The following is a 224,682-nucleotide window of genomic DNA, read 5'->3' on the forward strand; positions in this document are numbered from 1 at the left end:
CGGGGGACTGTGCTGCACCCGCACCGATGCGGGTCAGTAGTCGGCCGAGTCGGGTGTCCATTCACCCCGACCAAGCCCGCATATCGAGTTCGGAAGCCGAGAGTCTCCTCCATGACTGAGCAGTCCTCCATCGCTCGCGCGTTCAACGACCGTCGTACCCCGATCACCGCCGCGGCCACCCCGCAGAAGCCGTCCGGCATGCCGTTCCAGCGGTACGTACCCTTCGGCGCCGTGGACCTGCCGGACCGGACCTGGCCGAGCAAGGTGATCACCCAGGCGCCGCGCTGGCTGTCCACCGACCTGCGGGACGGCAACCAGGCGCTGATCGACCCGATGTCGCCGGCCCGCAAGCGCAAGATGTTCGACCTGCTGGTCAAGCTGGGCTACAAGGAGATCGAGGTCGGCTTCCCGTCCTCCGGCGCCACCGACTTCGAGTTCGTCCGCTCGCTGATCAACGAGGACGCGATCCCCGAGGACGTCACCATTTCGGTGCTGACCCAGGCCCGCGAGGACCTGATCGAGCGCACCGTGGAGTCCCTGGTCGGCGCGCCGCGCGCGACCGTCCACCTGTACAACGCCACCTCGCCGCTGTTCCGCCGGGTGGTCTTCAAGGGCAGCAAGGACGACATCAAGGCGATCGCCGTGGACGGCACCCGCCTGGTGATGGAGTACGCCGAGAAGATCCTGAGCGATGAGACCGTCTTCGGCTACGAGTACTCGCCGGAGATCTTCATCGACACCGAGCTGGACTTCGCGCTGGAGGTCTGCGAAGGGGTGATGGACGTCTGGCAGCCGGGCGAGGGCCGCGAGATCATCCTGAACCTGCCGACCACGGTCGAGCGCTCCACCCCGAACGTCTACGCCGACAAGATCGAGTGGATGTCGCGGAACCTGACCCGCCGTGAGTTCGTCGCGCTGTCCACCCACCCGCACAACGACCGGGGCACCGGCGTGGCCTCCGCCGAGCTGGCCATCATGGCAGGGGCGGACCGGGTCGAGGGCTGCCTGTTCGGGCAGGGCGAGCGAACCGGCAACCTGGACCTGGTCAACGTGGGGATGAACCTGTTCTCGCAGGGCGTCGACCCGATGATCGACTTCTCCGACATCGACGAGATCCGCCGCACCGCCGAGTACTGCAACCAGATGCCGGTGCCGGAGCGCCACCCCTACGCCGGTGACCTGGTGTACACCTCCTTCTCCGGCTCGCACCAGGACGCGATCAAGAAGGGCTTCGACGCCCTGGAGGCCGACGCCAAGGCGGCGGGCGTGCCGGTCGGCGAGTACACCTGGGGCGTCCCGTACCTGCCGATCGACCCGAAGGACGTCGGCCGCTCGTACGAGGCGGTCATCCGGGTCAACAGCCAGTCCGGCAAGGGCGGCATCGCCTACGTGCTGAAGAACGACCACAAGCTGGACCTGCCGCGCCGTCAGCAGATCGAGTTCTCCCGGATCATCCAGGCCAAGACCGACGCCGAGGGCGGCGAGGTCACCCCGGCCGACATCTGGGCGGTCTTCCAGGACGAGTACCTGCCCACCCCCGGCAACGCCTGGGGCCGGATCGCGCTGACCGGTTCCCGCAGCCTGACCACCGAGGACGGCCGCGACGTGCTGCGCGCCGAGGCCGAGGTGGACGGACGGCCCGTCACCCTGCAGGGCACCGGCAACGGCCCGGTCTCCGCCTTCGTCAACGCGCTGGCCGGGATCGGCGTGGATGTCCGGGTGCTGGACTACGCCGAGCACGCGCTGAGCGAGGGCGGCGACGCCCAGGCCGCCGCGTACGTCGAGTGCGCGGTGGACGGCAAGGTGCTGTGGGGCGTCGGGATCGACGCCAACACCGTGCTGGCCTCGCTGAAGGCCGTGGTCAGCGCCGTCAACCGGGCGCAGCGCGCCTGATCCTCCCTCAGGGGGCCACCGGTGGTGGCCCCCTGAGAAGTTCCTGGGAATGTGTTCTGCGACACATTTCTACCCGTTCGGGGTGCTGACACCCGTGCGTAACCATGGCAGCATCTATCCACCGGAACCGGGGTCGGTGGGACGACCGCGGAGTCCGGTCGCGTGACCTGCCCATTGTTGTGCAGGCCGCCTGCCATGTCTGGGGAGTGGCGCCGTGACAGGGTTGTGGGGTGTCCGCCCTCGTTGGCGGACTGATGTCCTCGGTGATTTCTACTGTCCGGGCTGTGGTGGGGACCGCAACTACCGTCGGCAGCACGGTCGGCGGTGGCTGCGGTTGCTCGGCACTCCGGTGCTGCCCGTCGGTCCGGTGACCGGCTGCGTGCAGTGCACCTCCTGTCACCGCCGCTACGGCGTCGAGACCCTCGACCAACTCACCTGCGTCCGGCTGGCGGCGATGCTGCGGGACGCCCAGTACACCGTCGCGCTCGCCGTGCTCGCGGCCGGCGGCACCGGCAGCCGCTCGGCCCGGGACGCGGCCTGCGGCGTGATCCGCGAGGCCGGGTTCGAGGACTGCGGCGAGGCCCAGGTGCTGGCCGCGCTGGCCGCACTCTCCGGGGTCGGCGGCGAGGCACCGCTCGACCTGGCCGGGGCCGGCAGCGGGTTGACCGTCGAACTGCACGCCGCGATCGAGCCGTTGGCCCCGCACCTGGCCCAGCAGGGCCGGGAGCGGCTGGTGCTGCAGGGCGCCTGGATCGCCCTGGCCGACGGGCCCTACCTTCCCCAGGAGCGCGCCGCACTGGCGGCCGTCGGCCGCTGCCTCAAGCTCCCCGGCAGCCGGGTCGACGAACTGCTGGAGGCAGCCACCAACGCTCCCCACTGACCCCCACAGGCCGGGCCCGACTCCCCCCTCCGGGCCCGCCGTGACCCGCACCCACTGGTCTCCCCACGGGACCGGGTGCGGGGCCCACGGCTGTACGGATCCGCCTGCGGCGGGCTTGTGGCGGAGCTGGGATGTGGGATCGCCTGCGGCGGGCTTGTTGGTGGCGGGGACGATTTCGGCTCGGGGAGCCCGCCGCAGGCGGTTGCGGTCGGCCCCGGGCGGGGGTGTCGGTGGCGTACGGGACAATGGGGGCATGAGTCTGTTCCGGGACGACGGCATCGTGCTCCGCACCCAGAAGCTGGGCGAGGCCGACCGGATCATCACCCTGTTGACCCGTCAGCACGGCAAGGTGCGGGCGGTGGCGCGGGGTATCCGTAAGACGAAGTCGAAGTTCGGGGCGCGGCTGGAGCCGTTCTCGCACGTGGACGTGCAGTTCTTCAGCCGCGGTGCGGATCTGATCGGCCGGGGTCTGCCGCTCTGTACCCAGGTGGAGACCATCGCGCCGTTCGGCGCCACCATCGTCACCGACTACGGCCGCTACACCGCCGGCACCGCGATGCTGGAGACGGCCGAGCGGTTCGCGGAGAACGAGGGCGAGCCGGCCGTCCAGCAGTACCTGCTGCTGGTGGGCGGGCTGCGCACGCTGGCCGCCGGGACGCACCAGTCGCACCTGGTGCTGGACGCGTTCCTGCTCCGCTCACTGGCCGTCAACGGCTACGGCGCCAGCTTCACCGACTGCGCGAAGTGCGGACTGCCGGGCCCCAACCGGTTCTTCTCGCTGCAGGCGGGCGGGGTGCTCTGCGCCGACTGTCGCGTGCCTGGCTGTGCCGTACCCTCCCCTGAGACACTGGTACTGCTCGGCGCGCTGCTGTCAGGGGACTGGCGGACGGCGGACGGATGTGAGTCCCGGTACTGGCGGGAGGGCAGCGGCCTGGTCGCGGCCTACCTGCAGTGGCACCTGGAGCGGGGTATCCGCTCGATGAGATACGTGGAGAAGTGAGCATGGCAGCGCGACGGCTCTTCGGCAGCAAGCAGCGGGAGTACCTCCCCCCGACCCCGCACCCGAGCGGCGCTGTGCCGCCGAAGCTCCCGGGCGAGCTGGTGCCCGAGCACGTCGCGATCGTGATGGACGGCAACGGCCGCTGGGCCAAGGAGCGCGGCCTGCCCCGCACCGAGGGCCACAAGATCGGCGAGTCGGTGGTGCTGGACGTGCTCAAGGGCGCGATCGAGCTGGGCGTCAAGAACGTGTCGCTGTACGCCTTCTCGACCGAGAACTGGAAGCGGTCCCCGGAGGAGGTGAAGTTCCTGATGAACTTCAACCGGGACGTGATCCGCCGCCGTCGCGACGAGATGGACGCGATGGGCGTCCGGATCCGCTGGGCCGGGCGGATGCCCAAGCTCTGGAAGAGCGTGGTGCAGGAGCTCCAGGTCGCCGAGGAGCAGACCAAGGGCAACGACGCCGTCACCCTCTACATGTGCGTCAACTACGGCGGCCGGGCCGAGATCGCGGACGCGATGGCGGCGATCGCCCGCGACGTGGCCGACGGCCGGCTGGACCCGTCGAAGGTCAACGAGAAGACCATCGCCAAGTACCTCTACCACCCGGACATGCCGGACGTGGACCTCTTCCTGCGCCCCAGCGGCGAGCAGCGCACCTCCAACTTCCTGCTCTGGCAGAGTGCTTACGCCGAGTTCGTGTTCCAGGACGTGCTCTGGCCGGACTTCGACCGCCGTGACCTGTGGCGGGCCTGCGAGCAGTTCGCGATGCGCGACCGCCGCTTCGGCGGGGCGATTCCGAATGAGGTCGAGGTCCCGACCCAGCGCTGAACCAGCAAGCACCGAGGGCCCGTACGCAGCAGGAGGTCATCNGCAAGCACCGAGGGCCCGTACGCAGTCGCGTACGGGCCCTCGGTGCTTGCTGGTTCAGGACTTCTTGGTGCACTCCGCGCAGGTCCCGAAGATCTCCAGGGTGTGCGCGATGTCGCTGTAGCCGTGCTCGGCCGCGATCGAGTTGGCCCAGCGCTCGACCGCCGGGCCCTCGACCTCGACGGTGGAGCCGCAGCTGCGGCAGACCAGGTGGTGGTGGTGCCCGCTGCTGCACCGGCGGTAGACCGCCTCGCCGTCGGCGGTGCGCAGCACGTCCACCTCACCGGCGTCGGCCAGCGACTGCAGGGTGCGGTAGACGGTGGTCAGACCGACCGAGTCACCCCGGTGCTTGAGCAGGTCGTGCAGCTCCTGCGCACTGCGGAAGTCCTCGATCTCGTCCAGGGCCGCCGAGACGGCGGCACGCTGCCTGGTCGATCGGGCACGCGACGGGCCTGCGGTGGTCACCGTGGGTCCTCCTGGTCGTGGGGTGGTCTGGCACCTCATTGTGCCAGCCCCCGACTGGTGACCGAATCCTCCGTGCGGCCCTGTTGCTGATCGGGCAGCCGTACCTCGCAGACCTCGGGACCGTGGTCGCTCGCGGCCCGGTGCCGACGCCGGGCCAGCGGCGTGGCGACCGCGCTGAGCACCGCGAAGACCACGATCGCCAGCAGCACGATGGTCGGCCCCGAGGGCAGGTCGGCCTGGTACGAGCCGGCCACCCCGGCCACCGCGACCAGTACGCCGACCCCGATCGAGGCGGCCTGGGTCATCGCGAAGGACCGGGTGAGCTGCTGCGCCGCGACCACCGGGACCACCATCAGCGCGCTGACCAGCAGCAGGCCGACCACCCGCATCGCCACCGTGACGGTGACCGCGGCCATCACGGCCAGCAGCAGGTTCAGGACGCGCACCGGCAGCCCGGTGACCCGGGCGAACTCCTCGTCCTGGCAGATCGCGAAGAGCTGGCGGCGCAGACCGATGGTGACCGCGATGACCACCGCGGCCAGCACCGTGATGGTGATCAGGTCGCTCGGCGCGACGGTCAGGATGGAGCCCCAGAGGTAGCTCTCCAGACTGCCGTTACCCGCCTGGGCGCTCATGCTGACCAGCATCTTCCCGCAGGCCATTCCGCCGTAGAAGAGCATCGCCAGCGCGATGTCGCCACGCTGGTTTCCGCGCGAGCGGACCAGCTCCATGACGACGGCGCCGAGCACGCAGACCAGCACGGCCATCCAGACCGGGCTGGTCTGGAAGAAGAAGCCGAGGCCGACGCCGGTGAGCGCGACATGTCCCATGCCGTCGCCCATCAGCGCCTGCCGGCGCTGCACCAGGTAGATGCCGACGGCGGGCGCGGTGATGCCGACCAGTACGGCGGCGATCAGCGCCCGCTGCATGAAGTCATAGCTGAGCATTTCGGTCATGCGAGCAGTCCAGGGGTCGTCAGGTGGTCGTCCCCATGGGGATGAACGTGGTCGTGCCCGGGCAGTGCGTGCTGGCCGGTGCTGGGGTGCGGCGGGCCGTCGTACGCGACGCAGCCGTCGCGGAGCACCACGGTGCGGTCGATCAGCGGCTCCAGCGGCCCGAGTTCGTGCAGTACCAGCAGGACCGCGGTGCCCCGGCCGACCTCCTGGCGCAGGGTGTCGGCGAGCACCTGCTGACTGGCCACGTCCACCCCGGCCATCGGCTCGTCCATGATGAGGAGTTCGGGGGAGCCGACCAGCGCGCGGGCGATCAGCACCCGCTGGTGCTGGCCGCCGGAGAGCCCGGCCACGCCGTCCTCGGCCCGGTCCAGCATGCCGACCTGGGCCAGCGCGCGGTCGACCGCGGCCTTGTCCTTGCGGCGGAACGGGAGCAGCCCGTGTTGCGGCAGCCGCCCGGTGGAGACCACCTCGCGGACGGTGGCGGGCACCCCGCTGGCGGCGGTGGTGCGCTGCGGCACGTAGCCGATCCGGTGCCAGGCCCGGAACTTGGCGTACGGGGTGCCGAACAGCTCCAGCCCGCCGCGCTCCAGCGGGACGGCGCCGATCACCGACTTCACGGTGGTGGACTTGCCGGAGCCGTTGGCCCCGAGCAGCGCGACCACCTCGCCGGGCCGGACCTTGAGGTCCACGCCGCGCAGCACGGGGCGGCCGCCGAGCGAGGCGACGGCGTCGCAGAGACAGACGGCCGCAGGCGCGGCACCCACCTCACGGGGGTGCCGCGCCAGGGCGGAGTCCGTCCCTTCGGCCTTCGAGGCCTTGGATATGACAGAGCTCATGAGGATCCGATGTCCCGTCAGCCGGTGGTGCCGAAAGCGGTCTTGAGGTTGGCGAGGTTCTGCCGCATGACCGAGAAGTAATTGTCCTTGGCCTGGTCCTTGACGCCCTCCAGCGGGTCCAGGACTGCGGTCTTCAGGTTGAGGTCCTTGGCGACGGTCTCGGCGAGCTTGGGGCTGACCAGGGTCTCGAAGAAGATCGTGGTGACGCCGTGCTCCTTGGCGGCCCGCTGGACCTCGGCCAGCTTGGCCGGGGTGGGCTCGGCCTCGGGGTCGACGCCGTTGATGGCGATCTGGTTGATGCCGTACGCCTCGGCGAGGTAGCCGAAGGCGGCGTGGCTGGTCACGAAGGACTTGCCCTTGACGTCCTTCAGGCCGGCCTTGAACTCCTGGTCCAGCGCGGCCAGGTCGGCCACCATCCGGTCGGTGTTCGTCTGGTAGTCGGCGGCGTGCGAGGGGTCGGCCTTGGCCAGCTCGGCGCCGACGCTCTTGGCGACGGTGGCGTAGCGGCTGGGGTCGAGCCAGATGTGCGGGTCGCCCGCGGCCTCGTCCTTGTGCTCCTCGCCCTCCTCGGCCGGGAGGTGGTGGTCCACCAGCGGGGAGGCGGCGGTGGCGTCCACCACGTGCTTGGAGCCGCTCTGCGCGACTGCCTTGTCGACGGTGGGCTGCAGGCCCTTGAGGTAGACCACCAGGTCGGCGTCCTTGACCTTGGCGACCTGCTTGGCCGTCAGCTCCAGGTCGTGCGGCTCGGCCCCGGCGGCGGTGAGGTCGGTCACGTTGACGTGCTCGCCGCCGATCTTCGAGGCGAGGAACTCCATCGGGTAGAACGACGCGACCACGTCCAGCTTGCCGTCGCTGCCCTTCGCGCTGCTCGAACCGCCGCAGGCGGTGAGGACGAGGGCGCCGACGAGGGCGGTGGCGGTCAGGGCTATGGAGGTGGGGACGCGTCGCAACATCATGACAACCATTCTCAACTTAACTGGAAATGATTGTCAACTCGATCGACCATCGAACAAGCCGATCGTCGGTTCGACACACCGAGCGACCGCGGAATACCGATTTGAACCCCGCCCCACCACGCCCGGTAACCTCTGGAGGTATTCGGGTGCGTGCAACCAGCCGCGCCTTGACCGTGCCGTCCTCCCGTGACGTCGTACTGAAGAGAGCACTGTGGCCGCCGACAAGATCGACACGATCGTCAGCCTGAGCAAGCGCCGTGGCTTCGTCTACCCCTGCAGCGAGATCTACGGTGGCACCCGCGCCGCTTGGGACTACGGTCCGCTGGGTGTCGAGCTCAAGGAGAACATCAAGCGCCAGTGGTGGCGTTCGATGGTCACCGCTCGGGAGGACGTCGTCGGGCTCGACTCGTCGGTGATCCTGGCCCGCGAGGTCTGGGAGGCCTCGGGTCACGTCGCGACCTTCAACGACCCGCTGACCGAGTGCCTCTCCTGTCACAAGCGGTTCCGTGCGGACCACCTGGAGGAGGCGTACGAGGCCAAGCACGGCCGGGTCCCGGCCAACGGCCTGGCCGACGTCAACTGCCCGAACTGCGGCAACAAGGGCGGCTTCACCGAGCCCAAGGAGTTCTCGGGCATGCTGAAGACGCACCTCGGCGTCACCGAGGACGCGGGTGGCCTGGCCTACCTGCGCCCGGAGACCGCCCAGGGCATCTTCACCAACTTCAAGGCGGTGCAGACGACTTCGCGCAAGAAGCCGCCGTTCGGCATCGCCCAGGTCGGCAAGAGCTTCCGGAACGAGATCACCCCCGGCAACTTCATCTTCCGGACCCGCGAGTTCGAGCAGATGGAGATGGAGTTCTTCGTCAAGCCCGGCGAGGACGAGCAGTGGCACGAGTACTGGCTGCAGCAGCGCTGGGACTGGTACGTCGACCTCGGCCTGCGGACCGAGAACATGCGCTTCTTCGACCACCCGAAGGAGAAGCTGTCCCACTACGCCAAGCGCACGATGGACATCGAGTACCGCTTCAACTTCGGCGGCAGCGAGTTCTCCGAGCTGGAGGGTGTGGCCAACCGCACCGACTACGACCTCCGGGTGCACAGTGAGGCCTCCGGCCAGGACCTCAAGTACTTCGACCAGGAGTCGGGCGAGCGGTACTTCCCGTACGTCATCGAGCCCGCAGCAGGTCTGAACCGCGCCATGCTGGCCTTCCTGCTCGACGCCTACTTCGAGGACGAGGCGCCGAACGCCAAGGGCGTCATGGAGAAGCGGGTCGGCATGCGGCTCGACCCCCGGCTCGCCCCGGTCAAGGTCGCGGTGCTGCCGCTGTCGCGCAACGCCGACCTGTCGCCGAAGGCCCGCGGCCTGGCGGCCGACCTGCGTACCGCGTGGAACGTCGAGTTCGACGACGCGGGCGCGATCGGCAAGCGCTACCGCCGCCAGGACGAGATCGGTACGCCGTTCTGCGTCACGGTCGACTTCGACACCCTCGAGGACAACGCGGTCACCATCCGCGAGCGTGACACCATGGCGCAGGAGCGGGTCTCGCTCGACCAGGTGAAGGCCTACCTGGGTGCGCGCCTGATCGGCTGCTGACGCTCTGTCGGTTCTCGAACGGCCCTTCCGCTCCGGCGGGAGGGCCGTTCGCGTGCCGGTCGGTGGATCGTCACCGGCTCGCCCGGCGCAGGCGGTCGGCGGTGCGGCGGGCGACCCGGGCCTCGCTGCGGTGGCCGTGGTGGCGCAGGTAGTGGTCGAGCCACTCCATGGATCCGGCGAGCTGCTCGACGTCGCTGCCGGGCGGCTGGGTGCCGAGGCTGTCCAGGATCTCGACGGCCTCCCGGAACGGGGCGAGCACCTGCTCGGTCTGTTCCAGGCGGGAGTGCCGCAGCGCCAGGTTGGACAGCACGTGCACGGCGCCGGACCGGTGCTGCTCCGGGTCCTGCGCGTACAGCCGCCGGTAGAGGTCGGCGGCCTCGCTGGTGGCGGTCAGCGAGCCGGTGTGGTCGTCGGTGTCGGCGCACCGGATGCCCAGGTGGTTGAGTGCCGTGGCGAGGCCGGCGATGTGTTCGGCCGCTCCGGCGGCGACGAGCTGCCGGTACAGGACGACCGCCTCCTCGGTTGCGGCCCGCGCCTCCCGGTGCCGTCCGAGTACGGCGAGGCGACGGCCCAGGCTGTCCAGGGCGTCCGCGTAGAGGTGGCGTACCCGGCCCGGAAACCGGGAGAGTTGGTGCCGGTAGATCCGGACCGCATGCTCGGTGGCGGACAGCGCCTCGGCGGCGCGGCCGCCCCAGGCCAGCAGCAGGCCGAGACTGTGCAGGCAGCCGGCGTGCAGGAGCTGGAACGCGGGATGGTCGTGGCCGCCGGACAGGTCGACGGCCTCCCGGAGCAGTTCGGCGCCCGCGTCGGCGCGCCCGGCCCGGCCCAGCGTGAGGCCCTCGCTGTTCAGCCGGTCGATCCGTTCCACCAGCTTCGGGTCGGGTGGCGGCAGCTGCGGCCCCGGGACGGACGTACGGGTGAACTCGCCGTCCTCGGTCAGGCGGAAGCCGTGGCGTTCCCACAACTGGTCCAGCGAGGCGAGCAGATCCGGCGAGACTGCGGCCAACCTGTCGCGCAGGCCCACCAGTTCGGTCCGGTAGGGAGCCGCCTCGGCGGCCCGGCCGAGCTTGGTCAGTGCCCCGGTCAGCGTCAGCAGGGTCATCTCGTAGCCGGTCTGGTCCGACGGAGTCCGCGGGCGGCCCAGCGAGCGGTAGCCGGCGACCGACTCCTCGAGTGCCGGGACGGCCTGCTCGAACCGGCCCATCTCCTCGAGCTTGATGCCCAGATCCCCCAGTGCGGAGGCGAGTTCGGCCCGGGCGTCGGCCGTGCTGGGGCCCGCCGCCGGTGGGCGCTGGGTGAACAGGGCCGTCATGAGCGGTGTGACGCTGCGCGCCACCAGCTTGCGGCGGAGCAGCACGGCCTCCTCGATCCGGGCCAGTGCCTCCTGGTGGGCGCCGGTCTCGGCCAGCTGGTTCCCGAGCCGGGCCAGCGCCCCGGCCAGTTCCGGTTCCAACTCCGGCTCCAGCCGGGCGGCTTCGCGGAGCAGGGCCACCGCCTCGGTGGCCGGCACCCGGGCCTCCGCACGGCGGCCCAGCAGGCCCACCAACAGCGCGAGCATGTCCAGCGCGGATGCCAAGGCCGGCCGGTAGCGGACCTGGTCCCGGTCCGTGAGCGCGCGGAAGACCGCCACGGCCTCCGCCATCAGCTCGGCACCCTCCGTCAGGCCGCCGGGCGTGCTGCCGAGCAGCATGGCTAGCCGGTACAGGGCGAGTCCGAGAACCGCTCGCTCCGGGGCTCCGGCCGCCGCCCGCCGGAGTCGCGTCACCTCCGAACGCGCCTGCGCCACCTCGGCCGTGTCCAGTCCCCGCGCGTCCTGTTCCGGCATCCCGAACCCCCTGTTGCTCCGGCTGCTCCGGGGCGCACCGCCCTGCGGTGAGCACGCCGGGTAGCCGGGAGTGGTTCCAGCCCGCACTGCTGGAGGGGTCGGGTCACGGCCCGAGCGGCAGGCCGACCGAGCGGAGGGCGGCGCGGGCGGCGCGGTGGCGGCCCTCGTCCAGGGTGGCGACGGCGGTCAGCAGAGCGCGGTAGCGGGTGGGGGAGTGGGTCAGGGCGGTGGCGTACTGGGCCAGGTCGGCCGGGGAGCGCAGCCGGGCGACCTGCTGGGTCAGCGCGGCGGCCAGTTGGGCGTCCAACTGCAGGGCGGTGGCGGCGAGTTCGTCGGTCCGGCGGCCCGCCGCCTGGTGCAGCAGGCGGTACGCGTCCTCGGTGCGGCCCGCAGTGCGCAGGTGGTCGGCCAGGGTGGCCAGTTCGGCGGGCGGGGCCGAGCCCCACTCCCAGAGCAGGGTGAGGCTGTCGGCGGAGAGCCCGGCCTGCTCCAAGGCGGCCAGCAGGGAGGGGAGTTCGGCGGCCGGGTAGCCCCAGAGGGCGTGGAACAGGGCGGCCGCCTCCTCGGCGAGACCGCCCCGGCGCAGCTCGGCCAGGGTGCCGGCGGCCTGACCGGCGGCGCCGTGGGCGACGGCCCTGGCCAGGTAGCCCGCCGCGCCGGCCGGGCCCTCGGTGCGCAGCAGCGCGATCAGCCGGGCCACGTCGGCGGGGGCCAGCACCACCGCGGCCTGCGCGGTGACGGCGGCCGACTCCTGGGCCGAGCCTTGGCCGTGCAGGGCGGTGATCCGGGCCGCGAGGGCGGCCAACTCGGCTGCGCTGCGCGGTTCGGGGGCCCTAGGCCGGGGCGGCTGTGCGGGCTGCTCCGGCTGCTCCGGTTGTGGGGCGGCCGGCTCCGGCGCGGCGACCCCGGCGAACCTGGCGCCCCGCATCGGGGCGGCGGTGACCACCGGGGCGGGCTGGGGTGCGGCACTCGCCTCGTACGCGCCGCCGAACCGGGCTCCGGTCGGGCGGCGCTGGACCGGGACGGCGGTCTGCTCGCGCCGGTGGTCCTCCAGCGCGAGCAGACGTTCACTCAACTCCAGGTGCCGGGCGCCGAGTCCGTCCCGCAGGGTGCGGATCTGGGCCAGCTGGCGGTGCAGTTCGGGGTCGGCGGTCCCTTCCAGGGCTTCGGTGAGCCGCTGCTCCCGCTGGGCCGCGTACCGGCGGGCCCGCAGCAGCTCGTCCAGCTCCGTCCGCAGGGTCTGGACGTCCTCCGTTGCCCCGGGGTCGAGTCCGCGCACCGTCATCGCACCGTCCTGTGTCTGCCAGCCGTCCCTGGAGGGTCATCCTGGCCGCAGAACAAGGCAGTTGTGTTACGGCGACGAGTCCGGCGCTTTTCGGGGCCGGTCAGGAGCCTCAGGCGCGGCCGAGCAGCCGGACCACGTCCACCACCCGGTGCGAGAAGCCGGACTCGTTGTCGTACCAGCCGAAGATCTTGACGTGCCGTCCGTTCCCGCCGACGGTGGTCAGCTGCGCGTCGAAGATGCAGGAGTGCGGGTCGCCGACGATGTCGCTGGAGACCAGCGGCGCCTCGGCGTAGCGGAGGACTCCGGCCAGCGGGCCCTCGGCGGCGGCCTTGGCGAACAGCGCGTTCACCTCCTCGACGGTGGTGGGGCGGGCCAGGTAGGCGGTCAGGTCGGTGATCGAGCCGACCGGGACCGGGACGCGCAGCGAGGCGCCGTCCAGCTTGCCGTTCAGCTGCGGGAGCACCAGGCCGATCGCCTTGGCCGCGCCGGTCGAGGTGGGCACGATGTTGGTGGCGGCGGCCCGGGCCCGGCGCAGGTCCTTGTGCGGGCCGTCCTGGAGGTTCTGGTCCTGGGTGTAGGCGTGCACGGTGGTCATCAGGCCGTGCTCGATGCCGATCCCCTCGTCCAGCACCTTGGCCAGCGGGGCCAGGCAGTTGGTGGTGCAGGAGGCGTTCGAGACGATGTGGTGCACGGCCGGGTCGTAGCGGTCGTGGTTGACGCCGTACGCCAGGGTGAGGTCCTCGTTGGACGCCGGGGCCGAGATCAGCACCTTGCGGGCGCCCGCCTCCAGGTGGGCCCGGGCCCTGGTGGCGTCGGTGAACACGCCGGTCGACTCGACCACCACGTCCACGCCCAGCTCGCCCCAGGGCAGTCGGGCCGGGTCGCGCTCGGCGAGCACCTTCACCTTGCGGCCGTTGACCACGATGCTGTCGCCGTCCACCTCGACCTCGCGCTCCAGCCGGCCCATGGTGCTGTCGTAGGACAGCAGGTGGGCCAGGGTGGCAGCGTCGGTCAGGTCGTTGACCGCGACGATCTCCAGGTCGGCGCCCTGCTGGAGGGCTGCGCGGACGAAGCCCCGGCCGATCCGGCCGAATCCGTTGATCGCTACCTTGATCGCCATTCTCGACTCCCTTGCAGATGGGGTCACTCGGCGGGATGCCAGGCTTCGTCGGCTGGTAACCGCTTTAAGTGGTTACTCGGTAGCCTACGGGTCGACGATCACCGGTGCAACCGGTCTGAGGGGTTAGCTGGTTATGCTGGGGAGATGGAGTTCGTCTTTGTCGCCGGTGATCCCGCGCTCGATCTGGTCGGTACCGTGCAGCGGCGCCGCACCCTGGCCCGCGACCTGCTGCCGACACCGGCCGACCTGGGGCTCTGGACAGCAGCGGCCGGGTTGGTCGACCAGCCGGTCGAGGCGGGGGTGGACGACCTGGAGCAGGCGCACCAACTCCGCGAGGCTGTCTACCGCTTGGGCCTGGCGGCGGTTGCCGGGGAGCCCTACCCGACGGCCGACCGCAGGCTGCTCAACCGGCTGGCCGACGGCCCCGCACTCCGGCTCGACCTGCGCCCCGACGGCACCCTGCGCCGTACCGGCAGCGCAGCCGCCGCCCTGGCGACGGTGGCCAGGTCGGCGCAGGAGCTGTTCGCGCTGCCGCTCGGCGCGCCGATCCGGGAGTGCGCGTTTGAGTCGTGCACCCGGCTGTACGTGGACCGCTCCCGCCGGGGGGTGCGCCGCTGGTGCGACATGGCCGCCTGCGGCAACCGGGCCAAGGCCGCAGCCTTCCGCGAGCGGCACCCCGGGTAGAGCGGCACACGCTGCACCACCAGGGGCTCGGGGAACTGCGACGCCAGCCACGGGACGGCTTCACGTGCGGGATTGGTCAACCCCGGGCGCGGCTGACGTGTGCCTGGCGTGCGGGCTCAGGCGAAAGTGCCTGGCTTTTTACGCGGCGATCACGCTCCTGAGGTTGGCGTCGCAGTTCCCCGAGCCCCTGTCTGCCGAACCGTATGCCTTAGGAGGCCAGCTGGGCCCGGGCCTCCATCAGGGCGAAGCCGAGCAGGTTGAGGCCGCGCCAGTCGGCCGGGCGGAGGGCCTGCTCGTGGTCGGCGGCCAGGCCGATGCCCCAGACCCGGTCGAGCGGGCTGGCCTCGACCAGGACCCGGTTGGCGGTGCCCAGCAGGTAGGACCGGAGGGCCGGGTCCTGGCCGAACTTGGCTACGTTGCCCGCCACCACCAGGTCGAAGCGGGCGGCTGTCCAGCGCTGGTCGTCGAAGCCGCGGACCAGCCGCCCGAGCTTCTTCGCCTCGGCCGGCGTACGGGCCGTCAGGATCCGCCAGAACGCCTTCTCGTCATCGAACAGCCGGGCCTTGCCCGCCATCATCCAGTGCTCTGCGGTGGAGAACCGCACCCCGTCCACGGTGAACTCGGACGGCGCCCACTGGCTCAGCGAGCCGGGCCCGACGCTGCCGTCATGCTCCGGCCGGTGGCCCCAGAACATCAGGTACTTCGGCCGCGCGCCGGCCGCCACCAGGGCGGCCAGGTCCTCGCGGGTGCGGGTGGTGGAAGGGTGCGCGGCGTCGTTCATACCGGCATGCTGTCACCCGCCACCCACACCCGGCCTCCGGTTTTCCCCGGCCACGTGCGGCCGCACCAACTCGGCCGTCTCCCGGCCGTACGCCTCGGCGAGCCTGGCGAGGAAGTCGTCCGGCCGGTACGCGTACTCCTGGGTGCCGACCGACTCCAGTGCCAGGGTGGCCAGCAGGCAGCCGACTTGGGCCGCGACCGGCAGTGGCAGTCCCCAGACCTCACCGGCCAGCACCCCGGCCCGGAAGGCGTCGCCGACGCCGGTCGGGTCGGCCCGGCGCAGCTCCTGCGGCGGGCGGATCTCGATCGGGGCTTCGCCCTGACGCTCGATCAGCACACCGTCCGCTCCGAGGGTGGTGAACCAGGTGCCGACCCGGCCGAGCAGCTCGGCCCCGGTCAGCCCGGCTCGCTCCAGCAGCAGGCCGCGCTCGTACGCGTTGGTGAAGAGCCACCGCGCGCCGTCGACCAGGGTGTGGACCTGATCGCCGGTCAGCCGGGCGAGCTGCTGGGAGGGGTCGGCGGCGAACGGGATACCCGCCACCTGGCACTCGCCAGTGCGGCGCAGCATCGCCGCCGGGTCGTCCGCCCCGATCAGCACCAGCCGGGCCGGGCCGGTGCGGCCCAGCACCTCGGGGAGGCTGATGTCGGCGGCCCGGCTCATCGCGCCCGGGTGGAAGGAGGCGATCTGGTTCTGCGCCTGGTCGGTGGTGCACAGGAAGCGGGCGGTGTACCGGCCGGGGACGGTGAGCACACCCCGGGTGTCCACGCCGTTGGCGCGCAGCCAGTCGTCGTACTCCCCGTGGTCGCCCCCGGCCGCCCCGACCAGCAGCGGGCGCAGGCCGAGCCGGCCGAGGCCGAGGGCGATGTTGGCGCCGACCCCGCCGCGCCGGATCTCCAGCCCGTCCACCAGGAACGAGAGCGAGACCTTGGTCAGCTGATCGGGCAGCAGCTGGTCGGAGATCAGGCCGGGGAAGGTCATCAGGTGGTCGGTGGCGATCGAGCCACTGATCACGATCTGCCCGTGGGCGGCGTACGCGGTCATCGGATCTCCCTCGGAAGGTGGAGCGGTCACCAGCCGTGCCGGTGGCCGCCGGTCCGCAGCCGGGAGACCAACTCCCGGCGCAGCGCCCGGTCCTGGTCGGTCTCCACCGCCAGGTCGAGCTGGACGATGTCCACCCCGGCCGAGTGCAGCGAGCCGATCCGGTCGGCGACGGTGGCCGGTGAACCGGCGTAGGCGGTGGCGAACGCGCGGCGGACGTACGCGGCCACCTGGTCGGCCGCCTGCTGGTCGGGCACCTGGCCGCGCTCGCGGTCGCGGTCCAGCGCGACCGCCTCGGCGAACCGGGGCCGGTCCGGCCCCGAGGTGAGCCGCAGGGCGTCCCGGCGCAGCTCCTGGACCCGCCGCCGGGCGGCCTCGTCGGTGTCGGCCAGTACCAGGGTGAGGTGCCGCCAGATCCGCAGGCTCCGGCCGAACCCGGCTGCGGTGGCCCGGATTTCGCCGATCCGGCGCCGGGTGTCGGGCAGCGGGAGCGACGGCAGGGCGTACACCTCGGCGTGCCGGGCGGCCAGCTCGACACCGGCCGGGGCCGAGCCGCCGAACGAGATCAGCTCGCCTCCCGGTTCGGGCCGAAGCCCGGCCAGTGCACCCCTGACCTGGTAGAACTCGCCCTTGTGGTCGAACTCCTGATCGGCTGTCAGGGAGCGCCGGAGCAGCCCCAGGTACTCGTCGGCCCGCCGGTAGCGGTCCGGCTTGCCCAGGGTGTCGCCGTCCCTGGCCACGTCCAGATCACTGGATCCGACGATCACATGCGCCGCCACCCGGCCGCCGGAGAGCCGGTCCAGGGTGGCGAGTTGGCGGGCCGCGACGGTGGGGGCGGTGGTGCCGACCCGGTGGGCGACGGCGATCCGCAGCCGGCTGGTGGCGGCCAACGCCCAACTGCCCACCAGCCACGGGTCGGGCCAGGAACTCGACTGCACCACCAGGGCGCTGTCGAGCCCGTCCTCCTCGTTCTCCCTGGCTGTCCTGGTCACGTGCCCGGGATCGGCGGTGCGGTCCCTGGGGTCGGGGGCGAACCGCAGCGCCTGCCGCTCCCGAGGGGTCCGGCCGGTGACCGGGGCGGCCCGTACGCCGCCGCGCAGTTCGAGTTCCATCACGGCCCCTCAGCCCGCCGCCGGGCCGAGCCGGGCCAGGGTGTCCAGCAGCCGGGCCCGGCTGACGAACACCTCGGGCGGCAGCGACACGTACAGCTGGATGGTGGTGACGCCCGGGCGGTGGTACCGCATGATCCGCTCCCGGCACTCCTCGGGGGAGCCGGAGATGAACAGGCCGTCCACCACCTCGTCGGGCAGGGCGGCCTGCGAGCCCTCCGGGTCGCCGGCCGCCCAGAGCTTGTGCGTGTCGGCGAGCAACTCGCCGTGGCCCAGCCACTCGTGGAACTTGCGGTACGGCTCCCGGTTCAGGATCCAGGCCAGGAACGGCCGGCTGGCCCGGTGCGCGTAGTCGGTGTCCTCGGTCGGGCAGACGAAGACCTTGACCACCAGCTCCTTGCCCGGCGGCTGCGGACCGACCGCGTCCAGCACCTTCGGCACGTCCTCGGGGAACAGCAGGTTGGAGATCGCGCCGTCCCCCTCGGTGAAGCCGAGCCGGAGCATGTTGGGGCGCAGCGCGCCGAGGATCACCTTGACCGGCTCGGCCGGCGGGTGCGGCAGCCGGTACCCGGTGATCGAGAAGGTGTCGAAGTCCCCGGCGATGTGCTCGCCGCGCAGCGCCCGGGTGACGAACCGCAGCACGTCCCTGGTCCGCTTGAAGGGCTCGTCGAACGGGATGCCGTTGATGTCGGTGACGTGCGCCGGGACGGAGGCGCCGATTCCCAGCAGCAGGCGCCCGGGCGCGAGTTGGGCCAGCGTGGCGGCGGTCTGCGCGAGCACCGCCGGGCCCCGGGTGTGCACCGGCACGATGCCGGTGCCGATCCGCAGGCTGGGCGACCAGGCGGCGGTCGCGGCCAGCGGGGTGAAGGCGTCGGTGCCGCCGCCCTCGGCGCTCCAGACGTCGGTGTAGCCGAGGTCGGGGAGCCGCTCGACGATGAAGCGGTGCCGGTCGATGGTCAGGCCGGGCAGCGGCAGCGTGATGCCCCACTTCGGCGGTTCTGAGGTGTACGCGGTGGTCATCGGGCGGCCTTCCTGCGGGCGGGGGTCACGGCCGGACCGAGACCGTGGTGAGGTCGAGGAACCAGGACTGCGGCTGGACCAGGCCCTGCACCTTCGGCGAAAGAGCCCTGGGGTTGCGGTCGTTGACCACGAACAGCCACGGCGCGTCGGCGGTCACCAGCCCGAGCGCCTGCCGGTAGTCGGCCTGCCGCTTGGCCTGGTCGGGCGAGGCGGCGGCGGACTTGAGCAGCTCGTCCACCTTCGGGTTGGCGTAGTGGCCGGTCCAGAACGGGCTGTTGGAGCCGACGAAGAGCGGCAGCAGCGCCTCCGACTGGAACAGCGTGGTGGACTGCGCGATGGCGTCCGAGCCGAGCGCGACCTCGCCCTTGGCCTCGGCGCCGATCAGCGTCGACCAGTCGGTGGTGCGCAGCTCGACCTTGATGCCGACGGCCGCCAGATCGCGCTGGATCGCCTCGGCGATCGGCACCGGCACCAGGTTTCCCGAGCCGCCGGTGGGCACCGTGACCGAGCTGGCGAAGCCGCCGGACAGTCCGGCTTCGGCGAGCAACTGCTTGGCCTTGGCCGGGTCGTAGGAGTACGCGTCGCCCGCCTTGTCGTACGCGGCGGTGGCCCGGGGCGCGGCCTGGTAGGCCGGGTCGGCGGTGCCGTGCAGCAGCTTGTCGGCGATCGCCTGGCGGTTGATCGCGAAGTTGGCCGCCCTGCGCACCCGGGGGTCGCTCCACGGCGCCTTGGTGGTGTCCAGGATCCAGTACCAGAGGTGGTCGTAGCTGTTGGTGAGCACCTGCACGCCGTCGGCCTTCAGACTGTCGAGGTCGTCCGGGTTCGGGTACTCGATCCAGTTCACCCCGCCGGAGCGGAGTGCGGCGGTGCGGGCGGCGGCGTCCGGGATCGGCTTGACCACCAGCTTGTCCAGCTTGGGTGCGCCGCGCCAGTAGGTCTTGTTGGCGACCAGCTCGATCTGCTGGCCCTCGGTGTACGAGGAGAACGCGAACGGGCCGGTACCGACCGGGTGTTGGGCGAACTTGGCGGAGCCGGTCAGCTTGACGGCGGTCGGGCTGGCGATCAGGACGTGCGCCAGGTCCTCCGGGAAGTGGCCGTTGGGGTCCTTGGTGACCAGCTCGACGTGGTCCGCGTCCAGCTTGCGGTAGCCGGTGATGCCGCCCGCGTACTCCTTGGCGGCGGCGCCGAGCGCGTCGGTCCAGTACTCGCTGCCCTTCTTCAGGTAGCGGTCCAGGTTGAACAGCACGGCGTCGGCGTCGAAGGCGGTGCCGTCCTGGAAGGTGACGCCCTTGCGCAGGGTGAAGGTCCAGGTCTTCGCGTCCGGGGCGACCTGCCAGGACTCGGCCAGCGCTCCCGTGACGGCCGGCGGCTTGTCGGTGACCGACAGGTCGTAGCGGGTCAGGCCCTCGTAGATCTGGAAGCTGACCAGCCGCTTGCCCTCGAAGCCGGCCCCGCCGATCACGGTGTCCGGGTTGGGCAGCTTGCCGGTGGCACCGATCACCAGGGTGCCGCCCCTGCCCTTGCCGCCGGCGTCCGAGCCCGGCGCGGTGGCCGAGCTGGAGGCGCAGCCGGCGGTGGGGAGCAGCAGCGTGGCGGCCAGCGCGACGGCTCTGGAGCGGGTCATCAGGTGACGGTGCGTCATTATGTGGTCCTCAGTGCGTGATCGGACGTCCGAGGGGCGCCGGTAGCGGCGTCCAACAGGGCGCGGGTGTAGGGGTGTTGCGGGGCCGACCAGAGCTGGTCGGCCGGGCCCTGCTCGACCACCAGGCCGTCGCGCAGCACCAGCACCCGATGGGCGAGGCGCCGGACCACGGCCAGGTCGTGCGAGATGAACAGGTAGGCCAGACCGGTCCTTTCCTGCAGACCGGTCAGCAGGTCGAGCAGCCGTTCCTGCACGCTGCGGTCCAGCGCCGAGGTCGGCTCGTCGCAGACCACCAGCTCGGGGCGGGTGGCCAGGGCCCGGGCCAGCGCCACCCGCTGGAGCTGTCCACCGGACAGTTCGCGCGGGTAGCGCAGGGCCAACTCCGGCTTCAGGCCGACCTGTTCGAACAGCTCGGCGACCTGTGCCGGGCGGTCCCGGCGAGGGGTGCCGTGCAGCCGCAGCGGGTCGGCCACCGCGTCGCCCGCGCGCAGCGCCGGGTTGAGCGAGCCGCGCGGGTGCTGCGGCACGAACTGGAGCCGGGCCCGGACCGCCCTGGCGCTCCGGCCGCGCAGCCGGTACGGGTCGTGCCCGGCGAACCGGACCGTGCCGCCGTCCGGCGCAAGCAGCCCGAGTGCCAGCCGGGCCAGGGTGGACTTGCCCGACCCCGACTCGCCGACCAGGCCGACCGTCTCACCGGGGGTCACGTGGAGGCTGACTCCGGCCAGTGCGGTCCTTCTGCCGAAGTCTTTGCGGACTGCGTCGACCGTCAACAGTTGTGGGGGATCGGGGCGCTTGCTGTCTGCACTGCGCAAGGTTGCACTTTCCAGGGGCTCGGGGAACTGCGACGGTTCGTGGCTGGCGGGCATCACTGCGAAAGTGCCTGACCCGGTACGTACGTTGAACGCTTCTGAGGTCGGCGCCGCCGTTCCCCGGGCCCCTGTCTTCCGCACCGTGTGCCCGGAGCCCGGGATCATCGGAGGGCTCCTGGTTCGGCGGCGAGGAGTTCCGCCGGGCCGGAATCGACGACGTGGCCGTCGCGCAGCACCGCGACCGTGCCGCCGATCCGGCGGGCCGCCGTCAGGTCGTGGGTGACCAGCAGCAGCGCGAGGCCGCACTCCCGGCGGAGCTCGTCGAAGAGGTCCAGGATCCGGCCGCGCACCAGCGCGTCCAGCGCGGTGGTCGGCTCGTCGGCGATCAGCAGTTCGGGCCCGCAGCACACCGCGATGGCGATCGCGGCCCGCTGCCGCAGGCCCCCGGACAGTTCGTGCGGGTAGCTCCGGGCCACCCGCTCGGGCTCGGAGATCCCGGCCAGCTCCAGCAGCCGGGGTACGGCGTCCCGGGCAGCCCGCCGCCCGTCGGCCCGGCCGTGCCGCCGGAGCACCTCGGCCAGCTGCGGGCCGATCCGGCGCAGCGGGTCCAGTGCGGCGGTCGGGTCCTGCGGTACGTAGCCGATCCGGCTGCCGCGCACCCGGGACCAGTCCCGTTCGTTCAGCCCGCGCAGCTCGGTGCCGCCGAGCCGGATCTCGCCGGAGACCTCGGCGCCGCGCCCGGGCAGGCCGAGCACGGTCCTGGCGACGGTGGTCTTGCCGCTGCCGGACTCGCCGAGCAGTACCAGCGCCTCCCCGGCGCCCACCTCGAACGAGACCCCGGCCACGGCCCGGACCCCGCCCGGGTAGCCGACCGTCAGGCCGGTGACGCTCAGGGCCGCGCTCACCGGGCCACCGCCGGGAGTTGGGCGCCGCTGTCGCCGAGGCGGCGGCGCAGGCGCTCGCCGAGGGTGTTGAAGAGCACCGAGACCAGCAGGATCACCACGGCGGGCTGGACCGCCACCCAGGGGTGGGTGAGCAGGGCGGGCCGCAGCTCGTCCAGCATCGCCCCCCACTCGGCGGTCGGCGGGGCGACCCCGAGGCCGAGGAAGGAGAGCCCGGCGGCATACACCACGGCGAGCCCGACCAGCGAGGACGCGTACACCAGCACCACCGGCGCGACCACCGGCAGCACCTGACGCACCGCCAGTTCGAACGCTCCGGCGCCGCTCACCCGGGCCGCCTCCAGGTACTCGGCGGTGCGGATCCGGCGGACCTCGGTGAAGCCGACCCGGGCCACCGCCGGGGTGAGCACCACCGAGAGCGCCAGCACGGTCGCGCCGAGCCCGGGCCGGAGCAGGGTGGCCACCGCGATGGCCAGCAGCACCCCGGGGAAGGCGTACAGCACGTCCAGCGAGCGCAGCAGCGCCTGTTCGGTGATCCGGCCGCCGAGGCCCGCCGTGATCCCGAGCAGGGTGCCGAGCACGGTGGCCAGCAGGACCGGCACCAGCCCGCCGACCAGCGAGGCGCGGGCCGCCCAGATCAGCCGGCTGAGCAGGTCCCGGCCCTGGCCGTCGGTGCCGAGCAGGTGATCAGCGGCGCCGGGGTCGAGCAGCCGGGCGTCCAGCGAGCCGGCCGCCGGGTCGTACGGGGCGGCCAGCGGCGCGGCCAGCGTGACCAGGAGCAGTAGCAGCGCGGCTCCGAGGGAGAGCAGCAGGACGGGGTCCTGACGGAGGGTCGGCTTCATGGTCAGCCCCGCACCCGGGGGTCGACGGCCGCGTGCGCCGCGTCCACCAGCAGGTTGATGCCGACGAAGGCGACCGCCACCAGCAGCACCCCGCCCTGCACCAGCGGCAGGTCGCGGGCGGAGAGTGCGTCGAACAGCAGCCGGCCGATGCCCGGCCAGGCGAACAGGGTCTCCACGAACACCACGCCCTCCAGCAGGTAGGCCAGTTGGAGGCCGCCGATGGTGAGCAGGGCGGGGGAGGCGTTGTGCACGCAGTGCCGCAGAACAGCCGCCCGGCTCAGGCCGCGGGCCCGCAGGCTGTCGGCCAGTTCGCCCGCCAGTACCGCGGCCAGCGCAGCCCGGAACACCTTGGCGGTCAGCCCGAGCGGCACCAGTGCGGCGGCCACGGCGGGCAGCACCAGGTGCCGCAGCAGGTCGGCCGGGCCGCCGGAGCCGAACACGTCGTGCGTCCCGCCGGCGGGCAGCCAGCGCAGCCGGACCGCGAACACGGCGATCAGCAGCAGCGCCACCGAGTACTGCGGCGCGGACACCGCGAGGGTGCTCAGCGCGCCGCAGACCTTGCCCGGCAGGCGGTCAGGACGGACGGCGCCGAGCGCGCCGAGCAGCACCCCGCCGGTCAGCACCAGCAGGAAGGCCGCGCCGGTCAACAGCAGGGTCTGGCCGAGCGCCGAGCCGAGCAGCTCCTGCACGGGGCGCTGGGCGGAGATCGACACCCCCAGGTCACCGTGCAGCGCATGGGCCAGCCAGCCGAGGTAGCGCACCGGCAACGGCCGTTCCAGGCCGAGCCGTTCGGACAACTCCTGCCGGGCCTCGGGTGGTGCGCCGGGGCCGAGGAAGGCGGTCAGCGGATCACCGGGCACCAGCGCCACGGTGGCGAACACCACGACCGTCACGCCGAGCAGCGTCGGCACCGCGAGCAGCACCCGGCGCAGCAGGAACCCGGTCATCCGCACACCCCGCTCGGCAGGGTGGTGGGCTGGGCGGCGGGCATGGCGGACTTCCTTCCGGGGACACGGGGTGGTGGTGTCACGAAGGTTGCGGGTCAAGGAGGTTGGCAGCCAGTCAGCAGTTCATGCGGATACCGCTGGTCATAGGACGGACCGGGCCCCTCAGCGCGGTGCCCCGGCCGCCGGACCGCAGTCCCGTCCTTGACCTGCTACGGGCCCCCACCTAGGGTGCCGGTATGGCAATCCGGCGGACCGACTTCACCCTGGTCGGGATCGGCGGCTCGTGGCACCGACGGTGTTTCGACGAGCTGTGTCCCCGCGCATCTCGGCGCTGACCGCCCAGCCACCCTCTCGGCGGCGCCCTTTCGAAGCCAGGCCCGTCCGGCCCGCCGCCCGTCCCCCACGGCTAGCGGCCGTCGTACCGAGCCCGCCGCAGTGCCGAGCCCCCGGGCCCGGCCCGCCACGTCCGAGGGGACCGTAACGCCATGCCTCACCATGTCCTGTCAGCTCACCCCACCACCTCCCTCGCCCCGCACCGGGACGGTGCGTGATGGCGGCCCTGACCGGCCGGAGCGCGCCGTCCACCGCGCGTAGCCACCGGGCCGGACCGCGCCGCTACCCGCACCTCGGCGCCGGCCCGGCGGTCGGGGCCGAGGCTCCGTACGTGCAGGCCCTGCACGCCGAGATCGACAACCCGCTCGACCTGATCGCCGGTCACCAGCTGCTCACCGAACCGGCCGGCCGCCGGCCCACCACGCAGCAGTGCGACTGCGGCCACCCGGTGTGCGGCGGCCACCGGACGGACCGGACCCGGATCTTCCTGATGGAGCGTCATCCGGTGGCCAGCGCCGGTCTGCGCTCGGTGCTGGCCACCGTGCCGGGCCTGGCCGTGGTCGGCAGCACCGGCGACCCGGCCGGGGCGGTGGCGGCGGTGCGAAGGGTCCGGCCGGACGTCATCCTGCTCGGCCGGGGCGCCTCGCTCGGCGACGACCTGGCGATGGTGGCCGCGCTGCGCGGCCCGGACGGTGCGCCGGAGGCCCGGGTGCTGCTGCTGCGGCGGGCCGAGTCCACCACCGAGGCAGGCCGGATCCTGCTGGCCGGGGCCAGCGGCTGCTTCCCGCTCGACCTGTCCGAGGACCGGATCATCGGCGCGGTCCAACTCGCCGCCGCCGGCGGGTCGGTGTTCCTGCCCGCACCGCCACCGGCCCGGGTGCACCCGGCCAGCCTGGCCGGGCAGGCGGCCGAACCACCGCTCCAGCAGGTCGGGTTGACCGGCCGGGAGCGGGACGTGCTGGCGCAGCTGGCCCGGGGGCTGAGCAACGCCGAGATCGGCCGGGAGCTGGCGCTGGCCGAGGCGACCGTGAAGAAGCACCTGACCCAGGCGATGCGCAAGATCGGCCAGTCCGACCGGCTGCGTGCCGCACTGTACGCACACCGGCACGGCCTGGCGGGCTGAACCTTCAGGCAGGCGCTTCGCCATGCACCACCAGGGGCACGGGGAACTGCGACGCCGACCTCAGGAGCGTGATCGCCGCGTAAAGGGGGTCAGGCACTTTCGCTTGTACGGGAGGGCGACCTTCGGAGTAGTCCGGTGCTCCGATGGTCGCCCCAACCGGGTCCGTTCGGGGCTACTTCGTCAGGTGGCCGGTTCCTAGCGTGGAGGTACACGCCAGAACCCGCCGAAGGGAGCAGTCCGTTGAGCGATGTGCCCGAGGGTGCCGCAGCGCCCGCGCAGCCCGCGCCGGCCACCGCCGTCCTTCCCCAGCCTGCCGCCGTCACCGTTCCCGGCTCCGGTCTCGGCTGCTGGGACGAGCAGCCCAGATCGCCGTACCGCACGATGCCGGAGGCCGAGCGCTCGGCGCTCTGGCGTCAGCGGCTGCACGAGGCCGAGGCCGGGCTGACCCGCTATCTGGTCTCCCGGGGGGACGGCGTCCACCTGACCGACTGGTTCACCCTGCAGTCCGCGATCTTCGCCGATCTGCCGGACCAGGCGACCGCCGGGGCGGCGGAGTGGCAACGGGTGTTCTTCCGGGGCCAGGCGCTGATGGAGCGTTTCCTGGTCGGCCGGTACGGCGAGCCCGCCCTCGCCGAGTGGGCCAGGTCCAATGCCGACGTGCACCGCGAGGTCGAGCCGGACCACGGCCGGGGCGCCGCCGACCCGATCCACCGGATCGCCCGGCAGGCTGAACTGTACGGCTCCGACTACGAGTTCGACGACGAGCAGCCGCCGAGCGCGGACCGGGCCGCGCTCACCATCACGCACTGCGCGATCTGGGACTACCGCGAGCAGGCCCGCCGCAGCGGCGTCCGGCTCACCCTGGCCTCGCCGTGCACCTACTGCACCGAGGCCACCTCCGCCAACATCCGGGCCAAGGGCTTCCGCCCGGAGTACCGGCTGCGCAGCGGCCCGACCGGCCACGGCTGCCGCTGGGAAGCCTCGGCGCCCGCCTCGGTGCCTGCCGACCCCGACCCCCGCCAGGAGGCGTGATGTGTGGCCTGACCGGCTGGCTCGACTGGGACACCGACCTGCGCCACGCGGGCCGCACCGTCCGGGAGATGACCGCCACCCTGGCCTGCCGGGGCCCGGACGCCGAGGGTGTCTGGCTCTCCCGGCACCTGGCCCTCGGCCACCGCAGGCTGTCGGTGATCGACCTGGCCGGCGGGGGGCAGCCGCTGGCCGACGCGGAGACTCCGCAGGCGGTGCTGGCCTACAACGGCGAGCTGTACAACTACCGCGAGTTGCGGCGGGAGTTGGAGTCGTACGGGCACCGCTTCCGGACCGACTCGGACACCGAGGTGGTGCTCCGCTCGCACCTGCAGTGGGGCGCCGCCGCCCCGGAGCGGTTCAACGGGATCTTCGCGTACGCCGTCTGGGACACCCGGGGTGAGGAACTGCTGCTGGTCCGGGACCACCTGGGGATCAAGCCGCTGTACTGGCACCCGCACCGCAGTGGGGTGCTGTTCGGCTCCGAGCCCAAGGCCCTGCTGGCCAACCCGCTGTTCCCGGCCGAACTCGACGCGACGGGGGTGGCCGAGCTGTTCGCCCTGCCTGCCGCCCCGACCGCCGGGCACGGGCTGTTCCGGGGGCTGAACGAGGTCCGTCCCGGCCACCTGGTCCGGATCACCCGGGGTGCCACCACCGAAGTCCGGTACTGGCGGCTGGAGTCGGCCGCGCACACCGACTCGCCCGAGGCGACCCGGGCGCACGTCCGGGAGCTGCTGGCCGACGCGGTGGAGCGTCAACTGCTCAGCGACGTACCGCTCTGCACGCTGCTCTCCGGCGGTGTGGACTCCAGCGCGATCACCGCCCTGGCGGCGCTCGCCCGGGAGCGGAACGGCCAGGGCAAGATCACCAGCTTCTCGGTGGACTTCCCCGGCAGCGCCGACCGCACGCCCGACGCCTGGCGGACCAGCCTGGACGCACCGTACGTGCAGGCCGCCGCCGAGCACATCGGCACCCTGCACACCTCGGTCCTGATACCCGACGACGACCTGCTGCTCGCCCGGGACGCCGTGCTGCGGGCCCGCGACCGGCCCGGCTGGGGCGAGATGGACGCCTCGCTGCACCTGCTCTTCCGCGAGGTGCGGCACCGCTCCACCGTCGCGCTCTCCGGCGAGGCCGCCGACGAGATCTTCGGCGGCTACCCCTACTTCCACGACGCCGCCGCGCTGGCCTCGGGCACCTTCCCCTGGCTGCACGGCCGGGCCACCCCGGCCGACCTGCTCCGCCCCGAGGTCAGGGCCGAGGTCCGCCCCGAGGAGTACACCGCCGAGGCGTACCGCCGGTCGATCGCCGAAGTGCCGGTGCTGGCCGGGGAGTCGGCGGCCGACGCCCGGGTCCGCGAGGTGTTCCACCTGGCGCTGACCCGCTGGCTGCCGCCGCTGCTGGACCGGGTGGACCGGGTATCGATGTCGGTCGGCCTGGAGGTCCGGGTGCCGTTCTGCGACCACCGGCTGGTGGAGTACCTGTGGAACGTGCCGTGGGCGCTCAAGGCACCCGGCGGCCGGGCCAAGGGCCTGCTCCGGGACGCCGTCCGGGATCTGCTGCCCCCGCAGGTGACGGACCGTCCGAAGAGCGGCTACCCCTCCACCCCGGCGGTCCGCTACACCGAGGTGCTCACCGAGCGGGCACATGCGCTGCTGGCCGACCCGCAGGCCCCGGTCTTCGATCTGGTCGACCGGGCGGTGGTCCGGCAACTGCTCGCCGAGGGACAGCCGTTGCCCAGTCCGCGGACCGCGCCCAACCCGGTCGGCGGTCTCGACCACCTGGTCCAGGTCGACGAGTGGCTGCGCGCCTACCGGGTGGGGCTGCGGTGAGCCCGCGCCCCGCGGCCCGGTCGGACGCGCTCCGGGCCGCCGCCCGGTACTGGAGCACCGGCGTCGCGGTGCTCACCGCCCGGTCCGGTGACGAGGTGTTCGCCAAGACCGTGTCCTCCTTCACCACCCTCTCCCTGGACCCACCGCTGATCAGCGTCGCGGTGGCCGCGCACAGCCCGCTGGCCACTGCCGTCCGCACCGAAGGCCGGTACGCGGTATCGGTGCTGACGGTAGGTCAGCAGGCGGTCGGCCGACGCTTCGCCACCCCGGGGGCGGGCCGGGCGCTCGGGATGTTCACCACCGTCCCGATGCACACCGAGGTCACCGGAGCCCCCGTCCTCGACCACTGCCTGGCCTGGTTCGACTGCCGGCTCCAGGCCGCCCTGCCCGGTGGTGACCACGCCCTGCTGATCGGCGAGGTGCTGGCCGTGGACGGCCGCCCGGGCGAACCGCTGCTCTACCACGACGGCCAGTACCGCGAGTTGGCCGCCCACCACGCCATGACCTCGACAGGAGCCAACGCATGACCCTACTGGACACGCCCGCCCTCGGACGGGGCCTGCTCACGGGTGAGCGGTACCTGGCCGAACTCGACGACGGCCGCGAGCTCTACCTGGACGGCCGCCGCGTCGACAACCCCGCCGAACACCCCGCCTTCCGGCCCGCCGCCGAGGAGCTCGCCCGGCTGCTGGATCTCCAGCACGACCCCGCGCACCGGGACCTGCTGACCTGGCAGGACCCGGACACCGGGCAGCGGATCGCCCGCGCCTACCAGCCGCCGCGCACCCTGGAGGACCTCCGACTGCAGCGCCGCAGCGCCGAGTTCTGGCACGCCGAGGCGCTCGGCCAGCACGGCCGTTCGCCGGCCTTCATGGCCTCGATCGCGCTCGGCGTGTACGACTTCCGGCACCAACTCGCGAGCAGCGACGCCCGGTTCGGCGCCAATGCGGAAGCCTGGTACCGGCACGTGTCGAGCAACGACCTGGTGCTCTCGCACGCCCTCGGCGACCCGCAGATCGACCGCTCGGCCGACCCGGTGGACGACCCCGACCTGGCGCTGCGGGTGCTGGAGGAGAACGAGCACGGCATCGTGGTGCGCGGCGCCAAGCAGCTCACCACGCTGGCGCCGCTGGCCCAGGAGGTGCTGGTCTACCTGTCGGCCTCGTTCACCCAGCGGCGCGGCGAGCAGTTCGTGGTCTGGTTCGCGCTGCCGCTGAACACCCCCGGCCTGCTCACCCTCTGCCGGGAGCCGCTCGGCAGCTCCCCGTGGGGCCACGCCCACCCGCTCGGCGCCCGGTTCGACGAGCAGGACGCGATGCTGTTCTTCGACGACGTACTGGTCCCCTGGGACCGGGTCTTCCTGCTCAGGGACGGCGAGTTGGCCCGGACCGGCCTGGGGCGGATCAACGCCTGGAGCGCGTACATCGGCCACGTCCGCTACCGCGAACGGCTGCGCACCCTGCTGGCCACCGCGACCCTGGTGGCCGAGTCGATCGGGGTGGACGGCTTCCGCAACGTCCAGGAGGACCTGGGGCGGTTGGCCGGGTACGCCGAACTCACCGAGTACTTCATCGACGCCGCCGAGGCCCGTGCCAAGGTCACCGACAGCGGCCTGCTGGCGCCCGGCGACACCGCCGCCAGCCGGGTCTGGTCGGCCGAGGTGGCGGCGAGCGCGGTCGAGATCGTCCGCAAGATCGGCGCCTCCGGACTGCTGATGCAGCCCACCGCGAACGACCTGGCCAACCCCCGGCTCCGCCCGCACCTGGACCGCTACATGCGCGGCCGGGGGATCGACGCCGAGCACAAGTCCCGGCTGTTCCGGCTGGCCTGGGAGCTGACCGGGGACGGCTTCGGCCAGCGCCAGGACCTCTACGAGTACGTCCACCGGGGCGATCTGACCCGCAACCGGATCAACATCTTCCGCCGCTACGACCAGAGCAGCGTCCGGGAACGGCTACTGCAGCTCATCGACACCCCCGCCCCCATCCCCACCCCCGAGGAGGCCCAGCAGTGACCACCGCGTCCGCCGTCGAGATCCAGGCCGGAACGCTGGCCGGCTACGCCGATGCCAGCCGACTGCGCCAAGTCCTGGACCGGGACTGGGTGCTGGACCAGGTGACCGGCAGCCCCGAGACCCTGATCGACCTCGGCAGCGGCATCGGCCAGCTGCTGGAGACCGCCCTGGACCGCCACTCCTCGCTGCGGCTCGCCGTCGGCCTGGAGCGTTCCGAACACCGGATCGCCGAGGCCACCGAGCGGCTCCGCCGGTTCCCCGGCCGGACCGCCCTGCACCAGGCCGACCTGACCGACCCCCAGCCGCTGCCGCTGCTCGCCGACGTGGTCACCATGACCTCGGTGCTGCACTGGCTGTACCCCGTGGAGGACCGGATCTTCTCCTGGGTGGCCGACCGGCTCGCCCCCGACGGCAGCTTCCTGCTGACCACCTACCACCCGGCCCGCGACGCGTTCGGGCTCGGCGGCGAGGACGAGCTGGTCCGGGCCGCACTGGTCGCCACCGGGGTCGAACTCGCTGATGTGCCCAGGGTGTTCGAGCATGGCGAGGTGCTGCCGATCGGCACCAGGACCCGGCCCGCCGAGGAGCTCGGGGCTCTGCTGGCCCGGTACTTCACGGTGGACTCCTACCTGGAGCGGGACGCGGTGGTCACCGTGCAGGACGCGGCCCAGTACGAGCACTTCCACGCCGCCACCTTCGGCGACTACTACAGCCGGCTGGTGCCTCCCGCGCTGCGCACCGCGTTCTTCCGGGTGATCGGCGAGACCGCGCTGCAGCGGCAGGACGAACTCGGCTGGGTGAGCCACATGCCCGTACGCCTGTGGAGGCTCGGGCCGCTCGAGGCCGGCGCCCCTCTAGGCTGACGTACGACGGAACGACCATCCGCCCGAGGAGCTCACAGCATGTCAACTCCCCTCGTCAGCCAGGAACTCGGTGCCTTCCTCCGCGCCCACCGCGAGCAGCTCAAGCCCGCCGACGTCGGCCTGAGATCCACCGCCCGGCGCCGGACCCCGGGCCTGCGGCGGGAGGAGGTGGCCTCGCTGTCGGGGGTCGGACTGGCCTGGTACACCTGGCTGGAGCAGGGCCGGGTGACCGCCTCCCGGCAGGTCCTGGAGGCGGTCACCCGGGCGCTGCAACTGGACGCGGCCGGTCTGCGGCACGCGATGCGGCTGGCCGGCTACCACGAGCCGGCCGGCCCGACTCCGGCGGACGGCGGCCTGGCTGCCGCCGTCCAACCCGTGTTGGACTCCTGGCCGTTGAGCCCGGCGGTGCTGCTCGACCGGCACTTCGACCTGCTCGGCTGGAACGCGCCCTGGTCCGCGCTCTGGGGCCCGCCCGAGGCGGTGCCCGCCGACCGGCGCAACCTGATGTGGCTGATGGCCGCCGACCAGCGGCTGCGGACGGTGCTGCACGACTGGGAGCCGCTGGCCATGAACGTCTTCCAGCACTTCCGCGCCCAGGCCGGGCCCGCCCTCGCCGACCCGCGCACCGGCGAGGTCTACCGCCACCTGGACGAGGACGCACCGGAGCTCAGGCACTGGTGGGGCTGCCACTCGGTGGCCGAACTCACCGCCCGGGCCGTGCTGGTGGAACCGGCCGGGATCGGTCCGGTCCGGCTCACCCTGTCGTCCTTCCACCCGGTGGACGACCCGTCTGCGCTGGTGCTGCTCTTCACCCCGGCCGGGGCCGAGGACCGGGTCCGGATGACCTCGCTGACCGAGCGTCCGCTGCGGTCGGTGCCCGCGCGGGAGGCAGGCTGACGCGGAACCGCCCGGGGCGCGCGCCCCGGGCGGTTCCCAGCGGTGGACTCAGCGGTGGACTCAGCGGCGGCGCAGGCCGGCGCTGACCAGCAGCCCGCCGAGCGCGGCGACCAGCGCCAGCACGGTGCCGACCAGCAGGGTGCCGTCCGCGACGTCCGAGAACGAGCCGACCGCCCAGGCACCGAGCCCGGTCCCCGCGTACATGGTGGAGGTCAGCCAGGCACTGGAGGTGGCCCGCAGCTCGGGTGCCACCGTGCCGGCCAGCGTCTGCTGGTCCGTCACGAACCCGCCGCTGGCCACGAACCAGACCACCACCCCCGCCAGCGCGACCACCAGACCGGGACCGCGCACCGTCAGCGCGATGCCGAGCGCCAGCAGGACGCCCCAGAGCGCCAGCAGCGGCAGGTTGTTCCGCCCGGCCGCCCTGGCCCGGTCACCGAGCCGCCCACCCAGCAGCGAACCGGCGATGCTGCCCGCACCGACCAGGACGCCGACCAGCCCCAGCGCCTCCACCGACAGGTCGAAGCGCTGCACCAGCACCGCCCCGAGGAAGGTGAACGCCCCCAGGTTGGCCGCGCTGAACACGGTGTTCACCAGCAGTGCCCGGCGCAGCACCGGGTCCCCCCAGCCTGCGAGCAGCGCCTTCACCGAACCGCCCGGCGCGGCCCCGACGGCGTCCTGCACCGGGACCTGACGCAGCAGCAGCGGCAGCGCCGCGGCTGTCCCCACGGTCAGCGCCCAGAACGCCGACCGCCACCCCGCCGCCCCCGCCAACAGCCCGCCCAGCGGCACCCCGAGCACCTGCCCGGTCGAGAACAGCGCCATCCCCAGCCCGAGTGCCCGCCCCCGGACCGCGTCCGGCGCGGTCTCGGCGATGTGCGCCCAGATCGCCGGCCCGGCCGCCGCAGCCGCCAGCCCGGCCAGCCCCCGGGAGAGCACCAGCGTGGTCAGATCACTCGACAGCGCGGCCCCGGCGTTCGACAGCACGAACAGGACGGTGCCCGCGACCAGAGCCCTGCGTCGGCCGAAGCGGTCACTCAACAGCCCCAGGAACGGCGCGAACACGGCGTACACCAGCACGTACGCGGTCACACTGGCGGCCGCCGCCGACTCGCTGACGGCGATCGACTCGGCAATGGTCGGCAGCAACGGCGAGATCAGGAATGTCTCGGTCCCGAACAGGAACAGCAACACGAACACGCCCGCATAGCGCAGACGGTCGAACGTTGCGGTTGGCGCCTCGGCGACGCTGGTCATGGGGCATCACTGCTTTCGGAGTCACCTGTACGAAGACCCCAGCGTGTGCCCCGTGCTGACGGGCAGCCAGACAGCCAATCATCCTGTGACTCCAGCTCACAGGAATCGCTGCGGCGGACTCAGACTGTGACCTCGCGGTCGCGCAGTACGGCCTCGGCGAGTCCTTCGCTGTCCAGAACGATGGTGCCCGCAGGCACAGCGGGGTCGTGGCTCATGCCGCGCCCGCTCCAGGGCCGTTCTGCTCCTCGCGAGCGTGGCGGAGAAGGTCGCGCTTCTGCTGGATCTCCTCTGCCGTGAGGGGCCGTGCTCGGCCTCCGCGACGGCGATGAGCTCGTTCTCATGCTACTGAGCGGGGCAGCCGCAGGCTGAGCAGCAGGATCGCCAGCGACCCGAGCGTCTGCAGGGCGAGCACCACCACCAGGGCGTGCGCGAAGCCGAGCGAGGGAGCGAGCGCCAGGTACAGCGTGCCGAGGGTGGCGACGCCCAGGGCCAGGCTGGACTGCTGGGTGGTGGCGAGGACGCCGCTGCCGACGCCGGCCCGGGTGGTGGGGATGCGGGAGAGGACGACGCGGAAGAGCGGGGTGCCGATCAGGCCCTGGCCGATGCCCGCGAGGGCGACGCCGGGGAGCATCCGGAGCGGGGTGAGGTCGGTGGTCAGGGCGGTGGCGGCCAGGGTGGTGAGGCCGAGGGCCTGGACCACCGCGCCGACCGTGATCACCCGGCTGCCGAACCGGCCGACCAGCCGGGGGCCGGACAGCGAGGCGCAGAAGTAGCCGACGGCCATCGGCGCCAGCGTCCAGCCCGCCGTCACGGGGCCGAGTCCGAGGCCCTGTTGGAGCAGGACGGCGATCACGAACATGAAGCCGCCGAAGCCGGTGAAGTAGGGGAGCGCGATGCCGAGTCCGCGCCGCATCTCCGGGAGGCGGAGCAGCGAGAAGGGCAGCAGCGGTACGGCTCCGGCCCGTTCGGTGCGCAGTTCGACGCGGACGAAGGCCCAGGCGAGGAAGGGGAAGGCGGCCAGCAGCACCCAGCCCCACACCGGCCACCCCAGCGCCCGCCCCTCGGTCAGCGGGACGAAGAGCGCGAGCAGGGCGGCGGTGAGCAGAGCGGTACCGGGCAGGTCGATCCCGGTGGCCCGGTCGGCGCGGTTCTCCGGGACGTGACGGAGCGCCAGCAGGGCGGCGAGCAGCGCGAACGGGACGTTCAGCAGGAAGACCGAGCGCCAGCCGGTGCCGAACAGGTCGGCGGCGACCAGCAGCCCGCCGAGCACCTGCCCGGCCACCACCGCCACCCCGCCCGCCGCGCCGTACACGCTGAGCGCCCGGGCCCTGCGGTGGCCGTCGGTGGCGGCGGTGATGGTGCCGAGCACCTGCGGGATCAGCAGTGCGGCGGCCGCGCCCTGGGCAGCCCGGCCTGCGACCAGGCTCCAGGCGTCCGGGGCCAGGCCGCAGATCAGCGAGGTGAGCGCGAAGGCGACGGCGCCGTACAGGAAGAGCCGGCGGCGGCCGAGCGCGTCGCCGAGGCGGCCGCCGAGCACCAGCAGGACGGCGAAGGAGATCCCGTACCCGGCGGCGATCAGCTCCAGGACGGCGGGCCCGGCGCTGAGGTCGTGCTCGATGGTGGGCAGGGCGACGTTGACGACGAAGAAGTCCAGCGAGGGCAGGAAGGCCCCGAGCAGGACGGTGGCGAGCCCGGCGGTGGAGAGCAGGGAACGGGACGGTGCGAGCTGGGGGAGCGTCAGTTGCTGAGTCACGTCCGCTACTCTGGCGCTGGGCCGAGCCGGGTACCAGATGGTCTTTATCCTGGTATCACCAGCACCTGGCAACAGGAGAAGGCCACCGGCATGCTGGTACCCATGACCACGACCACCACCGCCCGCACCGAACTGGCCGCCTTCCTGCGCAGCCGCCGCGAACGGATCTCCCCCGAGCAGGTCGGCCTCCCGATGGTCGGCCGCCGCCGGACGCCAGGGCTGCGCCGCGAGGAGGTGGCGCTGCTCTCGGCGGTCGGGGTCACCTGGTACACCTGGCTGGAGCAGGGCCGCGACATCCAGGTCTCGGCCCAGGTGCTGGACGCAGTGGCGAGGGCGCTGCAGCTCGACCCGACCGAGCGGACCCACCTGTTCGTCCTGGCGGGCAGCGAGGACCCGGTGGCCCGGCCGGAGTGCCCGACCGTGACCCCGGCGGTCCGGCTGCTGCTGGAGCAGCTGGCGCCCTACCCGGCGGCGGTGATCAACAGCAGGTACGACGTGCTGGCCTTCAACCGCTCCTACCACTGGCTGGCCGGTGATCTGGAGGAGCTGCCGTTCGAGGAGCGCAATCTGATGTGGCTGGTCTTCACCGGTGGCACCTTCGGACAGCGGCTGGTGGACCAGGACACGGACCGGCAGGGGATGGTCGCCCGGTTCCGGTCCGCGATGGCCGACCACGGGGCCGAACCGGCCTGGAAGACGCTGCTGCACCGGCTGCGCACCGCCTCGCCGGAGTTCGAGGAGCTCTGGGGCCGCCACGAGGTCGCGGCGGCGGGCAACGGGGTCAAGCGGTTCCTGGTCCCCGAGGCGGGGCTGATCCGGTTCGAGTACACGAGCCTCTGGCTCGGTCCCCGGCCCAGCACCCGGTTGGTCACCTACACGCCGCGGGACCAGGAGAGCCGGGAGAAGCTGCTGCGGCTGGACGCTGCGCCGAGTGGGGGAGAATAGAGAGTCCTGCCCACCCGTCGACGCCCGAGGACCTGCCGCGCCATGACGACCACTCCCGTTGCACCGACGTCCGAGTTCAAGCCGTTGAACATCGGGCCGATGGAGGTCTGGCCGCCGGTCGTGCTGGCGCCGATGGCCGGGATCACCAACGCCCCGTTCCGCACCCTGTGCCGGGAGCAGAGCGGCGGCAAGGGCCTGTACGTGAGCGAGATGATCACCACCCGGGCGCTGGTCGAGCGGAACGCCAAGACCATGCAGCTGATCCACTTCGACCCGAGCGAGAAGCCGCGGTCGATCCAGCTGTACGGGATCGACCCGGGCACCGTCGGGAAGGCGGCCCGGATGATCTCGGACGAGGGCCTGGCCGACCACATCGACCTGAACTTCGGCTGCCCCGTCCCCAAGGTGACCCGGAAGGGCGGCGGCTCGGCGCTGCCGTACAAGCGGAACCTGCTGCGGGAGATCCTCCGCGAGGCGGTGGCCAACGCGGGGGACCTGCCGGTCACCATGAAGATGCGCAAGGGCATCAACGACGAGCACCTCACCTACCTGGACGCCGGCCGGATCGGCGCAGAGGAAGGGGTGTCGGCGATCGCGCTGCACGGCCGCACGGCCGCCCAGCACTACGGCGGCACCGCCGACTGGTCGGCGATCGCCCGGCTGCGCGAGTCCGTCCCGGCGCATGTGCCGGTGCTCGGCAACGGGGACATCTGGGCGGCCGAGGACGCGATCCGGATGATGCGCGAGACCGGCTGCGACGGTGTGGTGGTCGGACGTGGCTGCCTGGGGCGGCCGTGGCTGTTCAAGGACCTGGTGCAGATCTTCGAGGGCGAGGTGGACTACGCCCGGCCGGCCTTCGCCGACGTGGCCCGCGCGATGGTGCGCCATGCCGAGCTGCTGGGGGAGTGGATCGGGGACGAGACGCGCGGCGTGGTCGACTTCCGCAAGCACGTCGCCTGGTACACCAAGGGCTTCTCGGTCGGCTCCGAGCTCCGGGTGAAGCTGGCGATGTCGAGTTCACTGGCCGAACTCACCGAGACGCTGGCCCAGGTCGAGCAGACCCAGCTCTGGCCGGAGAGCGCCGACGGTCCGCGCGGCCGGACCAGCGGCAACAACCGGGTGGTACTCCCCGAGGGCTGGTTGGACGATCCGTACGACTGCGCCCGGCCCAGCCTTGACGCCGAATCGGACACGTCAGGCGGCTGATCGCTACGGAGTGGCCAAATGGGCCGCGAAGGCGCACAGGCCGCCCTGGCCGAGCCCTCTTGGACAACCTGGCCAAGAGGGCTCCTTTGTGGCAGATTTTGGTGACTAGTAGCACTCGAAGCTAGACACAAGGTGACCGACCGTCCGTTCGGCGTACGCCCGACGGCTGAGATGCGCCCGTGACGCTGGCCACATACCGTGGCCCTGGCGGCCGATCAGGTGGGCCGGACGGGCTTCGGAGGGCTGGAACGCTTCCCGAAGGGCCCGAGCGCCGAACCGCCGGACTGGCTGCAGGAAATCAAGCCGGGGCAACACGGCAGTCGATCTGCCGCTACTCTCCGTCCGGTTCGTGTGATCTTCGCGTTTCGTTGTGTTCAATACTTGAAGCATTGCTAGCGTCAGCCGGACGATTTCAACAACAGAGGTGAACGCCTGGACGGGCATTAGATCTGTCGGGTCGGCCGCCACCCCTAGGCATGTAGGGCCTGTTGGGGGCGCGGCAGCGCCTTCGAAATGGGTATGTTCTCCGGCGTCAGGGCAACCGTGTGCGAGGAGACGACCCGTGCCGTCCGAGCAGAAGTTTGTTTACTCCTTCACCGAAGGAAACAAGGACCTCAAGGACCTTCTTGGTGGCAAGGGTGCCAACCTCGCCGAGATGACCAACCTCGGTCTCCCGGTCCCTCCGGGGTTCACCATCACCACCGAGGCCTGCAAGGTCTTCCTGGAGACCGGCAGCGAGCCCTCATCGCTGCACCGGGAGATCAGCAGCCACCTGGAGTCCCTCGAAGCCGAGATGGGCAAGCAGCTCGGCCAGGGCGACGACCCGCTGCTGGTCTCGGTCCGCTCCGGGGCCAAGTTCTCCATGCCCGGCATGATGGACACCGTCCTGAACATCGGCCTCTCCGACACCTCGGTGCTCGGCCTGGTAGCGCAGTCCGGCAACGAGCGGTTCGCCTGGGACTCGTACCGCCGGCTGGTCCAGATGTTCGGCAAGACCGTGCTCGGCGTCGACGGTGAGCTGTTCGAGGAGGCGCTGGACGAGGCCAAGCAGGCCAAGGGCACCGAGAACGACCTCGACCTGACGGCCGAGGACCTCAAGGCGCTGGTGGAGACCTTCAAGGGCATCGTGCTCCGGGAGACCGGCCGCGCGTTCCCGCAGGAGCCGCGCGAGCAGATGGACCTGGCGATCCACGCCGTCTTCCACTCCTGGAACGGCGACCGGGCCCGGCTCTACCGCCGCCAGGAGCGCATCCCGAACGACCTGGGCACGGCGGTCAACGTCTGCTCGATGGTCTTCGGCAACCTCGGCGAGGACTCCGGCACCGGTGTCGCGTTCACCCGTGACCCCTCCACCGGCGCGGTCGGCGTCTACGGCGACTACCTCTCCAACGCTCAGGGCGAGGACGTGGTGGCGGGTATCCGCAACACCCTCCAGCTGGCCGACCTGGAGCAGCTCGACAAGAAGTCGTACGACGAGCTGATGGCGATCATGCAGAAGCTCGAGCTGCACTACCGCGACCTGTGCGACATCGAGTTCACCATCGAGCGCGGCAAGCTCTGGATGCTGCAGACCCGGATCGGCAAGCGCACCGCCGCCGCCGCGTTCCGGATCGCCGTCCAGCTGGTCGACCAGGGCCTGATCGACCTGGACGAGGCGCTGCACCGGGTGACGGGTGGTCAGCTCTCCCAGCTGATGTTCCCGCGGTTCGCCCCGAACGCGGAGTCCAAGCAGGTCGGCTGGGGCATCGCCGCCTCGCCCGGCGCGGCGGTCGGCAAGGTGGTCTTCGACTCCTACACCGCCGTCAAGTGGTCCCGCTCCGGCGAGAAGGTGATCCTGGTCCGCCGGGAGACCAACCCGGACGACCTCGAGGGCATGATCGCGGCCGAGGGCATCCTCACCTCGCGCGGCGGCAAGACCTCGCACGCGGCCGTGGTGGCCCGTGGCATGGGCAAGACCTGTGTCTGCGGTGCCGAGGAGCTCGAGGTCGACACCAAGCGCCGCCGGATGACCACCTCCGACGGCCAGGTGATCGAGGAGGGCGACGTCGTCTCGATCGACGGGGCGAACGGCCGGGTCTACCTCGGTGAGGTACCGGTGCTGCCGTCCCCGGTGGTGGAGTACTTCGAGGGCACCCTGCACGCGGGCGCCGACGTCCAGGGCGGGCTGGTGCAGGCCGTGCACCGGCTGATGGCGCACGCCGACGTCCGCCGCCGGCTCGCGGTCCGCGCCAACGCCGACAACGCCGAGGACGCCAACCGCGCCCGCCGGTACGGCGCGCAGGGCATCGGCCTGTGCCGCACCGAGCACATGTTCCTCGGTGAGGAGCGCCGCAAGGAGGTCGAGCACCTGATCCTGGCGGACAACGACAAGGACCGGGAGCTCGCGCTCTCCACCCTGATGCCGCTGCAGAAGGGTGACTTCCTGGAGCTGTTCCAGTCGATGGACGGCCTCCCGGTGACGGTGCGTCTGCTGGACCCGCCGCTGCACGAGTTCCTCCCGGACATCACCGAGCTGTCGGTCCGGGTCGCCCTCGCCGAGGCCCGCAAGGACCCGAACGAGAACGACCTGCGGCTGCTCCAGGCGGTGCACAAGCTGCACGAGCAGAACCCGATGCTGGGTCTGCGCGGCGTCCGGCTCGGCCTGGTCATCCCCGGTCTGTTCGGGATGCAGGTCCGGGCGATCGCGGAGGCGGCCGCCGAGCGCAAGCTGGCCGGCGGCGACCCGCGTCCCGAGGTGATGATCCCGCTGGTCGGCACTGTGCAGGAGCTGGAGCTGGTCCGGGACGAGTGCGAGCGAGTACTCGCCGAGGTGGCCTCCTCCACCGGGGTGTCGCTGGACATCAAGCTGGGCACGATGATCGAGCTGCCCCGCGCCGCGCTGACCGCCGGTCAGATCGCCGAGGCCGCCGAGTTCTTCTCGTTCGGCACCAACGACCTGACCCAGACCGTCTGGGGCTTCTCCCGGGACGACGTGGAGGCCTCCTTCTTCACGGCCTACCTGGAGAAGGGCATCTTCGGGGTCAGCCCGTTCGAGACCATCGACCGGGACGGCGTCGGCGCGCTGGTCAAGCACGCCGTCGAGGCCGGCCGGGCCACCCGCCCCGACCTCAAGCTCGGCGTCTGCGGCGAGCACGGCGGCGACCCGGAGTCGGTGCACTTCTTCCACGAGGTGGGCCTGGACTACGTGTCCTGCTCCCCCTTCCGGATTCCGGTGGCGCGCCTGGAGGCAGGCCGCGCCGCCCTCAAGACGGCGGGCAGCGACTCGCGCTGATCCCTGATCAGCGCGGTCCCATCGCTGACCGCACCCCCTCCAACGGGGAGGGGCGTACGGCGGAGCTCGGCGCAGGAGAGCCGCCGTACGTAGTAAGCCGTCGGGGTGGGTACGGACAATGGCGTCCGTACCCGCCCCGGCGGCGTTTTGTCGTCTGCCCGGCCGGGCGGGGCGGCAAGCTGGGCGGATGAACCGCCGTCTCCGTCTCCTCGCCGTCCTGTTGCCGGCCCTCGGGCTGTTCGGCTGCGGCGGTGGTCAGCAGGCCGATGCCCCCGCGAGTGCCGGGTGGGTGCCGACCAGTGCCGCGTACGCCGACGTCTGCCGGACCAAGCTGCCGGTCCAGGCCAGGGACACCCTCGCGCTGGTCGCCAAGGGCGGCCCGTACCCCTACCGCTCGGACGGGATCGTCTTCGAGAACCGGGAGGGGCGGCTGCCCCGGATGAAGGGCGACTACTACCACGAGTACACCGTGGTCACCCCGGGCTCGCCGACCCGGGGCGCCCGACGGGTGGTCACCGGGTCGGCGGGGGAGCAGTACTGGACGGCGGACCACTACGACACCTTCGAGGAGATCGACGCGCGCTGCTGAGAAACTACTTTCCAATCAGGAAAGTAGATGTCACCATGGAACAACTTGCTGATCCGAGGGGGATTTCCATGGACAAGCCGCTCACGCCCGCCGAAGCACTTGCACTGGCTGGTCGGGCCACCGCCGCCGCCGAGCGGCCGATACCGCTGCCCGGCTGGTACGGGCCGGGGATCGGCGCCGTCTTCCTGGTGCAGGGGGTGCTCGTCGGGGCCGCGATCCAGTTCGAGGTGGAGTGGCTGCGCATCGTCGGCTGCGCGATGGCGGCCCCCCTGATCGGGATGCTGGCCGCGATCGCCGCCCGGTCCAGCGGGGTGGCCCAGCGGCCGAGGCCGGGTGTCGCCAAGCTTGCGGTGGTCACCGTGCTGGTGATCGCTGCGGCCTATCTGGCCGTCGGTGGCCTGGGCTGGTGGGGCGGACTGCCGATGCTGCCGGTCGGCCTGGTGGCGGGCGCCACCGCCGGTGGGGCGTTCTGGCTGGCCATGCTCCAGGTCAACCGGCAGATCCGCCGCGAGCTGGAGCAGACCCGGTGACCGGTCTTGACCCGAACCTGCACCACCCCACCCGGCTGACGGTGCTGGCCTTCCTGAGCGGGTGTCAGGAGGCCGAGTTCGGCGCGGTGCGGGACTACTGCCAGGTCTCCGACTCGGTGCTGAGCAAGACCGCCGCGACCCTGGAGGAGCTCGGCTACGTCAAGGCCAAGAAGGGGTACGTGGGCAAGCGCCCGCGCACCTGGCTGGCCGCCAGCCGGGCCGGACGGGCGGCGCTGGCCGGTCACCTGACGGCACTTCAGCAGCTGGCCAGTGCCGCCGCCGAGGCAGCGGGGGCCGACGGTTAGTCGGTTGTTCCAGCGATCGGGGGCGGCGATGATCTGCGCATGTCTACCTTCTCCGCCCCCGACGGTACGTCGCTCACCTGCCACCACTCGGGCCAGGGCGCCCCACTGGTCTGCCTGCCCGGTGGCCCGATGCGCGACTCCGCGTACTTCGGCGACCTCGGCGGGCTCGACGTCCACCGCAGCCTGATCCGCCTCGACCTGCGCGGCACCGGGGACTCCGAGCCCTCCGCCGACCCGGCGGGCTACCGCTGCGACCGCCAGGTCGACGACGTGGAGGCGCTCCGCAAGGAGCTCGGCCTGGACACCTTCGACCTGCTCGCCCACTCCGCCGGGGCCGACCTCGCCGTGCTGTACGCCGCCCGCTACCCGGCCCGGGTGGGCCGGCTGCTGCTGGTCACCCCGGCGGCGGGCGCACTCGGGCTCGCGGAGGGGCCGGACGACCGGGCCGAGGCCGCCGAGCTGACGGCCGGTGAGCCGTGGCACCCCGCCGCGCTGGCGGCGCTGGCGGCCACCAGGCAAGGGGTGTTCGACTTCGAGGCGTTCGCCCCGCTGATCTACGGCCGCTGGGGCGCCGCCGAACAGGACCACGTCGCCCGGCGCGCCACCCAGGCACACCCCGAACTCGGCGGCCGCTACTACGCGGAGGGCGCCTTCGACCCCGAGGCCACCCGGGCCGCGCTGGCCGCCCTGACCGCGCCGGTCCTGGTGCTGGCGGGCGCATACGACGGCAGCCCGAACCCGGCCTTCGCGGCGCGGATCGCGGCCGCCTTCCCGGCCGGCGAGTCCTCGGTACTGCCCGCGATCGGCCACTTCCCGTGGGTCGGCGAGTCGGCCGGCTTCGTCGGCGCCGTCCGGGAATTCCTCGACCGTTGAGCCCGTGGCCTGGCAGGATCGGGGGCAATGACTCCCTCCTACCAGGCCCTCCAGGGCCTCTCTGTCGGCGACGCCTTCGGCGCCCAGTTCTTCGTCCCCGCCAACCGCCCATACCTGATCAACCGTCAGCTCCCGCCCGCGCCGTGGCCGTGGACCGACGACACCGAGATGGCCTGCTCGGTCTACGCCTGCTGGACCGAGCGCGGGGCGCTGGACAGCTCCGAGCTCACGTACTCCTTCGCCCGGCGGCACGACTTCGACCGGGGCTACGGCCCGGCGGCCAACCGGCTGCTCCGGCTGATCCGGGAGGGCGGTGACGCCCGGGCGCTGGCCGCCGGACTGTTCGACGGGCAGGGCTCGTTCGGCAACGGCGCCGCGATGCGGGTCGCCCCGCTCGGTGCGGCCTTCGCCGCCGACCCGGCCGCCGTGGTCGGGCCCGCCACGGTCAGCGCCGTGATCACCCACACCCATCCGCAGGGCGTGGCCGGGGCGGTCGCCGTCGCGGTGGCCGCCGCGTACGCGGTTCGGGCCAGGACCGAACCGACCACCCCCGCACGGTTTCTGACGGATGTGAGGGCGCTGACCCCTCCCGGGGCGGTGCACGCCGGGATCGGTGAGGCGATCGCGCTGCTGGGGGAGCCCGACCACCGCACCGCCGCGTACGTGCTCGGCAACGGCAGCCGGACCAGCGCCGCCGACACCGTGCCGTTCGCGCTCTGGGCAGCGGCCCGGAACCTGGCCGACTTCGAGGCGGCCCTCTGGGAGACCGTCTCGGCCGGCGGCGACGTGGACACCACGGCCGCCATCGTCGGCGGCATCGTGGCCGCGCACACCGGCAGCGCCGGCATCCCCGCCGCCTGGCTGGCCGCCACCGAACCGCTGCCCGCCTGGGCCACCGCCGCACCCGGAGCGGCCGGTACGGCCGGAGTGCGGTAAATCGGGCTGCGGGTGGGCCGAGGGCCGCCGTACGCTGCGGAGCATGGGACATCTGCGCTCCGTGAACCTTGCCCACCCGCGCCCGAACCCGGCCAAGCCGGAGACCGGGAGCACCGGAATCGACAAGCGGCCGACCGATCAGGCAGTGGAGGTGCGGGCTCCGGGCGGGACGGTCGGGTCCGGGCTGGTCGGGGACGCGATCTTCGACAGCGTGAACCACGGCGGTGACGAACAGGCGGTGTACGCCTACGCCAGGGAGGCGCTCGACGAGTGGGAGAAGGAGCTCGGGCGGGAGCTGTCCGACGGGTGCTTCGGGGAGAACCTGACGACCCGGGGGATCGCGGTGGACGACGCGCTGATCGGGGAGCGCTGGCGGGTCGGGGAGCAGGTGCTGCTGGAGGTGACGGTGCCCCGGGTGCCCTGCTCGACCTTCGCCGACTGGCTGGCCGAGCAGCGCTGGGTGAAGCGGTTCACCCAGCGGGCGCTGCCCGGGGCCTATCTGCGGGTGCTGGAGCCCGGCGTGGTCCGGGCCGGGGACCAGATCACCGTCGAATACCGGCCTGCCCACGACCTGACCATCGCCGAGACCTTCCGGGCGCTGACCACCGAGCCCGAGTTGCTGCCGAAGCTGATCGACGTGGCCGAACTCCCGGAGCAGACCCGGGAGCTGGCCCGTCGGCGGACCGCCCCGAAGAGCTAGGCGGTGATCAGCGGCGCACCGTGCCGGCGGCACTCCTGCGGGATGGCCCGGTCCGGTGCGCTCGGCGAGTTGGCGGCCGCGATCCGCAGCTCGACGATGTCGCGGACCGCGGGCCACTCCTCGTCCAGGATCGAGTAGAAGGCGGTCGACCTGACCACCCCGTCCAGGCCGCGCGAGTGGGCCCGGCGGACGCCCTCGGAGGTGGCGCCGAGCCGTTCGATCGCGGCCCGCGAGCGCAGGTTGCGGGCGTCGGCCCGGAGCGAGATCCGGCGCACCCGCCACTGCTCGAAGGCGTACCGGAGCATCAGCAGCTTGGCCTCGGTGTTGATCCCGGTGCCCTGGGCCCGGGCGGACAGCCAGGTGGCGCCGATCTCGGCCGCGTCCGGCACCGCGCTCTGCGGGTCGCCGTACGGCACGCCGGGGGTCGGCGGCCAGACCACCGGGCCCTGCCAGTAGTCGAGTTCCAGGAACCGGGTGGAGCCCACCACCCGGTTGTCCGCCACCGCCACCGTGGCGAACGGCAGCGACCGTCCGACGGCCTGGTCGGCGAGCGCCCGCCCGATGTAGTCCCGGGCGGCTTCGAGGCCGTGCGGGACGGGCGTGAAGGCGTAGGTCGTACGGTCCTCGGCGCCGGCGTCGGCGAGTGCCTCGGCGTGGTGCTCGGCGAGAGGCTCCAGCCGCACGGTGCGGCCGATGAGGGTGACGGGTACGGGCACGGAACCTTCGGTCCTTCGGCTGTCGTAGGAGCCCGGGAACCGTGGAGCGGCACTCGGGCAGGGGACGTTCGCCCCGATCCGGGGGCCTGCCACCGGTCTCGGCGTACGCCGGAGACGCCCGGCGGTACGGAGGGACGGCGACAGCCCGGAGTCGGGCAGCGCGATGCCGGAACGGACACGGAACCACGGGGCCGGTCCGGCGAGGGATGAGCGAGGGGACAGTGTGCGTCCGCGAGATGGCCGAGAGAGCTAAGAGAGCGCGAAGAGAAACAGGCGGCCAAGTGAAGGCAAGGTGCGATGTGGGGGTGGCTGACCGCACCGGGCCGGGACGTGACGACGGCGTGACGAACGACGTGACGACGACGCGGCGATGCGAGGCAGCGAGAGGACGATACCCGTCCGAAGGCGGTGCGTCACTTCACGGCGCGTCATCCGTGGCGCGCGGCCTCGGGGCCCGCGCCGCCACCGCTGCCCCGCGCTCCTCGGTAGGGCCCTCACCTGCGGTTTCGTGCGGGGATGCGATGATTCTCGGACGTTCGCCACACGCGTACACCGGCGGCCCGGCAGAGTGGGAATGCCGACGCTCCGGGGCGCGCTGGACTGAGCGACGAGACGAACGACTAGACGGACGGGGTTGGGTGCGCGGTGCGTGATGCCAAGGAGCTGTACCGGCTGGAGCAGCAGGGCGTGGACGCGTTGGCCGCCGCGAAGGCCGAGGCCGGTCCGGACGCCGCAGGGCTGGTGCTGCTGTACCACTTCGAGGGCTTCATGGACGCCGGTGAGGCCGGCGGTCAGGTGGTCACCCATCTGCTGGAGCAGGGCTCCCCGCAGGTGGTCGCCCGCTTCGACCACGACCGCCTGGTGGACTACCGGGCCCGGCGCCCCGCGATGACCTTCGACCGCGAGCGCTGGACTTCGTACGACCCGCCGGAGATCCTGCTGCAGCTGGTCGAGGACGCGGTCGGCACCCCGTTCCTGCTGATCACCGGCCCGGAGCCGGACACCGAGTGGGAGCTGTTCGCGGCCGCCGTACAGGAGTTGGTGAACCGCTTCGAGGTGCGCCTCGCGGTCGACTTCCACGGCATCCCGATGGGCGTGCCGCACACCCGCCCGGTCGGCCTCACGCCGCACGGCACCCGGCTCGACCTGGCCGCGGGTTACCCGAAGTGGTTCGACCAGGCCCAGGTGCCCGGCAGTGCGCAGGCGCTGCTGGAGTACCGGCTCGCCGAGTCCGGCCACGACGTGCTGGGTTTCGCGGTGCACGTGCCGCACTACGTGGCCCGCTCGCCGTACCCCGCCGCCGCCGTGCTGATCCTGGAGGCGGTGCAGTCCGCCAGCGGCCTGGTGCTGCCCGGCACCGAGCTGCGCGACCGGGTCGGCGAGGTGTACGCGGACATCGAGGAGCAGCTGGCCCAGGGTGACGGCGAGCTGAGCTCGGCGATCCGGGGGATGGAGAGCCAGTACGACGCGGTGGCCGGGGCCGAGGACCGGGAGAGCCTGCTCGCAGAGAGCAGCGACCTGCCGTCGGCGGACGAACTCGGGCGCCGGTTCGAGGAGTTCCTGGCCGAGCACGAGCGCGGCGCGGAGTAGTGCGGAGGACGTTGACCGGTCTGCTGGGCCTGGCCCTGCTGACCGGCTGCGCCGCGACCACGACCGATGCCACCCCGGCTCCGCCGCCCCGGGGCCCGTACGTGGCGCTGGGGGATTCGTACACCTCGGGCCTGGGGATCGCGCCGCAGACCGGTGAGCCGGCCGGGTGCGGTCGGTCGGCGGTCAACTACCCGGCGCTGGTGGCCGAGCAGCTCGGGGCGGCCGAGTTCACGGACGTCAGCTGCAGCTCGGCCACCACGGCCGACCTGACGGGGGCTCAGAAGCTGTCCGGTGGCGGCGCCAACCGGCCGCAGCTGGACGCGCTGTCGGCCGGGACGAAGCTGGTGACGGTCGGGATCGGCGGCAACGACGTCGGTTTCCTGGACGTGCTGAGCCGCTGTGCGATGGCCGGGCTGACCGGGTCGGGCTGCCGGAAGACCTTCGAGTCGGCCGACGGGACGGACCAGGTGACCCGGCGGATCGGCACGGCGGGGGAGAAGCTCGGCGCGGTGCTGGCCGAGACGCAGCGGCGGGCCCCGGCGGCGAAGGTCTTCGTGGTCGGCTACCCGGCGCTGTTCCCCGCCGACCCGGCGAGCTGCAGCAAAGCGCTCGGGGTCAAGATCGCGGCCGCCGACCTCGGCTACCTGGCCGGGAAGGCCGAGGAGTTGAACGCGGAGCTGAAGCGACGGGCGGCGGCGGCCGGTGCCCGGTACGTGGACACCGTGGTGGCGGGGCACGACATGTGCGCGGCGGCGGACACCCGGTGGATCGAGCCACCGTTCCCGGCCGCCGGGCTGGCCCCGATGCACCCGAACGCGGCGGGCCAGCGCGGGATGGCGGCGGCGGTACTGGCGGCGGTGAGGTAAGGCCGGCCGGCCTAGCCGGTGGCCGTGGATCAGGGCGTTGTCCACGGCCACCGGGGTGTGGTTCAGCCGAGCCGGGCGGAGTGGACGGCGATGCTGACCGCCGGGTCGTCCAGGCACTCGCCGGTGCTGAGGTCGAAACGCTGCTTGAGCAGCGGGGAGGCGATGTACACCCGGCCCTCGGGGGTGGAGCCGAGCAGGCCCCGGGAGAGCACGTACGCGCCGGTGAACGGGTCCCGGTTGGCGACCGCGTAGAGGCCGCCCTGCCGGTCGGTGAAGACGGCGGCCTGGCTGCCGTCCGGGAGCAGCACGGCGACTCCCCGGCCCGGGGTCAGGCGGTCGCGGTCGCAGACCGCGACCCAGCCCTCGGGGGTCTGCAGTTCGACCCGGGCGGTGGCGGTGACGGTGGTCATCGGATCTCCAGGAGGTCGGCGGAGAGGGTGGCGAGCAGGTCCTCGGCGGTGGCCAGCACGCCGAGGTCGGGCTTGACCTGGTCGCGCTCGGGGGTGAACCGGATGCTCGGGTCCGGCACGCCGGGGGCGTTGACGAAGGAGACGAAGCGCTGCAGCCGGTCCTGGTCGGCCAGGGTGGCGGCCCACTCGTCCTGGTAGTCGTCCACGTGACGGGCCATCAGGGCCTCCAGGTCGTCGGCGATGCCGAGGCTGTCCTCGACCACCACCTGCCGGACGTGCTCCAGGCCGCCGTCGATTCGCTCCAGCCAGGCGGAGGTGCGCTCCAGCCGGTCGGCGGTGCGGATGTAGAACATCAGGAAGCGGTCGATCAGCCGGATCAGCTCCTCGTCGGTGAGGTCCTGGGCCAGCAGGTCGGCGTGCCGGGGGGTGGCCCCGCCGTTGCCGCCGACGTAGAGGTTCCAGCCGTTCGAGGTGGCGATCACGCCGAAGTCCTTGCCCCGGGCCTCGGCGCACTCACGGGCGCAGCCGGAGACCGCCGACTTGAGCTTGTGCGGCGAGCGCAGGCCCCGGTAGCGCAGCTCCAGGTGGATCGCCATCGCCACCGAGTCCTGCACGCCGTACCGGCACCAGGTGGACCCGACACAGGACTTGACGGTGCGCAGGGACTTTCCGTACGCGTGTCCCGACTCGAAGCCGGCCGCCACCAGCCGGGACCAGATCAGCGGCAGCTGGTCGACGGCGGCGCCGAACAGGTCGATCCGCTGGCCGCCGGTGATCTTGGTGTAGAGCCCGAAGTCCCGGGCCACCTCGCCGATCACGATCAGCTTCTCGGGGGTGATCTCGCCGCCCGGGATGCGCGGGACGACCGAGTAGGAGCCGTTCTTCTGGATGTTGGCCAGGAAGTGGTCGTTGGTGTCCTGGAGCGCGGCCTGCTCGCCGTCCAGGATGTGCCCGGAGGCAGGGAGCTCGGGGGCCAGCGAGGCGATGATCGAGCCGACGGTGGGCTTGCAGACCTCGCAGCCCTCGCCGCTGAGGCGGCCGTGCTCGGCCAGCAGCTGACGGTGCGTCGCGATCCGCTTCACCCGGACGATCTCGTACAGCTCGGCACGGGTGTGCGCGAAGCAGGGGCAGAGGCCCTTGTCGACCTCGACGCCACTGGCCTCCAGCTCGTCGGTGACGATGGTGGAGAGCAGCTTGATGCAGGAGCCGCAGCCGGTGCCCGCCTTGGTGCACTTCTTCACCTCGGGCACGGTGGTGCACTGGTGGTCCGTCACCGCCGCGCGGACGGCGCCCTTGGTGACGTTGTGGCAGTTGCAGACCACCGCGTCGTCGGGCAGCGCCGAGCTGCCGAGCGAGACCGGCGCGCCGAGACCGGCCGGGAGCACCAGGGACTCGGCCGGGACGGGCAGCGGGGTGCCGGTGCCGGTCAGCGGGCGGAGCGAGGAGTAGGCCTCCGCGTCGCCGATCAGGATGCCGCCGAGCAGGGCGCCCTCGGGCGTGACCACGAGCTTCTTGTAGATGCCGGAGCGGGAGTCGGAGTAGACCACGTCGAGCGCGCCCGGGGTGGTGCCGAATGCGTCGCCGAAGCTGGCCACGTCCACCCCCAGCAGCTTGAGCTTGGTGGAGAGGTCGGCGCCGGTGAACTCCTTGGCGGCCTGCCCGGCGAGCTGCTGGGCCACCGTGGTGGCCATCTCGTAGCCGGGGGCGACCAGGCCGTACACCCGGCCGTCCACCGCCAGGGCGCACTCGCCGATCGCGTAGACCGCGTCATCGGAGGTCTTGCAGAGCGCGTCCACGGCGATGCCGCCGCGCTCACCGACCGTCAGGCCGCAGTCCCGGGCCAGCTGGTCGCGCGGGCGGACGCCGGCCGAGAAGACCACCAGGTCGGTGTCGATCCGCTGGCCGTTGGTGAAGGTCATCCCGGTGGCGGCGCCGTCGGTCACCACGATCGCGTTGGTGCCGACCCCGGTGTGCACCGTGACGCCCATCTCCTCGATGGTGCGGCGCAGCGCCTCGCCGCCGCCCTCGTCCACCTGGACGGGCATCAGGCGCGGGGCGAACTCGACCACATGGGTCTCCAGGCCGAGGCCCTTGAGCGCCCCGGCCGCCTCCAGGCCGAGCAGCCCGCCGCCGACCACCGCGCCGACCTTGCGGCCCGCCGCGTACGCCTCGATGGCGTGCAGGTCCTCGATGGTGCGGTAGACGAAGCAGCCGTCCGCGTCCTTGCCGTCGACCGGCGGCACGAACGGGTAGGAGCCGGTGGCCAGCACCAGGGTGTCGTACGCCACGGTGTGCCCGGCGGCGGTGGTGACGGTCCGTCCGGCCCGGTCGATCTCGGCGACCGGCGAGTTCAGGTGCAGCTCGAAGCCGTGGGTGTCCAGGAAGCCGGGCTCGCCGAGCAGCAGGTCCTCCGGGGTCTTGCCGGAGAAGTACGAGGTCAGGGCGACTCGGTCGTACGCCGGGCGGGGCTCCTCGGCGAGCACGACGACGCGGAAGCGGTCGGCGGTGCCGGTGTCGGCCAGGGCTTCCAGGAAGCGGTGGCCGACCATGCCGTAGCCGACCAGGACGACGGTGGGCTTGGTGGTGGTGGTCATCAGGAAGTCCCTCCGGGGGATGTGCTCCGGGTGGTGAGCAGGTGGAGCGGGTGGGCGGAGAGGGCCTCGTCGCCCTCCCAGGTGTGGGCGAGCTGCCCGACGGTGTCGAGGTCGCCGAGCAGGACGCCGCCGACCAGCCGGTCGCCGGTCTCGTCCCGGCGGACGATCACCTTGCGGTAGCTGCCCCGGCCGGCGTCGGCGAGGCGGACCACCCGGTCCTCGGGGCTGGGGCTGGTGACGCCGAAGGCGGCGATGTCCAGCGGGCCCCGGTCGGGGGTGGCGGCCAGGGTCAGCCGGGTGAGCAGCCGGCTGCCCCGGTAGACGGCCGGACGGCCGGTGAGCACCTGGGCCAGCACGTCGGCCTGCTCGAAGGCGGGCCCGGCCAGGCCGTAGACGGTGCCGTCGTGCTCGGCGCAGTCGCCGAGTGCGTGGATGTGCGGGTCGTCGGTGCGCAGCAGGTCGTCGACCAGTACGCCCCGGCGGACGGCGAGACCGGCGGCCTGCGCCAGGCCGGTCCGGGGGCGGACGCCGACCGCGATCACCAGCAGGTCGGCGTCCAGCCGGAAGCCGTCGGCCAGTTCGACCCCGGTGACGGCCCGGTCGGTGGTGAGCACCGAGCGGGCCCGGCACTCGGTGTGCACCTCGACGCCCAGCTCGGTCAGATGGGTCCGGAGCAGCTCGGCCGCCTCCGGGTCGAGGTGACGCTCCAACAGGTGCTCGCCCTGGTGGGCCAGCACCACCGGGATGCCGCGCGCGGCCAGCGCCCGGGCGGCGCTCACCCCGAGCAGTCCGCCGCCGACCACCACGGCCTGCCGCACCTTGGGCAGGTAGCCGTCGATGTCGGCGCAGTCCGCCATGGTGCGGAAGGCGAAGACGCCGGCGGGGAGTTCGTGCCGCCCCGGGCCGCTCCGCGAGTCGTCGTACAGGCCGCGCAGCGGGGGCAGCACCGGGTTGCTCCCGGTGGCCAGCACCAGGTCGCCGTACCCGAGCTCCGCGCCGTCGTCGCACAGCACCCGGCGCTGCTCGCGGTCGATCCGCACCACCCGGACCCGGCGCCGCTCGACCGTCGGCGGCAGCGCGGCCAGCTCGGCGATCTCCGGTGCGTACCGTCCGGCCAGCACCTCGGCGAGCAGCACCCTGTTGTACGGGCGGTGCTCCTCCTCGGCGAGCAGCAGCACCTCGCGCCCGCCGTGCAGCGCGAGCTGCTGGGCGAGTCGGTGGCCGGCCATCCCGCCGCCGACCACGACCACTCGGGAATCGGTTGCTGTCATGCCGACGAGCATGATCCGGGGGTGTTACCCGGCCGGGGCCGCGCTGTTTCGCGGGCGGAACTTCGACCTCAAACGGCGGGGCGGGGGGATGTGAGCCCCCGGTGGCCGAACCATTGGGACGTGACGAAAATGTGTTCGCCATCGGGTTTCGTCGCTGTACGATCACTTGGCCGATCGCTGTGAAGTCGCGATGCGGGCTCATTCGTCGTCAGATCCCGGGGGACCGTTGAAGATTCGTCGTTCGCTTGCCGCTGCCGTTTTCCTTGCCACCGCCGCCGCACCCGTCGTCATGGCCGCCACCCCGGCGTTCGCCGACACCACTCCGGCGGGGCAGGAGCAGACCGACCCGGCCGAGGCGAAGGCGGACGAGGAGAACCGGGCAGCGATCGAGAGGCTGCTCGTCTACCCGAACGACTACCTGGTCACCGCCCCGAGCGACTACCTCCGCGAGCATGCGGCGGCGGCCCTGGCCGGCACCCCGGCGGACCGGGCGCGCTTCCTCACGGAGCAGGTGGACCGGATCCGCCGGGACGACGCGAGGGTCGCGATCTCGCGGATCATGAGCGTGGGCGGCCCGGTCGTGTACAAGGCGGCCGTCGTCGCGTTCGAATCGGACGACATCGCGACGTTCCGCGCCTTCCTGACCGTCGGTCAGTACACGGCCCGCACCGAGGACGAGAACCGTGCCGAGGTGCAGCGGCTCCTCGACGACCCGAGCAGCGGACCGCGTGTGCGCGAGGGCGCGCAGAAGGCGCTGGCGGGCACCGCCGCGGACGTGGAGCGTTTCCTCACGGTGGGGCTGAAGTCGGCCGCGGAGTCCGACGACCGAGTCCTGATCAGCCAGATCATGGAGCGCGGTGGCCCGGCGGTGCGGAAGGCCGCCGACACCGTGATGTTCGGCAGCATCGAGGGTATCCGAGAGTTTCTCAAGGTCGGTCAGTACGTTGCCCGGGCCGAGGACGAGAACCGCGCCGAGGTCCGGCGCATCCTGGACGACGCGAGCAGCGGACGGGGTGTGCGCGAGGGCGCGCAGAAGGCGCTCGCCGGCACCGCCGCAGAGGTCGAGCACTTCCTGAAGGCGGAGCTCGAGCCGCTGCGGGAGACCGACGACCTGGTCCTGGCCACCCGGATCGCCGATGCCGGGGGGCCCGAGGTCCGGAAGGCCGGCAACGCCGCGCTCAACAGCAGCATCGCGGACGTCCGGGCCTTCCTGAAGGAGGGTCAGTTCACGGCCCGCGCCAAGGACCAGGCCGCCGAGAAGGCGGCTGCCGAGGCTGCTGCCAAGGCCGCGCAGGACAACTCGGTCACCACCGTGGTCCCCGCTTCCGTCACGACCGGCACGACGACCACCTCGACCACGGTCACCACCACGGACGGCCAGGCCACGGTCGGTGCGCTGGCCGCCACCGGCCCGACCACCCCGCTCGGGCAGCTCGCCGGCATCGGCGGCGCAGCCGTCCTGCTGGGCGCCGGCGCGCTGGTCGCCACGCGCCGCCGCCCGCAGGCCTGATCAGGCGGGCCGTCAGGCCGAGGCGCAGAGCGCCGCGAGCAGGGCGGCCAAGGCCTCGCCGTCCAGCCCCTGGCGGAGCGTCGCGGCCTGCTCGGCCGGGGTGGCACCGAGAGCTGCCACCAGCTCGGCCGCCGAGGGTCCGCTGGGTGAGGGGTCGTTTCCCTGGTGCGGGACGGCGGTGTTGTCCGCGGACAACACCTGCCCCTTGGCGAGGCCGAGCAGGGCGCGGTCCTGCTCGCGCTTGGCCTTCTCGCCGCCCTTGATCCGCGCTTCGAGGGCCAGCAGCTCACGGGCCGTCAGGGATCCGTCCTCCTTGACGGCCCGGGCCAGGCGACGGGCGTACCGCTCGGCCATCTTCCCGTTGACCAGCATCAGCTGGATCTCGTCGGGCAGGGTGAGCAGCGCGATCTGGTTGCCGACCCAGGAGCGGTCCCGGCCCCGGCGGCGGGCCACCTCGGCGGCGTTGCCCTCGCACTCGTCCAGCAGGTGCTTGACGCCCCGGGCCCGCTCGATGACGTTGAAGTCCTCGCGGTCCTCGTTCTCCAGCAGCAGGTTGTCGACGAAGTCCGCGCGGGTGGTCGCGAGGTCGTCCCGGACGACGAAGTCGAGCTGCGCCAGACCCACCAGCAGGGCGGCCCGGTATCGGCGCTCGCCGTTCAGGATGACGAACTCGGCGTCGCCCAGCTGCGCGGCGACGTGCGGCCAGAGCCGGAGGTACGCCTCCCGGGTGACCGCCACGCAGGCGGTCAGCTGCCGCTGGGCGAGGCTGTTCCCGAGGGCGAGCTGGGACTCGTGGCTGCCGAAGTCGAGCCGGGGGTTCTTGGCGGCGGGTACGACCTTCGCCAGATCGAGGCGGCGCAGCTCGTAGGCGGGGATGAGGCCCTCGGTGACGGCCTTGGCCTGGCCCCGCTCGCTGCGGGCCGTGCGTGCCGCGCGGGGGCCGATGCTGCCGAAGGCGCCGGTGCCGAGGCGGTCGGCTGCTCTGGTCACGGGGCGATCCTCCGGGCGATGGTGCGCATGAGTTCGGCCTGCTCACTGTCGGGTGCGTGGGTGAGCAGCGGGAGCTTCATTCGGACGGCCTCGCGCTGGTCCTTGAGGTCCGGGACGACGGCGAGGACGGGCGGCGTGCCGATCGACTCCCAGCCCGCGAGGGCGGACTTCACGACGAAGCCCTTGCGGGAGTCGAAGAGGTTGACGATGAAGCCGAGGTCGGCGATGTCGATGTCGAGGTCGTCGCAGAGGGAGTCGATCTGCTCGCGGAGCAGCTCGTAGGCGTCGGCCGAGGAGTCCTCCGCCTGGACGGGGATGATGATCCCGGAGTCGGCCCGGTCCTCCGATTCGCGGGTTCGGACGTAGTAGAGGGCGGTGTCCATGGCGTAGCCGAGGCTGGGCGGGCAGTCGACGATGACGAAGTCGAACTCCTTCTCCACCTCGGCGAGGGCCTTCTCGAGCGCGGTCTCCTTGACCCGCACTTCGCGGGAGGTGACGAGCTTGGCGTCGAGGAGGAAGCCGTCGGTGCAGGCCGGCAGGAGGTGCAGCCGGTCGCCGAGCCCCGGGCCCTCGATCCGGATCAGGATGGTGCGCAGGTCGTGCTCGCCTTCCCCGACCATCACCTTGGTGAGGCTGCAGCCCTTGATGGGGACGTGCGCGTGGCCGAGCTGCCTGGTCAGGTGGCCCTGCGGGTCGAAGTCGACGAGGCAGACCCGGAAGCCCGTCTCGGCGAGGGCGGCGGCGATGCCGGCGGCCAGCGCGGTCTTGCCCACGCCGCCCTTCTGGTTTCCCAGGGCGATCCGGCGCGGGCCGGCGGAGGCCCGTCGGCGCTGGGGGATGGGGTGGTTGTCCAGCCAGAGCCGGATCGACTGGGCCAGCCCCTGGGTGTACTGGATGCCGCGCTCGGAGCAGTCCGCCCGGAAGCTCCGGTACAGGCCGGAGGGGACGTACGTGGAGAACGAGGCGCCGCGTGCAGTGTCGACGGTGGTGAGCGGCCCGCCGGCCTGACGCCACGCCAGGATGCCTTCGGTGACGGCGTCCTGGATGGCGACGCCGGCGATGGCGGCTCGGAGCTTCAGCTCGCGCCGGAGCTGCGGGGGGAGCCTGGTGACGACCTTGTCCCGGTCGTCGGAAGGACTTTGCACGGTCATGTGGGGGAGTTAACCCCTGAGGTGTCGTCAGAACTCGCGACACGACCGAGATGTACGAAATTTAGCTGATTGTCCGTTCTGTTCAGCCCGTGCAGCCGAGGGCGTGTTGTCCGCGGACAACACGCCTAGACGGCCGTGCGGGTGCGGAACGCGGTGCGGTAGGCGGAGGGTGAGACGCCGACGGTGCCGGTCAGGTGCTGGCGGAGCGAGACGGCGGTGCCGAAGCCCGCCTCGGCGGCGACCTGGTCGACCGGCAGGTCGGTGGTCTCCAGCAGGCGGCGGGCCCGGTCCACCCGGCGCTGGGTCAGCCACTGTCCTGGCGGCATGCCGACCTCCTCGCCGAACCGGCGGCAGAAGGTACGTACGCTCATCCGGGCGTGCCCGGCCAACTCGGCCAGCGGGAGCGGTCGGTGCAGCTGCTCCAGCGCCCAGACCCGGGTGGCGGCGGTGGACGCGGCGGCGGCTTCGGGCAGCGGCCGCTCGATGTACTGGGCCTGCCCGCCCTCGCGCCACGGCGGCACCACACAGAGCCGGGCCACCCGGTTGGCGACCTCACTGCCGTGGTCGCGCCGGACCAGGTGCAGGCAGAGGTCGACCCCGGCGCCGACCCCCGCCGCCGTCAGGACCAGGCCGTCGTCGACGAACAGCACGTCGGCGTCCACCTCGATCTGCGGGAAGGTGCGCTGGAAGTGCTCGGCCTCGGTCCAGTGCGTGGTGGCCCGGCGGCCGTCCAGCAGTCCGGCGGCGGCGAGCACGTACGAGGCGGTGCAGATCGAGACGATCCTGGCCTGCGGCGGCAGCAGGGCGAGTGCCGCCGCCAGGTCGTCGGGCAGCCAGTCCCGGAGGCCGTCCGGGCCGCAGGCGAACGGTGGGATCACCACGGTGTCGGCGGTCCGGAGCACCTCGGCGCCGTGCGGCACGGTGATGGTGAAGTCGGCGGAGGTGGTCACCGGGCCGCCGTCCAGGCTGCAGGTGACCACCTCGTACAGCGGATTGCCGTCGGGGGCCTCGGCGGTGCCGAAGATTCGTACCGGGATGCTCAGTTCGAAGGGGTAGACGCCTTCGAGGGCCAGGACCACGACGCGATGCATGGCAAGATCCTTGCACATATCGGCATCCTTGCCACTCGTTGGGTCGGGCCCGACGCGGAAGTCTGGTGCCCAGGCGGTCGCACCGGCCGCCGGAGAACAGGGAGATGACGATGCGTGCGATCGGCCAGGACGGTTTCGGCGGCCCCGAGGTACTGAGGATCATCGAGGTGGAGCGCCCGGAGCCGGCCCCCGCCGAGGTACTGGTCCGGGTGCACGCTGCGGGGGTGAACCCGACCGACTCGTGGCACCGGGGGAGCGGCGGCCTCGGGGGCGAGGTGATCCGGCTCGGCTGGGACGTCTCCGGGGTGGTCGAGGCGGTCGGCCTCGGCGTGACCACGCTGGCGCCGGGTGACGAGGTGTTCGGCATGCCGCGCCACCCGCGGCCCGCCGGGACGTACGCCGAGTACGTCACCTCACCCGCCAGGCACCTGCTGCGCAAGCCCGCCGGGCTCGACCACACCGAAGCTGCCGCTCTTCCGCTGGCCGGGATGACCGCCTGGCAGGCACTGGTGGACACCGCCGACGTGCAGCCCGGGCAGCGGGTGCTGATCCACGCCGCCGCGGGCGGGGTCGGCCACCTCGCGGTGCAGATCGCCAAGGCGCGCGGCGCGTACGTGATCGGCACCGCCCGGGCGGCCAAGCACGAGTTCCTGCGCGGGCTCGGCGCGGACGAGCTGATCGACTACACGGCGGCCGACTTCGAGACCGCGACCGACCCGGTGGACGTGGTGATCGACACCATCGGCGGCGAGTACGGACCGCGCTCGCTGCGGCTGCTCCGCACGGGCGGCTTCCTGGTCTCGCTCGCCTCCCCGGCCGAGGCGTACCTGGCCGACCTGGCTCGGCCGCTCGGCAAGCGGGCCGGCTTCATGGCGGTCGAGGCGGACCAGGCCGGTCTGCGGGAGCTGGCCGCGCTGGTCGGGGCCGGGCAGCTCCGGCCGGTGCTGGACACCGTACTGCCGCTCGAACTTGCCTCGAAGGCCCACGAGTTGCTGGACAGCGGACGTACCCAGGGCAAGGTCGTGCTGACCGCTGTCTAAGCGGCGGCGACGGCCTCCAGCCGGACCGCGCAGACCTTGAACTCCGGCATCCGGGAGGTCGGGTCCAGGGCCGGGTTGGTGTGCACGTTGGCGTTGGCCTCGCCGGGCCAGTGGAACGGCATGAAGACGGTGTCGGGGCGGATCGCGGTGGTCAGCCGGGCGGGGGTGACGGTCCGTCCGCGCCGGCTCACCACCGCGACCCGGTCCCCGTCCGCCACGCCGAGGCGCTCGGCGAGCTGCGGGTGCAGCTCGACGAAGGCGCCCGGTGCGGCGGAGTTCAGGGCCTCGACCCGGCGGGTCTGGGCGCCGGACTGATACTGGGCCAGCACCCGTCCGGTGGTCAGCCGCACCGGGTACTCGGCGTCCGGCTCCTCGGCCGCCGGGCGGTGCTGGACCGGGGTGAACCTGGCCCGGCCGTCGGGGGTGGCGAACCGGTCCAGGAACAGGCGGGGGGTGCCGGGGTGGTCGCCGTCCGGGCAGGGCCAGAACACCCCGTCCTGCTCGACGATCCGCCGGTAGCTGATGCCCGCGTAGTCGGCCGGGCCGCCACTGGAGGCCCGCCGCAACTCCTCGAAGACCTTCTCGGCGTCGGTGTCGAAACCCTCGCCGTGGCCCAGTCGCCCGGCCAGACCGTGCAGCACCTCCAGGTCGCTGCGCACGCCCGGCGGTGCGTCAACTGCCTTGCGGCGCAGGATGACCCGGCCCTCCAGGTTGGTCAGGGTGCCGGTCTCCTCGGCCCACTGGGTGACCGGCAGCACCACGTCCGCCAGCGCGGCGGTCTCGGAGAGCACCACATCACAGACCGCCAGGAAGTCCAGCGAGCGCAGTCGCTCGGTGATGTGCGTCGAACGCGGCGCGGAGACCACCGGGTTGGAGCCCATCAGCAGCAGCGAACGGACCTTGGTGCCGAGCGAGTCCAGCAGCTCGTACGCGCTCGGGCCTGGCCCCGGCAGGCTGTCGGGGTGCACGCCCCAGACCGCCGCGACGTGTGCGCGGGCCGCCGGGTCGTCCAACTTCCGGTAGCCGGGCAGCTGGTCGGCCTTCTGGCCGTGCTCCCGGCCGCCCTGGCCGTTGCCCTGGCCGGTCAGGCAGCCGTACCCCGCGTACGGGCGGCCCGCGTTGCCGGTGGCCAGGCAGAGGTTGATCCAGGCGCTCACCGTGTCGGTGCCCTTGGACTGCTGCTCGGGCCCGCGCGCGGTGAGCACCATAGCGGTCTCCGCAGCGCAGAACATCTCGGCGGCTTCCCGCAGTTGGGGCAGCGGTACGCCGGTCACCGCCTCCACGTGCTCGGGCCAGTGCGCCATCGCCGCCGCCCGGGTCTCCGGCCAGCCGGTGGTCCGCTCCGCGATGAACGCCTCGTCGGTGCGGCCGTCCGCGACCACCAGGTGCAGCAGGCCCAGCGCCAGCGCCAGGTCGGTGCCGGGGCGCGGCGCCAGGTGCAGGTCGGCCAGCTCGGCGGTCCTGGTCCGGCGCGGGTCGACCACGATCAACGTGCCGCCGTTGTCCTGGAGTTCGCGCAGGTAGCGGACGAACGGCGGCATCGTCTCGGCCGGGTTCCCGCCGACCAGGATCACGCAGCCCGCCTTCGGGATGTCCGCCACCGGGAACGGCAGCCCCCGGTCCAGGCCGAAGGCCCTGATCCCGCCGGCCGCCGCCGAGGACATGCAGAACCGGCCGTTGTAGTCGATGGTCGAGGTGCCGAGCACGACCCGGGCGAACTTGCCCAGCAGATAAGCCTTCTCGTTGGTCAGTCCGCCACCGCCGAACACACCCACGGCGTCCCGTCCGTGGGTGGCGGCGGTGGCCGACAGCTCGGTGGCGATCCGGTCCAGTGCCTCACCCCAGCCCGCCGGCCGCAGCTCGCCGTCCACCCGCACCAGCGGCGTGGTCAGCCGGGCGCCGGGCGCAAGCACCGCCGCGGCGTTCGACCCCTTGCCGCACAGCGCGCCGAGGTTGACCGGGAAACCGGGTCGCTCCACCACCTCCACCGGCACCGCGCCCTCGGTGCGGCGCAGGCCCATGCCGCACTGCAGGGCGCAGTACGGGCAGTGCGTGTCGGTGGTGGCAGTCTCGCTCATGGGCGCCAGCCTGCTACGGCGCTGTTTCGGGTCGGTGGCTGCCCGGTTACAACTGCTGTTCACGGCCCTCTCGCGGGCGGCCCCGGGGACTGTGAGGGCGGGTTCATCAACGTTGACGGTCGGGCAACGGGGCCGAAACAGCCGGGGGGCAGGCTGATCCGCATGACGACGATCCCCACCGTACGGGTGCTGCACGCCCGCCGCCGCCCGGCCCTGGTCCTGGTCGCGCACGGCTCGCGGGATCCGGAGACATCGGCCGAGATCCACCGCCTGCTGGCCCAGCTCCGCGCCACCCGCCCCGAACTCGACGTACGACTCGCCCACTTGGGCCTGAACGCCCCCCTGCTCCCGGACGTCCTCGACGGCCTGAGCGGCCCGGCCGTCCTGGTGCCGCTGCTGCTCAGCCGGGGCTACCACGTCAAGGTGGACCTGCCCGCGCTGCTCGTCGCCGCACCCCAGGTGGCCGGGCTGATCGCCCCGCCGCTCGGGCCCGACCCGCTGCTCACCGAGGTCCTGCACAGCCGCCTGCTCGAAGCGGGCTGGGGCCCCGACGGCGACGCCGTGGTGCTCGCCGCCGCAGGATCCCGCGACCCGGACGCCGCCGTGGACACCGAGACCCAGGCCGCCCTGCTCGCCGCCCGCCTCGGCGTCCCGGTCCGCACCGGCGCCGTCACCGGCGGCCGCTCGGTGGCCGAGGCGGTCGCCCGGCTCACCGCCGAGGGCCACCGCAGGGTCGCCGTCGCCTCCTACTTCACCGCCCCGGGCGACTTCGCCCGCCTCGCCGCCGCCGCAGGCCCGTGGATCACGGCGGCACCCCTGGGTGCTCACCCGCTGATCGTCGACCTGATCCTGTCCCGCTATTCGTCAGCCACTTACGGACCAGGGGCTCGGGGAACTGCGACGCCGACCCTTGTAGCGTCACACTGAGAGCAAAGGTCAGGCACTGTTCTCTGACCTGTACCTCGTACCTCCTCCAGAATGTCCCCACCCCGGCGTACGGTGCTCGTATATGAACGACACCACGTACGACCCCGCCGCCGAAGCCCGCTGGGTGCCCGAGCCCGACAAGCGGCCCGGCCGGACGGCGTTCCAGCGTGACCGCGCCCGCGTGCTGCACTCCGCCGCGCTCCGCCGACTGGCCGGCACCACCCAGGTGGTCGCCCCGATGCGCAGTGACTTCCCCCGCACCCGCCTCACCCACTCCCTCGAATGCGCCCAGGTGGGCCGGGAGTTGGGCGCCGCCCTCGGCTGCGACCCCGACCTGGTGGAGACCGGCTGCCTTGCGCACGACATCGGCCATCCGCCGTTCGGCCACACCGGCGAGGAGGCGCTCGACCAGGCCGCCGAGTCCTGCGGCGGCTTCGAGGGCAACGCCCAGTCGCTCCGCATCCTGACCCGCCTGGAGCCCAAGCGCTTCGCCCCGCTCGACGAGGAGCCGGCCCGGCTGGCCCCCTGGCCGGGCCGCAGCGTCGGCCTCAACCTCACCCGGGCCGCCCTCGACTCCGCCACCAAGTACCCGTGGCCACGCGGCTCACACCCGACCGACCCGGGCTCGACCAAGTACGGGGTCTACGGCGACGACCTCCCGGTCTTCCGCTGGCTGCGCACCGGTGCGCCCGCCGACCGGAAGTGCTTCGAGGCCACCGTGATGGACTGGTCCGACGATGTGGCGTACTCCACCCACGACGTCGAGGACGGCATCCAGGCCGGTCACATCGACCTGGCCGCGCTGCGCGCCGCCGAGGAGCGGACCGAGCTGTTCAAGATCGCCGAGCGGTACGCCGAGGCCGAGCCGGAGGAGTTCGGCGCCGCGCTCGACCGCCTGCAGGCCGAGGAGTGGTGGCCCCGGGCGTACGACGGCTCGGCCCGCGCCCGGGCCGGGCTGAAGGACCTCACCAGCAAGCTGATCGGCCGGTTCTGCCTGTCCGCCGAGCAGGCCACCCGGGCCCGCTACGGCCCGGGCCCGCTCACCCGGTACGCCGCCGAGCTGGTCGTGCCGGCCGAGGTGCGGATCGAGTGCGCGGTGCTCAAGGCCGTCGCGGTCCGCTACGTGATGCAGCGCGACGAGCAGGCCCAGCTCCGCTCCCGCCAGCGGATCGTGATCGCCGAGCTGGCCGAGACGCTGACCCGCACGGCGCCGTACGGGCTCGACCCGGTGTTCGCCGCGCTGTACGAGGAGGCGGAGGACGACCGGGCCGCGCTGCGCGCGGTGATCGACCAGATCGCCACCCTCACCGACGCCTCCGCGCTCGCCCTGCACGGCCGTCTTGTCCGGCCGGGGCCGTAGACTTCCGAGGTGGCCGGGCGGATCAGGGACGAAGATGTACAAGCGGTGCGTAACGCACTGCCGATCGACGCTGTCGTCAACGACTACGTCCAGCTGACCAACGGGGGCGGGATCCAGCTCAAGGGCGTCTGCCCGTTCCACGACGAGAAGTCCGCCTCGTTCTACGTGCACCCCAGCAAGGGTGTCTTCCACTGCTTCGGCTGCGGTGAGAGCGGCGACTCGATCACCTTCCTGATGAAGATCGAGCACTTCTCCTTCGCCGAGGCCGTGGAACGGATGGCCGCCCAGGCGGGCATCACCCTGCGGTACGAGGAGGGCGGCTACTCGCCCCGGCACCAGAAGGGCGAGCGGACCAGGCTGGTCGAGGCCCACAAGGTGGCCGCCGACTGGTACCAGGAGCAGCTCGAGACGCCCGAGGCCGAGATCGGCCGCAATTTCCTGGCCGAGCGCGGCTTCGACGCCGATGCGGCCAAGCACTTCGGGGTCGGCTACGCCCCGGTGGGCTGGGAGCACCTGGTCCGCTACCTGCGCGGCAAGGGCTTCTCGGACAAGGAGATCCTGCTCGGCGGCCTGGCCTCGCAGGGCCAGCGCGGCGGCCTGATCGACCGCTTCCGGGGCCGGCTGGTCTGGCCGATCCGGGACACCACCGGCGAGGTGATCGGCTTCGGCGCCCGCCGGCTGCGCGAGGACGACAACGGGCCGAAGTACCTGAACACCCCCGAGACGCCGATCTACAAGAAGTCCAACGTGCTGTACGGCCTCGACCTGGCCAAGAAGGAGATCGCCAAGTCCGGCCGGGCGGTGGTGGTCGAGGGCTACACCGATGTGATGGCCTGTCACCTGGCGGGCGTCACCAGCGCGGTGGCCACCTGTGGCACCTCCTTCGGCGAGGACCACATCAAGATCATCCGTCGGCTGCTGATGGACACCTCTCAGTACCGCGGCGAGACGGTCTTCACCTTCGACGGCGACGCCGCCGGGCAGAAGGCCGCCCTGCGGGCCTTCGAGGACGACCAGAAGTTTGCTGCCCGTACCTCGATCGCGATCACCCCGGGCGGGATGGACCCGTGCGAGCTGCGGCTCGCCAAGGGCGACGATGCGGTCCGTGAACTGATCGAGAACCCCGTCCCGCTCTTCGAGTTCGCCCTCCGCTCGGCCGTCGAGCGGCACCGGGTGGACACCGCCGAGGGCCGGGCGGCGGCGCTGGAGGAGGCGTCGAAGATCATCACGAAGATCAAGGACCGCTCGATCCAGCACGAGTACGCCGTCCAGCTGGCCGGTCTGCTCGGCATCCTGGACGAGCAGTTCGTGGTCCGCCGGATCTCCCAACTGGCCCGCTGGCAGCGCGACAACCCCCCGCAGCAGCGTCAGCAACCACGCCGCCCCGGCACCCCCGAGCCGACGGCGACGGTCCGCCCGATGTTCCGCCTGGACCCCAAGGACCCGGCCCAGTTCGTCGAGCGCGAGCTGCTCAAACTCGCCCTCCAGCACCCCGACCTGGTCAGCCCCGCCTTCGACAACTACGGTGACGAGGAGTTCCCCACCCCGCCGTACACCGCCGTCCGCCGGGCCATCCGGCAGGCCGGCGGCGCCGCGTACGGGGCCACCCTGCCGGACTTCACCTCGGTGGTCCGGGAGGCCTGCCCCGACGACCAGGTCCGTTCCCTGGTCACCGAGTTGACCGTCGAACCGATCCGCACCCGGCGGGCCCCCGACGCCGTCTACGCGGGCGAGTTCCTGGTCAAGCTCCGCCTCCAGGCCGTCGACCGCCGGATCGCCGAGGTCCGCGCCCAACTCCAGCGCCTCGGCAACCGCGGCACCCCGGAGCAACTCACCGCCGTCCAGGGTGAACTCTGGGCGCTCCAGCAGTACACCCAGACCCTCCGCACCCGAGGCTCCGCAGGTCTCTGAGGCAACTGCTCGGCCAGGCAACCCCTGACCGTGGATGGCTGATCACCTGCCTATGCGGGTATCCCCCTTGCTGTGGCGCGGTTCCTCCACGAGCTGCGCGTCGGCTGAGAGAGGGATGCCCCTGTGGACCTTTCCGCTGCACAACCGGCCCTCGTGGGGCCGGAGTTCACCGACTCGTCCGGGCCGGCGGCCGACCTGCTCCGGCAGTACCTGCGCGAGATCGGCCGGATCCGCCTGCTCACCGCCGTCGAGGAGGTGGAGCTGGCCCGGCAGATCGAGGCCGGCCTGTTCGCCGAACAGGCGCTCGCCCGGCAGGGCCAGGACGAGCCGCTGAAGCGGGAGTTGGAGCACCTGGTGCAGCTCGGCCGACGGGCCAAACGCCGCCTGATCGAAGCCAATCTCCGCCTGGTGGTCTCGGTCGCCAAGCGCTACGTCGGTCGCGGCCTGACCCTGCTCGACCTGGTCCAGGAAGGCAACGTCGGGCTGATCCGGGCGGTGGAGAAGTTCGACTACGCGCGCGGCTACAAGTTCTCCACGTACGCCACCTGGTGGATCAGGCAGGCGATGAGCCGGGCGCTCGCGGACCAGGCCAGGACGATCCGGGTCCCGGTGCACGTGGTCGAGTTGATCAACCGGGTGATCCGGGTGCAGCGCACGCTGCTGCAGGAGCGCGGCGCCGAGCCCAGCCCCGCCGAGGTCGGGGCGGTGCTCGAACTGTCGGAGACCAGGGTGCTGGAGGTGCTCCGGCTGGCCCAGGAGCCGGTCTCGCTGCACACCCCGGTCGGCGAGGAGGACGAGGTCGCGCTCGGCGACCTGATCGAGGACGCCGACGCCGCCTCGCCGGTGGAGACGGCCGCCTTCCTGCTGCTCCGCGAACACCTGGACGCGGTGCTGGCCACCCTCGGTGAGCGCGAGCGCCAAGTCGTGCAGCTCCGTTACGGGTTGGACGACGGACACCCGCGCACGCTGGAGGAGATCGGCCACCTGTTCGGCGTCACCCGCGAACGCATCCGGCAGATCGAGGCCAAGACCCTGAGCCGCCTGCGCGCACACTCCTTCACCGACCAGCTGCGGGCCTACCTCGACTGAGCCCCTCCGTCGGTTGGGGGGTGGAAGAAGGAGGGGCTGACCTCAGTCGGAGGAGGCCAGCTCCGGGTGCACCTGGTCCCGGACGGTCCGGTACTGCTGCCGGACCGAGCTGCCGACCGCCAGGTCGCTGTCCCGCTCGGCGGCCAGGGTGACCGCCTCCGGCAGCTCCCAGTGCGGCGGCTCCGCCGTACCGGCCAGCGCCCAGGCGGCCTGCCGGGCGGCGCCCCGGGCGGCGTGGTCCCCGGCAGGCGGTATCACCACGGGCACGCCGAAGATCAGCGGTGCGGCCTCCCGGACCGCGGGCAGCCGTCCGACCGCGCCGAGCAGGAAGATCCGACGGACCGTCACGCCGTTGTCGCGCAGCACGTCCACCGCGTCCGCGACGTTGCAGAGCATGCCCTCCACGGCAGCCCTGGCCAGGTGCTGCGGCGTCATCGACTCGGCCCGAAGGCCCGTCAGGGTGCCTGCGGCGTGCGGGAGCTGGGGCGTCCGCTCGCCGTCCAGGTACGGCAGCAGCACCAGCCCGTACGCGCCGGGGGAGGACTGCAGGGCCAGCTCGCTGAGCCCGGCCAGGTCGGTGCCGAGCAGCCCGGCCATCGAGCGGAGCACCTGGGCGGCGTTCAGGGTGCCGACCATCGGCAGGTGGCGGCCGGTCGCGTCGGCGAACGAGGAGACCGCGCCGGTGACGTCCACCACGGCCTGGTCGTGCACCGCGAAGATGGTGCCGTTGCCGCCGAGCGAGACCACCGCGTCGCCGGGGCCGAGCCCGAGGCCGAGCGCGGCGGCCATGTTGTCGCCGGTGCCGGCCGAGATCAGCAGGCCCTCGGGGGTGTGTCCGGCGGGCTCGGCCGGGCCCAGCACGTCGGGCACCTGGAGCTCGTGGCCGAGGGCCAGCTCGATCAGGTCCTGCCGGTACTCACCGGTGAGCGGCGACCAGTACCCGGTGCCGGAGGCGTCGCCCCGGTCGGTGGTGCGGCGCTTGGGGTGGCCGAGCAACTGCCAGACCAGCCAGTCGTGCGGCAGCAGCACCTCGGCGATCCGCTTGGCCGAGGTCGGTTCGAACTCGGCCAGCCAGCGCAGCTTGGCCACCGTGTAGGTCGGGGCGGGCACCGAGCCGATCGCCCGCACCCACGGCTCGGGGCCGCCCAGCGCGTCGATCAGCTGCGCGGCGGCCCCGGCCGACCTCGGGTCGTTCCACAGCAGCGCCGGACGGACCAGCACGCCGCCCGCGTCCAGCCCGATCAGCCCGTGCTGCTGGGCGGACACCCCGATCGCCCGGACGCCCTCCAGCAGGCCGCCGGTGGCCGCCTCGCCGAGCGAGTGCAGCCAGAGCTGGGGGTCGACCTCGGTGGCCCGGGGATCACCGCCCTCGGGCGTCGGGTGCGGCGCCCGGCCGTCCCGCAGCACGGCGCCGGTCTCGGCGTCGCACGCGACGATCCGGGTGCGAGTGGTGGAGCTGTCGATGCCCGCGACGATGGCCATGTCGAGATCATGCCTCAGCTCGGCGCCCGGACGGAGCCGACCGGGCGAAGTGTTGCCCACACTCTGCCCGGAAGCCCGTACTCCCGAGGTCCTACGGGCGGTACGTACCCCAGCTGTCGTCCTCCGCGCCCCGGGTGCTGAAGTACGGGACCCGGTCGGTGAGCGCGTTCGGCAGCCGGTCACCGACCTTGCCCGCCACCGCGCCGGCCGCCTTCCCGGCCACCACTCCGGCCTGCTGCCTGGCCTTGCCGGCCACGTCCTGCACCTTGGGGTTCTGCGCCACCTGCCGGGCCGCCCCGGCGATCTGCTCGTAGCGCTTGCGGCCTGCCTTGGCGCCCAGGACGTAACCGACCCCGACCCCCACGACGAACGTCAGCTTCCACATGCTCGGTCTCCACCCTTCCTTGCGGACCCTGCCGCGTTGCCCTGCGTGCCCTACCCGTCCGGCCCGGCTGCGAACCGCCCGGCAGAAGGCGGGCCCGAGGCACCCGGGCCCGCCAGGCTCCAGCATCCCCGCCGCGCGCCCGGGTCGCCCTCCGGGCGCGCCGGGGGAGCCCGACCGGCCGTGCTCCCGGTCACTCCCGGACGGCCCCGGCGAAAGCGATTGGCGGACCACCCCCCTGAGTGCGCTAATGTATGACCCGCAGCGAGCGCCGAAGCCCGGATCACCGATCCGGACCAGGACGCAAGCTCGGTCCCGCATAGCTCAATTGGCAGAGCAGCCGACTGTTAATCGGCAGGTTATTGGTTCGAGTCCAATTGCGGGAGCGCGGAAGGGCCCAGGCCCGTCCGACACGTGCATTCCCCCATAGCTCAATTGGCAGAGCAGCCGACTGTTAATCGGCAGGTTATTGGTTCGAGTCCAATTGGGGGAGCTTCACCGGTAGTTGAGGTGAGTTGCGTAGAGCGAAGGCCCTTCGGATCGCCGAAGGGCCTTCGTGTTTTCCCGGGGCCGCCGACCGCGCTCAGGCGGTGGCGCGGCGGTAGAGCTCACTGACCCGGTGGTCGAAGGTGATGCTGTACGAGGTCCGGTCGGTGTCCCCGCCCTCCTGGTAGCCGCCGATCACGCCGACCACCTCACCGGCCCCGGTCAGCCAGGGGCTGCCGCTGGTGCCGTTGGTGTAGCCGTGGCAGTCGAAACGCTCCTGGGTGGTGCTCTGCTCGGTGGTCCGGTTGCTGCAGGTGATCGGCTCCTCGGCCTCGTGCGGGTAGCCGGTGACCGACACCGGCAGCCCGAACCCCTGGTCCGTACCGAGCCGGAACCCGCCCAGCACGTCCGCGATCTCCAGCCCGCCGATCGGCGCCACGGTGAGGAACGCCACGTCGTACTCCGGGTCCGCCCGGTCGGTCCACCCCTGGTCGACCACCACCTGGTCCACCTGCCAACTCCCGTACGGAAGCTGCCCGTTGCGATAGCCGGGCGCGAACACCAGCTTGTCCAGTCGGCCGAACGTCGGGCGCACACAGTGCGCGGCGGTCACCAGCAGATTCCGCCGCGGGCTGTCCACCACACTCGCGGTGCAGGCCCGGGGGCCGTCCTCGTCTCCGATGAACAGCATGCCGATCCGGTCCCCGGTCCGGCTCTGCGGGGCGGGCCGGGCGGACGGCATGTCGTCCGCGACCGGTGCGGTGGTGGTGCCGCTGGTGCCCTGCGCGCAGCCCGCCAGTGCCAGGACCAGTCCGAGCGCCGCGCCGTGCCGCCGTACGCGTGTCATGCCGTCCGTCCTCAGCTGCCGGGAGTGCCTGCCGGCAAGATCTACCAGCCCGGGCCGCCGGAGCGCCAGCCCTACCCCGTCGCGCGGTTGTACAGCGTCTGCACCTGGTCGCCGAAGTAGCTGCTGTACGAGATGTCGGGGGTGTCCCCGCCCTCCTGGTAGCCGCCGATCACGCCGACCACCGTGCCGGTCTTCGTGGTCGGGTCGAAGTCGGTCACCCAGGGGCTGCCGCTGGTGCCGCCGGTGTAGTCCGGGCAGTCGATCCGCAGCTGGGTCGGGCTCTGCTCGGTGGTCTTGTTGCCGCAGGTGATCGGCACCTCGCCGCTGCTCGGATACCCCGTCACCTTCACCGGCAGCTGGTACCCCTTGTTGACGCCCAGTCGGTTGGCGCCGAGCACCTGCTGCACCTGTTGGCCGTTCTGCGGCTTGACGATCGCGAAGGCCACGTCCATGTCCTGGTTGCCGTCGTCCATCCAGCTCTGGTCGACCGTGACCGAGGCCAGCGGCCACACCCCGCTGGGGGTGTCCCCCTCGCGGTAGCCGGGCACGAAGACCAGATCGCTGCGCTGACCCGCGATCGGGTCGAAGACGCAGTGCGCCGCCGTGACGATCAGGTTCTGCCCGGCGCTGTCGACCACGCTGGCGGTGCAGAAGTGGTCGCCGTCCGAGTTGTGCGTGAACACCGCGCCGACCAGGGCGTTCAGCGGGGTCGGCTTGGCGGTGCGGGTGGTGCCCGCGTGCTTGGCGATGGCGGCCTTGATCCGGTCCTTGCTCCACCCGTTCGCGGCGGCGGCCGCACTCGCGCTGCTCAGGCCGGTGCCGGTCGGGAGGGCGCTGCTACTGCTCGGCGTACTCTCCGGCGCCGCCCCCGACCCGCACCCCGCCGCCGCAAGCCCCAGGATCACCACACCGGCCGCCCACCTGCTGCGCACTGCCACCACCGCCCCTTGCGACCGGACCCACGAGCCTCCAGTCTTCGGCGGCCACGCGCCCGGAGCCCACCGCAGCTCACCCGGACGGGGAGCGCACGGCCCGCGTACTCGGATGCGCCCCCGGCGAGCACCATGACGGACCGACCGGCTATGCTGCGGAGGACGGCCCTGATGGGCCGTCTGCTGCTGCTCCGGCCCTTTGCGGCCGAAGGCACGGCGAACCGGGGCGGTAGCTCAGCCGGTTAGAGCAGGGGACTCATAATCCCTTGGTCGTGGGTTCGAGTCCCACCCGCCCCACCTATTCAGCTGTGCGGCAGTCCAGCCTTTACCTCACCCTTAACCTGCGAGAACTCTAGAGCATCCCCTCGCACATCCAAGGGCCCCGCAGCAGACTTCACCCCCTTGGGGGAAGCGCCGATATTCCGCAGGGATGCTGCTTCCCGCCGACCTGCCCGCGCCGACTACCGGGCCCTGCTGACGGACCATCAGTCCGCTCTGGTCGCTGCTGATCATCGCGATCGACGTGGTCGCGATCCCGAGCCCGAGGCCGTGCCACCCCAGAACGTGCCTCCGCGCCTGGGTCGAGAGCGGCGACCGGACCCGGGAGGCGTAGCCCCGGGTGCGGCAACGGTGACGGTGCGTGCCAATGGAGGGTAGCGGCAGTCCGGCCGCGCCTGTCCTCTTGGAGCGCCATGAGTACGCCGCCCGCGCCGCCTGGGTCGGAACCGCCCGGTGGCGCACCCGCCCCCGTCCCTTCGCCTCCGCATCGGACGGGGGCCTCGCGTGCCGGGCGGATCGCCATGAGCACCGTCTCGGCAGTGCTGATCACGCTCACCTGCATCCTCGTACCGGTCTCCCTGATCACCGTCTGGGTGCACGACATCGTCCTGGACACCGACCGGTACGTCTCGACGGTGGCGCCGCTGGCGACGGATCCCGCGATCGAGGCCGCCGCCGTCAAGCGCATCACGCAGGCCGTCGACGTCAGGGTGAACGGAAACGAGGTCACCTCGGACGTCGCGGCCTGGCTGCAGTCCCAGGGGCTGCCACCCCGGGCGGTGGCAGGGATCAAGGCGCTGGGCCCGAAGCTGGACGAGGCCGTCGACAGCGCGGTCGACAAGGCGGCCACCCGCTTCGTCCAGAGCGACAGGTTCGAGACCATCTGGACGGAGGGCAACCGCGCCGCGCACAACGCGGTCGTGCACGTGCTCACCGGCCATGGCCGTGGCGCGGTCGAGGTCAGCGGCGGCACCGTCACGCTCGACGTCGGCACCGCTGTGGAGACGGTCAAGCAGGACCTGGTGGACGCGGGGCTCGCACCGGCCGCGAAGATCCCCGAGGTGAACAAGCAGCTGGTGCTCTTCCAGTCCGACAAGCTGGACAAGATCAGGAGCCTGGCACACGCCCTGGACGTCATCGGCAACTGGCTGCCCGTGTTCACGGTGCTGCTCGGGGCGGTCGGGGTACTGCTCGCCCGCCGACGCCGCCGGGCGTTGGTGACCACCGCTCTCGGCGCGGCCGGCGCCTGCCTGGTTTTCGCGATCGGCCTGGTCCTCGTCCGTCGCTACTACCTCGACCACCTGCCCGCGCAGGTGCAGTCTCCGGAGGCGGCAGCGGCGATCTTCGACACACTGCTGCGCTTCCTGCGGATCACCATCCGTACGGTGCTGGTGCTGGGGGTGGTGGTGGCGATCGGCGCGTACCTGTCCGGGCCCGGCCGCCTGCCCCGCGCCGTTCGCGGCGTGGCCGAGCACACTGCCGACTCCGCCGCGCGCTGGGGCGGTGCCCATGGGGTGCACACCGGACCGGTCGGGACCTGGACGGCCAAGTACCGCCAGTGGCTCACCCTGGGCGTGCTGCTGGTGCTCGCACTCGTACTCGCGCTGTGGAGCTACCCGACGGTGCTGACCGTCCTGCTGCTGGTCCTCATCCTCCTCGCCGTGCTCGCGGTGCTGGCACTGCTGGCCGCGACCGGCCGGAACGGCGAGCCGACCGAGCCCGCCGAGCCCGCCGAATCCGCCGACGGGAAGTAGCCGTCGCGGTGGCCGTCAGCGGGTGAACCCGAGGGGAATTCCGCCGACGAACCCCGCCTGAGTGGCAGTCAGCCGCCATCCGGGCCGCTGCCGGGCTCGGAGCAGCGCCGGTTCCCGCTCCGGGCAGCAGCTGTTCATCCGCGATCAACCGCCCGGACCGGGGTGCCTATGCTGGGCGGATGCTGTTGCCCGCCGACCTGCCGACGCCCCTGCAGGTGCTCGACGACCCCGACTTCGCGCGGGCCGGGGTGGAGCTGCAGCTCAAGCGGGACGACCTGGCGCACCCAACGGTCCCGGGCAACAAGTGGCGCAAGCTCGCACCCAACCTGGCGTACGCGGTGGAGACCAGTGCCCGGGGGCTGCTCACCTTCGGCGGGGCGTACTCCACGCACCTGCGGGCGGTGGCGGCTGCGGCGCAGGCGCTCGGGCTGCCGAGCATCGGGGTGGTACGGGGGGACGAGCTCGCCGCAGCCCCGCGCAACTGGTCGTTGCGGGCGGCCGAGGGGTACGGGATGGAGCTACGGTTCGTCTCCCGGGCCGACTACCGCGCCCTTCTGACGGATCACCAGCCCCCGGCGCCCGGCTGGCTGGTCCTCCCCGAAGGGGGCTCCAACCCGCTGGCGGTCGAGGGGGCCGCCGCCATCCCCGCCGAGATCCCCGACCTCGGCCCGGCCGACCTGCTGGCCTGCCCGGTCGGCACCGGCGGCACGCTGGCCGGTATCGCCGCCGGTCTCCCGCATGGGGCCCGCGCGCTCGGTGTCGCGGTCCTCCGCGGCGAGGGCTACCTGGAACGCGAGGTCGCCGACCTCCACCAGGCCACCTGCGCCCGCCAGTTCACCAACTGGTCGATCGTCCACACCCACCACGGCGGCGGCTACGGCCGCCTCACCCCCGAACTCACCGCCTTCGCCGAGGAGTTCGAGCAGCGCCACGGTCTCGCCCTGGAACGTCGCTATGTCGCCAAAACCCTCCAGGCCGTCCACCACGCCGCAGTCACCCACCAGTTGACCCCGGGCACCCGCGTCACCGTCGTCATCACCGGCCTCCCCGACCCGACCTGAGGCCTGCGGCCCGGCGTCCGAGGAGAGCAGCACGAGTGGCGGGGTTCGCTGACGCTTGATCACCGGACATCCGTTCCAGCCGTCCCCCGAAGGGGCTCACCCGAAGGTCAGGTTGGAGCAGAGGTCAGCGTCGGCCGTGCGGGTGTTGTCGGTTATCCCGGTCGGGACGCCGGTGCCCGTGGGGGTCGGGGCCGGGGTGCTGGTGGGGGTGGTGGGAGACAGGTCGCGGCCGAGGGTGACGGTGAGGCCGGTGGCCGTGCGGTCGGGGTGCAGCTCGGCGGTGGGGAAGTAGCGGGCCAGCGCCTCGGCGGCGTCGAGCTGGGCGGGCGGGTAGCCGATCTGGGTGGCCTTGCGGGTGCTGGTGGGGGTGGGGCCGACGGTGACGTCGGTGTAGCCCTGGGCCTTGAGGGTCTCGGCGGTCCGGGCGGCCAGGTCCGGGGCCCGGGTGGCGTTGAGCAGCACCACGGGGGTGGTGACGGCGGGTATCGAGGGGGTCTCCGACGGGGCCGTGGTGACCAGGCCGGTTGACTGACCGTCAAGGGTGCGGTCCTGGCGGAGCAGGTTCCAGAGCTGGTCGACGTCGGGGTGGACCAGGGCGACCCGGTCGCCCTGGTAGCGCCAGGGGACGGTGACGAACTCGATGTCGGCGAGCTTGATGTCCTGGAGCGACTGGGCGAAGTCGACCAGCTTCATCGGGGTGCCGAGGCCGGGGTCGACGGTGAGCGACCTGCTCGCGGCGTCGGCCAGCGGGAGCAGGGTGGTCAGGTTGAAGCCCTGGGCCTGGACCTTCTTGATGAGCGAGGAGAGGAAGGCCTGCTGGCGCTTGATCCGGCCGATGTCGGAGCCGTCGCCGAAGCCGTGCCTGGCCCGGACGTAGTCCAGGGCGAGCTGCCCGGCGAGGGTCTGCCGGCCCTTCTCCAGGTGTATGCCGTAGGAGTCGACGGCGTTCGGCACGCAGACGTCGACTCCCTTGACCGCCTCGGTCATCGCGGCGAAGCCCTTGAAGTCGACCACGATGGTGTGGTCGATCCACAGGCCGGTGAGGGCCTCCACGGTGTTCTGCGAGCAGGCGGGGTTGCCCTGCTCGGAGCCGCCGATGGTGAAGGCGGAGTTGAACATCTGGTTGGCGCGCGGGGTGGTCCACTTGCCGTCGGCCTGCTTGCAGGGCGGGATGGTGACCAGGGTGTCGCGGGGTATCGAGACCGCGACGGCGTGCCTGCGGTCGCCGTAGACGTGCAGCAGGATCGCGGTGTCGGAGTGCCCGACGCCCTCGTCGCCGCCGCCGAGGTTGTCGTTGCCGTCGTTGCGGGTGTCCGAACCGAGCAGCAGGACGTTGACCGGCAGCCCGCCACCCACCTTGCTGGGGGTGGGGGCCGGGGGACGGCTGGTGGCGATGCCGTCGGCGTCGAAGGTGGTGAGGTTGCCGTCGAGACGGTGGTAGTACCAGGCCCCGGTGCCCGCGGTGGCCAGCACCAGGACAGCGGCCGTCGCGCCGGCGAACTTGGCCAGCCGCTTTCGGCGGGAGGCAGGCCGGATCTTCGGGTCGCTCATGAGGTCTCAGGCACTCTCTGCTGCGGCCGCTCGGCGGGCACCGTCGGGTTGCGGGGCCTGGTCGGGGCCCTCACCTCTAAGACGGTTCGGCGCGGCGGTCGGTTACACGAATGCGCAATCTAACCCGGAAGATCTGTACGAGTCGCATCGCCCCCTGTGCGACGGCCAGGGTCAGGCCCGGGGGTCGTCCTCGCCCGCGTGCTCCAGAATCCGGCGGAGCAGGTCGCGGAGCTGGGTGCGCTCCCGGTCGTCGAGCGCGGCGAGCGGCTCGCGGGCGAAGTTGAGCGACTCGCGGAGCTCCTCGGAGGCGGCGCCGCCGGAGTCGGTGGCGGCCACCAGCTTGACCCGGCGGTCCTGCGGGTCGGCCTCCCTGGTCACGAAGCCGCGGCCCTCCAGGCGGTCCACGATGCCGGTGATGTTGGACGGCTCGCAGCTCAGGGTCTGGGCGATGTGCCGCATCGGCATCGGACCGCGCCGGAGCAGGGCGAGCACCTTGGCCTGGGCGCCGGTGAGCGAACGGGCGGCGGCGGCCTCCTCGTACTCACGATGGAAGAGCGCGACCAGGCCGGCCATGAGGTCGACGACCTCGCGGGTGATCGCGTCGGTGGGCGCGGTGGCTTCCTGGGTGGGCTTCGTCTCCATGACACCAGTCTAGCTGAATATTTGACAAGGTGAACCTTTCATGTCCACGATTGCTTCAGTAGGTCAACCTTTCAGGCTCGGAACGACGAGGAGTACCGCCATGGCAGAGCAGGCGACGCCCACCACCGGCCGCGAGTGGCAGCTGGCCGCCCGCCCGGACGGCTGGCCGCAGCCGACCGACTTCGCACTGGTCGAGGCACCGGTCCGGCAGCCGGGCCCGGGTCAGATCCTGGTCCGCAACGAGTACCTCTCGGTCGACCCCTACATGCGTGGCCGGATGAACGACGTGAAGTCGTACGTCCCGCCGTTCCAGCTCGGGAAGACCATGGACGGCGGCGCGGTCGGCTACGTGGTGGCCTCCGAGGCCGAGGGCTTCCAGGTCGGCGACGCGGTGCTGCACGGGCTCGGCTGGCGCGAGTACGCCACCCTGGACGCCAAGCACGCGGTGAAGGTGGACGCCGAACTCGCCCCGCTCTCCTACTACCTGGGCGTGCTCGGGATGCCCGGCCTGACCGCGTACGCGGGCCTGCTGGAGGTGGCGAGCTTCCAGCAGGGCGACACCGTCTTCGTCTCCGGCGCGGCCGGTGCGGTCGGTTCGCTGGTCGGCCAGATCGCCAGGCTCAAGGGCGCGAAGCGGGTGATCGGCTCGGCCGGTTCGGCGGCGAAGGTGGCCACCCTGGTGGACGGTTACGGCTTCGACGCCGCCTTCAACTACAAGGACGCCCCGGTCCGCGAGCAGCTCGCGGCCGCCGCCCCGGACGGCATCGACGTCTACTTCGACAACGTCGGCGGCGACCACCTGGAGGCCGCGATCGGTGCGCTCAACGTGCACGGCCGGGCCACCCTGTGCGGCGCCATCGCGCAGTACAACGACACCACCGCCCCGTCAGGCCCGCGCAACCTGGCGCTGGCGATCGGCAAGCGGCTGCGCCTGCAGGGCATGCTGGTCAACGACCACACCGCACTCAAGGGTCAGTTCATCGCCGACATGGCCGGCTGGCTGACCAGCGGGGACCTGCGCTACGACGAGACCGTGGTGGACGGTGTGGAGAACACCGTCGACGCCTTCATCGGCCTGCTCGGCGGGGCCAACACCGGCAAGATGGTGGTCCGGCTGACCCACTGACGAACGCCCGCGCGACGCCCGGCCGTTGTGCACCGCCCCCGCCCTCCCGGGCGGGGGCGGTTTGGGTACGGGCGCGTGTGGGCCGACGTGCGGCCCCGATCCGACGGACCGTCATGCGGCGTCCCCGGCAGGGCGCTACGGTGGAACCGTCCGGGATGGGGCCGTTCGGGGGAGAGATCCCGACGAGGGGTAGACCTCGGGGTGGATCGGGCTAGCATTGGATGAAAGCTTGTCCGTTTTGCTCAACTTAATTACCTATATGTCGAATAAGTTGGGCAGCACGGGGGCAGTACCGAATCACGACAGAAGCGGCGCAACCGGCAACGGGCACGAGGCAGCTGGGGAAGGCGACCCTCGTCCACAGCCTGGAGGTCCCGGTGACGACACGTGGAGTCCTGTACATCCACTCCGCGCCCCGCGCGCTGTGCCCGCACGTCGAGTGGGCGGTGGCGGGCGTGCTCGGCGTGCGGATCAGTCTCGACTGGATCCGCCAGCCGGCCGCGCCCGGTCACTGGCGGGCCGAGCTCTCCTGGCAGGGGGAGTCCGGCATCGCCTCGCGGCTGGCATCCGCCCTGCGCGGCTGGCAGTTGATCCGCTTCGAGGTCACCAGCGAGCCCACCACGAGCACCGAGGGCGAGCGCTACAGCTCCACCCCCGCGCTCGGCATCTTCCACGCCGTCACCGGCATCCACGGCGACATCCTGATCCCCGAGGACCGGCTGCGGGCCGTGCTGCTCCGGGCCAGGAACGAGGGCACCGACCTGGAGGCGGACCTGTCCCGGCTGCTCGGCAAGCCCTGGGACGACGAGTTGGAGCCGTTCCGCTACGCGGGCGAGGGCGCCCCGGTGCGCTGGCTGCACCAGGTGGTCTGAGTGCGTCGGAAGCCCGGTACGCGGACTCGCGTACCGGGCTTCCGAGGTGTCGGACGGTCAGATGGTGCGGAAGGCCAGCACCACGTTGTGGCCGCCGAAACCGAACGAGTTGTTCAGCGCGGCGATCCGGCCCTCGGGCAGCTTGCGCGGCTCGCCCTGGACGATGTCGGCCTCGATCTCCGGGTCCGGGTCGTCCAGGTTGACGGTCGGCGGGGCCAGCCGGTGGTGCAGGGCGAGCACGGTGGCGACGGTCTCGATGCCGCCGGCGCCGCCGAGCAGGTGGCCGGTCATCGACTTGGTGGCCGAGACGGCGACGTGGTCGAGGTGCTCGCCGAGCTCCTTGCGGAGCGCCTTGATCTCGGCGAGGTCACCCTGCGGGGTGGACGTGGCGTGCGCGTTGACGTGCACGATGTCGGCCTTGTCGAGGTCGTTCTGCTCGAAGAGCTGAGCGATCGCGCGGGCCACCCCGGAGCCGGTCGGCTCGGGCTGGGCGATGTGGTGGGCGTCCGAGGAGAGACCCTGGCCGACCGCCTCGCAGTAGACCCGGGCGCCACGTGCGGCGGCGTGCTCGGCCGACTCCAGCACGACCACGCCCGCGCCCTCGCCGAGCACGAAGCCGTCGCGGGCCTTGTCGTACGGGCGGGAGGCCTGCTGCGGGTTCTCGTTGTTCTTGGACATCGCCATCATGTTGGAGAAGGCGACGATCGGCAGCGGGTGGATCGCCGCCTCGGTGCCGCCGGCCACCACGACGTCGGCGCGGCCGGTACGGATCATCTCGATCGCGTAGCCGATCGCCTCGGCGCCGGAGGCACAGGCGGAGACGGGGGTGTGCACACCAGCGCGGGCGCCGACCTCCAGGCCGACGTTGGCCGCCGGGGAGTTGGGCATCAGCATCGGGACGGTGTGCGGGGAGACCTTGCGGACGCCCTTCTCCTTCAGTACGTCGTACTGGTCGAGCAGGGTGGTCACGCCGCCGATGCCGGAGGCGATGACGGCGCCCAGGCGCTCGGGGGCGAGCTTGGAGGACTCGTCGGTGGCGGGGGTCTCGAAGCCCGCGTCGGCCCAGGCCTCGCGGGCCGCGATCAGCGCGAACTGCGCCGAGCGGTCCAGCTTGCGGGCCAGCGGGCGGGGCAGGACGTCGCCCGGTTCGACGGCGGTGCGCGCGGCGATCCGGACGGGCAGGTCGGCGGCCCACTCCTCGGTCAGGACTGCCACGCCGGAACGGCCTTCCATCAGGCCCTCCCAGAACGAGGCGGCGTCGCCGCCCAGCGGCGTGAAGGCGCCGATACCCGTGACGACCACGGTGCGGTTTTCAGCGGTCACTGGTTTCTTCTTCTCTCACGTGTGGCAGGTGGCGGCGATGCCGGGGGAGGGGTGACCGGGCGGCCGGGGTGTGCACTCCGGCCGCCCGGGCGGTCAGTTTCGAACCGACCGTGGATCAGGCGGCGTTCGCGAGGATGTAGTTCACGGCGTCGCCGACGGTCTTGAGGTTCTTGACCTCGTCGTCCGGGATCTTCACGTCGAACTTCTCCTCGGCGGCCACGACGACCTCGACCATGGAGAGCGAGTCGACGTCCAGGTCGTCAGTGAAGGACTTGTCGACCTCGACGTCCTCGACCGGGATGCCGGCGATCTCGTTGACGATGTCGGCAAGACCGGTCAGAACCTCGTCCTTGGTAGCCATACTGGCTGCTCCTCTTCGGTGTTGACAGCGACCACCCGGCGGGCCGTCGCAGGTTTGTGATGGGGCGTAGACGCCTAGGGGAGAGTAACGACTGCCGCGGCGTACACGAGACCCGCCCCGAAGCCGATGATCAACGCGAGGTCGCCACTGCGGGCCTCGCCGCTCTCCAGCATGCGTTCCATGGCCAGCGGGATGGAGGCCGCGGAGGTGTTGCCGGTCTCGGCGATGTCGCGGGCGACCGGGACCGTGGCGGGCAGCTTGAGCGCCTTGATCATGGCGTCGGTGATCCGCATGTTGGCCTGGTGCGGAATGAACGCACCGAGCTGGTCCGCGGTGATCCCGGCGGCGTCCAGCGCCTGCTGGGCCACCTTGGCCATCTCCCAGACCGCCCAGCGGAAGACCGACTGGCCCTCCATCCGCAGGGCCGGCCACTTGACCTCCTCGCCCGTCCCGTTGACCGCGTCCGCCTTGGCGAAGGCGGTGTCCCAGGCCTGGGTCTGCGAGATGACGTCCTTCTGCGCGCCGTCCGAACCCCAGATCACCTTGCCGATGCCGGGCGTGTCGGACGGGCCGACGATGGCCGCACCCGCGCCGTCACCGAAGATGAACGCGGTCGACCGGTCCGAGGTGTCGGTCAGGTCGCTGAGCCGCTCGACGCCGATCACCAGCACGTACTCGGCGCTGCCGCCGCGCACCATGCCGTCGGCCAGGCTCAGGCCGTAGCCGAAGCCCGCGCAGGCGGCGGAGATGTCGAAGGCCGGGGCGGTGCCGCAGCCGAGCCGCTGGGCGATCTCGGTGGCGATCGCCGGGGTCTGCTTGAGGTGCGAGACGGTGGCCACGATCACGCCGCCGATCTGCTCCGGGCCGATGCCGGCCTGCGCGATCGCCTTGCCGGCGGCCTGCACCGACATCTCGGCGACGCTCTCCTCCGGGCCGGCCCAGCGGCGCTCGGTGATCCCGCTGCGGGAGCGGATCCACTCGTCCGAGGACTCGATCCAGTTCAGGACCTCGGAGTTGGGGATCACCCGAACGGGGCGGTAGCCGCCGACACCGTGGATGCGCGCGAACGCGGCACCGGTGGACGACTGGATCTGAGGTGATGTCATGCGTCCTGCTCCTGCCCGCCGTGCTCCTCGATCAGGGCACGCGCCTTGTCGAGGTCGGCCGGGGTCTTGAGGGCCAGCGTCGCGACACCCTTGACGTTGCGCTTGACCAGGTTGGTGAGGGTGCCGGCCGGGGAGAGCTCGATGACGGCGGTGGCACCGAGCTGCTGCAGGGTCTCCATGCAGAGGTCCCAGCGGACCGGGTTGGAGACCTGGGAGACCAGGCGGTCCAGCACCTCGGTACCGGACTGTACGACCTCACCGTCCTTGTTGGACAGGTACCCGACCTTCGGGTCATGGACCGTCAGGGTCGGCGCCAGCTTGGCCAGTCGCTCCACGCCCGGAGCCATGTGCTCGGTGTGGAAGGCGCCGGCCACCTTGAGCGCGATCACCCGGGACCCGGCCGGCGGGTCGGCCTTCAGGGCCGCCAGCTGGTCCAGCGTGCCGGCCGCGACCAGCTGGCCGCCGCCGTTGTTGTTGGCCGCGGTCAGGCCGTGCTCGGCCAGCTTCGCGGCGACGATCTCGGGGTCGCCGCCCAGCAGGGCGGTCATCCCGGTGGCCGTCACGGCGGCTGCCTCGGCCATCGCCAGGCTGCGTTCGCGGACGAAGACCAGCGCCTCCTCGACGCTGAGCACTCCGGCCAGCACGGCGGCGGTGATCTCACCGACGCTGTGGCCGGCGACCGCGGCGAACGGGCCTCCGGTGGGAGCGCCGAACAGCTCGGTGGCGGTGAGCAGGCCCGCAGCGACCAGCAGCGGCTGGGCGACGGCGGTGTCCTTGATCTCCTCCTCGGAGCCCTCGGTCCCGTACCGGACCAGGTCGAGACCGGCCACGTCGGACCAGGCCTTCAACCGGTCGGCGGCGCCGTCCAGCTCAAGCCAGGCGTTGAGGAATCCGGGGGTCTGGGCACCCTGTCCAGGGGCGACGATTACGAGCACGGTTCAACCCTCTCTCGCCAGGCACCCGAGGGCGGGTAGGCGACGGTAACGAAGAAAAGCACGCCGGATTGTGGAATCCCTACAGCGTGTCAGTCATGAGTGGTGGCCGAGCCGAGTCGGCCCAGGGCCAGCGCGATCCGCAGTGTGAAGGCCGAACGCACGTCGGACGGAGCATAGCCGGTGACGTCGGTCACACGTCGAAGCCGGTAGCGCACGGTGTTTGGGTGAACGAAGAGCATCCGAGCGGCGCCCTCCAGCGAGGAGGCCTGCTCCAGATAGACACTCAACGTCTCCAGGAGTGCCGACCCGGCCTCGTCCAGCGGTGTGTAGATCTCCTCCACCAACTGCTGCCGGGCCGCCTGGTCCCCGGCCAGCGCCCGCTCGGGCAGCAGATCGTCCGCCAGCACCGGGCGCGGGGCGTCCGGCCAGGCCGCACAGGCCTTCAGCCCGGCCGCCGCCGCATGCGCGGACCTGGTCGCCGAGAGCAGGTCGCCGACGGTCGGGCCGACCACCACCGGTCCTGGCGCGAACTGTCCGATCAGCGCCCGGGCGGCGTGCACCGGCTCCTTGTCGCCGCCGACCACCACCACCAGACGCTTGCCCAGCACCCCGGTCAGCACGTGCAGCTTGGCGTATCTGGCGGCCCGTCGGATCGCCTCCACCACCAGCTCGCTGTCGCCGTCCGGGGCACTGCCCATCACCACCCGGACCTGGCTCGGCTGGCCCCAGCCGAGCGCGGCCGCCCGGGACAGCACGCCCTCGTCCGCGTCACCGGAGAGCAGCGAGTTGACCACCAGCGCCTCCAGCCGGGCGTCCCAGGCGCCGCGCGCCTCGGCCGCCTGGGCGTACACCTGCGCGGTGGCGAAGGCGATCTCCCGGGCGTAGACCAGCACCGACTCGCGCATGCCCGCCTCGTCGCCGGGCGCGGCCACCTCGTCGATGGCCTCCTCCATCACCTCGATCGTGGTGCGGATCAGCTCCACGGTCTGCCGGAGCGTGATGGCTCTGGTCAGCTCGCGCGGGGCGGTGCCGAACACGTCGGTGGAGATCGCCTGCGGGGCGTCCGGGTGCCGGTACCACTCGGTGAACGCGGCGATACCGGCCTGGGCGACCAGACCGATCCAGGACCGGTGCTCCGGCGGCATCCGCCGGTACCAGCCCAGTTGGTCGTCCATCCGGGTGATCGCGGCGGTGGCCAGCTTGCCCGAGGACTTCTCCAGGCGCTTGAGCGTGGCAGCCCGCAGCTCGGCCCGCTCGGTGGCCAGCCTGCGCTCCTGCGCGGTCAGCCGACTGCCCCGCCGGGGCTTCGGCTGCTCGGGCTGCTTGGCAGCCGCGGTGGCCTGCTCGGCCGCGGTCTTCTTGTCGGAACTCGCTGAAGCGGATGGCACAGGGACAAGACTGCCTCACGTACGGCGCAGCTCGTACCCGCCCCCGCCGATCGGACCGGTGGCCCACGTCACACCGACCCCGCTGCGGCCTCCCCGAAGCCGCTGCGCTTTGGCATTACGGTGGCCCCGTGACCGAAGCCGCCACCCGCGCCCGCGCCGACCTGCGCCGGGCCTCCGAACGCTACCGATCCACCCCGGCCGAGGGCATCGACACCCGGCACGCGTTCTCCTTCTCCGGCCACTACGACCCGAAGAACGTCCACTTCGGCGCGCTGCTGGCGGTCAACGAGGAGACCCTCGCCCCCGGCGCCGGCTACGACGAACACAAGCACCGGGACACCGAGATCCTCACCTGGGTGCTGTCCGGCGCCCTCGCCCACCGGGACGGCCACGGGCACGCGGGCGTGGTCCGGCCCGGCATGGTGCAGTGGCAGAGCGCGGGCTCGGGGATCACCCACACCGAACGCAACGTCGGCGGCGCGGCGGAGCCGGTCCGCTTCGTCCAGATGTGGCTGCAGCCGGACACCTTCGACGCACCGCCGGCCTATGGCTTGCGGCGGGTCGAGCGGGCGGCGGAGGGCCTGACGCTGCTCGCCTCCGGGCTGGAGCGGGACGTCTCCTCGGAGGCGCTGCGGCTGCGGCGCAGCGACGCGGCGCTCTGGCTGGTCACGGCCGGGCCCTGGGAGCCGCTCCCTTCGCTGCCCGAAGCGCCGTTCCGCTACGTGCATCTGACGGCGGGTTCGCTGGGGTACCGGACGGTGCCCGGGCCGCAGGGCGGCGGGCGGTCGATGGACCCGGGCGACAGCGTCCGGGCCACCGGCGACGCCTTCGCCGACCCCACGGCGGGGGCCGACGGCGTCGAGCTGCTGCTCTGGGAGATGCACTCGCCCGTCGCGTACGGCTGACTCTTCGTCACCACCCCGGTGGTCAGGGCGGGGGACGGCGTGGTTCGCGGTCTTCCGCCGTGCCGGGCAATTCCTTGAACTCGATCACCAGGGAGCCCCAGCGACGCATCCGGGCGCCGGCAGCGGGGTGCTGGGCGGTGACCACCCAGACTCCTGGCCAGGTCAGTGCTCCGACGGGCGGGCCATCCGGGTCGCCGGTGGCGAGTGCCAGGCCCGCGTTCGATGCGACGGTACGTGCGTGGGGCAGGAGCAGCCCGACGATGTCGGGAACCGTCACCCTGGGGGAGTTGCTGGGGCCGATCCATGTCATGTCACCCTCCGGGGTCCAGCGTCTCGCTGATCCGCGGAGGAGAGAAGCCCTTGACTGAGCGCCCCTGCAAAATGTTCTACGCGAGCTCGGCGAGGACCGCGTCCGTGAAGGTCGGCCAGACCTCTGCGGCCCACGGCCCGAAGTCGCGGTCGGTGAGCGCGATGCAGGCGACGCCCGCCGCCGGGTCGACCCAGAGGAAGGTGCCGGACTGGCCGAAGTGGCCGAAGGTGCCGGGGGAGCTGTGGGTGCCGGTCCAGTGCGGGGACTTCTCGCCGCGGATCTCGAAGCCGAGGCCCCAGTCGTTCGGTCGGCGGTGGCCGAAGCCGGGGAGGACGCCGCCCAGGCCGGGCCAAGCCACCTCGCGGGTGGCGGCGTGCACGGTGGAGGGGTCGAGCAGCCGGGGGGCCTGGAGCTCGGCGGCGAACCGGGCCAGGTCGGCGACGGTGGAGAGGCCGCCGGCGCCGGCCGGGGTCCGGTGGGCGGTGTTGATCAGGGTGGAGGTCATCCCGAGCGGGGCGAAGACCGCCTCCTCGGCGTACTGGGCGAAGTTGATCCCGGACGCCTTGGTCAGGGCGTCCGCCAGCACGTCGAACCCGGCGTTGGAGTAGAGCCGCCGCTCACCGGGCGGGGCCATCACCCGGTGCTCGTCGAAGGCAAGACCGGAGGTGTGCGCGAGCAGGTGACGGATCGTCGAACCCTCGGGCCCGGCCGGGTCGTCCAGTTCGAAGACGCCTTCCTCGACCGCGACCAGCACCGCGTACGCGGTGAGCGGCTTGGTCACCGACGCCAGCGGGAAGAGCTGGTCCTGCGGCCCGGCCGCACCCAGCACCGTCCCGTCACTGCCTCGCACCACCGCAGCCGCCGCCGTGGGCACCGGCCAGTCCTCGATCATCCGCAAGCTCTGCATGGCCCCGACTCTAACGACTCGCCCGGTCGCCCCGGAGTGCCGGGCTTGCCTAGAGTGCGCTCCAAGTCAGTAGCTTCGTGAACGTCACTTCCACCGGGGGTATCACCGTGACCACGACCGCAGCACCGAACCTGCTCAACTGCGGCGCCCACTCCGGCGTCGCGATCGAGACCGCCGACCGTTCGGGCCGGCACACCATCAGCGAGATGGTGGCCAGTACGGGCCTGAGCGCGCACACGCTGCGCTGGTACGAGCGGATCGGCCTGCTCGATCCGGTCGACCGCTCGCACTCGGGGCAGCGCCGGTACAGCGACGCCGACGTCCGGCGACTGGAGTTCCTCGGCCGGCTGCGACTGACCGGGATGTCGGTCGCGGACATGCTGCGCTACGTCGAGCTGGTCCGGGAGGGTGAGCACACCCTGGCGGACCGGCGGGATCTGCTGGTGGCCCACCGCGAGGAGGTCCGGCTGAGGCTCGCGGACCTGCACGCGACCCTGGCGGTCCTCGACTACAAGATCGACCTCTACGGCGACACCCTCGAAACCCTCGAATCCTCCGAAGCACTCGAAGGCAGGAGCACAGAATGCGTCTCCCCACCGTCCCCCTCGGCCGCAGCGGCGAGCTGATCGGAGCCCAGGGTCTCGGCTGCATGGGCATGTCCGAGTTCTACGGCCCGACCGACACCGCCGAGGCCCTGGCCACCCTGGACGCCGCACTCGAAGCGGGCGTCACGCTGTTCGACACCGCCGACATCTACGGCTCCGGTGCCAACGAAGAGCTGGTCGGCCCGTTCGTCCGGGCCAACCGCGACCGGGTGGTGCTGGCCACCAAGTTCGCCATCGAGCGCCGCGCCGACGACCCGACCTACCGGGCCGTCCGCAACGACCCCGCCTACATCCGTACCGCCGTGGACGCCTCGCTGCGCCGCCTCGGCATCGACGTGATCGACCTCTACTACATGCACCGGCGCGACCCGGCCGTGCCGCTGGCCGAGTCGGTCGGCGCGATGGCCGAGCTGGTCCAGGCGGGCAAGGTGCGGCAGTTGGGCCTCTCCGAGGTGACCGGGGACGAGCTGCGCGAGGCGTACGCGGTGCACCCGATCGCGGCCCTGCAGTCCGAGTGGTCGCTGTTCTCCCGGGACGTCGAGCGCACCGCCGTTCCGGCCGCCGCCGAACTGGGCGTCACCTTCGTGCCGTACTCGCCGCTCGGCCGGGGCTTCCTGACCGGTTCCTTCGCCGCCGCCGAGCAGCTGACGGAGGGTGACTACCGGCGCTACCACCCGCAGTTCAGCGGCCCGAACGCCGCCGCCAACGCGCCCCTGGTCGCCCCGATCCAGAAGATCGCCGCCAACCGCGGCGTCACCGCAGCCCAGATCGCCCTCGCCTGGGTCCACCAGCGCGCCGAGGTGCACGGCCTCACCGTCGTCCCCATCCCGGGCACCCGCAAGCGCACCCGCCTGGCCGAGAACACGGCCGCAGCCACCCTGCACCTCACCCCGGCCGAACTCGCCGTCCTGGAGCCGATCGCCGCCCAGGTCACCGGCAACCGCTACGCCGACATGAGCTCCACCTCGGCGGGCCGCGAGTAGCCCGGCGGGCGCTCCGGGCTCAGCCGTCAGGGGCTCGGGGAACTGCGACGCAGACCTCGGAGCAGGTGATCCGTCCGTGGGTGGTCAGGCACTTACGTCCGTGACCCGCACGCCAGATCTCCTCGCCCATGCGGCGGAGCCGCAAGTCAGCAGAGCCCCGAGCCCCTGGATTGTGCAACCTCGGGCCCTGCAAAAAGCTGAGCGCCTGCCTACGGCGCAGCAGGCTCCAGGTGCCACCACTGCGCTGGGGTGTCGAGGTCCTCCCACTGGCGGGCGGTGTCGTCGTCGGCGACCTCGAGGGTGAGGCCGCTGACGAAGCTGACCAGGTTGTAGGTGCCGGGGGTGTCGACGTGCTGCTCCAGGAGCCATTCCTGGGCGCCGAAGCCGTTCGGGCCCCAGAGTTGGAGCGGTACGCCGTTGTCGGTGCGGGCGCCGGTGACGTCGAGGCGTTTGCCGCTGCCCTCGCTCTCCAGGTGGTAGAGGCCACCGCCGGGGTGCACGGCGGTGATCCGCCAGAGCTGCCCGGCGGAGCCGTCGGCCGGGCTCTGCCGGATCTTGGCGCCGCTGCGCTGCTTGTCGCCCGCGACTGCCAGCAGCTGCCCGCTGCCGACGTTGCGCAGGCGGTACAGCCCCTCCTGAATCACCGTCACCTCAACTACCAGCCTTCCGTAGGTCCCGAAGGGTCCACCGTAGGCCCGGTCACTGACGGGTACTGCCGCGCCGTCAGCTCGGCCGCCCAGGCGGTGCCGATCGCGGCGAGGAGGGCGGCGGACAGCGGGTACAACAGCGGCAGACGGAGCGGCTCGTCCAGGTCGATCGGCAGCACCTCGTACACCAGCAGGTACGGCGCGGGCAGCACCCAGAGGAAGCCCGCCACGGCCGCACCGACCCGGTGCAGGACGAATCGCCGGGGCAGCCAGGAGAGCAGGCTGCCGCCCACGTACAGCAGGCCGCCGCCGAGGCAGGCCCCCATGACCAGGCCGACCAGGATCAGGTAGGGGTCCGGCAGGATGGTCAGGACCAGGCCGACTCCCCAGAGTGCTCCGGCGGCCAGCCCGGCCAGGGCCATCCGGTTGGGGAGGGTGATCCGCCAGTGCTCCGGGTTCGTCGGGCTGGGAGCGGAGACGGCGGCTGGTGTCATCCGGGCGTTCACCTTCGTCGGTTCGGTGCAGGACCGAGTCGGTGCGCCGGGCCCTGCCAAGGTGCAGACGTCCGGCCGTCACGCGTGGTTCTCAGCTGCGGGCGGCCCGGGTCACGTCGGCGTAGTCGCCGAGGGCGATGTCGGCGAAGTTGCGCAGGCTGGCGGTGCCTTCGGCGAGGTAGCCGGTGTGGCCGTCGGCGCCGGCCGAGGAGAGTTTGGTGGCGCCGAAGGCGGCGGAGGTGGGGTCGGTGCCGTGGCCGAGGCCGCCGACCTCCAGGTAGGGGACGTTGCCGATCCAGTCGGTGGGGTTGCGGGCGGCCCAGACCCGGACGCCGGTGCCGAGGTCGGCGGCGTCGGCCACGCCCATTCCGGGGCTGCCGAAGACCACCAGGTCGGTGGGGGCGGAGTCGTGGATACCGGGAGCGGCGGTGCCGCAGACCACGGTCCCGTACGAGTGGCAGAACAGGGCCGGCGGCGTGACCGGGTCGCTAGTGACGGCGAGGCCGGAGAGCAGGCGGGCCAGCCGGGGGGCGGCGGCCTGGGCGAGCCGGTCGGTGACCGCGTCGGGGCCGAGGCCGTCGGGGGTGACGTAGCCGGTCCAGGCGATCACGGCGGTACGGGTGCCGGCCGCGTGGCGGTGCTCCTCGGCGTACAGGGCGCGGCCCATCCCGGCGGGGGAGCGGAGCGGGTCGACAGCCTGGTCGAAGTGGCCGAGGTCGGCGTCCGAGCCCGGCACCAGGACGGCCACCCGCTGAGCGGTCGTCAGGTCTCCGTACACCTCGCTGACCAGGCCCCGGCCGCGCGGGTCGAAGGCCAGGATCTGGCGCTCGGGGGCGAGCAGGTGGTCGCTGTCGTTGCCCCTGGCCTCGGCCAGCGCGCGGGTGTCGGCGTCCAGCCGCGGGTCGGCGGCGCGGGCCCGGGCCCGGTCGCGTTCGGCGGCGATCGCCAGCCGGTTGGCCCGGTAGCGGAGCTGGAGCGGGGCGCCGTCCAGGTTGCCGACCACCAGCGGGTAGTCGGTGACCAGCCGGTCGGTCTGGGCGGCGGTGAGCCCGGCGAAGAAGGCGGCCACACTGCGGGCGTCGGCGGTCGCCGGGTCGGGCAGGGCGCGGCCGAGCGAGTGGTCGGCGACCCACCGGTCGCTGCCGGCCGGGGGCGTGGTGATGGCGAGCTGTTCGCTGCCCACGGCGGCCTGCGCAGCGGCGGCGCCGGTGTCGACCAGCACCACGGTGGTGGCGAAGAGGCCTATCAGCAGGCGCTTGATCCGCCTGCGACGCTGCACGGAGCGCTCGTTCTGCTGCGGCAACTGGTCACCATCCTTCGAGGCCCGCGTAGGTGTACCCCCGCCGACAACTGCCAGCCAGCGTATGGGCTGGGGAGGTAGGGCGTGCCTGGCTAAACTGTGGGATGGGTCACATGGTTTCGGGGGTGGGCCCGGATGCCTCGAACTCCCTGACCAGCTTCTTCGGCGCGATGCTCCGCCAGGCGTCGGTGAGCAGGTCGCGCAGCTCGTCCGGGTCCACCTCGGCGAGCCGGACCAGCACCCAGCCGTGCCGCCCGACGTACGGCGCGGGGGAGTACACCTCGGGCTCGGCGGCCAGCAGTTCGGCCTGGTCCTCCTTGCTCGCCTTGACGCTGACCTCCCCCGAGTCGGGCGTCCCCATCGCGAAGATCTTCTCGCCGACCCGCAGGGTGACCGTGGTCTCCCAGGTCAGCCGCTCGGCGGCCCGGGGGAGCGCCAGGCTCATGGTCAGGAACTGATCGAACGTCACCATGCGGGCCAGCGTAGGCGGTGGCACTGCGAGATCAGACCACCCCGAGCGCGTACACCGCGAACAGCCCCGCGCTCGCGCCCAGCGCGGCCTTCCAGCCCCTGCCCAGCTTCCACGGGGCGTCGAACCGCCGGGCGTACCGGCCGATCAGGGTCAGCACCAGGCCGAACACCGGCAGCCAGGCCAGCCGGGCCAGCACCCAGCCGAGCGAGTCCGGCGTGGTGGTCAGACCGGGGACGGCGCCCAGCGCACTGCCGAGCGCGCCGACCGAGAACATCGCGGTCTGGTGCCAGCAGAAGATCGTCATGGCCGAGAGGTTGACCACCACGACCGGCAGCCAGAGCAGCGGCCGCCGCAGCGCCCGGCCGATCCGCTCGCGCAGCAGCATCGCGGCGCCGCACTGCACCGAGGCCAGCGCCAGCACCAGCAGCGACGGCGGGTGCGAGTTGGTCCGGACGGCGCCGGGCACGCCGACCATGCTGGCCGGGTAGTGAAAGACCGTCAGCAGTACGGTGAACAGCGCGGCCCCGCCGAACAGCAGCAGCTTCGCACCGGACCTGCGCAGCGTGCCCTGCGCCCAGGAGATGCCGAGCTGGTAGGCGAACAGCCAGCCGGGCAGCAGGTTGACCAGCGCCAGCCAGGACGGCACCGAGTCGGCCCACGGGCCGTACCGCAGCGCGTCCACCACCGCGACCACCCCGAGCAGCGGGGCCGCCGCCCAGCCGCCGAGCCGGCGGCCGAGCCGCAGGCACCAGGGGGTGAGTGCGGTCAGCGCCAGGTAGATGCCGATGTACCAGAGCGGCTGCACCACCAGTACGCTCCCGGTCCTGACGGTCCCTGCCGGGACGCCGAGCGCGTTCAGCAGCGGGATCAGCAGGGCCCAGACCGCCGCCACCCCCAGCACCGGCCGGAGCAGCCGGACGGCGCGCTGCCGCAGCCAGTCGACCGTACTCGCACCGCGTTCCTGCGAGCGGGCCAGCGACTTGGCCGAGGCGTAGCCGCCGACCAGGAAGAACACCCCGAGCATCTGGAGCACCCAGCTCAGCGGGGCGAAGAAGCCGAGCGAGGCGAGCGGGCTGGCGTTGCGCAGCACGCCGTCCGGCGCGCTGGTGAAGCCGCCGAGCAGCCAGTGCCCGATCGGCACCGAGAGCAGGGCGAGGGCGCGCAGTCCGTCCAGCGCGCGGTCGCGGGTGGCGGGGGTCTTGGCGTCCACGGTGGCCGCGCTGCGGCGGAGGGTTTTAGCGAGCTGCATCACGGCACTCCTTGCTGGTGGCGGTGCACTGGACCTGGTCGGTGCGGCCGAGCGAGATCGCGGCGAAGTTGGCCAGCGAGGCGGTGCCGGGGGCGAAGTAGCCGCTGTGGCCGTGCGAACCGGTGGAGGCGACCGCCCGGGCGCCGAAGGCGGGCTCCTCCGGGTCGGCGCCGTGGCCGAGACCGAGGAAGGAGACGTTCGGGACCTGGCCGATCCAGTCCTCGGCGTTGCGCTGCGCCACCCAGACCGGGACCCGCAGGTCGGCGGCGCGGTCCACGTCCATGCCGGGCGAGCCGATCGCGACCAGGCCGGTGACCTGCTCGGGACGGAGGCCGGCGAGCGAGCAGACGGCGGTGCCGTAGCTGTGGCAGAGCACCGTGACCGGTCCGGTGGTGGGCGCCAGGCCGTCCAGGAAGTGGCTCAGCCGAGGGGCACCGGCCTGGGCCAGCCGGGCGGTGGCGGCGTCCAGGCCGACCTTGACGGGGGTGGTGTAGCCGGTCCAGGCGACCACCGCCAGCCGGTCACCGGCCTGGGCGCGGAGCGCCTTGGCCATCCCGGTCGGCGTGCCGTAGGGGGAGGAGGCGCGGTCGACGGTCATCAGGTCGATGTCGGAGCCGGGCACGATCACCGCCGTCCGCTCGGCGGCGGCCAGGTCGCCGAACACCTCGGCCAGCTGGCCCCGGCCGCGCGGGTCGAAGGCCAGCAGCTGACGGCCGGTCAGCGCGGCGTACCGGTCCGCCTTCGCCCGGGCGGCAGCCCGGTCCCGCTCCGGCAGGGTGGTGTCGGCGGCCACGGCCAGTTCACGGTCGCGCTCCTCGCGCAGGGCCAGCGAGTTGGCGAAGTACCGCAGGCCGTACGGGGCGCCGTCCAGGTTCCCCACCACCAGCGGGTGGCGGACCGCCAGCGCCCGCTGCTGCGCCTGCGGCAGCCCGTCGAAGAACGCCGCCACCTCCGCCGCCCCGGCCCGCCCCGGCTCCGGCAGCCGGAGCCCGAGGGTGGTGTCGGCGGCCCAGGCCGCGCTGCCGGGCGGCGGCCCGGTGACCGCGTGCTGGCCGTCCGTCGCCGCCCAGCCGCCGGCGCCGCCGACCGCCAGTACCGCAAGGAGACCCCCGGCCAGTGCCCGCCTGAATCGTGCTCGCATCCGCTCCAACCCTCCGTCGTACCGCTGCTGACGGAGAGGAAGGTACGAAGCAGATGGCCCCGCGATCGTCACACCGCGGGGCCAACCAGAGGGTCGTACTCGGGTACTACTGACCCGGCGTCACCAGGCCGGACTCATACGCCAGGACTACCGCCTGGGCCCGGTCGCGCAGGTCGAGCTTGGCCAGGATGCGGCCGATGTGGGTCTTCACGGTCTGCTCGGCGACCACCAGCCGCTCGGCGATCTGCTGGTTGGACAGGCCGCGGGCGATCAGCTCCAGCACCTCGGTCTCCCGTGGCGTCAGCCCGTTCAGCCGCAGCTTGGGGTCGCGGCGCGGGGCCGGGCGGTTGCGGGCGAAGTCCTCGATCAGCCGACGGGTCACCGAAGGGGCCAGCAGCGCGTCCCCGGCGGCCACCACCCGGACGGCGGCGATCAGGTCGGCGGGCGGCGCGTCCTTGAGCAGGAAGCCGCTGGCCCCGGCCCGGAGCGCCTCGTAGACGTAGTCGTCCACGTCGAAGGTGGTCAGCATCAGCACCTTGGGCCGGTGCACCACGCCCACCGGCGGGTCGAGCAGCCGCCGGGCCGCCTCCAGACCGTCCATCTCGGGCATCCGGACGTCCATCAGCACCACGTCGGGGTGGGTCCGCCCACTGACCTCCAGCGCCTGCTTCCCGTCGGCGGCGTCGCCGACCACGTCGATGTCGGTCTGCGCGTTGAGCAGTGCGGCGAACCCGGCCCGGACCATCGCCTGGTCGTCGACGATGATTACGCGGATGGTCATCGGGGGCTCTCTCCCAGCAGATTGACGGGCAGTTCGGCGGTGACCAGGAACCCGCCCGTTGGCGTGCCGCCGGTCTCCAGCCTGCCGGACAGCAGGCGGACGCGCTCACGCATTCCCACCAGCCCGTGCCCGGTGCCCTCGCTTCCCTCCACCCCGGGGCGGCCGCCCGGCGAGTTCTCCACCGTCACCCGCAGCGTCCGGCCGACGGCGGTCAGCCTGACCTCGGCCCGCGACCCCGGCGCGTGCCGGACCACGTTGGCCAGCGCCTCCTGCACGATCCGGTACGCCGACAGGGCCACCGCCGACGGCAGTTCACCCAGCGCGGCCACCTCCGGAGCCACCGTCAGCTCGGCCCGCACCCCGGCCTGACCCACCGTCTCCACCAGCTGCCCGAGCTGCGCCAGCCCCGGCTGCGGCACCCGGTCGGGCTCCGCCCCGTCACTGCGCAGCACCCCGAGCAGCCGCCGCATCTCGGTCAGCGAACTACGCGCGGCCGTCGCGATGGTGCCGAACTCGTCGACCGCCTCGGGCGGCAGACCACTGATCCGGTACGGCGCACTGTCCGCCTGCACCGTGATCACCGACATGTGGTGCGCGACCACGTCGTGCAACTCCCGGGCGATCCTGGCCCGTTCCTCCAGCAGCGTGCTGCGCTCCCGCTCCGCCTCGCTGATCTGCTCCTGCTCGGCCAGCAACTTCTGCGCCTCGCCCCGGCCGCGCACACTCCAGCCCAGCAGCAGCACCATCCCCGAGAGCGCCACCGTCACGGCGGCGGTCTGATCCGCCCGGGACTGGTGCAGATCGGAGGCCACGACGGTGGCCGCCAGGGTGACCAGCCAGACCGCGAGCAGGGTCCGCCCACGCTCGCGCAGTGCCAGCGCCGGCATCAGGAAGAGGTAGCAGAGCAGCGTCGGCACCGGCCACGGCCACGGCCCGGCACTTGCCGGACTGCTCATCGTGAGCAGCGCCCCCAGTACCGTCCCGGCGGCCATCACCCACCACGCCTGCAACGGCCGGGTCACCGCCACTAGCAGCGGCCCGGACTGCACCAACGCGACCGCACCCGCCACCGCGCCGGGCACCCCGTAGTCGTTGGCCAGCACCACCGTGCCCACCGGCAGCAGCGCCGCCACCGCCGAGAACGCCAACAGGTACGGCAGCCAGCGCACCCACGCACGCTGTGCCCCGGACATCAGCGGGGACCGGCCCTCGACGGGGGTGAGCAGCGCCCGGCCGAGGTCGGCCAGCTGATCACCCACCGGCTGCAGCAGATCCAGGACAGAAGAGGGAAGTTGAGGCTTCATCCCGGCCCAGCCTAGGCCGCACCGACCCGCTCGGAGTCGTACCGCAGACCGGACTTCGCCGTAGCACCCAGGTATGACCGATGGGCAAGTTGCACTGTTCAGGGGCTCGGGGAACTGCGACGCCGGCCTCGTACAAGGCGATCCGTGCGTAAGGGGTCAGGCGCTTTCGCAGTGACTCGTCAGCGCCAGTCGCCGGCCAGGGCCGGGCCGAGTTGGTCGAAGTGGGACTCGATGACGGCGATCATGCCCTCGGGGCCGGGGGCCGAGTGGTCGCTGCTCCAGGCCAGGTGGGCGGAGCGGAGCACCCCGCCGAACACCGCGGCGAGCACCCGCGGCCGCAGGTCGACGGAAGGGTCCAGCCCCTCCCGACGGGCGATCAGTTCGGCGATCAGGCGCTCCTGGTCGGTGATCCGTCGCAGGTGGGCGGCGAGCAGGGTGGGCGTCTCCTCGATCAGCTGGATCAGTTCGAGCGCCGCGGTGACCCCGGTGTCCGAGGTCCCGGTGTCGGACAGGTCGCGCCAGGCCAGCACGATCGAACTCCGCAGCGCCTGCAGCGGGTTCTCCGAGGCGGGCCGCTCGCGCAGGGTGGCGACGAAGTAGTCCTCGGCGTCGGCCAGGACGGCGAGCGCGACCTCCTCCTTGTTGGCGAAGTACCGGAAGAAGGTGCGCGGCGAGACGTCGACCTCGGCCGCGATCTCGTCGATGGTGGTGCGCCCGTACCCGTGGCTGAGGAAGAGCCGGTGGGCGGCCGAGACCAGGGCGTCCCTGGTGCGCTGCTTCTTCCGCTCGCGCAGGCCGAGCACCCGGCAGGCGGCCGGTTCGGCGGACGGGAGGGGCTGCGCGGCCATGGCTGGGCCTTCCGGGACAGAGCGGGACTGTGCACATCAGCACTGCGTTCATAACGATAGCGCGCTGACAAATGGCAGACCTGGCAGAAGTCAGCCAGCAGCACAAGGCAGTGTTTGCCGAATGTCAGCGACTGACATAATCTCACTCGGCAGTGGCGCCCGTCAGGCCGGACGACTCGTGGGGACGGGTGGGCCGGGGCGCCACCGCCATGCCCTGTCACAGCCCCCGGAGGGTCCGTCAGATGAGTCAGCCCCTAACCAAGACCGCCAAGGCGGCCGTGCCGCCGCAGCGCAGTGCGCCGCCCACCGGTCTCGCACGGTTCCAGGGACACCCCTGGCTGACCCTGCTCACGGTGGCGGTCGGCGTGATGATGGTGGCGCTGGACGGCACCGTGGTGGCGATCGCCAACCCGGTGATCCAGAGCGACCTGGGCGCCTCGCCCGCCGACATCCAGTGGGTGACCAGCGGCTACCTGCTGGCGCTCGCGGTCTTCCTGATCACGGCCGGCAAGATCGGCGACCGGTTCGGCCACAAGTCCACCTTCCTGGTCGGTGCGGCCGGCTTCGCGGCCACCTCGGCCGCGATCGGTTTCGCCGGCAACATCCAGCTGGTGATCGCCTTCCGCGTCCTCCAGGGCCTGTTCGGCGCGCTGCTCCAGCCCGCCGCGCTCGGCCTGCTGCGCGGCGCGTTCCCGGCCGACAAGCTCAACATGGCGATCGGCATCTGGGCCGGCGTGATCGGCGCCTCCACCGCGGCCGGCCCGATCGTCGGCGGTCTGCTGGTCGAGCACGTCAGCTGGCAGTCGGTCTTCTTCATCAACATCCCGGTCGGCATCGCCGCCGTGGTGCTCGGTCTGTGGATCCTGCGCGACGTCCGGGCCGAGAACGCCGCCAAGTCCTTCGACGTGCCCGGTATCGCCCTGCTCTCGGTGGCGATGTTCGCGCTGGTCTGGGGCATCATCAAGGCCCCGACCTGGGGCTGGGCCGACAGCAGCACGCTGCTCTTCCTCGGCGGCGCGGTGCTCGCGCTGGTGCTGTTCGCGTTCTGGCAGACCAGGGCCAAGGAGCCGCTGATCCCGCTCAGCCTGTTCCGCTCGGTGCCGCTCTCGGCGGGCGCGCTGCTGATGGTGCTGATGGCGTTCGCGTTCTTCGGCGCGATCTTCTTCGTGACCTTCTACCTCCAGAACGTGCACGCCATGACGCCCGTTCAGGCGGGCGTCCACCTGCTGCCGATGACCGGCATGATGATCGTCGGCGCACCGGCGGCCGGGGCCGCGATCGGCAAGGTCGGCCCGCGGATCCCGATCGTGGTCGGCATGGTGCTCACCACCGTGGCGATGTACGGGATGTCCACGCTGACCACGGACTCCGGCACCGGCGTGATGTCGCTCTGGTTCGTCCTGATGGGCCTGGGCATCAGTCCGGTCATGGTCGGCGCCACCGAAGTCATCGTCGGCAACGCTCCGTTGGAGCTCTCCGGCGTGGCCGGTGGCCTCCAGCAGGCCGCCATGCAGGTCGGCGGTTCGCTCGGTACCGCCGTCCTCGGCGCGGTGATGGCCGCCAAGGTCACCGACGTGCTGCCCGGCAACTGGGCCGCCGCCGGCCTCCCGCCGGTCGACCCGGCCCAGCAGGCCGGTCTCGACCAGGCCGCCCAGCTCGGCATCGCCCCGCCCGCCCCGGCCGGTGCCCCCGAGCAGGTGGTGCAGGGCATGGCCACCGCCGTCCACGAGTCCTTCGTCAGCGGCATGTCCCTGGCCTTCGCGGTCGCCGCCGCCGTCGCCTTCGCCGCAGCCCTGCTCGGCCTGTTCACCAAGCGCGGCGCCACCGACTCGGGCCCGGCCGTGCACATCTGAGCCAGTTCGACCGAAGTGGGGCGTCGCTCAGCCGAGCGGCGCCCCACCGGCATATCCGGCGCCGAACCGGTCCACCGTCAACTCCACCAGCGGAGCCGGGTAGTCGGGCTGCTCGGCCAGCAGCCAGGGCCGGTGCACGGCGCCGCCCGGCACGTGTGCCAGCTCCGGGACCCAGCGGCGGACGTACGCGCCGTCGGGGTCGAAGCGCTCGGCCTGGCGGAGCGGGTTGAGCACCCGGTTGGGCCGGGTGTCGGTGCCGGTGCCCGCCACCCACTGCCAGTTGAGCTGGTTGTTGGCCACGTCGCCGTCGACCAGGAGGGCGAGGAAGTGTTCGGCGCCCTCGCGCCAGTCGTGGTGGAGCGTCTTGGCGAGGAAGCTCGCGGTGAGCAGCCGGGCCCGGTTGTGCATCCAACCCTGGGCCGCCAGCTGCCGCATCCCGGCGTCCACGATCGGATAGCCCGTCAACCCGGCCCGCCAGGCGGTGAGTTCGTCCTGGTCCCGGTGCCAGCGGTCGCCGCGCGGACGGTAGTCCGCCCGGGCCGCCGAGGGCCGGGCCGCCAGCACCTGGTGGTGGAAGTCCCGCCAGACCAGCTGCCGGACGAAGTCCTCGTCCTCGGTCCCGGCGGCCAGTTCGGTGGCCGAGAGGCAGCCGAAGTGCAGGTAGGGGGAGAGCCGGGACGTCCCGTCCGCCGCGAGCACGTCCCGGGAGCCGGGGGCCCAGCGCCGCCACCGTGCCCGCCCGGCGGGTTCACCGCCCGGCGGCAGGTCGGGGGAGTCGGGCCGGACCTGGGGCACCGGCACGCCCGCGATCCCGGTCGGCGCCGGGACGGCCCGGGGCGCGGGGAGCGGCTTCCGTTGTGGGGCGGCTGACCAGGCCCGGTGGTACGGGGTGAAGACGGCGTAGTGGTCCTTCCCGGCGGGCGTGACCGCCCCCGGGGCGACGGCGGTCAGCACCGCCTCGTGCACCACCAGCCGGTCGCCGAACTCCGCCCGTAGACGGCCTTCCCGCCGCTGGGCGAAGGCGGTGACCCCGGCCGCGACGTGCACCGCCCCGGCACCGGCCTCGGCCGCCACCCGGGCGGTCTCGGCGACCACGTCACCGCGCCGCAGCACCAGGTACCCGCCGCGCGAGCGTAGCCCGGTGTCCAGGTCGCGCAGGCAGTCGGCGAGGAAGGCGGCCCGGTTGGGGACGGCGAAGCCGGTGGCGGCGAGGCCGTCGTCGAGCACGAACAGTGGCACCACCCGGTCGGCGGCGACGAGCGCGGCGTGCAGCACCGGGTTGTCGTGCAGCCGGAGGTCCTGGGTGAAGAGCGCGATGGCGACGGACACTCGTCATGGTCCCGTCCCGGCCGGTCGGCGGAGAAGGCGACGCGCCGTCAGGAAGACATATCCGCTCTCCGCGCGCTCCGGGGCGCGGGTGAGGGCCCAAGGGTCTGTCCGGAAAGGCCGAAGGGCCGCCCCCAGTGGGGACGGCCCTTCGGTTCAACCGGTGATCAGGCGTCGCCGCCCGCCGCACCCGGGTCGGCGGAAGCCACGTCCAGCAGCTGGTAGCGGTCGATCGCCTCCTTGAGCGCGGAGCGGTCGATCTTGCCCTGCTTGGCCAGCTCGGTCAGCACACCCAGCACGACCGACTGCGCGTCGATGTGGAAGAACCGGCGCGCCGCACCACGGGTGTCGGCGAAGCCGAACCCGTCGGCACCGAGCGACTGGTACTGGCCCGGTACCCAGCGCGAGATCTGGTCCGGCACCGCACGCATCCAGTCGGAGACCGCGACGAACGGACCCTCCGAGCCGGACAGCTTGCTGGTGACGTACGGGACGCGCTGCGCCTCCTCCGGGTGGAGCAGGTTGAACTCCTCGACCTCCACCGCGTCGCGGCGGAGCTCGTTCCAGGAGGTCGCCGACCAGACGTCCGCCTTGACGTTCCACTGCTCGGCCAGGATGCGCTGGGCCTCCAGCGCCCACGGCACCGCCACGCCCGAGGCGAGGATCTGCGCCGGGATCGTGCCCGCCGTGCCCGGGGCGTACTTGTGGATGCCCTTGAGGATGCCCTCGACGTCCACGTTCTCCGGCTCGGCCGGCATCTTGATCGGCTCGTTGTAGACCGTCATGTAGTAGAAGACGTCCTCGCCGTGCGGGAACTTCTCCGACGAGCCGTACATCCGCCGGATGCCGTCCTGCATGATGTGCGCGATCTCGAAGCCGTACGCCGGGTCGTACGCGACGACGCCGGGGTTGGTCGAGGCGAGCAGCTGCGAGTGGCCGTCCGCGTGCTGCAGACCCTCACCGGTCAGCGTGGTGCGGCCCGCCGTGGCGCCGATCACGAAACCGCGGGCCAGCTGGTCGGCCATCTGCCAGAACTGGTCACCCGTGCGCTGGAACCCGAACATCGAGTAGAAGACGTAGACCGGGATCAGCGGCTCGCCGTGCGTCGCGTAGGACGACCCGGCGGCGATCAGCGAGGCGGTGCAGCCCGCCTCGGAGATGCCGTCGTGCAGCATCTGGCCGGTCTTGGACTCCTTGTACGCCAGCAGCAGCTCGCGGTCGACCGACTCGTAGGTCTGGCCGAGCGGGTTGTAGATCTTGGCGGACGGGAAGAGCGAGTCCATACCGAAGGTGCGGTACTCGTCCGGCGCGATCGGCACGAAGCGGTTGCCGATGCCCTTGTCCCGCATCAGGTCCTTCAGGACGCGGACGAAGGCCATCGTGGTCGCGATGGTCTGGTTGCCCGAACCCTTCTTGACCGCCTTGTAGGCGTCGTCGCCCGGGAGCTCCAGCTTGCGCGGACGCACCTTGCGGGTCGGCATGTAGCCGCCCAGCTCGCTGCGCCGGTCGTGCATGTACTGGATCTCTTCGGAGTCCTTGCCCGGGTGGTAGTAGGGCGGGTAGCCCTCGTCGAGCTGCTTGTCCGTGATCGGCAGGTGCAGCCGGTCGCGGAAGCGCTTGAGGTCCTCGGTGGTGAGCTTCTTCATCTGGTGGGTCGCGTTGCGGCCCTCGAAGTTCGGCCCGAGGGTCCAGCCCTTGACGGTCTGGGCCAGGATCACGGTCGGCTGGCCCTTGTGCTCGCGGGCCGCCTTGTACGCCGCGTAGACCTTGGCGTGGTCGTGACCGCCACGGCCCAGGTGCTGGATCTGCTGGTCGGTCATGCTCTCGACCATCTTGCGCAGCCGCAGGTCACCGCCGAAGAAGTTCTCGCGGATGTACGCGCCGGTCTCGGTCGCGTAGGTCTGGAACTGGCCGTCCACCGTGGTGTTCAGCTTGTTCACCAGCACGCCGTCACGGTCCTGGGCGAGCAGCGGGTCCCAGCTGCGGTCCCAGACCAGCTTGATCACGTTCCAGCCGGCGCCGCGGAACTGCGACTCCAGCTCCTGGATGATCTTGCCGTTGCCGCGGACCGGGCCGTCGAGGCGCTGCAGGTTGCAGTTCACCACGAAGGTCAGGTTGTCCAGGCCCTCACGGGCGGCCAGCGAGAGCTGTCCGAGCGACTCGGGCTCGTCCATCTCGCCGTCGCCGAGGAAGGCGTAGACGTGCGAGGACGAGGTGTCCTTGATGCCCCGGTGCTCCAGGTAGCGGTTCATCCGGGCCTGGTAGATCGCACCGAGCGGGCCGAGGCCCATCGAGACGGTGGGGAACTCCCAGAAGTCCGGCATCAGCCGCGGGTGCGGGTAGCTGGACAGGCCGTACGGCGCCTTGGACTTCTCCTGGCGGAACGCGTCGAGCTGGGTCTCGCTCAGGCGGTCCAGCAGGAAGGCCCGGGCGTAGATGCCGGGGGAGGCGTGACCCTGGAAGAAGATCTGGTCGCCGGACTCGCCCTCGGCGTCCTTGCCACGGAAGAAGTAGTTGAAGCCCACGTCGTACAGCGACGCGGAAGAGGCGAAGGTGGCGATGTGGCCACCGACTCCGATGCCCGGGCGCTGGGCCCGGGAGACCATCACGGCCGCGTTCCAGCGGGTCGCGTTGAGGACCTTGCGCTCGATCTCCTCGTTACCGGGGAAGAACGGCTCGTCCTTGGTGGCGATCGTGTTGACGTAGTCCGTGCTGCGCATCTCGGGCACGGCGACACGCTTCTCGCGGGCGCGCTCGATCAGACGGAGCATCAGGTAGCGGGCGCGCTCGCGGCCCCGCTCGTCGATGGCCGCGTCAAGCGACTCGAGCCATTCCGCGGTCTCCTCGGGATCGAAGTCCGGGACCTGACTCGGAAGGCCGCCAATGATGATCGGGTTGCGATCTGCTCCGGAAGCCACGCTGTTCCTTCACTGTCGGTCGAAACTGAGGTGTGTCGCGCCGCCTCCATCGTGTACCGCAACTCGGAGATCCGTCATATCTACCGATGGGTAACCGTTCCGCCTGGTGAGCGGGCCGATCGGATGGTGCGCTGAGCGTCGTTGCCCGTCACGCGCCATCGGGTGGTACGAAGAGGTGGACCGACCTTGGACCTGAAATCTCTTCCAGGTTCCCGGGGTCCGATGGCGGACATCCGGGACGAGGGCCAACAGGAGACTTTACGCCCGTACGGGTGCGTAACCCGAATGCCGTTCGTATCTCGGTCATCCTCGTGGTTCGGTACCTGTGGCCCCGGCAGCATCAAGGGTCCGTACAGAAAAGGGCAAATCGGTGTGATTCCTGACACGCCAACCGGGCGTGTCCCCGCCCGAGACGTCAACCTTTGGGTGGGATCGGGGTGCGGGTACTTGCGCGAACCGCCGGTCCCGTGTGGACTACGGCCAAGCCTCGGCAAGGATGTCGAGCCGAATACTGGAGGTTATTCCCGTGAGCGCGACCGCGGACCCCGCGGACAAGTCCAACCCGGCGCACCGTCTCGGCTACGAGCCGGGCCAGATCGTCCAGGAGCTCGGGTACGACGAAGACACTGACCAGGATCTCCGCGAGGGCATCGAGGAGATCACCGGTACTGAACTCGTCGACGAGGACTACGACGACGTCGCCGACGCCGTCCTGCTGTGGCACCGCGAGGAGGACGGGGACCTGACCGATGCCCTCGTCGACGCCCTGGAGTACCTCGCAGAGGGCGGCCTGGTCTGGCTGCTGACGCCCAAGACCGGCCGGGACGGGCACGTGGAGGCGCACGAGATCGCCGACGCCGCCAAGACCGCCGGCCTCTCCCAGACCAGCTCGGTGGCCCTCGCCAAGGACTGGATGGGCACCCGGCTGGCCACCCCGAAGGCGGCGAAGACCGGCAAGCGCTGACTCTCGGAACATCTCGGAACGGCCCCGCTGGAGTTTTCTCCAGCGGGGCCCGTTCGTTTCCGGGGATGGCCTGTAGTTGCCGCCGGTGACCTTGTTCACCCAGGGCGAAATCGGGGACGGATCGGGCAACTGCCCTCACCCGTTCGGCGGAACGGCCTCAAACGGATGCAAGGATGCCTGAGGCACCCGACCAGAGGCATTCACAGGAGGACCAGCATGGCGATCGAGGTAGGCACCGAGGCTCCGGACTTCGAGCTGAAGAACCAGCACGGCGAGCTGGTCAAGCTCTCCGACTTCCGGGGCGAGAAGAACGTCGTCCTGGTCTTCTACCCGTTCGCGTTCACCGGTGTCTGCACCGGCGAGGTCTGCGCGATCCAGAAGGAGCTGCCGCGCCTGCAGAACGACTCGGTGCAGGTGCTCGCGGTCTCCAACGACTCGCCGTTCACCCTCCGGGTCTTCGCCGACCAGGAGGGCCTGGACTACCCGCTGCTCTCGGACTTCTGGCCGCACGGCGAGGTCTCCAAGGCGTACGGCGTGTTCGAGGAGGAGAAGGGCTGCGCGGTGCGCGGCACCTTCGTGATCGACAAGGCCGGCGTGGTCCGCTGGTCGATCGTCAACGGCCTCCCGGACGCCCGGGACGAGCAGGCCTACCTGGCCGCCGTCGACGCGCTCTAAGACCCTTCCGAGGCCCTCCGGCGACCGTGCCGGAGGGCCTCGGCGTGCGCTGACGGCGGCTCGGTGGACATTCGTACGGTCGACCGGGCCGGGTCACTGCCCACGGTGGGGAACCCGGCACTACGATCGGGCCGTTGGGCAGAGTGAAACACCATCAGCGCTTTTGGAGGACCAAGTGGGTGTCAGCCTCAGCAAGGGCGGCAACGTCTCGCTCACCAAGGAGGCCCCGGGCCTGACCGCGGTCATCATCGGCCTCGGTTGGGACGTCCGGACCACCACGGGCTCGGACTTCGACCTGGATGCCAGCGCGCTGCTCCTGAACGCCGAGGGCAAGACCGGTTCGGACGGCAACTTCGTCTTCTTCAACAACCTGAAGAGCGCGGACGGCTCGGTCGAGCACACCGGTGACAACACCACCGGTGAGGGCGAGGGCGACGACGAGCAGATCAAGGTCAACCTGGCCGCCGTGCCGGCCGACGTGCTGCGGATCAACTTCCCGGTGTCGATCTACGACGCCGAGAACCGCCAGCAGAACTTCGGCCAGGTCCGGAACGCGTTCATCCGGGTGGTGAACCAGGCGGGCGGTGCCGAGATCGCGCGTTACGACCTCTCCGAGGACGCCTCGACCGAGACCGCGATGGTCTTCGGCGAGCTGTACCGCAACGGCGAGGAGTGGAAGTTCCGGGCGGTCGGCCAGGGCTACGCCTCCGGTCTGCGCGGCATCGCGCAGGACTTCGGGGTCAATGTCTGACCTGAGTGCCTCGCCCGAATCCGGGTGAATAGGCTTGAGGCCGGGGTCGGCCGGAGCGTACGCGCTTCGATCGGCCCCGGCCTTCGCCGTGCCGTGCGGCGCGGGTGGGTGAGTTCAGCAAGTTCAGCGGGCCGGTAAGGGCCCGGAGAGCGTCGCGGGGGCGTACACCTGGGAGGTCGATCGCCCGGGGGAGGGCCGAACCGCGGCACCGTACGGCCCCCATGGACCGGGTGCGGTACGGACGGGAGCCCCGGCGACGGGGGGAGCTGGAGGAAGCATCATGAGTGTCACGCTCGCCAAGGGCGGCAACGTCTCGCTGACCAAGGCCGCGCCGAATCTGACGCAGGTGCAGATCGGTCTGGGCTGGGACGCGCGTTCCACCACGGGGGCGGCCTTCGACCTGGACGCCAGCGCGCTGCTGTGCAGCGGCGGCCGGGTGCCGGACGACGCCCACTTCGTCTTCTACAACAACCTGCGCAGCCCGGAGGGCTCGGTCGAGCACCAGGGCGACAACCTGACCGGTGACGGCGACGGTGACGACGAGACCGTGGTGGTCAACCTCGAACTGGTGCCCGCCACCATCGACAAGGTCGTCTTCGCGGTCTCGATCTACGACGCCGAGACCCGGCTGCAGAACTTCGGCCAGGTCAGCAACGCCTACATCCGGGTGGTGAACCTGGCGGACGGTCAGGAGATCGCCCGCTACGACCTCTCCGAGGACGCCTCCACCGAGACTGCGATGATCTTCGGTGAGCTCTACCGCTACCAGGGCGAGTGGAAGTTCCGCGCGGTCGGCCAGGGCTACGCCTCCGGCCTGCGCGGCATCGCCCTGGACTTCGGCGTCAACGTCCAGTAACCCCTGCTTCCCCTGCTCCTCCTGCCACCTGAAAGGTAAACAACTCCCGTGGTCCTCCGTACATTCGGTTGGTCGTTCGGCATCACCGCCGCCGGCCTGATCGCCGCCGGCCTGCTCTGGGGGTGGGAGGGCTTCGGCATCGTGCTGATCCTCTCGATCCTGGAGATCTCGCTCTCCTTCGACAACGCGGTGGTCAACGCCACCGTGTTGAAGCGGATGAACCCGTACTGGCAGAAGATCTTCCTGACCGTCGGTGTCCTGATCGCCGTCTTCGGCATGCGGCTGATCTTCCCGCTGCTGGTGGTCGGCCTCACGGCGCACCTGAACCCCGCGACCGTGATCGACCTGGCCCTCAACGAGGGCAAGGAGTACGCCGGTTACACTTACGGCGAGTACCTCGAGATGGCCAACCCGGCGATCGCGGCCTTCGGCGGGATCTTCCTGCTGATGATCTTCCTGGACTTCATCCTGGAGGAGAAGGACTTCAACTGGCTGTCCTGGCTGGAGCGCCCGCTCGAGAAGGTCGGCAAGCTGGACGCCTTCTCCTCGGTGATCGCCCTGGTGGTCATCGCCCTGTCGGCCAACCTGTTCGCCGGTGACAACGCCGAGACGGTGCTGCTGGCCGGTCTGCTCGGCCTGGCCACCTACCTCGCGGTGAACGGCCTCTCCAGCGTCTTCGAGCACCGCCTGGAGGAGGAGGCCGAAGCCGAGGAGGAAGCCGAGAAGTCGGGCAAGACCCTGGTCCAGGTCGGCGGCCGGGCGGCCTTCTTCCTGTTCCTCTACCTCGAAGTCCTGGACGCCTCGTTCTCCTTCGACGGTGTGGTGGGCGCGTTCGCGATCACCCAGAACATCTTCATGATCATGCTGGGCCTCGGCATCGGCGCGATGTACATCCGCTCGCTGACGGTCTACCTGGTCCGCAAGGGCACCCTGGACGACTACGTCTACCTGGAGCACGGCGCGCACTACGCGATCGGCGTGCTGGCGGTGATCCTGCTGGTCGGGATCGAGTACCACGTGCCGGAGCTGGTCACCGGTCTGGTCGGCGTCGGCTTCATCGCCGCCGCCTTCGTCTCCTCGGTGCTGCGCAACAAGCGTGAGCAGGCCGTGGAGGGCAGCAGCAGCTGACCTCCGGTCAGGAACGCGGAAGGGCCCCCGACCTGAGGTCGGGGGCCCTTCGTGCGTCGTCGGGTGTCAGCCGAGGCGCTGCTCGATCGCCCGGAGCTTGCGCTCCAGGGTGTCCAGCGAGTCCAGCTTGGGCATCGACTGGGTGTCGTCGTCGACCGTCAGGTCGATCGTCGAGCCACCGCCGACGGCGGCCCGCGGGCGGCGGCCCGCGTTCAGCGCGGCCGGCTCCAGCGCGGACGGGCCGACCTTGGCCATCGGGTCATCCGATAGCGCAGGCTCCGAAGCGGACTGGCCGTCGCCGGAGCCCGCGGTCAGGGCGGCGACCTGGCGGCCGCCACGGCTGCGGCCGAGCACGCCGCCACTGGAGCGGGAGATCGCCTTCAGCTCGGCCCGCTCGCGCCGGTCCGCACTGCGGGCCCGGGTCTTGGCGTCCATCTTCGCCTGACGCTCCTCGCGGACCTCGTCGACCGCCTCGTCCAGGCTGCGGACGTTCTCCAGCAGCATCAGCGACCAGGCCGCGTAGGTCTCGCGCGGGGCGCGCATCCAGCGGACGATCCGGATCTGCGGCAGCGGGCGGGGCACCAGGCCCTGCTCGCGCAGCGCGGCCTTGCGGGTCTGCTTCAGCGCCCGGTCGAACAGGATCGCGGCCGAGATGGACATCCCGGAGAAGAACTCGGGAGCGCCGTCGTGGCCGCCACCGCGCGGCGCGTGCACCCAGTTGAACCAGGCCGAGGCGATCGCGAAGACCCAGACCAGCAGGCGGGAGCCGAGCGCGGCGTCACCGTGGCTGGCCTCGCGGACGGCGAGCACCGAGCAGAACATCGCGGCGCCGTCCAGACCGAACGGGACCAGGTACTCCCAGCCGCCGGTCAGGCCGAGGTTCTCCGTACCGAAGCCGACCAGGCCGTGGAAGGAGAGCGCGGCGGCCACGCCCGCGCAGCAGAACAGCAGGATGTACGAGGAGATGCCGTAGATCAGTTCCTTGCGGCGGCGGCGCTCCTCGGTGCGCTCCCAGGAGTCTTCGGAGGATTCGACCTTGCTGTTCTTGAACCGCAGGGCGGCCACCAGCAAGGCGGTGAACAACAGGGCTGAGCCACCTACTACGGCCCAGACCAGCTGTATGGAGGAGAAGTTCATCGCGGCGTGGGCCTCGGCTTTCCGCAGTTCGGGGCAGCGGCGGGTGCGTCGGGCCGAGCGGCGCGTCGACGGCGCCGCGGCAGAAGGCCCGAGCGTACCCGTACGTGACGGCAGGTACACATGTGCGGCTAGACGATATCGCGTCCAGAAGGCGTGCATGCTACGGGAGGTGACTATGCATCTGCCACCGTGACACGGACGGTATCTGACGGTGACTCCGGCCCCCCGGCTGGGTAGGGGTCCGGTACGGTGGGCTGGCCGATCTGGGGAGGGAAGCGATGGTCTCGTTCTGGGATTACCTGCGCAGGGATCGTGACAGCTTCGACATCGGAGACCAGTACAAGATCACCCTGACCAAGTCCCAGCCGCAGCACGCCCTGACCGGCCCGGCGGCCACCACCGGCTACCTGTACGTCAACCTGCACTGGACCACCCGCACCGCCGAGTCCGCCGCCCCCGGCGCCTCGCTGAAGCGGCTGCTCAGCCCGCGGATCCTGCGGCCGATGGAGCCGGACAGCTACTCCCGCCCGCAGGTCAACGTCGACCTCGACCTGGCCTGCATGTACGAACTCACCGACGGCACCAGGGGGGTGGTGCAGCCGCTCGGCAAGTACTTCGGCGACCTGCAGCGCCCGCCGTACATCAAGCTCAGCGGGGACGACGTCTACGGGGCGCCGTCCGGCGAGACGATGTACATCAACCTGGAGAAGAAGGACCAGTTCCGGCGGCTGCTGATCTTCGTCTACATCTACGACGACACCCCGGCGTTCGACCGGACGCACGCCACCGTGACGATCGTGCCGCAGACCGGTCCCCGGCTGGAGATCGCGCTGGACCAGCGGGCGGCGACGGCCCGTTCGTGTGCGGTGGTGCTGATCGAGAACACCGGGGACGGGCAGTTGACGGTCCGTCGGGAGGTTCGGTACGTGCACGGATTCCAGTCCGACCTGGACCGGCTGTACGGCTTCGGGATGCAGTGGCAGCGCGGCTACAAGGCGAGCACGCCGGAGTCCTGAGGCTGCTCGCTCAGCGCGGTTGGAACTGCGGGCCCTGCGGCGGCAGCGCGAACGGCGGCTGGTAGGCAGGGGGTTGTGGGGGGTAGCCGTACCCGGGCTGGGGCTGGGGCTGCGGCTGTGCCTGGGGCTGCTGCGGTGCCTGCTGCGGCTGGTAGGGCGGGGGCGGCGGGATCGGGCGGGGTGCGGCCGGGGTCAGGGCGTAGCTCTCCGGCTCCGGCGCGGCCGGGCTGACCGGGGTGACGGGGGTGACCGGGACCACGGTCGGCGGTGCCGAGGGCACGTGCGCGGCGTCGTCCTCGACCGTGATGCCGTAGTCGGTGGCCAGCGCGCCCAGGCCGTCCGCGTACCCCTGGCCGATCGCGCGGAACTTCCAGCCGCCGCCCCGGCGGTACAGCTCCGCCACCACGAGGGCGGTGACCTGGCCGGCGTCGGTGCAGGAGAACTCGGCGATCGGCGCCGTACCGTTCGGCGACGCGGCGTCGTGCAGCACCACCCGCAGGTCGGTCACCGCCGGGAAGGTGCCGCCCTCGGCCGAGCCCGCCAGCACCACCCGGTCCACGTCCGGCGGCAGCTTGCCCAGCTCCACCTCGACGGTGTCGGCGACCTCGGCGCCGCTGCGCTGCTTCGGCAGGTGGCGGACCAGTCCGGACGGATGGCGGGGCTGGTTGTAGAAGACGAAGTCGGCGTCCGTGCGGACCTTGCCGTCGGCGCCGACCAGCAGCGCCGAGGCGTCCACGTCCGGCGCACCCGGTGCCGTCGTCCAGCGCAGCACGGCACGGACGGCGGCGGCCGTCAGCGAGATGTTGGCGCCCTTGGCCATCACGTGCGTCATAGCGGACCATCCTGCCGGTTCCCGAGCACTGTGGACAACGCGACGGCCTGCTCCACCCACCTGCCCTCGGTCCACACCCTTCCTCCGCACCCACTCCACCGGTGCTGGACGGCGGATGCCTGCTTTGTGACGCGGACGGTAATCTTCCGAGAAATCGACGTTTCGGGTGTTCGGCATGGCCGAAATCGACCGTACGATGGCCGCTTGCGGGCGTCGGTCACCAACTCACCCGGCCCCGAAGGTCCTTCCTACCCCGCCGAGCCGTTCCGCGAACCATCGGGACGGCCCATCCGTCTATCCAGAGACAGCCCACTCCGACCTCCCGGGAGAGCACCTTGCGCCACTTCGGCCATCTCGCTGCAGCCGATCGCAGTCGCCTCTTCCTGGAACAGCCGGCCGAGTTCCACCGGGACAGCCCCGCCGAGCTGCTGTCCACCGCACTGGGCGCCACCCTCTACAGCCCCGCCACCCGGAGCACGCTGCTGGCGGACGTCCGCAAGCAGGCCGCCCGTGGCGTGGTGTCGATGGTGCTCTGCCTGGAGGACGCGATAGCCGACCACGAGGTCCCGGCTGCCGAGGCCAACCTGGTCGCCCAGCTCACCGAGCTGCACGCGGCCGGCCCCGGCGACGACCTCCCGCTGCTCTTCGTCCGGGTCCGCACGCCCGAGCAGATCACCGAGCTGACCGACCGGCTCGGCCCGGCGGTCACCCTGCTGACCGGGTACGTCCTGCCGAAGTTCACCGAGGAGAGCGGCGGCCCCTTCCTGGAGGCGCTGACCGCCGCCGAGACCGCCTCCGGGCACCGGCTGTTCGCCATGCCGGTGCTGGAGTCGCCCGAGCTGGCCCACCTGGAGACCCGGCGCGAGCAGCTGTTCGGCATCGCCCGGCTGCTGGAGAAGTACCGCGACCGGGTGCTCGCCGTCCGGCTCGGGGTGACCGACCTGTGCTCCGCGTACGGGCTGCGCCGCTCGCCCGACCTGACCGCCTACGACGTGGCCCTGGTCGCGGGTGTGATCGGCGACGTGGTGAACGTGCTCGGCCGGGCCGACGGCACCGGGCACACGGTGACCGGGCCGGTCTGGGAGTACTTCCCGGTCCAGGAGCGGATGTTCAAGCCCCAGCTGCGCCGGACCCCGTTCGCCGAGGCACACCCGCCGGCCGAGGGGCTGCGCCAGCGGATCATCGAGCACGACCTGGACGGCCTGATCCGCGAGATCGAACTCGACCGCGCCAACGGCCTGTTGGGCAAGACCTGCATCCACCCCAGCCACGTCCCGGCGGTTCACGCGCTCTCCGTGGTCACCCACGAGGAGTACTCGGACGCCCGGGACATCCTGCAGCAGCACCAGGGCGGCGGCGGGGTGCTGCGCTCGGCGTACACCAACAAGATGAACGAGGCGAAGCCGCACCGGGCCTGGGCCGAGCGGATCATGCTGCGCGCCCAGGTGTTCGGGGTGGCCCGCGAGGAGGTCAGCTTCGCCGAGCTGCTCGGCGTCTGCCTCTGCACCTGAGTTACCGTCGACAGTCACTGTCGACCGAGTCCGTTCGTACCGAGAAAGCAGGAGTTTTGGCAGTTCAGGACGCATCAGGGACGTGGACCGGCGGTTGGGTCACCGAGCGGCTCGGTCTCCGGCTCACCGGCTCGCCCGAACTGCCGGAGCTGATCGGGCTCGCGCTGCGGGAGAACAAGAAGCGGGCCCACCTGCTGGTCTCCCAGGTGCTCGGCAAGCACGTGCCGCAGCGGCCCGCCGTGGTGCACGGCACCGGGGTGGAGCTGGGCCGCCGGGTCCGCGAGCTGCTCGGCCCGGACGCCGCCGCGAAGGCGGTGGTGCTCGGGTACGCCGAGACCGCCACCGCGCTCGGCCACAGCGTCGCCGACGGCCTCGGTGCGCCCTACCTGCACTCCACCCGACGGCCGGTGGCCGGGGTCGCCCCGGTCGGCGGCTTCGAGGAGGAGCACTCGCACGCCACCTCGCACCTGCTGCTGCCCACCGACCCGGCCTTCCTGGCCGGGGACGGGCCGCTGGTGCTGGTGGACGACGAGTTCTCCACCGGCACCACCGTGCTCAACACCATCCGGGCGCTGCACGCCAGGCACCCGCGCTCGCACTACGTGGTGGTCGCCCTGGTCGACCTGCGCACCCCGGCCGACCAGGCCAGGCTGACCGAGGCCGCCGCCGAGCTCGGCGCCCGCCTCGACCTGCTGGCCACCGCCACCGGCGGTGTCGAGCTGCCCGCCGACGTACTGGACCGGGCCGCCGAGCTGATCGCCGCCGCCCCTGCCCAGACCCCGCCGGACGGCCCGTCCGCACCGGTCGAGCGGGTCGACCTGCCCTGGCCCGCCGGGCTGCCCGAGGGCGGCCGGCACGGCTTCTCCACCGCCGACGCGGACCGGCTGGACGCCGCGCTGCCGGAGCTCGCGGCCCCGCTGGTCGCTCTTTTGGCCGACCGGCGGAACGTGCTGGTGCTCGGCTTCGAGGAGCTGATGTACGCGCCGCTGCGGATCGCCGGCGCGCTGGGCGAGCTGATCGGCGAGGACCGGGTCCGGTTCTCCACCACCACCCGCTCGCCGGTGCTGGCGGTCGACCACCCCGGCTACGCGATCCGGACCCGGCTGGCCTTCCCCGCCCACGACGACCCGGCCGACGGCCCGGGGGAGCGGTACGCCTACAACGTCGCGCCCGGCAACGACGCCGGGCGTCGCTTCGACGCCGTGGTGCTGGTGGTCGACCAGCCCGGCGACACCCCGGCCCTGCACGAGGGCGAGCATGCGCTGCTGCGCCAACTGAGCCGGGTCACCGACCTGGTGGTGCTCGCCGTACTGCCATCCGTTCCTTTGAGCCAGCTACCGTCTGTGAGCCCGATGAGCACTCCCGCCCCGCTGCACGGTCCTGCCTTCTCCTCCTACCCTGCCGAGGACGTGAGCTGGCTGCTCACCGACCTCTCCGAGGTCGCCCTGGAGGCGCCCACCGAGGAGCGCGAGGAGGCGGTCCAGTCCGGGGGCGCGCACTACGCCGAGTCGCTGCCGGTCGAGTACCAGCCGAGCCCGGAGTACCAGGAGCTGTTCCAGCAGGCGCTGACCACCTCGGTGGACCGGATCGCGCTCGCCGTCGGCACGGTGGCGGAGACGCTGCACCGCGAACGCCTGGGCGCGGGAAGCGAGTTGGTGTTCGCGTCGCTGGCCAGGGCCGGTACGCCGGTCGGCATCCTGCTGCGCCGCTGGTTCGCCTTCGCGTACGGCCTGGACGCCCCGCACTACGCGGTCTCGATCATCCGCGGCAAGGGCATCGACCCGGTGGCGCTGCGCTACCTGGCCGAGCGGCACGACTCCCGCCAGGTGGTCTTCGTGGACGGCTGGACCGGAAAGGGCGCGATCACCCGGGAGTTGGCCGCCGCGCTGGAGGGCATGCCGTTCGACCCCGAGCTCGCGGTGCTCTCCGACCCGGGCGGCTGCGTGCGCACCTACGGCACCCGGGACGACTTCCTGATCCCGTCCGCCTGCCTCAACTCCACGGTCTCCGGCCTGATTTCGCGCACCGTGCTGCGGTCCGACCTGATCGGCCCGAACGACTTCCACGGCGCCAAGTACTACCGCGAGCTGGCCGGGGCCGACGTCTCCCGGAGCTTCGTCGAGGCGGTGGCCGGCCGATTCGCTGCTGTGCACGCCGACGCGGTCAAGGCCGCCGACGAGCTGGCCGGCACCGACCGCACCCCGGACTGGGCCGGCTGGGCCGCGATGGAGCGGATCAGCGCCGAGTACGGCATCGACAGCGTCAACCTGGTCAAGCCCGGTGTCGGCGAGACCACCCGGGTGCTGCTGCGCCGGGTGCCCTGGCGGATCCTGGCCAAGCGCGGCACCGGCGCCGACCTCGACCACGTACGTCTGCTCGCCGCCCAGCGCGGCGTGTTCGTCGAGGAGGTGGACGACCTGCCGTACTCCTGCGTCGGTCTGATCCACCCCCGTTTCAGCCGCGGCGCGACCGGCGCCGACGGCACGGCAGTCAAGGTGGAGCACTGATGGACCGTCAGTTCATAGTCGCCAGCGATCTGGACCGCACCCTCATCTACTCCAACCGGGCGCTCGCCCTGGACGTCCCCGACCGGCTGGCGCCCCGGCTGCTCTCGGTCGAGGTGCACGACGGCAAGGCGCTCTCCTTCATGACCGAGCAGGCCGCCGAGCTGCTGGTCGAGCTGGTCCAGCAGGTGGTCTTCGTGCCCGCCACCACCCGGACCAGGGCCCAGTACGAGCGGGTCAACCTGCCGGGCCCGACGCCCGGTTGGGTGCCGCCGTACGCGATCTGCGCCAACGGCGGGCAGCTGCTGGTCGGCGGCGTGCCGGACAAGGAATGGCAGGGCGAGGTCAAGTCCCGCCTGAAGGAGGGTAGTTCGCCGCTGGCCGAGGTGGTCGAGCACCTGGCGATGGCCGCCGACCCGGAGTGGACCCACAAGCGCCGGGTGGCCGACAACCTGTTCGCGTACCTGGTGGTCGAGCGGGCCATGCTGCCGGCCGGCTGGATCGAGGAGCTCACCGGCTGGTGCGCCGAGCGCGGCTGGTCGGTCTCACTGCAGGGCCGCAAGGTGTACGCGGTGCCCACCCCGCTCAGCAAGAGCTCGGCGCTGGCCGAGGTGGAGCGCCGGGTCGGTGCGGCCACCGTGCTCTCGGCCGGTGACTCGCTGCTGGACGCGGACCTGCTGCTGGCCGCCGACCACGGCTGGCGCCCGGGCCACGGCGAGCTCGCGGACGCGGGCTGGACCGGGCCCGGGGTGACCGCGCTGACCCAGATCGGGGTGGCGGCGGGCGAGGAGATCGTCCGGCAGTTCCTGGCCACGGTCGCCGCAGGCACTTCCCGAGCCCCGTCAGGGGCTCGGGGAACTGCGACGCCGACCTCAGGGGTGTCATAGCCGCCTGTACGGCTTCATGGGAACTGCCCGATCCGTCTACTCAGCCGCAGCAACCCCCGCCGCAGCAGCCTCCGCCGCCCGAAGGCTGCTGCGGGGCGCTGCCGGCGGCGCCTGTCACCGCGACGGCGGAGAGCAGCTTGACGGTGTCGGTGTGCCCCTGCGGGCAGAGGGCCGGGTCGCCGGCCTGGGCCATGGCGCGGCGGAGTTCGAACGTGGCGCCGCAGGTGCGGCAGCGGAAGTCGTAGCGAGGCATGCCCGCAGCGTACCCAGTGTCGGCCGGACTTGGCGTCAGTACTTGGCCTCAGTACTTGGCGTCAGTCGGACTTGCGCTTCTCCCGGATGTACACCTGCTTGCGCAGCTGGGCGACCACCGAGCCGTCCGCCGCCAGCACCTCGGTGTGGAACCAGACCAGCGCCTTCTTGCCGTCCGCCGTGAGCTCGCGGATCTCGGTCAGCCGGTCCTCGGTGAGCACGAACTCGGCGAAGACGTCGCCGCGCCCGGGGGAGACGAAGTCGATCTCGGCGGCGGCGTCCCAGACCACGTAGCCCGGGCCGAGGTTCTGCATCACCAGCAGCATCCAGAACGGGTCGGTCATCGCGAAGATCGAGCCGCCGAAGTGGGTGCCGACCCAGTTCCGGTTGAACCAGCGCAGCCGCAGCCGGACCTTCGCGGAGCGGAAGTCCGGCGAGACCGCGAGGACCCGGATGCCCGCGAACAGGAACGGTGGCCAGAGGTTGATGCCGCGCCGGAAGGTGGTGGCGCTCAGGGTGCGCTTGCGTGCCATGGGGCGACTCTAGCAAGGAAGTTACCGGCGGGTAATGTGACTGGCGTCACTTAGGTGTGAGTGCCCCGGATGAGGGTGACCACCTCGGCGGCGGTGTCCCGGACGGCGGTCAGCTCGGTCAGGAAGTGCCAGTAGTCGGGGTGCCGGCCTGCCTCCTCGAGTGCTGCCACCGCCCGGTCCAGCCGGGCCACCGCCGCGTCCAGCGGAGCCGCGTGCCGGGGGTCCGGCGTCTGCCGACCGGTCATCGCCAGCCGCTGGGCGTCCCGGATTGCGAACCTGGCCCGCTCGATCTCCTTGTGCGGGTCGTGCGCCACTTCGTTGAGCTGCCGGAGCCGCCCGTGTACCGCCGCGATCGAGCCGTCCGCGCTGTCCAGCAGCGCCCGTACCGTCCCGATCGCCCCGGTCGCGTCCGGCCAGCGCTGCTCGTCCCGGGCCCGGACCGCCTCGGTCAGCTTGGCCCGGGCGGCGACGGCCGCCTCGTGCGCCTGCTCCGGTACGTGCTGGAGGTCCTGCCAGCAGGCCAGGCTGAACCGGCGGCGCAGCTCGCTCAGCGCGGGCTCGATGCTCTCGCTCTTGGTCTCCAGCGCCTGGATCCGGGTGCGCAGGCTGCCCACCCTGCGGTCGATCTCCCGGGCCTTCTCCGGCCGCTGTTCGGCCGAGACCCGGATCGCCTCGGCGCGCAGCGCCACGTCCTCGGCCCGCTTGAGCGTCGGCGCCACGCCGTGCCGGCCCGCACCCTCGTTCAGCCTGGTCAACTCCGGTGCCAGCTCGGCGAGTCGGGCCGCCAGGTCGTCCGCCTTCAGCCCCGCCGAGCGGACCGCCTCCAGCGCGGTGGTGGCACCCAGCAGCGCCCGCTTGGCCCGCTCCACCGCCGGGGTGACCCGGATCAGCTGAGCTTCGGCGTGCTGCAGTATCGGCTGCAGCCGGGCCAGGAAGCCGGTCAGCTCGGTCTGGGTACCCGTCAGCTTCTGCTTGGCCTGCTCCAGCTGCCGGCGGGCCTGGCTCGCGGTCGCCGCGTCCAGCTCCGCGTCCTCCAGGTCATGCGCATCCAGCGCGGCCAGGTACTCGACGCTCACCTCGTTGACCCGGCCCGAGAGCTGCTGGAAGTCGGTGAGCGCCTGACGGGCCGTCCGGTCGTCCTCGGCCGCGCGGATCGTCTCGACCGCGAGCTCGACCTCCCGCTGGGCGGAGTCCAGCTCGTAGAACGCCTGCTGCGCCGCATCCCTGGCGGCCTGGGCCTCCGCCCGCTGCGTATCGGCCCGCCGCCACCAGCCACCCCGCCCGCCGCCGCCACCGGCCACCCTCACGCCCACACTCCCAGTCCGGTCCGCACGCCTCCGCCCCATTCTCGCCGATCACCCCACGATCCCGGCACCCTTCCGGCCCCCCGGCCCGAAAGCCTGCGGCGGACCACTCCCCGGACCAGGTACTCTTGGCTCTCGTCGTACGCCGCCGGACCCTCGGCGCGCCACGATGGGGGCGCATAGCTCAGCGGTAGAGCGCCGCCCTTACAAGGCGGATGTCGGCGGTTCGAAACCGTCTGCGCCCACAGTGCTTGAACTGCACAGAAGCCCCGGACCGTTCCCGGTCCGGGGCTTCTGACATCAGAAACTGACATCAACGGGGCTTGCGCAGCAGCCGATCCATGTTGGCCAGGGCGTCCCGCTGGGTGTCCTGGGTGACGTGAGTGTAGACGTTCATCGTCAGCCCGATCTGGCTGTGGCCCAGGATCTCCATCACCACCCGGGGCGACACCCCGGAGGCGACCAGCAGCGTCGCCGTGCCGTGCCGGGCGTCGTGCAGCCGAACGACGGGCACCTTCGCGTCGGCCGCGATCCTGCGGAACGAGCGGTAGACGTTGGTCGGCTCGACTGGGCGGCCGGTCCGGGTGGTGAAGATGTAGCCCGTCTCCACCCACTTCGCGCCGGCCGCCTGCCGGGTCGCCTCCTGTCGCAGCCGCTGCCAGCGCAGAGCGACCACCGCGATCCGGGGGAGCGGGATCGGCCGGCGCTTGCCGTTCTTCGTGCTGTCCGCGTAGAGCGCGCCGTCGACGCGGTGCAGCTGCTCACTGACGACCAGCGACCTGTTGTCGAGGTTCACGTCCGACCAGCGCAGGCCGATGATCTCGCCGCGCCGCATGCCGAGGGCAATCGCCAGCATGAAGGCGGCGTAGAGGGGGTCCGTCCGGGCCTCGGTCAGGAAGGCGAGGGTCTGGTCCAGCGTCCACGGCTGCGATTCCCTGCTCACCACGCGCGGCGGCGGCACCATCATGGCCACATTCCGGCTGATCAGCTCGTCTCGGCAAGCGGCGGTGAGTGCGGTCCGCAGCACCTTGTGCGCCTCCTTGGCGGTGGCAGCGCTGGACTGCTCGGTCACCTTCGCCAGGAACAGCCGCACATCCCGGGGGCTGAGCGACTCCAGGCCCTTGGTGCCCAGCAGGGGGAGGAGGTAGAGCCGCACGTGCATCTCGTACTTCGAGGCCGTCGTGCGCTTGCGCTGCGGGACCACGAAGTGCTCCAGCCAGTAGGGGAGCCACTCCGAGAGCTTCGCCGAACGCGTCGGGGTGGGGACACCCTGCTTGTCGCGCTCCACCAACTCCCTGCGCTTCTGGTCGCACTCCTCCCACGTCTTGCCGTAGACGAACTTGCGGGCCCGGGTGCCGTCGGGCTGCGGGACGTAGACGGCGGCCTGGTAGCGGCCGTCCTTGCGCCTAGTCACGGTGCCGGAGCCGTTGGGCTTCTTCTTGGCCATTCAGTTGCTCTCTTCCATCTTGCTGCGGATGTAGGCGGTGAGGCAGTCGGCGGGGATGCGGCGGCATCGGCCCTCGGTGAAGGTGCGGAGCTTCTTGGAGCGGATGAGGTCGTAGACCTTGCTGCGGCTCATCCGAAGGGCCGTCATGACCTCGGGGACGGTGAGGACTTCGGGGATGGCAGTGCTCAACGGCGGTCCCTTGCTCGTGATGGCTGAGTTGGTGGGTCGGCTTCACTCCGGGGAATCCGCTACCGCCGCTACCCCGCTACCGCGCAGGTCAGAGGGGGTCATTTGGTAGCGGCAGTGGTAGCGGTAGCGGATAGGTGACTCAGCCGACGGTGGTGAACTCCGCTGGGGCATCGGCGGCGGGGGCGGGGGAGCTAGCCGCTACCGCTACCTCTGCCGCTACCGAAAAGAGGGCCCTGACCTGCGAGGTAGCGGCGGTAGCGGCGGTAGCGGATTCCTCGGGGACGGGCGGGCAGTACCGCAGCCAGGCGTCGGCGAGGTCGTCGGCGTAGTAGCCCTTGAGGACGGTTTTGGGGCCGGTCTTGATGTTGCGGGGCTTGATGGCCTTGCCCGCGGGGGTGACGTACTCGCCGAGCATCTGGGAGAGGGTCCGGGTGGTGAGCGGCCGGCCGTCGAGGTCGGCCCAGGGGGCGTCGTCCAGGTCGTTGAGCTGTTCCACTAGCGCGGTGCTGAGCAGCCGCTCTGCGGTGCCGAAGATGGCCCGCAGGTCGGTGAGCAGGCGGATGCCGAGGGAGCTGCTGTCGTCGCCCTGGGCTGCCTTGACCAGGTGGATGCACGCGGCGCGCGCCCGGGCGGGCCAGGCACCTCCGGCGGCGTCGGCGACGGCGAGCAGGGGCTCCCACACGTCGGCGGGCCGGTCGGTGACCCCGTCGGGCATCTCGGGCCACGCTCCGTCGACCTGCTCGCGCACCGACTCCGCCCAGTTGGCGAGGCGGTCGCGCAGCACGTGGCCCTCGGGCTCGTTGATGCGCTCGCGGAACGGCTCGACCGTCTCGTTGGGGGCGCGGCGGCGCATCCGGATGACGATGGAGCGGCTCATGATCGTGTCGGGGAGGCCGCCGAGTCCGGCGAGGGCGAGGGCGGCGTAGACCGGGAACTTCACGATCCTGTGGGTGTCACCCTCCCGAACGGTGCGGATGACCCCGCCGGTGCGTCGGTACCCGGAGTTGATGAGACCGCGCAGTTCCTCGTTCCCTGCTGCCTTCGGTCCGAAGATCGCGTCGACCTCGTCCCACAGGATGGTGGGGAGCCCGGCGGAGTCGCTGGAGACGGAGCGGAACAGCGCGCTGGGGCTGATGTCGTTGGTGACCAGCGGCCGGGGCACCAGGGTCTGGATGATCTCCAGCGCCCGCGTCTTGCCGCTCTGCGGCTCCGGGGAGAGGAACGCCAGGCGCGGGGTGGTCCCGAAGCAGTCCATCAGGTGCGCGTGGGCGTCCCAGAGGACCACGGCGACGTACGCGTGCTCGCTGGGGAAGACGTTGAAGCGCCGATGGTGGGCTTCCACCACGTCCAGCAGCAGCGCCCCGTCTTCGGGCTCCGACGGTCCGTTGTCGCTCTGGGGATTGCTCTTAGGGGAGAAGTGGTCTGGCTGCTTGGTCATGCCGCGGCGCCCGGGTTGTTGCGGATCGACCAGGCCAGGGCGCTGGCCACCACGCCGTCGACGTAGCGGCTCTGGAGGCCGGCCGCCTCGCCGGCGCCCCTAAGAGCGTCTTCGACCTCTTCCCGGTCGAGCTGGCCGCTGGCGACGAAGCGTCCCAGGGCTCGGGCGGCTCGCAGCAGGGTGGCGTTGCGCTGGCCCTCGGGGGCGCTGGCAACGGCGCGGGTCTCGTTGTGCAGGGCGGCGGCCACGTACGCGCCGGCCCGGTCGCCCGTGGTCGGTGCCGGGGTCCAGGTGCGCCGGGGGACGGGCTGCGGCTCGGCCAGCAGGTCGGCGAGCCAGCTCGGGAGCGGGACCGGGTCCGTGTCGCACTCCACGGTGTAAGGGCGGCCGTCGATGGTGCTGGCGGGGGCGACGACGTAGCCGCCGCCCGCCCGGGTATCGATCTTCCACCCGAGCCGTCCCGCCGTGTTCCGCAGCACGACACTCTCGGGGGCGGTGAAGTAGAGCTGCCAACCGCCGCTCCACGTCCGGACCGTGAACGTCTGCGGCACCACATGCTGGTGACGGATGGCCAGGTGGTCGAGCATGTCCCGTCCGTCGGTGATGCCCAGCTCGGCGACCTCGCTTGGCGGGGTGTCGTCGGGGCTCTTGGGGATGTCCAGGTCGATGACGACCAGGCGGGAGGGGCCGGTGGCCAGGCCGATGTTGTAGGGGGCCTGCTCCCACGCGTACCGGATGATCTCCGGTGCCGTGGTGGCGCGCTGCTCCCAGCCCTGGTGGCCGTCGGCGCAGATGCCGGTGGCCGGGCAGCGGGTTTCGCCGTGGAGGGCGGGGCGCTTGGTGTTCGGGGTGAGGGGGAAGACATGGAAGCCGCGGGCGGCGAGCGCAAGCGCGCTGGCCAGCAGCGGGTTCGGGTGTGCGGTCATGAGGGCCCTTTCGGGAAGCACCAGGCCCGCCACCGGTCGTTCGCGGTGGCGGGCCTGGTGACGGTGGGTCAGAGGTTGAACAGGGCGTCCGGCTCGGTGGCGTGGGCGGTGGTGCGCTGCTGCTTGCGGGCGGCGGCGAGGGCGCCGTGGTGGCAGCCGGGGCACCAGGCGGCCAGCCGCCCGGCCGGGAGCGCGGCGACGCGGTGCGGGGGCAGCAGGAGATCGGCCGGGCGGGCGGGTGCGGCGATGAGGCGGACGGTTCCGCCGCCGTGCCGGTGCCCGTGGCCGCCGTCCTCGCGCTGGCAGCGAATGCCTCCGTCGTCGGCCTTGTGCTTCTTCCCGCACTGCCCGGTGCACCAGCAGCGGTGCCCGTGCGCGTCCATGACGGCCTGCCAGAGATCGGCCGCCGTCATGGGCGGGGCGCTCACCGCAGTGCCCCGATCAGGTGGGCGTGCTGGTTGGCGTGCTGGGCCAGGGCCTGGACGGTGCGCTTGGCTTCCTGGACGGTGCGGGTGGCGTGGTAACCGCCGGCGGGCGCGGTCAGCAGGTGGAGCGGCACCGGGATGAGGAAGACGGCGGTGGTCAGCAGGGTCGGGCGGGTGACGGTCTCCGGCTGGATGCGCGGGTGCCAGGGGCTGGGGTTCCAGGTGTCGCGGTAGGTGGACCAGTCGTCCATCCGGACCGCGGGCCGCACGGCCAGGGCCCGGTGGGTGATGGGGAGTTCGGCCCGCAGGTGGAGGTTGCCCTCCTCGTCCACGTCGGCCGTGAGGGTGGCGAGGTCGGGGCGGATGAGGACGTAGCCGGGGCTCATGACGGGGCTGGTGGCGATGTGCCAGGCGGCCGTGGCGAACTCGACCGGGGTGAGCGGGTTGCGGGGGCCGCCGAACTGGTCGGCGCGGTCTGCGAGGTAGGCGCCGTAGCGGGAGTGGCCGTTGGAGGCGCGCTCGCGGTCGTACGCGTCGTCGGTGTAGGCGATGGTGTGCTCGTCGAAGCTGGTGTTCTGGGGCATGCTGGACCTCTGGTCTCGTCTCGTACGTGATCGGAAGGACCCCGCAGCAGCCAGCTCTCTGCCAAGTGCGCAGGCTGCTGCGGGGTTTCGTTCTGTCAGGCCCGGGGCTAGAACGGGGGCTCTTCGCCGCTACCGGACCACTGGCCACCGGCATTGGCACCGGCGCCGGCCGGGGCGGGCGCGCTGGCCGACCACTGGTCGGCGGCCGGCCCGCCGGCCGAACTGGCCTGGATGCGCTGGGCTTTGGTGACCGTGGCGGTGGCGAAGCGCAGGCTGGGGCCGATGTCGTCCAGGTCGAGGCCGAGCATGGAGCGGTTCTCGCCCTCGGGGGTCTGCCAGTTGTGCTGGACGAGGCGGCCGGTGGCGACCACGCGCATGCCCTTGGTGAGGGTCTCGGCGGCGTTGGTGGCGATCTCGCGCCAGGCGGTGACCCGCAGGAACAGCGCGGTGCCGTCCTTCCACTGGTTGGTGGTCTTGTCGTAGGAGCGCGGGGTGGAGGCGACGGTGAAGCGGGCCATCGCCACCCCGGCCGGGGTGAAGCGGAGTTCGGGGTCGTCGGTGAGGTTGCCGACGACGGTGATGGGGGTGTCTCCGACGGACACGGGAGCCTCCGAGAAGGTGGGGCGTGTGGTGGTCCGGGAGCGGGTCTGTCCGTCCCCCGCACGGTCCGGCCCCTGCCGCTGGGAGCGACAGGGGCCGGACCGCACGGCCGGTCGGGCAGGCTGGTTGTCAGTGGCCCTGGTGGTGCGCGACGTAGCCGGGGCACTCCGCGTCGGGGCAGTCGCAGCCGCAGCATTCGCCGCAGATGTCGCCGCCGCACTCCTCGCAGTTTTCGTGGGGGTCGGTGCAGTGCTCGGAGGCGCATTCGTCGCAGTAGGACACGGTGTTCTTCTCTCTTCGCTGGTTACGGTGTGTTGCGATCGGAGGGTTCCGGCCGGCTGCCGGAGCCGGGGGCGGTCATCAGGTCCGTGCTGGGCCCAAATCGGCCTGGAGGCGGGGGTGTCCGTCTCTGATTGGATTGATTGGTTTTCGCAGGTCACGATCGGTTCTCTGATTGGCGGCTGATTGGTTTCCCAATGGCTGACGGGCGAATGCCCGCCGATCGATTGCCAATCAGATTCCGATCAGCCGCCAATCACACGTCGATCACGTGTAGTGACGGAGTGCGGCGTGGAGGTCGTCCCGGCGGATGCCCCGGGGGCCGCCGTCGAGCTCGTCCAGGCGGACCGTGGACAGGTCGATGTCGGCGCGGCGAAGCTCGGCGCTCAGGGCCTTGCCGACCTCGCGCAGCCGGTCCTGCTCGGTGCGGTTGTCCCACCGTCCCCAGCGCTGCGGGTCGGCCCGCACCAGGTGCGTGTGGAGCTGGGCGAGGGTGAGGCACTCGGCGTCCTCGGAGGCGAAGGCGTCCCGCAGGGCCGCGAGGACGGCGGGCGCTTCGGGCCGGGGTCCGGTGCTCCCGCCGGTCGTCACCGGATCCAGGGCGGGCAGGCCGGCGGCGAGCCGTTCCACTGCCCGCTGCTTGGCTCCGACGGCGTCCAGGAAGGTGGCTTTGCGCAGGATCGGGTCGGAGAGGCCGGGCGCGATGATGTAGAAGCAGCCGGCGTCGGCGAGGTCCCAGTCCCCCGGGGATGGGGTGAGGCGGTGCGGCATCCAGCCTTCGGAGATCGCGGTGTCAGAGCCGACGACCAGTGGCACGTCGGCCTTGCGGCACGGCAGCATGATGCGGATGCCGAACACGTCGGCGACGGCGTCGCCCACTACGTCGGCGGTGGCGTCCTGCGAGGCGAGGACGACGGTGAAGCGGGCCTTTCGGCCGATCCGCATCAGGTCGATGACCTTCGTCTTCTGCTTGGGCGTCAGCTGTGGGTGCTCGTCCACGAACACGAATCCGGCGGGTGACTCGTCGCTGACCTGCCAGTTGTCGACGTCGTCGTCCATCACCTGCGCCCGCGCCTTCGCGTAGGCGATTGCGTCGTCCAGCGCGTCGTCGATGTCCTCCGGCGTGTAGGCCTTGCGGGCCGCCAGGCGCCGCAGGGGCCCGAAGCCGCGTCCGGTCGGGTCGATGTCCCACGCGATGGCGTCGGTGCAGCTGGTGATGTAGTCCACCAGGCTCCGGATGACCGCCGACTTGCCGCCGCCTGGTGAGGCGATGAGCAGGATGTTCTGCCCGGCGAGGGTGAGCTCGGTGGGGGTGGCGTCCATGGACGGGCCGAGGACCATCGGGTTCTTGATGCTGTTGGAGCGCGGCGGGTAGGCGGGGTGGGTGGGCATCGGGTCGAAGGCGTCCGAGGTGACGATCCGCAGCACCACCGTGGCGGCGGCGCTCTTCTGCGGCTGGGCCATCACGCCGCCTTGGCGGACGCCGAGCAGTACGTCCAGGTTCGCCAGCTTGGCGACCAGGTCGGCCGGCTTGCCCTTGGTGAGGCGGGCTTCCGCCCGCCATCCCCACCGCTCTGCTGTGACGCCGGTGACCGACCCGACCGCCAAGCCCTCGGCGACCAGCGCCCGCAGGATGCCGGCGGCGGCCAGCGCCGGATCGGTGACCTCACGCAGCGGGAACGGCTTGCCGGTGTCACCGCGGAACAGCTCCCGCTTCTCCTTGGCGTCACTCGCCTCGCCGGGCGGGACCTCGGTGCCCTCGGCTTCGCTGGCCTGGTCCTTCGCATCGGACTTGCTGCTGGGCTGGGCGAGTTCGGGCAGCAGCAGGTCTTCGGGTATCGGGCGGTGGGTGAGGCGGGGCGGATGGGTGCCGGTCCACCAGGCCAGGCCGGTGACGGCGAGCAAACCGAGCAGGGCGGCGAACGGTTGGTGGAAGGCGAGGATGCCCGTGGCGGTGGCGGCGCCGAGCAGGGCGGCGCCGCGCCGCAGACGGCCCAGAGAGCGAGCGCGGGCGATCTGCCGCTCGGTGGGCTGGACCGGGCGGAACCGGTCCTTGCGCATCTCGTTCAGGGACTTCTCCAGACGCCGCGCCGCCTCCCGTCGGAACGTGAGGTCCCCGCGCTGGGCCTGGGTCAGGCCGCCGTCGGACGCCTCTTCCTCCAGCCGGACGATCTTCTTGATCTCGGCAGTCAGGGCGTCCTCGGCGTCGGTGCGCCGTTCGTTGTGGGCTTCGAGCTGGCCGGCGACGATGCGGCGCCGGATCTCGTCCCCGGACTGGTCGGCGGTGGAAGCCCAGTGGCCGAGCCACGCGCCGAGGTAGCGGGCGCCGTCGCCGGTGCGGCGAGCCTGCGAACCGGCCCACCGGGCAGCCCGGTTGGGCACAGCCTCCGTGGCAGGCTCGGCGCCGGCCGCCTCGGCGGTTGCTCCAGTTGCGGTGGTGGGGTCGGTTTCGGTTCTCAACTCAGCTCCATCACTGTTCAGTTGGGGTGGGATTGGCGACGTGGTCAGCCGATGAGGAGCTGGCCGAGCCAGTTCGCGAGGGGGATGGCGGACCAGGCGGCGGCTCCGCCGAGGGAGATGGTCAGGCCCCAGGTGGAGCCGGTGAGCGCGCCGGAGAGCATGAGCAGGCGCTCGCCCCACTTCTTCGCGAAGTACAGGAACAGCCCGCAGATGACGAGGATGGCCAGCGCAATCCAGGACCCGGAGAACGTCAGCTCGGTGTGCTGGCCGACATCGACCGCCCCGCCGCCGCCGACCATGCCCTTGCTGAGCAGGTCGCCGGCGCGGTTGCCCGACGCGGTGGTCTCCCCGGAGATCAGGGCGAGCAGGCCGCCCGCGCAGGACGACGCCAGCACCATCACCAGCAGCCCGAGCAGGTAGGGGACGAGGAACTTCTTCCTCTTGAGGGCCTTGAACTTGCGGCCGTTCTGGAAGTACAGGAACGCGAAGGTGGAGACGAACAGCAGGAACCCGAACCCGGACCCGGCGAGGGTGACGGTGTGGGTGGTGTCGAAGGCGAGCGAGGTCACCGGGCATCTCCGATCGGGAAGTTGAGCAGGACAGAGGCGGCGTGAGCGGCGGGGGTCGGGGTGGTCATCCGATGGCGCCGGAGGTGATGGCGGTGGTCAGGGCGATGGCCCAGGCGAGGGCCGGCGGGTGGGTGAGCGTGCCGAGCACGACGGTCCAGGCGGCGAGGCGGGCGATGGTGCGGCCCAGCGGGAGCCGGCGGACCCAGTGACGGACGATCAGAACCCCGGTCAGCGCCATCAGGCCCAGGCACAGTCCGGGGTCGGCGATGTCGGCGGCCGGCGCGAACGAGCCGGACACATCCGCGACCACCGAGCGCCAGAGCCAGGCCGGTCCGGCGAGGACGGTCGTGGCGGCGGCGGTGTTGGGCCAGAGCTGGACGGCGCGGCGCAGGGCGGTGGCGGCGCGGCGGACCTTGGGCCAGTCGATCAGGTGGTCCGCGTCATCCGCTTTGGGCGGGATCGCGGCGTCCAGCCTGGCCTGCCGGCTCTCCTCGGTGAGCGCGGCGAGGTTCTCCGCGATCCCGCCCAACGCTGCGTAGTTGGTGCCGACGACCGGGGGGCGGGGCCGGGTCCAGAAGTCCTCCACCAGCCGCTCCGCCGCCAAGTCCCGATCCTGGGGCGGGAGCGGGGTGGTGATGTCGGGGGCGTGGGTGGGACGGGGCGGGATCTCGCTGGTGTCAGGCATCTGCGGCCCCCTTGCGGGCTCGGCGGAGCGGGGACAGGAGGGTGCGGGCGCATATCGCGAGCAGCAGCCAGAAGCTGGTGGCCGCGCTGGAGGCGAAGAACGCGAGGAAGAGCAGGTCGAGCACGTGTGCCTCCCTTGCGGGGTCAGTGGGTGAGCAGGAACCGCAGCAGCGCTGGGCCGGCGTGGACGGCGGCCAGGCCGAGCAGCGGTCCGGCAGTGAGGCGGGCGAGGTCTGCGGCGGCGGCGCGGGTGCGGGCGGATCCTCGGCGAGCCAGACGCCACAGCCGCACGGCGGCGAGCAGGTAGAGCCCGCTGGCGGCGGCGTGGGCGGGCCACCAGGGCAGCGCCCAGGCCAGTGCGGCGAGGTCGGCGGCCACCGCGACGGGGCGCCGACCTGCGGCGGAGATGCGGTGGGGCCAGGCGGGCAGGCCGCAGACGGCGGCCACCAGGTCACGGATGATCACGGAGCGGCCCCTCTCAATGCGGCCAGGCAGGGTGGGTGTTAGGCGAGGTCGAGCACGGCGCCGAGCAGGGACAGGGCGATCACGGCCCCGGCGCCGGCGAACACCGGGAACAGCAGGTCGGTGAGGACCTCGCTGCTGACCGGGCGGCCCCGGGAGGCGGAGCGGGCCCAGCCCAGCAGCAGCGGAATGGTGTAGACGGTGGCGAAGATCAGGACCAGCGCCCACAGCGGCAGTGCCGCCAGCGCGGACACAACAGCACGCATTCGAAGCTCCAAGGAGCGAAGAGATCGGGCCCCGGGCGGCAGTACCGCCCGGGGCCCGTTCCGGTTGGTGTGGTGGTCAGTTGGCGGTGCGCAGGCACGGCGAGTCGATGTGCGTTCCGCCCTCGGCGGTCTTGAGGGCGGTGCGGGTCTGGGGTCCGACGACGCCGTCGATGTCGATTCCGGCGCAGGTCTGGAAGAGGGTGACGGCCTCGGCGGTCAGCGGGCCGAAGCGGCCGTCGACGGTCAGCGGGGTGAGCTGGGTCAGCTCGGCGTTGAGCTGTCGCTGGAGGTCGGCAACCGCCGAGGACGCCGTGCCCTGGACCAAGGCGGTCGGGGCGGTGGCCTGGGCGGGGACGGCGGTGCCGAGGGCGATGGCGGCGGTGAGGGCGAGGGCTGCGGTGGTGGTGCGGGTGCGCAGGGTGCTCACGGTTGCGGGTCTCCTTCACGCGGGCGGAGGGGGCCGTGGTGGTCCCGGAACTCCCCTTCACCCCCGGCCAGATGGGCCGGGGGATCAGGCAGCCACGGGGCTCATAGACATGGGCATGACAGGGCATCGCACATAGGAGTGGCGGCGCGGTTCCGGGCTGGGGTGGGGGTTAGCGGCCGAGGCGGTCGCGGCTGGTGCCGGGAGCGGGCCTGGGGCTGAGCAGGCGGCGACCGCGGTTGTCGGTGGCGGCCGGCTCCGGGTGGATCTCGCGCTCGGGCAGCGAGGCGGTCCTGTCGCTGCCGAACCAGGGGCCGGAGCTGGACTGGCCGCCGGTGCGGGTGGTGGTTGAACCCGACTGCGAGGAACCGGAGTTGCTGGCGAGGCCGAGGTAGGAGCGGATGCCCATCACTGGCCCTTCCCGTCGGAGGGGCCGCTCGGCGGCGGGGGCGGGGTGGGGATCTGCGGCGTGCCGTAGCCGCCGTTGACGTTGTAGTCGCTCATGACGGTGATCTCCTGCTCTGTCAGGCAGCTTGGGCGTGCTCGGAGTTGAGACGCTGGTAGACGCGACCGACGTAGGACGGTGCGCGGGTGGCACGGCGGCCGGCCTCGCGCAGCGGTACCCGCTCGCGCCAGCACCGCTCGATCTCGGCCGCGGCCTCGTCCTCGGACAGACGGACCGGAGCCGGGGCCTCACTGTCGTCGCTCTCGTCCTCGGTGGACGGCTCACCGGCCGCGGGGTCGTCGGCGGTGGACGGCTCGGCCGGTTCGGTGGACACCGCGGCGTCCACCGGATCCGGCACCGTGACCCCGGACGGCTCCGGTGCGGGCACCGGGATGCTCTCGGCCGGGGCCGGGTGGGTCTCCGCGGGGGTGGTGGGCGTCCACCAGGGCGCGGTGGCCGGGACAGTGGACGCGGGGTGGACGGTGGTGCCGTCCACCGGCCCCGCCGGCCCCGCCGGAGCCGCTTCGAGCGCCACCGGGACGGCCGGGAGCAGTACGGGCAGCGGGCTGGCGGAGACCGGATCCACGGCCTCGGGGGCGGTGGACGCTGCGGTGTACAGCGGCCACGGGGCGGCCTCGGGCTCGGGCAGAGTCGGCGCCTGGTGGTGCTGGCGGGCGCGGCGGGCGAGCTGGACCAGGGCCTTGCGGTAGGCGGGCCCGGCCTCGGCGACCAACAGCAAAAGCAGGGGCGGGATCAGGTGCACCGCCACGCCGACCAGGTCCTTTGCCAGGGCGGAGTGACCGATGTTGAGCCACACCGTGGACAGGCCGGTGGCCCAACGGAACAGCCGCGTCCACCACCCGCCGTCAGCTCCGAAGCGGGCCAGGACGCTATCGGCCTGGAGGGCGAGGATGAAGCAGCCGTCCGTGCCGATCACCATCACCGGGCCGGTCAGGTAGCCGGTGGAGTGGGCGTCCACGAAGGGGGCGGCGGTGGACATGCTCGCCGCGACCACCGCCCCCGTCAGCACCCACGTGCCGGCCGTGATGACCGCCGACGTCCGACGAACCTGCTCTTCGGTGGGCACATCCGCACCCTCCAACTGACCACCGGCGTCCACCGGGTGGACGCGGGGGGCGTTCACTGTCCACCGCCGGTGGACAACCCGAGCGACCGGCGGTCCCGCTCACGCAGCACTGCCAGCTTGAGCTGCCAGCGCCGGGCGTCGGCGGCGTTGAGCTCGGCGGCCTGGCGCACCCGACGCAGCGACTCGTCCACCTGCGGGGCACTGGTGGTCATCACGCGGCCTCGCCGTACGTGGTGGCCGGCGGGCGACGACGGACGGCCAGCCGAACCAGCGGCACCGACGCCGAGCGAAGCAGGCGCTCCGCGTAGGCGGCCAGCTCGAAGTCCTCCCGGCGCAGGTCCTCCAGCACCGCGCCGGCCACGTCCAGCCGCACCGCCCGCTCCTCCGGGGATTCGCCCGGTACGCCGGCGAACAGCTCGGCGTCGACGCCGAGCGCCAGCTCCGCGAACTCATCGAGGCTGTAGGCGTGTTGGCCTGCGACAATGTTCCTCATGGGTCGTGGTTCCTCTCTCAGGTAGGCACGGCCCTGAGCGGCTCCGGTGTTCCAGCACCGGGGCCGCAGCCGTATCGGACGGGGTGGATCAGGCGCTCAACGAGCAGCCGCGGGACCCGACGTACCGCCGCCGAAGCGGTGCACGCCGGGAACCGTGAACGCTGGTCGAGAAGCCTCACCGGCAAACGGCACGGTGAGGCGACCTATGGGACTCGCGGATCAGCAGGCCCATCGGGACCTCCTCCAGTTGGCACGGACAAACGGATTCACACTGCAAGGGGGGTCACGCCCCCACTCTCCGGCCGTTGCTCGCGGTCACCGGGCCACCTCGCCAGTAGGAGCCGAAGCCCTGTTCACCTGGCCTTTGCGGAGATTGCAGCGTCCTCCGCCTCAACTCACAGCCACCCAACTCGGGCCACTGCTACGTGCATCTGTGCAGGTCAGAGCAGCCCAAAGAAGGCCCCTCTGTGTCACCCCTGTCTCACTTGGTGCGACGTGTTCAACATAGACAACCTGCTTAGGCAGGTCAAGAGAGTTGGGTTTCTCGCGCATGTTGGGTGGCTGCCTTAGCATTGGCGCATGAGCCTTGACCCGGATGACTCCCGCGCGCCGTATCAGCAGGTCAGTAGCTCTCTGCGCGCGTCGATCCTCACCAAGAAGCCAGGCTTTGAGCCGGGCGACAAACTTTCGTCAGGCCCGCAGCTGGCCAAGCATTTTGGCGTGGCGCGCGGGACGATCGACCGAGCGCTGGAGATCCTTCGGTCCGAGGGACTGATCGTGACGAGGCAGGGCAGCGGCTCCTTCGTCCGGGAGCGGACCTCCCGGCCGGTCGGCCTCCGGCCGCACTTGGAAGCAGCGTTCGAGCAACAGCAGGTGACCCTCGACTTCGCGGGCTTCTCCAGCGAGACACTGCACAGCGCGCTACAGGAACCGCTCGACAAGGTGCGGTCCGGTCGCCTGGCGCCGGAGTCCATCACCGTCCGGCTGCTGCTGCCTGACACCTCGGAGCCGATGGCGGTGCCGGTCCTGGTGGACAGCCTCAAGGATGAGGTGGCACTTCGGGACCGAGCTCGGAACATCGCGCTCACAAGCGCGGGCGGTATCGCCCACTCGGTAGAGATGCTGGCCGAGTTGGGGCTCGTTCAGTCGGCCACGGTGCAGGTGAAGGTGCACCGGGCGTCCAGCCTCTTCAAGCTGTACATCCTGAACCGCTCGGAGGCGTTCTTCGGGTTCTACCCTCTCCGGGAACGGACCGTGGCGCTCAACGGCAACGACCACACGTTCTACGACGTCACCGGCAAGGACACCACGCTGTTCCACCATGCTGCCGGCCCGGATGATGCTTCCCTCGGCTCGCAGTACGTCCAGCAGGCACAGATGTGGTTCGACAGCGTGTGGTCCACGATCGCGTACGAGCGCCAGCCATGACCGGCGCTTCCTCATCACTCGCCGACCTGCTTCGCCCGGTGAAGCACGTGCTGCTCGACTTCGACGGCCCGGTCTGCTCGGTTTTCGCCGGGCTTCCGGCGCCTGAAGTGGCGCGGCGCCTCCGGCTGGGCCTGCTCGCTGTTGGCGGGCAGGCCCTGGACGGAGTGGAGGCCGAGACTGACCCGCTCGCGCTGCTTCGCCTTATCGCAGACCGCCACCCGGACCTCGCAGCGACGACGGACAGCTCCCTTGCCTCGCTCGAGACTGAAGCTGTGCTGATGGCCCGGCCAAACCCGGGCGGCGAATCGGTGCTGCGCGCCTGCGCCAGGACTGGCCGCTCCGTCTCGCTGGTCAGCAACAATGCGGGCTCCGCAATCGAGGCATACCTAACCGCCCAGGGGCTCAGCGGCTACGTGGCTGGCGTCTTCGGTCGGACCCCCGGCGACCCATCGTCCATGAAGCCGGACCCACGCCTTCTCCTGGAAGCGATGGAGGTGGTGGGCAGCAAGCCTGAGCAGTCCATCTTCATTGGCGACGCCGCCCGGGACGTCCAGGCTGGGGCTGCGGCCGGCGTGGCCACCATCGGCTACGCCAATAAGCCCGGCAAGGCGAGCGTGCTCGCCGCTGCGGGCGCAGTGGTCGTCGTTGACTCGATGCAGCACATCGCCGAAGCCATCCGTTGAACCGAAGCGATGGCATCGTCGGCTGGAAGCTGCGGCTCCCGGCATGCTGGCGACCCTGATGTGTGGCGTGGGACACTCGGCTCGGGGGCTACAGATTGGAGTGGTGGTGGGGGAAGCTGAGCAGAGGGCACTCCTTGCGAGGGTTTACTCGCAGGGGCGCGAGCCACGATTAGTGTCTGTCTCCTCGGACGGAAGGGACGAAATGTGGGCGATCGGGAACGCCGCATTTCTCATCCCAGCCATTCCGCCCAACTGCCCAGCACTTCTCGAATACGCCCTGCGTGTTCGTCGAGAAGCGACTCTCACGGGAAAGTGTGAGGAGTGCTCGGCAACGGCAGGGAGCTGGACATTTGCCGGGGCAAGCGACAATGTCAGCCATTCGGAAATTCGACACCGAGGCAACTGTCCGGCCACGGACCAAAATATCGGCCCGCAGCTCGCAGAGCACTATGATAATGAGCGACGCAAAGGCCTGGAGGATGCACTAGTCGAAGCCAGCGCCAAAACCCGCGCAAAGGTGGAAAGCCAGGTCGCCGAGAAGGAAGTCATAACAAATCCAACGTATGAGACATGGGCCAACGACTTCCTCGACAAGACGCTAAACCCTAGGACGCACGAGATCTGCGGTCATCTTCTTGCAAATCCCGCCCAAACCTGGCATCTGAACACGGGAGACAGGAAATGGCGCTGCGATCAATGTATCCCATATTTCGTAGATGCAGTGAAAAGCGGAACTATCCAACTGTCGGCAGTTGAGGAGTTCACCTGCGACCACTGCCGGCGGCAGGAGCTGACACTGGAACCGATGGTGCTGCGGATCGGGAACTACGTGATCTATGGCGGACTCTGCAGAAAGTGCGCCAGTGAGAGCAGGCAGATGCCTCGGCGGCAGGAGGGTTAGGCGGTCATGGGAAGCACTGTAGAAAACATTGACGAAGCTTCGCTAGCAGAGGCACAGCGCCTCCTTGGTACATCCAGCAATAAAGATACAGTCAACGCGGCACTCAAAGAGGTCGTGCGCCAGAAGCTCGTTCAGGAATTCATCGACATGATGCGAGCGCAAGATCCTCAGGAGCTAGAAAGGCTGCGGGCGCGAGCGTGGGAGTGACACCACAGTATCTTGTCGACAACAGTGCAATGAACCGACTGGGGCATGATTCAGTCGCAGAGAGGCTGGGTCCTCTCATTTCTGCGGGCCTCGTCGCTACGTGCGCACCTCTTGACCTCGAAGCGCTTTACTCTGCCCAGAACCCCGGCGACTATGAACGCATCAGGTCACTGCGAGCCGCGACCCTTGTCTATCTTGAGACAACCGAGGCGGATTGGGCACACGCCCTGGATGTTCAGCGCGCTCTAGCGGCGAAGTCTCAACATCGCGGCCCTAAGATCCCAGACCTGATGATCGCCGCAGTTGCACATCAGAACAACCTCGTTCTCCTGCACTACGACTCTGACTTCGACCGGATCGTCGAGCACACAGGGCAGAAGGCTGAGTGGGTGGTGCCCAGGGGCACCGTCAGCTAGTCGCCCTCCGAGCCGACCGTTCCACCATCAGCGGTCTCAGTTTTGGTCTCATTCGCCCATAGGCCAGCCGGCGGCGGCGCCACGTGGTGCGCTGCAGAGGGTGACAAGAGCATGCTGTCGAACTCCGTGGGCCACATGTGGGCCAACGGAGACGATGGGCCAGATTTCGCCTGGTCTGGCCATCTGTGCTGGATGGTCTTGAAAACCGTCGTGGCATGGCGCCCCAACAAGTGCGCTGCAAGCATGCCAAGTTCACTGCGTAGAAATCTTCTCTACGGGTTCAAGGCTCGCTGCGCTCGCGGCGCTGGCCCGCCGCTCGCCGTCGCTCCTGTCTTCGCCCCGCTTCGGCGGCGCCGGCCGCGCCAGCTGCTGGCGGCCGAGGGTGCCGAGGTTCTAGACCCGCCGGTGGCTGGGGGCGGGTGGCTCCACGGTTTTACCCACCTATCAGGACCGGGACCCGCACCGAGCAAGACCGGGGGGCCACTCGGCCAAATTGCGGTCAGGCCCAAAAGCCCTGACCGAGACGCGATGAGCTTACGGCCCCCCGATCATGCTCGGACCCAGACCAGACAGGACACCGGCCAAAACCGCTCCACCACCCGCGCGTCTCCGTGGCGGATCTATCATTCCCCATTATCTTCAGGGGCGCTCTCATCTCCGTACATGCGGTCAAGCATCTTTCCGACATTGGACAGCTTTACGTCCGAAAGCTCGGAGTACATGCCATCTGGCCGTTCTCTACGAAAAAGGATGACGTTCCGTATATCCGTTATCTCTTGCTCGGAGATACTGAAGTCTGGCCTGGAAGATTTCCCGAGAAGGGGGCAGCTACTTCCTGAAAGGTCTAGCCCAACCGCGCATGGCTTATCTGTGCCTTCAATGATTAGGATGCGTTCATCTGGGACGGGCAAATCTGCATTGAACCGCCTCCAGAACCACGGCCCGCTCGGGTCGCGACCCAGGGTAGTATTTGGATCCACCGAAAGCCTTACGCAATCCTGGGAACATGCATCAAGGAGCTGGCCGCAGACCGTCTCCCAAATGGGAGTAAGGATAATCTCCCTAAACCCCTGAGGATTATCGGCAAACTTCCTCCAGTGCTCCTCCTCTAGAAATAGATAGGGATTATTGAGGACAGCTTGTGCAGCCTTGGGATCCAGGAAGGGGAGAGCTGATTCAATCAAGTATGCTGCGACATGAGTCGCCTTGTCCGATGCCAATACCTGAGTATTAATCTGTCGAATTGGCATGGCCACTAGAGCTTCAACTATGCAGGCAAGTGCACTCTCTTCTGTGATCTCGGTTCCCCATGGATGTAGCACAATGTCCCCGAGAATCATCTCTGCATAGGCTAGGCAGGAAATCTCTTTAGCACCTGTTACGAGAGCCCTGTTCTCCCAAAAGTAATCAAGGTCGTTCTGCAGCGGGGTTCTGCCAGCTTCGTCAAATTGGTCCACGATTAGATTTAGGCGCTCCTTCCCCTCTAGCAGATCAGGGAGGGCTCTAGCGGACGCGACCGGATGCTCCCTGACGAGCCTATCCAGAGTGGCGCGATCCCACAGGCGGACCCGTGGTCTTTTGTTTCCGCGAGACCACTCGCTAACCCAATCGCGCGTCGGGTTCGTGTACTCGCTATTTGAGGCAATCACCAGTACATCCACATTCTGGTGACCGGAGGCGTTCAACACTGCGGATTTCACCGCATCTGGCTCGACAGACCTTGTCCGACCCTTAGCCTCTATCCACCACAGTTCTCGCTCCACACTTCCATCGGGTGAAGTCCGGGTGAATTCAGCCTCTAGGTCTCGTCCACCATCTGCCGTCCCCGGGCCAATTCCGCCCGTCCGCCATTTAATGTTTTCGGCGCCGATGGCTATGAGCAGCTCGTGGAGCAGAGACTCCAGAAGCTTTCCCTTTATTGTTGTCCATGGAACCTGCCCGGGGATCTTCTCCATCTCGGTATCCTCCGATTTCGACTTTACTCCGGTGAGACTGAACCGGGGGAGATCATCCTCTCGCAGTCGAGTACCGTTCGTCCTGGAATTCGCCAGCGTGGCCTCGAAGCACCCGAAACCGTGGCGATCGCAGGTGGCCGATGGCAGACGCCGTAGGCTGGGCGGCCAGGATGGGAGACCTCGGCGACCGGTCTGCCCGGAGTTCGCATCGAGGGGCGCGACGTGCCACAGCCGTGCCAGATCGAGCGGTACGCCACGGTCAACCGGGGGCGTCAGCGGGCCAGTTCGCCGGTCTCGGCCGAGGCTGCATCTGCGCAGGTCGCAGAGTGTCAGTACCCGCCGCCCTCCGGAGGCGGGCGTCCCTTAACCGGCCGGCTCGACCCACTCTTTGGGAGTCAACCACCCGCGCGGTACCGTGCCGCAGCAGGCACACGAGTGGGGGCCGGAGAACGTGGATCGCAGGCACAAAGTTGATGACTGGACAGCGGGCGCGTACCTGCACAGTTGGGCAATGATCGAGATCCGAGCCATGGCGCGACGGCGAAAGCCGTTGAGCATGTGGCCAGACGACGACTTCGTGGCGTGCATCGCGTGGTTGGCTGACCTGTGCCACAACATGCCAGCGGATCCGTTCAGGTCCCACAGATGGTGGCACTGGCGAGATCGACGGCGACCCATGGATTGGACCTGGAAGGTTGCCGGCCCAGTCGGCCGAGAGTGGATCCTGACATCGTTGGAGCAGGCCGGGATGGACTGGACTCCACCGGCAGACGAGTAGCAGCCGGGCGGGCAGGACTGAGTGTCTAACTGCGCTACAACGACGCCGTACTTCGGCGGACGACCACGGACGATCAGGGACTTCCCGCGCAGGTCAGCGGTAATGATCGCCAAGGTCGGCTGAGTGTCCGAGTTGCTTCGGGACGAAGAGGCCACAGTCACATGGGTTGAACCGCCGAGGTAGTGGCGATGACACCCCTCCAGACCGGGTCGAAACGCGGCTGGCCCCTCCCCAACGGCCCAAAGGTCAGCGTGAGGGGCTGACGCCCGTTTTTCTAAGGCTGGTGTCGGGTGGCCGCCAACTTGCCTATGGCATTGAGGCTCAACCGCCCGTCAGTCTTAGGCGCCGCCAGGCGGAGGGCTTGCTTGTATTTCCTTATGCAAGCCTTCGCGGCGGATGGGGAAGCATCGCTGGTCACCGGTTCTTGCGGCCGAAGCGGCGCTTCTTTTGTTTAGGTGGCGCCAGTAGACGCTGAGCCTCAAACTGCCTTCCCGAAGCGGTCAGCGCCCTGGCGAGTTCTTGGGTAACTGCCACGGTCTCGGGATGGTTGTCACCGAGGATTCGTCGGCGCCGGTGGCGCACATCCTCAAGGAGCTGGACTGCCTTTGAGTGGTCGCGCAGTCTGCTCAGGGTGATGGCGAGGCTGTGGGCGGATCGGAGGGTGTCGGGGTGGTCGTCGCCGAGGGTGCGGCGACAGCGCGCGAGCGTGTCCTCTTCCATGCGGCGGGCCTCGGCGTACTCGCCGAGGCTGTGCAGGGTGGTGGCGAGGTTCTGGGCGGATCGGAGGGTGTCGGGGTGGTCGTCGCCGAGGGTGCGGCGACGGCGCGCGAGCGTGTCCTCTTCCATGCGGCGGGCCTCGGCGTGCTCGCCGAGGTTGTACACGGTGGTGGCGAGGYTSTGGGCGGATCGGAGGGTGTCGGGGTGGTCGTCGCCGAGGGTGCGGCGACGGCGCGCGAGCGTGTCCTCTTCCATGCGGCGGGCCTCGGCGTACTCGCCGAGGCTGTGCAGGGTGGTGGCGAGGTTCTGGGCGGATCGGAGGGTGTTGGGGTGGTCGTCGCCGAGGGTGCGGCGACRGCGCGCGAGCGTGTCTTCGTCCAKRCGGCGGGCCTCGGYGTRCTCGCCGAGGCTGTGCAGGWYKGCGGCGAGGTTGTGGGCGGATCGGAGGGTGTCGGGGTGGTCGTCGCCGAGGGTGCGGCGACGGCGCGCGAGCGTGTCCTCTTCCATGCGGCGGGCCTCGGCGTGCTCGCCGAGGCTGTGCAGGGTGGTGGCGAGGTTCTGGGCGGATCGGAGGGTGTTGGNCGGGCCTCGGCGTGCTCGCCGAGGCTGTACAGGTTGGCGGCGAGGTCATTGGCGGAATGGAGGGTGTCGGGGTGGTCGTCGCCCTGGGTGCGGCGACGGCGCGCGAGCGTGTCCTCGACAATGCCCCGTGATTTCGCATGCTCGCCAAGGTCGGATGTGGCGTGGCCGAGGTACTGTGCGGCAGTGAGAGCGTCGGGGTGATCCGGATCCAGGCCCGTTTCCCACGCCTGGTGAAGCGTGGCGGTGAGCTCTCGTGCGGTGCGCGCCTGGCCGCTTCTGATCAGGTACAGGACAGCATCGAGGAGGACCCGCCGCAGCGCCGGCCGCTCGGCTGGCTTGATGTGGGCTGCGATGAGGTGAGGGGTGAGGGCGGCCCAGCCGGCCCAGGTATAGGGGGTCTCGGGGTCGCCGGGGTGGGCGCTACTGAGGAGGGCAGTGGCGTCGTTGCGGATGGCTGTGGCGTGGTTGAGGGCGGTCTGGTCGCGGAGGACGGCTTGGTTGAGGCGGTGGATCTGGAAGGTCTGGTGGTCGATGCGGGCCAGGCCGTATTGGGCCAGGGGCTGGAGGGCTGAGCGGGGCCACATAAGGTCGTCGGGGTCGTCGAGGGTCGTGGTCAGGCGGGGACGGGCAGTCTCCAACCAGCCGACGGGGACGGGTTCGGGGCCGAGGAACGCACTCAGGCGCAGTAGGGCTTCTGCGTCGGGGTGGTGCTCGGCGAGGCGGTCGGTGGCGATGGTGACGGTGGCGGCAACGGAGGTCGGGTAGCCGGGGGTTTCCCCTTCCTTGAGGAGCCGTGCGGTGTTGGTGGTGAGGAGTTGGCGGTAGCGGTCTAGGGTCATGCCGCTGCCGATGACGCCGGCGGCCTGGGCCAGTGCGAGGGGGAGGTCGCCGAGGTCGTGGGCGAGGGTGTCTGCCTGCTCGGGGGTGATGCTGGGGATGCGGGCCCGGAGGTAGGCCTTGGAGTCGGTGCGGGTGAAGACGTCTAGGCCGGTCTGGTGGGCGATGCCGATCCAGTGGGGGTTACGGGAAGTGATCAGGGTGTGGCCGGGGCTCTGGGGGAGCCAGTCCTCGATCTGGTCGGGGGCTTCGGCGTTGTCCAGGATGATCAGCCAGCGCTCGCGGTTGCTCAGGTGGTTCAGGAGGGTGCGGGCGTTGTGTTCGGTTCCGGCGTCAGGCGTGGCGATGCCTAGGCGCTCGGCGAGTGCGGTGTAGCTGACGGGGATCTGGTCGGCCTGCTCGGCATCGACCCACCAGACGACGTCGTACTGGTCGGCGAAGCGGTGGGCGTACTCCAGAGCGAGCTGTGTCTTGCCGAGCCCGCCCATCCCGTGCAGCGCTTGGACCACCGTCTGGCGCCCGTCGAGCAGTCCTTCGCGCAGCCGGATCATCTCAGCCTCGCGACCGGTGAAGTCGGGGTTGCGTCGCCGCACCTCCCACACCTCGGGGCGCCCGGTGGTGCCGGGAAGCCGTGGCTGGTCGGCTGTGGACTGTGTGGCTGCTGCGGCTGAGGTATTTCCGGGGAAGCCGACGGGGCCGGTGGGGCCGGTGGGGCCGTGGACCGCTTCGCTCAGGGCTGCGAGTGCGCTGGTCTCGTCCAGCCCGTGCAGCTCTCGGCGGAGCCTGGCGCTGAGAATGGCAGGGATCTTGTCGGTGGTGAGGGCAGCGATGTCCAGCGGGATGAGACGGTTCCGGTTGGCGATCGTGGCGGTCCACTCGACCTGGGTCCAGCGCTCGGGGGCGAAGTAGGCGTTGGAGAACAGGGCCACGACCGCGTCCGCCCGCTCCAGGGCCTCGTTCATGCGCAGGATGAAGTCATCCCCGGTATGCCAGTTCCACCGGTCCAGCTCCACACGGTGGCCAGCCTGCTTGAGCTGCCAGCCGACCCATTCGGCCCAGGCGCGGTCGGGCCCGGCATAGCTGATGAAGAACTGCTGGGCGTCGTCGGCCATCTTCGTCCCTGTTCCAGATGATTACGGTCGCACTCCTGCGAAGGCCATGATCCCGCGTATAGCGTGGGCAGGGTGGCAGATCGGCAAGATAGCCACAGGCGTGAGAAGGAGTGAAGCTGATGCGGGGTCCGAAGAGTGTGGACGTGAAGCTCAAGCTCCCGGGGGTGGAGATCGCAGGCAGTTGGGAGCCCAACGATGCGGAGCGGCGTGCGGCGTGGGAGCTGTACGTGGAGCTGATCACCCGGGTGTCGGTGGTGCCGCTGCGGGCAGATGAGGGGCTGCTGCGGGAGGCCCTCAGTAGTCTGTACTCGCTGTTCGGTACTACCCGGGACGTCTTGCGCCGGCACGGTCCCGAGATTGCCGAGCCCAAGCGGAACGGGCAGTACAACTTCGGCTATCTGGCTGTGGCGATGCTCAACTACGGGGTCCGTCCGTTGCTGGCTCAGTGGCACCCCCTCCTGGAAGACTGGGAGCACCGTCGGCCCGCCGACCGTTCCCGCCGCGACCACGAGCATGCTTGGCCCCAGGTCGATGAGCTCCGCACCGCTCTACGCGACGCTCGCCGAATCCTCACCTCCTACGCCGACCTTCTCGCCACCGCCTGCGGCGTCCCAAACCTCCTCGAAGCCGTTCCCACCGCTGACCGTTGATGCCAATCCTGTAAAGGCGGTGGTGTGACCGGCGCGCTGCGCCGGGAGGTGTGATCCGGACCAGTGGCGGACCAAGACTCGCCTAGTGGTGCGGAAGTCCACCATCCGTGAAGGTGGAAGGGCTGGCCACCTAGATTGCTCAGCAGACTGTAAATCTGCTCGCTGCTGCACTGCCAAGGAGGAGCGCCGGCCGAGCGGTGGGCGGGTCGGCTGACATCAGAATCTGACATCAACAGCAGCAGGTATCGGCAGTCAGCCGAGTCCTTGGACGTATGGAACGTCCGCCTCACGTGCACGTCCGTCCCTGTCGGATGAGTGCCCGGTCGAACTTACAAGGCGGATGTCGGCGGTTCGAAACCGTCTGCGCCCACCCCTCAGAGCAGTGAAGGTATGCCGAAGGCCCAGGTCAGGACATCAGTCCCGGCTTGGGCCTTCGGCGTATCTGTAGGCATCCTGAGTCTGTCTGTTGCTTCGACCAGCCCAGGAACGCGCACAGTCATCGACGCGGACGGCGACTGGCCTTACCCGGCTGGAGACGGTGGCGGCATCGGCGCAGGTATTGCGAACCCAGACCTCGCCGGCCGCCTCCGGGCGACCCTCGTACGCCGGCTTCCACGACCTCACCGCGGCTGGGTGTTCCGGCTCGGCTGGTCCAGCGCATCCGCTACGACTCCGCTGACCGGCCGATCGAGATCGCTGACCCGATCCTGTCTGTCGGCCGGTGGCAGGTTCGGCTTCGCTGACTCCGGGCACCCGATGTGGTCAGTGATGGCGTCCGCCCACGCGTTGATGGCGCCGGCATACTCTCCCTGGCCGTAGCCGCCGCAGCGGTGGCAGTGGCCGGAGGTCAGCTCAGGCTCGGCCATAACCGGCCTCCTGCAGGTAGGTCTCGCGGCGGATCCAGGCAGTAGCCAGATCCCGGAGCGGGAACGTCACGAGCTCGGGCTCCCCGTTCTCGCCGGGTGTCCGGACCAGGGCTCCGGTCTTGGTGTCGCGGATCGCCCACAGGCCAGGCAGCGCGCGGCCGTTGGAGCTGGTACCACCGACCTGTTGCTCTGGCCTGTACCGGTCGTCGGCCGTCACAGTGCATGTCCCAGGTGCGGGGTGCAGAGGACGGTGACAACGACGTCGCGGACGACACCCTCGCCGCGTACCTCCATCGTCTCGTCCGGGTGAAGCGGCGGGATCGTGGTGTCGCAGATGCGGCAGGCGTCGCCCTTGAGCTGGCGGCTCGTCAGATGCACCCAGGGTGAGACAGGTTGTGGAGTACCGGTGATCTCTGCCATGTCTCAAGCATCGTGCTGAGCTGGCGATTGCAATATGCGCGAACCCGTCGTAACGATAGACGCTGCACGTCAATATGAAGCTGTGACGACGTCAATTGCCCGCGTGGACCGCACCACCCGCCGACGCTCCGAGCGTGCAGCCAAGGACGTACGCCTGCGGGGCATCCGGGAAGGTCTGACCATCACCGAGGTGGTCGATCAGATCACCGTGGCGCTACCTGAGGTTCACCCGCTGGAGGCCCATCGCTGGGCCCGGGGCTGGGACCGGGCGGAGCTCTCGATGCGAATCGATCTGGCGTACTCCGACGACGGGCTGCGCGGCCCGGCGCTCTCCGACACGGAGATCTGCAGGTGGGAACACGGTCAGCGTCGCCCGTCCGAGGAGCGCATCGACTACCTGTGCCGCGTGTACGGCACCCGGCCGGACCGGCTCGGCTACGGGCGTGACTACAGTGGAGCCATGCTGGGACACCTGGAGCAAGCGGGTCTCGTGGACCTCTTCCCTCGCACCAACATGGAATCGAAGGCCGATCTGATCTCGCGGATCCGGGGCGCCCGAGCGCAGATCACGATGTTCGGCCTGACCCGCAACTTCTACGGCAGCGACGAGATGCTGCCGCTGTTCACCTCGAAGTCGCGCGAGGTGCCGGTTCGGGTCTTCATCATGGACCCGCACTGCGCGTCGCGCCGCGACCGGTACCGCCTGGAGCCGGCCGAGGCCGCTATGGAGGACCCAGCGCGGTATGAGCGTGAAGTGCTGCGGCCGCTCGCCGAGGCGGTCGCCCGTGACGGCGGTGACCTCAAGATCTACCTGTACGACTTTCCGTGCAGCTTCGCCATGGAGCGCGTTGACGACTCCATCCGCGTCATGCTCTACGGCCATGGCAAGCGTGGCACTGATGGCCCGATCATGACGTTCGACAGCGGCAGCGAGTACTACGCCTACTTCGCAGAGCAGTTGGACTGGGTGCAGCGTCTTGCCGATGCGGACGAGACCCCGGAGCCATGGCGCTCCAAGGGCGTCAGGGTGTGGGAGTACAAGGGCCAGGCCTGACCTCGGACGCACGGAACCGCCCCGCCCTCCCGAAGGAGAGCGGGGCAGTGGCGCGTTCAGCGGTTGACGAACTGGAGAAGGGAGACGCCGAGGGCTGGCAGTGGCCAGCGTCTGGCCTTGAGATCCAGACGCGTCTGTGTTCCGTGGACAGCCCCGCACCCCCGGGCCGCCGAAATCGGGTGGTCAGCAGCCGGTGGTTCTGGCCATCCTGTCCCGATGGGAGACAGAGCCAACGTCATCGTGGTCCGCGAGAACGGCACGCATGAGCTGTACCGGACCGGCTGGGCGGTCGGGATCGACCTCGACCTGCTGGACGGGTCGGCGGCTGTTCTCGCGATGCTTCCCGAACTCCGGCAGGACGGCTGGTGGTTGGACGACGACATGGCCCAGGGCGGGGTGCTGCTCGACCTCGGGCGAAAGGTTCTGTTGTTCTTCGCCTGGGAGGGCCCGAGCACCGAGCTTCGGCACCGTGCGGCGACCTTCGAGCTGATCCGGGCGGCGTTGCCGGGCTGGGAGGTCCGTTGGTTGTACGACGGCGCGGCCGAGCTGCGCGGGTACGTCGGGCTGGATCCGGAGTACGTCCGCTGCCGCGACTCTGCCCTGTCCGTGGCCCCGTTCCTCGCCCCCGAGGACGAGGACCTGGCTTGGCCGGACCCGGGCGGTGTGGTGGTCACGGTCGGCAGCGAGAGTTGCCACGTCGCCTCCGGCGCCGTCGACCACCCCGTCCGCGAGGGCGTCGCCCTGTTCGACCGCTTGGCGGATGCCCCCGAGCACGAGGTGTGCCGCCTGCACGTGAACTCCGGCATCCATCTGGACCCGGAAGGCCGCCGTCTGGGCTGGTGGTCTCTCTACTCCTCCCCGCAGGCGTACGAGGTACCGAAGCTGTGGCCAGGCTGGACGGTGGAGTTCTGGCAGGACGGCTGGGAACGGCATGTCCGGGCCTCAGGTGGCCGCTTCTCCCCGGCACCGTTCGACGCCAGGGAGGAGGCCAGGGCCACGGTGCTTGCCGAGGCTGAGGAGCGCCGGGCCCAGCGGGCCCGTCATCGAGCCCAGGTCGCACATGTCCGGACCACACCGGGCCGTCCCCCGGCTGGCTGACCCCGCGTCAACAGCAGTAGGCCTGACTGGTTCCGGCGACCGTGGGTTGATGGGTTGTCAGGGGTGGTCTTCTCGGGGGCTGTCTCTTGATTGTGTGCAGCCGGCGTTGGCAGTGGCGGGCGATGGCTTGGCGTTGTCGGCGCTTCAGAGTGACCAGGTCGCCACGAAGCAGCTGACGCCGTCCACGGTCTCGGCGTACAGGAGGTGGTGGGTGGTCAGATCCCAGTCGGCCCCGTCCAGCAGCTGCCAGGGCGAGCGGCCCGACACCCCCAGCTCACGAGCGAGGTTCTCGTCCATGTCGGGGAAGAATCCGTCCACGTCACCGTCGGCCAGCGCGGCGGCGATGCCCGCGTTGATCTCCTCGGCCCGTGGATCGGGGTGCAGGGCTCCGTCCGCGCCGGTGTGGGTCGGACCGTTTCCCAGCACCAGCATTCCGACGCGGTCCGCCCACCCCGCCATGTGGACGCCGTCCTCGCCGTTCGTGGGCCAGTCCCGGTCGTCGTCCAGCTCGTAGGCACGCACCGGACCGGTCCAGCCTGCCTGTTGCAGCAGCCGCATGCCCATGGGAATCCCGAGGTCCCGAGAGGCCGACAGGGAGCCCTCCTCGTGGAGAACGGATCGCGTACCCGGGCCGACCACGGCCACGATCTCGGGGTCCTCGGCCAGTACGGCAGCCACCGCCTGCGCGCACGCCACGCGCAGCCGCTCCGGCGCCGCAGGCGCGCCAGCTTCCGCCGCGAACGCGAGCGACGGCAGGTGGGGACAGATGGCAGCGGCTACGAGCATGCTGCGCAGCCTATAGCTTGTCCGCAGAGGTGTTCTGACCAGGGGGCAGGGCCTCGAACTCACGCCCACCGAGAGCAACGGCCAGTCGCGTCAATCCCGTTGCGGTCTCAGCCGCGCAGGGCCGACCAACAGCCATGTTCGAGGTTCTTCCAGGAGTCGGTCTTGCGCTGCCGCACCGGGCCGGCGTGCTTCGGTACGGAATGTCCGAAGCCAAGGCCGAGTGGGTGGTCTCCACCGTGGCGGACGTCCGGTCGGGGGGCTGGGTCTGCGGCGTCGGTTGGTGCTTCACCGCGTACTACCAGGGACTGAATCTGCGCGTCAGTGGCGACGCTCTCTCCCGGCAGGCGGACGAGGAGGACGAGCTCGGGCTCTTCGATATCAGGATCGAACGACTCCGGGAAACCTTGGCGGGACCGGCCGCCGTGCCAGTGGTTCTGGACGGTGTCGACGTGTTCGGCTTCCCGTCCCGGGAGGTGGCAGAGGCCGTCAGCCTGAACGCTTACCCCGACGTCCGCTTCGGGCCCCTGGAGGCTCCGTATCTCGCGGGCTTCGGCATGGTGCGCATGCGGTAACCCCACCGGAACGAGCGCCGTCGGGTCGGGGAAGATGGCACGGACGCGACCCCTGTTCATGATCCTCGACTTCGAGAACCTTGATCGTCAGGAGTCGCGTCCGTCATTTCCAGTCGGGTTACGAAACCCCGAGGCTAGAGACTATTCGTCGGCCGAGATGCTTCGGGGCTGAACTGATGGTCCCATGAATACGGACACGGGGTGATCTCTTCCGGCCATATCGAGGCAACCTCGACGCCGTCGACGATGGCGTCCAGAATATCCACCGCCTCAACTTCGACCAGGGCAACCCGTGCCATTCCGCCGGCCGCGTTGGCGTAGACCTTCTCCTCTCGCTTTCCGATTTCGATCGCGCGCAGTTTGGCGTCGTCGAAGTCGAGGGCACGCAGCAAGTACGACGAAATCCTGAGTGAAAGCGTCGGGTCATTATCCGAATAATGTGCAAACCGAAGCCTGCAGCTGAACCAGTCGCCATCGGGAGTGGTCATTTCTCGCTCGCCTCCAATCGCGGTCTTCTCGCCTAGCAAATCTTGCCCTTGTAGTTGCTGTTGATGTCAAACCTGCCGTCGACAAGCATCTTCCTGGCCTGCGAGTCGCCGTCGGCCTTTGCGGCCTTCAGTGCATCTTCGATCGTCATGCCGAGATAGTCGTTTCCAAGCTTCTGCTTGACGCCACCCTTGCGGAATTTGGCGATGAAGTCGGACACGGTCATGCTGCGATTCTGTACAGCGGGACTGTCGGCCGGCAGGTTGACCGATCGAGCGAACTTCTTGTCTGCGGCACTCGGTTCGGAACCGTCATTATGGACGAGGATCGGGATCTCACCGGCGAGCACATAATACGTGTGCAGGTCCTCGACGGTGAGGTTGTACATGTCCGCGGCACCCGGCACCACGGATACGGCATGGACGTAGGCGTGAGCACCGGAGGGCGTTTCGAGGGCGTCGCCTTCGCGCAGGTTCCCCGCAGGTGTCCACGTCTTCTTCGTGTCGTCCCAGAAGGGGTGCCTGGCCGTCGTGTGGAGGACGGCGGTTCCGCCGTCCGGAGTGCTGACCGTGAGGTCGATCAGATCGTCGTCGTGGTTGACGAGCAGGGCTGTGACCTTGCCACTGCCGACGTGTTCGCCGGTCTCGGGGTCAGCTGAATCGACCCGGTCCCCGATGCGGATCTCAGCGATCGGCTTCGACGTGCCGCCGTCCAGCAGGACCGGGGTTTCGGGTGAGAAGCTGCATGTCGCGCCCACTGCTCCCGCCGCGTCCGCCGCGGCGAGCTCGGTGCTCTCCGCGAGCTGGCGGCCGAAGAAGCCCCTCATCACCTGGCCCATCACGCCCGCACCGGCTACCGCGGCAGCGACTTCGGGTGCCATGGCACCGCCGGCCGCCGCGTCACCGATGGCTCCGACGACCCCGACCCCACACGCCAGTACCGCTGCCGCACAGGCAGCTGCGGCGCTCGCGCCGGCTTCGACCGCGGCCACGGCCAGCACGGCGCCGGCCGCGACGACGATGGTGCCCGCGATGGTCAGTCCGGCGACCTCGAGGAGATGCGGGTCGTAGATGTTCGGGTTGCCGTTGAACGGGTCGCTCTGGCACTCCTTGGTCGAGTGGCCGGTCATCTGGCAGAGGAAGTCCCAGCCGGCTTCGCTCTCCTGCGCCCACTCCAGGGCCTCGCCGATCGTGTAGGCCTGGGAGCCGTGGTAGTCGTACCCCCTACCGGAGATGACCTTGTAGGTGTTGTTGTTGAGGGTGTGCCCGAGGGCGGAGGACCCCAGGAAGGTCTTGATCGTGTCGCTGCCGGTGTGAGTCCCTTGGGAAGGTGCGTCTGCCGGGGCCGGATTCTGGCCGTAGCCGTCGCACATGTCCTTGGGGCACAGGCCCGTCGGGTCGCTGAGGTTGACCGGGTCGTTGTTGCTGTACGCGTAGCCGTTCCACTGCTGCGGGTTGGCCGTGTCCAGCAGTGGGTCCGGGTTGAGGAAGCGGCCGGTGAGCGGTTGGTACTCGCGGGCGCCGAGGTGGGTGAGGCCGGTGGCATCGTCCTTGGTGCCGCCGACGAAGCCGTGGTCACCGGCCCAACCGGTGGGCTGGGTGCCGCGGGGGTTGCCGAACGGGTCGGTGAGGCGGCGGCTCTCCGCGAGGGTGGTGGCGTCGAGGGCGAGCGTGCCGGTGCCGTGGTGGTCGGTGATCTGGTAGGTGGACTTGCCGCCCTGGCGGACCAGGGAGGTGCCGCCGGGGATCTGGTAGTAGCGAACGCCCGTGGGGGGAGTCTTGGCGACCGTGTCGTAGACCAGCTCGTCACCGCCGAGGGTGATGGTGGTCTTTCCCGGGTCCCGCCGGATGAGCTGGTTGCCGTTCGCGTCGTAGAGGTAGGTGGTGGTGGTGTTGGGGACGACCCACTTCTGCCCGGCGGGGACGGTCGTGCCGCAGTCGGCGAGCAGGACGTCGGTGCCGTTGGTGGTGACATCGCCGGGGACGGCGAGGCAGCGGTTGGCGGCGGCGTTGAGCAGGGTGCCGTCGGTGCGGGCGGTCCAGGTCTGGGCGGTGGTGCCGTCACAGGTCTGGAGCTGGATCGGCGAGGCCGCCGCCGTACCCATGGCGGTGAGGCACTTGCCGAAGGCCTTGAGGAGGTTGCCGGTGGTGGTGAGCTTCTGCCCGCCGCCGGTGTTGCAGGTGTAGATCTGGGCCGGGGTGCCGGCGGTCGAACTACCGCCCTGCGTCTCGAGGCACTTGCCGCCGATCCCGGTGATCTGCCCGGAGCGGGTGAGGGTGTTCAGCTTGCCCTCGACGTTCCAGGTCAGGTCGGTGGTCTTGTCGGCGGTGGTGTAGGTGGAGACGGTGTTGCCACCGGCGTCGTAGCGGTTGCTGTTGGTCGCCGTGGTGGTGCCGTTGACCTTGGTGGTGCCCACGTTCAGGGCGTGCGGACCACCGTTCCCGTTGCCGTTGTTCAGGGTCGCGGCGGCCGGGAAGGTCTGCGTGGTGACGGCGTCCTTGGTGGTGTCGCCGGCGAGGTCGTGCTGGGTGAGGCTGGTGCGGTTGCCGGTCAGGTCGTAGCCGTAGCTCTGCCAGTACGGGGCCGGGCCGCCGACGGTGGTGGTGGCCGGGGCCACCACTCCGCTGGTGGGCGTGGAGTTGGTGCAGGAGCCGCGACCGCCGACGGTCGGCTGTGCGGCCTGGGTGAGGGTGCCGGTGTCGGACCATGCGGTGGTCAGCCGGCCGAGGTGGTCGTAGCCGAAGCACTGCAGGTCGGCGGCGGACGGGGTGTTGTCGGCGATGCCGCGGATCGCGGTGATCCGCCCCGAGGCGTTGTAGGTGTAGGTGTTCTGCTGGACCGCCCCGGTGCCGGCGGTCTGCTTGTCGACGAACTGCGACAGCTGACGGCCGGTGGACTCGTCGTAGGTGTTGGTGACGACGATCTGGGTGCCCCACGGGTTCATCGTGGAGCGGATGTTGCGCCCGTAGGCGTCCCAGTCCGACGACAGGTCATAGGTCGTGGCGCTGCTGCCGAAGCTGCTCAGCGGGCCGTTGACGTCGTAGGTGTAGTTGACGGTCTCACCGGCGATGTCGCCGACCGCCGAGCGGTTGTCGGCCTTGAGCGCGTCGGTGATCGGGTCGTAGGCCGCCTGGTAGGTGTAGGTGAACGGGGTCGTGCCCTGCCCGACCTCGCTGCCCGGGACGGTGACGGTCGTCTTGGTCGGGTGGTACGCGGTGTCGTACGCCAGCACCGAACTGGTGTACGCCGCACCGGAGCTGCCGCCGACGTACCGGGTGGAGGTGCTGGGCTGTCCCTTGAGGATCGTGTCGTAGGTGAAGGCGGTCAGCTGGTTGGACGAGCTGACGGTGCCGGAGTAGGAACCGGTCGCCCGGCCGAGCAGGTCGTAGGTGTAGGCGATGGTCTGGCCACGCCCGTTGGTGGTGGAGGCCAGGCGTCCGGCCGGGTCGTACGTCTTGGCGTTGGTACCGGTGTCCGGGTCGACCGAGCTGGTCTCCCGGCCGCGCACGTCGTAGCCGTAGGTCCAGGTGTTGCCGGCCGCGTCCTTGTGCGTGGCCAGCTGACCGTTGGGCGTGTAGGTGTACGTCGTCGCGTCCGCGTCCGCCGGGTTTCCGGTGGCGGTGGGCGTCCGGTACTGCCACAGCTGAGAGGTGCGCCCACGTGCGTCGGTGACCGTCGAGGTGGCGGTGCTGCCGGTGGGCGGGGTCACGTCCGTGCGGTCCGCACCGGGGTACGCGGTCGTGGCGCTGCTCTGGACCACGCCGTAGGCCACGAACTCGGTGGTCACCGGGCGGCCGAGCCCGTCGTACACGGTGTGGGACTGGGCCGGGACCTGCTGGGTGCTGGTCTGGTACAGCGTCGCGCTGGGCGCGGCGTCGTTGTTGTACCAGCCGGCGTTGGCCCGGACGACCCGCCCCTGGGAGTCGTAGACCGTATCCGTGATCAGCCGGCCGGTGTAGGCGGAGTGTGCCGGGCTGGACTGGGTCTGCACGGTCCGGCCCGTGCCGTCCATGATCTGGATGCTGACGCCGTAGGACCCGTTCGGGCGGAGCATGGAGGTGGTGACCGTCGGCGGGACGGCAATGCCGTTGACGATGCCGGGCGTCGAGTACGCGAAGGTCTGGTTCGCACTCAGAGTGGTGGCCCGGCCGGGCATCCAGACGCTGGTCAGCCGGCCCAGCGCGTCGTAGGCCTCGGTGACCGTACGGCCGTTGGAGTCGGTGGCGGTCAGCGGTTGGGCACGGGCCGAGTCCAGGGTGGTGCTCGTGGTGCGCCCCGTGAGGACGTCGCTCGCGCCGGCCGGGGCCGGGGTGACGACCGTCATGCCGGTGGGCAGTTCGCCGGGCTTGGGTGCCGTGAAGGCCGTGGTGACGGTGGCGCCGGACAGGTGGGCGTTGTCGGTGGAGTTGGGGTCGGTGGTGCCGGCGAGGCGGCCGTAACCGTCGTAGGCGGCCGTCGTGGCACTGAACTGCGGTGTGCCGCCGGTGTCGAAGTGATCGAGTGTCAGCGCGGAGCTCGGATCGTGCTTCGTTCCCAACTGTCCGACGGCCAGGCCGTCGTACGACATCTGGGACCAGGCAGTGGTGTTGGCGGCGGTCGGCGTGACGGTGCACGCGTTGGCGCCGTTCACCGCGATCACCTCGGAGGGCAGCGCCAGCACCTGCGGGTCGGTGCCCGCCGCGTAGGCGGTGCGGGTGCAGATGTCCGGCAGGCCGTCCGCGCTGCTCAGCGAGGTGGTGGTGCGGTTGCCGTGTGCCGAGTCGCTGGTCATGGTGCTGCTGCTGGTCCGCCAGGTGGCGTCCGCCTTCAGCGACTTCGAGACGGCGGTCGCGCTGGTGGCCGCGTACCGGGCGATGAGCTTGGGCAGGGTGCCTTGGTTGTGGGTGGCCGTGGTCACCGGAGTGCTGCTGGTGTTGACCGTGTAGGCGGTGATGGCGCCGCCGGCCTGGCTGTAGGTGTCGCTCTCCAGGACCTGGCCGGCGAGCCAGTCGGAGTCGGTGACCTGGCCGCTCATCGGGCCCGCGACCTTGACGCTGCGGGTACCGGTCGAGGTGAGGTCACCGTCCATGCCCTGGTAGAAGACGTTGGTCGTCTGGGACTTGGGCCCGTCATTGCCGCTGCCCGCGACCGTCGTGACGGACGCGTAGCCGCGGAACTGGTCCCACGTACGGTTGATGTCCTCGGTCAACGGGGAGTTGTTGCGGTGCCAGGCGGCGTTCCCGTACGAGTAGGCCGTGGTCACCGGAACCGCGCCCGGGGTGTTCGGGTTGGCGGTGACCGTGTTCACCGGGTAGCGCAGGAACCAGTCGTCGACCGGCGGGGCGTCCGGCTGCTCCGTCGGCGGGTGCCACTTGACGTTGTAGCAGGACAGCGTGTCGGTGTCGGCGGAGGCCGGCATGACGTTGTTGACCCGGGAGCAGGCGGCGGGCTTGTAGTCGACGCCGATGGTGGCACCGGTCTCGGTGGTGATCAGCTGGATGCGCGGCCGGTTGAACGCCGGGCGGGACGGGACGAGGTTCGTACCGTCGACCCGGTTGGGCAGCAGCATCGAGGTGAACGACACCGGCGGCAGGGTCACCGGGGTCGCCGAGGCCTGGGTGTCACTGCCGGTGCGGGTGACCGAGGCGAGCCAGGGCACCTTGGTGTTCTCGGTGGGGTTCTGGACGTTGATGAACTCGTGGTTGAGCGCGTAGGAGTCCACGTTCTGGTAGGCGCCGTTGAACCGGACCTGGGTGGTGATGTTGGTCAGCCACTTGGTGGACCAGAACGTCGGGCCGTAGTTGGTGCAGGTCCCGGTGGAGGCGCACTGCTGGTCCAACGGCACGTCAGGCCAGTTGGCGGCGTTCGCGGCGGTGCGGTTGGCCGGGTCGCAGGCGCTGGTCGAGGTGACGCAGCGTTCGGCCGTGGTGAAGACGATCTTCGAGGCCGGGTTGTACGCGCCGTTGGCGGTCAGCTGGTCGGACAGCAGCTGGCCGTAGCCTATGGAGGACAGCACACCGGAGCGGGTGTAGGAGGTGTTGGTGCCGGTGCCGTTGTTCTGGCCGCCGCCCCGGGAGTAGTGGTTCGTCTCGGGGGTGTACGTGTAGGTGGTCAGGTTGCCGTGCGGGTCCACGATGAAGTCGAGGTTCCACCGCCACGCCGTCTGGCACCAGGAGGCCTTGCCCTTGGCCGAGTCGTAGCAGGGGTCGCCGCTGTTGGGCGAGTACACCGGCACGGTCCACGCCGAGCCGCTGTCCGCGCCCTTGGTGGTGGGGTTGCCGCTCGCGTCGGGCAGGTGGTTCAGACCGAAGTAGTAGACGGTGCCGGTGGTGTCGGTGACCTTGATGTACGAGCCGTTCCAGGTCCCGTTGGTCGCACCCGTCAGGAACTGCACCTTCGAGCCGTCGTCACCCTTGATCCGCCAGGTGCAGTTGGACTGCTCGGTGGTGCCGGGGGCGCCGGCCTGGCAGCTGGTGTCGTCCTGCACCAGCTCGCCGGAGTGTCCGGCCAGCGAGAGCGTCAGGTTCGCGCCGGCCCAGCACTGGTCACCCGAGTTGGTGATCCCGCCCTTCGAACACGGCTTGTGGGCGCGCTCCACGAAGCCCGCGCCGTAGTCCCAGCCGTCCCCGATCCACGAGGCCTGGGAGTTCGTGGAGGAGGTCCTGCCCTCCACCGACGAGGAGTCGTAGGAGAGCCCGACCTGCGGCACGGCGCCGCCCAGGGTCGGCGGCGCCTGAACCGGGTACGAGTAGGTGAACGCGCCCGAGGTGCTGCCGGCCGCCCAGGCCTGCGACGGGTTCAGCGAGGTCGCCGAGTACGTACCGGCGCCGCTGGACGAGCCGGAGACCACGCCGACCGTGGTCGAGGTGGTGGACGTGTCGGAGGTGAGTGCCTGGATGCTCGTGCGCGCCGTGCCGTCGTTGGCCGGGAGCGTCACATCAGCGACGAGCTTCTTCGTCGACGGGTCGTAGTGCGAGGGCAGCGGTGTCTGCTTCAGGCAGCCGGCCACCTGCGGTGCCGTCAGGGAGCAGTCCGGCAGCAGCACCAGACGCGCACGCGAGGCCCAGTTCGCGCCGTACATGGTGTCCAGGTCGGATGTGTCGATCCCCAGCCGGACCGGACCGGCGTCGCCCTGGCCTTCGCGGGAGAGCGTCACCGCCAGGCCGGATATACCCGCAGCCGTGGTGGCCTTGGAATCCGCCACCGTGACCTGAACCGTCTGGCCGGCCGCGGAGGAGCCCGCCAGCGGCGCCAGTGATACGGGCAGCCCGGCCGCGGCGGTCTCCGAACCCGCTTCCGAGGTCTTCCCGGCCGCCATCGACTGCACGGCGGGCGCGGCTCCCAGTTGCACGCTCGCGTGGCCGTGCGGAGTCAGATGCCGCAACTGCGGCGGCTGCCATTTCGCCGGCACCGGATGCGTCGGCTTCGCCGCCGGAACAGCGGCGACGTCCTTTCCCTTTACCGACGCGGTCTTCGGCAGTGCCGTATTCGACGGCGTCCATTTCCGCGAGTAGTCCGGCCCGGCCGCGGCAGCCACTGACACCGGTGCCAGCATCGCCCCGATCACAGCCGCGGCGATGACTGTCGCCAGCCGTCGCCTCCCCCGCCGATAGGTGCTTGGTGAAGCACCCGCGTTCCCCAACAGCAACACTGAGTAACCCCCAGCCGACCGGGCATCCGCCCGGTTCAAGATCCCGACATAGAACGCGCGGAGCTTACTCGCGGCTTATAAGACCAGGTCAATGGCTGGAGCCAGGCTTTTCGGGGGTGAGGTATCTCACAGTATTCGCAAAGTGGGAGTGCCTGTTGCAATTCGGACAGCGGTCCGAAATTCACATTGCGTGTGCATGTCGTGCCCGGGAGCATGCTGTCGACCTCCGTGTCTTGAGCATCGAGGCTTCTCCACATATGCAGGGGACTTCACTTGAACAGACGTCGTCGTCACGGTGCGCCATCTCGCGCCCTGACCGTCGCTGCGGCCTTCACCGTCGCCGCCTCTCTGGCAGGCCCGGCGGCCTTTGCCGACTCGGTATCGCCTCTTCCATCGCGGAGCGCCGTCGCGGAAGTTGACGCGCAGCGTACGCAGGAGCGTCCGCCGGCCGATGATGCCGACCGTGCGATCGCCAAGGCGAAGGCGACCGGGCAGCGGGTGGCGGTCGATTCGTTGACCACCGAGTTCAGCGAGACGGTGGCGACGCCCGAGGGGCATCTGGCACTGACCAGCCACCCGGATCAGCAGCGGGTCAGGCGCGACGGCTCATGGGTCGTGCTGAACGCGGACCTGGCCGCGAACGCGGACGGTTCCTTCTCGCCGAAGGCGGCGGCCGGGAGCCTCGTCCTGTCCAAGGGCGGCGTAGGCCCGCTGGCCACCATGACCAGCGCGGACGGCAAGAAGCTCGCGCTCGACGCGCCGTTCGGCCTGCCCGCTCCCACCGTCAGCGGCGACAGCCTGCTCTACCCCTCCGTCGCCCCGGACATCGACCTGAAGGTCACCGCCACCAAGCTGGGCGGCCTGACCACCGTCCTGGTCGTCAAGACCCAGGCCGCTGCCGCGAATCCGGTCCTCAAGACCCTGCACTTCGACACGGTCGCCGACGGTGTCACCGTCAACAGCGACGAGGCCGGCAACATCACCGCCACCGCCGCCGACGGCAAGCCCCGGTGGATCGCCCCCACCCCCCAGATGTGGGACAGCTCCACCGGTGCGGCCGCCGCACCCCGGGCCAAGGCCCTGGCGCAGGCATCGCCGGGCACCTCCAACGCCTCTGACAAGGCGTCCGGCATCAGCACCACCGCCGGCCCCGGTGCCGCGTCCAAGGTTGCCAGGATGCCCGCCAGGACCAACGGCAAGGGCATCGACCTGACCCCCAGTCAGGACCTGCTCGCACACGGCACCGCGCCGTACTTCATCGACCCCGCCTGGGTGCCGTGGAGCACGTCGGCGAACGGCTGGACCTGGATCCAGTCCGCCTACCCCGGCACCTCCAACTGGAACCGCACCGGCGGCAACGACTCCGACCACCCCGGCGTCGGCATCTGCGCGTACTACCCCAACGGCGGCAGTTGCTCGCCCTCGGACACGTACCGCACCTTCTACCAGTTCAACACCAGCCCGCTGCGTGGCGCGGTCTTCCACTACGCGACCATGAACATGCAGGAGTACGTCTCCGCGGACTGGTCCTGCACCAACAACTACCCGCTGGACCTGTACGTCACCAGTGCCATCAGCAGCGGCACGACCTGGAGCAACCAGCCCTGGCAGGTGGGTAGTTCGCTCGGCCGGCAGTGGGTCGGCGGCTCCGGCCACACCAACTGCTACAACAACGTGCCCTTCAGCTACAACATCACCGGCACCCTCCAGTCGTACGGCGCCGACCACGACACGCTGACCTTCGGCCTCTACGGCGACGAGAGCAACCAGTACGCCTTCAAGCGGTTCATCTACCAGCCCTCGCTCTACGTCGAGTACGACCGCGCCCCCAACACCCCCACCAACCCTGCCGTTTCACCGGCACCGAAGTTCGTGAGCCCCTCGCAGACCTACCAGGCCTGCGACAACAGCGGTGCGGGCTCCTGGGGTTGGCTCGGCGCCGGCAGCGACCAGAGCGGTGCGGTCACCCTCAACGCCAATGTCTCCAGCCCCACCCAGGGTCAGCTGTACTCCTGGTCGCACATCTGGGACTACAGCCTCTCCGGCAGCCCTGACGTCGACTCCGGCTACTCCCCGCTGGTGGGCAACGGCTCCAACGCGCCGTTCACCGTCAAGGCCGGTGCGATCAAGGACGGCCACGCCTACGGCTTCAGCATCATGGCCTCCGACCAGCTGCCCGGCACCCCGTGGTCGGGCGCGACCTCGACCTGCCACTTCCGGGTCGACACCACCCCGCCGGTCATGACCTTCCCGGACACCGTCAGCGACCCGACGAAGCAGTTCCCGCCCTCCGGCAACGGTCAGACCCCGCAGATCTACGCCGGCCAGACCGGCGCGGTCCCGATCACCGCCGCCGACCCCAACCCGTCCGGTCTGAACACCTCCGGCCTCGCCTGCCTGCGCTGGAGCTGGGACCCGCAGCTGGCCGGCGCCGCCTGGCAGTGCGGTGCCGCGATGCCGACGGGTGGTCAGATTCCCGGCATCACCCCCGGCCACTGGGGCACCAACATCCTCTACACGCAGGCCGAGGACAACGCGGGCAACCTCTCGCCGATCGCCCCGTACGCGTTCTACGTCCCGTGGAACCCCAACGGTCCGGCGCCGGTCTTCGGTGACGTCACCGGCGACAGCGTCCCCGACATCCTGGCCGCGGACAGCGGCGGCAACCTGCGGGCCTACACCGTCCCCGGCAACCCGATGGCGAAGGCTCCCGCGACCGTCCTCGCCGCCACCCAGGCCAACACGCCGGCTTCCCCGGTCAGTGACTCCTGGGCCAACTACCAGCTCACCCACCGGGGGAGCCTGAGCGGTGGCAAGAACGTCGACGACCTGATCGTCCACAAGCCCGGCGCCGCGAGCCTCTACTTCTACAAGAACCCGGGCAACACCTACGTCCCCGGCACCTTCGACAGCCACAGCCTGCTGGAGAAGCCCGCCTGCGACCCGGCCCTGGCCGACTGCACCGGTTACGCGGCCGACTGGTCCACCACCCTGCAGATCGCGGCCAGCGGCGACCCCCTCACCACCGATCTCGACACCAGCAAGCACTTCCAGAACCGCACCGGTCTGTTCACCGTCGAGACCGCCCCCGACGGCAACGGCGCGCTCTGGTACTACCCCGAGATCAGCGACGCCGTCTTCGGTGCACCGATCAAGCTGACCACCACCGGCTGGAAGAACTGGGAGCTCATCTCCGCCGGTGACTGGGCCGGTCAGGGACACCCCGGTCTCTGGGCGCGCAACTCCCTCAGCGGCGACCTGCGCGGCTACACCTTCACCACCGGTCTGGTGACCGAGAACGACGTCTTCGGCAGTCCCCTCGGGACCTTCCCGGCCATCACCAAGCTGGTCACGAACAACCTCATCGGGACCGGCATCAGCTCCACCACCTGGCCCCGGGTCGGCTCCGAGGGAGACCTCACCGGCAGCGGCCACCCCACCCTGTGGGGCATCACCGCCGACAACCGGGTCCAGATCTGGACCGGTACGCCCACCACGAGCACCGTCACCCCCGGGGTCTACGTCGGCGCGAACGCCGGCACCGTCCTGAGCACCGCCCTCGGCGCGGACCAGTGGCCGCTCAGCGGTGCCGGCACCAACAACGGCATCGCGACCGACAGCAGCGGCCTCAACCGCGCCACCATCAACGGCAGCGTCACCTTCGCGGCCGACCACAAGGGCACCGCCAACGGGGCCACCGTGCTCAACGGCAGCTCCTACCTCAAGACGGCCACCCCGTCGGTCGACACCAGGCTGGCCTACTCGGTGTCGGTCTGGGCGAAGATCAGCAACCTCGACAACTACCAGACCTTCGTCACCCAGAACGGCAGCGCGCGCGGCGCGTACTACCTCCAGTACTCCAAGGCGTTCAACGCCTGGGCCTTCGTCGCGCCGTCCAACGACAACATCTCGCCCGCCGCCTACTACGCCGCCTTCGCCTCCGCACCGCCCCAGACGGGTCAGTGGACCCACCTCACGGCCACCTACGACCCGGCGACCAAGACCATGACGCTCTACGTCAACGGCAAGTTCGCCGCGGCCGGCTACAACCCCAACCCCACCCCGTGGAACGCGACCGGCGCGATGACCATCGGCGCCGCCGCAACCACCGGCTACCCGGTCGACAACCAGGCCACCGGCGCCGTCAGTGATGTCCGGACCTACCCGTACGCGCTGACCCCGGATCAGGTGACCGCCATCTTCAACAGCTGACGGTCGAGCACATCCGAAGGGCGCCGACCGAGGTCGGCGCCCTTCGTGCTTTCGCAGCGTTCTCGAGGTCAGCTCTGCGCCTGCCAGGCCGCAAGGCCCTTCTTCAGATCCTCGGCCGTCATCACCGGCTGGATCTCGAACTCCGCGCCGAGCTCCTGGAAGAGCGGTTCCGCGATGCTGGGGAGCTGGGAACTCTCCTGCATGTCGAAGACGAAGGTGCAGTGCCTGCCGCCTTCGCCGGGGCCGAAGTAGGCCGCTTCGGGCTTGAGGCGTTCGATCATGGATTCCACGATCTTCGCCAGCGTGCCGTCCTTGAGCGCCTCGTTCGAGGCCTGGGTGTCGAGGCGGGCTCTCAACATGACCCTCATTGCACTCGCTCCTTCTGCGCACCACGACCGGCACGGTCCTGACCGCGCTCGCTTGGACCCGGTGACGTCCTGCTCAGGCTCTCCTCGGGAGGCAGGAGCGGCAACATCTCGTCCTCCATCAGTGCTGCCGTGACTACTGAGGGCGCCAGGGCCGCCGTCAGGCGCGGAGCAGTCCGTCCAGGAAGGTGTTGCCGAAGACCCGGTGCGGGTCGTGGCGGTCCAGGGTGGCGACCGCCTCGTCCCAGCCCGGGCGGCCGGCTGCGCGGAGGCTGTCGGGGATGGCGCGGCCGAGGACGTCCGGGTCGGCCCAGGCGGCGGTCTCGGTGAAGGCCCAGCCCTTGGACCACTCGACCCGGAGGCCGGCCCGGGTGCCGTCGAAGGTGCGCAGCAGGAACTGTTCGAGGTCGCGGCAGAACCGGTGCAGGCCGGGGGTGCCGGGCAGGCTGAGGATGTCGAGCCAGATGGCGGTGTCCCACTCGGGCTTGTCCGGGTGGGGTCGCAGGGCGGAGAGCAGGGCCGGCTGGGCGCCGGGGACGCCGGAGGCGGCCGGGGTGTCCAGGCCGGTGGCCCGGATCTCGACGGCTCCGTTGACCGGGTACTCACCGCGCTGCTGGTACTCCGTCAGCAGGCTCTGGTAGTAGGTGGCGAACTCGCTGACCACCCACTGGAGATCTGCGCGCCGGGCCAGCACCGCGTACCCGTTGGCGGTGACCCGCAGGGTGGTCGGCCGGACGTACTGGAGCAGTGCGCGGGAGGGGCCCCACAGGTCGGAGTGCAGGCCGTCCGCGAGCAGGTGGGTGAGCAGTTCGCCGGTGAGCAGGCTGCGCAGCAGGCCGGTGGAGAGCAGCACGTCGGTCAGGTCGCCGGTGAGGCCGATCTTCGTGATCAGGAACTGGAGTTGGCCGAAGGTGGGGGCCAGTCCCCAGGAGCCGGCGACCAGTTGGCCGGCCAGCTCGGCCACGGGCTTCGGGATGTTGTCGGAGAAGGGGTAGTTGTACGGCTCGGTGACGGTGCGGGCGGCGAACGGACGGGTGGGGGTGACCCGCCAGGTCTTGAGCCAGGGGTGCGAGGTGAAGGCGTACCAGATCGCCTCGGCCCGGCCGTCCCGGTCGACGAAGTCGGCGAAGGTCCGGGTGCCGGACGTCCCTGGTGCGGCGAAGAGTTCGGTGGCCGGGACGTCGAGGCGGCTGACGCAGCGCAGGTTCCGGTCGGCGCCGACCCGGAGCACCACCTCGGTGAGGAAGGCCCGGCCCAGCTGGACCAGGAAGGCAGCGCTGTCGGCATCGGCCCGGTCGAACTCCCGGAGTACGTACCGGCCTTGGGCTTCGTCCCAGACCACCGCGGTGAGCGAGGTGACCTGGTTGCTGAGCGAGCCGTAGCCGTGACCGGCCGGCAGGGTCTCGCCGGTGGCCGGCACGGCGGTGCCGTGGCCGCCGATGGCGAGTACGCCGCCGACGGTGAGATCGCCGGGCGCCGGACAGGCGGTGACGCCGAGGCCGTGACCGGCCAGCTGGGCGAGCAGGTCCTCCATCGAGGCGCCGGTCTGCACCCGGACGGTCGGGGCCCCGGCCACCGAACTCCCGGTCAGGGCAATGGCGGTGAGGTGCTGGGTGGTGTCGAGCAGCAGTACCTGGGCCGTGGCGGGGGTGCCGGGGGCGACGGTGAGCGGTGCCCAGCCGTGCCGGTGCCCCTGCGGACGCAGCCGCCAGCCTGCGGCGCGGGCCCAGTCGGCGAGCTCGGCGACCTGTTGCGGGCTGCTCGGTGCACAGACCCAGAGCGGGTCGGTACGGACCTCGCCGGCCCAGTTCTCGTACACCCGCTGGTAGGGCGTCACCCCGGCCGGGAGGGCGGCGGGCGCGGTGCCCACCGCCTGCGCGCTGTCCGGCCCGATGGTGCCACGCAGGAGCCAGGCGCCGCCGGCCCCGCCGAGTACGGCGAGTGCCTTACGCCGGGTCAGGCCGCTGTTGCTGTCGTGCTGTTGGTCTGCCACGCGCCGACGCTACCAACGGAGATCACGCCGCGAGGTGCTTTCGGCCCGCAGGATGTCGGGACTCCGACCGCATGTTGCGCGCGATCCGGGGGTCAGTGGAGGGATACTTCGTCAGGTTGGTACGACAGACCGAGGCGGCGGGTCTCTGCGGGAGACGTGCGCCGGGCGGGAGCGATCTTGATCCGCGTTCTTCTTGTCGAGGACACCGGCCTCATGCGCGGAGCCCTCACCGCCCTGCTGGCCAGGGAAGCGGACATCGAGGTCGTCGCGGAGGCGGGCGGGAACGGTTCGCTCATCGCCCGGGCGCTCTCGATCCGGCCCGATGTCGCCGTGATCGACGTCGACTGCCGGCGGGGCGAGCAGCTGTTTCTGGGCGGCCAGCTGTCGGCGCAGCTCCCGGAGTGCCGACTGTTCCTGGTCACCGGTTCGCAGCCGCCGGACGGCCTTCGGAGGGTGCTCGCCCAGGGCGTGCCGGGTCTCATCGGCAAGAACGCGCCCGCCGAGCAACTGGTCGAGGGCATCCGGAAGGTGGTGGAGGGTCACCGGTACATCGACCCGGAGCTCGCCCTGCTGGCGATCGAGTCGTTGGAGAACCCGCTGACCTCGCGTGAACTGGAGATCCTGCGGATCGCCGCCGAAGGCACTCCGACGGGCGAGATCGCCCTCCGGCTCTCACTCTCGGTGGGCACGGTCCGCAACCACCTGTCGGCGGTGGTCGGCAAGGTGGGTGCGCGGAACCGGGTCGATGCGATCCGGATCGTCCGGGAGTCGGGCTGGCTGTGACAGATGGGGGAGGCCGGTGGACTCCCAGTGGCCGACCAGGTCGCGGTAGAGGGCGGAGTCGGCGAGCAGTTCCTCGTGGGTGCCCAGCCGGGCCCGGTTGCCGTCCAGTACGAGGACCCGGTCGGCCCGTCGGGCCGAGCTGATCCGGTGGGCGAACACGATCAGGGTGCCGGGGCGGCGGGCGAAGGCCTCCTCGGCGACCGCTTCGGCGGCCGGGTCGAGGTGGCAGGTGGCCTCGTCCAGCAGGACCAGCCGGGTGGGCGGCAGGAACGCCCGGGCAAGGGCGACCAACTGCCGCTCACCGGCCGAGAGTTCCTGCAGGTCGAGCGGTGCGTCGCAGCCGCCGAGCCGCTCGACCAGTGGCCCCGCGCCGACGGCGCGGACGGCGGTGTCCACCTCCGCCGCAGTGGCCTCCGGCGCGAGATAGGTGACGTTCTCCCGGACCGTCCCGGCGAACACGTACGCCTCCTGGGGGATCAGCACGCGGTAGCGGGCCAGCAGCTCGGGTTCGCGGGTGTGCAGCGTACGGACCGGCACGCCGCCGATCCGGACCTGCCCGGCCTGCGGTCCGAGCAGTCCGGCGGTCAGTGCGGCCAGCGTGGACTTCCCCGCGCCGCTCGGCCCCACCACGGCCAGGTGCTCACCCGGGCGGAGCAGCAGGTCGAGGTCCCGGATCACCGGCTCGGCGGACCCGGCGTAGCCGAAGGTCACGCCTCGCAGCTCCACCCCGGCCCCGTTCGGTGAGACCGGGGCCGTCGGCACCGGTGCAGAAGCTGGGACCGGCGGCAGCTCGGCCGCCTCGGCGATCCGGCCGAGCGAGACCACCAGCCACAGCCCGCTGCCGCCGAGCCCCCGGACGAACTCCTGCAGCGCCGGTTGCAGGCCCTGGGACAGGTAGACCACCGCTCCCAGGATCGCGCCGGCCGTCACACCGCTGCGCACCAGCCAGGGCGTAGCAGCCAGGATGAGCAGCAGCGGCACCCAGCCGCCGACGCCCAGGGCCGTGGTCCGCAGCGCGGTCAGCCGGGCCAGCGCCCGGGAGGCCGAAGCGGCGGCGTCGACCCGGGCACCGACCTGGGCGGCGACGCGTTCCTCGGCACCGCAGGCGGTCACGTCCCGCAGCCCGCCGGTGAGCGTGCCCGCGCTCTCGGCGAGGCGCTCGTCCGCCAGCACGACCGCCCGTTGCCGCCTGGCCATCGCCCGGAGCGCGGTGAGGAACAGCGCGAGCCCGACCAGCATCGGCGGCAGGACCAGCAGCAGCAGGGCCGGGTCCAGGCCGGCCAGCCCCAGCAGCACGCTCGCCGCCGTGATGACGAAGGTCTGTACGAACATGATCACCGCGCCGTACGACTCCCGGACGATCTCCACGTGTTCGGTGAGGCGGGCCACCCCGGCGGTGTCGGCGGGTCCGCCCAGCCTGGCGGAGCGGTACAGCGTGCCGTTCGCGACGAAGGCGACCAGCTCGTCCCGCAGCGGCTCGACCACCGCGGCCAGGCAGAGCGCGACCTGCCGGGTGCCGAGGGCGCCGACCAGGGTGGCGCCCGCCAGCAGCCCCAGCCAGGCGAAGCCCTCGCCGACTCGCCCGGCCAGGAAGCCGTGGTCGACGGCGCGGGCGACGACCCAGCCCGAGAGCAGGACCGGCACCGTCCGCACCAGGGTCCAGCCCGCGAGCCGCAGGAACTCCCGGCGCCGCCTGTGCAGCGCCGAGCGCAGCAGCCGACCGGCCGTCCTGTTCACGGTGCCCCTCCCGCCGTCACCGGCCCTGGTGTCACCGGTTCGAAGACGGCCCGGTACTCCGGATCCGCCCACAGCTCGCCGTGCGTCCCCTGCGAGCGGACCCGGCCCCCGGCGAGCCAGACGACCAGCTCGGCCCGGGCGGCCGTGGACGCCCGGTGCGTCACGACCAGCCGGGTGCGGTCGGCCAGCGCGCCGGTGAGCACCCGGGTGATCTGATGCTCCGTCACGGTGTCCAGGCTGGCAGCGACATCGTCGAGCACGAGCACCCGCCCGGCCTGCAGGAACGCCCGCGCCAGCCCGACCCGCTGCACCTCCCCGCCGGACATCGGGGCCTCGCCGAGCGGGGTGCGGTAGCCGTCGGGCAGGTGCCGGATGAAGGTGTCCGCCCTGGCCGCCACCGCCTGGGCGCCCACCTCGTCCGCGGTGGGCGCCCGTGCTCCCAATCCGATCGCGTCGCCGATGGTCTCGCCGAGCAGCACCGGCCGTTCGAAGCCGTACGCCACCGCGCCCCGCAGCTCGGCACGGGCCAGCCGGCGCAGCGGTACGCCGTCGAGCAGCACCTCTCCCTCGTCCGGGTCCACCAGCCGCCCGGCCAGGGCGGCCAGCAGCGACTTACCGGCTCCGGACCGCCCCACCACGGCGATCAGGGCGCCGCCCGGCACGGTCAGGTCGAGCTTCTCCAGTACGGCGGCGCCGTCCGCGGCGCGCTTGGTCACCTGTCGGAACTCCAGCCGCCCGGCGCCGGTGGGGAGTTGCCCGGTGCCGTACCGGACGGGGGGCTCGTCGAGCACCGCGGCGACCCGGGCGGCCGTCGCCCGGGCGAAGGCCAACTGGCCGGCGGCGGAGACGATCGAGCCGACCCCCATGGCCAGCAGCACGTACTCGCTCGCGGCGAGCACCTGCCCCGGGGTGATCCGGCCCCGGCTGAGCTCGAAGCCGGCCACCGCCAGCACGGCGACCTCCAGCAACGGCACCACCAGGGCGTCCCGGGAGTTGACCCGGGCGACCGCCCGCCACATCCCCTGGCCGTACCGGTGCAGCTCGGGCAGTGGCACCAGCACCCGGCCGACCTCGCGCTCCACCGTTCCCGCGGCCGTCACGGTCCGGATGCCGGCGAGGGCGTCGGTCAGCCGGGCGGCGATCCGGCCCTGCGCGTCGAAGTAGCGCTCGTTGAGGTCCGAGACGTCGCGGACGAAGGTGCGCACCAGGAGCACCACCAGCGGCATCCCGGCGAGGAAGGTGAGGCAGAGCCAGGGGTCGATGAGCGCCAGCGCGACCACGCCGCCGACCGGCGGGATCAGTTCGGTGACGGCCCAGACCAGGCCCGCGGTCGAACCCCCGGCCCGGGCGGTGTTGCCGACCAGACGGCTCACCAGGTCACCGGCGTCGAACCGTCGGGTGGCCCGGGGGCCGAGGTCCAGCACGTGCCGCAGCAGCCGGTGGCGAAGCCACGCGGTGGCACGGCTGTTGGCCACTCCGGCGGCGAGGTCGTCCGCCGCGTCGCACAGCACCAGGAGCGCGATCAGGACGGCGGAGAGGGTCAGCCAGAGCGCCGGGTCACTGTCGCCGAGCACGGCGTCCACGGTGCGGCCCATGACGGCCGGCAGCACGACGTAGACCCCGGCGAGCAGCACCGAAGCGGCGGTCAGGACGCCGACCCACGCCCCGCCCTGCCGGGCTGCCGCGAGCAGCAGGCGGTCTCGGCTGCGGTCCACCACTGGGCTGCGGTCCACCACTGGCCGGCTCCGTTCCTGGGAGGCGGAGGTCATGCAGGGGGCGGGGACACCCGCGGGTGACCCCGCCTTCTCGTCGGTGTCACAGGATCGACACCTTGCACAGGAGGCTCAGCGCGCTGTACCTGTTGTTACAGCCCTTGCTGGCCCGGCTGCCGGCCGGTGCACCGCTGGGTTCGGGCGTGAGGCCCTGCAGTTCGAGGAGCGTCATGACGATTCACCTCCCTCCTCCGAGGTCTGGTCCGGCAGGTCGGTGCGTGCGCTGCGTTCGACCCGCCCGGACGGGGCGAGGAACGGCAGCCGCACGGAGTCGTGGTGCAGAGCGGATCCGAGGGCGAGCAGCACTCCGGCGCTCCCGGTGGCCAGATCCATCGAGAACCGCATCAACTGCTCGCCAGGGAAGACCAGTTGGCCGTCGCGGGTGCAGGCGTGCCGGGCCAGTCGGCGGATGTGGGCGGCGACCACCGGGTCCCGCTCGGCGGCCGTTCCGGGCGGATACGCCCGGCTGAGGTGCAGGATCATTCCGGCGATTCCGTCGAACAGTCCGGGCTCCAGGTAGAACGGCGCGGTGGCCGCCCGGCGGATGGCACCGGCCGCCTGCGCGAACTGCTCGTCCTCGCGGTGCTCGAGGTAGTCGTCGAGGACCAGGCCGATCCCCACGCTGCCGTCGGCCAGGTAGGGCATCGTCCGGAAGCCTTCGTTGACCTCCATCGCACCGTCCTCGCGCAGCAGACAGCGGCGGAGGTCCTGGCGGAGCGCGGTCGCGGCCAGATCGAGGAACTCCGCCTCGCCGGTCGCCTCGTACAGCCGTACGAACAGCAGTGCGGGCCCGGCCGATCCGCGCAGCAGCCCGGCGTACGGGTGCTCGCCGCCGCTGAGCTCCGGCACACCGTCGGCCGGGCCCAGCCGGTCGGCGACGGCGCTCGTCACCTCGAGCACGGTGTCCAGCAACGCGCGCTCGCCGGTGGCGGCCGCGAAGTGCAGCAGGTTCAGGCCGATCCCGGCCAGGCCGCCGTACAGGTCCAGCCCCAGCTGCTCCCAGCGCTCGCCCAGGCACATGTCGAGCGCCTTCAACGCCTCGGCCCGGTGGCCGAGATGGTCGAGCACGTACGCGACGCCGTGCAGGCCGTCGTAGAAGCCCAGCCGGGTGCCCGGCTCGGGGTGCAGCGCCCGCCTGATGAGCCAGTCCTCGTACTCCGGGTGCCGCCCGGCGCCGGTCACGTCCAGCGCGTACAGCACCCCGGCGGCACCGTACGCGAGGCCGAGGCCGCCGCCCGTGGTGAGGAACTGCTCGATGTCCCCGGGGAACAGCCGGTCGTCCCGCTCCGGCGTGGCGGCGGCCAGGACGGCGGCGGAGATCGACTCCCTTGCGCGCCACCAGCCCTGACGGTCCGGCACCAGCCGTGGTTCGCCGTCGGACGGGCGGTCGTCCCCGGTGATCACCCGTACCGCCTGGTCCAGGAACCCGGCGGGAACCGGGAACGCCCGAGCTGCCTCGGTCGCGAACTGACCGGCCTTGTTCGGGTCCAACGACACCAGGCCGGTCAGTGGCATGAAGAGGAAGAGCCGTAGACAGGCCAGCGCGTACTCGTCGATCGCCTGCCCGGTGGCACCGTCCGGAGCGACGAACCCCGGGGCCGCGAGGGCCTGCCGCCCGGCCTTCGCCGCATCCGACGCGCCCTCGAAGTCGATCAGCGCCACCGTGCCGTCCGGGCGGACCAGGATGTTGTCCGGGTGCACGTCGCCGACGACCACACCACGGGCGTGTACGGCGGCCACCGCCTCCTCGACCTGCCGGACGACGTCGACGGCCCAGGCCGTGTAGTCCGCGAAGGCCGAGTCGTCCGCCTCCAGCGACACCAGCGGGTAGCGGTCGAGGAACTGCTCGTTCAGGGTCTTCCCCTCGATGAACTCCTCGACCAGGAAGTGATGGTCACCCAGCGCGAACTCGTCGTGCAGCACCGGCACGCAGTCGAGGCCGCCGAGCTGCTTCAGGGCCTCCCGCTCGCGCCCCAGCCGGGTGACCGCGTCCGCCCCGTCGAGCGTGAGTCCCGCGTGCGGCCGGGCCTCCTTCAGTACGACGCGCTGCTCGGTGCGCAGGTCCACCCCGGCGTACAGGCCGCCGCCGTTGGAGAAGTGCAGCGCGCGGTCGAAGCGGTACGGGAGACCGGTCACCGTGGTCCGCCGGCTCTCGGCGAGGTGGGGCTGCAGGAACTCCGGCAGCTCGACCCACTCGGGCACCTGGAACGTCGGCCCCCGTTCGTCCGGCACCAGCCGGCCGTCGCCGTCCTCGATGGCGGGCCGCACCTCGCCGTCGGGCGAGGTGCAGTACCGGTCGGCGAAGGCCCCGTACCGTACGTACAGCGGACCTGGCCCCCAGCGCAGGTCGCTCAGGATGTACGGCCCGGGCCGACCGTTGAGCTTTTCGCCCAGTTCGGTGAGAATCCGCTCGAGCTGCGCCTCGTCCCCGGGGTAGATCGTCACGAACTTGCCGCTGGCACCCCGGTGCGCGTACTTGGCGTTGGCGATCAGCAGGAAGTCGCGGTTGGGGAGGAACTTGAAGGAGATCCGCCGGGGGATGCAGTAGTCCCACACCGCGGCGAGGGTCTCCTCGGCGTTGTCGAGGCACGCCGAGGCGTGGATCTTCCATCCCTGCCGGGGCAGTGCGGCATCCTCCGGGTGCAGGGCGACCCAGTCGCCCCACTCCGACCGCGCCCAGCCCGCCGGCACGGGTGCGCGGGCCGCCCCGAAGTCGCCGACCCCACCGGCCGCGCGCGTGGGCGCGTCGTAGAACGACGGATCCACCAGGCAGTACACCTCATACCGCTTGTCCACGTGAGCCTCCGGCCCCGCGTCATACTCTCCGTGACGACCCGCTCGCCGCCACCGACAGACCCCTCCGCCCTCGGGCACCCGAACCCGCAGCCCGGGTGTCCGAACACCCCTCCGGCGCCTACCAGTTCCGACGATCCTCGGGTCACCCCCCGGTGCACCACCACCACTTGTCACGCGATCGCTGTGAGATCGACACGCTCGGACCGTGAACTCCGCACGGTGCGTCTCGCCGCGACCTCGGCACGGCGAACCCGGTCCGGGCGGGATACCTGGCTAGGGTCGGTGGAATGGAACGGATTCGGAGCAGGGTGGTCGTCACGGGCGAGGTCCAGGGCGTGTTCTTCCGGGACACCTGCCGCCGTACGGCACAGGAGTACGGGGTGGCCGGTTGGGTGCGCAACCTGGCGGACGGGACGGTGGAGGCCGTGTTCGAGGGCGAGGCCGCTGCGGTCGGTCAGCTGGTGGCCTGGGCGGAGCGCGGGCCGAGCCAGGCGGTGGTCGATCGGGTGACGGTCCGCCAGGAGGAGCCGGAGGGGCTCACTGGGTTCGAGATCCGGCCGACGCCGTGGTGAGCGGCTTCCGCCCGGTGCCTTTGAGGTAATCACCGCAGCTCTTCGGTGCAACGGGTAGGACTGGTCAGCATCTCGCCGACGTCGAACACTGCGGAGCGGATCACTGGACGGGCCCATTCGGGCAGCCCGGCCGTATGGTTCCTCCCTAGGGATCTCACCTGAGCCGGAGGAACCGTGCCGACGCCGCCGTACCGTCAGATCGCCGCCGAGCTACGGCATCGCATCACCACCGGCGAGCTGGCGCCGGGCGACCGAGTCCCCAGCGAGAACGCGATCGTTTCGGAGTACGGCGTTGCGGCCGAGACCGCACGAAAGGCGCTCGGCGTTCTGGCTGCCGAAGGCCTGACGGAAGCTCGGCGGGGATCGGGCACCCGGGTGCGCGCCTTCCGGCCGATCCTCCGGCGCGGTACCAAGCGCCTCGCACAGTCCGGCTGGGGCGAGGGGCGATCCATCTGGGAGTTCGACCTGGACGGCCGGCCCCTGCGAGCCGACCGTGTGACGGTCGAGCCCGATGCGCCCAGCCCAGCCCATGTTGCTGTCGCCCTCGGCCTCGCTGTCGGTGACCCGGTCTGCATCCGCGACCGCCGCTACCTGGTCGATGACGAGCCGGTCATGCTCGCCACCTCCTACCTGCCCACCGCACTGGTGGTGGGCTCGCCCATCACGCAGCCGGATACCGGGCCGGGCGGGACCTACGCGCGGCTGGCCGAACTCGGGTGCGCGCCGGTGCACTTCCGCGAGGTGGTCCGCTCGCGGATGCCGCTGCCGGAAGAGGCGGAGGCACTGGCCCTCGGCGTCGGTACACCGGTGGTGCTGATCGTGCGGTACGCGTACGCCGCCGAAGGTCTGCCGGTGGAGGTCAACGAGATGGTGCTGGATGCCTCCAGGTACCTGATGGAGTGGGAGTTTCCCGCGTGACGCAAGGGTTCTGACGAGGTGTCACCGAGCTGTTGACTTCCCTAAGGAACTAGCGAGACAGTTCCTTAGGGAACTTGGCGGGCGCCGAGTTCCCTCCCCGCTCCGGCCGACTTGCCGGCCGGCTTCCGACCGGAGCGGGTTCCGCATCACCGCTCGGCCCCGACGGGCCAACCAGCCCACGGGCTCCGCACGTTGTGAGGAGAATCCATGACGACCACGGCACCCCAACACCCGCCCGGCCCCATGGCGCCGGACACCCTGCTCGACGCGGTCACCTTCGACAGCGTGGTGAACACGGTGCTCGACAGCAACCCGGACATGGCTGCCACGATGGCCCGACGCATCGTCACCGAGGCGCTCGCGTTCGTCGCCACCGGTGCGACCACGCCGTACCACCGGGGGATGGCGCCGAGCCGCACCGTTGACGAGGGCTGGCACGCGCTGCTCGTGCACACCGAGGCGTACGAGCGCCTGTGCCAGTGCCTCGGCCGGTTCGTTCACCACACGCCGGGCTGGGACCCGGGCCTGTACGACCCGGATATCTTGAACTACACGCAAGGGTTGATCCGGGCTGCCGGGTTCGAGGTCGACGCCGAGCTGTGGCGGGCGCCCGATGACAGCAGCCTGGTGTCCGTCGCGGCGAACTGCCAGCACGCGCCCGAGTGCACGATCCGGCCGATGCCCAAGCCCGAGAAGCCGTAACCCAGCGCGCGCCCCGGCGTTCGGCTTCGGCCGGGTGCAGGGGCGCGTACCCTGCTGCCATCGACAGGAGGTGTCCTCATGGAGTGGATCGACCCGCGATACGCGGAGCTGGTGGCCGAGTTCCGGAAGCCGCTCGACCCGCAGCAGCTGACATTCGATCGCCCGATGCCTCCCGAGGGCGCCCCGGCCAACGCCGTCCGTGGGTTCGTCATGGAACGGCTGGACGACTAGTCGGCCGAAAGCCGGGGCGTCCGCGTCAGGGAGCGAGGTCGACCAGCACCCGCCCGAGTCGGGTGCCGTGCTCGGTTTCCGGGCCGCTGCTCTGCGGAGCGACAGCGACCGACCGTCCGAAGGGCCCCGGGACGTTTGAAGCGGGTGCCGGCACGCCAGACATGGGGGATGACGGAACCTGCACTGCACCTCTCCGACGAGGTTCGTGACGCGCTCGCGAGCCGCCGGACTCCCGTGGTCGCCCTGGAGTCGACGATCATCGCGCACGGCCTTCCCAGGCCACGGAACCTGCTGGTGGCGGGGGAGTTGGAGGAGATCGTGCGGGCGGCGGGCGCCGTCCCGGCGACCATCGCCGTGCTGGACGGTGTGCCGCACGTCGGGCTCGGCAAGAGCGAGTTGGAGCGGGTCGCGAACGACCCCGGCCTGCGCAAGCTCGGGTTCCGGGATCTCGCACCGGCCCTGGCGACGGGCGCGAGCGGGGCGACCACGGTGTCGGGGACGGCGTTCCTGGCGGCGCGGGCCGGGATCCGGGTCTTCGCCACCGGCGGGCTCGGCGGGGTGCACCGCGAGTGGGCCACCACCCAGGACGAGTCGGCCGACCTCGGGCTGCTTGCCCGGACCAGGATCACCGTGGTGTGCGCGGGGGTGAAGTCGATCCTGGACGTACCGGCCACGCTGGAGCGGCTGGAGACGCTGGGGGTTGCGGTGCTCGGGTACCGGACGGCCGAGTTCCCCGGGTTCTACCTGTCGAGTTCGGGGCGGCCGGTGGACTGGACGGTACGGGAGGCGTCCGAGGTGGCGGACGTGATGCGCGCTCAGGACGCACTCGGGGGGCTGAACTCGGCGCTGGTGGTGGCCAATCCGGTCCCGGAGGCCGAACAGCTCGACCCCCGGCTGCACGACCGGGTGCTCGCCGAGGCGCTTGCGGCCGCCGACCGCGCGGGTGTCACCGGCCAGGCCACCACGCCCTTCCTGCTGGCCTATCTCACCGAGCACACCGAGGGCGCCTCGCTGGAGGCCAACTTGGCGGCCGTGCGCGGCAATGTCCGGCTCGCTGCCGAGATCGCCGCCCACTGGGCGGGGCCGGGGGAGTGACCGGCGCGCTGCTCGTGATCGGCGACGTCGTCACGGACGTCGTCGCGCTGCACGACCGGCCGCTCGCACCGCACACCGACACCGCCGCCCGGATCGCCGTCCTGCCGGGCGGATCGGCCGCCAACTCGGCGGCCTGGGCGGCGTATTCGGGCGCGGAGGTGCGGCTGCTGTCCCGTCTCGGCGCCGACTCGGCCGACTGGCACCGGGCCGAACTCGTCGGCGCCGGAGTCCGCCCGCACCTGGTGGTCGACCCGGAGCTGTCGACGGCCGTGGTGATCTGCCTGGTGGACGCCGAGGCCGAGCGGACCTTCGTCACCGACACCGGTGCCGCCGCCCGTCTCGGCCCGGCCGACTGGGATCCGGCGCTGCTCGACGGCGTCGCGCGTCTTCACCTCTCCGGATACCTGTACTTCACCGACCAGGGACGGCAGTTGGCGGTACGGGCGGTCGCGGCGGCGGAGGCGAGAGGCCTGCCGGTCAGCGTCGACCCGGCCTCCACGGGCTTCATCGAACGGCTCGGCGTCGCGGACTTCCTGGCCGCGATCGACGGCACGGACCTGCTGCTGCCGAACTCGGCGGAGGCACGGCTGCTGGCGGGAACGGATGATCCGGTGACGGCGGCCGAGCGGCTCAGTGCGGTCTACGGCGAGGCCGTCGTGAAGCTCGGCCCGCAGGGTGCGGTGGCCGCACGGGAAGGGAAGGTGGTCGCGAGGATTGCCGCCGTCCCGAGCACGGCGCTGGACACCACCGGCGCCGGCGACGCCTTCACCGGAGCATTCCTGGCCGCACGGCTCGGGGGCGCCGACCTCGCCGAGGCGACGGCCGCCGGCTGCGGCGCGGGGGCGGCGGCCGTCGCTCGGACGGGTGGCAGGCCGCCGGCCCGGTGAGCCACTGCGGACAGACGTACACAGGACTGAGCAGCCGTCAGGAGTGATCCGCCGCCGTCCCGCGTGCGACGGTGGCTCCGCGCTGGTCGGTGAGCAGCGCACGCTGTGTCAGGAGCTGTTCGATCCTGGCGTCCAGTTCGCTCAACTGGCCGTCCAGGATGCCGAGGGAGCGCGTGCACGGCAGCACCCCCGGGGCGTCGTCCTGGGCGCACGGGAGCAGGTCGCGGATGGTGTCGGTGTTCATCCCGGTGGCCAGGAGCTCGCGGATCCTGGCGACGGTGGCCGGGGCGTCGGCGCCGTACGTGCGGTAGCTGTTGGCGCCGCGCTCGGGGTGGAGCAGCCGCTGTTCCTCGTAGTAGCGCAGCAGTCGTGGGCTGACCCCGGTGCGGTGGGCCAATTCGCCGATCAGCACGGGTGTTCTCCCCCTCGGGTTGACCTTCACATCAGTGTGAATACCTAGCGTGTGCGGCATGACAGCCTATTCCGCAGACGCCCTTTCCCTGACCACCACCCTGACCACCACGGTGACCGGCGCGGGCCCCGGCCTGGTCCTCGCCCATGGCGCCGGAGGCTCCGTCGCCGACAACTTCGGCCCGCTGATTCCGGTGTTGGCCCGGAACCACACCGTGGTCGGCAGTGACTATCCGACCGCCGACGAGGAGTTGAGCCTGGACGGTCTGGCCGACGCGCTGGTTGCTGCTGCGGTGGAGGCCGGGGTCGAGCGGTTCACCGTGATCGGCTTCTCGCTCGGTTCGGCGGTCGCGGTGCGCGCGGCGACCCGGCACCCGGACCGGGTGCGTGGGCTGGTGCTGGCGGCCGGGTTCGCCCGTGCGGACAACCGGTTCAGGCTCGCGATGGAGCTCTGGCAGGAGGCGCTCGTCCGGGGTGACCGGGAGACCTTCGCCCGGCTCGCCCTGACCGGTGGGTTCGGCGCGGACTTCGTCAACGCACTGCCGGGGGAGCAACTGCCGGCGCTGGTCGGGCAGGTCGCCGCCGGGGTGCCGGGCGGTACCCGCCGGCAGGCGGAGCTGGCGGGCCGGGTCGACACGACCGCCGAGCTGGCCGCGCTGGCGGTGCCCGTGCTGGTGGTGAACGCGACCCGGGATCTGCTGGTCGACCCGGCCAACTCGCGGCAGCTGGCAGCCGGGATACCCGGGGCCGAGTACGTCGAGATCGACGCCGGCCACGTGTTCATGGTCGAGCGGCCCGAGGAGTGGGAGACGCAGGTGGCCGCGTTCCTCCGGGAGCACGGACTGTAGAAGCAGCGGGGAGGGCCGCCCGCCGGACGGCCCTCCCTGTTGACAGGACGTCAGGCCGTCAGGCCGGCTGGTTCAGCCGGTCGCGGAGCTCGGCGAGGTCGCGCTCGACCTCCCGGTACTGGTCGCTCACGGTGCGCTCCTCGCTGATCGGTGCGGTGCCGCCGTCCAGTGCCGTCAGCCGCTCGGTGGCGGCGGCCAGGGTGGCCCGCGCCGAGTGCACCCCCTTCGCCGCGTCGTTCAGCGCGGCGAGCTCGGCCGTCGCACCCGCCAGTGACTCGTGGGCCCTGGCCCGGGCCGGTGCGACCTTCTCGATCCCGGCCCGAGCGACCTCCAGCGCCCCGGTGTAGACGCCCAGGATGCTGTCGTAGGCGTCGGCCAGCTCGGAGAGGGACTCCGCGGAGGTCACGTAGAAGTCGACGATGGCCTCGAGTGCGTCGGGGTCGTCGCCGTCGAACTCGCTGAACTGCACGTGCCGGGCGTCGAATTCCTCGACCAGCGATTCGAACGGCAGCAGGAGCTCGTCGGCCTCGTCGAGGGTCGGCTGCAGCCGGAGTACCGGGACCCCGATGCGCAGCGCGTACAGCTGGTCCACCTCCTCGCGGTGGCTGCCGAGGGTGCGCTGGGCGTCGGCCACCAACTCGCGGCTCTGTACGGCCTGTTCCACCGCCCTGATCCGCAGCCCCTGGTACTCCGCGGCGCGCTGCTCCCTGCGCTTCTTGCTGCCGAACACGGCTCTCCCCAGTTTCGAACGGACGACCGGGTGATCATCGCCCAGGCGGTGGCGGGGTGTCCACGCCGTTCGCCGTGCCGGTGCGGGAGGTGCGGGCGGAGCAGCGGACAGCAGGGAGGGCCGCCCGCCGGACGGCCCTCCTACTGCCCTGCCTCACCCTGCCACCTTGCTACCCATCACCTGGAGTCTCACCAGTTCGGGGGTCCAGGCAAACGGGCCGTTGGGGTGACGCCGGGGCGTCCCCGCCGGGTGCTGTGACGGTGGGCACAGGCCATGTGCAACTTGTTGCATAGGGCGGCGCCGAGCCCCTACCGTGACGCCATGACCGCGTACCCGAACCTGCTGCGTCCGCTCGACCTCGGCTTCACCACGCTCCCCAACCGGGTGCTGATGGGCTCGATGCACGTCGGCCTCGAGGAGGCCGAGAACGGCTTCGAGCGGATGGCCGAGTTCTACGCGACCCGGACCAGGGCCGGGGTCGGCCTGATCGTCACGGGCGGCATCGCGCCGAACGAGGCGGGCCGCCCGTGGGAGGGCGGGGCCAAGCTGACCACCGAGCAGGAGGCCGCGGAGCACCAGGTGATCACCGAGGCGGTGCACGCGGCGGGCGGCAAGATCGCGCTCCAGCTGCTGCACTTCGGCCGGTACGCCTACCACGCCGAGCTGGTCGCGCCGAGTGCGATCCAGGCGCCGATCAGCCCCTTCCCGCCGCGCGCGCTGACCGAGGACGAGGTCGAGCAGACCGTCGAGGACTTCGCCCGGGCGGCCGAGCTGGCGAAGTCGGCGGGGTACGACGGCGTGGAGATCATGGGGTCCGAGGGCTACCTGATCAACGAGTTCATCGCCGCGCCGACCAACCGGCGGGAGGACCGCTGGGGCGGCAGTTACGAGAACCGGATGCGCTTCCCGGTGGAGATCGTCCGGCGGGTGCGCGAGCGGGTCGGGGCCGAGTTCATCCTGATCTACCGGCTCTCCATGCTCGACCTGATCCCCGGCGGCTCCACGCTCCCCGAGGTGGTGCAGCTGGCGAAGGCGGTCGAGGCGGCCGGGGCGACCATCATCAACACCGGCATCGGCTGGCACGAGGCCCGGATCCCCACGATCGCCACCTCGGTGCCGCGCGCCGCGTACGCCTGGGTGACCAAGCGGCTGATGGGCGAGGTGGGCATCCCGCTGGTGACCAGCAACCGGATCAACACCCCTGAGCTGGCCGAGCAGTTGCTCGCCGACGGGCACGCCGACCTGGTCTCGCTGGCCCGGCCGCTGCTCGCCGACCCGGAGTTCGTGGCCAAGGCCGAGCGCGGCACCCCCGAGGCGATCAACACCTGCATCGGCTGCAACCAGGCCTGCCTGGACCACACCTTCAGCGGCCGGATCACCTCCTGCCTGGTGAACCCGCGCGCCTGCCACGAGACCGAGCTGGTGCTCGCCCCGACCCGCCGCCGCAAGCGGATCGCCGTGGTCGGCGCAGGACCGGCCGGCCTCGGCTTCGCGGTGGCCGCCGCCGAACGCGGCCACGCGGTCACCCTGTACGACGCCGCGGACCGGATCGGCGGGCAGCTGAACGTGGCCAGGCAGGTGCCGGGCAAGCAGGAGTTCGACGAGACCCTGCGCTACTACCGGTACCAACTGGCGGAGCGTCAGGTCGAGTTGCGGCTCGGTGCGGCCGTCACCGCGGCCGGGCTGTTGGCCGAGGGCCACGACGAGGTGGTGCTCGCCACCGGCGTCACCCCGCGCGTCCCGGCGATCCCCGGCGTGGACCACCCGAGCGTGGTCGGCTACCTGGACGTGCTGCGCGGCGACGCGGTGGTCGGCGAGCGGGTGGCGATCATCGGCGCGGGCGGGATCGGCTTCGACGTGGCCGAGTTCCTGACCGACCAGGACGGCGACTTCTACGCGAGCTGGGGCATCGACACCGAGCACCGCGAGCCCGGCGGGCTGCGCACTCCCGAGCGGCCGAAGCCGCCGCGTACCGTGCACCTGATCCAGCGCAAGCCCGGCAAGGTCGGCGCGGGCCTCGGCAAGACTACTGGCTGGATCCACCGGGCCGAGCTGGCCCACCGCGGTGTGCACACCGTCTCCGGTGCGAGCTACCGGCTGATCGACGACGAGGGGCTGCACCTGACCGTGGACGGCGAGGACCGTACCGTCCCGGTCGACACGGTGGTGCTCTGCGCCGGACAGGAGCCGCGCCGTGAGCTGCACGCCGAGCTGCTGGCCGGCGGCGCCTCGGTGCACCTGATCGGCGGCGCGGACGTGGCCGCCGAGCTGGACGCCAAGCGGGCCATCGACCAGGGCACCCGGCTCGCGGCCGAGCTCTGACCCGTAGTCGTCGGGATCAGCGCCAGCTGCCCGGACCGTCGCCGACCTCGGTGAACGCGGCCAGTGCCAGCGCGCCGAGGAACAGTGCGGCCATCAGCAGCAGGATCAGACAGCCGACCGCGTCGGCCCTGGCCTTGCTCTGGCTGCGCATGCCGCCCCCTCTGTCCGGCCCGTGGGGGTCCTCGGCACCGGGGCCCCCACCCTAGCGACGGACCCCCGCCCTGCCCAGACCTCCCTTGAAGGCCCCCGGCTGTTGCCGGGGGCCTTCGTCGTACCCGCTAACCGGACGGACGGGCTCACCCTGCGGACCGGCCTTGACGATTTGTTGAAACCGGCTTACTTTTCTTTTCGCATACCAGAATCATCCTTCCGTATCGTGGAAGTCTGACGGACGCAGGAGTAAGCCGATGCCTCGAATGACAGCCGCCCGCGCGGCAGTTGAGATCCTCAAGCGCGAGGGCGTTGACGTCGCTTTCGGCGTGCCGGGCGCCGCGATCAACCCCTTCTACAAGGCCCTCAAGGAGGGCGGTGGCATCAGCCACACCCTCGCCCGCCACGTCGAGGGCGCCTCGCACATGGCCGAGGGCTACACCCGGGCCAAGGCCGGGAACATCGGTGTCTGCATCGGTACCTCCGGCCCGGCCGGCACCGACATGATCACCGGCCTGTACTCGGCGATCGCGGACTCGATCCCGATCCTGTGCATCACCGGCCAGGCCCCGGTCGCGAAGCTCCACAAGGAGGACTTCCAGGCCGTCGACATCGCCTCGATCGCCAAGCCGGTCACCAAGGCCGCGACCACCGTCCTGGAGGCCGCCCAGGTCCCCGGCGTGTTCCAGCAGGCCTTCCACCTGATGCGCTCCGGCCGTCCGGGCCCGGTCCTGATCGACCTCCCGATCGACGTCCAGCTGACCGAGATCGAGTTCGACCCGGAGACCTACGCGCCGCTGCCGGTCTACAAGCCGGCCGCGACCCGCGCGCAGATCGAGAAGGCGATCGGCTTCCTGCTGGAGTCCGAGCGTCCGCTGATCGTCGCCGGTGGCGGCATCATCAACGCCGACGCCACCGAGCTGCTGGTCGAGTTCGCCGAGCTGACCGGCACGCCGGTCATCCCGACCCTGATGGGCTGGGGCATCATCGCGGACGACCACGAGCTGAACGCGGGCATGGTCGGCCTGCAGACCTCGCACCGCTACGGCAACGCGAACTTCCTCGAGTCGGACTTCGTCCTCGGCATCGGCAACCGGTGGGCCAACCGCCACACCGGCGACCTGGCCGTCTACACCAAGGACCGCAAGTTCGTCCACGTCGACATCGAGCCGACCCAGCTCGGCCGGATCTTCGCGCCGGACTTCGGCATCGCCTCCGACGCCAAGGCCGCGCTGGAGCTCTTCGTCGAGGTCGCCAAGGAGCTCAAGGCCGCGGGCAAGCTGCCCGACCGCAGCGAGTGGGCCGCGTCGACCCAGGAGCGCAAGGCGACCCTGCTGCGCCGCACCCACTTCGACAACGTGCCGCTCAAGCCGCAGCGCGTCTACGAGGAGATGAACAAGGCCTTCGGCCCGGAGACCCGCTACGTCACCACCATCGGTCTGTCCCAGATCGCCGGTGCGCAGATGCTGCACGTCTACAAGCCGCGGCACTGGATCAACTGCGGCCAGGCCGGCCCGCTCGGCTGGACCATCCCGGCCGCGCTCGGTGTCGCCACCGCCGACCCGGAGACCCCGGTCGTCGCCCTCTCCGGCGACTACGACTTCCAGTTCATGCTGGAGGAGCTGGCGGTCGGTGCCCAGCACCGCATCCCCTACGTCCACGTCCTGGTCAACAACGCCTACCTCGGCCTGATCCGCCAGGCCCAGCGCAACCTGGACATCAACTTCCAGGTCAACCTGGAGTTCGAGAACATCAACTCCCCGGAACTGGGCGTCTACGGCGTCGACCACGTCAAGGTCGTCGAGGGCCTGGGCTGCAAGGCCATCCGGGTCACCGAGCCGGACCAGCTGCTGCCCGCCTTCGAGCAGGCCAAGAAGCTGGCCGCCGAGTTCCGCGTCCCGGTCGTGGTCGAGGCCATCCTGGAGCGCGTCACCAACATCTCGATGGGTGGCGCCGGCATCGACGCCATCAACGAGTGGGAGGACCTGGCCACCGAGCCCGGCCACGCCCCCACCGCGATCAAGACCCTCAAGGTCTGATCCCGAGCAACTGATGGGCCCCGTAACGCCGTTCGGCGGTACGGGGCCCATCGGCGTGCTCAGGCCGGGCTCGGGCGGGCAGTCAGGAGGGCAGCAGCCACTGCTGGTTGGCGGCGCCGAAGCAGTCCCAGATCTGCAGCCGGGTGCCGTTGGCGGAGCTGGGTCCGGTGGCGTCCAGGCAGCGACCGGAGACCGGGTTCACCAGGGTGTTGCCGCCGCCGACCTGCCACTTCTGGGCGCCGGTCCCGTTGCAGTCCCAGAGCTGGATCCTGGTGCCGTTGACCGTCCCGGCGCCGGTGACGTCCAGGCACTTGCCGAGCGCCTGGAGCGAACCGTCCGCCGCCACCGTCCAGTTCTGCGCGGTGGTGCCGTTGCAGTCGTAGAGCTGGACGGCGGTGCCGTTGGCGTTGCTCGCCGCCGCGACGTCCACGCACTTGCCGCCGTAGCCGGTGATCTTCCCGCTCGGACGCGGTGAAGTGCCACCGCCGGTAATGGAGTTGAAGGTGCGGGCGAACTGGTACGGGCTCTGCGAGGTACCGCTGCAGGAGTCGGAGAGGGTGCCGTTGCTTGCGCAGGCCTTGTCCCGGCCGAGCGCCCAGAACGCCAGCAGCTGGATGCCCTTGGTAGCGGCGAAGTTGGCCAGCGTGCTGGCGTTGGCGGTGCTGAACACCTCGGCCTGGGTGTCGTTGACCCCGATCATCGGGGTGTTGCCCTCCATCGCCCAGAGCTGCTGGTCGGTCTTACCGGTCCAGATGTTCCCGAGCTGGCCGCGCAGGGCGGTGGCGGCGTCGGTGGCGGCCTTGCCCATGTCCATCGCGGGGCCGTAGTCCATGGTCATGATGTTGACCACGCCGACGTCCAGCCCCCGGCTCTTGGCGTTGTTCAGCAGACTGAGCGAATTCCCTTCCAGGCCGGTCGGGTTGACCGGCAGGGTGTAGTGCACGGCGAGCTTGCGGCCGGCCGCCGCGTACTCCTGCTGGAGCTGGGCGAGGGCCTGGTTGCGACGGTCGTTGGCGGCGGTGTCGTTGAGCGAGCCGCCTTCGATGTCCAGGTCGATCTTCGTCAGGTTGAGGGTGTCGACCACCCGCTTGTACTGGGTCTTCAGGCTGCTGACCGAGGTGCAGGCCTGGCCGAGCTCGGTGCCGGCCGCGCCGCCGAAGGAGGCGATCACGTCACCGCCGGCCGCCCGCAGGCTGTTGATCGCCGACTGCCAGCCGCCGTCGGTGATGGGCGTGTTGCCGTTGAAGGTGGCGTTGCAGCTGCCGTCGCTGATCACGAACGCCAGGGTGAAGTACTTCAGCCCGGTGGCGGCCCGGGCGTCGGCCATCGCGGACGGCGAGTTCCAGGTCTCGACGTAGGGCGCGGCGTACTGGGCGGGGAAGCCGGGGCCGGGGTTGGCGGCGGCGTGCGCGGTGGCGGCGGGGAGCAGGCCGAGGGGGACGGCGAGCAGGGCCGCCCCGGCGAGGGCGCGACGAAGCATGGGGGTCTCCTGGGGCGTGGGGGGAGCGCTCTCCGAGGGTGAGCGCCAGTGAGTCAACTGGAGTAGTCGACGGTCCGTCAAGTGGTCAGGAAAGAAGGTTTACTGATCGAGTGGCGAATTGGTGGGCTGACCTGCGGGGCTTTCAACGTTCAGAAGTTGACGGGTGATCAGCGGAAACGCGGAGCCTTGACGCGTTGCCGCGTACAGGAGTTGAATCGGCGGCCATCCCCCACCCCTTGAGGAGTTCACCGTGCTCCGATTCCCACGGGCCGCCACCGGCCTGCTCGCCGGGGCCCTGGTCGCCACCGGTCTGCTGGCCGCCGCCCCCACCGCGACCGCCGCCGGAGAGTCCGTCTCGGTCTGGCTCACCACCACGGACGACGCGGGCGGCCGTCATGTCACCCGCGGGCTCCAGCAGCAGGCCGCCGTCGCCTTCGCGGCGGCCAGCGGCGCGGGTCAGCAGATCACCGTGGACGAGGGCGTCCGCTACCAGCAGTTCACCGGCGGCGGCGCCTCGTTCACCGACACCGCCGCCTGGCTGCTGAACAGCAGCGGCGCGCTCTCGGCGGCCACCCGGGACGCCACCATGCGCAAGCTGTTCTCGCCCACCGAGGGCATCGGCCTCTCGCTGACCCGTAACCCGATGGGCGCCTCCGACCTGGCCCGGTTCGGGTACACCTACGACGACCGCCCGGCCGGACAGACCGACCCGGGGCTGGCGAACTTCTCCATCGCGCACGACCTGGCGGACGTCCTGCCGCTGACCAAGCAGGCCAAGCAGCTCAACCCGGCCCTCACCACGATCGCCAGCCCGTGGACCGCCCCGGCCTGGATGAAGGACAGCGGCAATCTGAACGGCGGCTGGCTGAAGTCCGAGTACTACGCCGCGTACGCCCAGTACTTCGCCAAGTACGTGCAGGCGTACCAGAGTCAGGGCGTGCCGGTGGACTATCTCACCGTGCAGAACGAGCCGACCTGCTGCGGCGGTTACCCCTCGATGAGTTGGAACGGCTCAGGGCTGGCGTACTTCACCAAGAACAACCTGCTGCCCGCCCTGCAGGGCGCCGGGCTCAGCAGCAAGGTGCTCGCGCTGGACTGGAACTGGGACCAGTACGCGGGCTACGGCGCCCCGGTGGTGGACGACCCGGCGATCCGCAGCCACCCCAACTTCGGCGGCATCGCCTGGCACGGCTACGGCGGTGACGTGGCGACCCAGAGCGCCGTGCACGACCAGTACCCGGCGGTGGACGCGTTCGGCACCGAGCACTCCGGCGGCACCTGGATCGCCGACCAGCAGCGCGAGGACATGCGCAACATCATCGACTACACCCGCAACTGGGCGAAGTCGGTGACCAAGTGGAGCCTGGCGGTGGACCAGAACATGGGCCCGCACTACGGCGGTTGCGGCACCTGCACCGGGCTGGTGACGGTGCAGAACGGGGGCAGCCGGGCCGGGCAGGTGGACTACACGGTGGAGTACTACACGATGGGCCACCTGACCAAGTTCGTCCGCCCGGGCGCGTACCGGATCGCCTCCACCGCCAACTCGGCGGTGCCGAACGTGGCCTGGCGCAATCCGGACGGTTCGAAGGCGCTGATCGCGTACAACGACAGCGGCTCCACCCAGAGCGTCCGGGTCAACTGGGGCGGCCAGAGCTTCGGTTACCAGCTCCCGGCGAAGACCTCGGCGACCTTCACCTGGAACGGCGGGCCGAGCGGCGGCACCGGCGGCCGGATCACCGGGCTGGCCGGCAAGTGCCTGGACGTGGCGGGCGCGAGCAGCGCCAACGGCACGGCGGTGCAGCTGTACGACTGCAACGGGACGACGGCGCAGACCTGGACGGCAGGCGTGGACGGTACGGTGCGCGCGCTCGGCAAGTGCCTGGACGTGGCGGCCGCGAACAGTGCGGACGGCACCAAGGTCCAGCTCTGGGACTGCAACGGCAGCGCGGCGCAGAGCTGGGCGCCGAACGCGGACGGCACCCTGCGGGCGCTCGGCAAGTGCCTGGACGTGACCGGGAACAGCTCCGCGAACGGGACGCCGACCCAGCTGTGGACCTGCTTCGGCGGGGCCAACCAGCGCTGGACGATGCCCGCCGCCTGACCGTCCGGTGCGGGGGTGGGCAAACCAACTGGCCTGTCCTGCCGATGCATTGACAAAGAGGCAGGTGCACGCCAGCTTTGTCCCACCCCCACACCGAGAGGCAGTTCTCATGAAGAAGCCGCTCATCGGAGCGTTCTGTGCGCTCCTGCTCGCCGGAGTGACCGCGCTGACCGGCGCCGCCCCCGCGACGGCCGCCAAGACCCCGACCGCCACCGTCGCGGCGGTGGACTTCGCGGGCACCGTGGCGCTCAGCAACTGTTCGGGATCGCTGGTCCGGATGCCCGACTCGCTGGCCACCGACCCGGCTCTGGTCCTGTCGAACGGCCACTGCCTGGAGAGCGGCATGCCGACGGCCGGCCAGGTGCTGGTCAACCGCAACTCCAGCCGGAGCTTCTCGCTGCTCAACTCCTCGGGCAGCAAGGTCGCCACGCTGCGGGCGAGCAAGATGCTCTACGGCACGATGACCGACACCGACGTGTCGATCTACCAGTTGAAGACCACTTACTCGGCGATCAAGAGCTCGTACGGGATCGACCCGCTGACCATCGCCGCCACCCACCCGGTCGCCGGGACCGCGATCAAGGTGGTCTCCGGCTACTGGAAGCGGATCTACTCCTGCAACGCCGACGCCTTCGTCTACCAGCTGAAGGAGGGCGGTTGGACCTTCAAGGACTCGCTGCGCTACACCTCCACCTGCAACACCATCGGCGGCACCTCGGGCTCCCCGGTGGTCGATGTGACCACTGGTCAGGTGGTCGCGGTGAACAACACCGGTAACGAGGACGGCCAGAGCTGCACCCTCAACAACCCGTGCGAGGTGGACGAGAACGGCACGGTGACGGTCCGGCAGGGCATCAACTACGCCCAGCAGACGTACCGGATACCCGGCTGCTTCGGCCCCGGCAACGTGCTCACCCTCACCAAGGCGGGTTGCGCGCTCCCCAAGCCGTGACCGGCGGCCTGAGGGCTGTTACAGAGTCGCCCGGTGACCGTTACACGACCGGCCGGGCACCGTGAGGTGGGGTTCCTAACGTCTGTCCTACCAACTCCCGGCCACCGGGCCGGAAGTGGTGAGCATTCGGGAGGAACTCTCATGGCAGGTATCTCGACCGTCCGGCGCGCCGTGCGTCTCGCGCTGGTCTCCGCAGGTGTTGCGGGTGCAGTGGCCCTCTCCGGTCCGGCCGCCTTCGCCGACGGCACGCCGTCGGCGGCTCCCGCCACCCCGGGGTCGGGCCCCTCCGTGTCGGCTCCGGCGGGCACCGGGGTCAAGCCGACGGCGGCGCCGAGCACGCCCGCCAAGGCCGGGGACGCGCAGGTCAAGGTGGTGCCCAAGGGCGGCGCGCAGACCGGCGAGGCCGACAACGGCACGTCCACCGGCACCCTGGTCGCAGGCTCCGGCCTGGCCGCAGTGGGTGCGGCCGGGATCGGCTTCGCCATCGTGCGTCGCCGTGCCGGCGTACAGCGCTAGCCGTAGCCGTCGTCGCCGTCGCCCCCTGTGGGCGCCGGCGGCCACGGCCGGCGCGCTCGCCCTCACCACCGGGATCGTGCTGCTCGGCGGTTCCCCCGACCATCCGCCGGTGCGGATCAGCACCGCGCTGTCGGCACCGGCCGACTCCCCGTCGGCCGCCGTCCCGCCGAGTACTGCTCCGAGCCGGGCGGCGACCGGGCCGGCCGCGCCGCCGGTCCGGCTGACGATCCCTCGGATGGGCGTGGACGCGCCCGTCGAACCGAGCGGGCTGAACGCCGACGGCACGGTGGAGGTCCCGCCGATGGACCGCCCTGGCCAGGTCGGCTGGTACCGCAACGGTCCGGCCCCGGGCCAGACCGGTCCGGCTGTACTGCTCGGCCACCTGGACACCCGCAAGGGCCCCGCGGTCTTCAACCGCGTCCGCGAGCTCCGGCCGGGCGACCGGATCGAGATCCGCCGCCAGGACGGCAGCAGCGTCGCGTACCGGGTGCGCGAGCTGCGGCAGTTCGCCAAGAACGAGTTCCCCACCGAGCTGGTGTACGGCGACACGGACACCCCACAGCTGCGGCTGATCACCTGCGGCGGCACGCTGTCCGGCAACGGGCACTACACCGACAACATCATCGTGCTCGCCGACCTGATCCCCTGAGCGCTGACGGACCGTCGGGCCCGGCCGCTCCGTGTGTCAGGCAGACTGGACCACCGACCCGGCCCCCGCTCCCGAAAGGCGCACCCGACGTGAGGACATGGCGCACCGTCCTGAGCTGGAGCATCGCCGTACTGGCGGCGGTCGCCGCCGTCTCCGGCTGCGGCGCCGCCGGGCGGCTGCACGACGCGGGCCCGGCCAGTCCGATCGCCGTCCGCCCGAGCCCCCAACTGCTGTGGGCCGCAGTCGAGACACCCTCCGTACCGGTGGCCGAGGCGGCCGACCAGGCGCCGCCGCCGACCCCGCTGCCGGGCATCACCGTGCCGGGCGGTGACCTCCGCGCCGTCCAGGCCCGGAGCGTCCTGGAGAAGGACCCGGCGCTGCGGGGCGAGGAACTGAAGGCACTGACCGGGTGTCAGGGGTGCACGGTGCGGCAGGCGGAGTACCGCGACCTCGGTGGGGACGGCGGGGCGGAGCTGATAACCGCCGTGCTGACCGGCTCCGAGACCGGCTACCTGCACGTCTACACCCTGCGGGACGGGCGGCTGTACGCGGTGCTCTCCCAGCGGGTGGTGGCCGGCTTCACGGCCGAGACGGTGGGCCAGGACCTGGTCGTACGCGAGCCCATCGGCCCGCAGGCCCGGACCGACACCACCTACCGCTGGACCGACCTCAGGCTGGCCCCGCTCACCGGCCCGGCGGCCGAGGCCACCCTCTGCGAGCCGGTCGGGGTGGCGCCCTCGGCCGCGCCGACCAGCCATCCGAAGGCCGGCAGCCCGGAACCAAAGGTCTCCGTCGTCCCGACCCTCCCGCCGGGCAAGGGCGCGGGCCCCGTACCGGCGAAGCCGAGCTCATGAGCAGCCCCGTGAGCACCCCCGCACCCGCTGCCCCGCGCATCCTGCTGGTCGAGGACGACGAGGTGATCCGCGAGGCCACCCGGATGGCGCTGGAGCGCTACGGGTTCCCGGTCGACACCGCCGCCGACGGGCTGGAGGGCCTGGAGAGCTTCCGCGCGCAGCGGCCGGACATCCTGCTGCTCGACGTGATGCTGCCGCTGCTCGACGGTGTCGGGCTCTGCCGCCGGATCCGGGAGGAGAGCCAGCTGCCGATCCTGATGATGTCGGCCCGCACCGAGCCGATCGACGTCATCTCCGGCCTGGAGGCCGGGGCCGACGACTACATCACCAAACCCTTCGAGACCGCCGTCCTGGTGGCCCGGATCCGCACCGTGCTGCGGCGCACCAGGACCGTGCCCGAAGCACCCGCCGAGACACCCGCGCCGGAGTCGTCGCGCGCCGTCCGGGTGATCGACGACCTGGAGGTCGACACCGAGGCGATGGAGGTCAAGGTGGCGGGGCGTCAGGTACCGCTCACCCCGACCGAACTGCGGCTGCTGCTGGAGTTCACCGCCGCGCCCGGCATCGTGTTGGAGCGTCAGACCCTGCTCGAACGGGTCTGGGACTACTCCTGGGGCGCCGACAGTCGGGTGGTGGACGTCCACGTGCAGCGCCTGCGCGCCAAGATCGGGGCGGCCAGGATCGAGACCATCCGGGGTTTCGGCTACAAGCTGCGGCGGTCCGGGTGAACCTGCGCCGTCAGATCGCCGCGACCGTTGCGCTGGTCTCCTTCCTGGTCGCCATCACCGTCGGGCTGCTGGTGCACCGCGCCTCGGTCGCGCAGCACGTCGAGCAGTCCCGGAAGTCGGCCGAGAACGCCCTCGACTCGGTGCTGGCCGGCTACTCCCACACCGGTGACCTGGTCGGCTGGAACGCTGCCGCCGACGACCCCGGAATCCCGGTGGAGCTGCGGCGGCTGGCCGAGCGGGGACACCGCGGTTCGCAGCTCGGCCCCGGCCCGGACGGAACCGCGATGTGGGCCGCCGGCCGGATCGGCACCGGCGTCCCGCCCACCCGGGTGGTCTCCGTCCGCCTGGACTACGCCGACGACCAGGAGGCCATCGCCCAGCTCGACCGGACCATCCTGATCTCGGCCACGCTGTCCGTCGCCGTCACCGTGCTGGCCGGGGTCTTCGCCGCCGACCGGATCAGCAGCCGCCTGCGGACGGCCGCCCGCACCGCCCGCAGCATCGCCCAGGGCGATCTGACAGCCCGGATCGGATCGCTCGGCCGCCCCCGCGACGAGGTCGCCGAACTCGCGGCGGCGGTCGACTCGATGTCCGCGGTGCTGAGCACCAAGCTGGCCAACGAGCAGCGCTTCACCGCCGACGTCGCCCATGAACTGCGCACCCCGCTGACCGGGCTGCTGACCGCGGCCGAACTCCTGCCGCCGGGCCGCCCGACCGAGCTGGTGCAGGGCCGGGTCCGGGTGCTGCGCAGCCTGACCGAGGACCTGTTGGAGGTCTCCCGCCTGGACGCCGGAGCCGACCGCCTCGAACTCTCCGTCGTGCCGCTCGGGCCGGTGGTGGCCCGGATGGTCGCGGCCGCCGGGGCGCCGACCGAGCTGCTGGTCGACTCCGACACCCAGGTCACCACCGACGTCCGCAGGCTCGACCGGATCCTCGCCAACCTGGTCGCCAACGCCCATCGGCACGGCCGCGCCCCGGTCCTGGTCCGGGTCGACGGCGCCACCCTGACGGTCCGTGACCACGGGCCAGGCTTCCCCGAGGCGATCCTGCGCGAGGGCCCGCAGCGGTTCCGCACCGGCGCCCGCGAACGGGGCCACGGCCACGGTCTCGGTCTCACCATCGCGCAGGGTCACGCCGAGGCGCTCGGGATCACGCTGCACCTGCGCAACGACCCGGCCGGCGGAGCCGTCGCCGAGCTGCGCCTGCCGACGGACTGACGCGCGCCCGCTGTCCTGCTCGACCCGGCGTACCACAGGCCCCGACCGCGGCGAGCTGCGCGGAGTCGGTCAGGACTGTTCCGCAGACTCGAACACGACGTTCCAGGCCGTAGTCAGTACCGCGGCGGCATGACTGTCCACCAGGTGCGGCGCACCGAAGGCCATCGCCGCATCGAGGAGCGCACCGAGGGCCGTCCGCCAGGGATCCAGCAGAACCTCGTCGCCGTCCTCGTCGATGGTGAACGACCCAGCGCGGCAACGGAGCTCAGCGCTTGTCCTGACGGTTTGCCAGAGGACGGAGAACCCACATCCGATCGGTGATCCCGAAGGGGCGGCCCCGTGGATCGACAGGGTCGATGCGTGATCCTGGTCCCGGTAGTGCGCGGTATCCCGGAGCTCAGCGAGCCACCGGTGCCATGCCTTGCTGTACTCCTGGCCGGCTGCGGGGTGACGGGCGGACGCAAGCGAGCGCGCACCTTCCTCGTCCAGGGCGAGCCCGGCCGCGAGGACTCGGATCACCGCGTCGCCGTGCGGACCGAAGAGCAGCGACGGGGAGATCTCCTCCCGTAGGTCGACAGCGAAGGCGCGGGTGTAGCCCGCGTCAGGCCGCAGGTTCTCGCCGGCCCGCGCCATTGCGGCACGTTCCTCGTCCGTTGCCGGAGGCACCACCTCGGCCCGGAACAGCCGCCCTGGCCATCGGGTGACGAGAACGCGTTCCAGCGTGTGGTCGACCACGATCCACGGCGGCTCGAACGATGGCAGCATCACCCGATCGCCGACTGTCGCCACCTTCAGGTAGTCGGGGTCCTTGGCGGTGACAAGGACGAAGCCTGCCACCGTGTCCCCGTCCGCGAGCTCCCCCACCGTCATCGCCGCCACCCCGAGATCAACAGCCGCTCAGCCTTCGTCCGCACGAACGTACCGGGCTCCAGCCTGCAGTGACAACGCTCGACGTTCGGGGGCACAGGACACAACCTGCCATCCTGCATCCAGCTCTGGTCGAAGCTGTGAATCAGTGCTTCAATTCTTGCTGTGGCATACCGACGCACCCCCGCTGTACAGGCCAGGCTCGACGCCCAGCGCGTGGTCGTGCTGGCATCCGCCGTGGACCTGCTGGCCGAACGCGGCTACGCGGGCTGCTCGATGGCCGCCGTCGCGGACCGGGCCGGGATCGCCACCGGCAGCATGTACCGGTACTTCGCGGGCAAGGCCGAGCTCTCGGTCGAGCTGTTCCGGGTCGTGGTGCTCCGCGAGGTGGCCGCCGTCGAGACGGCCGTCGCCAAGGCCGAGGCCGACGGCGCGGGCCCGCACGGGCGGGTCGCCGCCGTGGTGCGGACCTTCGCGGCCCGGGCGCTCAAGGCGCCCCGGCTGGCCTACGCCCTGCTGGCCGAACCGGCCGACCAGGTGGTGGACGCCGAGCGGCTGGTCTTCCGCCGGGCGTTCCGCGACCTGATCGCCGCCCAGATCGCCCCGGCCGTCGCCGACGGCCGACTCCCGGACCAGGACGCCCAGTTGACCGCTGCCGCCCTGGTCGGCGCGATCGGCGAGGCATTGGTCGGCCCCCTCGCGGCCGGCCGGGCCCAGGACGACCTGATCCCCGCCCTGGTCACTTTCACCCAGCGCGCCCTTGGAGGGCACAATGCCGACGCATGAGGTCACCAACCAGGTGCCCGACCTGTACGGCCACGACGTGGCCGCCGACCCGACCCTGCTGGCCGCCCTGCACCGGGCCGGCGCGGGCTGGGCCGAGCCCCGGCTGCACGATCTCGGCCGGCTCGCCGGGACCGAACAGGCCGCCGACTGGGGCCGGTTGGCCAACGACAACCCGCCGGTGCTGCGCACCCACGACCGGTACGGGCACCGGATCGACGAGGTGGAGTTCCACCCCGCCTGGCACCAGCTGATGACCGTCGCGGTCGGGCACGGCCTGCACGCCGCCCCCTGGGCGGACACCAGGCCCGGCGCGCACACCGCGCGGGCCGCCGGGTTCTACGTCTGGGGCCAGGTCGAGGCCGGGCACAGCTGCCCGGTCTCGATGACCTACGCCTCCGTCCCCGCACTCCGCGCCACTCCCGAACTGGCCGCGCAGTACGAGCCGTTGCTCACCGCCACCGAGTACGACTTCGGCCTGCGCGAGCCGCACGGCAAGCGCGGTCTGATCGCGGGCATGTCGATGACCGAGAAGCAGGGCGGCTCGGACGTCCGGGCCAACACCACCACCGCGACCCCGCACGCCGACGGCACGTACCGGATCACCGGCCACAAGTGGTTCACCTCGGCCCCGATGTCGGACCTCTTCCTGACGCTCGCTCAGGCACCGGGCGGGCTGAGCTGCTTCCTGCTGCCCCGGGTGCTGCCGGACGGCGGCCGAAACCGTCTGCTGATCCAGCGGCTCAAGGAGAAGCTGGGCAACCGCTCCAACGCCTCCGCCGAGCTGGAGTACGACGGAGCGGTCGGCTGGCTGGTCGGTGAGGAGGGCCGGGGTGTGCCGACCATCATCGAGATGGTCAACATGACCCGGCTGGACTGCACGCTGGGCGCCGCCTCCGGGATGCGGCTCGGCGCGGTCCGCGCGCTGCACCACACCACCCATCGCCGGGCGTTCGGCGCCGCGCTGGTGGACCAGCCGCTGATGCGCAACGTGCTGGCCGACCTGGTGGTCGAGTCGGAAGCCGCCACCGCCGTCGCCCTGCGGCTGGCCGAGGCCACCGACCGGGCGCTGGCGGGGGACCAGCAGGAGGTGCTGGTCCGGCGGCTCGGCCTGGCGGCGGCCAAGTACTGGGTCTGCAAGCGCGGTCCGATGCACGCGGCCGAGGCGCTGGAGTGCTTCGGCGGCAACGGCTACGTGGAGGAGTCCGGTATGCCCCGGCTCTACCGGGAGGCCCCGCTGGTGTCGATCTGGGAGGGCTCGGGCAACGTCGCCGCGCTGGACGCGCTGCGGGCGATGGCCCGTCGGCCGGAGACCGTGCAGGCCCTGTTCACCGAACTGGACGCCGCAGCCGGGGCGGACCGCCGACTGGACGCCGCCGTGACCGTGCTGCGCAAGCAACTCGGCGACACCGCCGAGATCGAGTACCGCACCCGGCGGCTGGTCGAGCAGATCGCACTGGTCTTCCAGGGCTCGCTGCTGGTCAGGTACGGCGACCCGGCGGTGGCCGACGCGTTCTGCGCCTCCCGGCTGGGCGGCGACCACGGTGGCGCCTTCGGCACCCTGCCGACCGGGGTGGACACCGCCGCCGTGCTGGCTCGGGCGGAGGCCGTACCGGGTGTCTGAGGTCAGCTCTGAGGTCAGCTCTGAGGCGGCCGAAGTACAGGCGTTCTGGCGGGAGTTGGGACTGCCCGGGCTGATCGACGTGCACACCCACTTCATGCCGGAGCGGGTGCTCGCCAAGGTCTGGGCCTACTTCGACGCGGCCGGACCGCTGATCGGCCGGCCCTGGCCGATCTCCTACCGCCAGGAGGAGCAGCAACGGCTGGAGCAGCTGCGGGAGTTCGGGGTGCGGGCGTTCACCGCGATGCTCTACCCGCACAAGCCGGGGATGGCCGCCTGGCTGAACGGCTGGGCCGCCGACTTCGCCGCCCGCACCCCGGACTGCCTGCACACCGCGACCTGCTTCCCGGAGCCGACCGCCGAGGAGTACGTCGGCAAGGCGCTGGCGGACGGCGCCCGGGTCTTCAAGATGCATCTCCAGGTGGGTGGTTACGACCCGGCCGACCCGCTGCTGGACGGGGTGTGGGGGCAGCTCGCGGAGGCCGGGGTGCCGGTGGTCACGCACTGCGGCTCCGGACCGGTGCCCGGTAACCACACCGGGCCTGGACCGATGAGTGCGGTGCTCGAACGGCATCCCCGGCTGCGGCTGGTGGTGGCCCATCTGGGGCTGCCCGAGTACCAGGAGTTCCTCGCCCTGGCCGAGCGCTTCCCGGAGGTCCGGCTGGACACCACCATGGCGTTCACCGACTTCACCGAGGAACTCTCGCCGTTCCCCCGGGAGTTGCTGCCCCGGCTGGCCGCCCTGGGCGACCGGGTGCTGCTCGGTACCGACTTCCCGAACATCCCCTACCGCTACCTGCACCAGCTGCACGCGCTGGCCGGGCTCGGCCTCGGCGAGGACTGGCTCCGGGCGGTCTGTCACGACAACGCCGCCCGGCTGTTCGGGCTGGACCGAGCGGTCGGGCCGGGGTGATCCTCCGTCAGGAGGTCAGGCGCCGGTGGTCGAACCCGGGCGGATCACCATCAGCACGACGACCACGGCCCACAGCAGGTTGAAGACCCCGGCGGTCATCGGCAGCAGGCGCAGGCCCTTGGTGGCGCGGCTCTGCTCGTCGGCGTTCTCCGGGGCGTCCAGTGCATCGACGGTGGCCTGCTGGCCCGGGACCACGAACAGCAGCAGCAGGGCGGCCGCGACGGTGGTCAGCACGATCGAGGTGATCAGCCAGGGATCGCCCATCACGTCCATCACCTGGGCCGTGCCGATGCCGAGCAGCGGTACGGCCAGACCGAGCATCGCGTAGACCTGGGTGATCCGGTGCAGCAGCCGGACGGAGGCGGCGGCCTGGAGCTGCCCGGGGCCTTCGGTCAGCGCGGCCTGGGCGCGGCGCGGGAACATGCTCACCGCGACGGCCACCGGGCCGATGAAGAGCACCGAGGCCAGCACGTGCAGGCTCAACAGCAGCTTGGCCATGGGGAGTCCTTCCGACGACCGATCGGATCCGAACCTAACACCCGGACGGAGTAGTTCCGCAGGGTGGGTGGCGGGATCGGGATCGGCCGTCGGGAGGATACTGCGGGGCTCGCGGTGGGGCAGATCAAATATGGACGAATCAGTGCATTGAATAGGTCGGTCGAGCCGCCTTCCCGGCGGACCACTGCCGATCGGAGCAGTCCCGTGCGTCACCTCCCGGTCCAACCGGCCCAGCAGCGTTCGCCCCTGGGCCGGCGGCTGGCCCTGGTGGCCGCAGCCGCCGTGCTGCCGGTGGCGGCGCTGAGCGTACTGGGGACCGCCGCCCCGCTCTCCCCGCCGCTCGGTCCGTGCAGCGGCCCGGACTGCCCGAGCGTCTGGCTGCCGCCGAACAACGGCAACGTGGTCGGCCGGGACGCCACCATCAACGTCTTCGTCGGCGGCGACTACTCGGTCCAGGGCCGGGCCGCCGAGGTCGAGGGCAAGGTGGTCGCACTCGGTGACCTGACGGTGAACAAGGACGGCGGCGGTCTGTTCAACATGGCCGTGGCCGGGGTCGGTTCACGTGTGGTGCCGCCGGACGGCACGGACTTCGTCACCGTCGGCGGCAACGTCACGGTGCAGCCCGCCAACACGGTGGAGATCGGCGGCACCTCCGACCTCCTCGGCACGCTGGCCTTCGGCAACCTCCGCTACGGCGGCACCCTGACCGGCACGGTGAACGTGGTCCCGACCGGGCAGACGATCCAGGACGCCACCGCGAAGAACCAGTACGCGGGACTGCCCGACCAGATCGCCGAGCTCTCCACCTGCGCGGGCACCGCGACCGCCAACGGCACGGTGACCGTCTCGGGCAACCAGGTGACCTTCACCGGGGACGGCACCAGCGCTCGGCAGATCTTCAACGTCCCAGGAAACATCGGGTCGTTGACCACCGCGGCCGACCTGGTCATCGCGGGCATCCCGGCCGGGGCGACCGTGGTGATCAACATGCTCGGCACCGACCCGGTCATCAACACCAACACCGGTACCGGGCTGGCCGGTGACCCGTTCACCGACCTGCGCTCGCGGCTGATGTGGAACTTCCCGAACGCCACCAGCTCGACCATCATGGGCGGCGCCCAGTTCCAGGGCTCGATGATGGCCGCCAACCCGGCCGGGACCACGATGATCAGCACCCCCGGTTTCAACGGCCGGGTCTACCTGGCGGGCAACCTGGTGCAGCTCGGCAGTTCGGGCAGCGAGGTGCACAACTACGCGTTCGACGGGGACCTGCCGGAGTGCGCCACCCCGACCCCGACCCCCAGTCCTTCGGACAGCAGCACCCCGACGCCGACTCCCACGCCGAGCCCCTCGGAGAGCACGTCCAGTACCCCGACCCCGACCCCCAGCCCGTCCGAGAACACCCCGGCGCCCAGCAGCTCCACCCCGGTCCCGGAGAGCTCCAGCGCCGGGCCGAGCGGCTCCGCCTCCGCGAGTGCGTCCGCGAGTGGCGGCTCCCAACTCCCGGGCACCGGAGCTGGATCGGCCGTCCCGCTCGGACTGGCGGCCGGCGGGCTGGTCACCGCAGGTGGGGTCGCCTTCTGGGTCGCCCGCCGCCGGGGTCGCCACAGCTGACGCCGGCCGCAAGGCTCAGCGCTCGGCGAAGAACCGTTCCACGCTGTCGCGCCGGTCGGCGAACTCACCGAGGGGTTCGCCGACCACCCGGCCGGCCAGCTCGACTGCCAGCATGCCGACGTCGGCCCGGAGTTCGAGCTCGGCCAGCTCACGGTCGACCGACAGCGTCGCCCGGCCGGCCGTCACCAGAGCCTCCCGCTCGGCCAGGCCCTCGGCCCGGGCCGCCGCGACCAGGGCGGCACCCTCCTCGGCCGCCTCCTGGCGTATCCGGGCGGCTTCGTGGTGCGCCTCGTTGAGCACCTTGCGGTACTCGGCGTAGGTCTCCCGGGCCGCCGTGCGGAGCTCCTCGCTGTAGTCGAGCCGGCCCTCGATCGCGTCGTGGCGATCGGCCAACGTCCGCTCCAGGCGGGGGAACAGCACCCGCCCGAGCACCAGCAGGATCACGGCGAACAGCGCGAGGCCGAACACCATCGAGGGCAGGTCGGGCTTGAGTGGGCCGATGTCTATATCCATACCGGAACTGTACGATCTGATGTTCCGTCATGTCCGGTGAGTGGCACTTCCGGTACGGAAGACTCCGTCGGAACCGGTGCGCGCGAGGCCACGCTGTGCGACGATCTCGTGACGTTCGTACGGTGATCCGGCCAACGCTCGGTGGGGGAAGTCTTGTCGGAGTACACGGAGTTCGTGACCGCCGACGGCGCGGTGGTCCGGGTCGAGCGGCAGCAGTCGTCCGCCGCCCCGGACGAGTTCGGGATGCGGCCTGTCGGCCGGGGTGCGGCAGCCGCAGCGGGGGTCGAGCGCGCGGGCGAGACCTTCGAGCAGGCGCTGGCGGGGGTCAGGGCGGCCGCCGGAGCGGCGCTCGCGGTCTTCCGGGACGGCAGCCTGAAGCCGGACGAGGTGGAGATCGAGTTCGGGGTCAAACTCACCACCGAGGCGGGGGCGTTGATCGCGCGGACCGCCGCCGAGGCCCATCTCACCGTCAGACTCAGCTGGGCGCCCGGACGTTCGGCCTGAGTCCGCCCGATGGCGAATCCGTACTGGCTGGCCCGGATCAGTGTCGGCGGGCCCGACCCGACCGTCGGCGCGGGAGTGCTGGTCACCGACCGGCTGGTGCTGACCTGTGCCCACGTGGTGCACGGCCGGGCCACCGCCGAGGTCAGGCTGGTCAACCGCCCCGACCACCCCGAGCTGTCGGCCACCGTGCTGCGCCGTGGCCCCTGGCCGAGCGGACGGCACGGCCGGGACGGCACCGGGGACGTCGCCGTGCTCGAACTCGCCGCCCCGGTGCCGGACCGGGTCGCCCGGCCCGCGCCGTTCGCCCCGCTGCACCACTGGGACCGGCCGCCCTACCCCGGGCTGACCGCGCACGGCTTCCCGCTCGACCACGAGGCCGGGCGGAGCAGTGAGATCCGGCCGACCCGGGGCGGCATGCTGATCGGCGGCGAGCTGGTGCAGCTGGAGCACGACACCCACGGCATGCCGCTGTCACCCGGCTTCAGCGGCGGCCCGGTGGTGGACTCGGCCAGCGGTGAACTGGTCGGCATCGTGACGGCGGCTCAGGACACCCTGGACCGCCCGCCGGTGCCGGGCCGGGACGGCAGGGTCCGCCCGGCCGTCCGGCTCGGCCAGATGCTGCCCGCCGGGGCGCTGGCCCGGTACGTCCCCGAGCTGGCCGACCTGATCCCCGGCGCGGCTCTCCCGGTCGACCAGGTACGGGAGTTGCGCGCCCTGGTCGCTGCGGCCGGGCCGGTCGCCGACCCGCTGGAGCTGTACCGGGCGGCCACCGCCGCGCAGGGCCTGCTGGACCCGCCGACCCGGCCCGCGACGCTCTGGGAGACCTGCTGGTACCTGCTCTCCGAGGTCACCGAGGTGCCGGGCGCCGCGCACCACCCGGTCCGCGAGTTCGCTGGACTGCTGGCCGCCGCGGCCACCGATCCGGCGCAGCGCGAGCGGCTGGACCGGCTGGCAGCCGGCGCCGACAGTGGGGGAACGGCGGGCGAGCGGTGGCGGCCAATCCTGGTCGAGATCGGCCACAGCGGCGCCGGCCGGAGGAAGTTCACCGTCGGGGTCCGCACGGTGCGCGGCGGGGAGTACGGGCCGCCCCGGCTGCGCACGCTGGGCCAGTCGGCGCTGCAGGGCGAGGTGCTGGCCGAGATCGACCGGCAGCTCGGCCTGCTGGCGGCGGACGGTGCCGAGTTGATCGTCTTCGTGCTGCCCCGCACCCTGCTCACGGTGCCGGTGCACGGCTGGACCGGCAAGCGGTCGTTCGGCCCGCTCGGCGCCGACCACGCCGTGGTGGTGGTGGACCGCCAGCGCCGGGACAGCGCGGTGGACCGCCGCAAGCTGGAGATGAACTGGGCGCTGCGGAAGTCCGAGCGGCGCACCGTGGTGCACCGGGTGGAGTGCGCCGAGCCCGGCGAGCCCCGGGCGCTCTACCACCTGCTCGGCCCGGTCGAACGCCCGCAGCTGCCCGCCCTGCCGGGCCTGCCGAAGGACCGCCCGTACGGCCCGCTGCTGGACGCCGCGCTGAGCGCCGGGGCGCACGCGGTGATCTGGCCGGAGTGGAGCTGCGGTGAACGGCACCACCCCGGACGGAACTGCCGGGGCAGCCGCTTCACTGCCAGACTGGCAGTGGAACTGGCCGGCACCCCACCAGGAGAACTGCCGTCCCGGATCAAGGAGTTGCGCCACCAGGCGGAGGAGAGCGGAGACCCGGCCGGGCACTGGGCGGCCGGCCTGGTCCTGCTCTGGGAGGACCCGCAGCTGCTGCCCAGCCCGCACCGACCGTACCCGGTCGCCCCGACCGTCCGTCAGTCCCGCCCCGGCGCGGGTGAGTAGCAGGAGAGTCAGCACGATGCCGCTGCAACGGATCTACCGGGGCGCCGAGCACCCCCACGACGGCCTGGCCGACCTCCCCGCGCCGCCGCCCTGGCGCGCCTTCGACGGCGGCCCCGAGCTGCCCACCCCCGAGGCCGCGGCCGATCCGGGCGCCGCCTCGGCCGGTCACCGGGCCGCCACCTTCCGCCCCACCCCGGAGACCGTCGAGCTGGTCAACGCCGCCCTCCACCTGCGCCGCCCGCTGCTGGTCACCGGCCCGCCCGGCAGCGGCAAGTCCAGCCTCCCGTACGCGGTGGCCCGGGAGTTGGGCCTCGGCCCGGTGCTGCGCTGGAACATCACCAGCCGCAGCGCACTGCGCGACGGCCTCTACCAGTACGACCCGCTGTCCCGGCTCTACGCCGCCAACCAGGCAGGGCCGGACGGTGCGGGCGCGGGCCTGGAGGAGCACCTGCGGCTCGGCCCGCTGGGCACCGCACTGCTCCCGTACCGGCGGCCCCGGGTGCTCTTGATCGACGAGATCGACAAGGGCGACCTGGACCTGCCCAACGACCTGCTGCACGTGCTGGAGGACGGCCAGTACGAGATCGACGAACTGGTCAGGGCCGCACCGCAGTTGCCCGAAGCCGAGGTGCTCACCGCGGACGGGCTGAGCCGGGCGCGGGTGCGCGGCGGGCGGGTGCGCTGCCGGGCCTTTCCGTTCACCGTGCTGACCAGCAACGCCGAGCGGGAGTTCCCGGCCGCCTTCCTGCGCCGCTGTGTGGTGCTGGAGCTGCGCCGGCCCGAGGGCAGCGAACTCGAGGAGATCGTCCGCTCGCACCTGCCGTCGGCGGACCACGCCCTGGTGGCCGAGATCCTCCAGGTCTTCCTGGACCGGCGGGCCGAGGGCGAGTTGGCCACCGACCAGCTGCTGAACGCGATCTACCTGACCGCCCGGCCCGAACTCGCCGACCAGGCCGACCGGGCGGCACTGGCCGCCCGGGTGATGCCCTACCTGAGCAGAGGCCGGGACGACGATGACTTCTGAGCGGCGGGGAGCCATGGACCGGCTCGCCGCGCTGCTCACCGGTCTCGGCCGCCCCGAGCCGGACCCGGTGGAGCTGGCCGAGCTGCTCTGGCTGGCGGCCCGGAGCGAGCGCACCCCGGACGGTGCGCCCGCCGACCGCCCCGGCGGCCGGGCCGTGCCCGGTGCTCTCGGTCCTGACGGACCGTCACCAGGCGTCCCGGTGGAGCCGAACGGCCCGCTGCTGCCACTGCACCTGCCGGTCGCCGACCCGGCCGACGGGACGGCCGCCGCCGGTACGGTGGCCACCCCGAGCGCGCCGATGCTGGCCCGGCCGCTTGACCTGCAGCGCGCGCTGCGCCCGCTCAAGCGCCAAGTGCCCGACCCGCGCCGTGCGTTGCTGGACGAGGACGCCACCGCCGACCGGCTGGCCGAGGCGCTCCGCGGCCCCGACCCGGTGCACTGGCTCCCGGTGCTGCGGACCGGCACCGAGCGCTGGCTGAGCCTGCGGCTGGTGCTGGACTGCGGCCCGACCATGGCGCTCTGGCGCCCGCTGGCCCGCGAGCTCGCCCTGCTGCTGCGGCAGACCGGCGCGTTCCGGCAGGTCGGCTCGGCCCGGCTGGCCGCCGACGGCACCCTGGCCGGGGCGCAGCCCGGCCCGCGGGTGGTGACCCTGGTGCTCAGCGACGGCATGGGGCCGCAGTGGCGCCCGGGCCCGGCGGGGGAGCGGTGGTACCGGACGCTGGGTGCGCTGCTGCGGCGTGGCCCGGTCGCGGTGGTCCAGCCGCTGCCCGAGCGGCTCTGGCCGCTGACCGCGCTGCCCGCCGTGCCCGGGGTGCTCGGCGCGCCGGAGGCCGGGGTGGCGAACTCGGGGTACGGCTTCCGGCCGCTGGAGCGCCCGGTCGGCCCGGGTCCGGTGCTGCCGGTGCTGGAGGCGGACCCGGAGTGGGTGGCGAACTGGGCCTCACTGGTCGGTAGTTCGGGCGGCGCCGAGGTGGTCGGCGCGGCGCTGCGGATCGGCCCGGTGCCGGTCGGAGTCGAGGGGACCCCAGCGGCCGGTCCGGCCGGGCAGGATGCCGAGGAGTTGGTCCGGCGGTTCCGTGCGGTCGCCTCCCGGGAGGCGTACACGCTGGCCGGGCTGGCCGCGCTCACCACACCCGCGCTGCCGGTACTGCGGCTGCTGCAACGGGCCGCCTTCGCCAGGCCCCGGCCGCAGCAGCTGGCCGAGCTGGTGGTGAGCGGGCTGCTGACCGAACGGCCCGGTCAGCAGGACAGGTTCGAATTCCGGCCGGGCGTCCGCGAGTTGCTGGTCCACACGCTGCCCAGGTCGGTCACCCACCAGGCGGTCGGTCTGCTGATCCGGGTCGGCGAGCAGATCGCCGCCCGGGCCGGTCTGGTGCCGAACGAGCTGGCCGCGATCGCCGCCACCGACACCGAGGGCGCCCCGCTCACCGCCGAGACCCGCCCGTTCGCCCTGGTCAGCCCAGCGGCCCTGGGCATCGTCGGCCTTCGGGAGCCGGTCGCCGCCACCGTCGAGACCGCCCGGATCGGCCCGCGCGGCGCCCGGGCGGTGCTGTTCGCGCCGAACCAGAGCCCGGAGGAGGTGGAGCGACTGACCGAACTGGCCGCCGCCCTGGGCAATCCGGAGCTGGTCGGGATGCGCCCCGAGCACATCTGGCTCGGACTGCTGGGCACGGTGGAGGACTTCCGGCTCGCCCTGCGCCGTGCGGACCAGGAGGCGGACAGCATCCTGCTGGTGTACCTGGCGGGCTGGTCGGCCGAGATCGAGCCGCTGCTCGGCGAGCTGCTCGGGCACCGGCGCAGCCTGGTGCTGATGCTCGATCTGGTCGGCGGGAGCGCGCCGAAGCTGCCGTACCCCCGGGTGGTGATGCTCCGTCGGTCGTCCGACCGCTCACTGGCCTCGGTGTGCATCGAGGTGCTCAGGACCGGCCGGTTCGGCGGGCCGCCGGAGCTGGACCTGCGGGACTTCGCGACGGAGCTGGCCGAGCGGGCCGACCCGGGCGTCCGGCTTCAGGTCGAGCTGCCGGAGCCGATGCTGTTCACCCGGAACCCGGCCGGCCAGCGCTACTGCTACCTGGGCCGGGCACCGGGGGACGACCCCGCGGTGGACCGGTTCCTGGCCGATCTCGGTGAGGAGGTCTGGCAGCTGACCGACCTGGCGGTGGCGACCAGACAGCCGGGCTCGGTGGCCCGCTGCGAGGTGTTCGTCCCGCTGTACGAGCGGGAGTACTTCCGCAGCGCCCGCTGCGGCCGGGAGTGGGCCGCCTTCGCCCGCCGGACGGACCTGTCCCGGGGGTTCGTCCCGGTCTTCGGGCGGCCCATCGGGCACCTCGAACTTCCCTACACCGCCCGCCAGTTGAACTACCGAGACCAGCAGTACGGGGACGACTACGCCAGGCTGGGCCTGTTCGGCCTGCCGCCGCAGCAGTACGAGCTCGCCGTGCACCGGATCGCCGCCCGGATCGTCGAGGTGGCCGAGCGGCACCGCATCCCGCCCGGCCACCCGGTCGACCTCGGTACGCTGCCGAACGCGTTCAGGTGACCTCGCCGCGCTGCCCGAACCGCTCCTCGCGCCACTCCTCGGACTCCAGCACCTCGGCCAACTGCCGGGCAGCGTCCCAGACTTCGGTGTACGACAGGTAGAGCGGGGTGAAGCCGAAGCGCATCAGGTCCGGCGCCCGGAAGTCGCCGACCACCCCGCGCGCGATCAGCGCCTGCACCACCGGGAACCCGTCCGGGTGCCGCAGCGCGACCTGGCTGCCACGCCTGGCCCGCTCGCGCGGCGTCACCACCTCGACGCCGTACTTGGCCAGCGGCTCGACCAGCTCGATGAACAGGTCGGTCAGCGCCAGGCTCTTCGCCCGCACCTCCGCCAGGTCCACCTGCTCCCAGATCTCCAGGCTGGACTCCAGCGCGGCCTGCCCGAGCAGCGAGGGTGAGCTGGTGAGGAACCGGCCGATGCCCTGCACCGGCTGGTAGCCCGGCTCGAAGTCGAACGGCCTGGCATGGCCGAACCAGCCGCTGAGCGGCTGCTCGGCCTCGGCCAGGTGACGCTCCGCCACGTACAGGAAGGCGGGCGAACCCGGGCCGCTGTTCAGGTACTTGTAGGTGCAGCCGACCGCGAAGTCGACGCCGTTGGCGTCCAGCTCGACCGGCAGCGCGCCGACCGCGTGGCAGACGTCCCAGATCATCAGCGCGCCGGCCGCCTGGACCTGACGGGTGATCGCCGGCAGGTCGAGCAGCTCGCCGGTGCGGTAGTCGACCAGCGAGAGCAGCACGACGGCGGTGTCCGGGCCGAGCCGGTCGGCCAACTGGTCGGCGGAGTCCAGCAGTTCGGTGCGCGCCGCGCCGCCGGAAAGCGAGCTGACGCCCTCGGCGATGTACAGGTCGGTCGGGAACGCGGCCCGCTCGGCCAGCACGGTGGACCGGCCGGGCCGCAGCCGGAGCGCGGCGGCCAGCACCTTGAACAGGTTGACCGAGGTGGTGTCACAGACCACCACCTGCCCGGCGGCGGCACCGAGCAGCGGCGCCACCCGCGCGCCGAGGGTGTGCGGCTTGGCGAACCAGCCCGCCTCGTTCCAACTGCGGATCAGCTGCTGCCCCCACTCCTGCTCCACCACCTGCCGCACCCGCTCGGGCGTACGGGCCGGGAGCACGCCGAGCGAGTTCCCGTCCAGGTAGATCAGGCCCTCGGGCAGCACGAACTCGGCGCGGAAGTGCGCCAGCGGGTCGGCGGCGTCGAGTGCGGCGCACTCCTCGCGCGTACGGGTCACAGCGAGTTCCTCACGTTCCACAGCTCGGGGAAGACGTCCTGGTCGGCGGACTCCTTGAGCCAGCTCAGGCCGCTGGAGCCGCCGGTGCCCGGCTTGGCGCCCATCGAGCGCTTCACGGCCGAGTAGTGCCGCTGGCGCCAGCGGGTCACCCGCTCGGCGGTGTCCAGCAGCGATTCGCCGAGCCGGGCCAGGTCGGCCAGCGCCGGGTCGGTGTAGACCTGCCGCCAGGCCGCCTCGACCTGCTCGGTCGGCCGGTAGCGGGCCGGGCCGCCGGTCACGTCCACGGTCAGCCCGCGCCGGGAGAGCAGCGCCAGCACCTCGTCGTACAGGCTCGGGGTCTCCAGCGCGGCGACCAGCTCGGCGTGTACGGCGGGCACGCCCTGGTACATCGCCAGCAGCCGCTCGCTCTTGTTGCCGAGCAGGAACTCCAGCCGCAGGAAGGCCGAGGACTGGAAGCCGCTGGCCTCGCCGAGCACCGGGCGGAAGGCGTTGAACTCCAGCGGGGTCATGGTGGCCAGCAGGTCCCAGGAGTTCACCAGCACGTCCTGGGTGTGCTGCCCGCGCCGCAGGGCGGCCAGCGCGGAGGTCAGGTCGTCCTCGCGCAGGGCGTGCTGGGCGGTGGTCCAGTCGTGCCGCAGCAGGTCGAAGAGCAGCTCCATCACCTGGGTGCTGATGATGAACGACAGCTCGGCGTCCACCTTGCTGCGCGGGTGCTGGAGGCTGTGCAGCACGTCCAGCCGGACGTACTTGGCGTAGGGGGTGCCGACCTCGGGCTCGTCGGCCGGGCCGAAGCTGAGTTTGGGCGTACTGACCTCGGACTGACCCGGCATGGTTCCTCCTGTGCTCACCACCCGCCATCGGGCGGCCCCCATTGTGCGGCGGGCGGGCCGCCGGATTGAATGGGCGACGGATGCGGGATCGGCCGGTCGGCTTTTCGGACGGAAGGTCTTTTCCGGTCCGGCCTACCGAACGGAAAGGACCGCCATGGACGCCGTGGACCGACTGCTGCTGGCCGAACTGCAGGGTGATGCCAGGCTCTCCTACAACGAGCTCTCCCGCCGGGTCAGGCTCTCCTCCCCGGCCGTGGCCGAGCGGGTCCGGCGGCTGGAGGCCGACGGGGTGATCAGCGGCTACCACGCGCACGTCGACCCGGACCGGGCCGGGCTGAAGGTCACCGCCCTGGTGCAGATCCAGTGCTACGGGCCGCGCTGCGTGCTCCGCGACCCCGAGGTGGCGTCCTGGCCCGAGGTGCTCCAGCTGCACCGGGTCACCGGCGGGGCCTGCTGCGCGCTGCTGGTGGCGGTGGCCGGGATGGCCGAGTTCGAGCAGCTGATCGACCGGCTGGGGGGCTACGGGCAGCCGTCCAGCTCGATGATCCTCTCCAGCCCGGTGCCCTGGCGGCCGGTGCAGGTGCCCTGACGGCGGGTCAGTACAGGCCCTGGACGGAGAGCTCGGCGAGCCCCGAGATGAAGAGCTCCACGCCCACCGCCGCGAGCAGCAGGCCGAGCAGCCGGGACATTACCTCCAGCAGGGTCTGGTGGCTGTGCCGAAGCGGCCGGGAGAGCACCAGGACGCAGATGCAGTTGACCGCCACCACCCCCAGGTAGGCGCCCGCCAGCGTGGTCCGCCAGCCCCAGTCGTCCCGCTCCAGTGAGCCGACCATCAGCGCTGTCATCGCCAGCGGGCTGGCGATGTAGGGGAGCAGCAGTTCCCGGAGGCCCTCCAGCAGCTGGTTGGGCAGCTGGTCCGCGTACTCGTCGCCGCCCAGGTGGAGGCCGAGCACCAGTGCGACGGCGTAGATGAAGAAGATCACCCCGCCGGCCAGCTGGAGCGACCAGTCGTCGATGTGGAAGAAGTTGGTGAGGAAGGGCGCCGAGTACTCCACCGCGACACCGACCACGGCCGCCAGCCCGGTGGCCACCAGGGTCAGCTGCACCAGCTCCTTGTGCGTGCGGGTGCGCGCCAGCCGGGCGAAGGCCAGCAGGACCTTGGGCGGTCCGACCACCGCGAACAGGATGACGAAGGTGCTGGGCAGGTCGAAGTCGTGCATGGCTCCCAGCATGCGTCAGCGGGGGCACGCACCCGTGGCGCCGCGCCCCTAACCGACGGAGGGTCCTAGCCGATCACGGCCTGCGCGTCGATCTCCACCAGCATCGCCTCGTGCGGCAGCTCCACGAAGATCGTGGTCCGGCACGGCTTCACGCCGCCCTGCACGTGCGTGTCGATGAACTCGCCGTAGACCTCGTTCATCAGCGCGAAGTCCGCCCGCTTGGTCAGGTAGACCCGGAACATCACCACGTCCTCGACCGTGGCGCCGCCCGCCTCCAGCACCGCCTGGACGTTCTCCAGGGTGCGCAGGGTCTGCGCCTTCACGTCACCCGGGTAGAGGTACTCCGAGGTCGCCGGATCCTGCGGCCCCTGGCCGGAGACCTGGAGGATCGGGCCCTTGCGGACCCCCTGCGAGAACACCCAGGCGGGCGCGGGGGCGTCGTTGGTACGGACTTCGGTCTTCATACTTCCCGTCCTAGGGCAGTGGGATCGGTCCAGCCGCAGTCGGCGGAGATCGCGGCGGTGGTGGCCCGGAGCCGCGGCAGCAGCGCCAGGACCTGGTCGTACGGCAGCAGCATGTCCGGCACCGAGACCGAGGCGGCCGCGACCACCCGGCCGGTGGCGTCCCGGACCGGCGCGGCCACGCAGTTGATGAACGACTCGTGCTCGGCGTGGTCCTGCGCCCACCCCTGCGCGGCCACGGTGTCCAGCTCGGCCAGCAGGGCGGCCGGGGTGGTCAGGGTGTGCGCGGTGTACGGGGTGAACTCCAGCCCCTCGGCGATCCCCCGGCGCTCGGACGGCGGCAGATCGGCGAGCAGCACCTTGGCCACCGCCGCGCAGTGCAGCGCGGCCCGCAGGCCGATCCGGGAGTACATCCTGACGGGGTGTCGGGAGTCGTACTTGTCGATGTAGACCACCTCGCCGCCCTCGTACGCCGCCAGGTGCACGGTCTGGCCGGTGGCCGCGTTCAGCTCGCGCAGGTGCGGGGCGGCGACGGTGCGGATGCCGCGCTGCTCCAGCGCCTGCCCGGCCAGCGCGAACAGCTGAGGCCCGAGCCGGTAGCGGTGGGCGGCGTCGCGCTGGACGATCCGCTCCTCCTCCATCGGGCGGAGCAGCCGCAGCGCGGTGCTCTTGTGCACGTCCAGCACGGCCGCCAGCTGCTCCAGGCTGCGCTCGCCCTCGCCGAGCTCGGCCAGCAGGCGCATCGCGCGGGCGACGGTGGAGCTGCTCATGCCGGGGCCGTCCGGAAGCCGTCCGAGTCGACCTCGGTGCCGGCCCAGCCCGCCTCGTCGGCGGCCAGCAGTGCGTCGATCACGGTGGCGGGCGGCAGCACGCCCAGGTCGCCCCGGACGGTGAGTGCGGCGGCGGCGGACAGGTGGCCGAGCCGGAGCCGCTGACGCTCCGGCAGCTCCCGCAGGGTGCCGGCGAGATAGCCCGCCGCGAAGGCGTCACCCGCGCCGGTCGGCTCCACCACCGAGACCCGCAGGGCGGGCTCGGCGACGGTCGAGCCGTCCTGGGCGATCGAGGTGGAGCGGTGCCCGTCGTCCTTGAGCACGATCACGCCGGGCCGGGGGAGCAGCTTGCGCAGCCCCGCCGGGTCGTCGGTGCCGAGCACCTCGCGGGCCTCGTCGGCGCCGAGCAGCACGATGGTGGCGGCGTTCATCAGGAAGCGCAGGGCCTGCCGGTCCCGCCCGGCCCAGAGTGCGGGGCGCCAGTTCAGGTCGAAGCTGACGGTGCGTCCGGGGGCGCCGAGCAGGGTGCGCACCAGGCGGTGGCAGCTGTCCGAGAGGGCAGGCGTGATGCCGGTCAGGTGGATCAGTGGGGCGGCGGCCAGCAGCGGGGCGGCCTTGGGCTCGGCGAGCAGTTCGGGGCCCATCGCGGAGGCGGCCGAACCGCGCCGGTAGTAGTGCATCCGGCTGCGCCCGGCGCCCAGGTCGTACGGGTGGTCCAGGCCCGCGCCGGTCTCCTTGACGTACAGGCCGGTCGGCCGGGAGGGGTCGGCGGTGACGGCGGAGGTGTCCACGCCGTGCGCGGCGATCCGCTCGACCAGGTGGCGCCCGAAGCCGTCGGCGCCGACCCGGCTGACCCAGGCGGCGGGCACGCCGAGCGCGGCCAGACCGCAGGCGACGTTGGACTCGGCGCCGCCGAAACTGCGGCGGAAGCCGTCGGCGTGCTCCAGCGGTCCCGGGCTCTCGGGGATCAGCACGGTCATCGACTCACCGAGGCAGACGGCGGGCGGGAGTGTCACTCGTGGCCTCTCGATCGGCGGGTCCGTTGACCAGTGGTCTGGACCTGATGTTAGATCAGGCTCGGCAGATATCGCAACGACCGTTGCACATAACGCAACGAGGGACGGTGGGCCGTGGTGGAGCTGATGGACCGTGGACGGCTGGCGGAGCTGGCGGACGAGCGGCTGGACTGGCGGTTCAAGGCCGTCCCGGCCGAGGCCTGGGGCCTGACCGTCGCCGAGTACCTGGCCGGAGCGCCGACCCTCGACGACCTCGGCACCCCGCTGGTCACGCTGGACGCGGGCGCGCTCGACCACAACCTCGCCACCATGGCGGCGTACTGCGCCAAGGGGGCCGTCGGCCTCGCCCCGCACGGCAAGACCACCATGGCCCCGGTGCTGTGGCAGCGTCAGCTGGACGCCGGAGCGGATGCCATCACGCTGGCCAACCTCCCGCAGATCCGGGTCGGCCGGGCCTTCGGCCTGCGCCGCATCCACCTGGCCAACGCGCTGCTCGACCCGGCCGGCCTGCGCTGGCTCTCCGCCGAGCTGGCCGCCGACCCGGAGTTCCGGTTCTCCTGCTGGGTGGACTCGGTGCGTTCGGTCGAGCTGATGGCCGAGGCCCTGCGCGGCGCCCCGGCCCCGGTCGACGTCTGCGTCGAGCTCGGCGCCCCCGGCGGCCGGACGGGCTGCCGCACGGTGGACGAGGCGGTCGAGGTGGGCCGCGCGGTGGCCGCCGCGGGCGAACTGCGCCTGGTCGGCGTGAGCGGCTACGAAGGTGCACTGGCGCACGACGCGAGCGCAGACTCGCTCGGCACGGTGGCCGGGTACCTGCGCGAACTCGGCCGCCTCTACCGGCTGTTGGACCGGCTCTTCGACCCGTCCGCCGAACAGATCTGGGTCACCGCCGGTGGCAGCGCCTACTTCGACACCGTGCTCGAGGAGCTGGGCGCCGTGGTCGAGGGCCGGGGGCGGCTGGTGCTCCGCTCCGGCGCCTACCTCGCGCACGACGACGGCTTCTACCGAGGCATCTCGCCGCTGGCCAGGGGCGGCGGCGAGGGCTTCAGGTCCGCCCTGCACGGCTGGCTGCGGGTGGTGTCCCGTCCCGAGCCCGGGCTCGCCCTGCTGGACGGCGGCAAGCGCGACCTGTCCTTCGACGAAGGCATGCCGGAGCCGCAACTGGTGCGCGGAAGAGGCCCGTTGGGCGGCCGGATCACCGCGCTGAACGACCAGCACGCCTTCCTCCGGGAGAGCGACGTGCAGGTCGGCGAGGTGGTCCGGGTCGGCCTCTCGCACCCGTGCACGGTCTTCGACAAGTGGTCGCTGCTGCCGGTGCTGGACTCCGCCGACGCCGAACTCCCGCGCGTGGTCGAGCTGGTGCGGACCTACTTCTGATGGCGGCCGACCTGCTGATCAAGGGCGCCTGGGTGATCGACGGCACCGGCGCGCCCCGCCGCCGGGCCGACATCGCGGTCGAGGACGGCGTGATCGTCTCCGACGCGGCCACCGCCGACCGGGTGATCGACGCCGAAGGGCTGGTGCTCGCGCCCGGGTTCATCGACATGCACGCCCACTCCGACCTGGCCGTGCTCACCGAGCCCGAACACCTGGCCAAGATCAGCCAGGGCGTCACCTGCGAGGTGCTCGGGCAGGACGGCCTCTCCTACGCCCCGGTGGACGACCGGACGCTGGCCGCGCTGCGCCGCCAACTCGCGGGCTGGAACGGCGATCCGGCCGGATTCGACTGGGACTGGCGCGGCGTCGGCGAGTACCTGGACCGGCTGGACCGCTCCCACCTCGCCGCAAACGCCTGCTACCTGGTCCCGCACGGCACCCTGCGCGCCCTGGTGGTCGGCTGGGACGACCGCCCAGCCACACCGCAACAGCTGGACCGGATGCGGGAGTTGCTCGACCAGGGCCTCTCCGAGGGCGCGGTCGGGATGTCCACCGGACTGACCTACACCCCCGGCATGTACGCCGACTCCGCCGAACTGGCCGCGCTCTGTGAGGTGGTGGCCGCCCGGGGCGGCTACCACTGCCCGCACACCCGCTCGTACGGGGCGGGCGCGCTGGCCGCGTACGCGGAGGTGATCGAGCTGTCCCGGCAGACCGGCTGCGGGCTCCATCTCACCCACGCCACCATGAACTTCGGGGTGAACGAAGGCCGGGCGGGCGAGTTCCTGGCCCTGGTCGACGCGGCCCTCGCCGGGGGAGTGGACCTCACCCTGGACAGTTACCCCTACCTGCCGGGGTCGACCACGCTGGCCGCGCTGCTGCCGTCCTGGGCCACCGAGGGCGGCCCGGCCGCCACGCTGGCCCGGCTGCTGGAGCCGCCCGCCCGGGAGGCGATCCGGGTCGCGGTGGAGGAGACCGGCAGCGACGGCTGCCACGGCGTGGTGGCCGACTGGCGGACGGTGCAGATCTCCGGCGTGCGCAACCCCGACCTCGCCGATACGGTCGGCCTGACGGTGCAGCAGATCGCCGACCGCTGGGGGAGCACCGGCACCGCCGCCTTCCTGGAGCTGCTGGTCCGCGACGAGCTGGCCACCGGCATCCTCCAGCACGTCGGCCACGAGCAGAACGTCCGGGAGATCATGCAACACCCCGCGCACTGCGTGGGCAGCGACGGCCTGCTGGCCGGCGCCCGCCCGCACCCCCGGGCCTGGGGCACCTTCCCGCGCTGTCTCGGCCACTACGCCCGGGAGTTGGGCGTACTGACGCTGGAGCAGACGGTGGCCAGGATGACCGGCCGCCCGGCCCGGCGGCTCGGCCTGACCAGACGTGGACTGATCCGGGACGGCTATGCGGCCGACCTGGTGCTGTTCGACCCGGCGACGGTGCGGGACACCGCGACCTTCGAGCAGCCCAGGCAGCAGGCCGAGGGCATCCCCTGGGTCTGGGTCGGCGGGGTCGGCGTGATCGAGGACGGCAAGGCAACCGGCGCCCGCCCAGGACGGGCACTGCGGCGACAGGCAGACGGAGGAGTGCGTTGAGCAGCGGGCTGACCGGGTTGAACGGGCTGGCACGGGACCGGGTGATCGCGGTGGTCCGCGCGCCGGTGATCCCCGACGCGGCGGAGCTGTGCGCCGCGCTGGTGGCCGGGGGCATCCGGTGGATCGAGTTCACCTGGACCACCCCCGGCGTGGAGCAACACCTGCGCCGGGCAGCCGAGGTGGCGGAGCAGCTCGGCTGCCGGGTCGGCGTCGGCACCGTGCTGACCGCCGAGCAGGCGCGGCGCGGCGTCGCGGCGGGCGCGCAGTACCTGGTCACCCCGGGCGTACGCGCCGGCCTGGCGGAGGTGGCGGGCGGGGTGCCGGTGGTGATGGGCGCCCTGACACCCAGTGAGGTGGCCACCGCCGTGGACCTCGGGGCGGCGGCCGTGAAGATCTTCCCGGCCCAGGCCTTCGGCGCCCCGTACTTCCGCGACCTGCGCGGCCCCTACCCCGACGTCTCGCTGGTCGCCTCGGGCGGCGTCAACGCGGGCAACGCCGCCGAGTTCCTGGCGGCGGGCGCGCTGGCGGTCTGCGCGGGCAGCGAGGTGGTTGCCCCGACGGTGGTCGCGGCCGGCGGCTGGAGCGGGGTCGAGCTGCGGGCCAGGGAGTTCGTCGCGGCTATCGCAGGGTGACCGCTATTGCAGGGTGACGGTGACCCCGCCCTCGCGGAGCACCTCGAGCACCGCGTCGAAGTACCGCTGCTCGGTCCCGGGCAGCCGCCGGGTGAGCGCCGCCCGAGCCTGCCCGGCGTCGTGCCAGACCAGGCCGAACGGTGCCTCGGGGCCGTAGCCGCCGCGCAGGCAGTCGGCCAACGCGTCCAGGTTGCGGCCGTAGTAGCCGTCCGGGGCGTCCAGCGCGTCGGCCAGCGCCGTGTAGAAGGACGGCTCGTCGGCGATCGCGGCACCACGCAGGTGGTAGGTGGTCGGCATCGGGTACCTTCGCTCGGATGGCGCGCCCGGGTCGAGGGCGTGCCGGGTCTGGGGTGGGATGGGGAAGCCGGTGTTTCTCCCGAGAGCTGAGGCCCCATCATGACCTGTCTGAACCGTAAGGACCTAGGCCTGCTCGCGCTGCGCGGAGCAGTCGGCGGCGTACTGGTGGCGCACGGCGCGCAGAAGCTGTTCGGCTGGTTCGGCGGCGGCGGCCTGGAGGGCACCGCCAAGGCGATGGAACACATGGGCTTCGAGCCGGGCCGGCAGAGCGCGATCGCCTCCGGCCTGGGCGAGACCGGCGGCGGCGCCCTGCTACTGGTCGGCCTGGCCACCCCGGCGGCCGGCGCGATCGTCGCGGGCACCATGGCCGGCGCGATCGCGGTGCACGCCCCCGGCGGCTTCTTCGCCACCGCCGGCGGTTACGAGTACCCCGCCGTCCTCGGCACCTGCGGCCTGGCCCTCGGCGTGGCCGGCGCCGGCCGCTACTCCCTCGACCACCTGGTCGGCCACCGCTTCGACGGCGCCGGCCTCGGCCTGCTCGCGTTCGTCGCCAGCGCCCTGGGCGCAGCCGCCGTGGTGACCCGCCGTCAGGACGTGGTCCGCCGCCGCGAGGCCAGGGCCGCCGACGACGAGGCAGGCATCGGCCTCTCCTAGCCGGGGCTGCGCATCAGGTAGACGTCGGTCGGGTCCTCGGACTCCAGGGTGAAGCCGTACCGCTCGTACAGCCGGCGGGCCGGGCTGCCCTGCAGGACGTTCAGCCGGACGACGACCCGCGCGGAGTCGGCCTCCGCCAGCAGGCTGCGCAGTACGGCCGAGCCGAGCCCCTGCCCCTGCCGGGCAGGGTCGAGGTAGAAGTGCTCCAGCAGCCTCCCGTCCTCGGCGGGCCGGACGGTGACGCAGCCCGCGAAGGCCCCGCCGTCCACGGTGATCACCCGGGTGTGCTCCACCGAGAACGACTCCCGCAGCCGCCGCCGGACCCGGACCTCGTCGTAGCGTCCCAGTCGCTCCAGGTCGGCCCGGAGCACCACGGCCCGCAGCTCGGCGATCGGCTCGACGTCGGCGGGCGTGGCGGGGCGCAGCGTCCAGGTGCTCATCCGGAGGATTTTAGGGTCCAGCCGTCACATTCCCCTGCCGGGGCCCGTCGGTGAGGTAACGACGCATCACCGACCGACAGATGGAGGGGGCTACACAGTGCTGACGAACATCATGTACGTGACGCTCTACGTCACCGATCAAGAGCGCGCGCTGAGGTTCTACACAGAACAGCTCGGCCTGCAGAAGCGCATCGACCATCCGGGCCCGGACGGACGCTTCCTCACCGTAGGCGTTCAGGACAGCCCGCTCGAGATCATACTCTGGCCGCACGCCGCGGCCTCGGGGCAGCCGGCCGAGCACCAGCCGGGCGGCACACCCGGTCCGGTCTTCCTCGAATCGGACGACCTGTGGGCGGACTTCAAGGTGTTCCGCGACCGTGGTGTGACCTTCGACCAGCCTGAGCCGGAGGACTACGGGTTCGGTATCCGCATCGAGGCGGTGGATCCGGACGGCAACCGGATCTCGCTGCGCCAACGCGCAGCACGCCGCCGTCACACGGACACTCAGTAACGCATCGCTCCGGAGTAGGGCATCACGTCGTACGGGACGATCTCGACCGTCTTGCCGGTGCGCGGGGCGTGCAGCAGCTGGCCGTTGCCGAGGTAGATCCCGACGTGGTGCAGGTCGGGGTAGTAGAACACCAGGTCGCCGGGCTGGAGTTGGTCCCGGGCGATCGGCTTCCCTGCCGCGTACTGGGCCTGTGAGGTGCGCGGCAGGGAGATGCCGCCGGCCGCGAAGGCCCGCAGGGTGAGGCCGGAGCAGTCGAAGGAGTTGGGGCCGGTCGCGCCGTAGACGTAAGGCTTGCCGAGCTGGGCGTGGGCGAAGGTCAGGATGTCCTTGACCCGGCCGGTGGCGGGACCGGAGTACGGCATCCGGGCGGTGACGCTGCGGGAGGCGGCGGCGCCCCCCGCGTTCCCGGCCACCACCTTGGCGCGGTCCTCGGCCTTGAGGCCGTTCAGGATGGACTGCACCTTGGCGAGCTTGGCCTGCACCTCCTGCTTCTTCCCGGCCGCGGCCTGCCGGGCCTGGTCGAGACCGGCCAGCTGGGCGGCGGTCTCGTCCCGCAGCTGGTCGAACCGTTTCTGCTGGGCCGTCAACAGCCGCAGGGTGTCCGCCTGGGTGGCGGCGGCCGCGTCCTGCAGGCTCGCGCCGTCCAGGTACTCGGTGGCGTCGGCGGTCAGCATCAGCCGCAGCGTGGGGTCGACCCCGGCCGAGCGGTACTGCTCGGCGGCCACCGCGCCGAGCGTCTCGCGCAGCCGGTTGAGCTGGTCCTGCTGGGTGGCCACCTGCTGCTGGAGGGTGCCGGCCCTGGCCTGCAGCTGCTCCTGCTTCTCGTTCAGCCCGTTGTACAGCTCGGTGTCGGCCTCGGCCTCCTCGTAGAGGTCGTCCACCTGCCGCTGGACCTGCTCCAGCGAGGGCTTCGGCTCCGCCAGAGCGGGGGTCGAGGTGAGCAGCAGCGCGGCCCCCGCGGTGAGGGTCAGGGCGGTCAGACGGCGGGCGGCCAAGGGGTGCTCCCGAGCTGGACGACTAATCTCCTAAGGAAGTTAGTATGAGTGCCGCCGCCAGGGCAAGTGCCGGACCTGACAGAGGCTCAGGCCGGACGGTGTCCGGTGGTGTGGTGCCAGCGGTTGTGGGCGGCGGTCAGTTCGGCGCGGGCCTCGCGCAGGGCCCGGTCCTCGTGCTGCTGCTCCAGCAACCGGTCCCGGTCCGCCCGGGCGGTCTGCTGGGGGATGGTGTCGGACCGGGCCAGCTCCAGGGCGCGGCGGGCCTTGACGGTCCGTTCGCCGAGCGACTCCGGCACGGTCCCGGCGCCGGGCTCGGCCAGCTCGGCCACCCGGTCCTGCAGTTCGGTGATCCGGCGGCGGTACTCGGCCTCGGTGGCGCGGATCTCCTGCTCGGCGGCCGAACGTTCCTGCGCCCGTCGCCGCTCCTCCTCACGCACCCGGCGGCGGCCGGCCGCCAGCTCCGCCCGCTCGGCGGTGTACGCCCGGGCGAAGGCGTAGGCCCAGCCGCCCGGGTAGTTCTGCAGCCGGTTGCCGACCCAGACGGCGATCGCCGCCAGGACCAGTAGTGCCGACATGACGAACGCCATGTCCCCTCCCCCGAGGTCGAAGTCGAAGTCGATCGACGTACGGAGACCTGCCCGGGGGCGGGGCGGGTGACACCTGTTCAGGTCAGGTCAGGTGCGGCAGGCAGACCAGCAGCAGCGGCAGCCCGGCCAGCCCGGCGGGGGCGGCCGCGGTGAGGACCAGCAGCGGGCGGGACGCCGGGCGGTGGTCCGCCAGCCGTTCGATCCTGGCCAGCGCCTGGTGGCCTGCGGTGAGCGCGGCGGCGGGGGCCAGGCCGGTGGCCACCACGCCCATCGCGGTGGCCAGCGCGCGAGGGGTGTGACCGCGCAGCGCCCGGTCGTCGGCGGCCATCTCCAGCAGGGTACGGACCTCGGGGGAGACCAGCCGCCCGAGCGGCAGTCGGCCGAAGGTGCCGGCCAGCGCCTCGGCGGCGCAGGCGGCCAGGTGGTGACGGCCGGTCAGGTGGGCCCGCTCGTGCGCCAGCGCGGCGGCCAGCTGCGGCGGGGTGAGCGCGGCCAGCGCGCCCCGGCTGACCACGATCCGGGCGTGCCGCCCCGGCAGGCAGTAGATGGTGGGCGTCGGGTGGTCCAGCAGCAGGGCGCCGGGGATCCGGCCGCGGTGCGCGGCCAGGTCGAGCAGGGTGCGGTGCCGACGGCGTCCCCGGCGGGCGCCGGTCAGGCTGTGCAGCAGCCGGGTCGCCGGGTAGAGCAGCACCAGGGCGGCCACCGCAGGGGCGGTGCCGGAGACGGCCTCGGGGGAGAGGCCGCACAGGTGCAGCAGGCCCGCGTGGTGGTGCGGGGCCGGGTCGATCAGCTGACGGACCGTGAGCGAAACCGAGCTGATGGCGGAGAGCCCGAGCGCGAGCCAGGTGAACACGCCGAGCAGCGGCGCCCGCCTGGTCCAGCGCGCGCCGGCCAGCAGTGGCGGGAGGGCAACGACGGTCAGTACGGCCCAGAGCCCGAGCAGGGCGGCGGCGCTCACCGCTCGTCCGCCTGGTCCGAGGCGTCGAGTGCGGCCAGCGCCCGGCGCAGGGCGGCGACCTCGTCGGTGCTGATCTGCTCGACGAAGTGGGCCAGCGCGGCCGGGGTGTCGGAGGTGGAGCCGAGCGCCTCCTGCATCAGCGTGGCGGTGTACGAGTCGCGGCTGCGAGCCGGTTCGTAGACCCAGGCGCGGCCCGCTTTGTGACGGTTCAGCAGGCCCTTGGTGTGCAGGATCCCGGCCACCGTCATCACGGTCGTGTAGGCGACCGGCCGCTTGGTGTTGAGGTCGTCGACCACCTCCCGGACGGTGGCCGGGCGGCCCCAGCTCCAGAGCCGGTCCATGATTTCGGCTTCGAGTTCGCCGAGGCTGCGTACCACCATGCGGGCCATCGTAGTCACCCGGATGCTGCGCCCTGGTGGCCCCGGGCATGCGGCCCTTGAAGGGTGGGGGCAAGTCGTCCGGACGAGTGGAGGTCTCTGATGCGTCGGTTGGTCGTGGGTGCGGTGGTGGCGGGCGGACTGGTGCTGACCGGATGCTCCTCGGACGGGGGTTCGCCCCCCGCAGCGGTCCAGTCGGGGGCCTCTGCGCTGGCCTCGGCGGCGAAGAGCGCGGCGAACAGCTTCGCGTCCTCGGCCTCGTCGGCAGCTGCTTCGGCAGCCGCTTCGGCGGAGGCGGCGGCCTCCTCGGCGCTGGCGAGCGTGAAGGGCGGCCTCGACGCCAAGGACGACGTCACCCTCGGCGGCGTGGTGACCGACTCGGACGGCAAGTCCAGCGTCCCGCTCACGGTCACCAACAAGACCTCGCAGCCGTACAAGTACACGATCGAGGTCAGCTTCGAGGACAGCTCGGGCAAGTTCCTGGACGCCGCCGTGGTCACCGTCCCCGAGGTGGCGGCAGGCGGCACGGCCCAGGCCACGGCGAAGAGCAACCGCAAACTGGAGGGCACGGTCACGGCCAAGGTGGGCAGCGCACTGCGGTACTGATCGTCACTCACAAGGGTCCTGATGTTCAGGAGCCCGCAGCAGTACTTCCACAGTGGTGCTGTGATTCTGCTCAGCTACGCACTGCGGCAGAGCTGCCCGGAGCACCTGCGGGTGGTCCGTGAGATGAGTGTGGTGCTCGGGAAGCGGGGTAGGCCCGAGCCGGACGTGTCGGTGGTGCGGGACCGTGAGCTGAAGCCGCGCAAGTACGCCGAGGCCGGCATCCCGCACTTCTGGCGGGTGGAGCAGGAGGACACCGGGCGTCATCCGGTCGTGTACGTCTTGGAGTTGGAGCCCGCGACCCGGACATATGTGGTGACCGGGGTGCATCACGGGCGGTTGAAGGTCGGGGGTCCGTTCGAGATCGACATCGACCTGACGGAGATTGACCGGATGTGATCAAAAGTTTAAAGCCGGTCCCGCAGCGTGCGGGGCCGGCTCTGTGCTGGTCAGGGGTAAGTCGAACCTTAACGGGAGCTCAAGGTCCAATAAGGGCTCTTGACGGGGGAGTTGGTCTAGTCCATTTTTATGGCCAGGTGCAGGGAGCCCCCGGCCGGCATCGGTGGTCCAGACCTCCGGTGCCGGTCCGGCATCCCCCGCTGCTCGACCTCCACTGACGTGCCTCTCCGGTTGTGCGGCCCCACCCCGTGCGTCCGGTCGAAGTGGCCCGGCAGTTCCCCCACGACCTGGAGGGTCACGACATGACTCGAGTTTCCCTGGAGCCGACGCACCGTCGGCGTCCGAAGGGCCTGGCCGCGCTCGCGGTCGGCACGGCGGCCTCGTTGCTGTTGGGCGCCGGTCTCGCGCTGAGCGCGGGCACCACGGCCTCGGCCGCGGCCGGCAACACCACGGGCGCCCCGGCGACCAGCGGTGGCATCAAGGTCGCCTACTTCGACCAGTGGTCGATCTACGGCAACGCGTACTACCCGAAGACCATCCAGGACACCGGCGTCGCCAAGAACCTGGACTACATGATCTACTCGTTCGCCAACATCCACCCGACCAACCTCACCTGTTTCGAGGCCACCAAGGCCGCGTCCCAGGACGAGAGCAACACCAGCGCGGGTGACGGTGCGGGCGACGCGTTCGCCGACTACCAGAAGACCTTCGACGCGAACACCGCGGTCGACGGTGTCGCGGACGCCTGGGGCCAGCCGATCGCGGGCAACTTCAACCAGCTGAAGAAGCTGAAGGCGAAGAACCCCAACCTCAAGGTGCTGCTGTCGATCGGTGGCTGGACCTACTCCAAGTACTTCTCCGACGCGGCCGCCACGGACGCCTCGCGGAAGAAGCTGGTCTCCTCCTGCATCGACATGTTCATCAAGGGCAACCTGCCGGTGGACGCCGGTTACGGTGGCGCCGGGTCGGCCGCGGGAATCTTCGACGGCATCGACATCGACTGGGAGTACCCGGGCGGTGGCGGCCACGCGGGCAACCACGAGAGCGCGAGCGACAAGCAGAACTTCACCCTTCTGCTCAAGGAGTTCCGCACTCAGCTCGACGCCCAGGGTGTCACCGACAACAAGACCTACGGCCTCGCGGCCGCCGTCGGCGCCGGCCAGGACAAGATCAAGAACATCGAGACCGACAAGGTCGGCCAGTACCTGACCTTCCTCGATGTGATGACCTATGACATGCACGGTGCGTGGGACGCCCAGGGCCCGACCAACCACCAGGCCCCGCTGTACTCCGGCGCCAAGGACCCGATGACCCCGATCAAGCCGGGCACGGGCAAGTACTCGATCGACTCGGCCATCAAGGCCTGGACCGTCGGTGACGCCGAGTACGGCATTCCTGGCGGCTTCCCCGCCAAGAAGATCAACATGGGTATCCCGTTCTACTACCGCGGTTGGACCGGTGTTCCCAACAACGGTGTGAGCGGCCTGTTCCAGAGTGCGACCGGCCCCGCCGCCGGTGCCGCGATGTCCGGCAACGTGCCCGGTATCCAGATGTACAAGGAGCTCGCGGGCTTCGTCGACAACCCGGCCAAGACCTTCTGGGACGACGAGGCGAAGACCACGTACTTCTACGACGGCTCCACCTTCTGGACCGGTGAGGACGCCCGTTCGATCCAGGCCAAGGTCGACTACGCGCACTGCAACGGTCTGGGTGGCTCGTTCGCCTTCTCGCTGTACGACCTGGGCACCAAGACCACGCTGTTCGACAAGATGGTCTCGGCCACCAACGGCTCTGCCGCCAACTGCCCGGCCGCGCCGACCAGTTCGCCGTCGCCGAGCCAGTCGGCCAGCCCGTCCGCCTCGGCTTCGCCGACCGTTTCGGCCAGCCCGTCGGCCTCGGCCTCGGCCAGCCCGAGCGTCTCGGTCAGCCCGTCCGCCACGGCGACCGGCTGCACCGTGCCGAGCTGGAACGCCGCCACCGTCTACCCGACCGCCGGCACCAAGGTGTCCTGGAAGGGCCGGGTCTACACCAACAAGTGGTGGACCACCAACGAGGACCCCTCGACCACCGGTCAGTGGGGCGTCTGGGCCGACGCGGGTGCCTGCTGAACCACCTGTGAGCTGCTCAGCTGAGCTCTGAACCACTTCGCCCCGCCGGGCTGTGACCGGCGGGGCGAAGTCATGTCCGGAGACAAGGGCTGTCGTGCCGTCAGTTCAGGTCGTCGGTGCGGCCGGGGGCATCCGGCTGGGCCTGCTCGATCCGCCGCAGCATCCGGCCGAGCATCTCGGAGAGGCCCGGGCGCTCGGCGGCGGTGATGTCCTGGAGCAGCTCCTCCTCGAAGACTGCGGCCATCCGCATCGACTCCAGCCACTTGGACCGGCCGTTCGCGGTCAGCTCGACGATCACCCGGACCCGGTTGGCCTCGTCCCGCTCCCGGGTGACCAGGTCCTCGGCCACCATCCGGTCGATCCGGTGGGTCATCGCCGCCGGGGTCAGGCCGAGCCGCTTGGCCAGCTCGCCGGGGCCGAGCTGGTAGGGGCTGCCCGCGACCACCAGGGCCTTGAGCACCTCCCATTCGGCGGATGTGATTCCCAGCACGGTGAGCTGCCGCCCGTAGGCGACGCTCATCCGCCGGGCGACCCGGGAGAGTGTCCCCACGATGGTCTCCACTTGGGGGTCGACCATCGGGAATTCCCGCTGGTAGACGGCCACCTGCTCGGCGATGGCCAGCTCGCCCGGGTTCGGCGACGCGGGTCTGGGAGTGCTCATGCTGCCCATTCTCCCACGCCCCGATGCAGACGTTAAGGCTTTGACAGCGAAGGCTTCCGATCCTTAGAGTTTAGCTCTGAAATCTTCTGAGCTTAAAAGTATCCAGTGAAAGGGTGTGCACGGTGGCCGGCACGGTGAAGCAGCAGGGCAGGCGTCTCGGGGCGGGAGGTCCGCTGCGCCGCGTCCAGATCGGGAACGCGCTCAGCGCGTTCGGCAGCGGCTTCACGATGCCGTACATGTTCGTCTACGTGGACCAGGTGCGTGGCCTGGGCTCGCTGGCCGCCGGGATGGTCTTCACCGTCTTCGCGCTGGCCGCGCTCGCGGTGCTGCCGTTCACCGGCCGGGGCATCGACCGGTACGGGCCGCGTCCGGTGCTCTGGATCGGTGCCGTGCTGGCCGCCACCGGCGCCTTCGCGTTCGGCCACGCCACCGGTACGCCGGCGCTGCTGGTCTCCTCCTTCCTGTTCGGCGCCGGGGTGACGACCTGTCAGCCGGCCCTGGCCACGATGATCGTGCGCTGCTCCACCAAGGCCACCAGGTCGCGGGCGTTCGCGCTCCAGTTCACCCTGATCAACCTGGGGATGGGCATCGGCGCGCTGGTCGGCGGGCAGATCGTGGACGTCGCCGACCCGGCCAGCCTGACCCGGCTGTTCACCATCGAGGCGCTCACCTTCCTCGGCCTGGCCCTGGTCACCGGCTCCGCCCGGATCCCGGCCGCCGCCCCCGTCCTGGTGGCCGCGACCGGCCCGACCGGGCTGCGCGCGCTGGTCGCCGACAAGGCGATGCTGCGGCTCTGCCTGCTCGCCGGGCTGATCTTCTTCACCTGCTACGGCCAGTTCGAGTCCGGGGTGGCCGCCTTCGCCACCGACACCGTCGGCACCGCGCCGTCCACTCTGGGCCTGGCCATCGGCGCCAACGCGCTGACCATCGTGGTGCTGCAGATGTTCATGGTGAAGCTCACCGAGCGCCGCCGCCGGACCACCGCGATGGCGGCCGCCGGCGTGGTCTGGCTCGGCGCCTGGACGATGGCCCTGGTGGCCGGTCTGGTCCGCTCGGAGGCGCTGGTCGCCACCATCGCGATCGTGGCCGTCTACGCCCTGTTCGGCGTCGGTGAGTCGCTGCTCGCGCCGACCCTGGGCCCGATCGTCGCCGACCTGGCTCCGGCCCGGCTGCTCGGTACGTACAACTCCGGCTACGCGCTGGTGAAGCAGATCGCCATCGCGGTCGGCCCGGCCGTCGGCGTGCTGCTGGTCGGCTCCGGCACCTGGCCGCTCTACCTGGCGGCGATGGCGGCCTGCACGCTGCTGATCGTGGTCCTCGCGCTGCGCCTGCGACCGCACTTGACGGCGGCTCAGGACAACGCGGGCCCGGCCGTCCCGGTGCTGGTCCCGCACCGCGAGCTGGACACCGCAGCCTGAGGCCCTCCAGCGCGGAGTGCGTCGGGTGGCGGCCGGGGCTACGCTCAGAAAAGCGCGAAGCGCGCCAGACGCGGCCCTGGAGAAGGGCGGACACCATGGCTGCCGCACTGCACCCCAAACTGCTGACGGACCTGCGAGCCGGCTTCGCCGGGGAGATCCTCGCGCCGGGGGACGGTGAGTACGACCAGGCGCGGGTGGTCTTCAATGCGATGATCGACCGCCACCCGCAGCTGATAGCCCAGTGCGCGAATCCGGCGGACGTGGCGGCCGCGATCGCCTTCGGCCGGGAGCAGGGCCTGGAGATCGCGGTCCGGTCCGGTGGGCACGCGGTGTCCGGGGTCTCGGTCAACGACGGTCTGGTGGTCGACCTGCGGCGGATGAACTCGGTCGTGGTGGACCCGGAGGCGGGGGTGGCCCGGGTCGGTGGCGGCGCCACCATGAGCGATCTGGACCGCGCCACCCAGCCGTACGGCCTGGCCGTCACGGGCGGGCGCGACTCCAGTACCGGCGTCGCCGGGCTCACCCTGGGCGGTGGCTCCGGCTGGCTGGAGCGGAAGTACGGACTGACCTGCGACAACCTGCTCTCGGTGCAGTTGGTGACCGCCGACGGCGAGCTGCTGGTGGCCGACGAGGACCGGCACCCCGAGCTGTTCTGGGCGCTGCACGGCGGTGGTGGCAACTTCGGGGTGGCCACCGAATTCACCTTCCGGCTGCACGAGTTGTCGACCATCAGCATCGCCATGCTGCTCTGGCCGCCGGAGGCCGCGCCGACCGTGCTTCGGCACTACGTGGACTTCATCGCGACCGCGCCGGAGGAGCTGGGCGGCGGCTTCGTCTACTTCACCGGACCACCGGAGGACTTTGTCCCGGCCGGGCTGGTCGGCCGGCTCGCGGCGGCCGTGCTGCTCACCTACGCGGGTGGCGAGGACGAGGCCCGCGAGGTGTTCCGGCCGATGCTGGCGCACGGGCACGCCGGTGAGATGATCGCCGAGCTCCCGTACGCGGAGCTCCAGTGCATGCTGGACGACCCGCCCGGCGAGCGGAACTACTGGTCCGCCGAGTACCTGGACAGCTTCCCCGAACCGGCCGTCGACCTGTTCTGCGCCCGGGCGGCGGACATGATCGCGCCCTCCGCCTCGATGCACGCGGTCTTCCCGATGGGCGGTGCGGCGGCTCGCGGCAACGACTTCCCGGTACCGTGGCGGGCCGCATCCTGGGCGGTGCACCCCTTCGGTGTCTGGGAGGACCCGGCGGACGACGCCCGGGGCAAGCAGTGGGCACGCGACGTCTGCGCCGACATGAAACCCTGGTCGATCGGTGCGGTGTACCTGAACTTCATCGGCAACGAGGGTGAGGAGCGGGTGGCGGCCGGACTCGGTACCGGCAACGCCCGGCGGCTGGCGGCGGTCAAGTCGGCCTACGATCCGGAGAACGTCTTCCACCTGAACCACAACATCGTCCCGACCTGAGCCACCGTCAGAGCTAGGATTCCCGACAAAGGCGACAAAGCTGTCGGGTAATCAGGCTCGGGCAGCAGACCATGAATCGGCGAGGTCATGACGCAAGCGGTGGTGGGCGGGACCGTCGTCGACGAAGAGGCAGCACACCAGGCAGGGGCCCGGCCGTGGGTGGTCCGGCGGGCCGACTGGCTGGGGCCGCTGACGGTCGCGCTGTTCGCGGGGCTGCTGCGGTTCTGGAACCTCGGGTACCCGAACGCCTTCGTCTTCGACGAGACGTACTACCCGAAGGACGCCTGGTCGCTGCTCCGGCAGGGCTACGAGGGGACCTGGCCGGACAGCGCCAACGAGCAGATCCTGGCCGTGCCGCAGGTGATCCCGCTCAGCTCCGCCGCCGAGTTCGTGGCGCACCCGCCGGTCGGCAAGTGGGTCATCTCGCTGGGCGAGTGGGCGTACGGGCTGCACCCGTTCGGCTGGCGGGTGATGGTCGCGCTGCTGGGCACCCTGACGGTGCTGATGGTGGCCAGGATCGGGCGGCGGCTGTTCGGCTCGACACTGCTGGGCTGTGTGGCCGGGCTGCTGCTGGCGGTGGACGGGCTGCAGTTGGTGATGAGCCGGGTCGGGCTGCTCGACGGCGTGCTGATGTTCTTCGTGCTGGCCGCCTTCGGCTGCCTGCTGGTCGACCGCGACCACACCCGGGGCCTGCTGGCGGCCGCCAGGGCGGAGGGCGGCCGGGCCGGTGACCAGGTGCGGCTGGGGCTGCGGCCCTGGCGACTGGCCGCCGGGCTGCTGCTCGGCCTGGCCTGCGCGACCAAGTGGAACGGGGCGCTGGTGCTGGCCGCCTTCGGCCTGCTGACCGTGCTCTGGGACCAGGCCGGCCGCCGCTGGGCGGGAGCGTACCGGCCCTGGCGGAGCATGCTGCGGCGGGACGCGCTGCCCGCCTTCCTCTCCCTGGTCGGCGTCGCGGTCGTGCTCTACCCGCTCAGCTGGGCCGGGTGGTTCCTCACCGGCGGCGGCTACGACCGGCAGTGGGCCGACGACCGGTCGAGTGCCGTGAGCTGGGTGCCCGCGCCGCTGCGCAGCTGGTGGCACTACCAGGCGCAGATGTGGGACTTCAACACCGGCCTCACCACCCCGCACACCTACCAGTCCGAGGCCTGGAGCTGGCTGGTCCAGGCCCGCCCGGTCAGCATGTACTGGCAGCAGGTGCCGACCGGTCAGCAGGGCTGTACCGCTCCGGGTGGCTGCGCCTCGCAGATCCTCGCGCTCGGTACGCCGCTGCTCTGGTGGACGGCCTGCTTCGCGCTGCTGTACGCACTCTGGCGGTGGTTCTTCCGGCGGGACTGGCGCTCGGGCGCGGTGCTCTGCGCGGTGGCCGGGATCTACCTGCCGTGGTTCCGCTACCAGGACCGGACCACCTTCTCGTTCTACATGGTGGTGCTGGTGCCGTTCCTCTGTCTGGCGGTGGCTCAGCTGCTGGGGGCGCTGCTCGGCCCGCCCGGCTGCTCGGCCGAGCGGCGGCGGTGGGGCGCGGTGGGCGCGGGCCTGATCGTGCTGGCGATCGTCGGCTGCTTCGCGTTCTTCTACCCGCTGTACACGGCGGAGGTGATCCCGATGACGTCCTGGCAGGACCGGATGTGGTTCACCAGCTGGATCTGATGGCGGCTCAGCAACTGCTGCCGGTCGGCCCGTCGCTCTGGGCGGTCACGGCGCTGCTGCTGGCGGCCGGCGCGGTGACCGCCGGGTGGGGACTGCTCGGCCACGGCTGGGCGGTGCTGCGGGCGGGCGCGCGGGCGGGCGTCCAGCTGGCGGCGGTCGCGCTGGTGATCGCCTGGGTGGCCGGGTCGATGTGGACCTCGGCTCCGTTCGTGCTGGTGATGTTCACGGTCGCGGTGCGGACGGCCGGGCGGCGGATGACCGCCGGGCCCGGCTGGTGGTGGGCGGCGGTGCCGATCGGCGTCGGGGTGCTGCCGGTGCTGACGCTGCTGGTCGGCTCCCGGCTGCTGCCCTGGCAGGGGCTGTCGGTGATCCCGGTCGCGGGCATCCTGATCGGTGGGGCGCTGACCGCCACCTCGCTGGCCGGGCGGCGGGCGCTGGACGAGCTGCGCCAGCGCCGGGGCGAGGTGGAGGCCGCGCTCGCGCTGGGCTTCGAGAGCCGGGACGCCCGGCTGGAGATCTGCCGGACGGCCGCCGCGACCTCGCTGGTACCCGCGCTGGACCAGACCAGGACGGTGGGTCTGGTCACGCTGCCCGGGGCGTTCGTCGGCATGCTGCTGGGCGGCGCGAGCCCGCTGGAGGCGGGGGCGGTGCAGCTGTTCGTGCTGGTGGCGCTGCTGCTGGTGGAGGCGGTGGCGATCCTGCTGGTGCTGGAGCTGGTCGGGCGTGGAGCGGTCGCCGGGTAGACTTGGCGGCTGTTGAAGGGGAGTAGCCCTCCACCGGAGCGTCGACATACTGGCCTGCGACTTGCGCGCGGGCCCGGTGCCCGGGACACCCTTGCAGGGTGTTGGCGAGACCTTCGGCCGCAGTGCTGTGATCATTTACCAGTGCTGTCGGGCCGGAGTGTCCCCTGACGGGTCATCATCGGCTGGGCAGCCCGGACCCGATGAAGGGCTTTCTCTCCGATGAGTCTGACCATTGCCGCGATTACCTTCGGCATCGTCTTCCTGGCCGAACTGCCGGACAAGACCGCGCTCGCCAGCCTGGTGCTCGGCACCCGCTACCGGGCGAGCTACGTCTTCGCCGGGATCGCGGCCGCCTTCGCGCTCCAGGTCGGCCTGGCGCTGGTGGCCGGCAGTCTGCTGGCGCTGCTGCCGCAGCGCTGGGTGGAGGGGGTCACCGGCCTGCTGTTCCTGGCGGGCGCGGTGATGCTGCTCTGGCCCCAGGGCGACGAGGAGGAGGACGGTGAGGCCAAGGAGCCGTCCTCGGACAGCTTCTGGAAGGTCGCGGGTGCCAGCTTCCTGGTGGTCGCGGTGGCCGAGTTCGGCGACCTGACCCAGATCATGACGGCCAACCTGGCGGCCAAGTACGCCGACCCGCTCTCGGTCGGCATCGGCGCCTGGCTGGCGCTCTGCACGGTGAGCGGGATCGCCATCCTGGGCGGGCAGAAGCTGCTGCAGTACGTGCCGATGAAGGTGATCGTGCGGGTGGCGGCGAGCATCATGCTGCTGATGGCGGGCATCAGCCTGTTCAAGGCGCTCGCCGGCTGAGCCAGGACCGGTCAGTCCGTCAGCTCTTCGAGGGCCGCACGGGTGGTGGGGCCGTAGACCCCCGACGGGTCGTCGATGCTGGAGTCGCCGATGTAGCTCTGGAAGTTGGCCACGGCGTTCTCGGTCTTCCCGTCGAAGGTGCCGGTGATCAGCGACTTCTTGTACCAGGGCATGGCCTCCACCAGGCGGCGCTGCATGCTCTTGACGTCGTCGCCCTCGAGGCCGAGGTGCAGGACCCGGGCCCCGGTGGGCGCGGGGGGTGCGGTGGGCGGGGCGGCCGTGGTCGGGGTCGGCGAGGGTATGGGCGGGGCGGAGGTGGCCGTGGGGCTGGGCTTCGGCTTGGCGCTGCTGCGACTGGCGGACGGAGTGGGTGTGTCCGAGGGGGTCGGTGACGGGACGACGGCCACGGCCGGGGGTGACACGGAGGGCTGGTAGCTGCTGACCGGGAGGGGCAGCGCCTGGTCGTGGTTGACCTTGTCGTCACCGGGGGAGAGCACCAGGGCGAGGCCCGCGCCGATCGCGGCGACGCCGAGCCCGGCCGCGATGATGACGGTCCGTCGGCGCCCGGCCGAGATCTGCTGCTGGACCCGCCGATCGGCCCGGCCACCGGGGACCGGTTCACCGGGGCCTGGGCGGAAGCCGAAGACGCCGAGGTCCGTGTCCGGGGACGGGGCCGCCTCGGGCGTCCACTGCGGCGGGGTCGGTATCAGCTGCAGGCTGGGCACGGTCTGCGGCGGCGGCGGGGCGCTGGGCGGGGCGGCCGGCGGGACGGGCGGCATCAGCTGGGTCGCGAAGGCGTCGTTCGACGGGGGTGCCACCTGGGTGGCGAACGGGTCGGTGGCCGCCGGGGCAGTCACGTACGGCCGGACCAGCTCGGGTGCGTCCATCGCGGGCAGCACGGTGGTGGCGTCCGAGGAGGCACAGGAGGGACAGCCGTTGCCTCCGACGGTGCCGCAGACGGGGCAGCGCGCTCCCGACATGGGCCGGTCCTCCTCGGTGATGGTGGCGAATGCGACCTGATTATGCAGCAGGTTCCGATGGGTGGACAGGCGCGTGGTGGGGCTTGTCCGGTTTGGTGGTGATACCGGACATGTGAAGGATCAATGGCCGCCAGAGGTACGGATAGCGCAAGCAGCTGACGGCAAATCGGACATAGCTGACTTATGGTGAGACTGAAGGATCATCAGCTCGGGCGCTGGCCAGGCCCGCCGTCCCACCGAGGAGCAGGTATGGCGGAGGCCGTCGCACCTGAAGGTGTCCAGGAGGACCAGCAGCCCCCGGAGGTGACGGTCCACAACCTCTGGGTCCCGATCGGCGCTCTGCTGCTGGCGATGCTGCTGGCCGCGCTCGACCAGACCATCGTCTCCACCGCGCTGCCCACCATCGTCAGCGACCTCGGCGGCATGGAGCACCTGTCCTGGGTGGTCACCGCGTACATGCTGGCCGCCACGGCGGCCACCCCGCTCTGGGGCAAGCTGGGCGACATGTACGGCCGCAAGCGGCTGTTCCAGGCCTCCATCGTGATCTTCCTGGTCGGCTCCGCGCTCTGCGGACTCTCCCAGAACATGGGCGAGTTGATCGCCTTCCGAGCTCTCCAGGGCCTCGGCGGCGGTGGCCTGATGGTGCTCTCGCAGGCGATCGTCGGCGACCTGGTGGCGCCGCGGGAGCGAGGCAAGTACCAGGGGCTGTTCGGTGCCGTCTTCGGGGTCACCAGCGTGCTCGGGCCGCTGCTCGGCGGGGTCTTCGTGGACAACCTGAGCTGGCGCTGGGTGTTCTACATCAACCTGCCGATCGGGATCGTCGCGCTGGTGGTGATCGCGCTGGTGCTGCACGGCAGCGAGGTCAAGCGGCAGCACCGCATCGACTACCTGGGCACCTTCCTGATCGCTTCGGTCGCCACCTGCCTGGTGCTGATGACCTCGCTCGGCGGGGTGACCTGGCCGTGGGGCTCGTGGCAGATCATCGGGCTCGGGGTGCTGGGCGTCGTCCTGCTGGGCTTCTTCATCGTGGTGGAGCGCAGGGCGGCCGAACCGGTGCTGCCGCTCAAGCTGTTCAACTCCCGGACCTTCAGCCTGGTCGCGGTGATCTCCTTCGTGGTCGGCTTCGCGATGTTCGGTGCGCTGACCTACCTGCCGACCTTCCTCCAGGTGGTCATGCAGGTCTCGCCGACCATGTCCGGCATCCACATGCTGCCGATGGTGCTCGGCATGCTGTTCACCTCGATCGGCTCCGGCCAGATCGTCGCCCGCACCGGCCACTACCGGGCCTTCCCGATCGCGGGCACCGCCGTGACCGCCGTCGGCCTGCTGCTGCTCTCCCGGCTGACCGAGAACAGCTCGACCACCGAGATGAGCATCTACTTCCTGGTCTTCGGCCTCGGGCTCGGCCTGGTGATGCAGGTGCTGGTGCTGATCGTGCAGAACTCGGTCGGGTACCAGGATCTCGGCGTGGCCACCGCCGGGGCCACCTTCTTCCGCTCGATCGGTGCCTCCTTCGGCGTCTCGATCTTCGGCACCATCTTCGCCAGCGGCCTCAACCGCCGGCTCGCCGAGGACCTGGCGGGGGTTCAGCTCCCGCCGGGCTTCCAGCCGGACAGCATCGCCCAGGACCCCCGGTCGATCGGCACCCTGCCCCCCGACACCCAGGCCGGCATCTACCACGCGTACTCGGAGTCGATCACCCAGGTGTTCCTGTACGCGGTGCCGGTGGTGCTGGTCGCCTTCGTGCTCTCGCTCTTCCTGCGGGAGCAGAAGCTCCGCACAACCGTCACCGCCCCCGATCTCAGCGAGTCGATCGGCCTGAACCCGGTGGAGCGCTCCTCGCTGGACGAGATCGCCCGCGCCCTCGCGGTGCTCGGCACCCGGGACGCCCGCCGCGACCTGTTCCGCCGGATCACCGCCGAGGCCGGGCTCGACCTGCTGCCCGCCTCCAGCTGGCTGATCCTGCAGATGCAGCGGCACGGCTCCGTCGAGCCCGCCGAACTGGCCGAGCAGAAGATCGTCCCGATCGCGGTGATCGAGGAGGCCGCCCGGGAGGTGGAGAGCCGGGGCCTGGCGGTCCGCAACGGTCTGCCGCTGCGGCTCACCGAGCCGGGCTCCGAGGTGGCCGTCCGGCTGGTCGCCGCCCGCCGGGCCCAGCTCGCGAAGTTGCTCGGCGACTACGACGAGCAGCAGTTCGGCGAACTGGCCGACCTGCTCACCCGGCTGAGCTCCCAGCTGGGCGGCGACCGCCCCGACCGGACCGGCCCCGAACACCTCCAGCGCGGCGAGGGGCGGACGTACTGAGCGGACGTACTGAGCGGACGTACTGAGCAGTCGTACTGAGCGGACGTCAGCTCCGGGGCAGGTCGATCGAGCGGTACTCGTCCAGGACGGCGAAGCCGGTGGCGTCGTACAGGCTCATCGCGACGTCGTTGCCGCCGAAGACGTTGAACATCATCGCCTCGTCGCCGCCCTGCCGGGTGGCCCACTCGCCCACGGTCATCGCGGCCCGGCCGTAGCCCTTGCCGCGGTGTTCCGGGTGCACGAGCAGGGAGAAGCCGAACGTGACGCCCGGCAGGAAGGCGTGGTTGACCCAGCCGGTGCCGATCTCCTCACCGGCGGCCTCCATCACGTAGAAGGCGTGACCCGGGGTCAGGAAGCCCTCCGGGAGGATCCGGGCCATGTCCTGGTCGGACTTCACCTTGGCCTGCTCCGGGGTGAGTGCACCGGCCCGGACGATGTCGGCGATGTACTCGGCCTCCTCACTCGCGTACCAGGCCGGGTACTCCTGCTCGGTGAGCCGGCGGACCGTCAGGCCCGGCGGCAGTTCGGGCTGCTCGGCGGCGGCCCGCATCCGGTTCTGCCCCCGGACCGGGTAGTCGGCGAACTGCCCCGGGCCGCCTACGAGCCGGACCTCCACCCGTCGCGCGCCCTGTTCGGCGCACCAGCGTTCGGCCCACTCGCGTCCGTGCGGCACGGTCAGGTCGTGGATCCGGCCGACGGCCGTCCCGTTGTCGTCGGTCACCCCGACCGCGATCCACCCGCTGCCGTCGGTGGCGACCGTCCAGTCGTCGACCCCCTTCAGGGCCCGCTCCAGCAGGGCCTGGGCCAGCGGCTCCGAGCACCCCGCCGCCCGGTACGCGGCCAGCACCCGCTGCTCGAACCCGCTCCGCCACTCGCTCCGGTCGGTCACTGCTGCTATCGCGCACATCCCTGCAGCCTAGGCGGGGTGCCTGTGTGGGAGGCGGCATTTATTTGAGGGCTCCTCTTACGGACCGTCAGATCTCGGACAGGCATCGAAGTGTCGGCAATCCGGGATATTTCGGGCTTATCAACAGGCGGTGGATTGACCCGAAGGCTGAAATATAGGTAAGCCTTGCCTAATACCTATCTCGAGCTGTTTGGAGGCGTCTGTGTCCGCTCTGCCCTCGTCGCGGCCGCTGGGCCTGCACGACAGCTGGTGGACGGTCGCCGCGGCAGCCTTGCTGGCCTGTGCCGGACTCACGGCGTGCGCCTGGATCTCCGCCCACGTCCATTCGGACCCGACGCTGCACTCGGCGGCCCTCTTCGTCCACCTTGCTTCGCTGGTCCTCGGCTTCGGAGCTGTGATGGTCGCCGACTACCACGGGCTGCTCTGGATGACCCGCAGGTGCACGCTGTTCGAGACCCTCCGCACCACCTCCCGCCTGCACGTCCCGATCTGGGCCGGGCTGGCCGGGCTGGTCGTCAGCGGCATGATGCTCGAACCCGACCTGACCTCGCCCCTCACCCGGATCAAGCTCGCCCTGGTCCTCCTCCTCACCGTCAACGGCCTGCAAGCGGGTCTGCTCGACCGACGGATGGCCGATCACTCCGCCACCGCCCTCACCCCGCGCCTGCTCGCCTGGGGCGCCGGCACCGCACTGCTCTCCCAGGTCTGCTGGTGGGGCGCGGTCGTGATCGGCTTCTGGAACACCCAGCACTGACCGGCCGCGCCCCGCTCCGTCGGGCCTACCGGTCAGCGAAGAAGACCGAACGCAGCTTCAAACGGTCCGTGGCCGGGTGGCCGTGCGGGCGCAGGGTCCAGGAGTCACCGGTGCAGTCGGGCTCGGTGAAGACCATGGCCCAGGTGTCGGTGTTGTTGTGCGGGGCGAAGGCAGGCTCGGACGCGTCCGAGTCCGCGACCTCCGGGAGGGTGACGCAGGCAGGGCTGTCCGGGTCATGGAGGGTTGCCGCCTGCGCCCGGCCGTCCAGGCCGACGAACCGGTAGCCGAAGTCGCCGGTGGCCGCCTGCGCGGGTGTCGCCATGACCGCCGTGAGGGCAAGAGCACCGCAGACGGAGGCAAGGGTGTGTCGAAGACGCACGGAGATCCTCGTTTCATGAAGGGACATTTGAGGTCACCCGCACACCTACCGGGTCTACAGCACCAGTGTGTTGAAGGCATTCAAGCGAAACGTATCTCCCTCACCTGTTCGGCCCACGAGACGTCGATGTCCACCGGGTTTGTCGGCGCTTCGGGGCGATGAGCCGCTTGCTCCGGAGGATGTAGGAGACTGCTGACACGTGATCAGGCTCAGGTCGCCGGTCGGGCGGCCGTGGAACGTACGAGGTGTCAGATGGCCAGCGTGGTGAAGATCAACGTGTTGACGGTGCCCACCGAGATGCGGGAGACCCTGGAGCAGCGGTTTGCCTCGCGGGCCGGGTCGGTGGAGAACTCGGACGGCTTCGAGTGGTTCGAGCTGCTCCGGCCGGTGGAGGGTACGGAGCAGTATCTGGTGTA

208 protein-coding genes, 4 tRNA genes and 3 pseudogenes (1 of these 215 running past the window's edge) are annotated in these 224,682 nt (G+C 71.4%); 103 read left to right on the plus strand and 112 right to left on the minus strand.

The annotated features are described in order from the left end of the window. Nucleotides 1-111 precede the first annotated feature (111 nt). The 4 genes from leuA (at nt 112) to ASC99_RS32025 (ending at nt 4,600) form a co-directional block, all read left to right on the plus strand. Nucleotides 112-1,893, plus strand: a complete 1,782-nt coding sequence (leuA, locus tag ASC99_RS32010) for a 2-isopropylmalate synthase (RefSeq protein WP_057238662.1) — start codon at nt 112-114, stop codon at nt 1,891-1,893. A gap of 334 nt (nt 1,894-2,227) precedes the next feature. Then, a complete protein-coding gene (locus ASC99_RS32015; RefSeq protein ID WP_369824359.1) occupies nt 2,228-2,773 on the plus strand; it encodes a TerB family tellurite resistance protein in 546 nt (181 codons plus the stop codon). A gap of 253 nt (nt 2,774-3,026) precedes the next feature. Beyond that, nucleotides 3,027-3,773, plus strand: a complete 747-nt coding sequence (gene recO, locus ASC99_RS32020; RefSeq protein WP_057238666.1) for a DNA repair protein RecO — start codon at nt 3,027-3,029, stop codon at nt 3,771-3,773. A gap of 2 nt (nt 3,774-3,775) precedes the next feature. Continuing rightward, on the plus strand, nt 3,776-4,600 hold the full coding sequence (locus ASC99_RS32025) for an isoprenyl transferase (protein ID WP_057238668.1): 825 nt from the start codon (nt 3,776-3,778) through the stop codon (nt 4,598-4,600). A gap of 96 nt (nt 4,601-4,696) precedes the next feature. Here the strand turns inward: ASC99_RS32025 and ASC99_RS32030 are convergent, their stop codons facing one another. Genes ASC99_RS32030 through ASC99_RS32045 form a run of 4 tightly spaced genes read right to left on the minus strand, consistent with a single transcriptional unit; the run spans nt 4,697 to nt 7,852 of the window. Beyond that, nucleotides 4,697-5,104, minus strand: coding sequence for a Fur family transcriptional regulator (locus ASC99_RS32030; RefSeq protein ID WP_057238670.1), 408 nt, complete (start codon nt 5,102-5,104; stop codon nt 4,697-4,699). Between the two features lie 35 nt (nt 5,105-5,139). Continuing rightward, a complete protein-coding gene (locus ASC99_RS32035; RefSeq protein ID WP_057238671.1) occupies nt 5,140-6,060 on the minus strand; it encodes a metal ABC transporter permease in 921 nt (306 codons plus the stop codon). Next, nucleotides 6,057-6,896 (minus strand): metal ABC transporter ATP-binding protein, encoded by an 840-nt coding sequence (locus ASC99_RS32040; RefSeq protein ID WP_082598803.1) that lies wholly within the window; start codon nt 6,894-6,896, stop codon nt 6,057-6,059. The genes ASC99_RS32035 and ASC99_RS32040 overlap by 4 nt, the downstream gene beginning before the upstream one ends. Before the next feature lie 17 nt (nt 6,897-6,913). Then, nucleotides 6,914-7,852 carry a metal ABC transporter substrate-binding protein gene (locus tag ASC99_RS32045; protein WP_057238673.1) on the minus strand — a complete coding sequence of 313 codons (939 nt, stop codon included), beginning with the start codon at nt 7,850-7,852 and terminating at the stop codon, nt 6,914-6,916. A gap of 211 nt (nt 7,853-8,063) precedes the next feature. Between ASC99_RS32045 and ASC99_RS32050 the strand changes: the two genes are divergently transcribed. After that, nucleotides 8,064-9,446 (plus strand): glycine--tRNA ligase, encoded by a 1,383-nt coding sequence (locus ASC99_RS32050; RefSeq protein WP_057238675.1) that lies wholly within the window; start codon nt 8,064-8,066, stop codon nt 9,444-9,446. Between the two features lie 70 nt (nt 9,447-9,516). Here ASC99_RS32050 and ASC99_RS32055 read toward each other — a convergent pair whose 3' ends face one another. The 3 genes from ASC99_RS32055 to gap all read right to left on the minus strand — a co-directional run bounded on the left by ASC99_RS32055 (nt 9,517) and on the right by gap (nt 13,676). Next, on the minus strand, nt 9,517-11,271 hold the full coding sequence (locus ASC99_RS32055; protein WP_057238678.1) for a tetratricopeptide repeat protein: 1,755 nt from the start codon (nt 11,269-11,271) through the stop codon (nt 9,517-9,519). A 103-nt stretch (nt 11,272-11,374) separates the two neighbouring features. After that, nucleotides 11,375-12,556, minus strand: coding sequence for a hypothetical protein (locus ASC99_RS32060; RefSeq protein WP_057238680.1), 1,182 nt, complete (start codon nt 12,554-12,556; stop codon nt 11,375-11,377). A gap of 109 nt (nt 12,557-12,665) precedes the next feature. Further along, entirely contained in the window at nt 12,666-13,676 is a 1,011-nt protein-coding gene (gap, locus tag ASC99_RS32065; RefSeq protein ID WP_057238684.1) for a type I glyceraldehyde-3-phosphate dehydrogenase, read from the minus strand. Between the two features lie 144 nt (nt 13,677-13,820). Between gap and ASC99_RS32070 the strand changes: the two genes are divergently transcribed. Continuing rightward, entirely contained in the window at nt 13,821-14,360 is a 540-nt protein-coding gene (locus ASC99_RS32070; protein WP_057238688.1) for an ABATE domain-containing protein, read from the plus strand. Nucleotides 14,361-14,568: 208 nt separating this feature from the next. On the opposite strand, the gene ASC99_RS32075 is transcribed toward ASC99_RS32070, so the two are convergent. The 9 genes from ASC99_RS32075 to ASC99_RS32115 all read right to left on the minus strand — a co-directional run bounded on the left by ASC99_RS32075 (nt 14,569) and on the right by ASC99_RS32115 (nt 23,450). Beyond that, entirely contained in the window at nt 14,569-15,141 is a 573-nt protein-coding gene (locus ASC99_RS32075) for an NADAR family protein (protein WP_057238689.1), read from the minus strand. 12 nt (nt 15,142-15,153) lie between these two features. Then, nucleotides 15,154-16,182 (minus strand): PfkB family carbohydrate kinase, encoded by a 1,029-nt coding sequence (locus ASC99_RS32080; protein ID WP_057238691.1) that lies wholly within the window; start codon nt 16,180-16,182, stop codon nt 15,154-15,156. 26 nt (nt 16,183-16,208) lie between these two features. Beyond that, a complete protein-coding gene (locus ASC99_RS32085; protein ID WP_057238693.1) occupies nt 16,209-17,291 on the minus strand; it encodes an LLM class flavin-dependent oxidoreductase in 1,083 nt (360 codons plus the stop codon). A 9-nt stretch (nt 17,292-17,300) separates the two neighbouring features. Beyond that, complete coding sequence (locus tag ASC99_RS32090; RefSeq protein WP_082598804.1) at nt 17,301-18,308, minus strand: LLM class F420-dependent oxidoreductase; 1,008 nt, start codon at nt 18,306-18,308, stop codon at nt 17,301-17,303. Nucleotides 18,309-18,333: 25 nt separating this feature from the next. Then, nucleotides 18,334-19,932, minus strand: a complete 1,599-nt coding sequence (locus ASC99_RS32095) for an ABC transporter substrate-binding protein (RefSeq protein ID WP_082598832.1) — start codon at nt 19,930-19,932, stop codon at nt 18,334-18,336. 17 nt (nt 19,933-19,949) lie between these two features. Further along, on the minus strand, nt 19,950-20,654 hold the full coding sequence (locus tag ASC99_RS32100; RefSeq protein ID WP_162257946.1) for an ATP-binding cassette domain-containing protein: 705 nt from the start codon (nt 20,652-20,654) through the stop codon (nt 19,950-19,952). A 266-nt stretch (nt 20,655-20,920) separates the two neighbouring features. Continuing rightward, nucleotides 20,921-21,664, minus strand: coding sequence for an ABC transporter ATP-binding protein (locus ASC99_RS32105; RefSeq protein ID WP_057238695.1), 744 nt, complete (start codon nt 21,662-21,664; stop codon nt 20,921-20,923). Further along, entirely contained in the window at nt 21,661-22,503 is an 843-nt protein-coding gene (locus ASC99_RS32110) for an ABC transporter permease (RefSeq protein ID WP_057238697.1), read from the minus strand. The genes ASC99_RS32105 and ASC99_RS32110 overlap by 4 nt, the downstream gene beginning before the upstream one ends. A 2-nt stretch (nt 22,504-22,505) precedes the next feature. Continuing rightward, a complete protein-coding gene (locus ASC99_RS32115; protein ID WP_057238699.1) occupies nt 22,506-23,450 on the minus strand; it encodes an ABC transporter permease in 945 nt (314 codons plus the stop codon). A 550-nt stretch (nt 23,451-24,000) separates the two neighbouring features. Between ASC99_RS32115 and ASC99_RS32120 the strand changes: the two genes are divergently transcribed. From ASC99_RS32120 to ASC99_RS32150, 7 genes are all read left to right on the plus strand, one after another. Continuing rightward, complete coding sequence (locus ASC99_RS32120) at nt 24,001-24,906, plus strand: response regulator transcription factor (RefSeq protein ID WP_057238701.1); 906 nt, start codon at nt 24,001-24,003, stop codon at nt 24,904-24,906. 240 nt (nt 24,907-25,146) lie between these two features. Then, complete coding sequence (locus ASC99_RS32125) at nt 25,147-25,938, plus strand: hypothetical protein (RefSeq protein ID WP_157531890.1); 792 nt, start codon at nt 25,147-25,149, stop codon at nt 25,936-25,938. Continuing rightward, entirely contained in the window at nt 25,938-27,767 is a 1,830-nt protein-coding gene (gene asnB / locus ASC99_RS32130; RefSeq protein ID WP_057238705.1) for an asparagine synthase (glutamine-hydrolyzing), read from the plus strand. The genes ASC99_RS32125 and asnB overlap by 1 nt, the downstream gene beginning before the upstream one ends. Continuing rightward, complete coding sequence (locus ASC99_RS32135; RefSeq protein WP_057238706.1) at nt 27,764-28,294, plus strand: flavin reductase family protein; 531 nt, start codon at nt 27,764-27,766, stop codon at nt 28,292-28,294. The genes asnB and ASC99_RS32135 overlap by 4 nt, the downstream gene beginning before the upstream one ends. Next, the gene (locus tag ASC99_RS32140; protein WP_057238708.1) at nt 28,291-29,781 is read left to right on the plus strand and encodes a 4-hydroxyphenylacetate 3-hydroxylase family protein; all 1,491 of its coding nucleotides are present in this window, start codon (nt 28,291-28,293) and stop codon (nt 29,779-29,781) included. Before ASC99_RS32135 ends, ASC99_RS32140 begins: the two co-directional genes overlap by 4 nt. Beyond that, nucleotides 29,778-30,644, plus strand: a complete 867-nt coding sequence (locus ASC99_RS32145) for a trans-aconitate 2-methyltransferase (RefSeq protein ID WP_057238710.1) — start codon at nt 29,778-29,780, stop codon at nt 30,642-30,644. Before ASC99_RS32140 ends, ASC99_RS32145 begins: the two co-directional genes overlap by 4 nt. A gap of 39 nt (nt 30,645-30,683) precedes the next feature. After that, the gene (locus ASC99_RS32150) at nt 30,684-31,541 is read left to right on the plus strand and encodes a helix-turn-helix transcriptional regulator (RefSeq protein ID WP_057238712.1); all 858 of its coding nucleotides are present in this window, start codon (nt 30,684-30,686) and stop codon (nt 31,539-31,541) included. 60 nt (nt 31,542-31,601) lie between these two features. On the opposite strand, the gene ASC99_RS32155 is transcribed toward ASC99_RS32150, so the two are convergent. Further along, nucleotides 31,602-32,798, minus strand: coding sequence for an MFS transporter (locus tag ASC99_RS32155; protein WP_057238715.1), 1,197 nt, complete (start codon nt 32,796-32,798; stop codon nt 31,602-31,604). A 337-nt stretch (nt 32,799-33,135) separates the two neighbouring features. Beyond that, nucleotides 33,136-34,551: an MFS transporter gene (locus ASC99_RS32160; protein ID WP_235502869.1), complete on the minus strand. Its 1,416-nt coding sequence runs from the start codon at nt 34,549-34,551 to the stop codon at nt 33,136-33,138. 102 nt (nt 34,552-34,653) lie between these two features. Between ASC99_RS32160 and ASC99_RS32165 the strand changes: the two genes are divergently transcribed. The 9 genes from ASC99_RS32165 to ASC99_RS32205 all read left to right on the plus strand — a co-directional run bounded on the left by ASC99_RS32165 (nt 34,654) and on the right by ASC99_RS32205 (nt 43,906). Continuing rightward, nucleotides 34,654-35,496, plus strand: a complete 843-nt coding sequence (locus tag ASC99_RS32165) for a helix-turn-helix transcriptional regulator (RefSeq protein ID WP_082598833.1) — start codon at nt 34,654-34,656, stop codon at nt 35,494-35,496. A 42-nt stretch (nt 35,497-35,538) separates the two neighbouring features. After that, nucleotides 35,539-36,702 carry a tRNA dihydrouridine synthase DusB gene (gene dusB / locus ASC99_RS32170; protein WP_057238719.1) on the plus strand — a complete coding sequence of 388 codons (1,164 nt, stop codon included), beginning with the start codon at nt 35,539-35,541 and terminating at the stop codon, nt 36,700-36,702. Nucleotides 36,703-37,264: 562 nt separating this feature from the next. Continuing rightward, nucleotides 37,265-39,973, plus strand: a complete 2,709-nt coding sequence (ppdK, locus tag ASC99_RS32175) for a pyruvate, phosphate dikinase (RefSeq protein ID WP_057238721.1) — start codon at nt 37,265-37,267, stop codon at nt 39,971-39,973. Between the two features lie 187 nt (nt 39,974-40,160). Then, nucleotides 40,161-40,562, plus strand: a complete 402-nt coding sequence (locus ASC99_RS32180) for a ribonuclease domain-containing protein (protein WP_057238722.1) — start codon at nt 40,161-40,163, stop codon at nt 40,560-40,562. A gap of 68 nt (nt 40,563-40,630) precedes the next feature. Beyond that, on the plus strand, nt 40,631-41,092 hold the full coding sequence (locus ASC99_RS32185) for a hypothetical protein (RefSeq protein WP_057238724.1): 462 nt from the start codon (nt 40,631-40,633) through the stop codon (nt 41,090-41,092). Further along, on the plus strand, nt 41,089-41,397 hold the full coding sequence (locus ASC99_RS32190; protein ID WP_057238726.1) for a transcriptional regulator: 309 nt from the start codon (nt 41,089-41,091) through the stop codon (nt 41,395-41,397). Before ASC99_RS32185 ends, ASC99_RS32190 begins: the two co-directional genes overlap by 4 nt. A gap of 39 nt (nt 41,398-41,436) precedes the next feature. Beyond that, nucleotides 41,437-42,270, plus strand: coding sequence for an alpha/beta fold hydrolase (locus tag ASC99_RS32195; RefSeq protein ID WP_057238728.1), 834 nt, complete (start codon nt 41,437-41,439; stop codon nt 42,268-42,270). A 27-nt stretch (nt 42,271-42,297) separates the two neighbouring features. Beyond that, complete coding sequence (locus tag ASC99_RS32200) at nt 42,298-43,206, plus strand: ADP-ribosylglycohydrolase family protein (protein WP_057238730.1); 909 nt, start codon at nt 42,298-42,300, stop codon at nt 43,204-43,206. 43 nt (nt 43,207-43,249) lie between these two features. Further along, complete coding sequence (locus tag ASC99_RS32205) at nt 43,250-43,906, plus strand: MOSC domain-containing protein (protein WP_200948483.1); 657 nt, start codon at nt 43,250-43,252, stop codon at nt 43,904-43,906. Here the strand turns inward: ASC99_RS32205 and ASC99_RS32210 are convergent. Continuing rightward, entirely contained in the window at nt 43,903-44,622 is a 720-nt protein-coding gene (locus tag ASC99_RS32210) for a GNAT family N-acetyltransferase (RefSeq protein ID WP_057238732.1), read from the minus strand. The genes ASC99_RS32205 and ASC99_RS32210 overlap by 4 nt on opposite strands. Before the next feature lie 645 nt (nt 44,623-45,267). Here ASC99_RS32210 and ASC99_RS32215 point away from each other — a divergent pair. Both ASC99_RS32215 and ASC99_RS32220 read left to right on the plus strand, forming a co-directional pair. Beyond that, on the plus strand, nt 45,268-46,212 hold the full coding sequence (locus tag ASC99_RS32215; RefSeq protein WP_057238734.1) for a proteasome assembly chaperone family protein: 945 nt from the start codon (nt 45,268-45,270) through the stop codon (nt 46,210-46,212). Between the two features lie 11 nt (nt 46,213-46,223). After that, nucleotides 46,224-47,078 carry an SGNH/GDSL hydrolase family protein gene (locus tag ASC99_RS32220; protein WP_162257947.1) on the plus strand — a complete coding sequence of 285 codons (855 nt, stop codon included), beginning with the start codon at nt 46,224-46,226 and terminating at the stop codon, nt 47,076-47,078. A 62-nt stretch (nt 47,079-47,140) separates the two neighbouring features. On the opposite strand, the gene nirD is transcribed toward ASC99_RS32220, so the two are convergent. The 3 genes from nirD to ASC99_RS32235 are packed head-to-tail and all read right to left on the minus strand — an operon-like array spanning nt 47,141 to nt 51,353. Continuing rightward, entirely contained in the window at nt 47,141-47,488 is a 348-nt protein-coding gene (gene nirD / locus ASC99_RS32225) for a nitrite reductase small subunit NirD (RefSeq protein ID WP_057238743.1), read from the minus strand. Next, the gene (nirB, locus tag ASC99_RS32230) at nt 47,485-50,082 is read right to left on the minus strand and encodes a nitrite reductase large subunit NirB (RefSeq protein WP_057238745.1); all 2,598 of its coding nucleotides are present in this window, start codon (nt 50,080-50,082) and stop codon (nt 47,485-47,487) included. The genes nirD and nirB overlap by 4 nt, the downstream gene beginning before the upstream one ends. Continuing rightward, nucleotides 50,082-51,353: an NAD(P)/FAD-dependent oxidoreductase gene (locus ASC99_RS32235; protein WP_057239173.1), complete on the minus strand. Its 1,272-nt coding sequence runs from the start codon at nt 51,351-51,353 to the stop codon at nt 50,082-50,084. The genes nirB and ASC99_RS32235 overlap by 1 nt, the downstream gene beginning before the upstream one ends. A gap of 289 nt (nt 51,354-51,642) precedes the next feature. On the opposite strand from ASC99_RS32235, the gene ASC99_RS32240 reads away from it, so the two are divergent. Continuing rightward, on the plus strand, nt 51,643-52,863 hold the full coding sequence (locus ASC99_RS32240; RefSeq protein WP_057238747.1) for an ALF repeat-containing protein: 1,221 nt from the start codon (nt 51,643-51,645) through the stop codon (nt 52,861-52,863). A gap of 12 nt (nt 52,864-52,875) precedes the next feature. On the opposite strand, the gene ASC99_RS32245 is transcribed toward ASC99_RS32240, so the two are convergent. From ASC99_RS32245 to ASC99_RS32255, 3 genes are all read right to left on the minus strand, one after another. Beyond that, nucleotides 52,876-53,853, minus strand: a complete 978-nt coding sequence (locus ASC99_RS32245; protein WP_057238749.1) for a ParB/RepB/Spo0J family partition protein — start codon at nt 53,851-53,853, stop codon at nt 52,876-52,878. Continuing rightward, complete coding sequence (locus ASC99_RS32250; protein WP_057238751.1) at nt 53,850-55,004, minus strand: ParA family protein; 1,155 nt, start codon at nt 55,002-55,004, stop codon at nt 53,850-53,852. Before ASC99_RS32250 ends, ASC99_RS32245 begins: the two co-directional genes overlap by 4 nt. 125 nt (nt 55,005-55,129) lie before the next feature. Next, complete coding sequence (locus tag ASC99_RS32255) at nt 55,130-56,095, minus strand: GlxA family transcriptional regulator (protein ID WP_057238753.1); 966 nt, start codon at nt 56,093-56,095, stop codon at nt 55,130-55,132. Nucleotides 56,096-56,205: 110 nt separating this feature from the next. Between ASC99_RS32255 and ASC99_RS32260 the strand changes: the two genes are divergently transcribed. Further along, complete coding sequence (locus ASC99_RS32260; RefSeq protein WP_057239175.1) at nt 56,206-57,135, plus strand: NADP-dependent oxidoreductase; 930 nt, start codon at nt 56,206-56,208, stop codon at nt 57,133-57,135. Here the strand turns inward: ASC99_RS32260 and ASC99_RS32265 are convergent. Continuing rightward, entirely contained in the window at nt 57,132-59,213 is a 2,082-nt protein-coding gene (locus tag ASC99_RS32265; RefSeq protein WP_057238756.1) for a molybdopterin oxidoreductase family protein, read from the minus strand. The genes ASC99_RS32260 and ASC99_RS32265 overlap by 4 nt on opposite strands. A 162-nt stretch (nt 59,214-59,375) precedes the next feature. Between ASC99_RS32265 and ASC99_RS32270 the strand changes: the two genes are divergently transcribed. From ASC99_RS32270 to ASC99_RS32285, 4 genes and pseudogenes are all read left to right on the plus strand, one after another. Beyond that, the gene (locus ASC99_RS32270) at nt 59,376-60,140 is read left to right on the plus strand and encodes a sirohydrochlorin chelatase (protein ID WP_057238758.1); all 765 of its coding nucleotides are present in this window, start codon (nt 59,376-59,378) and stop codon (nt 60,138-60,140) included. Between the two features lie 82 nt (nt 60,141-60,222). After that, complete coding sequence (locus tag ASC99_RS32275) at nt 60,223-61,500, plus strand: deoxyguanosinetriphosphate triphosphohydrolase (protein ID WP_057238760.1); 1,278 nt, start codon at nt 60,223-60,225, stop codon at nt 61,498-61,500. 9 nt (nt 61,501-61,509) lie between these two features. Further along, nucleotides 61,510-63,411 (plus strand): DNA primase, encoded by a 1,902-nt coding sequence (gene dnaG / locus ASC99_RS32280; RefSeq protein ID WP_057238762.1) that lies wholly within the window; start codon nt 61,510-61,512, stop codon nt 63,409-63,411. A 165-nt stretch (nt 63,412-63,576) separates the two neighbouring features. Next, nucleotides 63,577-64,500 (plus strand): annotated as a pseudogene (locus ASC99_RS32285) (RNA polymerase sigma factor); the annotation flags it as partial. A 42-nt stretch (nt 64,501-64,542) separates the two neighbouring features. Here ASC99_RS32285 and ASC99_RS32290 read toward each other — a convergent pair. Beyond that, entirely contained in the window at nt 64,543-65,982 is a 1,440-nt protein-coding gene (locus ASC99_RS32290) for an FGGY family carbohydrate kinase (RefSeq protein ID WP_057238764.1), read from the minus strand. A 91-nt stretch (nt 65,983-66,073) separates the two neighbouring features. Beyond that, a complete protein-coding gene (locus ASC99_RS32295; RefSeq protein WP_057238766.1) occupies nt 66,074-66,367 on the minus strand; it encodes a hypothetical protein in 294 nt (97 codons plus the stop codon). A gap of 310 nt (nt 66,368-66,677) precedes the next feature. On the opposite strand from ASC99_RS32295, the gene ASC99_RS32300 reads away from it, so the two are divergent. Both ASC99_RS32300 and ASC99_RS32305 read left to right on the plus strand, forming a co-directional pair. Next, nucleotides 66,678-66,750: transfer RNA gene (locus ASC99_RS32300), tRNA-Asn, on the plus strand. Nucleotides 66,751-66,784: 34 nt separating this feature from the next. Beyond that, nucleotides 66,785-66,857, plus strand: a tRNA-Asn gene (locus ASC99_RS32305). Nucleotides 66,858-66,947: 90 nt separating this feature from the next. Here the strand turns inward: ASC99_RS32305 and ASC99_RS32310 are convergent. Together ASC99_RS32310 and ASC99_RS32315 are read right to left on the minus strand one after the other, a co-directional pair. Beyond that, nucleotides 66,948-67,697: a serine protease gene (locus tag ASC99_RS32310; RefSeq protein WP_057238768.1), complete on the minus strand. Its 750-nt coding sequence runs from the start codon at nt 67,695-67,697 to the stop codon at nt 66,948-66,950. 71 nt (nt 67,698-67,768) lie between these two features. Beyond that, nucleotides 67,769-68,635, minus strand: coding sequence for a serine protease (locus ASC99_RS32315; protein ID WP_235502870.1), 867 nt, complete (start codon nt 68,633-68,635; stop codon nt 67,769-67,771). A 217-nt stretch (nt 68,636-68,852) separates the two neighbouring features. Between ASC99_RS32315 and ASC99_RS32320 the strand changes: the two genes are divergently transcribed. From ASC99_RS32320 to ASC99_RS32330, 3 genes are all read left to right on the plus strand, one after another. Further along, nucleotides 68,853-68,926, plus strand: a tRNA-Ile gene (locus tag ASC99_RS32320). 503 nt (nt 68,927-69,429) lie between these two features. Continuing rightward, the gene (locus ASC99_RS32325; protein WP_057238771.1) at nt 69,430-70,662 is read left to right on the plus strand and encodes a hypothetical protein; all 1,233 of its coding nucleotides are present in this window, start codon (nt 69,430-69,432) and stop codon (nt 70,660-70,662) included. Between the two features lie 179 nt (nt 70,663-70,841). Further along, a complete protein-coding gene (locus ASC99_RS32330; protein WP_057238773.1) occupies nt 70,842-71,723 on the plus strand; it encodes a 1-aminocyclopropane-1-carboxylate deaminase/D-cysteine desulfhydrase in 882 nt (293 codons plus the stop codon). Nucleotides 71,724-71,819: 96 nt separating this feature from the next. On the opposite strand, the gene ASC99_RS32335 is transcribed toward ASC99_RS32330, so the two are convergent. Both ASC99_RS32335 and ASC99_RS32340 read right to left on the minus strand, forming a co-directional pair. After that, complete coding sequence (locus ASC99_RS32335) at nt 71,820-73,274, minus strand: LCP family protein (RefSeq protein ID WP_082598810.1); 1,455 nt, start codon at nt 73,272-73,274, stop codon at nt 71,820-71,822. Nucleotides 73,275-73,445: 171 nt separating this feature from the next. Next, on the minus strand, nt 73,446-73,916 hold the full coding sequence (locus ASC99_RS32340; RefSeq protein WP_057238775.1) for a MarR family winged helix-turn-helix transcriptional regulator: 471 nt from the start codon (nt 73,914-73,916) through the stop codon (nt 73,446-73,448). A gap of 100 nt (nt 73,917-74,016) precedes the next feature. On the opposite strand from ASC99_RS32340, the gene ASC99_RS32345 reads away from it, so the two are divergent. Together ASC99_RS32345 and ASC99_RS32350 are read left to right on the plus strand one after the other, a co-directional pair. Then, nucleotides 74,017-75,042 (plus strand): NADP-dependent oxidoreductase, encoded by a 1,026-nt coding sequence (locus tag ASC99_RS32345; RefSeq protein ID WP_057238777.1) that lies wholly within the window; start codon nt 74,017-74,019, stop codon nt 75,040-75,042. 377 nt (nt 75,043-75,419) lie between these two features. After that, the gene (locus tag ASC99_RS32350) at nt 75,420-75,914 is read left to right on the plus strand and encodes a DUF3145 domain-containing protein (protein WP_057238779.1); all 495 of its coding nucleotides are present in this window, start codon (nt 75,420-75,422) and stop codon (nt 75,912-75,914) included. 57 nt (nt 75,915-75,971) lie between these two features. Here the strand turns inward: ASC99_RS32350 and fabF are convergent, their stop codons facing one another. The 5 genes from fabF to ASC99_RS32375 all read right to left on the minus strand — a co-directional run bounded on the left by fabF (nt 75,972) and on the right by ASC99_RS32375 (nt 80,925). After that, on the minus strand, nt 75,972-77,237 hold the full coding sequence (fabF, locus tag ASC99_RS32355; protein ID WP_057238780.1) for a beta-ketoacyl-ACP synthase II: 1,266 nt from the start codon (nt 77,235-77,237) through the stop codon (nt 75,972-75,974). Nucleotides 77,238-77,352: 115 nt separating this feature from the next. Further along, on the minus strand, nt 77,353-77,598 hold the full coding sequence (locus ASC99_RS32360) for an acyl carrier protein (protein WP_057238782.1): 246 nt from the start codon (nt 77,596-77,598) through the stop codon (nt 77,353-77,355). 74 nt (nt 77,599-77,672) lie between these two features. Continuing rightward, nucleotides 77,673-78,704 carry a beta-ketoacyl-ACP synthase III gene (locus ASC99_RS32365; protein WP_057238784.1) on the minus strand — a complete coding sequence of 344 codons (1,032 nt, stop codon included), beginning with the start codon at nt 78,702-78,704 and terminating at the stop codon, nt 77,673-77,675. Then, nucleotides 78,701-79,639 carry an ACP S-malonyltransferase gene (locus tag ASC99_RS32370; RefSeq protein ID WP_057238786.1) on the minus strand — a complete coding sequence of 313 codons (939 nt, stop codon included), beginning with the start codon at nt 79,637-79,639 and terminating at the stop codon, nt 78,701-78,703. The genes ASC99_RS32365 and ASC99_RS32370 overlap by 4 nt, the downstream gene beginning before the upstream one ends. A gap of 89 nt (nt 79,640-79,728) precedes the next feature. Further along, nucleotides 79,729-80,925, minus strand: a complete 1,197-nt coding sequence (locus ASC99_RS32375; protein ID WP_063857264.1) for a CdaR family transcriptional regulator — start codon at nt 80,923-80,925, stop codon at nt 79,729-79,731. 230 nt (nt 80,926-81,155) lie between these two features. Between ASC99_RS32375 and ASC99_RS32380 the strand changes: the two genes are divergently transcribed. Then, nucleotides 81,156-81,932: a pirin family protein gene (locus ASC99_RS32380; protein WP_057238788.1), complete on the plus strand. Its 777-nt coding sequence runs from the start codon at nt 81,156-81,158 to the stop codon at nt 81,930-81,932. A gap of 22 nt (nt 81,933-81,954) precedes the next feature. Here ASC99_RS32380 and ASC99_RS32385 read toward each other — a convergent pair whose 3' ends face one another. After that, nucleotides 81,955-82,242: a PASTA domain-containing protein gene (locus ASC99_RS32385; RefSeq protein ID WP_057238790.1), complete on the minus strand. Its 288-nt coding sequence runs from the start codon at nt 82,240-82,242 to the stop codon at nt 81,955-81,957. Nucleotides 82,243-82,318: 76 nt separating this feature from the next. After that, entirely contained in the window at nt 82,319-83,149 is an 831-nt protein-coding gene (locus ASC99_RS32390; RefSeq protein ID WP_057238792.1) for a serine hydrolase, read from the minus strand. 101 nt (nt 83,150-83,250) lie between these two features. Between ASC99_RS32390 and ASC99_RS36805 the strand changes: the two genes are divergently transcribed. Both ASC99_RS36805 and ASC99_RS32400 read left to right on the plus strand, forming a co-directional pair. Further along, on the plus strand, nt 83,251-83,775 hold the full coding sequence (locus tag ASC99_RS36805; protein ID WP_369824373.1) for a MerR family transcriptional regulator: 525 nt from the start codon (nt 83,251-83,253) through the stop codon (nt 83,773-83,775). Continuing rightward, a complete protein-coding gene (locus ASC99_RS32400; protein ID WP_057238794.1) occupies nt 83,733-84,737 on the plus strand; it encodes an aldo/keto reductase in 1,005 nt (334 codons plus the stop codon). The genes ASC99_RS36805 and ASC99_RS32400 overlap by 43 nt, the downstream gene beginning before the upstream one ends. Nucleotides 84,738-84,946: 209 nt before the next feature. On the opposite strand, the gene ASC99_RS32405 is transcribed toward ASC99_RS32400, so the two are convergent. The 9 genes from ASC99_RS32405 to ASC99_RS32440 all read right to left on the minus strand — a co-directional run bounded on the left by ASC99_RS32405 (nt 84,947) and on the right by ASC99_RS32440 (nt 92,973). Beyond that, nucleotides 84,947-85,387 (minus strand): RICIN domain-containing protein, encoded by a 441-nt coding sequence (locus tag ASC99_RS32405; protein WP_235502871.1) that lies wholly within the window; start codon nt 85,385-85,387, stop codon nt 84,947-84,949. Between the two features lie 5 nt (nt 85,388-85,392). Beyond that, nucleotides 85,393-85,878: a hypothetical protein gene (locus tag ASC99_RS39575; RefSeq protein ID WP_162257945.1), complete on the minus strand. Its 486-nt coding sequence runs from the start codon at nt 85,876-85,878 to the stop codon at nt 85,393-85,395. A 91-nt stretch (nt 85,879-85,969) separates the two neighbouring features. Further along, nucleotides 85,970-87,181: an alpha/beta hydrolase gene (locus tag ASC99_RS32410; protein ID WP_057238796.1), complete on the minus strand. Its 1,212-nt coding sequence runs from the start codon at nt 87,179-87,181 to the stop codon at nt 85,970-85,972. 106 nt (nt 87,182-87,287) lie between these two features. After that, the gene (locus tag ASC99_RS32415; RefSeq protein ID WP_057238799.1) at nt 87,288-87,650 is read right to left on the minus strand and encodes an MmcQ/YjbR family DNA-binding protein; all 363 of its coding nucleotides are present in this window, start codon (nt 87,648-87,650) and stop codon (nt 87,288-87,290) included. 31 nt (nt 87,651-87,681) lie between these two features. Next, nucleotides 87,682-88,899, minus strand: a complete 1,218-nt coding sequence (locus ASC99_RS32420) for an acyltransferase (RefSeq protein ID WP_057238801.1) — start codon at nt 88,897-88,899, stop codon at nt 87,682-87,684. After that, nucleotides 88,886-90,040 carry an alpha/beta hydrolase gene (locus ASC99_RS32425; RefSeq protein ID WP_057238803.1) on the minus strand — a complete coding sequence of 385 codons (1,155 nt, stop codon included), beginning with the start codon at nt 90,038-90,040 and terminating at the stop codon, nt 88,886-88,888. Before ASC99_RS32425 ends, ASC99_RS32420 begins: the two co-directional genes overlap by 14 nt. A gap of 106 nt (nt 90,041-90,146) precedes the next feature. After that, nucleotides 90,147-90,821, minus strand: coding sequence for a response regulator transcription factor (locus ASC99_RS32430; protein ID WP_057238805.1), 675 nt, complete (start codon nt 90,819-90,821; stop codon nt 90,147-90,149). Continuing rightward, on the minus strand, nt 90,818-92,125 hold the full coding sequence (locus ASC99_RS32435) for a sensor histidine kinase (RefSeq protein ID WP_082598812.1): 1,308 nt from the start codon (nt 92,123-92,125) through the stop codon (nt 90,818-90,820). Before ASC99_RS32435 ends, ASC99_RS32430 begins: the two co-directional genes overlap by 4 nt. A 179-nt stretch (nt 92,126-92,304) precedes the next feature. Further along, nucleotides 92,305-92,973, minus strand: coding sequence for a TetR/AcrR family transcriptional regulator (locus tag ASC99_RS32440; protein WP_057238809.1), 669 nt, complete (start codon nt 92,971-92,973; stop codon nt 92,305-92,307). A 242-nt stretch (nt 92,974-93,215) separates the two neighbouring features. Here ASC99_RS32440 and ASC99_RS32445 point away from each other — a divergent pair, with 242 nt between their 5' ends. After that, nucleotides 93,216-94,826, plus strand: a complete 1,611-nt coding sequence (locus tag ASC99_RS32445) for an MFS transporter (RefSeq protein ID WP_057238811.1) — start codon at nt 93,216-93,218, stop codon at nt 94,824-94,826. A gap of 27 nt (nt 94,827-94,853) precedes the next feature. Here ASC99_RS32445 and ASC99_RS32450 read toward each other — a convergent pair whose 3' ends face one another. Both ASC99_RS32450 and aceE read right to left on the minus strand, forming a co-directional pair. Then, nucleotides 94,854-96,155, minus strand: a complete 1,302-nt coding sequence (locus tag ASC99_RS32450; protein WP_057238813.1) for a deoxyribodipyrimidine photo-lyase — start codon at nt 96,153-96,155, stop codon at nt 94,854-94,856. A gap of 164 nt (nt 96,156-96,319) precedes the next feature. Beyond that, nucleotides 96,320-99,070: a pyruvate dehydrogenase (acetyl-transferring), homodimeric type gene (gene aceE, locus ASC99_RS32455; protein WP_057238815.1), complete on the minus strand. Its 2,751-nt coding sequence runs from the start codon at nt 99,068-99,070 to the stop codon at nt 96,320-96,322. 526 nt (nt 99,071-99,596) lie between these two features. Here aceE and ASC99_RS32460 point away from each other — a divergent pair. The 5 genes from ASC99_RS32460 to ASC99_RS32480 all read left to right on the plus strand — a co-directional run bounded on the left by ASC99_RS32460 (nt 99,597) and on the right by ASC99_RS32480 (nt 103,444). Beyond that, a complete protein-coding gene (locus ASC99_RS32460; protein WP_057238817.1) occupies nt 99,597-100,034 on the plus strand; it encodes a DUF3052 domain-containing protein in 438 nt (145 codons plus the stop codon). Nucleotides 100,035-100,250: 216 nt separating this feature from the next. Beyond that, the gene (locus tag ASC99_RS32465; RefSeq protein WP_057238818.1) at nt 100,251-100,709 is read left to right on the plus strand and encodes a peroxiredoxin; all 459 of its coding nucleotides are present in this window, start codon (nt 100,251-100,253) and stop codon (nt 100,707-100,709) included. A gap of 175 nt (nt 100,710-100,884) precedes the next feature. Next, nucleotides 100,885-101,460 carry a TerD family protein gene (locus ASC99_RS32470; protein ID WP_057238820.1) on the plus strand — a complete coding sequence of 192 codons (576 nt, stop codon included), beginning with the start codon at nt 100,885-100,887 and terminating at the stop codon, nt 101,458-101,460. Nucleotides 101,461-101,740: 280 nt separating this feature from the next. Further along, nucleotides 101,741-102,316 (plus strand): TerD family protein, encoded by a 576-nt coding sequence (locus ASC99_RS32475; protein WP_057238822.1) that lies wholly within the window; start codon nt 101,741-101,743, stop codon nt 102,314-102,316. 48 nt (nt 102,317-102,364) lie between these two features. After that, the gene (locus ASC99_RS32480; protein ID WP_057238824.1) at nt 102,365-103,444 is read left to right on the plus strand and encodes a DUF475 domain-containing protein; all 1,080 of its coding nucleotides are present in this window, start codon (nt 102,365-102,367) and stop codon (nt 103,442-103,444) included. Between the two features lie 66 nt (nt 103,445-103,510). Here ASC99_RS32480 and ASC99_RS32485 read toward each other — a convergent pair whose 3' ends face one another. Next, complete coding sequence (locus ASC99_RS32485) at nt 103,511-104,581, minus strand: DUF2637 domain-containing protein (RefSeq protein WP_057238826.1); 1,071 nt, start codon at nt 104,579-104,581, stop codon at nt 103,511-103,513. A 278-nt stretch (nt 104,582-104,859) separates the two neighbouring features. Between ASC99_RS32485 and ASC99_RS32490 the strand changes: the two genes are divergently transcribed. Further along, nucleotides 104,860-105,597 carry a Tellurium resistance gene (locus ASC99_RS32490; RefSeq protein WP_057238827.1) on the plus strand — a complete coding sequence of 246 codons (738 nt, stop codon included), beginning with the start codon at nt 104,860-104,862 and terminating at the stop codon, nt 105,595-105,597. Nucleotides 105,598-105,607: 10 nt separating this feature from the next. Here the strand turns inward: ASC99_RS32490 and ASC99_RS32495 are convergent, their stop codons facing one another. After that, nucleotides 105,608-106,429: a TerD family protein gene (locus ASC99_RS32495; RefSeq protein ID WP_057238829.1), complete on the minus strand. Its 822-nt coding sequence runs from the start codon at nt 106,427-106,429 to the stop codon at nt 105,608-105,610. A 335-nt stretch (nt 106,430-106,764) separates the two neighbouring features. Between ASC99_RS32495 and ASC99_RS32500 the strand changes: the two genes are divergently transcribed. The 3 genes from ASC99_RS32500 to ASC99_RS32510 are packed head-to-tail and all read left to right on the plus strand — an operon-like array spanning nt 106,765 to nt 111,331. Beyond that, nucleotides 106,765-107,940 carry an HpcH/HpaI aldolase/citrate lyase family protein gene (locus ASC99_RS32500; protein WP_057238834.1) on the plus strand — a complete coding sequence of 392 codons (1,176 nt, stop codon included), beginning with the start codon at nt 106,765-106,767 and terminating at the stop codon, nt 107,938-107,940. A 56-nt stretch (nt 107,941-107,996) separates the two neighbouring features. Then, a complete protein-coding gene (locus ASC99_RS32505) occupies nt 107,997-110,447 on the plus strand; it encodes a phosphoribosyltransferase (RefSeq protein ID WP_057238836.1) in 2,451 nt (816 codons plus the stop codon). Then, nucleotides 110,447-111,331 (plus strand): hypothetical protein, encoded by an 885-nt coding sequence (locus tag ASC99_RS32510; RefSeq protein ID WP_057238838.1) that lies wholly within the window; start codon nt 110,447-110,449, stop codon nt 111,329-111,331. The genes ASC99_RS32505 and ASC99_RS32510 overlap by 1 nt, the downstream gene beginning before the upstream one ends. A gap of 40 nt (nt 111,332-111,371) precedes the next feature. On the opposite strand, the gene ASC99_RS32515 is transcribed toward ASC99_RS32510, so the two are convergent. From ASC99_RS32515 to ASC99_RS32525, 3 genes are all read right to left on the minus strand, one after another. Further along, nucleotides 111,372-111,584, minus strand: a complete 213-nt coding sequence (locus ASC99_RS32515; RefSeq protein WP_057238839.1) for a zinc ribbon domain-containing protein — start codon at nt 111,582-111,584, stop codon at nt 111,372-111,374. Between the two features lie 61 nt (nt 111,585-111,645). Next, nucleotides 111,646-112,116 (minus strand): DUF4442 domain-containing protein, encoded by a 471-nt coding sequence (locus ASC99_RS32520; protein ID WP_200948484.1) that lies wholly within the window; start codon nt 112,114-112,116, stop codon nt 111,646-111,648. 50 nt (nt 112,117-112,166) lie between these two features. Next, the gene (locus ASC99_RS32525; RefSeq protein ID WP_235502873.1) at nt 112,167-113,423 is read right to left on the minus strand and encodes a hypothetical protein; all 1,257 of its coding nucleotides are present in this window, start codon (nt 113,421-113,423) and stop codon (nt 112,167-112,169) included. A 170-nt stretch (nt 113,424-113,593) separates the two neighbouring features. Here ASC99_RS32525 and ASC99_RS32530 point away from each other — a divergent pair. Continuing rightward, nucleotides 113,594-113,665: transfer RNA gene (locus ASC99_RS32530), tRNA-Val, on the plus strand. A 68-nt stretch (nt 113,666-113,733) separates the two neighbouring features. Here the strand turns inward: ASC99_RS32530 and ASC99_RS32535 are convergent. The 19 genes from ASC99_RS32535 to ASC99_RS32610 all read right to left on the minus strand — a co-directional run bounded on the left by ASC99_RS32535 (nt 113,734) and on the right by ASC99_RS32610 (nt 126,198). Next, nucleotides 113,734-114,867 carry a site-specific integrase gene (locus tag ASC99_RS32535; RefSeq protein WP_057238844.1) on the minus strand — a complete coding sequence of 378 codons (1,134 nt, stop codon included), beginning with the start codon at nt 114,865-114,867 and terminating at the stop codon, nt 113,734-113,736. Further along, on the minus strand, nt 114,868-115,056 hold the full coding sequence (locus ASC99_RS32540) for a helix-turn-helix domain-containing protein (RefSeq protein WP_057238846.1): 189 nt from the start codon (nt 115,054-115,056) through the stop codon (nt 114,868-114,870). A 139-nt stretch (nt 115,057-115,195) separates the two neighbouring features. Beyond that, nucleotides 115,196-116,494 carry a DUF3631 domain-containing protein gene (locus tag ASC99_RS32545; RefSeq protein WP_082598813.1) on the minus strand — a complete coding sequence of 433 codons (1,299 nt, stop codon included), beginning with the start codon at nt 116,492-116,494 and terminating at the stop codon, nt 115,196-115,198. Further along, on the minus strand, nt 116,491-117,420 hold the full coding sequence (locus tag ASC99_RS32550; RefSeq protein WP_057238848.1) for a bifunctional DNA primase/polymerase: 930 nt from the start codon (nt 117,418-117,420) through the stop codon (nt 116,491-116,493). Before ASC99_RS32550 ends, ASC99_RS32545 begins: the two co-directional genes overlap by 4 nt. A gap of 68 nt (nt 117,421-117,488) precedes the next feature. Continuing rightward, nucleotides 117,489-117,833: a hypothetical protein gene (locus ASC99_RS32555; protein ID WP_057238851.1), complete on the minus strand. Its 345-nt coding sequence runs from the start codon at nt 117,831-117,833 to the stop codon at nt 117,489-117,491. A gap of 11 nt (nt 117,834-117,844) precedes the next feature. Further along, entirely contained in the window at nt 117,845-118,429 is a 585-nt protein-coding gene (locus tag ASC99_RS32560) for a hypothetical protein (protein ID WP_057238852.1), read from the minus strand. A 107-nt stretch (nt 118,430-118,536) separates the two neighbouring features. After that, nucleotides 118,537-119,031: a single-stranded DNA-binding protein gene (gene ssb, locus ASC99_RS32565; protein ID WP_057238855.1), complete on the minus strand. Its 495-nt coding sequence runs from the start codon at nt 119,029-119,031 to the stop codon at nt 118,537-118,539. 127 nt (nt 119,032-119,158) lie between these two features. After that, the gene (locus ASC99_RS39945) at nt 119,159-119,311 is read right to left on the minus strand and encodes a hypothetical protein (RefSeq protein ID WP_200948485.1); all 153 of its coding nucleotides are present in this window, start codon (nt 119,309-119,311) and stop codon (nt 119,159-119,161) included. A gap of 264 nt (nt 119,312-119,575) precedes the next feature. After that, complete coding sequence (locus tag ASC99_RS32570; protein ID WP_157531891.1) at nt 119,576-121,768, minus strand: hypothetical protein; 2,193 nt, start codon at nt 121,766-121,768, stop codon at nt 119,576-119,578. Nucleotides 121,769-121,812: 44 nt separating this feature from the next. Then, nucleotides 121,813-122,337 carry a hypothetical protein gene (locus ASC99_RS32575; protein WP_057238859.1) on the minus strand — a complete coding sequence of 175 codons (525 nt, stop codon included), beginning with the start codon at nt 122,335-122,337 and terminating at the stop codon, nt 121,813-121,815. Between the two features lie 64 nt (nt 122,338-122,401). Continuing rightward, the gene (locus ASC99_RS32580) at nt 122,402-123,022 is read right to left on the minus strand and encodes a hypothetical protein (protein ID WP_057238860.1); all 621 of its coding nucleotides are present in this window, start codon (nt 123,020-123,022) and stop codon (nt 122,402-122,404) included. Continuing rightward, complete coding sequence (locus tag ASC99_RS41830; protein ID WP_255359302.1) at nt 123,015-123,146, minus strand: hypothetical protein; 132 nt, start codon at nt 123,144-123,146, stop codon at nt 123,015-123,017. Before ASC99_RS41830 ends, ASC99_RS32580 begins: the two co-directional genes overlap by 8 nt. A gap of 19 nt (nt 123,147-123,165) precedes the next feature. After that, nucleotides 123,166-123,486: a hypothetical protein gene (locus ASC99_RS32585; protein ID WP_057238862.1), complete on the minus strand. Its 321-nt coding sequence runs from the start codon at nt 123,484-123,486 to the stop codon at nt 123,166-123,168. Nucleotides 123,487-123,524: 38 nt separating this feature from the next. Beyond that, nucleotides 123,525-123,749, minus strand: a complete 225-nt coding sequence (locus tag ASC99_RS32590) for a hypothetical protein (protein ID WP_157531892.1) — start codon at nt 123,747-123,749, stop codon at nt 123,525-123,527. Nucleotides 123,750-123,825: 76 nt separating this feature from the next. Continuing rightward, entirely contained in the window at nt 123,826-124,176 is a 351-nt protein-coding gene (locus tag ASC99_RS32595) for a peptidoglycan-binding protein (RefSeq protein ID WP_057238865.1), read from the minus strand. A 169-nt stretch (nt 124,177-124,345) separates the two neighbouring features. Beyond that, the gene (locus ASC99_RS32600; protein WP_057238867.1) at nt 124,346-124,582 is read right to left on the minus strand and encodes a hypothetical protein; all 237 of its coding nucleotides are present in this window, start codon (nt 124,580-124,582) and stop codon (nt 124,346-124,348) included. 115 nt (nt 124,583-124,697) lie between these two features. Continuing rightward, nucleotides 124,698-125,762, minus strand: a complete 1,065-nt coding sequence (locus ASC99_RS39950) for a hypothetical protein (protein ID WP_200948486.1) — start codon at nt 125,760-125,762, stop codon at nt 124,698-124,700. Then, nucleotides 125,759-125,917 (minus strand): hypothetical protein, encoded by a 159-nt coding sequence (locus tag ASC99_RS39175; protein ID WP_157531893.1) that lies wholly within the window; start codon nt 125,915-125,917, stop codon nt 125,759-125,761. The genes ASC99_RS39950 and ASC99_RS39175 overlap by 4 nt, the downstream gene beginning before the upstream one ends. After that, nucleotides 125,917-126,198 carry a hypothetical protein gene (locus ASC99_RS32610; protein WP_057238869.1) on the minus strand — a complete coding sequence of 94 codons (282 nt, stop codon included), beginning with the start codon at nt 126,196-126,198 and terminating at the stop codon, nt 125,917-125,919. Before ASC99_RS32610 ends, ASC99_RS39175 begins: the two co-directional genes overlap by 1 nt. 579 nt (nt 126,199-126,777) lie before the next feature. Between ASC99_RS32610 and ASC99_RS32615 the strand changes: the two genes are divergently transcribed. The 5 genes from ASC99_RS32615 to ASC99_RS42440 are packed head-to-tail and all read left to right on the plus strand — an operon-like array spanning nt 126,778 to nt 129,833. Next, nucleotides 126,778-127,626: a GntR family transcriptional regulator gene (locus ASC99_RS32615; protein ID WP_057238871.1), complete on the plus strand. Its 849-nt coding sequence runs from the start codon at nt 126,778-126,780 to the stop codon at nt 127,624-127,626. Next, nucleotides 127,623-128,309 (plus strand): HAD family hydrolase, encoded by a 687-nt coding sequence (locus ASC99_RS32620; protein ID WP_057238873.1) that lies wholly within the window; start codon nt 127,623-127,625, stop codon nt 128,307-128,309. The genes ASC99_RS32615 and ASC99_RS32620 overlap by 4 nt, the downstream gene beginning before the upstream one ends. Before the next feature lie 43 nt (nt 128,310-128,352). After that, nucleotides 128,353-129,210, plus strand: a complete 858-nt coding sequence (locus tag ASC99_RS39180) for a hypothetical protein (protein WP_157531894.1) — start codon at nt 128,353-128,355, stop codon at nt 129,208-129,210. A gap of 6 nt (nt 129,211-129,216) precedes the next feature. Continuing rightward, nucleotides 129,217-129,417 carry a type II toxin-antitoxin system VapB family antitoxin gene (locus ASC99_RS38055; RefSeq protein WP_082598814.1) on the plus strand — a complete coding sequence of 67 codons (201 nt, stop codon included), beginning with the start codon at nt 129,217-129,219 and terminating at the stop codon, nt 129,415-129,417. Next, nucleotides 129,414-129,833: a PIN domain nuclease gene (locus ASC99_RS42440; protein ID WP_369824374.1), complete on the plus strand. Its 420-nt coding sequence runs from the start codon at nt 129,414-129,416 to the stop codon at nt 129,831-129,833. Before ASC99_RS38055 ends, ASC99_RS42440 begins: the two co-directional genes overlap by 4 nt. Nucleotides 129,834-130,456: 623 nt before the next feature. Here ASC99_RS42440 and ASC99_RS38060 read toward each other — a convergent pair. The 3 genes and pseudogenes from ASC99_RS38060 to fxsT form a co-directional block, all read right to left on the minus strand. Further along, nucleotides 130,457-131,788: a restriction endonuclease gene (locus ASC99_RS38060; RefSeq protein ID WP_082598815.1), complete on the minus strand. Its 1,332-nt coding sequence runs from the start codon at nt 131,786-131,788 to the stop codon at nt 130,457-130,459. 1,192 nt (nt 131,789-132,980) lie between these two features. Further along, nucleotides 132,981-133,864: pseudogene (locus ASC99_RS41520) on the minus strand (tetratricopeptide repeat protein); the annotation flags it as partial. Nucleotide 133,865: 1 nt separating this feature from the next. After that, nucleotides 133,866-135,814, minus strand: a pseudogene (gene fxsT, locus ASC99_RS32630) (FxSxx-COOH system tetratricopeptide repeat protein); the annotation flags it as partial. Nucleotides 135,815-135,933: 119 nt separating this feature from the next. On the opposite strand from fxsT, the gene ASC99_RS32635 reads away from it, so the two are divergent. Beyond that, a complete protein-coding gene (locus ASC99_RS32635; RefSeq protein WP_057238877.1) occupies nt 135,934-136,464 on the plus strand; it encodes a hypothetical protein in 531 nt (176 codons plus the stop codon). A 620-nt stretch (nt 136,465-137,084) separates the two neighbouring features. Here ASC99_RS32635 and ASC99_RS32640 read toward each other — a convergent pair. From ASC99_RS32640 to ASC99_RS39185, 3 genes are read right to left on the minus strand one after another with little or no spacing between them, the layout of a single operon-like run. Beyond that, the gene (locus ASC99_RS32640; protein ID WP_057238880.1) at nt 137,085-137,330 is read right to left on the minus strand and encodes a hypothetical protein; all 246 of its coding nucleotides are present in this window, start codon (nt 137,328-137,330) and stop codon (nt 137,085-137,087) included. Beyond that, nucleotides 137,317-137,547, minus strand: a complete 231-nt coding sequence (locus ASC99_RS32645; RefSeq protein WP_057238882.1) for a hypothetical protein — start codon at nt 137,545-137,547, stop codon at nt 137,317-137,319. The genes ASC99_RS32640 and ASC99_RS32645 overlap by 14 nt, the downstream gene beginning before the upstream one ends. Then, entirely contained in the window at nt 137,544-137,750 is a 207-nt protein-coding gene (locus tag ASC99_RS39185; protein WP_157531895.1) for a hypothetical protein, read from the minus strand. Before ASC99_RS39185 ends, ASC99_RS32645 begins: the two co-directional genes overlap by 4 nt. Before the next feature lie 103 nt (nt 137,751-137,853). Between ASC99_RS39185 and ASC99_RS32650 the strand changes: the two genes are divergently transcribed. Together ASC99_RS32650 and ASC99_RS32655 are read left to right on the plus strand one after the other, a co-directional pair. Continuing rightward, nucleotides 137,854-138,804 (plus strand): helix-turn-helix transcriptional regulator, encoded by a 951-nt coding sequence (locus ASC99_RS32650; protein ID WP_057238884.1) that lies wholly within the window; start codon nt 137,854-137,856, stop codon nt 138,802-138,804. A 216-nt stretch (nt 138,805-139,020) separates the two neighbouring features. Continuing rightward, nucleotides 139,021-139,902, plus strand: coding sequence for a hypothetical protein (locus tag ASC99_RS32655; RefSeq protein WP_057238886.1), 882 nt, complete (start codon nt 139,021-139,023; stop codon nt 139,900-139,902). Nucleotides 139,903-140,046: 144 nt separating this feature from the next. Here ASC99_RS32655 and ASC99_RS32660 read toward each other — a convergent pair whose 3' ends face one another. Continuing rightward, complete coding sequence (locus tag ASC99_RS32660; protein WP_063857254.1) at nt 140,047-140,688, minus strand: hypothetical protein; 642 nt, start codon at nt 140,686-140,688, stop codon at nt 140,047-140,049. Nucleotides 140,689-140,822: 134 nt separating this feature from the next. On the opposite strand from ASC99_RS32660, the gene ASC99_RS32665 reads away from it, so the two are divergent. After that, nucleotides 140,823-141,260 carry a hypothetical protein gene (locus tag ASC99_RS32665; RefSeq protein ID WP_157531897.1) on the plus strand — a complete coding sequence of 146 codons (438 nt, stop codon included), beginning with the start codon at nt 140,823-140,825 and terminating at the stop codon, nt 141,258-141,260. 134 nt (nt 141,261-141,394) lie between these two features. Here ASC99_RS32665 and ASC99_RS32670 read toward each other — a convergent pair whose 3' ends face one another. Both ASC99_RS32670 and ASC99_RS32675 read right to left on the minus strand, forming a co-directional pair. Next, nucleotides 141,395-141,748, minus strand: a complete 354-nt coding sequence (locus ASC99_RS32670) for a DUF4288 domain-containing protein (RefSeq protein WP_057238892.1) — start codon at nt 141,746-141,748, stop codon at nt 141,395-141,397. A gap of 32 nt (nt 141,749-141,780) precedes the next feature. Continuing rightward, on the minus strand, nt 141,781-149,076 hold the full coding sequence (locus tag ASC99_RS32675) for a polymorphic toxin-type HINT domain-containing protein (protein ID WP_157531898.1): 7,296 nt from the start codon (nt 149,074-149,076) through the stop codon (nt 141,781-141,783). A gap of 813 nt (nt 149,077-149,889) precedes the next feature. On the opposite strand from ASC99_RS32675, the gene ASC99_RS32680 reads away from it, so the two are divergent. Then, the gene (locus ASC99_RS32680) at nt 149,890-153,588 is read left to right on the plus strand and encodes a LamG-like jellyroll fold domain-containing protein (RefSeq protein WP_157531899.1); all 3,699 of its coding nucleotides are present in this window, start codon (nt 149,890-149,892) and stop codon (nt 153,586-153,588) included. Nucleotides 153,589-153,656: 68 nt separating this feature from the next. Here the strand turns inward: ASC99_RS32680 and ASC99_RS32685 are convergent, their stop codons facing one another. Further along, entirely contained in the window at nt 153,657-153,947 is a 291-nt protein-coding gene (locus tag ASC99_RS32685) for a DUF3303 family protein (protein ID WP_082598837.1), read from the minus strand. A gap of 166 nt (nt 153,948-154,113) precedes the next feature. Beyond that, nucleotides 154,114-155,946, minus strand: coding sequence for a cholesterol oxidase substrate-binding domain-containing protein (locus tag ASC99_RS32690; protein ID WP_235502878.1), 1,833 nt, complete (start codon nt 155,944-155,946; stop codon nt 154,114-154,116). 177 nt (nt 155,947-156,123) lie between these two features. Between ASC99_RS32690 and ASC99_RS32695 the strand changes: the two genes are divergently transcribed. After that, complete coding sequence (locus ASC99_RS32695; RefSeq protein ID WP_057239192.1) at nt 156,124-156,729, plus strand: response regulator transcription factor; 606 nt, start codon at nt 156,124-156,126, stop codon at nt 156,727-156,729. Here the strand turns inward: ASC99_RS32695 and ASC99_RS32700 are convergent. The 4 genes from ASC99_RS32700 to lanKC form a co-directional block, all read right to left on the minus strand. After that, complete coding sequence (locus ASC99_RS32700; RefSeq protein WP_082598816.1) at nt 156,619-158,466, minus strand: ABC transporter ATP-binding protein; 1,848 nt, start codon at nt 158,464-158,466, stop codon at nt 156,619-156,621. The genes ASC99_RS32695 and ASC99_RS32700 overlap by 111 nt on opposite strands. Then, the gene (locus tag ASC99_RS32705) at nt 158,463-160,199 is read right to left on the minus strand and encodes an ABC transporter ATP-binding protein (protein ID WP_235502879.1); all 1,737 of its coding nucleotides are present in this window, start codon (nt 160,197-160,199) and stop codon (nt 158,463-158,465) included. Before ASC99_RS32705 ends, ASC99_RS32700 begins: the two co-directional genes overlap by 4 nt. 82 nt (nt 160,200-160,281) lie before the next feature. Continuing rightward, a complete protein-coding gene (locus tag ASC99_RS41525) occupies nt 160,282-160,410 on the minus strand; it encodes a SapB/AmfS family lanthipeptide (protein WP_235502880.1) in 129 nt (42 codons plus the stop codon). Further along, nucleotides 160,407-163,034: a class III lanthionine synthetase LanKC gene (lanKC, locus tag ASC99_RS32710; RefSeq protein WP_057238901.1), complete on the minus strand. Its 2,628-nt coding sequence runs from the start codon at nt 163,032-163,034 to the stop codon at nt 160,407-160,409. The genes ASC99_RS41525 and lanKC overlap by 4 nt, the downstream gene beginning before the upstream one ends. A gap of 287 nt (nt 163,035-163,321) precedes the next feature. Here lanKC and ASC99_RS32715 point away from each other — a divergent pair, with 287 nt between their 5' ends. The 6 genes from ASC99_RS32715 (at nt 163,322) to ASC99_RS32735 (ending at nt 167,439) form a co-directional block, all read left to right on the plus strand. Continuing rightward, nucleotides 163,322-163,606, plus strand: a complete 285-nt coding sequence (locus ASC99_RS32715) for an acylphosphatase (RefSeq protein WP_057238904.1) — start codon at nt 163,322-163,324, stop codon at nt 163,604-163,606. A 174-nt stretch (nt 163,607-163,780) separates the two neighbouring features. Beyond that, nucleotides 163,781-164,524, plus strand: coding sequence for a GntR family transcriptional regulator (locus ASC99_RS32720; RefSeq protein WP_057238906.1), 744 nt, complete (start codon nt 163,781-163,783; stop codon nt 164,522-164,524). Between the two features lie 207 nt (nt 164,525-164,731). Further along, nucleotides 164,732-165,226 (plus strand): hypothetical protein, encoded by a 495-nt coding sequence (locus tag ASC99_RS32725; protein WP_235502881.1) that lies wholly within the window; start codon nt 164,732-164,734, stop codon nt 165,224-165,226. A gap of 78 nt (nt 165,227-165,304) precedes the next feature. Beyond that, nucleotides 165,305-165,457 (plus strand): hypothetical protein, encoded by a 153-nt coding sequence (locus ASC99_RS39190; RefSeq protein ID WP_157531900.1) that lies wholly within the window; start codon nt 165,305-165,307, stop codon nt 165,455-165,457. A gap of 168 nt (nt 165,458-165,625) precedes the next feature. After that, entirely contained in the window at nt 165,626-166,552 is a 927-nt protein-coding gene (locus tag ASC99_RS32730; protein WP_057238908.1) for a pseudouridine-5'-phosphate glycosidase, read from the plus strand. Then, entirely contained in the window at nt 166,549-167,439 is an 891-nt protein-coding gene (locus ASC99_RS32735) for a carbohydrate kinase family protein (protein ID WP_057238910.1), read from the plus strand. Before ASC99_RS32730 ends, ASC99_RS32735 begins: the two co-directional genes overlap by 4 nt. A 37-nt stretch (nt 167,440-167,476) precedes the next feature. Here the strand turns inward: ASC99_RS32735 and ASC99_RS32740 are convergent, their stop codons facing one another. Then, on the minus strand, nt 167,477-167,851 hold the full coding sequence (locus ASC99_RS32740; protein WP_057238912.1) for a MerR family transcriptional regulator: 375 nt from the start codon (nt 167,849-167,851) through the stop codon (nt 167,477-167,479). Between the two features lie 58 nt (nt 167,852-167,909). Here ASC99_RS32740 and ASC99_RS32745 point away from each other — a divergent pair, with 58 nt between their 5' ends. Continuing rightward, nucleotides 167,910-168,698: an alpha/beta fold hydrolase gene (locus ASC99_RS32745; RefSeq protein WP_057238914.1), complete on the plus strand. Its 789-nt coding sequence runs from the start codon at nt 167,910-167,912 to the stop codon at nt 168,696-168,698. A 58-nt stretch (nt 168,699-168,756) separates the two neighbouring features. On the opposite strand, the gene ASC99_RS32750 is transcribed toward ASC99_RS32745, so the two are convergent. Next, complete coding sequence (locus ASC99_RS32750; protein WP_057238917.1) at nt 168,757-169,428, minus strand: hypothetical protein; 672 nt, start codon at nt 169,426-169,428, stop codon at nt 168,757-168,759. 321 nt (nt 169,429-169,749) lie between these two features. On the opposite strand from ASC99_RS32750, the gene ASC99_RS32755 reads away from it, so the two are divergent. Further along, on the plus strand, nt 169,750-171,750 hold the full coding sequence (locus ASC99_RS32755) for an NADPH-dependent 2,4-dienoyl-CoA reductase (protein ID WP_057238919.1): 2,001 nt from the start codon (nt 169,750-169,752) through the stop codon (nt 171,748-171,750). A gap of 16 nt (nt 171,751-171,766) precedes the next feature. Here the strand turns inward: ASC99_RS32755 and ASC99_RS41835 are convergent, their stop codons facing one another. Next, on the minus strand, nt 171,767-171,901 hold the full coding sequence (locus ASC99_RS41835; protein ID WP_255359303.1) for a hypothetical protein: 135 nt from the start codon (nt 171,899-171,901) through the stop codon (nt 171,767-171,769). A 256-nt stretch (nt 171,902-172,157) separates the two neighbouring features. Between ASC99_RS41835 and gcl the strand changes: the two genes are divergently transcribed. Continuing rightward, entirely contained in the window at nt 172,158-173,939 is a 1,782-nt protein-coding gene (gene gcl, locus ASC99_RS32760; protein ID WP_200948487.1) for a glyoxylate carboligase, read from the plus strand. 82 nt (nt 173,940-174,021) lie between these two features. Here the strand turns inward: gcl and ASC99_RS32765 are convergent, their stop codons facing one another. After that, complete coding sequence (locus ASC99_RS32765) at nt 174,022-175,419, minus strand: chitinase (RefSeq protein ID WP_057238923.1); 1,398 nt, start codon at nt 175,417-175,419, stop codon at nt 174,022-174,024. A 250-nt stretch (nt 175,420-175,669) separates the two neighbouring features. On the opposite strand from ASC99_RS32765, the gene ASC99_RS32770 reads away from it, so the two are divergent. The 7 genes from ASC99_RS32770 (at nt 175,670) to ASC99_RS32800 (ending at nt 182,439) form a co-directional block, all read left to right on the plus strand. Next, nucleotides 175,670-177,523 carry a ricin-type beta-trefoil lectin domain protein gene (locus ASC99_RS32770; protein ID WP_057238925.1) on the plus strand — a complete coding sequence of 618 codons (1,854 nt, stop codon included), beginning with the start codon at nt 175,670-175,672 and terminating at the stop codon, nt 177,521-177,523. Between the two features lie 109 nt (nt 177,524-177,632). Then, nucleotides 177,633-178,475, plus strand: coding sequence for a serine protease (locus tag ASC99_RS32775; RefSeq protein WP_057238927.1), 843 nt, complete (start codon nt 177,633-177,635; stop codon nt 178,473-178,475). A 141-nt stretch (nt 178,476-178,616) separates the two neighbouring features. Beyond that, on the plus strand, nt 178,617-178,991 hold the full coding sequence (locus ASC99_RS32780; RefSeq protein WP_057238929.1) for a hypothetical protein: 375 nt from the start codon (nt 178,617-178,619) through the stop codon (nt 178,989-178,991). Continuing rightward, the gene (locus tag ASC99_RS32785; protein ID WP_082598818.1) at nt 178,972-179,640 is read left to right on the plus strand and encodes a class F sortase; all 669 of its coding nucleotides are present in this window, start codon (nt 178,972-178,974) and stop codon (nt 179,638-179,640) included. Before ASC99_RS32780 ends, ASC99_RS32785 begins: the two co-directional genes overlap by 20 nt. Before the next feature lie 89 nt (nt 179,641-179,729). Beyond that, the gene (locus ASC99_RS32790; protein WP_057238931.1) at nt 179,730-180,494 is read left to right on the plus strand and encodes a hypothetical protein; all 765 of its coding nucleotides are present in this window, start codon (nt 179,730-179,732) and stop codon (nt 180,492-180,494) included. After that, complete coding sequence (cseB, locus tag ASC99_RS32795; protein WP_057238932.1) at nt 180,491-181,222, plus strand: two-component system response regulator CseB; 732 nt, start codon at nt 180,491-180,493, stop codon at nt 181,220-181,222. The genes ASC99_RS32790 and cseB overlap by 4 nt, the downstream gene beginning before the upstream one ends. Next, entirely contained in the window at nt 181,219-182,439 is a 1,221-nt protein-coding gene (locus ASC99_RS32800) for a HAMP domain-containing sensor histidine kinase (RefSeq protein WP_057238935.1), read from the plus strand. The genes cseB and ASC99_RS32800 overlap by 4 nt, the downstream gene beginning before the upstream one ends. Before the next feature lie 69 nt (nt 182,440-182,508). On the opposite strand, the gene ASC99_RS32805 is transcribed toward ASC99_RS32800, so the two are convergent. After that, nucleotides 182,509-183,309, minus strand: a complete 801-nt coding sequence (locus ASC99_RS32805; RefSeq protein WP_057241198.1) for a hypothetical protein — start codon at nt 183,307-183,309, stop codon at nt 182,509-182,511. 162 nt (nt 183,310-183,471) lie between these two features. On the opposite strand from ASC99_RS32805, the gene ASC99_RS32810 reads away from it, so the two are divergent. From ASC99_RS32810 to ASC99_RS32820, 3 genes are read left to right on the plus strand one after another with little or no spacing between them, the layout of a single operon-like run. Continuing rightward, on the plus strand, nt 183,472-184,092 hold the full coding sequence (locus tag ASC99_RS32810; protein ID WP_057238939.1) for a TetR/AcrR family transcriptional regulator: 621 nt from the start codon (nt 183,472-183,474) through the stop codon (nt 184,090-184,092). After that, nucleotides 184,079-185,713, plus strand: coding sequence for an acyl-CoA dehydrogenase family protein (locus ASC99_RS32815; RefSeq protein ID WP_057238941.1), 1,635 nt, complete (start codon nt 184,079-184,081; stop codon nt 185,711-185,713). The genes ASC99_RS32810 and ASC99_RS32815 overlap by 14 nt, the downstream gene beginning before the upstream one ends. Next, nucleotides 185,706-186,623, plus strand: a complete 918-nt coding sequence (locus ASC99_RS32820; RefSeq protein WP_057238943.1) for an amidohydrolase family protein — start codon at nt 185,706-185,708, stop codon at nt 186,621-186,623. The genes ASC99_RS32815 and ASC99_RS32820 overlap by 8 nt, the downstream gene beginning before the upstream one ends. A 15-nt stretch (nt 186,624-186,638) precedes the next feature. Here ASC99_RS32820 and ASC99_RS32825 read toward each other — a convergent pair whose 3' ends face one another. After that, nucleotides 186,639-187,121 carry a DUF2269 family protein gene (locus ASC99_RS32825; protein WP_057238944.1) on the minus strand — a complete coding sequence of 161 codons (483 nt, stop codon included), beginning with the start codon at nt 187,119-187,121 and terminating at the stop codon, nt 186,639-186,641. A gap of 204 nt (nt 187,122-187,325) precedes the next feature. Between ASC99_RS32825 and ASC99_RS32830 the strand changes: the two genes are divergently transcribed. After that, entirely contained in the window at nt 187,326-188,735 is a 1,410-nt protein-coding gene (locus ASC99_RS32830) for a choice-of-anchor A family protein (protein WP_162257949.1), read from the plus strand. Nucleotides 188,736-188,750: 15 nt separating this feature from the next. Here ASC99_RS32830 and ASC99_RS32835 read toward each other — a convergent pair whose 3' ends face one another. Next, nucleotides 188,751-189,248, minus strand: coding sequence for an ATP synthase F0 subunit B (locus tag ASC99_RS32835; protein WP_063857255.1), 498 nt, complete (start codon nt 189,246-189,248; stop codon nt 188,751-188,753). Between the two features lie 153 nt (nt 189,249-189,401). Between ASC99_RS32835 and ASC99_RS32840 the strand changes: the two genes are divergently transcribed. From ASC99_RS32840 to ASC99_RS32855, 4 genes are read left to right on the plus strand one after another with little or no spacing between them, the layout of a single operon-like run. Continuing rightward, nucleotides 189,402-189,752 carry a CU044_2847 family protein gene (locus ASC99_RS32840; RefSeq protein ID WP_057238946.1) on the plus strand — a complete coding sequence of 117 codons (351 nt, stop codon included), beginning with the start codon at nt 189,402-189,404 and terminating at the stop codon, nt 189,750-189,752. A 9-nt stretch (nt 189,753-189,761) separates the two neighbouring features. Then, a complete protein-coding gene (locus ASC99_RS32845) occupies nt 189,762-191,576 on the plus strand; it encodes a trypsin-like peptidase domain-containing protein (RefSeq protein WP_057238949.1) in 1,815 nt (604 codons plus the stop codon). Nucleotides 191,577-191,592: 16 nt separating this feature from the next. After that, the gene (locus tag ASC99_RS32850; RefSeq protein WP_057238951.1) at nt 191,593-192,600 is read left to right on the plus strand and encodes a MoxR family ATPase; all 1,008 of its coding nucleotides are present in this window, start codon (nt 191,593-191,595) and stop codon (nt 192,598-192,600) included. Between the two features lie 13 nt (nt 192,601-192,613). Beyond that, a complete protein-coding gene (locus ASC99_RS32855; protein ID WP_057238953.1) occupies nt 192,614-195,139 on the plus strand; it encodes an SAV_2336 N-terminal domain-related protein in 2,526 nt (841 codons plus the stop codon). Here ASC99_RS32855 and kynU read toward each other — a convergent pair. Then, nucleotides 195,132-196,370: a kynureninase gene (gene kynU / locus ASC99_RS41530; protein ID WP_057238955.1), complete on the minus strand. Its 1,239-nt coding sequence runs from the start codon at nt 196,368-196,370 to the stop codon at nt 195,132-195,134. The two genes, ASC99_RS32855 and kynU, sit on opposite strands and share 8 nt — an antisense overlap. Then, nucleotides 196,367-197,200, minus strand: coding sequence for a tryptophan 2,3-dioxygenase (locus tag ASC99_RS41535; protein WP_057238957.1), 834 nt, complete (start codon nt 197,198-197,200; stop codon nt 196,367-196,369). The genes kynU and ASC99_RS41535 overlap by 4 nt, the downstream gene beginning before the upstream one ends. A gap of 154 nt (nt 197,201-197,354) precedes the next feature. On the opposite strand from ASC99_RS41535, the gene ASC99_RS32870 reads away from it, so the two are divergent. Next, nucleotides 197,355-197,789, plus strand: a complete 435-nt coding sequence (locus tag ASC99_RS32870) for an Lrp/AsnC family transcriptional regulator (RefSeq protein WP_057238959.1) — start codon at nt 197,355-197,357, stop codon at nt 197,787-197,789. Between the two features lie 7 nt (nt 197,790-197,796). Here the strand turns inward: ASC99_RS32870 and ASC99_RS32875 are convergent, their stop codons facing one another. The 4 genes from ASC99_RS32875 to ASC99_RS32890 all read right to left on the minus strand — a co-directional run bounded on the left by ASC99_RS32875 (nt 197,797) and on the right by ASC99_RS32890 (nt 200,667). After that, on the minus strand, nt 197,797-198,420 hold the full coding sequence (locus tag ASC99_RS32875) for a MarC family protein (RefSeq protein WP_057238961.1): 624 nt from the start codon (nt 198,418-198,420) through the stop codon (nt 197,797-197,799). 65 nt (nt 198,421-198,485) lie between these two features. After that, nucleotides 198,486-198,884 carry a RidA family protein gene (locus ASC99_RS32880; protein WP_057238963.1) on the minus strand — a complete coding sequence of 133 codons (399 nt, stop codon included), beginning with the start codon at nt 198,882-198,884 and terminating at the stop codon, nt 198,486-198,488. After that, nucleotides 198,881-199,651, minus strand: a complete 771-nt coding sequence (locus ASC99_RS32885; protein ID WP_057238965.1) for an IclR family transcriptional regulator — start codon at nt 199,649-199,651, stop codon at nt 198,881-198,883. Before ASC99_RS32885 ends, ASC99_RS32880 begins: the two co-directional genes overlap by 4 nt. Next, nucleotides 199,648-200,667, minus strand: coding sequence for a sugar kinase (locus tag ASC99_RS32890; RefSeq protein WP_235502883.1), 1,020 nt, complete (start codon nt 200,665-200,667; stop codon nt 199,648-199,650). Before ASC99_RS32890 ends, ASC99_RS32885 begins: the two co-directional genes overlap by 4 nt. Nucleotides 200,668-200,781: 114 nt before the next feature. Between ASC99_RS32890 and ASC99_RS32895 the strand changes: the two genes are divergently transcribed. From ASC99_RS32895 to ASC99_RS32905, 3 genes are read left to right on the plus strand one after another with little or no spacing between them, the layout of a single operon-like run. Further along, complete coding sequence (locus ASC99_RS32895) at nt 200,782-202,041, plus strand: alanine racemase (RefSeq protein WP_369824364.1); 1,260 nt, start codon at nt 200,782-200,784, stop codon at nt 202,039-202,041. After that, a complete protein-coding gene (locus ASC99_RS32900) occupies nt 202,041-203,639 on the plus strand; it encodes an amidohydrolase family protein (RefSeq protein ID WP_057238969.1) in 1,599 nt (532 codons plus the stop codon). Before ASC99_RS32895 ends, ASC99_RS32900 begins: the two co-directional genes overlap by 1 nt. Further along, on the plus strand, nt 203,636-204,271 hold the full coding sequence (locus ASC99_RS32905; protein ID WP_200948488.1) for a bifunctional 4-hydroxy-2-oxoglutarate aldolase/2-dehydro-3-deoxy-phosphogluconate aldolase: 636 nt from the start codon (nt 203,636-203,638) through the stop codon (nt 204,269-204,271). The genes ASC99_RS32900 and ASC99_RS32905 overlap by 4 nt, the downstream gene beginning before the upstream one ends. Nucleotides 204,272-204,274: 3 nt before the next feature. On the opposite strand, the gene ASC99_RS32910 is transcribed toward ASC99_RS32905, so the two are convergent. After that, entirely contained in the window at nt 204,275-204,568 is a 294-nt protein-coding gene (locus ASC99_RS32910; RefSeq protein ID WP_057238971.1) for a barstar family protein, read from the minus strand. Nucleotides 204,569-204,667: 99 nt separating this feature from the next. Here ASC99_RS32910 and ASC99_RS32915 point away from each other — a divergent pair, with 99 nt between their 5' ends. Next, complete coding sequence (locus ASC99_RS32915; protein ID WP_057238973.1) at nt 204,668-205,222, plus strand: DoxX family protein; 555 nt, start codon at nt 204,668-204,670, stop codon at nt 205,220-205,222. Here the strand turns inward: ASC99_RS32915 and ASC99_RS32920 are convergent. Further along, nucleotides 205,219-205,662: a GNAT family N-acetyltransferase gene (locus tag ASC99_RS32920; RefSeq protein WP_057238974.1), complete on the minus strand. Its 444-nt coding sequence runs from the start codon at nt 205,660-205,662 to the stop codon at nt 205,219-205,221. The genes ASC99_RS32915 and ASC99_RS32920 overlap by 4 nt on opposite strands. 97 nt (nt 205,663-205,759) lie before the next feature. Here ASC99_RS32920 and ASC99_RS32925 point away from each other — a divergent pair, with 97 nt between their 5' ends. Then, nucleotides 205,760-206,173 carry a VOC family protein gene (locus ASC99_RS32925; RefSeq protein ID WP_057238976.1) on the plus strand — a complete coding sequence of 138 codons (414 nt, stop codon included), beginning with the start codon at nt 205,760-205,762 and terminating at the stop codon, nt 206,171-206,173. On the opposite strand, the gene ASC99_RS32930 is transcribed toward ASC99_RS32925, so the two are convergent. The 4 genes from ASC99_RS32930 to ASC99_RS32945 all read right to left on the minus strand — a co-directional run bounded on the left by ASC99_RS32930 (nt 206,167) and on the right by ASC99_RS32945 (nt 209,093). Continuing rightward, nucleotides 206,167-207,168: a C40 family peptidase gene (locus tag ASC99_RS32930; protein WP_235502884.1), complete on the minus strand. Its 1,002-nt coding sequence runs from the start codon at nt 207,166-207,168 to the stop codon at nt 206,167-206,169. The genes ASC99_RS32925 and ASC99_RS32930 overlap by 7 nt on opposite strands. Before the next feature lie 86 nt (nt 207,169-207,254). Beyond that, the gene (locus ASC99_RS32935; protein WP_057238979.1) at nt 207,255-207,755 is read right to left on the minus strand and encodes a hypothetical protein; all 501 of its coding nucleotides are present in this window, start codon (nt 207,753-207,755) and stop codon (nt 207,255-207,257) included. 82 nt (nt 207,756-207,837) lie between these two features. Continuing rightward, on the minus strand, nt 207,838-208,713 hold the full coding sequence (locus tag ASC99_RS32940) for a M56 family metallopeptidase (protein WP_057238980.1): 876 nt from the start codon (nt 208,711-208,713) through the stop codon (nt 207,838-207,840). Beyond that, nucleotides 208,710-209,093 carry a BlaI/MecI/CopY family transcriptional regulator gene (locus tag ASC99_RS32945; protein ID WP_057239210.1) on the minus strand — a complete coding sequence of 128 codons (384 nt, stop codon included), beginning with the start codon at nt 209,091-209,093 and terminating at the stop codon, nt 208,710-208,712. Before ASC99_RS32945 ends, ASC99_RS32940 begins: the two co-directional genes overlap by 4 nt. Nucleotides 209,094-209,192: 99 nt before the next feature. Between ASC99_RS32945 and ASC99_RS32950 the strand changes: the two genes are divergently transcribed. From ASC99_RS32950 to ASC99_RS32965, 3 genes are all read left to right on the plus strand, one after another. Next, nucleotides 209,193-209,696 carry a hypothetical protein gene (locus ASC99_RS32950; protein ID WP_057238983.1) on the plus strand — a complete coding sequence of 168 codons (504 nt, stop codon included), beginning with the start codon at nt 209,193-209,195 and terminating at the stop codon, nt 209,694-209,696. A gap of 60 nt (nt 209,697-209,756) precedes the next feature. Then, nucleotides 209,757-210,092, plus strand: coding sequence for a hypothetical protein (locus ASC99_RS32955; protein WP_157531903.1), 336 nt, complete (start codon nt 209,757-209,759; stop codon nt 210,090-210,092). 302 nt (nt 210,093-210,394) lie between these two features. Further along, a complete protein-coding gene (locus ASC99_RS32965) occupies nt 210,395-212,200 on the plus strand; it encodes a glycosyl hydrolase family 18 protein (RefSeq protein ID WP_057238989.1) in 1,806 nt (601 codons plus the stop codon). 100 nt (nt 212,201-212,300) lie between these two features. Here the strand turns inward: ASC99_RS32965 and ASC99_RS32970 are convergent, their stop codons facing one another. Beyond that, on the minus strand, nt 212,301-212,861 hold the full coding sequence (locus ASC99_RS32970) for a MarR family winged helix-turn-helix transcriptional regulator (RefSeq protein ID WP_057238990.1): 561 nt from the start codon (nt 212,859-212,861) through the stop codon (nt 212,301-212,303). Between the two features lie 122 nt (nt 212,862-212,983). Between ASC99_RS32970 and ASC99_RS32975 the strand changes: the two genes are divergently transcribed. The 5 genes from ASC99_RS32975 (at nt 212,984) to ASC99_RS32995 (ending at nt 218,942) form a co-directional block, all read left to right on the plus strand. After that, the gene (locus tag ASC99_RS32975) at nt 212,984-214,279 is read left to right on the plus strand and encodes an MFS transporter (protein WP_235502885.1); all 1,296 of its coding nucleotides are present in this window, start codon (nt 212,984-212,986) and stop codon (nt 214,277-214,279) included. Nucleotides 214,280-214,374: 95 nt separating this feature from the next. Then, the gene (locus ASC99_RS32980; protein ID WP_057238992.1) at nt 214,375-215,748 is read left to right on the plus strand and encodes an FAD-binding oxidoreductase; all 1,374 of its coding nucleotides are present in this window, start codon (nt 214,375-214,377) and stop codon (nt 215,746-215,748) included. An 87-nt stretch (nt 215,749-215,835) separates the two neighbouring features. Next, a complete protein-coding gene (locus tag ASC99_RS32985; RefSeq protein ID WP_082598821.1) occupies nt 215,836-217,395 on the plus strand; it encodes a dolichyl-phosphate-mannose--protein mannosyltransferase in 1,560 nt (519 codons plus the stop codon). Beyond that, nucleotides 217,395-218,138 carry an ABC transporter permease gene (locus ASC99_RS32990; RefSeq protein ID WP_057239216.1) on the plus strand — a complete coding sequence of 248 codons (744 nt, stop codon included), beginning with the start codon at nt 217,395-217,397 and terminating at the stop codon, nt 218,136-218,138. The genes ASC99_RS32985 and ASC99_RS32990 overlap by 1 nt, the downstream gene beginning before the upstream one ends. A gap of 219 nt (nt 218,139-218,357) precedes the next feature. Next, on the plus strand, nt 218,358-218,942 hold the full coding sequence (locus ASC99_RS32995) for a TMEM165/GDT1 family protein (protein WP_057238994.1): 585 nt from the start codon (nt 218,358-218,360) through the stop codon (nt 218,940-218,942). 11 nt (nt 218,943-218,953) lie between these two features. On the opposite strand, the gene ASC99_RS33000 is transcribed toward ASC99_RS32995, so the two are convergent. Beyond that, a complete protein-coding gene (locus ASC99_RS33000) occupies nt 218,954-219,922 on the minus strand; it encodes a peptidoglycan-binding protein (RefSeq protein WP_057238996.1) in 969 nt (322 codons plus the stop codon). 249 nt (nt 219,923-220,171) lie between these two features. Here ASC99_RS33000 and ASC99_RS33005 point away from each other — a divergent pair, with 249 nt between their 5' ends. Further along, nucleotides 220,172-222,226, plus strand: a complete 2,055-nt coding sequence (locus ASC99_RS33005) for an MDR family MFS transporter (RefSeq protein WP_057238997.1) — start codon at nt 220,172-220,174, stop codon at nt 222,224-222,226. Nucleotides 222,227-222,272: 46 nt separating this feature from the next. Here the strand turns inward: ASC99_RS33005 and ASC99_RS33010 are convergent, their stop codons facing one another. Further along, nucleotides 222,273-223,133 (minus strand): GNAT family N-acetyltransferase, encoded by an 861-nt coding sequence (locus tag ASC99_RS33010; protein WP_057238999.1) that lies wholly within the window; start codon nt 223,131-223,133, stop codon nt 222,273-222,275. A gap of 202 nt (nt 223,134-223,335) precedes the next feature. Here ASC99_RS33010 and ASC99_RS33015 point away from each other — a divergent pair, with 202 nt between their 5' ends. Then, a complete protein-coding gene (locus tag ASC99_RS33015; protein WP_200948489.1) occupies nt 223,336-223,887 on the plus strand; it encodes a hypothetical protein in 552 nt (183 codons plus the stop codon). 25 nt (nt 223,888-223,912) lie between these two features. Here the strand turns inward: ASC99_RS33015 and ASC99_RS33020 are convergent, their stop codons facing one another. Further along, the gene (locus ASC99_RS33020) at nt 223,913-224,209 is read right to left on the minus strand and encodes a hypothetical protein (RefSeq protein WP_369824365.1); all 297 of its coding nucleotides are present in this window, start codon (nt 224,207-224,209) and stop codon (nt 223,913-223,915) included. A 309-nt stretch (nt 224,210-224,518) separates the two neighbouring features. On the opposite strand from ASC99_RS33020, the gene ASC99_RS33025 reads away from it, so the two are divergent. Beyond that, nucleotides 224,519-224,682: the beginning of an antibiotic biosynthesis monooxygenase gene (locus ASC99_RS33025; protein WP_057239003.1), read on the plus strand. The gene runs 172 nt beyond the window's last position; only the first 164 of its 336 coding nucleotides appear in the window; its start codon is at nt 224,519-224,521; the stop codon falls past the right edge of the window.

The sequence above is a fragment of the Kitasatospora sp. Root107 genome (assembly GCF_001424875.1).
GTDB lineage: Bacteria > Actinomycetota > Actinomycetes > Streptomycetales > Streptomycetaceae > Kitasatospora.

Excerpts from the sequence above, each read along its gene's own strand:
- leuA (WP_057238662.1), top strand. The coding sequence starts at position 112 with ATGACTGAGCAGTCCTCCATCGCTCGCGCGTTCAACGACCGTCGTACC.
- recO (WP_057238666.1), top strand. The coding sequence starts at position 3,027 with ATGAGTCTGTTCCGGGACGACGGCATCGTGCTCCGCACCCAGAAGCTG.
- ASC99_RS32025 (WP_057238668.1), top strand. The coding sequence starts at position 3,776 with ATGGCAGCGCGACGGCTCTTCGGCAGCAAGCAGCGGGAGTACCTCCCC.
- ASC99_RS32035 (WP_057238671.1), bottom strand. The coding sequence starts at position 6,060 with ATGACCGAAATGCTCAGCTATGACTTCATGCAGCGGGCGCTGATCGCC.
- ASC99_RS32040 (WP_082598803.1), bottom strand. The coding sequence starts at position 6,896 with ATGAGCTCTGTCATATCCAAGGCCTCGAAGGCCGAAGGGACGGACTCC.
- ASC99_RS32045 (WP_057238673.1), bottom strand. The coding sequence starts at position 7,852 with ATGATGTTGCGACGCGTCCCCACCTCCATAGCCCTGACCGCCACCGCC.
- ASC99_RS32055 (WP_057238678.1), bottom strand. The coding sequence starts at position 11,271 with ATGCCGGAACAGGACGCGCGGGGACTGGACACGGCCGAGGTGGCGCAG.
- ASC99_RS32060 (WP_057238680.1), bottom strand. The coding sequence starts at position 12,556 with ATGACGGTGCGCGGACTCGACCCCGGGGCAACGGAGGACGTCCAGACC.
- gap (WP_057238684.1), bottom strand. The coding sequence starts at position 13,676 with ATGGCGATCAAGGTAGCGATCAACGGATTCGGCCGGATCGGCCGGGGC.
- ASC99_RS32070 (WP_057238688.1), top strand. The coding sequence starts at position 13,821 with ATGGAGTTCGTCTTTGTCGCCGGTGATCCCGCGCTCGATCTGGTCGGT.
- ASC99_RS32075 (WP_057238689.1), bottom strand. The coding sequence starts at position 15,141 with ATGAACGACGCCGCGCACCCTTCCACCACCCGCACCCGCGAGGACCTG.
- ASC99_RS32080 (WP_057238691.1), bottom strand. The coding sequence starts at position 16,182 with ATGACCGCGTACGCCGCCCACGGGCAGATCGTGATCAGTGGCTCGATC.
- ASC99_RS32085 (WP_057238693.1), bottom strand. The coding sequence starts at position 17,291 with ATGGAACTCGAACTGCGCGGCGGCGTACGGGCCGCCCCGGTCACCGGC.
- ASC99_RS32090 (WP_082598804.1), bottom strand. The coding sequence starts at position 18,308 with ATGACCACCGCGTACACCTCAGAACCGCCGAAGTGGGGCATCACGCTG.
- ASC99_RS32095 (WP_082598832.1), bottom strand. The coding sequence starts at position 19,932 with ATGACCCGCTCCAGAGCCGTCGCGCTGGCCGCCACGCTGCTGCTCCCC.
- ASC99_RS32110 (WP_057238697.1), bottom strand. The coding sequence starts at position 22,503 with ATGAAGCCGACCCTCCGTCAGGACCCCGTCCTGCTGCTCTCCCTCGGA.
- ASC99_RS32115 (WP_057238699.1), bottom strand. The coding sequence starts at position 23,450 with ATGACCGGGTTCCTGCTGCGCCGGGTGCTGCTCGCGGTGCCGACGCTG.
- ASC99_RS32120 (WP_057238701.1), top strand. The coding sequence starts at position 24,001 with ATGGCGGCCCTGACCGGCCGGAGCGCGCCGTCCACCGCGCGTAGCCAC.
- asnB (WP_057238705.1), top strand. The coding sequence starts at position 25,938 with ATGTGTGGCCTGACCGGCTGGCTCGACTGGGACACCGACCTGCGCCAC.
- ASC99_RS32140 (WP_057238708.1), top strand. The coding sequence starts at position 28,291 with ATGACCCTACTGGACACGCCCGCCCTCGGACGGGGCCTGCTCACGGGT.
- ASC99_RS32150 (WP_057238712.1), top strand. The coding sequence starts at position 30,684 with ATGTCAACTCCCCTCGTCAGCCAGGAACTCGGTGCCTTCCTCCGCGCC.
- ASC99_RS32155 (WP_057238715.1), bottom strand. The coding sequence starts at position 32,798 with ATGACCAGCGTCGCCGAGGCGCCAACCGCAACGTTCGACCGTCTGCGC.
- ASC99_RS32165 (WP_082598833.1), top strand. The coding sequence starts at position 34,654 with ATGACCACGACCACCACCGCCCGCACCGAACTGGCCGCCTTCCTGCGC.
- dusB (WP_057238719.1), top strand. The coding sequence starts at position 35,539 with ATGACGACCACTCCCGTTGCACCGACGTCCGAGTTCAAGCCGTTGAAC.
- ASC99_RS32180 (WP_057238722.1), top strand. The coding sequence starts at position 40,161 with ATGAACCGCCGTCTCCGTCTCCTCGCCGTCCTGTTGCCGGCCCTCGGG.
- ASC99_RS32185 (WP_057238724.1), top strand. The coding sequence starts at position 40,631 with ATGGACAAGCCGCTCACGCCCGCCGAAGCACTTGCACTGGCTGGTCGG.
- ASC99_RS32195 (WP_057238728.1), top strand. The coding sequence starts at position 41,437 with ATGTCTACCTTCTCCGCCCCCGACGGTACGTCGCTCACCTGCCACCAC.
- ASC99_RS32200 (WP_057238730.1), top strand. The coding sequence starts at position 42,298 with ATGACTCCCTCCTACCAGGCCCTCCAGGGCCTCTCTGTCGGCGACGCC.
- ASC99_RS32205 (WP_200948483.1), top strand. The coding sequence starts at position 43,250 with ATGGGACATCTGCGCTCCGTGAACCTTGCCCACCCGCGCCCGAACCCG.
- nirD (WP_057238743.1), bottom strand. The coding sequence starts at position 47,488 with ATGACCACCGTCACCGCCACCGCCCGGGTCGAACTGCAGACCCCCGAG.
- nirB (WP_057238745.1), bottom strand. The coding sequence starts at position 50,082 with ATGACCACCACCACCAAGCCCACCGTCGTCCTGGTCGGCTACGGCATG.
- ASC99_RS32235 (WP_057239173.1), bottom strand. The coding sequence starts at position 51,353 with ATGACAGCAACCGATTCCCGAGTGGTCGTGGTCGGCGGCGGGATGGCC.
- ASC99_RS32240 (WP_057238747.1), top strand. The coding sequence starts at position 51,643 with ATGGCCGCCACCCCGGCGTTCGCCGACACCACTCCGGCGGGGCAGGAG.
- ASC99_RS32250 (WP_057238751.1), bottom strand. The coding sequence starts at position 55,004 with ATGACCGTGCAAAGTCCTTCCGACGACCGGGACAAGGTCGTCACCAGG.
- ASC99_RS32255 (WP_057238753.1), bottom strand. The coding sequence starts at position 56,095 with ATGCATCGCGTCGTGGTCCTGGCCCTCGAAGGCGTCTACCCCTTCGAA.
- ASC99_RS32260 (WP_057239175.1), top strand. The coding sequence starts at position 56,206 with ATGCGTGCGATCGGCCAGGACGGTTTCGGCGGCCCCGAGGTACTGAGG.
- ASC99_RS32265 (WP_057238756.1), bottom strand. The coding sequence starts at position 59,213 with ATGAGCGAGACTGCCACCACCGACACGCACTGCCCGTACTGCGCCCTG.
- ASC99_RS32270 (WP_057238758.1), top strand. The coding sequence starts at position 59,376 with ATGACGACGATCCCCACCGTACGGGTGCTGCACGCCCGCCGCCGCCCG.
- ASC99_RS32275 (WP_057238760.1), top strand. The coding sequence starts at position 60,223 with ATGAACGACACCACGTACGACCCCGCCGCCGAAGCCCGCTGGGTGCCC.
- ASC99_RS32290 (WP_057238764.1), bottom strand. The coding sequence starts at position 65,982 with ATGGCCATCGTCGCGGGCATCGACAGCTCCACCACTCGCACCCGGATC.
- ASC99_RS32295 (WP_057238766.1), bottom strand. The coding sequence starts at position 66,367 with ATGTGGAAGCTGACGTTCGTCGTGGGGGTCGGGGTCGGTTACGTCCTG.
- ASC99_RS32310 (WP_057238768.1), bottom strand. The coding sequence starts at position 67,697 with ATGACACGCGTACGGCGGCACGGCGCGGCGCTCGGACTGGTCCTGGCA.
- ASC99_RS32325 (WP_057238771.1), top strand. The coding sequence starts at position 69,430 with ATGAGCACCGTCTCGGCAGTGCTGATCACGCTCACCTGCATCCTCGTA.
- ASC99_RS32330 (WP_057238773.1), top strand. The coding sequence starts at position 70,842 with ATGCTGTTGCCCGCCGACCTGCCGACGCCCCTGCAGGTGCTCGACGAC.
- ASC99_RS32335 (WP_082598810.1), bottom strand. The coding sequence starts at position 73,274 with ATGAGCGACCCGAAGATCCGGCCTGCCTCCCGCCGAAAGCGGCTGGCC.
- ASC99_RS32340 (WP_057238775.1), bottom strand. The coding sequence starts at position 73,916 with ATGGAGACGAAGCCCACCCAGGAAGCCACCGCGCCCACCGACGCGATC.
- ASC99_RS32345 (WP_057238777.1), top strand. The coding sequence starts at position 74,017 with ATGGCAGAGCAGGCGACGCCCACCACCGGCCGCGAGTGGCAGCTGGCC.
- ASC99_RS32360 (WP_057238782.1), bottom strand. The coding sequence starts at position 77,598 with ATGGCTACCAAGGACGAGGTTCTGACCGGTCTTGCCGACATCGTCAAC.
- ASC99_RS32365 (WP_057238784.1), bottom strand. The coding sequence starts at position 78,704 with ATGACATCACCTCAGATCCAGTCGTCCACCGGTGCCGCGTTCGCGCGC.
- ASC99_RS32385 (WP_057238790.1), bottom strand. The coding sequence starts at position 82,242 with ATGACATGGATCGGCCCCAGCAACTCCCCCAGGGTGACGGTTCCCGAC.
- ASC99_RS32390 (WP_057238792.1), bottom strand. The coding sequence starts at position 83,149 with ATGCAGAGCTTGCGGATGATCGAGGACTGGCCGGTGCCCACGGCGGCG.
- ASC99_RS32400 (WP_057238794.1), top strand. The coding sequence starts at position 83,733 with ATGCGTCTCCCCACCGTCCCCCTCGGCCGCAGCGGCGAGCTGATCGGA.
- ASC99_RS39575 (WP_162257945.1), bottom strand. The coding sequence starts at position 85,878 with ATGACACCAGCCGCCGTCTCCGCTCCCAGCCCGACGAACCCGGAGCAC.
- ASC99_RS32415 (WP_057238799.1), bottom strand. The coding sequence starts at position 87,650 with ATGGTGACGTTCGATCAGTTCCTGACCATGAGCCTGGCGCTCCCCCGG.
- ASC99_RS32420 (WP_057238801.1), bottom strand. The coding sequence starts at position 88,899 with ATGCAGCTCGCTAAAACCCTCCGCCGCAGCGCGGCCACCGTGGACGCC.
- ASC99_RS32425 (WP_057238803.1), bottom strand. The coding sequence starts at position 90,040 with ATGCGAGCACGATTCAGGCGGGCACTGGCCGGGGGTCTCCTTGCGGTA.
- ASC99_RS32430 (WP_057238805.1), bottom strand. The coding sequence starts at position 90,821 with ATGACCATCCGCGTAATCATCGTCGACGACCAGGCGATGGTCCGGGCC.
- ASC99_RS32435 (WP_082598812.1), bottom strand. The coding sequence starts at position 92,125 with ATGAAGCCTCAACTTCCCTCTTCTGTCCTGGATCTGCTGCAGCCGGTG.
- ASC99_RS32440 (WP_057238809.1), bottom strand. The coding sequence starts at position 92,973 with ATGGCCGCGCAGCCCCTCCCGTCCGCCGAACCGGCCGCCTGCCGGGTG.
- ASC99_RS32445 (WP_057238811.1), top strand. The coding sequence starts at position 93,216 with ATGAGTCAGCCCCTAACCAAGACCGCCAAGGCGGCCGTGCCGCCGCAG.
- ASC99_RS32465 (WP_057238818.1), top strand. The coding sequence starts at position 100,251 with ATGGCGATCGAGGTAGGCACCGAGGCTCCGGACTTCGAGCTGAAGAAC.
- ASC99_RS32475 (WP_057238822.1), top strand. The coding sequence starts at position 101,741 with ATGAGTGTCACGCTCGCCAAGGGCGGCAACGTCTCGCTGACCAAGGCC.
- ASC99_RS32485 (WP_057238826.1), bottom strand. The coding sequence starts at position 104,581 with ATGAACTTCTCCTCCATACAGCTGGTCTGGGCCGTAGTAGGTGGCTCA.
- ASC99_RS32490 (WP_057238827.1), top strand. The coding sequence starts at position 104,860 with ATGGTCTCGTTCTGGGATTACCTGCGCAGGGATCGTGACAGCTTCGAC.
- ASC99_RS32495 (WP_057238829.1), bottom strand. The coding sequence starts at position 106,429 with ATGACGCACGTGATGGCCAAGGGCGCCAACATCTCGCTGACGGCCGCC.
- ASC99_RS32510 (WP_057238838.1), top strand. The coding sequence starts at position 110,447 with ATGGACCGTCAGTTCATAGTCGCCAGCGATCTGGACCGCACCCTCATC.
- ASC99_RS32515 (WP_057238839.1), bottom strand. The coding sequence starts at position 111,584 with ATGCCTCGCTACGACTTCCGCTGCCGCACCTGCGGCGCCACGTTCGAA.
- ASC99_RS32520 (WP_200948484.1), bottom strand. The coding sequence starts at position 112,116 with ATGGCACGCAAGCGCACCCTGAGCGCCACCACCTTCCGGCGCGGCATC.
- ASC99_RS32535 (WP_057238844.1), bottom strand. The coding sequence starts at position 114,867 with ATGGCCAAGAAGAAGCCCAACGGCTCCGGCACCGTGACTAGGCGCAAG.
- ASC99_RS32545 (WP_082598813.1), bottom strand. The coding sequence starts at position 116,494 with ATGACCAAGCAGCCAGACCACTTCTCCCCTAAGAGCAATCCCCAGAGC.
- ASC99_RS32550 (WP_057238848.1), bottom strand. The coding sequence starts at position 117,420 with ATGACCGCACACCCGAACCCGCTGCTGGCCAGCGCGCTTGCGCTCGCC.
- ASC99_RS32555 (WP_057238851.1), bottom strand. The coding sequence starts at position 117,833 with ATGACGGCGGCCGATCTCTGGCAGGCCGTCATGGACGCGCACGGGCAC.
- ASC99_RS32560 (WP_057238852.1), bottom strand. The coding sequence starts at position 118,429 with ATGCCCCAGAACACCAGCTTCGACGAGCACACCATCGCCTACACCGAC.
- ASC99_RS32580 (WP_057238860.1), bottom strand. The coding sequence starts at position 123,022 with ATGCCTGACACCAGCGAGATCCCGCCCCGTCCCACCCACGCCCCCGAC.
- ASC99_RS32590 (WP_157531892.1), bottom strand. The coding sequence starts at position 123,749 with ATGCGTGCTGTTGTGTCCGCGCTGGCGGCACTGCCGCTGTGGGCGCTG.
- ASC99_RS32600 (WP_057238867.1), bottom strand. The coding sequence starts at position 124,582 with ATGGGCATCCGCTCCTACCTCGGCCTCGCCAGCAACTCCGGTTCCTCG.
- ASC99_RS39175 (WP_157531893.1), bottom strand. The coding sequence starts at position 125,917 with ATGACCACCAGTGCCCCGCAGGTGGACGAGTCGCTGCGTCGGGTGCGC.
- ASC99_RS32610 (WP_057238869.1), bottom strand. The coding sequence starts at position 126,198 with ATGAGGAACATTGTCGCAGGCCAACACGCCTACAGCCTCGATGAGTTC.
- ASC99_RS32615 (WP_057238871.1), top strand. The coding sequence starts at position 126,778 with ATGAGCCTTGACCCGGATGACTCCCGCGCGCCGTATCAGCAGGTCAGT.
- ASC99_RS32620 (WP_057238873.1), top strand. The coding sequence starts at position 127,623 with ATGACCGGCGCTTCCTCATCACTCGCCGACCTGCTTCGCCCGGTGAAG.
- ASC99_RS39180 (WP_157531894.1), top strand. The coding sequence starts at position 128,353 with ATGCTGGCGACCCTGATGTGTGGCGTGGGACACTCGGCTCGGGGGCTA.
- ASC99_RS38055 (WP_082598814.1), top strand. The coding sequence starts at position 129,217 with ATGGGAAGCACTGTAGAAAACATTGACGAAGCTTCGCTAGCAGAGGCA.
- ASC99_RS38060 (WP_082598815.1), bottom strand. The coding sequence starts at position 131,788 with ATGGAGAAGATCCCCGGGCAGGTTCCATGGACAACAATAAAGGGAAAG.
- ASC99_RS32635 (WP_057238877.1), top strand. The coding sequence starts at position 135,934 with ATGCGGGGTCCGAAGAGTGTGGACGTGAAGCTCAAGCTCCCGGGGGTG.
- ASC99_RS32640 (WP_057238880.1), bottom strand. The coding sequence starts at position 137,330 with ATGGCCGAGCCTGAGCTGACCTCCGGCCACTGCCACCGCTGCGGCGGC.
- ASC99_RS39185 (WP_157531895.1), bottom strand. The coding sequence starts at position 137,750 with ATGGCAGAGATCACCGGTACTCCACAACCTGTCTCACCCTGGGTGCAT.
- ASC99_RS32655 (WP_057238886.1), top strand. The coding sequence starts at position 139,021 with ATGGGAGACAGAGCCAACGTCATCGTGGTCCGCGAGAACGGCACGCAT.
- ASC99_RS32660 (WP_063857254.1), bottom strand. The coding sequence starts at position 140,688 with ATGCTCGTAGCCGCTGCCATCTGTCCCCACCTGCCGTCGCTCGCGTTC.
- ASC99_RS32665 (WP_157531897.1), top strand. The coding sequence starts at position 140,823 with ATGTTCGAGGTTCTTCCAGGAGTCGGTCTTGCGCTGCCGCACCGGGCC.
- ASC99_RS32670 (WP_057238892.1), bottom strand. The coding sequence starts at position 141,748 with ATGACCACTCCCGATGGCGACTGGTTCAGCTGCAGGCTTCGGTTTGCA.
- ASC99_RS32685 (WP_082598837.1), bottom strand. The coding sequence starts at position 153,947 with ATGTTGAGAGCCCGCCTCGACACCCAGGCCTCGAACGAGGCGCTCAAG.
- ASC99_RS41525 (WP_235502880.1), bottom strand. The coding sequence starts at position 160,410 with ATGACGCTCCTCGAACTGCAGGGCCTCACGCCCGAACCCAGCGGTGCA.
- ASC99_RS32715 (WP_057238904.1), top strand. The coding sequence starts at position 163,322 with ATGGAACGGATTCGGAGCAGGGTGGTCGTCACGGGCGAGGTCCAGGGC.
- ASC99_RS32725 (WP_235502881.1), top strand. The coding sequence starts at position 164,732 with ATGACGACCACGGCACCCCAACACCCGCCCGGCCCCATGGCGCCGGAC.
- ASC99_RS39190 (WP_157531900.1), top strand. The coding sequence starts at position 165,305 with ATGGAGTGGATCGACCCGCGATACGCGGAGCTGGTGGCCGAGTTCCGG.
- ASC99_RS32730 (WP_057238908.1), top strand. The coding sequence starts at position 165,626 with ATGACGGAACCTGCACTGCACCTCTCCGACGAGGTTCGTGACGCGCTC.
- ASC99_RS32745 (WP_057238914.1), top strand. The coding sequence starts at position 167,910 with ATGACAGCCTATTCCGCAGACGCCCTTTCCCTGACCACCACCCTGACC.
- ASC99_RS32755 (WP_057238919.1), top strand. The coding sequence starts at position 169,750 with ATGACCGCGTACCCGAACCTGCTGCGTCCGCTCGACCTCGGCTTCACC.
- ASC99_RS41835 (WP_255359303.1), bottom strand. The coding sequence starts at position 171,901 with ATGCGCAGCCAGAGCAAGGCCAGGGCCGACGCGGTCGGCTGTCTGATC.
- gcl (WP_200948487.1), top strand. The coding sequence starts at position 172,158 with ATGCCTCGAATGACAGCCGCCCGCGCGGCAGTTGAGATCCTCAAGCGC.
- ASC99_RS32765 (WP_057238923.1), bottom strand. The coding sequence starts at position 175,419 with ATGCTTCGTCGCGCCCTCGCCGGGGCGGCCCTGCTCGCCGTCCCCCTC.
- ASC99_RS32775 (WP_057238927.1), top strand. The coding sequence starts at position 177,633 with ATGAAGAAGCCGCTCATCGGAGCGTTCTGTGCGCTCCTGCTCGCCGGA.
- ASC99_RS32780 (WP_057238929.1), top strand. The coding sequence starts at position 178,617 with ATGGCAGGTATCTCGACCGTCCGGCGCGCCGTGCGTCTCGCGCTGGTC.
- cseB (WP_057238932.1), top strand. The coding sequence starts at position 180,491 with ATGAGCAGCCCCGTGAGCACCCCCGCACCCGCTGCCCCGCGCATCCTG.
- ASC99_RS32805 (WP_057241198.1), bottom strand. The coding sequence starts at position 183,309 with ATGACGGTGGGGGAGCTCGCGGACGGGGACACGGTGGCAGGCTTCGTC.
- ASC99_RS32815 (WP_057238941.1), top strand. The coding sequence starts at position 184,079 with ATGCCGACGCATGAGGTCACCAACCAGGTGCCCGACCTGTACGGCCAC.
- ASC99_RS32825 (WP_057238944.1), bottom strand. The coding sequence starts at position 187,121 with ATGGCCAAGCTGCTGTTGAGCCTGCACGTGCTGGCCTCGGTGCTCTTC.
- ASC99_RS32835 (WP_063857255.1), bottom strand. The coding sequence starts at position 189,248 with ATGGATATAGACATCGGCCCACTCAAGCCCGACCTGCCCTCGATGGTG.
- ASC99_RS32845 (WP_057238949.1), top strand. The coding sequence starts at position 189,762 with ATGGCGAATCCGTACTGGCTGGCCCGGATCAGTGTCGGCGGGCCCGAC.
- ASC99_RS32850 (WP_057238951.1), top strand. The coding sequence starts at position 191,593 with ATGCCGCTGCAACGGATCTACCGGGGCGCCGAGCACCCCCACGACGGC.
- ASC99_RS32855 (WP_057238953.1), top strand. The coding sequence starts at position 192,614 with ATGGACCGGCTCGCCGCGCTGCTCACCGGTCTCGGCCGCCCCGAGCCG.
- ASC99_RS41535 (WP_057238957.1), bottom strand. The coding sequence starts at position 197,200 with ATGCCGGGTCAGTCCGAGGTCAGTACGCCCAAACTCAGCTTCGGCCCG.
- ASC99_RS32870 (WP_057238959.1), top strand. The coding sequence starts at position 197,355 with ATGGACGCCGTGGACCGACTGCTGCTGGCCGAACTGCAGGGTGATGCC.
- ASC99_RS32875 (WP_057238961.1), bottom strand. The coding sequence starts at position 198,420 with ATGCACGACTTCGACCTGCCCAGCACCTTCGTCATCCTGTTCGCGGTG.
- ASC99_RS32880 (WP_057238963.1), bottom strand. The coding sequence starts at position 198,884 with ATGAAGACCGAAGTCCGTACCAACGACGCCCCCGCGCCCGCCTGGGTG.
- ASC99_RS32885 (WP_057238965.1), bottom strand. The coding sequence starts at position 199,651 with ATGAGCAGCTCCACCGTCGCCCGCGCGATGCGCCTGCTGGCCGAGCTC.
- ASC99_RS32900 (WP_057238969.1), top strand. The coding sequence starts at position 202,041 with ATGGCGGCCGACCTGCTGATCAAGGGCGCCTGGGTGATCGACGGCACC.
- ASC99_RS32910 (WP_057238971.1), bottom strand. The coding sequence starts at position 204,568 with ATGCCGACCACCTACCACCTGCGTGGTGCCGCGATCGCCGACGAGCCG.
- ASC99_RS32915 (WP_057238973.1), top strand. The coding sequence starts at position 204,668 with ATGACCTGTCTGAACCGTAAGGACCTAGGCCTGCTCGCGCTGCGCGGA.
- ASC99_RS32920 (WP_057238974.1), bottom strand. The coding sequence starts at position 205,662 with ATGAGCACCTGGACGCTGCGCCCCGCCACGCCCGCCGACGTCGAGCCG.
- ASC99_RS32935 (WP_057238979.1), bottom strand. The coding sequence starts at position 207,755 with ATGGCGTTCGTCATGTCGGCACTACTGGTCCTGGCGGCGATCGCCGTC.
- ASC99_RS32945 (WP_057239210.1), bottom strand. The coding sequence starts at position 209,093 with ATGGTGGTACGCAGCCTCGGCGAACTCGAAGCCGAAATCATGGACCGG.
- ASC99_RS32950 (WP_057238983.1), top strand. The coding sequence starts at position 209,193 with ATGCGTCGGTTGGTCGTGGGTGCGGTGGTGGCGGGCGGACTGGTGCTG.
- ASC99_RS32965 (WP_057238989.1), top strand. The coding sequence starts at position 210,395 with ATGACTCGAGTTTCCCTGGAGCCGACGCACCGTCGGCGTCCGAAGGGC.
- ASC99_RS32970 (WP_057238990.1), bottom strand. The coding sequence starts at position 212,861 with ATGAGCACTCCCAGACCCGCGTCGCCGAACCCGGGCGAGCTGGCCATC.
- ASC99_RS32980 (WP_057238992.1), top strand. The coding sequence starts at position 214,375 with ATGGCTGCCGCACTGCACCCCAAACTGCTGACGGACCTGCGAGCCGGC.
- ASC99_RS32985 (WP_082598821.1), top strand. The coding sequence starts at position 215,836 with ATGACGCAAGCGGTGGTGGGCGGGACCGTCGTCGACGAAGAGGCAGCA.
- ASC99_RS32990 (WP_057239216.1), top strand. The coding sequence starts at position 217,395 with ATGGCGGCTCAGCAACTGCTGCCGGTCGGCCCGTCGCTCTGGGCGGTC.
- ASC99_RS32995 (WP_057238994.1), top strand. The coding sequence starts at position 218,358 with ATGAGTCTGACCATTGCCGCGATTACCTTCGGCATCGTCTTCCTGGCC.
- ASC99_RS33000 (WP_057238996.1), bottom strand. The coding sequence starts at position 219,922 with ATGTCGGGAGCGCGCTGCCCCGTCTGCGGCACCGTCGGAGGCAACGGC.
- ASC99_RS33005 (WP_057238997.1), top strand. The coding sequence starts at position 220,172 with ATGGCGGAGGCCGTCGCACCTGAAGGTGTCCAGGAGGACCAGCAGCCC.
- ASC99_RS33010 (WP_057238999.1), bottom strand. The coding sequence starts at position 223,133 with ATGTGCGCGATAGCAGCAGTGACCGACCGGAGCGAGTGGCGGAGCGGG.
- ASC99_RS33020 (WP_369824365.1), bottom strand. The coding sequence starts at position 224,209 with ATGGCGACACCCGCGCAGGCGGCCACCGGCGACTTCGGCTACCGGTTC.